Below are 225,351 nucleotides of genomic sequence, written 5' to 3'. Positions count from 1 at the left end.
ACACCACCGCGGGCAACGCCCTGATCCACGCGCTCATCGCCGCCGGCGGCCAGGACCCGGAGTGGCTGACGTCGGGCCAGCTGTCCGGCCAGCCGGCCCGGGTCCCCGCCGCCACCTACCGGCGCTGGTTCGACGACCTGCCCGCCGAGCTGACCGACGCGGTCACCGCCGCCTGGGGCGAGGCGCCCGGCGAGCTGTTCGTGGACCGCAGCCGGGACCCCGCGGGCGAGGTCGTCGCCGCCACCCTCCAGGCCGGCAACGTGGTGATCCTCGTCCAGCCGCCGCGCGGCTTCGGGGAGAACCCGATCGCGATCTACCACGACCCCGACCTCGCGCCCACCCACCACTACCTCGCCGTCTACGGCTGGCTGCAGCACGAGTTCGGCGCCCACGCCGTCGTGCACGTCGGCAAGCACGGCAACCTCGAGTGGCTGCCGGGCAAGAACATGGGCATGTCCGCCGCCTGCGGGACCGACGCCGCGCTGGGCTCGCTGCCGCTGGTCTACCCGTTCCTGGTCAACGACCCGGGCGAGGGGACCCAGGCCAAGCGCCGCGCCCACGCCACCGTCGTCGACCACCTCATCCCGCCGATGGCCCGGGCCGAGTCCTACGGCGACATCGCCCGGCTCGAGCAGCTGCTGGACGAGTACGGCAACGTCGTCGCCATGGACCCGGCCAAGGTGCCGGCGCTGCGCGGGGAGATCTGGACGCTGATCCAGGCGGCCCAGATGGACGCCGAGCTGGGCCTGACCGACCGGCCCGACGACGAGGCGTTCGACGACTTCGTGATGCACGTCGACGGCTGGCTCTGCGAGATCAAGGACGTCCAGATCCGCGACGGCCTGCACGTGCTGGGCCAGGTGCCCCAGGGCGACGAGCTGGTCAACCTCGTGCTCGCGGTGCTGCGGGCGAACCAGGTGTTCGGCGGCCAGGTCAACGGGGTGCCCGGCCTGCGCACCGCGCTCGGGCTCGCGGAGGGTGACGCCCCGCTCGCGCAGGTCGACGCCGTCGAGGAGCAGGCCCGCGCGCTGGTGGTCGCGCTGTCCGAGGCCGGATGGGACGCCGCTGAGGTACCTGGCGTCGTCCGTGCCCTGAGCCTGTCGAAAGGCGCTGACCTCGCCGGCGTCGAAGCCGCGCTCACCTTCGCCTGCGTCGAGGTCGTCCCGCGCCTCGCCCGCACCGGCGACGAGATCGGCAACACCCTGCACGCGCTGGCCGGCGGCTACGTCCCGGCCGGGCCGTCGGGGTCCCCGCTGCGCGGCCTGGTCAACGTGCTGCCGACCGGGCGCAACTTCTACTCCGTCGACCCCAAGGCGATCCCGTCGCGGCTGGCGTACCAGACGGGCCAGGCGATGGCCGAGTCGCTGGTGCAGCGCCACCTGGACGACACCGGTGCGTACCCGCAGTCCGTCGGTCTCAGCGTCTGGGGCACCTCGGCCATGCGCACCTCCGGCGACGACGTGGCCGAGGTGCTGGCCCTGCTCGGCGTCGTCCCCGTCTGGGACGAGGGCTCGCGCCGGGTGACCGGGCTCGAGGTGCTGCCGCTGGCCGAGCTGGGCCGGCCGCGGGTCGACGTCACGGTCCGCATCTCCGGGTTCTTCCGGGACGCCTTCCCGCACGTGCTGGCCATGCTGGACGACGCGGTCCGGCTGGTCGCCGACCGCGACGAGCCGGCGGAGCAGAACTACGTCCGCGCCCACGCGCAGGCCGACCTGGCCGCGCACGGCGACGAGCGCCGCGCGACCACCCGGATCTTCGGCTCGAAGCCGGGCTCCTACGGCGCGGGGATCCTGCCGCTGATCGAGGCCGGCAACTGGCGCGACGACGCCGACCTGGCGGAGGTCTACACGGCGTGGGGCGGCTTCGCCTACGGCCGCGACCTGGACGGCGCGCCGGCGCGGGAGGACATGGAGGCCAACTACCGGCGGATCAGCGTCGCCGCCAAGAACATCGACACCCGCGAGCACGACATCGCCGACTCCGACGACTACTTCCAGTACCACGGCGGCATGGTGGCGACGGTCCGTGCGCTGACCGGGACGGCACCGAAGGCCTACGTCGGCGACTCGACGGTGCCCGACGCGGTCCGGACCCGGACGCTGGGCGAGGAGACCGCCCGGGTGTTCCGCGCCCGCGTGGTGAACCCGCGCTGGATCGGAGCCATGCAGCGGCACGGCTACAAGGGCGCGTTCGAGCTGGCGGCGACCGTCGACTACCTGTTCGGCTTCGACGCCACCGCCGGCGTGGTGCCCGACTGGATGTACGCGCAGCTGGCCGAGAGCTACGTGCTGGACAAGGTCAACCAGGACTTCATGAAGCACGCCAACCCGTGGGCGCTGCGCGGGATCATCGAGAAGCTGGGCGAGGCGGCCGAGCGCGGGCTGTGGGCCGAGCCCGACCCGGAGCTCGTGGAGCAGATGCAGCAGGTCTACCTCGACGTCGAGGGCGACCTGGAGGACGCGCAGTGAGCCGGCGACCGGTCCAGGTCGCGCGGTGAGCCTCGACCCGGCCGACCTCGGCGAGGAGGTGCTGGCCTTCCTCGTCGAGCGGCACCTGGCCACGCTCACCAACGTCCGCGCCGACGGCACCCCGCACGTGGTGCCCGTCGGCTTCACCTACGAGCCGGCCACCCGGCTGGCCCGGGTGATCACCAGCGGGGAGTCGGTCAAGGCGAGGCTGGCCGGGCGGCCCGGCGCCGTCGGCGCGCTCTGCCAGGTCGACCGGGCCCGCTGGCTCACGCTCAGCGGTCCGCTGCACGTCGAGCGCGACCCGGACGCCGTCGCCGACGCCGAGCGCCGCTACGCCGAGCGCTACCGCGTCCCGCGCGAGAACCCGCTCCGGGTCGTCCTGGTGATGGCGGTCGACCGGGTCCTCGGCCGCGGCTGAGCCGACCGGTCAGACGCGGCCGGGACCGGAGCCCGACGGCGTCCGACCCGTCGGCCCCGGGCCGACCACCGTCAGTGGCCGAAGGTCTCCGGGTCGGCGACGTCGACCTCGCCCCGGTCGAGGGCGTCGACCCGCGCCAGCTGCTCGTCGTCGAGCGCGAAGTCGAACACGTCGAGGTTCTCCGCGATCCGCCCCGGGTCGGCCGACTTCGGCACCGCCACCAGCCCGGTCTGCACGTGCCAGCGGAGCACCACCTGGGTGGGCGTCCGGCCGACCTCGGCGGCGATGTCGGCGATCACGGGGTCCGAGCGCAGCCCGTCGGCGGAGCCGCCGATCGGGCTCCAGGACTCGGTGACGATGCCGTGCTCGCGGTGGTAGGCCTGCGAGGCGCGCCGCGCCGCGTAGGGGCTCAGCTGGATCTGGTTCAGGTCGGGCACCAGCCCCGCCTCCTCCTCCAGACGCTGCAGGTGCGCCGGGGTGAAGTTGGAGACGCCGACCGCGCGGATCGAACCGTCCTCGAGCAGGGCGGCCAGGCCGCGGACGGCCTCGACGTAGCGGTCCTGCCCCGGGTTGGGCCAGTGCACCATGAAGACGTCCAGGTACTCGACGCCCAGCCGCTCGGTGCTGGCCCGCCAGGCCTGCCGGACGCCGTCGACGCTGTGCCACTCCCGGTTGAACTTGGTGGTGATGACCACGTCCTCGCGCGGCACGGCGGAGTCCCGGATCCCCTGGCCGACGCCGTCCTCGTTGCGGTAGTTCTCGGCGCAGTCGACGAGCCGGTAGCCGGTCTCCAGGGCCGTGCGGACGGCGGCCGCGGCGTCGGCCCCGCGGAGCGGCCAGGTGCCGAGGCCGATCACGGGCAGGGCGAGGCCGTTGCGCAGCGGGACGGTCGGGGTGGCGGGCATGGTCCTCCTCGGTGGGACGTCGGAGCCCTGCACGCTAGCAAGCGGCCTCAGCCGGCCGGCGTGTGGCAGACCGCCTCCAGGCTGATGCCGTCGAGGTCCGTCACGAACGCCCCGTAGTAGTCGGGCTGGTACTCCGGGTGCACGGCGGGGGCCACCTCCGACGTGGCGCCGGCGGCCAGGGCGGCGTCGTAGAACGCGTCGACGGCCGCACGGTCGGGGGCGGTGAAGGCGAGGTGCATCCCCGCGCCCACCCGGCCCTGCTCGAGCAGCCAGAAGAACGGCTTGGGGGACCGTCCGAAGCCGTGCATCCGGAGCTGGTCGGCGCCGGGGTCGGCCGGCACCTCCAGCAGGGTGACGATGTCCAGCGTCGCCAGCACCGGCGTGTAGAACGCCACGGAGCGGTCGAGGTCGGGCACGGCGACGTTCAGGTGGTCGATCAGCGAGCCGGTGTACTCGGGCATCAGGTTCTCCTGGCGGTTCTGCTCAATGGCGAAGTATCTACGCAACGAAGATATCTGCCCACCGCGGTAGCGTCAACGCCTCGGGGCTGAGAGGAGAGACATGGAGCCGGACGAGGTGTTCGCGCACCGGGTGCGCCTGCTGGGCGGCCTGCGGAGCTTCGGCGCGAGCTACACCGAGCTCACCCAGGAGTTCGCGCTGTCCCTCGGGTTGCGCTCCACCGACGCCGGTGCCGTGGTCGAGATCCTCTACGCCGAGGACCTCGGCGTCCCGCTGACCCCGGCGCGGCTGGCCGAGCGGATCGGTCTCACCTCGGGGGCGACCGCGCAGCTGCTGAACCGGCTGGAGGTCGCCGGCCACATCACCCGGACCCGCGAGCTCACGGACCGCCGCAAGGTCACCCTGCGCACGAGCCCCGACATCGTGCCGCCGGCGCGGGCGTTCTTCGCCACCCTGGGCTCCCACCTCGACCGGCTGGTGGCCCGGCACGACACCGCGGAGCTCGCCCTGGTGGCCACCTTCCTCGACGAGCTGAGCCACACCATGGCCGCGGCCATCGAGGAGAGCCGCGTGCGGCCTCAGCCGGGCGGTCGGGGCGCCGGGTCGGGTCCCGACCGCAGCAGGTAGGTGTCCATCACCCAGCCCCGCTCGGCCCGGAGCCGCAGCCGCACCCGCCGGATCTCGTCGAGCACGTCGGCCAGCCGACCGGCCACCAGGGCCTCGTCGGCCAGCCCCAGCTGGGCGCCCCAGAAGATCTCCAGGTCGGGGTGCTCGCCCAGCAGCCGGGCGCAGGTCAGGGTGCCGTCCAGCATGACGACGACGTCCCCGAGGTCGACGCGGTACTCGGCCAGCAGCCGCCGGCCCGTGGTCACGTGCACGGAGCCCCCGACCCCGTTCAGCACCAGCCGGTGCCGGGCGGCGAGCAGCTGCAGGCTGCTGATGCCCGGGATGACCGTCGTCCGCAGCTCGACGCCGTGCTCGGCCACGGCGGCGACGATCCGCAGCGTCGAGTCGTAGAAGGCCGGGTCACCCCAGACCAGGAAGCCGACGACGCCGTCGGGGCCCACCTCGCGGCGGACGACCTCGGCGTAGCGCTCGGCGCGGGCGGCGTGCCAGTCGCGCACGCCGGCGGTGTAGGCGGCCGTGTCCCGCTGCGCGTCGGGTCCGCGCGGCGGGTCGGGGACCTCGACGAGCCGGTAGCCGTCGGGCCCCAGCACGGTGCGGCAGAGCTCGGTCCGCAGGGTGGCCAGGTCGCCCTTCACCTCACCCTTGTCCGCGACGAGGAAGAGGTCGACCCGGCGCATCGCCGCGACCGCCTCACCGGTCAGGTGGCCCGGGTCGCCGCTGCCGATCCCGATGACCAGCACCTCGACGCTCACGAGGCCACCTCGACGCCCAGCCGCGGCAGGGCGACGCGCGTGCCCGCGAGCAGCACGTCCAGGTCGACGTGCTCGTCCAGGGCGTCGGCCAGGGTCTCGACCATGGCCTCCCGTCGGTCGGCGTACCCGGCGGCGCCCGGCTGCGGCGACCACGACGACCCGGCGGCCGCGGCCACCTCGCCCAGCCAGGCCCGGCGGAAGGCGTCGTTCTCGCACGTGCCGTGCCACATCGTGCCCCACACCGCGCCGGCCCGGGCGCCGTCGAGGAACGGCTCGGCGCCGTCGTCCAGGGCGGCCAGACCGTGGTGGATCTCGTAGGCGTCGACGCGGTGGCCCCGCCACGCGCCGGTCGGCCGGCCCAGCACCTTGGCGTCGGCGAAGCGGACCCGGGTGGGCAGCAGGCCCAGGCCCTCGACCACCCCCGCGCCGGACTCGACCGGGTCGTCGATCCGGCGCGCCAGCATCTGGTAGCCGCCGCAGATCGCCAGCACGGGCCGGTCACGGCGGGCCCGCTCGGCCAGCACGGCGGCGAGCCCGGTCGCCCGCAGCCAGCCCAGGTCCGCCACCGTGGACCGGGAGCCGGGCAGCACCGCCAGGTCGGCGCCGGCCACCACGTCGGGGTCGGTGGTGACCAGCACGTCGACGCCGGGCTCGGCCGCCAGCGCCTCGACGTCGGTGAGGTTGGAGACGCGGGGGAGCCGGACGACGGCCACCCGGAGCGCACCCGGCCGCGGGTCCGAGCGGCGCCAGGCGCCCACCTCGAGGGTGTCCTCGGCGTCCAGCCAGACCCCGCTCAGCCAGGGCAGCACGCCGGCGAAGGGGACGCCGGTCCGCCGGGTCAGCTCGTCCAGCCCGGGCTGGAGGACGTCCGGGTCACCGCGGAACTTGTTGACGAGGAAGGATCGGATGACCGCCCGGTCGGCGGGCTCCAGCAGGGCGACCGTGCCGTAGAGGGCGGCGAAGACCCCGCCGCGGTCGATGTCCCCGACGACCACGCAGGGCAGGCCGAAGCGGCGCGCCAGCCCCAGGTTGACGTAGTCGCCGGACCGCAGGTTGATCTCGGCCGGGGAGCCGGCGCCCTCGCACACGACGAGGTCGAAGCGGGCGGCCAGCTCCGCGTACGCCGCCCAGGCCGCCTCCGCCAGGTGCGCGCGCCCGGTCGCGTACTGCCCCGCCTCGAGGGTGCCGGCGGGCCGGCCGCGGACGACGACGTGGGAGCGCCGGTCCGAGCCGGGCTTGAGCAGCACCGGGTTCATCGCCGACTCGGGCGGGACCCGGGCGGCCTGGGCCTGCAGGTACTGCGCGCGCCCGATCTCCGCGCCGTCGGCGCAGACGGCGGAGTTGTTGCTCATGTTCTGGGCCTTGAACGGCGCGACGGAGAGGCCCCGTCGCGCGAGAGCCCGGCACAGCCCGGTGACCACCAGCGACTTGCCGGCGTCCGACGAGGTGCCCGCGACCAGCAGACCCGAGGCGCTCACCGTCCGGAGTCTAGAGCGGCGGCTCAGGACGGCGGCCGGCCCAGGTCCCGCCTCTGCTCCAGCTGCTCCCCGTGCCGGGCCTGCGGAGCGAACCCCTCGCTGGCCAGCCGAGGTCAGCGTCCGGCGACCACCAGCGTGCCCACGAGGTCGCCCGCCGCGAGGAGCCGGCCGATGACGGCCGACTGCGCCTCCGCCGTCCGCCAGGCCTCGTCGTCGCCGTGCCGGCGCTCCAGCTCGGCGTCCACCGCGTCGGCGCGGTCCTGCCAGCCGGCCGGGGTGGCCGGGAAGTCGGCCGCCGAGCCGCTGTCGTGGACGGTGAGGCCGGCCTCCCGGAGCAGGTGGTCGAGGCGGGGCCGGGTGGGGAAGTCGTTGCCGGCCGGCTGCTCGGGCAGCGCTCCCGTGGCCACGAAGACCAGCAGGCCGAGGCGGCCACCGGGCCGCAGCACGCGGCGCAGCTCGGCCACGAACCGCGGCTGGTCGGGCACGGTGCAGAGCACGCCGAGGGACCACACCGCGTCGACGGAGGCGTCGGCGAAGGGCAGCGCCGACGCGGCCTGGACGACGGGCAGGTCGAAGAGCCGACGGGCGGCCCGGCAGGCGCCGGCCTCGGGCTCGCTGAGCAGGGGGCGGACGCCGGCCTCCGCCGCGGCGAAGGCGGCGGGCCCGCCGACGCCGGCGCCGGCGTCCAGCAGCAGGTCGCCGGGCGCGACGTCCAGCCGGTCGAGCAGCCAGCGCAGGGCGCCCGGGCTCCCGCTGCCCCGGCAGCCCGCCGCCAGGAAGTGGTCGGGACCCAGCGCCAGGGCCGCGTCGGCCGTCCAGGACGCGACGGTGTCGAACTCGGCCTTCATCTCCTCGGTCACAGCGCGCTCCTTACCCGCGGACGGCGCGCCCATCGCGGATCCGGGTCCCGATCTCGGCCTGCACGTCGGCCGCGAACGCGGTGCCCCGGCCGGAGGCGAGCCCGGACAGGTTCACCCCGGCCACCCCCTCCACCGCGAGCAGCGCCCGCGCCTCGGCGACGGCGACCCGGATGCCCGCCTCGACCGGGTCGGGCCTGGCCAGCACGGCGGCCACGGCCGCCCGGTCGAGCTCCAGGCCCGGGAGGGCGGCCAGCGCCGCCGCCGAGCGCTCGTCGGTGAACACGGCGACCGCGGCGACGACCGGCATCGTCAGCCCGCGGGTCCGCGCGGCGGCGACGAAGGCGGCCACGGCCTCCGGACGACCGACGTGGTTGAGGACCGCGACCGCCGCCCCGGCCTGCTGCTTGCGGACCAGCCGCTGGGGCCGCAGCCCGCGCGGAGGGGCGGCCGGCGCCTCGGGCACGGCGACCGGCAGCCCTCGCGCCGCGGCGAGCCCGGCCAGCCGGGTGCCGTCGAGGTCGAAGACGGCCGGGGCCGCGGTCGCCACCTCCGGCCGCCGGCCGTCGCCGGTCACGCACACGACGGTGGCCAGGCCGTCGGCCCGCAGCCGGTCCAGCTCGGCCTCGAGGGCGGCGCGCGGGCGCTCCCGGCAGGCCAGCGTCACCCACGGCCGGACGCCGGCCTCGGCGATCAGCCGCGCCAGCAGGCTGGGGGAGAAGTCCGGTCGGTCCTGGTGGTCGCCGACCAGCAGGGCGTCGGCGCTGCCCGCCAGCCGCCGCGCGGTCCGGGTCAGGGTCGCCCGGTCCGAGGGCGGGACGCTGAGGTCGGTCAGCACCTCCGGCACGGCCGCCGGCGGGGTGCCGGCGACGGGCGTCACGGGCGGCGGTTCCGGCAGGTCCAGGAAGACGCAGGGGTGCTCGGCGACCTCGCAGCGGCCGTCCGGCCGGACCCCGCCGCACGGGCCGTGCACCATCCGCTTGGGGCACCCGGTCCGCATCGGCCCAGCCTTCCACGGCTCCCGGGTCTTGCCAGCGGCCGCCCGGCCTGGACAGGATGCCCGGGGCGACCAGACACGGGGGCGGAGGGGGCGGGCGTGGCCGCGGACGTGGAGCAGGTGCACCTGGAGACCCGGGCGGAGTGGCGCGCCTGGCTGGCGGAGCACCACGCCACGGCGAGCGGGGTGCAGCTCGTCTCGTGGCGCACGGGCACCGGCCGGCCGGCCGTCGGCTACGTCGAGTCCGTCTGCGAGGCGCTGTGCTTCGGCTGGGTGGACAGCGTCGCCCGCCGGCTGGACGACGAGCGCAGCATGCAGTACTTCTCCCCGCGCAAGCCCCGCAGCGGTTGGGCGCGGACCAACAAGATCCGCGTCGAGGAGCTCCGGGCCGCGGGGCTGATGACCGAGGCCGGCGAGCGGGTCATCGCCGAGGCGGTGGCCAACGGGGCGTGGACGCTGCTGGACGACGTCGAGGCCGGGATCGAGCCCGACGACCTGCGGGCTGCCCTCGACGCCCGTCCGGCGGCGCGCGGGCACTGGGACGCCTTCCCGCCGTCCGTCCGCAAGGTCATGCTCGAGTGGCTGGTCCAGGCCCGGACGGCCGCGACCCGCGACAAGCGGCTGGCCGCCGTCGTCGACCGGGCCGCGGAGGGCGTCCGCGCCCACCCCGCCTGGCGGCCCGCCGGCTCGAAGGGTGCGTAGCCGTCGCGCGACGCCGGGACCCCCGCCCGCGGCCTAGGGGCGCGCGCCCCGCTGCACGACGCCGATCCCGGCCAGCACCAGTGCCCCGCCGACCAGTTGGCCGGGCGAGGGCTGCTGGGCCAGCAGCACCACGGCGAAGGCGACGGCGAACAGCACCTCCGCCAGCGACACGAACGAGGCCACCGAGCTGCCCAGCCGCCGGACGGCGACGATGCCGGTGAGGTAGGCCAGCACGGCCGTCACCCCGACCAGCAGCACCACGGGCAGCCACCAGCCGACCTCGGCGCCGGCCAGGACCGTGCTGCCGGTCCGGGCGGCCAGCGGCAGCAGTCCGATGCCGGCGGCCGCGAGGATGACGGCCCCGCCGACGCCGGTGCCGACGGTGGTCAGCAGCAGGGGCGGGACGGTGCCGTGGCGGCCGCCAGTCTCGCTCAGCACGAAGTAGGCGCACAGGCAGACGGCCGCCCCCAGTCCCCAGGCCACCCCGACGGGGTCGAGGGTGACGCCGCTGCGCAGGTCCAGCACGAAGACCAGGCCCAGCAGGGCCAGGGCGGCCCCGCCGAAGACGGACCCGGCGGGCCGGCGTCCGCTGCGGGCCCAGTGCCAGAAGATCAGCAGCACGGGGGCGAGGTACTCCAGCAGCAGGGCGACGCCCACCGAGAGGTACTGGACCGCGCTGAAGTAGCAGAGCTGGGCCAGGGCGACGGCGACGACGCCGTAGACGGCCATCCGGCCGGTCTGCCGCAGCGAGGGCAGCCCCGTCCGGCGCAGCAGCACCAGGCAGGGGACGAGCAGCAGCACGAACGCGCCGGTGATCCGGACGGCGACCACGGCCGCCGGCGTCCAGCCGAGGTCCAGCAGTGAACGGGCGAGCGAGCCGGACAGGCCGAACGAGGCGGCCGACAGCAGCGCGATGGCGAGGCCGCCGGCGTAGCCGCTGCGGGCGGCCGGGTGGCCGGGCTGCGGGTCGCGCTCGAGGGCGCCGGCCACGGACGGGACGGGGCTGGTGGAGGTCGGGCCGGTGCTGGTCATGAGGGCTCCCGTCGTGGATCGGTGCGTCCATCCGGAGTGGTCGACGGGGTCCGCGTCGCTGCGTCCTCGTTGTCACGACCAAAGCGTGGTTACACTCGTGACACTAGGGGAGGACCCCGTCAGGAGTCAACATGTCTTTTGCCCATGACACCGAGATCGCGCTCGGCGAGGCCGCGGCGCTGGTCAACACCCTGAGCGACGACGGCGACAGCCTGGAGACCCGCGCCGGTCTGGACGCGTTCCTGGCCCGGCACCCCTTCTCCGGGCAGGTGACCGGGGACGAGGAGGAGCTGCGCACCGTCCGCCGGCTCCGCGAGCGGCTCCGCGCGTTCTGGTCCGTGGACGACCGCGACGGGGCGGCCGCGCTGGTCAACGCGCTCCTCGCCGACTGCGCCACCTCGCCCTACCTGAGCAAGCACGACGCGTTCGACTGGCACCTCCACGTCACGCGGCCCGAGGCCCCGCTGGCGATGCGGATCGGGGCCGAGGCGGCGATGGGCTTCCTCGACCTGGTCCGCGCCGACGCGCTGGGCCGGCTCCGCACCTGCGCGGCCGACGACTGCTCCGACGTGCTGGTCGACCTCTCCCGCAACCACTCCAAGCGGTACTGCGACACGGGCAACTGCGGCAACCGGGCCAACGTCGCGGCCTACCGGGCGCGGAAGCGGACGCTCGCGTGAGCCGCCCCCGTCCGGCGCCCGCGACCCGCGCCGCGGTCCCGCCGTTCGCGGTGATGAGCATCCTCAACCGGGTGGCCGAGCTGCGCGCCGCCGGGCGCGACGTCGTCTCGCTCTGCGCCGGGGAGCCCTCGGCCGGGGCGCCGAGCGACGTCCGGGCGCGGATGACCGAGCTGATGGGCGGCGTCCCGCTCGGCTACACCGAGACCTTCGGCATCCGCCCGCTGCGGGCGGCGCTGGCCGGCCACTACGCGCGCTGGTACGGCCTCGACGTCGACCCGGACGCCATCGCGGTGACCACGGGCTCGTCGGGGGCCTTCACGCTGGCCTTCCTCGCCGCCTTCGACGCCGGCGACCGGGTCGCCCTGGCCCGGCCGGGCTACCCGGCCTACCGCAACATCCTCACGGCGCTGGGCTGCGAGGTCGTCGAGCTCGACTGCGGTCCCGAGCAGCGGTTCTCACCCGACGTCACCGTGCTGGAGGCGGCCCACGCCCGGGCGCCGCTGGCCGGCCTGGTGCTGGCGTCGCCGGCCAACCCGACCGGCACGATGGTCGACGCCCAGCAGCTGGCCGCGCTGGCCGGCTGGTGCGCCGAGCACGGCGTCCGGCTGGTCAGCGACGAGATCTACCACGGCATCACCGCGTCGGGGGAGGCCGGCAGCTGCGCCTGGGCGGTCGACCGGGACGCCCTGGTGATCTCGTCGTTCTCCAAGTTCTGGGGGATGACGGGCTGGCGGCTGGGCTGGTGCCTGGTGCCGGCCGACCTGCGGCCGGCCTTCGACGCCCTGGCGGGCAACTTCGCGCTCTGCGCCCCCGTGCCCGCCCAGCACGCCGCCGTCGCCGCCTTCACCGACCGCTCCTACGCCGAGGCGGCCGCGGCCGGCCGGACCTTCGACGCCGCGCGCGCGGTGCTGCTGGCGGCGCTGCCCTCGCTGGGCTGGGGCGCCGTCGCCCCGGCCGACGGCGCGTTCTACGTCTACGCCGAGCTGGGCGCGGCCCTGGCCGACCACGTCGACTCCGTCGCCTGGTGCGCGGCGCTCTTGGAGCGCGAGGGCGTCGCGCTGACCCCGGGCACCGACTTCGACACCGTCCGCGGCGGCAGCGCCGTCCGGGTCTCCCTCGCCGCCGGGCCCGACGCGGTGGCCGAGGCCGTCACCCGGATCCGGCGCTTCCAGTCCTGAGCCGGCGGCCGTTCCCCCGCCCCGCCCCAAGCCGTGAACGAACTCGTCGTCTACTCGAAGCTCGTTCACGGCTTGTCTGCCTGGACGGGGTGGTCAGGACGGACTACTCGTGCGAGAGTAGTCCCGTGTCCTCCATCCGGCTGTTCGTCCTCGACGCCCTCGCGCGCCGCGGCGACATGCACGGCCACCAGCTGCGGCTGCTGGCCGAGGAGGAGCACGTCCACCTGTGGACCGACATCTCCGTCGGCGCGCTGTACGGCGCGCTGAAGCGGCTGGCGGCCGAGGGGCTGCTGGCCGAGGTCCGCACCGAGCGCGAGGGCAGCTACCCCGAGCGCCAGGTGTACGGGATCACCGAGGCCGGGCGGGAGTCGTTGGCCGCCCTCCAGGCCGCGGCGCTCGAGCACGTCGTGCTCAAGCCCGACCCCTTCGACCTCGCGCTGAGCCGTCCCGACCCCGACCGGCTCGACGGCCTCGCCGACGCGCTGGACGCCCGGCTGTCCACCCTGCACGCCCTGCTCGCCGAGTCCCGCGCCCGCACGGCGCGGGCCCGGCCCTACCTCTCCGTCGGCGAGACGCACGCCCTGCTCCACCGCGAGCACCGGATCCGTGCCGAGATCGGCTGGCACGAGTCGCTGGTCGCGGCCGTGCCCGAGATCGTCGCCGACGAACGCGTCCGGGCCCTGCGGCCCGACGCCCTGCCCACCGCCGAAGACCTGGCCGCACGCCGTCGTGCCACGCCGGACACCCCGCCCGAAGGACACCACGCATGACCGAGCAGACCGCGGCCCGCGCCGCCACCCCGGGCGCCCCGGGGCCCCACCCCGGCGGACCGCCGCCCACCACCGTCCCGCGCCGCTCCTGGCAGGCGCTGGTCGTGCTGCTGGCGGGCATGTTCATCGCCCTGCTGGACACCACGATCGTCAACGTCGCCCTGCCGACCATCCGGACCAGCCTCGACGCCTCCGAGGCGACGCTGTCCTGGATCATCTCGGGCTACGCGCTGGCCTTCGGCCTGGCCCTCATCCCGGCGGGCCGCCTCGGCGACCGGTTCGGCCACAAGTGGGTCTTCTTCACCGGCATCGCCCTGTTCACGGTGGCCAGCGCCGCCTGCGGGCTGGCCCAGGGCGACACCCAGCTGGTCATCGCCCGGGTCGTCCAGGGCCTGGCCGGGGGCATCTTCGTGCCGGCCGTCACCGCCTACATCCAGCTGCTGTTCCCCGGCCCCGTCCGCGGCAAGGCCTTCGCCGTGATGGGTGCCGTCATCGGCGTCTCGTCCGCACTCGGCCCCATCGTCGGCGGCCTGATCATCCAGGCGTTCGGCGAGGAGGAGGGCTGGCGGCTGGTCTTCGGCGTCAACCTGCCGATCGGCGTCGCGACCCTGGTCGCCGCGGCCCTGCTGCTGCCGCGGAAGGACCCGGCCGACGCGCCGGCCCGCACCGGGCTGGACTGGCTGGGCCTGGTGCTGCTGAGCGCCGGCCTGGTGGCCCTGCTGGTCCCGTTGATCGAGGGCCAGGACCGGGGCTGGCCGCTGTGGACCTACCTGACCCTGGCCGGTGGTGCCGTCCTGCTCGTGCTGTTCGCCGTCTGGGAGATCCGCTACACCAAGCGCGGGCGCAGCCCGCTGGTCCCGCCGCACCTGTTCAGCCACGGCTCGTTCACCGGCGGCGTCGTGCTGGCGATGGTCTACTTCGCCGCCTTCACCAGCATCTTCTTCACCATCTCGCTGCTCTGGCAGTCGGGCCTCGGCCACACCGCCCTGGAGTCGGGGCTGGTCTCGGTCCCGTTCGCGATCGGCAGCATCATCGCCTCCTCGCAGAGCAACCAGCTGAGCCAGAAGCTGGGCCGGACGGTGCTGGTCGTGGGCACGGCCCTGGTCACGGTCGGCCTGGTCTGGACCTGGCTGGTGCTGCGCAACGCCACCCCGGAGAACCTGACGCACTGGGACCTGCTGCTGCCGCTGTTCATCGCGGGCCTCGGCAACGGCGCCTTCATCGCCCCCAACGCGCAGTTCATCATCGCCACCGTCGACCGGGCCGAGGCCGGCGCGGCCAGCGGGGTCGTCTCCACCGTCCAGCGGGTCGGCAGCGCCGTCGGGATCGCGATCATCGGCAGCGTGCTGTTCGGCTCGCTGGTGATCACCGGCCCCGACACGGTCGGGTCCGGCTTCCTCGCCGCGTCCGCCGACGCCATGGCCGTCAGCGCCGCCTTCAGCGTCGCCGCGCTGCTGCTGGTGTTCGTGCTGCCCAAGCAGGCCGGCGGCCGCCCGGCCGCCGCTGCCGCTGGTCCGCGGCGGGCCCTGGCTCCGGCCGAGGGCGACGCCGCGTGAGCGCGGCCGGACCCGTCCCCGCGGCCTTCGCCGCCCTGGGCGAGGCGTCGTTCGTCTCCCTGACCACCTACCGGCGCAGCGGCGCGGCCGTCTCGACGCCGGTCTGGGTGGCCGCGGACGGCGACGACCTGGTCGTCCTCACCCCGAGCGCCAGCGGCAAGGTCAACCGGCTGCGCCACGACGCCCGGGTGGAGCTGCGGCCCTGCAGCCGCCGGGGCGCCGTGGCCCCGGACGCCCCGACGGTCGCCGGCCGGGCCGCGGTCGAGCCGGCCTCGGTCGAGCACGTCCGCGGCCTGGTCAAGGCCAAGTACGGCCTCGAGTACCGGGTGTTCATGCTCGTCGAGCGGATCATCGCCCGCGGCGAGCAGGAGCGGCTGGGTCTGCGGATCACCCCCGCCTGAGGGGCGCTACAGGTGGGCGATGAGGTCGGCCAGCAGCTCGTCGCCGTCGACGTCCAGCCCGCGGGCGCGGAACCAGGTGGCGACGTTGCGGCAGTCACGGGCCAGGAAGTCCACCCCGGACGCGTTGCCGATGACGTCGACCGCCTGGGGCAGGTCGATGAGCACCAGGCGGTCCTCGGTGGCCAGCACGTTGAACGGCGACAGGTCGCCGTGCGCCAGGCCCATCGCCGCCATCACCCGCATCGCCGCCACCAGCTGCTCCCAGAAGTCGGCGAGCAGGTCGGGGCCGGGGCGGGTCTGGGCCAGCCGGGGGGCGGTGCTGCCGTCGGCCAGCGTCACGAGCTCCATGAGGATCTCCGTGCCGTCGAGCTGCACGGGGTAGGGGACGGGGAGCCCGGCCGACCAGAACCGGGCCAGGTGGTCGAACTCGGCGGTGGCCCACTGGCCGGCCTCGACGGTCCGGCCCCAGCGGGTGCCCTTGGCGGCAGCCCGCCGGTCCCGGGTGTTCCGCATCCGGCGGTGCTCGGTGTAGCCGGCGTCGCGGTGGAACAGCCGGTGGTCGGTGCCGCGGTAGCGCTTGGCCGCCAGCACCACGCCGTCCTCGTCGGGGACGGCGCGCTCCAGCAGGAAGACGTCCGCCTCCTTGCCGGTCTTGAGGATGCCCAGCTCGGTGTCGACGGCGGCGTCGGCCGTCACCAGCCAGTCCGGCCAGGGCTCGGGGCCGGCGAGGACGCCGATGTCGTCCCAGGTCGACCAGCGGCGGCCGGGGCCGAGGTCGTCCTCGAGCGGGACGTGGTCCCAGGGCAGCGGGTCGGCGGCCGGGACGGGGTGGAGGGGGGTCGGGTCAGGGACGGCGGCGAGGCCGCGCGCGCCCGGTGCTGCGGGGTCGGTCATGGTCGAGGAGTGCTCCAGAGACGAGGGGACGGGTCGAGGGGGACCCGGGGACGGTGATGGACACGTCACGCCTCCTTCGTCTCAGGGCGACCCCCGCGGGTCGCCGTCGGTCCACCCTCGGGCAAAGAACTAGGCCCTGCAAGTTGTTTTCCGGGCCCCGCGCGGTCGGCGGTACGTTGTGCAGCGCGGCGGCCGGCGCAGACCTCGACCGGGGACTTCAATGGCCAGGAGGGCGCGTCCACCGACGGGCCCCGGGCCGCGGGAGCACGGGTGGGTGCGCTCCCGAGCGGAGGAGAGGAAACCTGTGACCGAGGTCAGCCGAGTCGGGGACATCCCCCGCGCGGACGACGGGGCCGGGGCCTTCGGGCCCGGCGGTGACGCGGAGCTGGTCCAGCTGCTGACGCCGGACGGTGAGCGGCGCGAGCACCCCGACCACGCCTTCACCGGCAGCGACGAGGACGTCCGCGGCTACTACCGCGACATGGTCCTCAGCCGGCGGGTGGACGCGGAGGCCACCGCCCTGCAGCGCCAGGGCGAGCTGGGCGTCTGGGCCTCCAGCCTGGGCCAGGAGGCCGCGCAGGTGGGCTCCGGGCACGGCATGAGCCCGCAGGACTTCGTCTTCCCGACCTACCGCGAGCACGGCGTGGCCTGGGTGCGCGGGGTCGACCCGCTGCGGCTGCTGGCCATGTTCCGCGGCGTCGACCACGGCGCCTGGGACATCGAGCAGACCCGCTTCGGCCCGTACGCGATCATCATCGGCTCCCAGACCCTGCACGCGACCGGCTACGCCATGGGCATCGAGCGCGACGGCCTCGTCGGCACCGGCGACCCGGACCGCGACACCGCCGTGGTCGCCTACTTCGGCGACGGCGCCACCAGCCAGGGCGACGTCAACGAGGCGTTCATCTTCGCCAGCTCCTACAACGCCCCCGTCGTGTTCTTCTGCCAGAACAACCAGTGGGCGATCTCGGAGCCGATCGAGCGGCAGTCCCGGATCCCGCTCTACCGCCGCGCCTCGGGCTTCGGCTTCCCCGGCGTCCGCGTCGACGGCAACGACGTGCTCGCGGTCCAGGCCGTCACGAAGGCGGCCCTGGAGCGGGCCCGCTCCGGCAACGGGCCGACGCTGATCGAGGCCTACACCTACCGGATGGGCGCCCACACCACCTCCGACGACCCGAGCAAGTACCGGCTGGCCGACGAGCTGGAGCACTGGCGGCTCAAGGACCCGATCGCGCGGGTGAAGGCGTACCTGACCGCCGGCGGGCTCGCGGACGACACCTTCTACGCGGCCGTCGACGCCGAGGCCGACGCGATGGCCACCGAGCTGCGGGCCGCCTGCCTGGCGCTGCCGGAGCCGACCCTCACCGAGACCTTCGACTGGGTGTACGCCGAGCAGACGCCCTACCTGCGCGCCCAGCAGGCCGCCCACGCCGAGTACGTCGCGACCTTCGAGGACCCCGAGCCGGCGACCGCCCCGACGGCACCCGGAGGTGCACGGTGACCACGCTGACCATGGCCAAGGCGATCAACGCCGGCCTCCGCCGCGCCCTCGAGGCCGACCCCAAGGTCGTCCTGGCGGGCGAGGACATCGGCAAGCTGGGCGGTGTCTTCCGGGTGACCGAGGGCCTGCAGAAGGACTTCGGCGAGGGCCGGGTCATCGACTCCCCGCTGGCGGAGTCGGGCATCATCGGCACCGCCGTCGGGATGGCCATCCGCGGCTACCGGCCGGTGTGCGAGATCCAGTTCGACGGCTTCGTCTACCCGGCGTTCGACCAGATCGTCAGCCAGGTGGCCAAGCTGCGGTACCGCACCCGGGGTGCTCTCAGCATCCCGATGGTCATCCGCATCCCGTTCGGCGGGGGCATCGGGGGCGTCGAGCACCACAGCGAGTCGCCCGAGAGCTACTTCGTGCACACGGCCGGGCTCAAGGTCGTCAGCTGCGCCACCCCGGTCGACGCCTACTGGATGATCCAGCAGGCCATCGCCTCCGACGACCCGGTGGTCTTCCTCGAGCCCAAGCGTCGCTACCACGAGCGCGCCGAGGTGGACGAGGCGGCGACGCCGCTGCCGCTGCACGCGGCGTCGGTGCTCCGCGAGGGCCGTGACGTCACCCTGCTGGCCTACGGGCCGACGGTGAAGGTGTGCCTGGACGCGGCGGTCGCCGCCGCGGACGAGGGCCGCGACCTCGAGGTGGTGGACCTGCGCTCGCTGTCCCCGCTGGACATGACCACCGTCGCCGCGTCGGCCCAGAAGACCGGCCGGGTGGTCGTCGTCCACGAGGCGCCGACGACGCTGGGCCTGGGCTCGGAGCTGGCCGCCCGGATCACCGAGGAGTGCTTCTACTCCCTGGAGGCGCCGGTGCTCCGGGTGGGCGGGTTCGACACGCCGTACCCGCCGAGCAAGGTCGAGGACGGCTACCTGCCCGACCTGGACCGGGTGCTCGACGTCGTCGACCGCTCGCTCGCGTACTGATCGCGAGGGGGGACGACCCCCCTGTGAACCCCCCGCACGAGCCTGAGGAGGAGACGACATGGCGATCCGTGAGTTCCGGCTGCCCGATCCCGGGGAGGGCCTCGTCGAGGCCGACATCGTCACCTGGCGGGTGGCCGTCGGCGACACCGTCGCGGTGAACGACATCCTGCTGGAGATCGAGACCAGCAAGTCCCTCGTCGAGCTGCCCAGCCCCTACGCCGGGACGGTCACCGCGCTGCTGGTGGCCGAGGGTGAGACCGCCGACGTCGGCGCCCCGATCATCGCCATCGACGACGGGGCCGCGTCCGCCGCCCCGGCCGACGCGCCCTCGGCGGCGAGCCCGACGGCGGAGCGCGTCGTCGAGCCGAGCGACGGCATGGTCGGTGGCGGCGACGGTGGGCGGCGGGTGCCCAACCTCGTCGGCTACGGCCCCCGGACCGGGGAGAGCAAGCGGCGGCCGCGGAAGGCCGCCGCGGCCGACCCGGCGCCCCAGCAGGCGCACGACCAGCTGTCCGGCACCTTCGCGACGGACGTGCCGGTCTCCCGGCGCACCGACGACCGGGCCGCGCTGCACGCGGCCGCACCCGCCTCCTCGACCCCGGTCGCCCCGCTGCCCGCGCCCGGTCCGGCGGCCCCCGAGCCGCTGCTGCGCGGCGGGCCGGTGCTGGCCAAGCCGCCGGTGCGCAAGGTGGCCAAGGACCTCGGGGTCGACCTGACCACGGTCACCGGCACGGGTCCCGGGGGCGTCATCACCCGCGACGACGTGACGGCGGCCGCCGCGGCCGCGGCCGCGCCGGCACCGCTGGTCGCGCCCCCGGTGGCGGCGACGCGGCCGCAGGGCGAGGGCGACGTCCGGATCCCCGTGCGCGGGGTCCGCAGGGCGACGGCGGAGGCGATGGTCCGCTCGGCGTTCACCGCGCCCCACGTCACCGAGTGGCTCACCTGCGACGTCAGCGCCAGCATGGAGCTGCTCGAGCGGCTGAAGAGCCGCCGGGAGTTCCGGGACGTCCGGATCTCCCCGCTGCTGCTGGTGACCAAGGCCGTCTGCCTGGCCCTGCGCCGGACGCCGGAGCTGAACGCCTTCTGGGACGAGCCGGCCGGCGAGATCGTCCAGCTGGGCTCGGTCAACCTGGGCATCGCCGCGGCCACGCCCCGCGGCCTGGTGGTGCCGAACATCAAGGGCGCCCAGGCGCTGGGCCTGCTGGAGCTGGCGCAGGCGATCAACGCGCTGGTCGCCACCGCGCGCGAGGGCCGGACGCAGCCCGCCGAGATGGCGGGCGGCAGCTTCACCATCACCAACGTCGGCACCTTCGGCGTCGACGCCGGCACCCCGATCCTCAACCCCGGCGAGTCCGGCATCCTCTGCTTCGGCCAGATCGCCCGCCGCCCGTGGGTGGTGGGCACGGGCGCCGACGAGCGGATCGAGCCGCGCTGGGTGACCACCCTCGCCGTGTCGTTCGACCACCGGCTGGCCGACGGCGCCCAGGGCTCGACGTTCCTGGCCGACGTGGCCCAGGTCCTCGGCGACCCGGGGCTGGGACTGCTCTTCTAGCGGCTCGCCGACCTCGACGGGTCCCGGGTCGACGGGTGGCCGAGGATGGCCCGATGACCACGCTGTACCTGATGGTGGGGCTGCCCGGGGCGGGCAAGACGACCCGCGCGCAGGCCCTGGCCGCCGCGCACGACGCCCTCCGGCTGAGTCCCGACGTGTGGATGATCCCGCTGTACGGGGCGTCCGACCCGGACGGCAAGCGGGACGTCCTCGAGGGCCGGCTCGTGTCGGTGGCGCTGCAGGCCCTCCGGCTGGGCACCAGCGTCGTCCTCGACTTCGGCTTCTGGGGCCGCGACGAGCGGTCGTCCCTCCGGGCGCTCGCCGCGTCCCTCGGGGCGACGGCGGAGGTCGTCTACCTGCCGGTCGACCGGGAGACGCAGCGGTCCCGCGTCGGGAGCCGCTGGGCCACGACGCCGGGGGACACCTTCGCGATGACCGACGCGGAGGTCGACGACTCCCGCCGGGTGTTCGAGGAGCCGGACGCGGCCGAGCTGGCCGGCGGACCGGTGCCGCCGGCGCCGGCGGGCAGCGGCGGCTGGGCCACCTGGGCGGCCGCGCGCTGGCCGTCGCTCGACCGGGTGGGCTGAGGGGTCCGGGCGCTCGAGCGGGCCACGGACTGTGCCAGGGGTCGTGGCCCGCCGCAGGCCTCAGCCGCGCCGGGTGGCGAGGTAGACGGTGTTGGTCGCCTCGCGGTCCTGCAACGGGTTGGGGAAGGACACCACCTCGGCCGCGACGTCGTCGAAGACCGCGGTGAGGACCGCCAGGTAGGCCGCGTCGGGCGGGTCGTTGGACCACAGGGCGTAGACCCCGCCCGGCCGCAGGTGGCGGGTCAGGGTGCGGGTGCCGGCCGGGGAGTAGAAGCCGGCGCTGCCGTCGGCCAGCAGGTGGGCGGGGGAGTGGTCGATGTCCACCACCACGGCGTCGAAGGTCCGGTCCGGCTGCTCGGGGTCGAAGCCGGCGCCGTCGCTGAGGGCGAAGAAGTCGCCGTGCACGAACCGGCAGCGCGGGTCGGCGGTCAGGGTGGGTCCGACGGGCACCAGCCCGCGCCGGTGCCAGTCGATCACCGGGGCCAGCGCGTCGACGACCAGCAGCTCGCGCACCCGCGGGTCCTCCAGGGCGGCGGCCGCGGTGTGGCCCAGCCCGAGGCCGCCGACGGCGACGTCGAGGTGCTCCCCGCTCAGCCGGGCGAGGGCGAGCCGGGAGAGCTCCTCCTCGGCGACGGTGAACAGGCTGGACATCAGGTACTCCTCGCCCAGCTTCACCTCGAAGACGTCGACCCCGGAGACCGGGTCCTGGCGCCGCCGCAGGCTCACCTCGCCGATGGGGGTGGGCTGGAAGTCCAGCTCCTCGAGTCGGGCGCGCATCCCGTCACCGTCCTGCCCTGCTCGTCGGACGGCCAGCCTAGACCGGCTGGCGGACCCGGCCGCGCGCGTGCACCGCCCGCCCCACCCGCTGGGCCAGCCGGTGGAAGCGGGACTCCACGTGCCGTTCGAAGAGGACCGCGACGACGACGGCCACCGGGACGGCGAGGGCGATCGCCACCCAGGGCGACGCCGCGGCGGTGAGGAAGCGCGCCGCCAGCACGATCGGCTCGTGCACCAGGTAGAGGCTGAAGGAGATGCGGCCCGCCCACTGCAGCGGGCGCAGCTCGCAGAGCGCCCGGACGAACGGGCAGAACGCCGCCGCGACCACGAGGAGCCAGACGCCCGGCACAGCGAGGAACGCCAGCTGCCGGGCCAGCGGCGGGTCGGCGCCCAGCCCGGTGGCGTTCCACCGGGCCGTGGACAGCAGGGTGGCCAGAACCAGCACGAGGGGCCAGAACCACCAGCGCCCGGCCGACCAGCGCTGCGCCCGGTCCTGCAGGGTCGCCCAGCGCACCGCCGTCAGCACGCCGACGGCGAACATCGGCAGGTAGAACAGAGCCTCGACCGACGTCCACGACCCCACCGCGCAGAGCACCAGCAGCGCGACCGCCCGCAGCCCGTCGAGCCGGCGGGCGGGGACCAGCAGCAGCACGTACAGGGGCAGCAGCAGGGAGAACAGCACCTCCCACTGCAGCGACCAGAGAGGGCTGATCCGGCCCGACGTGCCCCCCACCAGGGTGAGGTCGTCCACGAACGCCTGCCCGGTGTAGACGTTCGGCCGCCGGACCACCCACGGGCCGAGCGCGTCCGCGTTGGAGCGGGGGACCAGCGCGATCGTCAGGGCCCCCAGGGCGACGGCCGCGATGACCGGCCCGTAGAGCCGGACGACCCGGCGTGGGTAGTAGGCCACCCAGTCGAAGCCGGGGCGGCCCAGCACCGGCAGCGTCAGCACCAGGCCGCTGAGCACGAAGAACAGGTACACCGACTCCGTGCCCGCCCAGACGAGGTGGAGGGGTGAGTAGGCGAGGGCGTCGGCGAACGGCGGCAGCACCTCGGCCGCGCGTCCGGCGTAGTAGACCCCGGCGAGCGCGGGGAACAGCAGCAGCGCGTGGTGCACCAGCACCAGGAGGGCAGCGGCCCCGCGCAGACCGTCCAGGCTGCGCAGCCGCGGGCGCGCGGCGGCGTCCGTCCCGCTCGCCCCCGTCACCCGAGCAGCCTAGGTCCCCCCGAGGTGGGCGGCCGCCCGCCTCACCGACCGGGAGGAGACGACGGACGCGCTCAGCCGGCCGCGGCGACGGCGGCCGCCGCCAGGGCGAGGACCGCGGCGAGGCTCCGGAGCCGGTCGGCGCGCAGCAGCCGGCGCAGCAGGGCCGCGTCCCGCCCCGCCCCCAGGCGACCGTGCAGCGGGGCGGCCACGCCCGCCGTGAGGCCCAGGGCGACGGCGGTGGCCGCGACCGCGACGCGGACGGCCGGACCCGGGGCGGTGAGCAGGGCCCCGGCGGACGCCACCAGCACCGCGAGGTAGACGAGGCCGACCAGCGGGGTGATCCGCCGCGCGTGCCGCTGGTGCGCACCGGACCACGCCGCGGCCGGGGTCGCCGCCAGCACCGGGTAGACCAGCACGGTCACGGTGAGCTGGAACCCGGCGTGCAGGGCGGTGGCGGCCAGCAGCGCCACCGCCCACGGCGCGGTCGTCACCAGCGGGGCCGCGGGCGCGCGCCGCCGGTCAGAAGGACTCCTCGGCGAGGTCCATCACGGCGAGGTCGGTCGACTCGACGACGGCGAGCTCCGCGCTGAGCCGGGGCAGCACGGTCCGGGCGAACCAGCGGGCGGAGGCGACCTTGCCCTCGTAGAACGCCTGCTCGGCCGGCCGCTGCGCCTCGTTGAGCGCCCGCAGGGCCACCTCCGCGCCGCGCAGCAGCAACCAGGCGCAGGTGACGTCTCCCAGCGCCATCAGCAGCCGGGTCGTGTTGAGCCCCACCTTGTAGATGTTCTGCGGGTCACCGCCGTGCTCGGCGGAGGACGCGTACAGGTCGCCGACCATCGCCGCGACCATCGCGCCGAGGTCCTCCAGCGCCCGGGCCAGCAGGCCGCGCTCGACCTTGAGCTGGCCGTCGCCGGCGGCGCCCGACCCGGCGTCGCCGGATCCGGACTCGACGAAGGCGGTGGCCAGCGCGGACAGCTCGCCCAGCGCGCGACCGCGGTCGCGGACGATCTTGCGGAAGAACAGGTCCTGGCCCTGGATCGCCGTGGTGCCCTCGTAGAGGGTGTCGATCTTCGCGTCGCGGACGTACTGCTCCAGCGGGTGGTCGGTGAGGAAGCCCGAACCGCCCAGCGTCTGCAGCGCCTCCGTGCCCAGCAGCACCCAGGACCGCTCGGAGCCGTAGCCCTTGACCACCGGCAGCAGCAGCTCGTTGAGGCGGGAGGCGACGTCGTCGGCCGCCCCGCTGCTGCGCGCGGCCTCGTTGCGGTCCTGCAGGCTGGCGGTGAACAGCACCAGGGCGCGCAGCCCCTCGGCGTGCGCCTTCTGCGTCATCAGCGAGCGGCGGACGTCGGGGTGGTGGGTGATCGGGACCCGGGGCGCGGTCTTGTCCGTGACCTGCGTCAGGTCGGGGCCCTGGACGCGGGTCTTCGCGTGGTCGAGGGCGTTGAGGTAGCCGGTCGAGAGGGTGGCGATCGCCTTGGTGCCCACCATCATCCGCGCGTGCTCGATCACCTGGAACATCTGCTTGATGCCGTCGTGCACCTCACCCAGCAGGTAGCCGACGGCCGGGGCGCCGTCGACGCCGAAGCTCAGCTCGCAGGTGGTCGAGGCCCGGATGCCCATCTTGTGCTCGACGCCGGTGACGACGACGCCGTTGCGCTCGCCGGTCAGCGCGCCGGTCTGCAGGTCGAAGTGGTGCTTGGGCACCACGAACAGCGACAGCCCCTTGGTCCCCGGTCCGCCGTGGCCCGGGACGCCGGCGGGCCGCGCCAGGACCAGGTGCACGATGTTCTCGGTCAGGTCGTGCTCGGCGGAGGTGATGAACCGCTTGACGCCCTCGAGGTGCCAGGTGCCGTCGGGCTGCGGGAGCGCGCGGGTGCGGCCGGCGCCGACGTCGGACCCGGCCTCGGGCTCCGTCAGCGCCATGGTCGCGCCCCACTGGCGCTCGACCATGATCTGGGCGATCCGGCGGTCGCGCTCGGTGCCGTTGTGCCACAGCACTGTCGCGAACTTCGGGCCGGCCGCGTAGAGGAAGGCGGCCGGGTTGGCACCCACGGTGAGCTCGTTGACGGCCCACTGGACCGACGGCGGGGTGTCCTGGCCGCCCAGCTCCGAGGGGATCTCGAGCTGCCAGAAGCCGGAGTCCATCAACGCCCGGTAGGAGGCCTTGAACGCCTCCGGCAGGGTGACGGTGTGGCTGACCGGGTCGAACACGGGCGGGTTGCGGTCGCCCTCGGCGAAGGAGTCGGCCAGCACGGTCCGGGCGAGGTGGTCGATCTCGGCGAGCAGGGCCCGCACCGTGTCGACGTCCAGGTCGGCGTAGATCCCCGTGCCGAGCACGTCGCCCCGGCCCAGCACCTCGAAGAGGTTGAACTCGATGTCGCGGAGGTTGGACCGGTAGTGGCTCATGCGGACCCCTGGGGACGGCGGGCGGTTGTTACCGACGAGTAACTACCGGGGATGCTACTCGCCGGTAACCTGCGACGGCGCGTCCGGCAGGTCACGATTCCGCGAGCACCGACCGGCGGGGACCCCCGGGCTCGCACCCCGGGCCGCCCGGCTAGCCGATGCGGATGCCCAGGTGGTCGGCGAGCAGCGGGGCTAGCTCCGTCAGCTGCTGCTCGCTGACCCAGGCGCCGGAGAGGCCGGCGAGACCCTCGAGCTCCTCCAGCCGCACGGTGCGGAGGTCGACGTCGACCAGGGTGGCGTCGGCCAGCCGCAGGCTCCGCACCCGGCAGTCGTCCAGCCGGACGCGGGTCAGCCGGGCGTTCGTCACGTCCAGCTCGTCCACCGTGCAGCCCCGGAACGTGACGTCGGTCCAGCTGCTGCCGCGGGCGTTGAGGTAGCCCAGCTTGCTGTCGGTGACCAGCACCGAGCGCCAGGTGGACTCGTAGGACTCGACCGCACCCAGCCGCGAGGCGTCCACGGTGACGTCGCGCCAGCTGCTCCGGGGCAGGGTGCACGTGGCGGCGTCGAGCTGGCTGAGCCGGCACTCCACCAGGTGCACACCGCGGAGGTCCGCCGCGTCCAGCCGCAGCCGCTCCAGCGAGCACTCGGCGAAGGTCGTCCGCCGCAGGTCGGTGCCGGTCAGGTCGAGGTCGGCGAGCCGGACCAGCTCGTGGTGCTGGGTCCCGCTGAGGTCGGCGGCGCCCACGTCGCTCAGCGACGGCAGGGTGAACCGCACCGCCTCGGGCGGTCGCGGTCCTCGGCCGGGCGCCACGGCCCACCTCCTCGGGTCCGGAGGGGCACCACCCTAGGACCCGGTGCGCGGTGGGCGCGGCCGCCCTAGTCTGGCGCCGTGCGGATCGACGAGGCCCGGGCGCTCGCCGCCGACTGGGTGCGCGCGCAGCCCGGCTGGCCGGCCCCGTTCGTGGGCGCGTTCTTCACCGGCTCCACCGTCGACGCCGACCCCGCCGCCCCGCTGGCCGCCACCTCCGACGTCGACCTGGCCGTGGTGCTCGACGGCGAGGCCCCGGGCAAGCCCGGCAAGCTCGACCACCACGGCGTGCTGCTGGAGGTGACCTACCTGCCGTGGGCCGACCTCGCCGATCCCGCCGTCGTGGCCCGGACCTTCTACCTGGCCCCGAGCTTCGCCCGCGACACCGTGGTCGCCGACCCCAGCGGACGGCTGGCCGCCCTCCGCGGCGCCGTCGCCCCGGTCTTCGCCCGCCCCGACGTCGTCCGCGACCGCTGGGGCTCGGTGCTGGCCCGGATGACGGCCGCGCCGGCCCCGGCCGACTCCTGGGCCGTTGCGGTGACCCGCTGGCTGTTCCCGATGAGCCTGGGCACCGCCGTCGTGCTGGTCGCGGCCCGGGCGAACCCGACGGTGCGGCTGCGCTACCTGCGCGCCCGGGAGGCGCTGACCGCGTGCGGCCTCGCCGACCGCTACCGCCCCCTGCTGGACGAGCTCGGCTGCGCCGACGTCGCCCCGGCGCTGGTGGTGGCCCACCTCGACGCGATGGCGGCCGCCTTCGACGACGCGGCCGCCGGCCCCCCGGCCCCCTTCTTCTTCGCCGCCGACCTCACCCCGGCCGCCCGGCCCGTCCCCGTCGACGGCGCCCGGGACCTCGTGGCGGCGGGGGACCACCGGGAGGCCGTCTTCTGGCTGGTGGCCACCTTCGCCCGCTGCGTGCAGGCCCTCGACGCCGCCGACGCCCCCGCTGCGGCCCGGCACCGCGACGCCTTCGCGGCGGCCGTCGACGACCTGCTGGGCCTGCGCGGAGCAGACGACCTGGCCCGCCGCCGGGCGGCCGTGCTCGCCGGGCTGCCGGCGCTGGTGGCCACCGCCGAGGAGGTGCTGGCGGCGACGCCGGGCCGGGCGGCGCCCGACGCGGCCCTGGGCCGCCGACGGGAGGCGTTGTAGCGTCGGGCCATGAGCGGAACTGAGGCGCTGCGGGACCTGCTGGTCGACTCCTTCACCCGGGTGCACGAGCTGGTCGAGGGGCTGACGGGCTCCCTCGCCGACGACGTCCTGCGCTACCGGCCCGACCCCCAGGCCAACACCGTCGCGTGGCTGCTGTGGCACCTCACCCGGGTGGAGGACGACCACGTCGCCGAGCTGGCCGGGGTCGAGCAGGTCTGGACCGCCTGGCGCGGCCGCTTCGCGCTGCCCTTCGAGGACGACGCGACCGGGTACGGCCAGCGGCCCGAGGAGGTGGGGCAGGTCCGGGTCGACGCCGCCCTGCTCGCCGGGTACCACGCCGAGGTGCACGCGCTGGCGCTGCGCTACGTGCGCGGCGTCGACCCCGACGAGCTGGCGCGGGTGGTCGACGCGTCCTGGGACCCGCCCGTGACGGCGTCCGCACGGCTGGTGAGCGTCCTCGGGGACTGCCTGCAGCACCTCGGCCAGGCGGCCTACGTCGCCGGGCTGGCGCAGCGCGCGGGCCTGCGGTGACCGACTACCACTTCTACACCGACCTCGCGCCCTACTGGCCGCTGGTCTCCGCGCCCGAGGAGTACGCCGAGGAGGCGGCCTTCGCCGCGGCGCTGCTGAGGACGGCGGAGCCGCCGGCGTCGGGCGCGCCCGGGGAGGACGACCCCTCCGGAGGGCCGCGACCGCGCCAGACGGTGCTGGAGCTGGGCAGCGGCGGCGGCAACAACGCTGCTCACCTCAAGCACGCCTTCACCATGACGCTGGTGGACCTGTCCCCGCAGATGCTGGCCGTCTCGGAGCGGCTGAACCCCGAGTGCGAGCACCTGCAGGGCGACATGCGGACGCTGCGGCTGGGGCGCACCTTCGACGCCGTCTTCGTGCACGACGCCGTCGAGTACATGACGGGGGAGGACGACCTGCGGCAGGCGGTGGCGACCGTCTTCGCCCACTGCCGCCCGGGCGGCGTCGCGGTCCTGGTGCCCGACCACATCGCCGAGAACTACGAGCCCGGCACCGACCACGGCGGCACGGACGCCGACGACGGCCGCGGGCTCCGCTACCTCGCCTGGTCGCACCCGGCGGAACCGGGCGCCACCACCGCGACCACCGACTACGCGTTCCTGGTCCGGGCCGCCGACGGCTCCGTCTCCGTCGCCCACGACACGCACGTGCTGGGGCTGTTCCCGCGCGAGACCTGGCTGCGGGTGCTGACCGAGGCCGGGTTCCGGGCCCGCTCGGTGGCCGAGGTGACCCAGGACGACCGGCTGCCGCGGGAGTTCTTCGTCGGTTCCCGGCCCGCGGAGGGCGAGCCCGGCTGACGTGGCGAGGCCCGGAGCCGCGCCCGGCCCGACGGCGATGTCGGGGCGGTGAGCGGGGCTCCGGGCCCTCTGCCGCCATCCTGGCGCTGTGACCTCGATCACGTCAACAGTCGCGTCCAGCCGATCCCCGAGGAGCCGTTCCCGAGCCCGCCGCCCGAGCCGCGGACCGGGCGGCGCGGTGGACTAGCGTGATCCCGTTACCACCCGAGGTCCGAGTCCGGCAGGAGACCGATGAGCGACAACGGCGCTGACCCCGATCAGCCCACCGCGGAGGCGCACGCCCCCAGCGAGGTCAGCTACGACGAGCAGCGCTACCCGGCGCGGCCGAAGCGGCTGCGGCCACGCGGCCGGCTGCGCGGGCTGTTCTCGCGACCCCGCACCGAGCGCAGCGGCAAGGCCAGCGGCGAGAACGCCCTCTACGTCAGCTGGCTGGCGGAGCAGTCGATGCTGGCCGACGCCATCGAGTTCGGCCGGCAGTTCTCCGGCCAGGGCAGCATGTGGCAGAACCCGTTCGCCAACCCCGACCCGCGCGCGGCCATCGAGAAGGCCTCCGTCTGGTTCACGGCGTACCCGATCTCGATGATCACCAAGAAGGGCACCTCCTTCCTCGGCACGCTGGGCGACGAGGACCTCTGGGCGGCGTTCGAGGCCATCGGCATCGACGGCCTGCACACCGGCCCGGTGAAGCAGGCGGGCGGCATCAGCGGCTGGGACCCGACGCCCAGCGTCGACGGCCACTTCGACCGGATCAGCACCCAGATCGACGCCGACTTCGGCACCGAGGAGGAGTTCCGGACGATGACCGAGGTCGCCGCCGGCCACCTCGGCATGGTGATCGACGACATCGTGCCCGGCCACACCGGCAAGGGCGCCGACTTCCGGCTGGCCGAGATGAAGGTCGGGGACTACCCGGGCATCTACCACATGGTCGAGATCGACCCGAAGGACTGGCACCTGCTGCCCCGCGTGCGGCGCGGCGACTCGGTCAACCTCGACCTCGAGGCCGAGGACCAGCTGACCAAGGCCGGCTACATCATCGGCCGCATGCAACGGGTCATCTTCTACGAGCCCGGCGTCAAGGACACCAACTGGAGCGCCACGGCCCCGGTCCTCGGCCCGGACGGCGTCGAGCGGCGCTGGGTCTACCTGCACTACTTCAAGGAGGGCCAGCCGACGATCAACTGGCTGGACCCGTCCTTCGCGGGCATGCGGATGGTCATCGGCGACGCGCTGCACTCCCTGGGGGACCTGGGCAGCGGCGCGCTGCGGCTGGACGCCAACGGCTTCCTCGGGGTCGAGAAGAGCCCGGAGGACAGCCCGGCCTGGTCCGAGGGCCACCCGCTGTCCGAGGCGGCCAACCAGCTCATCGCCAGCATGGTCCGCAAGGTGGGCGGCTTCACCTTCCAGGAGCTGAACCTCACCATCGACGACATCAAGAGCTCGGCCGAGCGGGGCGCCGACCTGTCCTACGACTTCGTCAACCGGCCCGCCTACGTGCACGCGCTGGCCACCGGGGACACCGAGTTCGTGCGGCTCACGCTCAAGCTGTCCGTGGAGCACGGCGTGGAGCCGGCGTCGCTGGTCCACGCGCTGCAGAACCACGACGAGATGACCTACGAGCTGGTCCACTTCGCCACCCTGCACGCCGAGGACCTGTACCCCTTCCGGGGCACCCAGATCCGCGGCGCGGACCTGGCGGTGACCATCCGGCAGGACATGCTGGACCACCTGACCGGCGAGGCGGGGCCGTACAACGCGACCTTCACCCAGAACGGCATCGCGTCGACGACGGCCAGCCTCATCGCCGCCACCCTCGGTCTCACCAGCCTCGACGACCTCAGCCCGGAGCAGGTCGAGCAGATCAGGCAGGCGCACCTGCTGCTGGCCATGTTCAACGCGCTGCAGCCCGGCGTCTTCGCGCTCTCCGGCTGGGACCTGTGCGGCATGCTGACCCTGGACCGCAAGCAGGTGGGCTGGCTGCTCGCCGAGGGTGACACCCGCTGGATCCACCGCTCGGCCTACGACCTGATGGACTACCGGCCCGAGGCGACCGAGTCGCTCTCCCGGCTGCCGCGCGGCACCAGCCTCTACGGCAGCCTGCCCGCCCAGCTGGCCGACCCGCACTCCTTCGCCTGCCGGCTCCGCGACCTGCTGGCGGTCCGCAAGCGCTACGGCATCGCCACCGCCGTCCAGCTCGACGTGCCGCAGGTGTCCAACAAGGCCATGCTCGTGATGGTGCACCAGCTGAGCGACGCCGAGCAGGTGACGGTGCTGAACTTCTCCGGGGCGGAGATCTCCGGCAGCGTGCTGTCGGAGCACCTGGTGCCCGGCAGTGGCCTGGTGGACATGTTCACCGACGAGCTGGTGGGCGAGGTCGACGACCTGCACTCCTTCTCGGTCACCCTCGGCCCGTACGAGGGCCGCTCGCTGCTGGTGCTCTGCCCGGGCGACCACCCGGTCTCCGGGCACCGCGCCGACCGGCCCAGCGTCCGCACCCCGGGCTGACGCCCGGCACCCAGCCAGCACGACGGACCGCCCCGGACCCAGCAGGGTCCGGGGCGGTCCGGTGTCACGGTCGCGTCAGGCGGTACGGCGTCAGCCGGCGGCCTTGTGGGCCGCGACCTGGGCCGCGGTGAGCGCCCTGTCGTAGACCGCGACGTCGTCGATGTCGCCGGCCAGGTAGGGCGAGGTCGGGTTGCCCGGCCAGCCCGACAGCACGTCCCCGCCGACCCGCCAGTACCCGGTGTAGCGCTGGGCCTGGTAGTAGTCGGTCCGCGAGGCCGACAGCACGCCGTCGACGTAGAGCTTGAGCCCGGACGGGTCCAGCGTGGCGACGACGTGGTGCCACTTCCCGTCGTTCTTGCCCGACGGCCCGTAGATGGCCCGCACGCTGCCCGCGATGGTGCCGAAGATGACCTGGCCCGCGTTGCTCAGGTAGACCTGCCGGTCGGCGTTGGTCGAGTTCCCGGTCTGCGCGGAGCCGAAGCTGACGATCTTGCCGCCGGTGGTGCTGCTGGTCTTGAACCAGGCCTCGACGCTGAAGACCTGCTTGCCCGCCTCGGCGGTGCTGCTGGCCACGCTGCTGGTGCTGCCGCTGCCCGAGAAGCGGTACGCCGTGCCCGGGGCGGTGCCGGTCCGGGCGCCGGGCACGCCGGTGGTGACGCCCGCCTGCCGCGTCGCCGGGCCGCTGCCCGCCGTGTCGGCGACGGTCGTCCCCGAGGTCTCGGCGAAGCGCCAGTAGTTCTGCGGGGAGTCGGCGAGCACCTTCTGGTCGTAGGCGCTCAGCGACGAGCCGCCGGCGGCGGTGGCGCTGATGGCCGCCCCCTTGGCGACGTTCGGCGCCTTGCCGTTGACCGAGGGGTCGCTGACCTGCACCGAGTAGGTGTAGGTCTGCCCGGCGACGGCGGTGGTGTCGAGGAAGGACAGCGTGGGCCGCAACCAGAACGTCGAGCGCTGCGTGGTGGTGAAGATCGGCGTCCCGCTGTTGCCGTTGCGGACCAGCTTGTAGGTGAGCTGCTCGGAGTCGCGGTCGTAGTTGGCCGGCCAGGTCAGCCGGATGCCCTGCGCGAAGCTCTGCGCCTTGGGCACGTAGCTGGTGCCGGAGAGGCGCGGCCCGTCCAGGTTCGGGGCCAGCCCGGGCCGGGCGAACCGCGCGAGACCCTGCTGCAGCTTGTTGTTGACGGTGGTGAACTCGCCGCCGAACACGACGTAGTCGTTGTTGCCCGCGACGTGCCAGGGGCCCTGGTACTGCTTGGTGTACTGGCCGCTGTTCAGGTCCGGGAACCAGTTCAGCCACTGCGGCTTCGGCTGGCCGGCGAAGTTGTAGTAGTTGTACGGCTCCTTGCCGACGGTGCCGCGCGCGTCCGGGGTGAACGCCAGCGCCCGGTGGTAGCTGATCGGGTCGGTCTGCTCGAAGCCGCCGATGTTGCCGCAGTAGTGCGGGTGGCCGGCCACGTAGACCGCGCCCTGGCCCGCGAACACCGAGTAGCTGTCCCCGTGGCAGTCCTCGAGCCACTCGAGGGCGCCGCTCCAGCTGATCTTGAACGCCCCCTCGAAGTTGCCGTCCGTGGGCCCGCCGACGGCGTAGTGGAAGCCGGTGCCGTAGACGCTGCTGCCCGAGGAGGTCAGGCTGAGGATGCCCGCCGCGTTCCGGGCGTTGCGGATGACGGCGTTCGCCGCGAGCGGCGAGGAGGTCTTGCCGGTGGCCGCGTCGACGATGGCGAGGCCGTAGCCGCCGGGGCTTCCGGCGCCGTTCACGGTCTCGAACTGCCCGCCGAGCATCACCTTGGTGCGGTCGGGCGAGACGGTGATGGCCCGGACACCGGCGTTCTCGGTGCCGGCCACGGCGGGGGCGAACGGCAGGGCGGCCCCCGTGGTCAGGTTCAGCGCGGCGACCGAGCTGCGGGCCGCCCCGCCGGCCGCGGTCAGCCAGCCGCCGGCGTAGACCGCGGACTCGGTCACGGCGAGCGCGTAGACCTTGTTGTTGGCCCCGGGGTTCCAGCTCTTGAGGACGCCCGTGGCGACGTCGAAGGCGGCCAGCCGGTTGCGGGCCTGGCCGTCGACGGTGGTGAAGTCGCCGCCGATGTAGACGGTCCTGCCGTCGGGCGATGCCGCGACGGCGAGGATCTGCGCGTTCACCTTGGGCCGGAACCCGGCGTCCATGACGCCCGTGGTGACGTTGTAGGAGAGCAGGTTGGGCTGGGCCACCGTCGACGTGCCGGCGGCGGCACCCGCCGGGCGGGCGGTGCTCCACGAGCCGCCGGCGAAGACGCGGTTGCCGACGACCGCCTGCGACCAGGCCACCCCGTCGATCTGGACGGTGGGCAGCAGGTCGGTGGAGACGGTGGCCGGCAGGTCCGCCGCGGGCGGGGCGGTGTCGGCGGTCGCCGGCGTGGCGGCGGGTGCGCCGAGGGCGACCCCGGCCAGGACGGCGAGGGCGAGCGCGGCGGCTCGCCCACGGCGCGGGTGGGAACGGGCGGGGGTCAAGGTCATGGGTCACCTGGCGTCGGGCCACCGGCCTGGCCGGCGGTCGGCTACGTGCGGCGGAGCCACGTCGCTCCGGGGATCAGGGGACGCGCGACGCCCCCGGACCTTGCGGCGGTCGCTCCCGGGAGGCTCGCCATCCTCGCCAGGGCGCGACTGACCGACGTCGGCCACCCCTGAGGGGACCACCTTAGGCACCAGCGGCGGCCCCGCCCTCCTCCGCGGGGTCGCCGTGATGCATTCGTGACCTTGACCGGCCCGGCGTCCCCACGCGCCCCAGGAGCACCAGGGCCGCACGGGCCCGGCACACTTCTGCGCGTTTCCGGCGGTCGGTGAACGTCTTGGCCCCCGCCCTCGTCCCGACCGGTGCGAGGATGACGGAGCCCCGCCCGGCACGCCGGGAGGGGCCGGAGCGGCGGAGGGGGACGACGGTGGCCACGAGCCAGAAGGAGGTCGCCCTCACCGAGCTGCACGACCGCCACGGCGCCGAGCTCTGGCGTTTCGCCCTGCGGCTCACCCACGACCGCCAGGTCGCCGAGGACGTCGTCCAGGAGGTCTTGCTCCGCGCCTGGAAGGACCCGCGGCTGGGGGAGCGGGAGGAGCCCGCCGCCCGCGCCTGGCTGTTCACCGCCACCCGCAACCTCGTCATCGACCGCTGGCGCAGCGCGGCCTCCCGGCACGAGCTGCGCACCGAGCTGCCGCCGGACCGCTCGGTGGAGGACGGCACCAGCGTGGTGCTGGACCGCTGGCTGGTGGCCGAGGCGCTGGGCTCGCTCTCCCCCGAGCACCGGGCCGTCATCGCCGCCGCCTACTTCGAGGGCTGCTCCGTGGCCGACATCGCGGCCCGGCTGCGGATCCCGCCCGGCACCGTCAAGTCGCGGCTGCACTACGGCCTGCGCAGCCTCCGACTCGTCCTGCAGGAGAAGGGGGTGACCCGCTCGTGACCAGCCCGGAGCCCGAGGGCGACCGCTACGGCGACTGGGACGCCGCCTACGTGCTGGGGGCCCTGTCGCCCGCCGAGCGCTCGGAGTTCGAGGCCCACCTGGCGGCCTGCCCGCGCTGCCAGGCCGCCGTCAGCGAGATCGCCGGCCTCCCGGGCCTGCTGTCCCAGGTCGGCCCCGAGGACGCGGCCCGGCTCACCGACCCCCGCGCCGCGCAGGAGCCGTCGCCGGAGTCGCTGCTGCCGACGGTGCTGGCGACCGCCCGTCGCCAGCACACCCGCGCCCGCACCCAGCTGCTGGCCGTGGCGGCCTGCCTGGCCCTGGTGCTCGGCGGTCTGCTGCTCGGGCAGGTGCTGGACCGCCTGGGGCCGGCCCAGCAGCAGCGGATCGCCTTCGAGCCGGTCGGGTCCAGCGAGATCACGGCCGTCGTCGACCTCGTGCCGATCGCGACCGGGACGCGGGTGGCGGTGGAGTGCCAGGACGCCGACGGCTACTCCGTCGGCTCCAGCCTGTCGGTCGTCGTGGCCGACAGGTCGGGGCACCGGCAGGCGGTCAAGGAGTGGGTCGTGAAGCCCGACAAGGTCAACCGGCCGAGCGGCGAGACGCCGCTGCGGGTGTCCCAGATCGCGGCGGTGGAGATCCGCGAGACCGCCACCGACGCCCTGGTGCTGCGGGCGCCGGTGCGCTGAGCGCTGGTCAGCGGCGGCCGCCGCCGATGCCCAGGCCCTGGAAGATGACGTCGAGCTGGCCGCGGACGTCGGACGGCGACAGGGAGGTCGCGTCGGCGATCTGGGCGTTGCTCGCGCCGCCGAGCGCACCGGCCAGCACGCTGTGCTGCTGGTCGCTGAGGGTGACCGCACGACGCTCGAACAGGTCCTCGACCAGCGGCTGGAGCTCCTCGACGGGCTCCTCCGCCAGCAGCGAGCCACCCGTCGCCACCGTCCGGATGCCGTCGAGCAGGGTGCTGCCGCCCAGCTCCTTGATGAGGTAGCCGGAGGCACCCGCGAGCCGGGCGGCGACGCGCGCCTCCTGCTCGCTGTGGGAGGTGAGCAGGACGCACCGCACCTGCGGGTGGCGGTCCCGGACCTCCCGGCAGACCTCCAGCCCGTTGCCCTCCCGGAGCCGGACGTCCAGCACGGCGACCGCGGGCTCGGTCTCGGCGATCCCGGCCAGCGCCTCCTCGGCGGCGCCGGCGCTGCCGACCACGGTCATCTGGGGGTCGGTGTTGATGTAGTCGGTCAGGGCGTCCCGGACCATCGCGTGGTCGTCCAGCACGAACACCTTGATCTGGCCCGTCCCCAGCCGTGCGCGGTCGTCCATCACGTGATCCCCCGATCCCCGGCGCGGAGCGCCGTCCTCGTCCGGACCCCCCGGTCCGTCCGCGCGTCCCCCGGGTGCACCGAGCACGCGGAGGACGTTCGTCAGCCTAGCGACGTCGACCGTCCGGCGGGCCGGTTCGTGACCCCGGTGTGACCGTCGCCGTGAGCGCGCGGGCGACCCCCGCTTGAGCGCAGGAGGCGGCGGGTAGTTTCGAGACCATGAGCAACTGGATCAAGGACAAGCTCGACGCGGTGACCGGCTCCGGCGACGGCGACGCCTCCGAGGGCGGGCAGGTCTCCTCCGCGGGGAGCTCGTTCGAGGACGCCGAGACCTCCGGGGGCGGCGCCGACTCGGTCCCCGGGACGCCGGACGCCACCCCCTCGGCCGACCTCGGCCGGAAGGACGTCGACCGCGCGGAGGGCGCGTCCTGACCGCTCGGCGGTGGCCGGCGTCCGACGCCCGTGGGCCGTCCCCCACCCGGCGCACGGGGGCGCCCACCCCGCCCGAGTTCCCCTCGCGCCGGGTGACCATCGTCATACCTACGGTCTCGTAACTTACGGTTCCGTAGGTTAGCCTTGGACCATGAGCTCGTTCCTGCTGGCGCCCCCGCCGCCCGTCCGCGGCATCGCCCGCGTCCTGCGGCAGCTGGTCGAGTCGGCCGTGACCCCGCTCGTGCCCGCCGACTACCTCGACCTGGTGTCCCCGCTCCGCCGCGGTGCCGACCTGCGGGGCCGGGTGGTGACCGTGCAGGCCGAGACCGCCGACGCCGTCACCGTGTCGATCAGGCCCGGCCGCTCGTGGCGCACCCACCGTCCCGGCCAGTACATCCGCCTCGGCGTGGACGTCGACGGGATCCGTCAGTGGCGGGCCTACTCCCTGACCTCGGTGCGCGGGGCGCCCGACGGGCTGCTGTCGATCACCGTCAAGGCCATCCCCGGCGGCAGGGTCAGCACGCACGTCGTGCGGGCCCTCCAGCCGGGCACCCTGGTGCACCTGGACCAGGCGGCGGGGGAGTTCGTCCTGCCCGAGGCGCTGCCCGCGCAGACCCTCTTCGTCACCGCCGGCAGCGGCATCACCCCGGTGATGGGCATGCTGCGCAACCACCTCGGCGAGCTGTCCGACGTGGTGGTGGTGCACTCCGCCCCCACCGCCGCGGACGTGGTCTTCGGGCCCGAGCTGCGGGACTGGGCGGCGCAGGGCCGGCTCCGGCTGGTCGAGCGGCACACGGCCACCGAGGGCGTGCTCACCCCCGCCGAGCTCGACGCCGTGGTGCCGGACTGGCGCGAGCGGCACACCTGGGCCTGCGGCCCGACCGGCCTGCTCGACGCGTTCGAGGAGCACTACGCCGCCGCCGGGCTCGACCACCGCCTGCACACCGAGCGCTTCCGCCCGGTCGTCGTCACCGAGGGCGACGGCGGCACCCTGCGGTTCGCCCGTCAGGGCACCGTCGTCGAGGCCGACGGCGCCACCCCGATCCTCGACGCCGGGGAGGACGCCGGGGTGCTGATGCCGTCCGGCTGCCGGATGGGCATCTGCTTCGGCTGCGTCGTCCCCCTGACCTCCGGCGCCGTCCGCGACCTCCGCAACGGCGAGCTCGTCACCGCGACCGAGGGCGACGGCGTCCGCATCCAGACCTGCGTGTCCGCCGCCGCCGGCCCCTGCACGATCGACCTCTGAGGACCCCATGACTGCGACCGTCACGCCCGCCACCACCACGGCGCGCGCCGCCCGCTCGAGCCGCCTGGACACCACGACCGCCGAGCGGCACCACGTGCCCAAGCGCTCCGGGAAGCCCGACCCGACGGCGCACCTGTCCGCCGCCCAGGTCGAGGCGCTGGGCCTCGAGCTGGACGCGCTGCGCCAGGAGGTCCTCGACTCCCGCGGCAGCGCCGACGCCGCCTACATCCGCAAGGTGATCAAGGTGCAGCGGACGCTGGACCTGAGCAGCCGCGTCGTGCTGCTGTTCTCCCTGTTCCCGCCCGCCTGGGTGGCCGGCACCATCGGCCTGTCCGTGGCCAAGATCCTCGAGAACATGGAGATCGGCCACAACGTCATGCACGGCCAGTGGGACTGGATGCGCGACCCGAAGATCCACTCGCAGGTCTACGAGTGGGACCACGCCTCGCCCTCGGCCCAGTGGAAGCGCTCGCACAACGAGATCCACCACACGTTCACGAACGTGCTGGGCCGGGACAACGACCTCGGCTACGGCATCATGCGCGTGGACGAGGACCAGCGCTGGCACCCGTCCTACCTCGGCCAGCCGCTGTGGAACCTCGTCAACGCCGCCATCTTCGAGTACGGCATCGCCGCCTACGACCTCGAGCTGGGCAAGCAGGTCAAGGGCCGCGGCCGGGACCCGGAGCAGTTCCGGGCCGACGCCCGCCAGGTGCTGGCCAAGATCGGCCGGCAGATGCGCAAGGACTACGTCGTCCACCCGCTGCTGTCGGGCCCGTCGTTCCTGCACACCCTCGCGGCCAACGCGACGGCCAACCTGGTCCGGAACCTGTGGACCCACTCGGTGATCATGTGCGGCCACTTCCCCGAGGGCGTCGAGACGTTCGCCAAGGACTCCATCGAGGGCGAGAGCCGCGGCGAGTGGTACCTGCGCCAGATGATCGGCTCGGCCAACATCGCGGGCAGCAAGGCGATGCACGTGATGACCGGCAACCTGTCGCACCAGATCGAGCACCACTGCTTCCCCGACCTGCCGAGCAACCGCTACGCCGAGATCGCCCCGCGGATGCAGGAGATCACCGCGCGCTACGGCCTCAGCTACACCACCGGCTCGATGCCGCGCCAGGTCGCCTCGGCCTGGAAGCAGGTCATCCGGCTGTCGCTGCCGAACGACTTCTCGGTGACGCAGGCGGCCAGGGCCGGCGCCGGCCGGGTGCTGGGCCGGCTCCGCCGTCGCCCGGCGGCCGTCACGGCCTAGCCGGTCGGCGCGCGCCCCGGCCGGGGTCCGGCCGGGCAGCGCGCGGGCTGCTCCGGGCATGGGCGGGAACCGCTGAGCGATCGCCCTGCCGGGCGCGGGCCGGGTGCCACCCGCCGGCGGTTCCGGCGCGAGGAGCACGTCGGCGGCCGGTCGGGTGCGGCGCCCAGCGCCCGTCGGCGGGGTGACCTGCGCCACAGACAGCCGTCGTAAGGTGGGTGCTGACGCAAAGGAGCGCGCATGCACCTAGGGATCAAGAGTGGCGGTGACGGGGTCCCCTGCTGGAACCGGCAGGCGGCGACGGCCCATGTCGACGCGGCGAACCGCCGGGAGCAGCAGGTCGCCGAGCGGAACCCGGACGTGGTGGTGCTGCCCGGGCGGCTCGTCTGCTACGGCTGCGAGGTGATGGAGTTCGACTACGGCATCAAGTGCACGGCGTCGCTCACCCGGACCCGGTACGCCGTCGAGGGCGAGACCGAGCCCCGGGCGGAGGACGCCGCCGGGTCGCTGCTGGAGGTCGAGGGGCTGCGGAGCCGCGCTCCCGCGGAGCTCCACGAGCAGGTGCGCACCCGCGAGAAGACCTCGGCCGGGCTGGCGTCCAGCGGGTCCGCGGCCGGACCGGCCGCCCCACCCACGACGCTGCCGCCGCACCCCGGGCGCGACGAGTCGCGGCGGGGCGGGCTGCGCGGGCTCTTCGGCCGCTGACGGCGGTCAGCCCCGCACGAGCGGGGCCACCTCCCGGCCGAGGAAGCTGATCCAGCCGTCGAGGTCGGGCTCGTCCTCGACCGGCTGGAAGACCACCGACGTCGCGCCGGCGTCGGCGAAGGCCCGGACCTCGGCCGCCACCCGGGCCGCGTCGCCGCCGACCCCGACGCCGTGACCGGGCTTGGCGCCCCAGACGGTGACCTCCGCGTCCACGCGTTCCTGCGCCCGCGGTCCCGTCGCGACGATCACCGTGGCCACCAGCGGGTGCCCCGCGCCCCGCGTGCGGACCAGCAGCGCACCGACCTCGGCGACCTGGTCGACGGTCAGCGCCGCGGCCAGCAGGGTGCCGTCGCCCAGCTCGGCGGTGAGGTCGAGGGAGCGCGGTCCCGAGCCGCCGAGCATCAGCGGCGGCGGAGGGCTCGGCGGCCAGTCGAGGGCCACGTCGTCCAGCTGCACGTAGCGGCCGCTGACGGTGACGCGCTCGCCGGCCAGCAGGGACCGCAGCGCCGTCGTGTACTCGCGCAGCAGGGTCAGGGGCGAGGCCGCCCGGGTGCCCGTCTGCCGCATCCACTCCTGCACGCCGTGCCCGACGCCGGCCACCAGCCGCCCCGGGAACATCCGCTCCAGGGTGGCCAGCTCCATGGCGGTGAGGGCGACGTTGCGCAGCGGGACGGGCAGCAACCCGATGCCCACCCGCAGCGACGTCGTCCAGGCGAGGGCGGCGGTCGCCGAGGCGATGCCGCTCTGCTTGAAGCAGTCCTCCCAGACCCAGAGCTCGTCGAGGCCCGCGGCCTCGGTCGCGGTGGCCAGGGCGCGGAGCCGCTCGGGCGCCAGGGTGGGGACGAAGGCGAGGCCCAGCTGCGGGGCCGGTCGGTCGGTGTCAGCCATGCTGGTCATCCTGGCGGACGGCTCGGACGTCCCAGGGCGGCGGGGGCGTCGGGGCCGGCCGGTCGCCCACCGCCGCGAGGACGGCCCGCTCCTCGGAGGTGAAGTGCGCCTCGAGGACGGCCGCGAGCCCGTCCAGCGTCCGCCGGAACCGCTGCAGCTCCTGCGCGTCGGGCGTGGCGGGCAGGGCCCGCACCGCGGTGGCGACGTCGCGGAGCAGGAAGCCGATGAGCCCGTGGTCGTGGCGGAGCTGGTCGACCGCCGCCGCCAGCCCCGGCTCCTGCGCCACGACGTCGGCGAATAGCTGCCCGTTCTCGCCCTGGTGGTGCCGGTCGACGGTGGCGCAGAAGGTCAGGCAGTGGGCGGCCAGGGAGCCGTCGGCGCCCGGCCGGCTGCTGGCCCGCAGCCCGCGGAGGGTCTCCCGGAGCTCGGCGTGCACGGCCACCAGCCGGCGCCCCAGGGTCTCGGCGGGGTCGGCCGGCGCGCTCATGACGGCGCGACCGCCTCGGCCACCGCCTCCAGCCGCCGCCGGTGGGCGGCCCACTCCGCCGGGCTGCGGGCGGTGAGGTTGCCGCGGTCGTCCCCGGCGCGGCCGTCCAGCAGCTCGCGGAGCACGTCGGCGTGGCCGGCGTGGTGGGCCGTCTCGGCCACCACGTGCACCAGGACCTGCTGGAGCGTCACCTGCCGCCGCTCCGGCGCCCACCAGGGGACGACGCCGGGGGCGTCGAGGTCGAGGGCGTCGATCGTCGCGTCCGCGTGGGCCGCGGCGGCGTGGTGGAGGGCGAGGACGTCGTCCCGGCTCTCCTCCGCGGTGGCCCAGAGGTCGGCGTCGGGCTCCGCGTCGTCGTCCAGCCAGGGCAGCGGGATGCCGGAGGGCCGGTCGAACACGTCCCCGAGGTAGCCCAGCTCGATGCTGGCCACGTGCTTGACCAGGCCCAGCAGGTTGGTGCCCGTCGGCGTCCCGGGCCACCGCACGTCCCGCTCGGACAGCCCGTCCAGCCGGCTCAGCAGGTTCCGACGTTCCTCGGTGAGGTACCGCTGCAGCACGGCTTTGGGGTCCACCTCCAACAGGTTAGGTCGTGGCCGCCCGGGCCGTCAGCGTCCGGCCTGCTCCTTCTTCCTGCTGGTGAGCGTGAGCGAGCCCGCGTGCGCGTGGGCGCTCGGATCGCCCTTGGTCTTGACCAGGCTGGCCACGACGGTGACCGCGAGGACGACGAGGATGACCGCGAGGCTGACGAGCGTGGGGATCTCGGGCACCGACGGGCTGATGTCCTCGTGCAGCCAGTGCAGGATCAGCTTCACGCCGATGAAGGCCAGGATGATCGACAGGCCGGTGCTGAGGTAGACGAGCCGGTCCAGCAGACCCTGGACCAGGAAGAACAGCGCCCGGAGCCCCAGCAGGGCGAAGGCGTTGGCGGCGAAGACGATGAAGGCCTCGCTGGTGATGCCGAAGACGGCGGGGATCGAGTCCAGCGCGAACAGCAGGTCGATGCTGCCGATGGCGATCAGGACCAGGAACAGCGGCGTGAACATCCGCGCGCCGTCCACGCGGGCGCTCAGCCGGCCCCCGACGTAGTCGTCGGTGATGGGGAGCAGCCGGCGGGCGGCCTTGACGACGGTGTTGTCCTCGATGTCGGGGTCCTCGTCGCGGTGCCGGAACAGCTGCACCGCCGTGACGATCAGCAGCAGGCCGAACAGCAGGAACACGATGGAGAAGGCGTTGAGCAGCGCGGCGCCGGCGGCGATGAAGATGGCCCGCATGACCAGCGCCAGCACGATGCCGAAGGTCAGCACCTTGTGCTGGTGCTCCTCCGGCACGGCGAAGGTGGTCATGATGATGACGAAGACGAACAGGTTGTCGACCGACAGGCTCTTCTCCACCAGGTAGCCGGTGAAGTACTGGGTCCCGGCGTCGGAGCCGTAGGCCCAGGTGAACCAGACGCCGAAGGCGATGGCGACGGCGATGTAGAAGACCGACTGGCCGGCCGCCTCGCGGAACCGGACCTTGTGCGGACGGAGGGCGGCGAGCAGGAGGTCGGCGGCCAGGAGGACGACGACCAAGCCGATCGTCACCCCCCACACCAGCGGGCTGATCTCGAGCATGGGGGTGTCCTCGTCTGGGTCGTGTCGTGGTGACAGGGTCCGGCGCGGCCGGCGAGGTCTCCAGTGTGTCGGGTCGTGCACGACCGACCGGCCGTTCTCAGGCCCTCCCAGCGGGTTCCTTGGGGAGGTCTTAGTCGCGGCGCAGGGAAGTGTCGGCGGTCGGTGGTGCGATGGGTACCGGGCCGCGGCGCAGCGGCAGGACGGAGGCGACGATGGACCGGCAGGAGGCTCTCGCCCGGCGGATCCACGCCCAGCAGCTGGACCGGGCGCCTGCGGACCGCCCGCTGACCGACGCCGCGGTCCTCGACCTCGGTGTCCAGGACAGCGGTCGCGACGGCGCGAGCTGGGCCCTGGCCAACCGGGGTGTCCCCGCCGCCTCGGCCGCTGCGGTCGAGCAGGCGCCCGAGCTGGCGCTGGCCTGGACGGTGCGGGCGGCGCCGCACTACTACCGCCGCGACGACCTCCCCGACGTCGCCGTGGCCACCTCCCCGTTCAGCGACGCCGACGCCGCCAAGCGGGTCGTCGGGGCCGCCGCGCCGCTGGCCGCCGCCGGCACCGGGGCCCGTGAGGGGCTGGCCGAGATGGCGGCCACCCTGCGTGCGGTGGTCGAGGAGCCGCTGGTCAAGGGCGAGGTGTCGCGGCGGCTCACCGCCGTGCTGCCCGAACGGCACCTCCGCGACTGCGTGCCCTGCGGGGCCCGGCACGCCTGGGAGGTCCCGTTCCGGCTCGGCGCCCTGTACGCCGGGCTGGAGCTGGTACCGGGCACGTCGCCGCCGGTGCTCAAGCGCATCGAGCCCTGGCCGCGGAGCACCTGGGGCCCCGCGGACGACCCGGCCGCCGCGCCGCCGCGGCTGCAGGTGGTCCGCAGCTACCTGCGGCTGCTGGGGCCGGCCACGCCGCCGGAGGTGGCGGCGTTCCTCGACAGCACGGTCGCCGAGGTCAAGCAGCACTGGCCCGACGACGCCGTCGCCGTGGAGGTCGACGGACGCCGTGCCTGGGTCCTGCCCGACGACGAAGGCGACACCGCCGCCGCGCCGGCCGACCTGGTGCGGCTGCTCGGGCCCTTCGACCTGCTGCTGCAGGGGCGTGACCGCTCGCTGCTGGTGCCCGACCGCGGTCGGCACAAGGCGCTGTGGCCGACGCTCGGGCGACCAGGTGCGGTGCTGGTGGGGACCGACGTGGTGGGCACCTGGCGACCGCGGGCGTCGGGTGCCAAGCTCGCCCTGCGCCTCGAGCTCTGGCAGCCGCTCCCGCCCGCCGCCCGCGCCCGGGTGGACGAGGAGGCCGAGCGCCTCGCCGCGCACCGGGGTCTGCGGCTCGCCGGGGTGGAGACGCCGTGACGGCCGCCCCCGGGTCCCGCGCCCCGTCCCCGGCTCAGCGTCCGGGCAGCTCCCAGACCACCTCGTCGGGGCCCTTGTCCGGCCGGATCCCCTTCCAGACGGGGTGGCGCATCCGGCCCGGTCCGGTGAGCTCGCCGTAGGTGACCTCGGCGACCAGGACCGGCTCCACCCAGGAGGCGTCCCGGGCGTCCTCGCGGGGCACGTCGCTGAAGGGGCTGGTCGGCCGGGCGAGCGGCGTCAGCGCGGCCCGCAGCTCGTCGAGCTCGCGGTCGCCCAGCCCGGAACCGACGCGGCCCACGTAGTGCAGGCCGTCCTCGGTCGGCACCCCCATCAGCAGCGAGCCGATACCGCCGGAGCGGCGGCCCTGGCCGGGCCGCCAGCCACCGACGACCACCTCCTGGCTCTTCGAGTGCTTGATCTTGCGCCAGGCGTCCCCGCGGCCGCCGGGCACGTAGCGCGAGCTGCGGCGCTTGGCCACCACGCCCTCCAGCCCGAACGCCTCGCTCGTCGCCATGGCGGCGTCCAGGTCGCCGTCGAACACCGGGGGGACCTGCAGCCGGGTGCTGGTGCCCGGCGGGACCAGCGCCTCCAGGACGGCACGACGCTCGTCGTAGCCGACCTCCAGCAGGGACTGCCCGTCGAGCTCCAGCACGTCGAACAGCATCAGCTGGGCCGGGTGGGTGGCGGAGAGCCGTCGGATGTCCGCGGCCCGGGTCAGGTTGATCCGAGCCTGCAGCAGACCGAAGCTGGGCTTCCCGTCCGCGTCGAGGACGACCACCTCGCCGTCCAGCACCGCGCTCCGGGCCGGCACCGCGGTGAGCGCGTCGGCCACGTCGGCGTAGGCGGCGGTGTCGTCGCGGCCGCGGCGGCTGCGGAGCTCCACCCGGCCCTCGGCCAGGTAGGCCAGCACCCGGACGCCGTCCCACTTCATCTCGAACGCCCAGCCCTCCGCGGGCCCGAAGGCGCCGACGGCGGTCAGCTGGGCCAGCATCGGCTCGACGCGGGCGGGGAAGCCGGACTCCTGCGGCGGCGGTGCCGCGCGGCGTCGGCCGGCCGGCCGCGGGGGCTCCTCGCCCGCCGGGGTCTCCTCGGCCGGGGTGGTGGCCGGGGCCGACGCGTCCACCGCGGCGTCGGCGACGTCGACGGCGGGCGCGGGTCCGGCCGGCTCCGCGGCGGTCGTGGCCGGGTCCAGGTCCTCGGGGTCGGTCGCCATCAGGTGCATCAGCCAGTTGCGGGCGGCCCGGCCGGGCCCGCCGGTGTGGATGAGGGCGAACTTGCGGACGCCGCCGAGGCCACCGCCGGGCCGCCCGGAGCAGGTCACGATGACCTCCTTCCCGTCCCGCCACTTGTGCAGCCGGTAGGTGCCGGCGTCCCAGATCGAGACGGCGCCGCCGCCGTACTCGCCGCGCGGGATGCTGCCCTCGAAGGTGCCGTACTCCAGCGGGTGGTCCTCGGTCTGCACCGCCAGGTGGTTGACCTTCGGATCGGTGGGCGGCGCCTTGGGCACCGCCCAGCTGACCAGGACGCCCTCGTGCTCCAGCCGGAAGTCGTAGTGCAGGGCGCGGGCGTGGTGCTCCTGGATGACGAAGGTCGGCTCGCCGTCCGCGGTCGGGCGCGGCGCCGGGGGTGACGCCGGCACCGGCTCGGGCGTCCGCTGCGCGTCCCGCATGCTCCGGTAGGTGCTCAGCCGGTCCGCGGCCGGCCCGCCGGCGCCCAGCAGCGGGGCCAGCAGGTCGCCCTCGGTCTCCAGCCGGGCCAGCACCTCCGGGTACTCGAGCTGGCGCAGGTCCGGGTCGTCCAGCTCGGCCCAGGTCCGGGGCGCCGCGACGGTGGGGTGCACCCGCCCGCGCAGCGAGTAGGGCGAGATCGTCGTCTTGTTCCCGTTGTTCTGGCTCCAGTCCAGGAACACCTTGCCGTCCCGCTCGGAGCGCTTCATCGAGCTGATCACCCGGTCCGGCTGCTCCGCCTCCAGGGCCAGCGCGAGCTCCCGGGCCAGCGTCGTCGCCTGCTCGGGGGTGAGGTCGCCGTCGAGCGGGGCGTACAGGTGGATGCCCTTGCTGCCGCTGGTCACGGGCACGGGGTCGTGGCCGATGCCCTGCAGGATCTCCCGGGCCTGCCGGGCGATCTCGGCGCAGTCGGCGAGCGTGACGCCCTCGCCCGGGTCCAGGTCCAGCACCAGCCGGTCGGGGTTGCGCGGCGTGCCGTCCGCGGCGAAGCGCCACTGCGGGACGTGGATCTCCAGCGCGGCGAGCTGGGCCAGCCAGGTCAGCGTGGCCAGGTCGTCGACGACGGGGTAGTCGTTGTCGTGGTCGCGGTGCCGGATCGTGCGCCGCTGGACCCAGTCGGGCGTGCCCGCCCCCAGGTCCTTGGCGAAGAAGACGGTGCCCCGCCGGGCGTCGTCGCCCACGCCGTCCGGCCAGCGCTTGCGGGTGGCGGGCCGCTGGCGCAGGTGCGGCAGCAGCACCTCGCCCACCCGGACGTAGTAGTCGAGCACCTCGCCCTTGGTGGTGCCGGTCGCGGGGTAGAGCACCTTGCCCAGGTTGGTGAGCTTGATGCTCCGGCCCTCGACGGTGACGACCTGCTCCGACGCGGGGCTCATGCGCCCAGTATCGCGGGGGGCTCCGGCCCCGGGGCGGCGGCGCCCGGCAGATCCTGCGCTGATCCTGGGCCGACGCTGCGCCGGGACCGCGGGCCCGGCTGAGGTGGGGGCGGCAGAGTACGGGATGTCGGGGGACGAGCCCGGGAGCCGGACCACCATCGGGGGATGGGGAGGCCGCCCGGGCACCGCAGCCGCCGTCCCGGTTGCTCGTTCGGGGGAGCGAGCGCCGGGACGGCCTGCCCGCGTCCGAGGGGGCCGCGAGGAGGTCACGACCGCACGCCCACCGGCATGGCGACCGCACGCCCACCGTCATCGCGCCGCGACGTCACGACGGCGGCTGAGACGGGCGGGGGTCAGCTCCCGGGGAAGATCTGGGGCAGCACCAGCAGCATGGTCATCGACCAGGTGATGTGGGTGAGGATCGGGGCCAGCACGCCGCCGCCCGCCCGCCGCTGCAGGCCGACCACCACCCCGAGCACCGCGGCCGCGAAGACCAGCACCGGGTTGCCGCCGGCCACCGTGGCCAGCGCGTACAGCACGGTGGAGATCAGCACCGGGCGCTTCCGGCCGATCGCGGCGAACAGCGCGCCCCGGAAGAACAGCTCCTCCGCGATCCCGTTGACCAGCGTGATCACCAGCAGCAGCGGCAGGTTGCCCTGCCGCGCGTAGCCGAGCACGCTCTCCGCGAAGGCAGCCAGCGGCGGGATCTCCCGCATCACCAGGGCGCCCACGACGAAGACCGCCGCCAGGGCCAGGCCGACGAGGATCGGCGTCACCACCGGTCGGCGGCGGGCGCCGAGGATCTCGATGTGGCCGAGGTGCAGCGGACCGGAGACGAGGCTGCCGACGGTCCAGGTGGCCGCGAGGCCGAGCGTCAGGGCGTAGAAGACCGGGTCGCCCTGCTCGGTGGCGAAGGACAGCCCCAGCAGCGTGGCGCCCACGACGAGGGTGACCGCGACGACCACCCGGCGGTACCGGAAGGCGCGGTCGCTCTGCTGGTGGTCGCGCTCGACCTTGTCCACCAGGATCGGCCGGACCACCCCGAGCGCCCGCCCGACGAGCCGCGTGCGGGAGGCCGTCATGCGGTGGGCGAGGGCTCGTCCTGGACGCGGGCGCCGCGCTGCCCGGTCGGCCCGCCCCCGCCACCCCGGGCGGCGGCCCGCTGCGCGTAGGCGGCCTCGACCGCGGCCGTGTAGTCCATCGGCTCGCCGGGCACGACCGCGCGGATGCTGTCCTCGTGCACGACCACCTCGTTGCTCATCGAGTCGACCAGGTTGCGCGCGGTCGCGGTGTCCACGTCGGTGACGAAGGCCAGCCAGTGCGAGGACAGCCGGGGGGTGAGCAGCGGCACGGCGAGCATGGGCAGGCTCCGGTGGTGGTGCAGCTTCGCCACCCGCTGCATCATCTCGGCGTAGGTGAGCACCTCCGAGCCCCCGATCTCGAACACCCGGCCCTTGGCCTCGACGGGCTCCAGCACCCCGACGAGGTAGCGGATGACGTCGGTCAGCGCGATGGGCTGCGTCCGGGTGGTCGCCCAGCGCGGCACGAGCATCGCGGGCAGGTGCGCGACCAGCTGGCGGGTGATCTCCCAGGAGATGCCGCCGTGGCCGATGACGATCGCCGCCCGCAGCACGGTGACCGGGACGCCGTCCTCCGCCAGCAGCTGCTCCACCTGCCGGCGCGACCGGAGGTGGTCCGACAGGTCCTGGTCCTCGCGGCCCAGGCCGCCGAGGTAGATGATGCGCTCGACGCCCGCCTGCGCCGCCGCGGCGCTGAAGTGCCGGGCGGCCTGCGCGTCCAGCTCCACGAAGTCGTCGCTGTCGAGGGAGTGCACGAGGTAGTAGGCGACGTCGACGCCGGCCATCGCGCGGTCGAGGCTCGCGCGGTCGGCGACGTCGCCCTGCACGGGCTCGCCGGCCCCGTCGTAGCGCTCGGGGTGGCGTGTCATCGCCCGGACCTGGTGGCCGGCCTCGACCAGGGCGGTGGCCAGGTGCGACCCGACGAACCCGGAGGCTCCGGTCACGAGCACGGTGGAACCCATGGGGACCTCCTCGGGCCGGGGCGGGCGCCGCGAGCCTACGCCGCGGGCACGGCGGTCGACCGACCCGATCGGCCGCCGTCCAGGGTTCCCGGCCGCGGGGGCCGCGGGATGCAGGGCAGCGGCGTCGGGCGGGCGCTCAGGGGACGCAGACGGTGAGCGCACCCGGGCGGATCACGGCGACGAGCTCACGCCCCTCGCCCACCACGTCCCCGTCCAGCTGGTAGGCCTCGGGGCGGCGCAGGCTGACGACCACCCGGTCCGCCTGCCAGGAGTCGACCTGGTCGTCGCGCTGCTTGCGGCGGGTGACCACCCGCAGGACCAGCTTGAACCAGTGCGAGACCCGTAGCGGGGAGGCGACGTAGACGTCCAGGCGCCCGTCGTCGACCTCGGCGTGCGGCATCAGCACCAGCCCGCCCGGCAGCTTGCCGACGTTGCCCACCAGGCAGGTCATCGCCCGCCGGCGGTGCCGGCGGCCGCCGTCCACGCTGATCTCCATCGGGATCGGCAGCCGGCCGAGCGCCTTGCTCGCGGCGACGAAGTAGGCGGCCGGGCCGACCTTCGCCTTGAGGTCGGGGTTGACCTCGTCCATGATCGTCGCGTCGACGCCCACCCCGGCCATCACGGCGAAGTGCTCGCCGCGGCCGCCGTCGACGGTCAGCTCGACGAGGTCGATGGTGCGGGTCCGGCCGGCCAGGGCGACGTCGAGGGCGCCGGCCTCCTCGAGCGGGAGGTCGAGGTTGCGCGCCAGCAGGTTGCCGGTGCCGGCCGGGATCACCGCCAGCGTGACCCCGGACCCGGCCATCACGTCGGCCACCACGCGGACCGTCCCGTCCCCGCCCGCCGTCAGCACCAGGTCCACGCCCGCATCCAGCGCCTCGCGGGTCATCGCCCGGCCCGGGTCGTCCTCGCTGGTCTCCAGCCACAGCGGCTCCGCCCAACCGGCCTCGGCGGCACGGGCGTCGACCAGCGCGCGGAAGCCGTCGGAGATCTTCGTCGGGTTGTAGACCACGGCGCAGCGGGTGGCGTCGCTGGGGACGTCGGGCATCGGGCCTCCGGGTGTCGGCCGGGGCTCCCGGCGCACAGCGGCACCCGGAGGGCGTTCCGGGTGCCGGGCCCATCGTCCCAGGTCGGAGGCCCCCAGGTCTCCACCCCGACGGGTGTGGGCGCGCCGCCGCGCGGGTACGGGACCGACGACCCGACCGCATCGTGAGGAGCACACCGTGCCGTTCGACCCCCGCCAGTTCACGCCCTCCCGGGCCGTCGTCACCGCCTCCGACTCCGGCATCGGCAAGGCCACCGCCGTCGCCCTCGCGAAGGCCGGGATGGACGTCGGCATCACCTGGCACAGCGACGCCGACGGCGCCGAGGCCACCGCCGCGGAGGTCCGCTCGCACGGCCGCCAGGCCCACGTCGCCCAGCTCGACACCAGCGACCTCGAGTCCTGCGCCGGCGTCGTCGACGGGCTGGTCGAGCGGCTCGGCGGGCTCGACGTGTTCGTCAACAACGCGGGGACCGGCGACGGCACGCCCTTCCTCGAGCTCGACCTCGCCACCTGGCGGCACACCCTCGCCACCGATCTCGACGGCGCGTTCGCCTGCCTCCAGGCCGCGGCGAAGCACCTGGTGCGCCAGCGGCAGGGCGGCCGGCTGATCGCGGTGACCAGCGTGCACGAGCACCAGCCCCGGGTCGGCTCCAGCGCCTACGACGCGGCCAAGCACGGCCTCGGCGGGCTGGTGAAGACGATGGCCCTCGAGCTGGGCGCCCACGGCATCACGGCCAACGCCGTCGCGCCCGGGGAGATCGCCACCCCGATGACCGGCCAGACCGACGAGGACCCGACCCGGACCGAGCGCCCGGGCATCCCGCTGGGCCGGCCCGGGCACGCCGACGAGATCGCCGACGTCATCGCCTTCCTGGCCTCGCCGCCGGCGAGCTACGTCACCGGCGCGTCGTGGGTGGTGGACGGCGGCATGCTGCAGATGGGTCCGCAGGGCGGCTCGCACCTCACCAGCCAGGCGTGGCGCGAGGCCTGAGCCCGGCTCAGCGCTCGAGCGCGGCCCGGGCCTCGTCCCGGGCCCGCTCGGCCTCCGCCGCCGCCCGGGTCGCGCCCTGGTGGCGGCGTCGCGCGTCCCGCGCCTCGCTGCGGGCGGCCGCCTCGTCGGCCTCGGCCCGGGCGAGCTCGGTCTGCAGCTCCTCCACCCGGTCGGCCAGCGCGTCGGCCCGGGCCGTCGCCTCCTCGGCCTCCTGCTCGCGGTCGGCCAGGGCGGCCGCGGCCTGCACCCACCGGTCCTCCGCCTCCGCCGCCCGCCGCTCCCGTGCGCGTCGCTCCTCGTCCTCCGGCTCCGGTTCGGCCTCGGCCTCTCCGCCCGCCCCGGATCCGGGCTCCGGCTCCGCGCCCGTCTCCGGCCCGGGCGCAGCGGTCGGCATCGAGGCCGCCATCGCCGCCATCAGGTCCGTGGAGCCGAACCCGCCGTAGCTGACGGCGGTGGTCAGCCGGCCGCGGCGCAGCAGCTCCGCGGTGGCGGGGTCTCCGAGCGCGGACTGCAGGCTCTGCCCCACCTCCTGCAGCGCGCTCTCGGCGGCGGCGTAGCCGGCCGCCGCCCCGCGCCGGACGGCGTCGCGGGCCAGCTGGTCCACCCGCCGGCGCCGCTCGGCGGACAGTCGCCGCAGGTCGGGGCCCGAGCGCCGGCGCTGGGCGTCCTCCAGCTCGGCCGCGAGCTCCAGCAGCGCGGTGATCCCGCCGGCGTCGTCGCGGGCCAGCCGGTTGAGCAGCCACGCGGTCCGGGTGGGGCGGCGCAGGGCGGCGATCTCCCGGGCCAGCGGGCGGTCGCGGGCCGCCCGGGCCTGCGCGACCAGCGCCGTGCGGCGCTCGACGAAGTCGTCGGGCGAGCCGGCGTACAGCTCCTCGGCGGCGTCGTCGAGGTCCACGAGGCGGGTCGGGCGGTCGGGCGGGGCGTCAGACCGCCCGGTCGACCGTCTCCTGCTCGGTGACCGGGGCGGGCAGCTCCAGCAGCGCGTTGTCGATCAGCCGGGTGCCGCTCACCTTGGCCGCCACCAGCATCCGCACGGGGCCGGTGTGGCCGTCGGGCACCTCGGCGAACGTCGCCGGGTGCACCAGGACGGCGTAGTCGAGCTCGAAGTCGGGCTCGAACTGCACCCGGTCGAGCACCTCGTTCGCCGCCACCCGGGCGGCCGGCACGCTGTCCGCGGCGGCGGCCCTGCGCAGGGCGGTGGACAGGCTCGTGGCCAGGGCGCGGTCGGCGGTGGACAGGAAGACGTTGCGGCTGGACAGCGCCAGCCCGTCGGGCTCGCGGACCGTGGGGGCGCCGATGACCTCGACGTCCATGTTGAGGTCGGTCACCATCCGCTGGATGACCGCGAGCTGCTGCGCGTCCTTCTGCCCGAAGTACGCCAGCTGCGGCCGCACCACGTGGAACAGCTTGGCCACCACGGTGAGCACGCCGTCGAAGTGACCCGGCCGGGAGCGGCCCTCGAGGATGGCGCCCATGGCGCCGGCGTGGACGGTGACCTGGCGGCCCGCCGGGTACAGCTCGGCGACCGTCGGGACGAGGACGAGGTCCACGCCCTCCGCCTCGCAGACGGCGACGTCGTCCTCGAGCGGTCGTGGGTAGCGGGCGTAGTCCTCGCCCGGGCCGAACTGCAGCGGGTTGACGAAGATGCTGACGACGACGGCCTCACCGGCCGCGCGGGCCAGCCGGATCAGCTCGCGGTGGCCCGCGTGCAGGGCGCCCATGGTGGCGACGAAGGCGACCCGCCGGGGACCGGCGGCGTCGAGGTGGGAGCGCGCGACGGCGAAGTCGGCGAGGGAGTGGGCGACGATCACGGATGAGCTCCTGGCGCACCCGGGACGGGTGGCGTGCCGGCCGGGGCCGGGTCGGACGGGTGGGACGGGACGGCGGGGGACGGGGTGTCGGCGAACGTGTGCGCCGCGGTCGGGAAGCTGCCCTCGGTGACGTCGGCCACGTAGGCCGCCGCGGCGGTCCCGATGACCGAGGCCAGGTCGGCGTACTGCTTGACGAAGCGGGTGACCTTCCCCTGCCGCAGTCCCAGCATGTCCTGCCACACCAAGACCTGGGCGTCGCAGGACGGTCCGGCACCGATGCCGACGGTCGGGATGGGCAGCTCCGCGGTCACCTGGGCGGCCAGCTCGCCGGGCACCATCTCCAGCACCACGGCGAAGGCGCCGGCCTCGGCGACGGCGTGCGCGTCCTCGAGCAGCCGGGACGCGCTGTCCCCGCGGCCCTGCACGCGGTAGCCGCCCAGCTGGTGCTCGCTCTGCGGGGTGAAGCCGATGTGACCCATCACCGGGATGCCGGCGCCGGTGACCTTGGCGATCTGCTCGGCGACGCGGACCCCGCCCTCGAACTTCACCGCGTGGCAGCCGCCCTCCTTCATGAAGCGGATCGCGGTCTGCAGCGCCTGCCCGGGACCCGCCTCGTAGGAGCCGAAGGGCAGGTCGCCGACGACGAAGGCGCGCCGCGTGGAGCGGACGACGGCACGGACCAGCGGCAGCAGCTCGTCGACGGTGACGGGGAGGGTGGAGTCGTAGCCGTAGACGTTGTTGGCCGCGGAATCGCCGACGAGCAGGCTCCACACGCCGGCGTCGTCGAAGAGGGCGGCGGTGTACTGGTCGTAGCTCGTCAACATGGCCCAGCGGCGGCCCTCGCGCTTGGCGGTGGCGAAGTCGGTGACGCGGATGCGGCGCGCTGGCGCGCTCGGCTCAGTCACTGGCTCGACCTCATGTGTCTCTCGTCCCCTGGCTCCGTCACGTCGCGGCCGCCCTGCAGTCGTTGAATCGTGCACGACCGGCGCCGCGTGAGAACTTAACGCACCGGGGGGCGCGGCACACTCTCGTCGTGACCCGCGGGGGCGGGCCCAGCGACGATCCTGCCACCTCGGGCGGGGGCGCACCCCACCGGCCGCCGAGTTGTGACCTACAGGTGCGAGAGGACGACGGCCGACCGCGTCCGGCTGACGCCCGGGTGGTTGCGGATCACCCCGAGCACCCTCTCGAAGTGGGCGGCGTCGGAGGCCCGGACCAGCAGGATGCCGTCGGCCTCGCCCGTCACGGTGTACGCCTCGCTGACCTCGGGGATGCTGAGGGCCAGCTCGCGCATGCCGTCCGGGGGGACCCGGCCCTCGCAGTAGAGCTCGACGAACGCCTCGATCGTCCAGCCCAGGGCCGTGGGCTCGATCTCGGCGGTGAACCGGCGGATGACGCCCTCGGCGCGGAGCCGGTCGACGCGGCGCTTGGTCGCCGCCGTGGACAGCCCCACGCGGAGGCCCAGGGCGGCGAAGCTCTCGCGGCCGTTCTCCACCAGTCGAGCAATGATGTTGCGATCGAGGTCGTCCAGACGCAAAGGATGCACCTAGGTTTCCTACATCGCGCCGCAGGTTTTGCGCAAGAGCGGACCTAGGCTGCAGCCATGACGTCGAGCGTGCTGACCCGGGAGGCCACGGCCCTGCGCCGGCCCTCCCTCCGGCACTACCTGATGTGCCCTCCCACCTTCTTCGACGTCGCCTACGCCATCAACCCCTGGATGCACCCCGGGTCGCCGGTGGACCGCGACCGGGCCCTGGCGCAGTGGTCCGGGCTGGTCGCCGCCTACCGCGCCGCCGGTCACCGCGTCGACCTGCTGGAACCCGTCGAGGGCCTGCCGGACATGGTGTTCGCCGCCAACGGCGCCACCGTGGTCGACGGCCGGGTCCTGCAGGCCCGCTTCGCCACCCCGCAGCGGGCGGCCGAGGCCGAGCGGCACGGGGCCTGGCACGCCGCCCGGCTGGGCCGCGCCGGGGTGGTCACGGCGCCCGTCGCGGTCAACGAGGCCGAGGGCGACTTCGCGGTGCTGTCCGACCGCGTCCTCGCCGGGCACGGCTTCCGCACCAGCCCGGACGCCCACGCCGAGCTGGGCCGGCTGAGCGGCCGTGAGGTCATCAGCCTCGAGCTGGTCAGCCCGTACTACTACCACCTGGACGTCGCGCTGACCGTGCTCGACGACCGCACGGACCACGTGGCCTACTACCCGCCCGCCTTCAGCCCGGCGAGCCGGGAACGGCTGGCCGCGCTCTTCCCCGACGCCGTGCTGGCCACCGACGCCGACGCCGCCTGCCTGGGCCTCAACGCCGTCAGCGACGGCGAGACGGTCTGGCTGCCCGCGGGCGCCACCGCGCTGGTCGCTGCCCTCGCCGGCGCTGGCTACCGGCCCGTCGAGGTCGACGTCGCCGAGCTGCTGCGCGGCGGCGGCGGCGTCAAGTGCTGCACGCAGGAGATCCGGCACCCCCGCACCCCACCCCGTCCTGCACCGCCCTGCCCCACCCCCGGAGGAGAGACCCCGCGATGACCGTCCTCGACGACCCCACCCTCACCGACCAGGCCGTGGTGTCCCCGGCCGCCGCCCTGCTGGCCGTCGAGGACGCCCACGTCGCGCACAACTACCACCCGCTCGAGGTGGTGGTCGCGTCCGGCTCGGGCGCCGTGGTCACCGACGTCGACGGCGTCGACCACCTCGACTTCCTGGCCGCCTACTCCGCGACCAACTTCGGCCACGGCCACCCCGCGCTGCTGGCCGCGGCGCGCGAGCAGCTGGACCGGATCACCCTGACCTCGCGCGCCTTCCACCACGACCAGCTCGCCCCGTTCGCCGAGGCGCTGGCCGCGCTGGTGGGCAAGGAGGTGGTGCTGCCCATGAACACCGGCGCCGAGGCCGTGGAGTCCGCGGTCAAGGTGGCCCGCAAGTGGGGCTACGAGGTCAAGGGCGTCCCGGACGGGCGGGCCACGATCATCGTCGCGTCCGGCAACTTCCACGGGCGGACGACGACCATCGTGAGCTTCTCCGACGACGCGGAGGCGCGCGACCACTTCGGTCCCTACACCCCGGGCTTCGTCACCGTCCCCTACGGCGACCTGGCCGCGCTGGAGGCCGCGATCACCGACGACGTCGTGGCCGTGCTGCTGGAGCCGATCCAGGGCGAGGCCGGCGTCCGGATCCCGCCGCCCGGGTACCTGGCCGGTGTCCGGGAGGTCACCCGGGCGCACCGCGTGCTGTTCATCGCCGACGAGATCCAGTCCGGCCTCGGCCGGACCGGGCGGACGCTGGCCTGCGAGCACGAGGGCGTCGTGCCCGACGTCTACCTGCTGGGCAAGGCGCTCGGCGGCGGCATCGTGCCCGTCTCGGCCGTCGTCGCGGACCGGGACGTCCTGGGCGTGCTCCGCCCGGGCCAGCACGGCAGCACCTTCGGCGGCAACCCGATGGCCTGCGCCGTCGGCCGCGCCGTCGTCGAGCTGCTCGCCACCGGGGAGTACCAGGAGCGCGCCACCCGGCTGGGCGAGCGGATGCGCCGCCGGCTGGAGGCGCTGGTCGGGCACGGCCTGGTCGCGGTCCGGGTGCGGGGTCTGTGGGCCGGCGTGGACGTCGACCCGGCGCTGGGCACCGGCCGGCAGGTCTGCGAGGCGCTGGCGCGGCGGCACGTGCTGGCCAAGGACACCCACGGCTCGACCCTCCGGCTCGCGCCGCCCCTGGTGATCACCGAGGAGCAGCTCGACCACGGGCTCGACCAGCTCGCCGCCGTCCTCGAGGAGCTGCGGGCCGCCACGGTCTGACCGCCGCTGCCGCCTACCCCCGGGTCGTCCCGGTCTGGCATGCTGGCGCGGTTCGACGGCAGAGGGAGGCGCGGGTGGCGGGTACCGGACAGGTCCAGGACCAGGAGGACGGGGCGGCGGCGCACGCGCTGGTGCCCCTGCTGGTGGACTACCTCGAGGACCTGGCGGAGCGCACCGCCGCCCGGCTGGGCGACGTCGCGGGGGTGGCGATCACCTTCGGGCGGGACACGGCACCGGTGACCATCGGCTCCAGCAGCGACCTGGCCCTGCAGGTCGACCTCCTCCAGTACTCGATCGGCGCCGGACCCTGCCTGCACGCCCTGCGGTCGGGGGAGGCCCTGTACGTGCCCGACCTCGGCGCCGACGACCGGTGGGGTCCCTACGGCCCGCGGGCCGCCGCGCTCGGGGCCGCCAGCTGCCTCTCGATCCCCGTCCCGGTCGGCGACCGCCCGGCCGCCGTGGTCAAGGTGTACGACCGCCGCGTCGACGGGATCGCGCCCGAGCAGCGCGAGCTGGTGGAGCGGACCGCCCTCGACGTCGCCGGCGGGATCGGTCTGGCGCTGCACCTGGTCCGCCAGGCCCGCGAGCTGGACGACCGCGCGGCGGCGATGGACCGCCGTCGGCGCATCGACCTGGCGCTCGGGATGTTGATGGAGCGCAACGGCAGCAGCGCCGCCGCGGCCTTCGACCTGCTGCGCCGCTACTCCCAGAACTTCAACGTCCGGCTCTACGTGGCCGCCGAGCAGATGGTCGCAGCGGCCGACCCCGCCCTCGGCGCGGTGCAGGCCCCCTTCGAGGTCGACGCCGTCTCCTGAGAGGCGTGCTCCGCGGTCACGGGGTGGGGTGGAGGGCGTCGTAGCGCAGGAAGTTCCGCTCCCGGCTCACGACCAGCGCCAGCACGACCATGCAGGTCAGGCCGCCGAGCACCGCCGCCCAGCCCTCGCCGACCCAGCTCGACTCGGCGCCCAGCACCAGGTCGCCCAGCCGCGGCCCGCCGGCCACCACCACGATGAAGACGCCCTGCAGCCGGCCGCGCATGTGGTCCGGGGTCGCGGACTGCAGGATCGTCTGCCGGAACACCGAGCTGACGGAGTCCGAGCCGCCGGCCAGGGCGAGGAAGACCATGGCCACGACCAGCGCACCGACCAGCACCGGCCCGGGCTGGTGGCGGCCGACGACCACCAGGACCGCCCCGAACGCCGCGACCGAGGCCCCGAAGGCCAGGATCGCCCCGGTGATCACCTGTCCCTGCCGGCGCAGCGCCACCAGCCCGCCCGAGAAGACCCCGGCGAGCACCGCGCCGACCGCGTAGGCGGCGCTGAGCAGGCCCGTGGTGGTGGCGCCGCCGCCGAGGAACAGCACGCCGACGGCCGGGAACAGCACGCGCGGCATGGCGAACACCATCGCGATCAGGTCGACGACGAAGGTCATCCGCACGTTGGGCCGGGTGGCCAGGTAGTGCAGGCCCTCGACGATGGAGGCGAGCCCCCGCCGGCCGCTGCGGTCGGGAGCCGTGCCGTCGGCCGTCAGCGGCGGCAGGTCCGGCAGCCGCCACAGGGCCCACAGGGCGAAGGTGAACAGCACCGCGTCGACGGTGTAGGCCGGCCCGAAGTCCCAGACCGCCACCAGCACGGCGCCGAGGAGCGGGCCGACGGTCAGGGCGACGTTGGTCTCGATGGTGGTGAGGACGTTCGCCGCCGGCAGCAGCCGCGGCTCCACGAGCCGGGGGATGATCGAGGTGCGGGCCGGGTTGTTGATCGCGAAGCCGGCCGACTGCACCGCGACCAGCGCGTAGAGCAGCAGCACGGAGTCCACGTGCAGCCACGCCTGCAGGGCCAGCGCCATGGTGACGACCCACAGCCCCAGCGACGACGCCAGCGCCACCCGCCGGCGGTCGTGGGCGTCGACCAGGGCGCCCCCGTAGAGACCGAGCAGCACCAGCGGCACGAGGGCGCAGATCCCCAGGACGCCCACCGAGAGGGTGGAGCCGGTGATGGCGTAGACCTGCAGGCCGACGGCGACGACGGTCAGCTGGGAGCCCAGGTTGGACACCCCCAGACCGATGACCAGCCGGCGGAAGGGGGGGCTGGCGCGCAGCGGGGTCAGGTCGAGGAGCAGGGCCATGGCCGGGCCAATCTACGGGGGCGGTCGGCCGGTCCCGGGCCCGCCCGCCCGTCGCGGACGGCCGCAGCCCGAGCGCGCCCCGGGCCGCGGCCACTAGGGTGTCCGGCGTCCGGTTCCCCACCCGCAGGAGTTCGCCCATGACGACCGTCATCACCTTCGGCACCTTCGACGTGCTGCACGTCGGCCACGTCCGCGTGCTGAACCGCGCGGCGGCGCTGGGCGACCGGCTGGTGGTCGGGGTCTCCTCGGACGCGCTCAACTTCGCCAAGAAGGGCCGCAACCCCGTCTTCGACCAGGACGAGCGCACCGAGATCGTCTCGAACCTCAAGGTGGTCGACGCCGTCTTCGTCGAGGAGAGCCTGGAGCAGAAGCGGGAGTACGTCCTGGAGCACCGGGCCGACATCTTGGTCATGGGCGACGACTGGACCGGCAAGTTCGACTTCCTCAACGACGTCTGCCGCGTGATCTACCTGCCGCGCACCCCGTCGGTCTCGACGACGGCCATCATCGAGCACATCTCGGGCGGCGCCGGCGGCTGAGCCGGCCCCCGACCGACGCAGGAAGGCCTCCCCGTCTCGACGGGGAGGCCTTCGTGGTGGTGCTGCCGGGTCGCCGGCCGGCGGTCAGTGCTTGAACGCGTCCTTGACCTCGCCGACGGCCTGCTGCGCGTTGCCCGCGGCCTTGTCGCCGTGGCCCTCGGCCTGCAGGTCCGGGTTGTCGGTCGCGTCGCCGGCCTTGGCCTTGGCCTCGCCCTTGAGCTCCTCGGCCTTGCCCTTGATCTTGTCGCCCAGTCCGCTCATGTCGGTGCTCCTCCCTCGGCCGCGCGACGGGTTCGCGCGGACCGACGGCGCGTCGCCCCTGGTCGGGGCCCGGCGGGAGCCGGGTGGGACCCTGGGACCGGAACCGTCAACTATGCTCCGGAGAAGTGACCGCGTCGTCTCCGACCACTGTAGGTCGGGCCGTTTACGTTGTAAATGCCCGCAGGCGCGACCGGGCTGCGCGGTCGCCGGCCGGTTCCGCACCGGCGCGTCCACCTGCGAGGGGCCCTATGACACCGCACGAGCCGGAGGAGCCGAGCCGGCCCACCGGCACGCTCGGGCCCCAGCCCCCCGCCGGGCCCGAGAAGGCCGTGACCCCGGGTGGCCGCCGCCCCCTGGACCGGTCGCTGATCCTGCGCGAGGCGGTCCGTTTCATCGACGCGCACGGCCGGGAACGGCTGACGATGCGTCGGCTCGGCGCGGAGCTCGGCGTCGAGGCCATGGCGCTCTACCGCTACGTGCCCGGCCGCGACCAGCTGCTCGACGGGGTCGTGGAGACGGTGATGGACGAGCTGTACGGGCTGACGATGGAGTCGGAGCAGCCCGGCACCTGGCAGGAGTTCCTGCAGCAGATGGCCCGCGGCGTCCGGGCGATCGCCATCGAGCACCCGAAGATCTTCCCGCTGGTGGCCAGCCGGCCGCCGGCCGCACCCTGGCTCCGTCCACCGCTCCGCAGCCTCCGCTGGGTCGAGGCCTTCCTGCAGGGGCTCCGGCACTACGGGTTCAGCGGCCCGGGCAGCGTCGAGGTCTACCGGGCGTTCTCGACCTTCCTGCTGGGCCACCTGCTGCTGGAGTCCTCGACCTACGCCGCGGAGCCGGAGCTGGACGTGACGCGCGACGTCGAGTTCGTGGAGACCAACGACCTGGCCGCCTACCCGCTGCTCATGGAGCTCTCGCCGCAGCTCTCCCTCGACACCTTCGACGGCGAGTTCGAGGGCTCGCTGGAGGAGCTGATCAACCGGATGGCGGTCGGCCCGCGGTGAGTGACGGCAGCAGCGCGTCGGACCCGGCGGGGTCCGACGACGCGGGCGACGGCCGGCACGAGACGCCGGAGGAGCGGCTGGACCGGAACTGGGTCGACATCCTGCAGGAGCTGCGGGTCACCCAGACCGGGACGCAGGTGCTGACCGGCTTCCTGCTGGCCATCGCCTTCCAGCCGGCCTTCGCCGACCTCGAGCGCTACCAGCAGCGGATCTACCTGGTGGTGGTCGTGGTGGCGGTGCTGACCGTCGCGCTGGGGCTCGCACCCGTCAGCCTGCACCGGGCGCTGTTCCGCCAGCGGGTCAAGCAGCTGGTGGTGCGGCTCGGCCACGTCATCCTCCGCCTGGTGCTGCTCGGCGTCGGCCTGGTGCTGGTCGGCACCGTGCTGCTGGTCTTCGACGTGGTGGCCGGGCTGCGGCCCGCGCTGGTCGCCGCCGGCGTCACCGCGGCGGTGGTCGCCGGCATCGGCGTGCTGCCGGCCCTGGTGCTCCGGGTGCGGCCCACCGGGTCGCGCCGCCGGCGGGTCTGAGGTGGGGGAGGTCCGGGTCGGCACCTCGGGCTGGAGCTACGACCACTGGGAGCACGTGCTCTACCCGCCGGGGCTGCCCGACCGGGACCGCCTCCCGGCCTACCTCGACGTCTTCGGGGCGGGTCCGCCGCACGGCGCGGTGGAGCTGAACGCCAGCTTCTACCGGTGGCCGCGCCCCGCGACCTGGGCCTCCTGGCGGCGGCGGCTGCCGCCCGGCTTCCGGCTCAGCGCCAAGGCGCCGCGCGGGCTGACGCACGGCAAGCGCCTCTACGCCCCCGAGGCCTGGGTGGAGCGGATCTGCGCCGGCTGGCACGAGCTGGGCGAGCGGCGCGGCACCCTGCTCCTCCAGCTGCCCGCCGACCACGCCCGCGACGACGCACGGCTGGCCTACGTCCTGGACCGGTTCCCGCCCTGGGTCGGGTTGGCGGTGGAGCTGCGGCACCCGAGCTGGGTGGACGACGCCGTCTTCGGCCTGCTGGCCGAGCGGGGGGTGTCGTCCTGCGTGATGAGCGGCGCCGGCCTGCCCTGCGTGCTCCGCGCCACCGCGCACCTGGTCTACGTGCGTCTGCACGGACCCGACCGGCACCACCTCTACGCGGGCGGCTACCCCGAGGCCGACCTCCGCTGGTGGGCCGACCGGGTGGGGGAGTGGCGGGCCGCGGGGCACGCGGTGCACGCCTTCTTCAACAACGACGGCGACGGTCACGCCGTCCGGGACGCCCGGCGGCTGGCCGAGCTCTGCGGCTGAGCGGCGGGGTCAGCGCCCGGCCGCGGCCCGCCGCTCCCGGTGCAGCGCGCGGCGCCGGTCGTGGTCCTTCTTCATCGCCACCCGGGGGTCGGCGTCGCCCTCCAGCGAGGCCGGGCCGAACACGTGCATCAACGTGTACTCGATCTCCCACCAGATCCGGTACGGCCACGAGTACCCGTCGCCCCGGGCCACCTTGCCGGTCATCGGCGTCCTCCGTTCCTCCGGAGCTCAGGAACAGAGCCCACGAACTGTTAGTGTACTAAGCGTGCAGCCCGACCGACAGTCGACGGGCGCCGGGGCCGCCGTGACCACGGCCACGGACGACGACGACCTGCTGGAGCTCGAGCGCCAGGTCTGCTTCGCCCTCGCGGTGGCGTCGCGCAGCGTCATCGGCATCTACCGGCCCGTGCTGGAGCCGCTGAGGCTCACGCACCCGCAGTACCTCGTGATGCTCGCGTTGTGGCAGCACGCCCCGCTCCGGGTGTCCGAGCTGGGCCGGCTGCTCGCGCTGGAGCCGGCGACGCTCTCCCCGCTGCTCAAGCGCCTGGAGTCGGTCGGCTACCTGGAGCGTCGCCGCGACCAGGGCGACGAGCGCGCGCTCCGGCTGACCCTGACGCCGGCGGGCGCCGCCCTGCGCGCCCGGGCGCTCGAGGTGCCGCGGACGGTGATGCGGCGCCTGCAGCTGGACCTGGCCGGTGCCGAGCGGCTGCACGCGGTGCTGACCGACGTCATCGACCGGGCCCGGCAGGCGGGTGCCGAGGGCGCGGTGCCCGCCTCGGGCCCGGGGGGCCTGCCGCTAGACTGACCGCCGGTGCGGCCCGGCCGTGCACCGTCCGAACGAGCGACCCGACGGGTCTGCGCACAGAGAGCGAGACACGATGCGACGAGCTGTCGTCCTGCTGGTCCTCGGCGGTCTGGCGCTGGCCATGTACGTCGTCGGCGTCGTCATGATGGTGGCGACCCCGGGCGTGAACGAGATCCCGACCCCCGGCTTCGGGGTCGTCGGTGGCGTCGTGGCCATGTTCGGCACGCTCTGCGTGTTCGTGACCGGCTTCGTGATGATGGCGACCGAGCAGGACTGACCCCGGACGGCCCGGGCCCACCAGCGGTCCCGTGGCAGAGTCGGCGCGTGCTCGACGACGCCGGACCCGACCCGTTCGACCGCCTGACCCTGGGCGCGCTGCGGGCGCGGCAGAGCCTGAAGTGGCGGGCCCACCCCCCCGACGTCCTGCCGCTCTGGGTGGCCGAGATGGACGCCCTGCCTGCCCCGGCCGTCCGGGCCGCGCTCGACCTGGCCCTCGACCGCGGGGACACCGGCTACCCGTGGGGCCAGGGCTACGCGGAGGCCTACGCCGACGCCGCCGCCGCGGCCTGGGGCTGGCGTCCTGACCCGGCCGCCACCTCGCTGGTGGCCGACGTGATGACCGGTGTCGTCGAGGTGCTGGCGCTGGTCACCGGCCCCGGCGACGCCGTGGTGCTGGTGCCCCCGGTCTACCCGCCCTTCGCCGGGTTCGTCCGGCACGGCGGGCGCCGCGTGGTGGAGGCGCCGCTCGGGGCCGACGGGCGGCTGGACCTGGACGCTCTCGAGCAGGCCTGTGCCGCGGCGACCGCGGGCGGCCGGCGCGCCGCCCTGCTGCTGGCCAGCCCGCACAACCCCACCGGCACCGTGCACACCGCTGCCGAGCTGGCGGACGTCACCGTCCTGGCCGAGCGGCACCGGGTCCGGGTGGTCGTCGACGAGATCCACGCGCCGCTCACCTACGCCGGCGGGACCGGGTTCACCCCCTACCTGAGCGTGCCGGGCGCCGAGCGGGGGTTCGTCGTGTTCTCGGCGTCGAAGGCCTGGAACCTGGCCGGTCTCAAGGCGGCGCTCGCCGTGGCCGGGCCGGCGGCCGCCGGGGACCTCGCCGGGATGCCCGACGTGGTCGGCCACGGCGCCAGCCAGCTGGGGGTGCTGGCGCACACGGCGGCGCTCCGGGCGGGCCAGGCGTGGCTCGCCGAGCACCTCGCCGCCCTGGACCGGCGTCGCCGGCTGCTGGCCGGCCTGCTCGCCGACCAGCTGCCGGACGTCGCCCACGTGACGCCGGACGCCACCTACCTGGCCTGGCTGGACTGCCGCGCGCTCGACCTGCCGGGCGAACCGGCCGACTTCTTCCTCGAGCACGCCCGGGTGGCGCTCAGCCCCGGCGCCGACTTCGGGTCGGGCGGCGCCGGCCACGTGCGGCTGAACTTCGCCACCTCGACCGCGGTGCTCACGGAGGCGGTCGGGCGGATGGCCGCCGCGGTCACGCGGGTGCGGTCAGGTCGTAGACGGTGACCCCGTCGACGGTGGTGGAGGCGTAGGTCGCCGCCACCCAGGCGGTGATCTCGGTGGCCGACGAGCTGCCGCCGCCCGCCCCGCGGCCGCCCCCCATCCCGCCACCGGCGAGGAAGTAGGTGACGTCGCCGTCGGCGACGTGCTGCTGGAACTCGGCGAGCGTCGGGGCCGGGTCCGAGCCGCTCCAGCCGCCGATGGCCATCACGGCCGTGCGGCCCGACAGGATGTAGCCGGCGGCGCTCTGGTCGCCGACCACCGCGGCCGACCAGCGGCTGGAGGTCGCGTCGAGCAGGTCGGTCAGCGCCGTGCTGGTGGTGGTCGCGTCGGCTGACCCGCCCGGACCGCCCGCCCCGCCGCCGCCGAACCCGCCGCCGCCGACCGTCGCCGGTCCCGCCGTCGGGATCGAGCCGGTGTGCCCGGACGCCGCGGTGGCGACGGTGAAGGAGGCCGCGCCCAGCGAGGCCGCGAGGACCCCGACGACGAGCCCGGCGACGGCGAGCCGGCGCAGCCGCGCCGGGGTGGCCGCCAGCACGAGGGCGCCGAGCACGCCGCCGACGGCCATCGCCCAGACGAGGCCGGTCAGCCAGCCCGCGGCGTCGCGGTGCATCAGGACGGCCCCCCAGACGGCGGTGCCGCCCACCAGCAGCGCCAGCGCTCCGCGGGCGAGGACGTCGTCGCGGTGCCGCCACAGCTCGACACCGCCGATGGCCGTCACGGCGGCGACCGCGGGGGCGAGCGCCACCGAGTAGTAGGGGTGGATCGTCCCGGACATGAAGGAGAAGACGGCGGCGGTGACCAGGAGCCAGCCCCCCCACAGCAGCAGGCCGGCCCGGACCCGGTCGGTCCGCGGGGCCCGGCCGCGCAGGACCAGACCGGCGACCAGGGCCAGCAGGGCCGCCGGCAGGAACCAGGCGATCTGCGTGCCGAAGGCCGGACCGAACAGCCGCAGCACGCCGGCCGCGCCGCCGAAGCCGGTGTTCTGGCCGCCCGTCCCGCCACCCGCGCCGCCCGCGGAGCCGAGGATGCGCCCGAGGCCGTTGTAGCCGACCGCGAGCTCCCAGAGGGAGTTGTTGGTGGAACCGCCGATGTAGGGGCGGGCGCCCGCCGGCCAGAGCTCCACCAGGAGGACGAACCAGCCCGCGGCGACGACCACGGCTCCGGCGGCGGCCAGCAGGTGGCCGATCCGGGCGCGCAGCCGCAGGGGTGAGGCCACCAGGTAGACGACGCCGAACGCCGGCAGCACGAGCAGGCCCTGGGCCATCTTGGTGAGGAAGGCGAAGCCGATCGCGGCACCGGCCAGCAGCATCCAGCGCAGCGCGGCCCGGCCGCGGGACCCCGGCGCGTCGACGGCGCGGACGACGCAGAGCGCGGCGACGCTCATCAGCAGCACCAGCAGCGCGTCCGGGTTGTTGAACCGGAACATCAGCGCCGCCACCGGCGTCAGGGCCAGCAGGGCACCGGCGAGCAGACCTGCGGCCGGGCCGTGCCAGCGCCGGACGGTCGCGTGCAGCACCGCCACCGAGGCGACGCCCATCAGGGCCTGGGGCACCAGCATGGAGAAGGAGGAGAACCCGAGGATCCGGGCCGAGAGCACCATCAGCCACAGCGAGACCGGCGGCTTGTCGACGGTGATGGCGCCGCCCGCGTCGAGGGAGCCGAACAGCCACGCCTGCAGGGACTGCGTGCCCGACTTCACCGCCGCGGCGTAGAAGCTGTTCGCGGTGCCCGAGGACGAGAGGTCGACCAGGTACAGCGCGGCCGTGCCGACCAGCAGCAGGAGCAGCAGCGGCCGGGCCCAGGCCGGGTCGTCGGCCGGTCCGCGGAGGAGGCCGCGCACGCCGCGCGGGCCCCCACCGGGAGCGGCGGCCCCGGGCCGGGGCGCCGGGGTCGCCGGCGGCACGACCGGGTCGTCGGGGCGACGGCCGGCGCGGGGGAGCAGGCCGGGTGCCGGGGCCGGCGCGAGCGGCGGGAGGGCGTCGGGGACGGTGGTCGGAGCGGGCATGGGCCCAGCCTCGACACCCTGGCTGTGCCGGGTCGGGCAGCGGTCTGTGGCGTCGCTGTGAGGCCCGGGGACGGGGACCGGCCCGCGTCGGTGGGGTCCGCGACGGCCCGCTTCGTCGTGCAGGACGACCGCTCTCGCGGACCGCGGGCCGTCGACGTGCCCCGATCGTCTGGCATCGGCACGCCTGGCGCCGATTCTTGACTTCTGCCGGGGAAGCCTGTGTGCTGCATCACAGATCACGGTGAGCGAGGGAGCGGCAGACGGTGGTAGCGGTAGAGCGTGAGGACGAGCAGGCCGGGGCACCCGCGGGCGAGCTGGCCTTCAAGGCCGTGGGGGTCAAGAAGCACTACCCGGGGGTGAAGGCCCTCGACGGGGTGGACCTGGAGGGCTACCGGGGCGAGGTGCTCGCGATCTGCGGCGCCAACGGCGCCGGCAAGTCGACCTTCGCCAAGCTGCTGGCCGGGGTGGAGACCCCGACCGAGGGCGAGATCAAGGTCACGGGGTTCGACCACCCGGTGCGCAACGCCGCCGAGGCCGAGCAGGCCGGTGTGCTGATGATGCACCAGGAGCCGTTGATCATCGACGACTTCACCGTCGGGGAGAACGTCTGGCTGTACAAGCTGCGCAGCGGCAAGGACATCCGGCCCTGGGCGCAGAAGGTCGACACCAACAGCCAGGAGACCCGTGAGGTGCTCCGTGACGTCGGCCTCGGCCACCTGCGCACCAACCAGCTGGCCGGCGACCTCGGCCCGGGTCAGCGGCAGATGCTGTCCCTCAGCCGGGCGGCGGTCACCCACCACAAGATCATGATCTTGGACGAGACGACCGCGTCGACCAGCGAGGAGCACTTCAAGGACATCCTCGACCTCGTCGCCCGCGAGAAGGCGGCGGGGACGTCGATCATCTTCGTCTCGCACCGGCTCAACGAGGTGTTCGCCATGTGCGACCGCATCGCGGTGCTGCGCAACGGCAAGCTGATCGAGGTCCTCCGGACCGCCGACACCGACCAGGACGAGATCACCACCCTGATGATCGGGCAGGCCCTGAAGGCGCTGGACCGGCCGGACGCGGTGGACGTGGTCGACGCCGAGCCCGTGGTCGCGGTGCGCAACCTGTGGGGTGGCACGGCCAAGGGCGTCTCCTTCGACGTCAACCCGGGCGAGATCGTCGGCCTCTACGGCCTGGTCGGCAGCGGCCGGTCGTCCGTGGCGCGCACCATCACCGGGCAGAAGCGGGCGGTCGAGGGCACCATCACGGTCCGCGGACAGGAGGTGGTGCTCGACTCGCCCGGCACGGCTCTCAAGAAGGGCATCGCCTACCTGACGGAGGACCGCCGGCTCGAGGGCTTCGTCAAGGACTTCGACAACGGCGAGAACATGAGCCTGGTCGTGCTCCCCAAGATGGCCAGGGGCGGCGTGGTGGACGGCAAGCGGGAGAAGTCCAGGATCCGCGAGCTGATCAAGGAGTTCCAGGTCAAGGGCGGCCCGAAGACCTACACGAGCTCGCTCAGCGGTGGCAACCAGCAGAAGGTCGTCGTGGCCAAGTGGCTGGAGGCCGACCCGGACTTCGTCGTCCTCGACGAGCCGACCAAGGGCATCGACGTGGGCGCCCGGGCGAACATCTACCAGATCATCCACCGGGTCGCCGCCCGCGGGAAGGGCGTGCTGGTGGTCTCCAGCGAGGCCGAGGAGCTGCTCTCCCTGTGCCACCGGATCCTCGTCATGCGCAACGGCAAGATCGTCGGTGAGTTCAACCCCGACGACGAGGGCACCGACACCGACGCCCTGATCCGGACAGCCCTGCACAGCGACGAGGCCGAGCAGTGATGACCGGCCGAGCCGTGAGGTCGCCCCGCCCCGCCCCGACCGCGCTCCCGCACGACGCCGGCCACGCGCCCCGCGCGTCCCGGCCCGCCTCCTCCCCGACTGCAGACACAGGAGCTCGCGCATGACCGCCACGGCGACCGCACCCACCTCGTCACCCGACCAGGCCGAGGAGAACCGCGGCAGTGCCGTGGTCGACTGGCTGAAGAGCCAGTACGCGCTCTACATCCTCGTGGCCCTCCTGCTGGTGGCCACGATCACCCGCGGCTCCGTCTTCTGGAGCGGCACCAACATCACCAACCTGCTGCTGCAGATGTCGATCATCGGCGTGGTCGTGATGGCCGAGCTGATCGTCGTCCTGACGGGCGGCATCGACATCAGCGTGGGCTCGGCCCTCGGCCTGGCCGCCGTCGTCGCGGCCGGCCTCTTCGGCGGGCCGTCCGTGCTGCTCGCGCTCGTCGTCGCCATCGTCATCGGCGGCATCGTCGGTGCGGTGAACGGCTGGCTGGTGGCGTTCCGGGGCCTGGAGCCCTTCATCGTGACCCTGGGCATGCTGGCCTTGGCCCGCGGGCTGGTCTACGCCTACGGCAACGGGATCCCGATCAACCCCGAAGCGGCGCCGTCCTTCGCGCGCCTCGGCCAGTCCACGTTCATCGGGATCCCCGTGCTGGCGATCATCTGGCTCGCCGTGGTGGCCCTGATCGCCTTCCTGCTCTACCGCACCGTGTGGGGCCGCCGGGTCTACGCCATCGGCTCCAACATCAACGCCGCCCGCAGCTCGGGCATCCCGGTCAAGGGCACCCTGTGGTCGGTGTACATCCTGGCCGGCCTGCTGGTGGGGCTCGGCGGCTGGATCTTCCTGGCCCGGTTCGCCAGCGGCACCTCGACCGCCGGCAACCTGCTGGAGCTGGAGGCCATCGCGGCCGTCGTCATCGGCGGCGCCCGGTTGTCGGGTGGGTACGGCAAGGTGTTCGGGGCCGTGGTCGGCACCATCATCTTCGCGGTGATCGCCAACCTGCTCTCCCTGCTGAACGTCTCGACCTTCCTCCAGGACGCCTTCCGCGGCGCGCTGATCCTGGTCGCCGTCACCGTCGCCACCGTCCAGTTCTCGCGGCGGCGCAAGAGCGACTCCACGACGCCCGCGGCCAAGTGAGGACCCGCTCGATGCTGAGGGAGACACGCATGAGGACGACCGACCGTCGCCGCCGGGTGGCGGGCGCCGCCGCGGCCGCGACCGCGCTGGTGATGATGAGTGCCTGCGGGCAGATCTACCCCTCGAGCACGCCCGCGCAGGGGCCGGCCAACGGGATCAAGTCCGACGTGAGCGACGTCGTCGTCGGCTTCGCGCAGCAGCAGCTGCAGGCCCCGTACTTCGCCGCGATGCAGGTGCAGTCGGAGCAGATCGCCAAGGAGCAGGGCTTCAAGCTGCTGTTCCAGGCGGCCAACAAGGACCCCGTCATCCAGATGAACCAGATGCAGGCGATGATCAGCCAGGGGGCCGACGTGCTGGTGGTGAACGCCACCAGCGTCAAGGGCCAGAAGGAGATGATGACCCAGATCGCCTCCCAGATCCCCGTCACCTACATCGACACCAGCGTCCCGGGTACGGGCATGACCAGCGTGCAGTCCGACAACCTGACCATCGGCCGGGAGTCGGGCATCCTGACCGCGAAGCGGTTCAAGGACCTGGGCAAGACCAGCATCAAGATGGTGATCCTGACGGGGCCGGCGACCGATGAGTTCGTCGGGCCGAACCGGCGGCAGGGCTTCCTGGACGGTCTGGAGGAGGGCGGCCTGCCGTACGAGATCAAGGCCGAGCAGTCGGGTGACTACGCCCAGGACAAGGGCCAGGTCGCGGCCGAGACCATGCTGGCCGGCAACCCGGACGTCGACCTGATCCTCGGCCTCAACGACTCGATGGCGCTGGGCGCGTACAACGTGGTCAACGGCAAGGACCAGTACAAGAACGTCTACGTCGCCGCCTCGGCCGACGGCCAGAAGGAGGCGCTCGCCCTGATCAAGCAGGGCGGCTGCGAGGGTCGCTACCTCTCGACCGGGCTGAACTCGCCGTCGCTGGCGGCGGAGCAGGCCCTGAAGATCTCGGTGGACGTGGCGACGGGCAAGGCCAAGCCGAGCGACTTCAAGCCGGAGTCCTTCACCAAGGCCGTCGGCATCGGCTGCGAGAACATCGACGAGTACTACGACCCGAACAGCGTCTTCTGAGCTGACCCGGCGGGACAGCCCTCGACGGGCCCGGGCGACGGTGCGCGCACCGTCCCCCGAGCCCGCCGGAGGGCCACCCGGGTCCGCCTCCGGCGAGCCGTGGACCCCTAGGGTGAGCGCATGACTTCTTCGACGCGGAAGCGGGTGGCCGTCCTCGGGGCGGGTCTCATCGGTGAGGTGCACCGGCGGGCGGCCGTGCTGGCCGGGGCCGAGGTGGTGGGCGTGCTGGCCTCCACCCCCGAGCGGTCCCGCGAGGTCGCGGCGGCCTGGGGCGTCGAGCGCGCCTTCGCCGACATCGACGAGGTGGCGGCCAGCGACGTCGACGCGGTGCACATCTGCACCCCGAACTCCTCGCACGTGCCCTTCGCGGTGCAGCTGATGGAGGCCGGCAAGCACGTCCTCTGCGAGAAGCCGCTGGGCGTCAGCCTGGAGGACGCGCAGCACGCCGCGGAGGTCGCCGAGCGGACCGGCGTCGTCACCACCATGCCGTTCGCCTACCGCTTCCACCCGATGGCGCGGGAGCTGCGGGCCCGGGTGCAGTCGCCCGGTTTCGGCGCCGTCAACCTCGTGCACGGCACCTACCTGCAGGACTGGCTGCTGAGCCCCCGCTCGACGAGCTGGCGGGTCGACCCGGTCGCCGGCGGTCCGTCGCGCGCGTTCGGCGACATCGGCTCGCACTGGTGCGACCTGGTCGAGTGGGTCACCGGCGACCGGATCGCCTCCCTCGTGGCGACCACCTCCATCAGCGTCAAGCAGCGTCCGGCAGCCACCGCCGCCAGCTTCACGGGGTTCGAGAGCGACGGGCCCCTGGTGGACGTCACCACCGAGGACAGCGCGCTCATCCTGTTCCGGACGGCGGCCGACGTGGCCGGCTCCGCGGTGATCAGCCAGCTGTCCGCCGGCCGCAAGAACCGGCTGTGGGTCGAGGTGGACGGCATGCAGCAGAGCGCGGTGTTCGACCAGGAGCTGCCCGAGCAGCTGCTGCTCGGCGACGACGAGGGCTACCGCACGCTGGTCCGGGACCCCAACCACGGCTCCTCCGAGCAGCGCCGGCTGGCCACCCTGCCCGCCGGTCACGCGCAGGGCTACGCCCAGTGCTTCGAGGCCTACGTGGCCGACTCCTACGCCGCGATCGACGCGCAGGCGGGCGTCGGCGAGCGGCCCGAGGGCCTGCCCACCTTCGCCGACGGCGTCCGGGCGGCCACGATCTGCGACGCCATGCTGCGCTCGGCGGCCAGCCGTGCGTGGGTCGACGTCGGCTGAGGACCCCGGCCCCGTCCTGGTGCGCTGGCTGGACGCGACGGCGACGGCCGCGGAGGTCGGCGGCAAGGGTCTCGGGCTCGCCCGGCTGACCGCGGCGGGGCTGCCCGTGCCCGCGGGCTTCTGCCTCACCACGGCCGCCTTCGCGCGCTGGCGCTCGGACGGCGAGCCCGACGCGGTCCCGGAGCCGGTCGCCGCGGCGCTCCGGCAGGCCCACCGGGACCTCGCGGTCGACGTCGTCGCCGTCCGCTCGTCGGCGACCACCGAGGACCGGGCCGGCGCCTCGGCCGCCGGCCAGCAGGACACCGTGCTCGGCGTGCGCGACCAGGACGCCCTGCTCGCCGCCGTGCTCACCTGCTGGCGGTCGTTGCGGGGCGTGCGGGCGGTCGCCTACCGCGCGCACCGCGGCCTGGCCGAGGACGGGGGGGCGATGGCCGTCGTCGTCCAGCGGCAGGTCGACGCCGACGCGGCCGGGGTGGCCTTCAGCCTCGACCCGGTCCACGGCGACCGGAGCGCCGTCGTCCTCGAGGCGGTGCCCGGGCTCGGGGAGGCGCTGGTGGCCGGCACCGCCGCGGCCGAGGAGATCCGGGTGGACCGGGCCACCGGGGCCGTCACCCCGCCCGTGCCGGTCCTGCTGACCGCCGCGGAGGCCCGTCGGCTCGCCGCCCTGGTGCGGCGCGTCGAGGAGGTGCTCGACGGCGACGTCGACGTGGAGTGGTGCCGCGCGGACGGCGAGCTGAGCCTGGTCCAGGCCCGGCCGGTCACCGCGGCCGCGCCCGCCGACCCCTGGAACGACAGCCTCGGCGGCGACTTCCTCTGGACCAGCACCAACGTCGGCGAGGCCATCCCGGACGTGATGACGCCGGCCACCTGGTCGATGGTCCAGGTGTTCCTGCGCGACGCGATGGCCACCGCCTCGATCCCGCCGCACGTCGGCTGGGGCCGGATCGGCGGCCGCGTCTACCTCAACGTCAGCGTGATGGCGACGCTGTCCCGGGTGGTCGGGGTGGGGGAGCAGCGCTACCGGCGGCTGACGGCGGAGGTCTTCGGCCGGCTGCCGCCCGAGCTGGAGATCCCGCCCGTGCCGGTCCGCCGGCTGGCCGTCCTCGCGGCGGTGGTGCCGATGGCGCTGCACGTCCTCGGCGAGGCCCGGCGGGACGCCCGGCGTCTCGACGGCTACCTCGCCGACCACCACGCGCGGTGCGAGCGGCGCCACGCGGAGATCGCCGCGGTGCTCGAGCCTGGCGCCCTCGGCCGGCTGTGGACCGCGGTGCTCGAGCCGGAGTTCCACCGGGTCAGCTGGATGCTCTCCGCCGCCACCCGCTCCAGCGGCGCCTCGTTCGTCACCACGCGGTACCGCCTGCAGCGGCTGGTCGGCGACGCCGACGCCAACCTGCTCACCGCGGCGACGGGCGGGCGGGCCGGCCCGCTGGCCAGCCTCGGCCTGCTCGACGGCCTGGACGCCCTCGCCCGCGGGGAGATCGACGCCGCCACCTTCGCCCGCCGGTACGGCCACCGCGGCCCGCACGAGTTCGAGCTCCGCTGGCCGCGCCCGGCGGAGGACCCGGACTGGCTGGCGGGCCAGCTGGCGGCGCGGGCCGGCGACCCGACCCACCGGGACCGGCTGCGGGCCCAGCGGGAGGCGCGGGACGCGGCGTGGCAGCGGCTCCGGGCCGCGCACCCGGTGCGGGCGCGGCTGCTCGGCCGGGCGCTGACCCGCTGGGGCCGGATCGCCCGGGACCGCGAGCGGGCGCGCAGCGAGGTGATCCGCTACTTCGGCGTGCTGCGGGCGTTCACGCTGCGGGCGGGCGAGCTGACCGGCCTCGGCGACGACGTCTTCTTCCTCGAGCTGCCGGAGCTGCTCCGCGCCCTCGCCGGGGAGCCGCCGGCGGCCCGGCTGGCCGCGGGCCGGCGCGCGGTGCACGCCGCCTACAGCGCGCTGCCGCCCTACCCCGGGCTGATCCGGGGCCGGTTCGACCCGTTCCGCTGGGCGGCCGACCCCGACCGCCGCGCCGACCTGTTCCTGCCGTCCCCCCGTCCCGAGCCGGTCGGAGGGCCGGCCGACGTCGCCGTCCGCGGGTTCCCCGGCTCGGCCGGCGTGGTCGAGGGTCCGGTGCGGGTGCTGACCGACCCCGACCGCGCCGACGCCCTGCGGCCCGGCGAGGTGCTGGTCACCCCGGTCACCAACGTCGGCTGGACGCCCTACTTCCCGCGCGCCGCCGCCGTGGTCACCGACGTCGGCGCCCCGCTGTCGCACGCGGCGATCGTCGCCCGCGAGCTGGGGATCCCGGCCGTCGTCGGCTGCGGCAACGCGACGACGCTGCTGCGCACGGGAGACCGGGTCCGCGTCGACGGCGCCGCGGGCACGGTCGAGCGGCTCGGCCCGGATCGTGCGGTGAGTCCGGGGTCGTCGTAGCCCCCGGGCCCAGCACGCCGCGGGCTCGGTCAGACTGCCGACCATGGATCTCCTCGACGGGCCGGTCGACCGGGTCGCCCCGACCCTGCTGGGCGGCCTGCTCCGGCACGGCGAGGTCGTCGTCCGCCTCACCGAGGTGGAGGCCTACGGCGGGGCGTCTGACCCGGCTTCGCACGCGTTCCGCGGCCGCACCGCCCGGACCGCGGTGATGTTCGGCCCGCCCGGCCGGCTCTACGTCTACTTCTCCTACGGCATGCACTGGGCCGTGAACATCGTCTGCGGGCCTGACGGGGCGGCGTCCGGGCTGCTGCTCCGGGCCGGCGAGGTGGTCGAGGGGCTGGACGTCGCCCGGAGCCGCCGCGGCCGGGCGTCCGACCGCGACCTGGCCCGCGGACCCGGCCGGCTCACCCAGGCCCTGGGCATCACCGCCGACCACCAGGGCACCTCGGTGCTCGGCGACGGCCCCGTCACCCTCACCCCCGACCCGCAGCCGGCCGCCCGGGTGAGCCGGGGTCCCCGGGTGGGCGTCTCGGCCGAGGCCGACCGGCCCTGGCGGTTCTGGCTGACCGACGACCGCTACGTCTCCGCCTACAAGCGCAGCCCGCGCGCCCCGGCGGCACCGACGTGATCACCGTCCCCGCTGCGCTGGTCGCCTGGCGGACCGGCATCAGCGGGGCCGCCGGCCGGGCCTGGCTGGACGCGCTGCCGGACCGGGTGGAGACGCTCTGCGCCGCCTGGGACCTGGTGCCCGAGGACGTGCCGCCGCTGGCCGGGGCGGTCAACCTGGTGGTGCTGGTCCGCCGCGGCGACGAGCGCTTCGCCCTCCGGGTCTGCTGGCCCGAGCACGACCTCGCGGCCGAGGTGGCGGCCCTGCGGGCCTGGGACGGCCGCGGCGCGGTGCGGCTCGTCGCCGTCGCCCCGGCCGGTGACGCGGTGCTGCTCGAACGGCTCGACCCGCACCGGTCCCTGCGGGACCTGCCGCTGGACGAGGCCGCGACGGTGGCCGGGCGGCTGCTGGCCGAGCTCGCGGTGCCCGCCCCGCGGGGGCTGCCGACGCTGGCCGCGGCGGCGGCGGCCTTCACCCGGCACGCCGCGGGGCGGAACCAGGCCCTGGGTGGTCCGGTGCCGGGCGAGGCCCTCGGCCGGGCCCGGGACCTGGCGGCGACGCTGCCCACCGACGCCGGGCTGCTGGTGCACGGCGACCTGCACTGGGGCAACGTGCTGGCCGACGGGGCCGGCGGCTGGCGGGCGGTCGACCCGAAGCCCGCCGTGGGCGACCCGGCGGTGGGTGTGGCCGAGCTGCTCTGGACGCGCGCCGACGAGGCGCTGACCGCCGAGCAGCTGCGCCGCCTGCTGCACCGGATCGCCGCCGCCGCCGCCCTCGACCCCGCCCGGGTGGCCGGCTGGACCGTCGTCCGTGCCGTGGACTACTGGCTCTGGGGGCTCGAGAACGGCCTCACCGAGGACCCCGTCCGGTGCGCCCGGCTGGTGGACGCGCTCGGCTGAGGGTGCCGCTCAGCCGTCGAGGGGCTGCAGCGAGGTCAGGATCGAGGGGATGTACTCGGCCACGGTCGGGTGGATCGGCAGGGCGTCGCGGAGGGCCGGGTAGCGCACGCCGGCCTGCATCGCGGTGCCGACGACCTGGATGACGTCGTCGGCCTGCAGCCCGAGGATGGTGGCGCCGAGCACCTCCTCGCTGTCGGCGTCGACGAGGATGCGCATGACGCCGGTGGTCTCGCCCTCCAGCCGCGCCCGGCTGACCCCGCTCATCGGCACCTCAGCCTTCAGCACCCGGCGCCCGGACTCGCGGGCCTGCGCGTCGTTCATCCCCACCCGGCCGAGCGGCGGGTCGGTGAACATCGCGTAGGTGGTGATCCGGCCGTCGACCGTGCGGGAGGGCTCCAGCATGATCTGGCTGTCCTGGTAGGACGTGTGGGTCCAGGCGCCGCGGCCGTTGACGTCGCCGAGGGCCCGGACGCCGGGCACGGAGGTCTGGAAGCGCCCGTCGGTCACGAAGAACCCGTGGTCGTCGGTCTCGATCCCGTGGTCCCCCAGCAGGTCGGAGTTGGAGCGGCGGCCGACGGCCATCAGCAGGTGGCTGCCGGTCACGGTCGTGCCGTCGTCGAGGGTCACGGCGACCCCGCCGTCGGCCGGGGCCACGCTCTCGGTGCGCGCCTCGAGCACCCGGATGCCCTCGTCGGCGAAGGTCTGGGACAAGATCGCGCCCACGTCGGGGTCCTCGCGGCCGCCGAGCCCGCTGGCGGCGACGATGGTGACCTCGGAGCCGAAGCGGCGGAACATCTGGCCGAACTCGCAGCCGAGGTAGCCGCCCCCGATGATCACCAGGTGCGCGGGCAGCTCGGTCAGGTCCAGCAGCTCCACCTCGGTGAGCACGTCGACGGTGTCGAGGCCCGGCATCGGCGGCACCGAGGCCCGGGCGCCGACGTTGAGGTACACCTGGCTGCTGGTCAGCCGGCGGCCGTCGACCGTGACCACGTGCTCGGCGCCCGTGGGGTCGGTCGCCAGGGTGGCGCGACCGTGCACCAGCTCCAGGCCGTCGACGCCCTCGATGTACCCGGCCAGGCCCGAGACCTCCTCCTCGATGATCTTGTGCACCCGGTCGATGGCGAAGCCGAAGTCGACGGTCACCTCGCCGGTGTGCACGCCGTACTCGGCGGCGCGCCGGGCCTGGTGGGCGACGACGGCGCTCGCCCGCAGCGCCTTCGTCGGCTTGCAGCCGTGGTTGAGGCAGGTGCCGCCGACGCGGTCCATCTCCACCAGCGCCACCGGTCCGTCCGCGGCCAGGGCGGCGGCGACACCGGGACCGGCCTGGCCGGCCCCGATCACGATCGCCGCGTAGGCGGTGCTGGTGGTGCCGGAGCCGTCGTGCTCCGCCGTGGTGGTCGTCATCCGACGTCCCTTCGTCCGTGGTGTGCGCTCACCCTAGCCACGGGCCCCCCGGGCGACGGTCGCGGTCAGGAGCGGCGCACCACCGGCCCGGGCGGCCACCACGGGCGGTCGCCGGGTCCGGCGGCGGCCCGGACCCGCCGGAGCACGGCCTCGCCGCTGCGTCGGTGACGGACCTCGAGACCGGCGACGACGGCGGCGAGGAGCAGGACGAGCAGGGCGAGACCGGTCATGACCAGCAGCCTGCTGGGACGGGGCCGGGCCGACGAGTGGCAGGTCTGCCCCAGTCGGAAGGATTCCCGCCAGCCCGGCCCGATTGGCCAGGAAGGGCCCGGTCTGCCTAGACTCCCGGCCGGTAGATAACGATTCGGTATCGGCGCGGGAGCGTCAGTCAGCAGGGCCACAGGCTCGGGGGGAGCGGAGGGTTCGTGGAGCGACATCGCCCACGTCGGGCGCGACGGGCGCCCTGGCGTCAGCAGGTGGCCCGGCTCGCGGTCCCCGGCCTGCTCGCCGGCCTGGCGACGACCGGCCTGGTGGCCGTCTCGACCGGCGCGACCACCACGGCGCAGAGCGGCTCCTCCACCGGTGCCAGCGCGGTCCCCAGCACCACCGCGTCGGCCCCGGCCGACGCCGTGACCCGGGAGCAGGGGACCAGCCGCGGCGGCTCCGGCCGCCCCGCGCTGACCCCGGCGGCCGCCGCCCAGCAGAAGGCCGCGGCCAAGGCGAAGGCGGCCAAGGCGGCGAAGGCCAAGGCGGCCAAGGCGGCGAAGGCCGAGGCGAAGAAGGCCGAGGCGAAGAAGGCCACGGCGAAGGCCGGTGCGCTGCCCGAGGTCGACCTGCCGTCGCTGGAGGTGGTCGACACCGAGTACACCCGGGTGGACCTCAACGTCCGCGAGGGCGCCGACGCCGATTCCGACCTGATCACCGTGCTGAAGTCCGGCTCCAAGGTGCCGGTGACGAGCACCGTCCGGGGCGCCTGGCAGTACGTCGCGTACCGCGGCGACGGCGGCTGGGTGCGCCGGCAGTACCTGGTGGAGTCCAAGCCCCAGCCGCCCGCGGCCCAGAAGCCCTCCTCCTCGGGCTCGAGCTCGTCGGGCTCGGGCGGTGGCCTCTCGGGTGCGGCCTGCTCGGCCGGCTCGTCGGTGGAGTCGGGTCTCACCCCGGACGCCATCCGGGTGCACCGCGCGATCTGCGCCCAGTTCCCCGGGGTGACCGCCTACGGCGGGGTCCGCGCGGACTCGCTGCCGGAGCACCCCTCGGGCCGCGCCCTCGACGCGATGGTCTCCAGCAACGGGCTCGGCCAGCAGATCGCGAACTGGGTCCGGGCCAACGCCAAGCAGCTCGGGGTGAGCGAGGTCATCTTCGCCCAGAAGATCTGGACCGTGCAGCGCGGCAGCGAGGGCTGGCGCGGGATGTCTGACCGCGGCTCCGCGACCGCGAACCACTACGACCACGTGCACGTCACCGTCTACGGGAACGCTGCCGGCTAGCGGGTAGCACACGAACTTGTGGACGCTCTGAGCGCGACCTAAGGTTTGTGCATGGTGGACTCGTACCAGATGGTGCTCGGCGCTGTCGCCGTGACCGTCATGGTCCTCGTCCCCATCCTCTGCGTGCTCTGCTACGACCTGCTGGCCGGTCGCTGGGACGAGAGCGTGGCCGCCTGGCGTGAGCGTCGGGCCGTCCGCCGGGAGCACCGCCGGGCCGTGAAGGCTCTGCGCGAGCAGCAGGGGCTCCCGCTCGAGCAGGTGATCGCCGACCTGCGCCGCCTCCGGGTGGTGGTGGGCGACGACGCCGGCCGGTCCGCGGCCCACCAGATGGGCAACCGGCTGGCCTACGACCGGCTGCTGGCCCAGACCTGCGACATGCTCGAGGTCCACCACGACCTGGGGACCGAGTGCCTCGGCATGGAGCGCGAGATCGAGCGCCTGCGGGTCGAGGCCGAGCTCGAACGGGTCGGTGTCCGGGTGACGGACCGCCGTTTCGGCCAGGCCGCCTGAGGCCCTCCGCCCCCTCCTCCTCCGCACTGCTCCCGACCGCCCGCGCTGCCTGCGCCGGCGGTCGTCGCGCGTGCACCCGCCGTTCCTCGGGCCGACCGGAATAGGCCGGCGGCCGGTGGCGTTGACATGATAACTTCGATATCGAAGGGTTCGATTTCCAAGCGTCACCGCACCACCACCGAAGGGAACCACCACATGTCTCGCCTCGGCAAGGCCATCCGGAGCCACCGTGAGATCAACCGCACCAACCGCGAGCTGGCCCGCGCCATCAGCAACGCCGCCACGCCCGCGATGCGCGACGAGCTGATCATGGTCGCGCAGCGCAACAACGGGTTCGGTCCGCGCACCTGACCGCAGCCGCGCTCCGCACACGCCAGGCTCCCGTCCACCGGACGGGAGCCTTTCTGCTGCCCGCCCCGCTCAGGACGCGGTGAACACCGAAGCCAGCGAGCGGGTGAGGTCCACCAGCGCGGGCACCAGGAGGGCGGCGCCGACGGCGAGGCCGAGCAGGCTCAGCAGCCCGAACAGCGCGATCCACACCCCGGCGGGGAGCCCGGTCAACCGGGCCAGCTGACCGGCGTCGCTGTGCGGCGCCCGGCCGGCCCGGTGCTGGCGGGCCAGCTCGAGGACCGGCTTGGGCGCCGCCACCAGCAGCAGCCAGGTCAGCAGCGTCGCCAGCGCCGTCTGCAGGGCCGCCGAGCCGAACCAGCTCAGCGCCAGCACCCCGGCCGCGACGACCAGCACGACGACGAAGCCGTAGAGGTTGCGGATCTGCAGCAGCATCGCCGCGAGCAGCAGCGTGACCAGCCAGAGCAGCCCCAGCGCGTGCCCGGCCAGCAGGAGACCGACGGCCCCGAGGCCGACGACGGCGGGTCCGAGGTAGCCGGCGAGCAGCATCGCCACCATGCCGGGCCCGCTGGGCCGCCCGCGCGAGACCGTCAGCCCCGAGGTGTCGGAGTGCACCCGGATGCCCTGCAGGCGGCGGCCGGCGAGCACGGCGGCGACCGCGTGACCACCCTCGTGGGTGATGGTGACCAGCACCCGGCTGACGCGCCAGAGACCGGGGTGCGCGACCAGCAGGAGGGCCAGCAGCGCCGCCCCCAGCACCAGCTCCGGTGTCGGCGGTGGCTGGGCGGCCGTGGCGCGCCGCCAGACCTCGGCGAGCAGGTCCACCGGGTCAGCCCAGCAGCAGGGTGGCCTTGCGCGGGCTGCGGCCCGTGCGGATGACCAGCACGGCGGTGATCACCAGCAGCGCCAGCACCGCGGCGACCTTCACCGCGAGCGAGGGGCTGGCCACCACGATCGCGACCAGGGCCCAGCCCGCGGTGAAGACGAACGCGGCGAGGGCGGCGAAGCGCCCCACCACCACCACCGAGAACGCCGTCGCCGCCAGCACCAGCAGCAGCGACACCAGGGTCAGCCCGGTCCCGCTCTCCCGCAGGCCGGACGAGCGGAGGGCCGCGCCGAACCCGGCCACGGTGGCCAGCGTGACCCAGCCGAGGTAGAGCGTGACGGGCAGCCGGAACGCGAACTGCTCCAGCCGGTCCGCGGCGGGCCCGCTGTGCACGGAGCGGCGGACGGCCGCCACCAGCGCGCCGAGCAGCACGAGGATGACGACCTGGGCCAGCCAGAGCGACCGGGTGGCGAAGACCGGCACCCAGACGGTGGCCGCGGTGAAGGCGACGACCAGCCACCAGCCGGTGCGGCGGTGGACGGCGCGCTGCCGCTGGGCGGGCAGCGCCTGGTAGACGGCGAGGGCCAGGCAGGCCAGGTAGACCAGGCCCCAGATCGCGAAGGCGTAGCCGGCCGGGGTGACCGGCGAGTGGTTGGCGTCGGAGATCGCGCCGGTGCTGGAGTCGGCGTCGACGACGAGCTGGGACCCCAGGCCGACGACGGCCTGGGCCACCGCGGTGACGGCGACGGCGGTGCTGCGGACACGGTCGGACTGCATGGCCCCAGTGTCCCCGACGCCCCTGGTCAGGGCGGGACGGCGACGCGGCCTCAGAGCGCGCCGTTGGTCCAGAGCAGGCTGCTGGTCCCGGTGAGGGTGGCGGCGAACGCCGCGGCCTGGGCGTCGGTCAGGCTGCTGACGAAGTCGACGATGCCGCGGCCGCGGCCCATCCGGGCCAGCTCCGCGTCGCCGGTCCGGCCGTCGAGCCACTCGGGGTGGGTGCCGGCGATCCGCTCGTAGCCGTACGTCGCGGCGTTGACCAGGTCGAGCAGCCGGCGCGGGGCCCGACCGGCGTCACCCCGGTCCGAGAGCCAGTCGTCGAAACCCTTGACCAGGTGGGTGATGGTGCGCTCCTGGCCGCGCTGGAACATCGCGAGGTCGGGCCGGTCGAGGATGAAGTAGGTGTTGACGAACTTCAGCACCGAGACCTCGTGCCAGGCCCGCGGGCTCATCCGCACGTAGCCGGAGCGCACCGGCGGGTCGGGGTCGACCGTCACCGAGGTGATCAGGTGCTCGATCCAGCGGGAGACGAACCCCGAGATGGCGCGGTCGCCGGCCATCGACCCGTCGTAGGGGGTGGCCAGCACGCCGTCGACGAACTCCTCGCCCACGGCGTCCAGCGCCGCGACGAAGGTCCCCTCGTCGAAGACCCACGCCTCCCGCGTCTGCAGCCGCCGCCGGAGCCGCTCCAGGCCGGCGCCGGGCTGCCGGCCGGCGGCCGCCAGGGCCCCGAGGTCCATCGCGGCCAGGGCCACCCGGTCCTCCCGCCAGGCCCGGAACTCCCCCGAGACGGGGGAGAACTGCAGGACGCCGGAGCGGTGGAAGTCCTCGACGTCGTGCAGCGAGTAGGCGATGTCGTCGGCCAGGTCCATCACCGAGCACTCCAGCGTCTGGCGCCCGGCCGGCAGGTGGGGGAAGGCCGTCAGCGCCTGCTGCATCTCGGGCAGGTCGATGAGGTAGCAGCTGAACTTGGCCGCGCCGGTCCGCCCACCCCCGTGGCCGGCGCCGCGCGGTGGCTCGTCCCAGGTCGTCGGGTGGGGGTCGGGGTGGTGGAAGCGTGCCCAGGGGTACTTGAGCACCGCGGCCCGGGTGGCCGCGGTCAGGTTGAGCCCCTCGTCGCCAGGTCCGTGCACCTCCAGCTCGGTGAGGATCCGGAACGTCTGCGCGTTGCCCTCGAAGCCGTCGACCAGCCCGAACCGCTCCCGGGCCAGCCGGTCCAGGGCCCGCTCGCCGAGGTGGCCGAACGGCGGGTGGCCCAGGTCGTGCGCGTTCGCCGCGGCCTGCACGACGACGTGGTCCAGGCCGCCCAGACGGCGCAGCAGGTCCCGGTCGGTCGTCCGCAGCAGCCGGACGGCGATGGCCCGGGCGACGGCGGTGACCTTGATGCTGTGGGTGAGCCGGTTGTGCACGACGCCGCTGGTGGCGTTGGCCGCGACCACCTGGGTGACCTCGGCCAGCCGGGAGAAGGCGTGCGCGAAGCGGATCCGCTCCAGGTCGGAGCGGAACTCCGACTCCCCGGGGGCGTGCGGGCTCTCGTGCTCGGGTCGCGCCCGCTCCAGCCGGGGATCCATACCGGCAACCTAGTGCCCGCGCGGCGCCCGACCGGGGGTCGGCCGGGCGGTGCCGGGTCGGGGGGGCGTCGCTAGGGTGCTGGAGGAAGAGACGCCACCACGCCCAGCCCGGGAGCCGCACGCATGACCAGTCCTGTCGACGCCACCACCACCGCGGCCTGGTCCGCGCTCGCCGAGCTCAAGCAGGGGTTCGCGCCGGACCTCCGCGGCTGGTTCGACGCCGACCCCGAGCGCGCCGCCCGCTACAGCCTCTCCGCGGGCGACCTGCACGTCGACCTGTCGAAGAACCTGCTCGACGAGGAGGTGCTGGCCCGGCTGCTGGAGCTCGCCGAGCAGGTCGGGGTGGCCGAGCGCCGGGCGGCGATGTTCGCGGGCGAGAAGATCAACGTCACCGAGAACCGGTCCGTGCTGCACACCGCCCTGCGCCGACCGGAGGGCGACAGCCTCGTCGTGGACGGCACCGACGTCGTCCCGCAGGTGCACGCGGTCCTGGAGAAGGTCTACGCCTTCGCCGAGGCGGTGCGCAGCGGCGCCTGGACCGGGGTGACCGGGAAGCGCATCGAGACGGTGGTCAACATCGGCATCGGCGGCTCCGACCTCGGCCCGGTGATGGTCTACGAGGCGCTCAAGCCCTACGTGCAGGACGGCCTGGAGTGCCGGTTCGTCTCCAACATCGACCCGACCGACGTGGCCGAGGCGACCAAGGACCTCGACCCGGAGACGACGCTGTTCATCGTCGCCTCCAAGACCTTCACCACGCTCGAGACGCTGACCAACGCCCGGCTGGCCCGGGCCTGGCTGCTGGACGGGCTCGGGGACGCGGCCGCCGACCAGCAGGGCGCCGTGGCCAAGCACTTCGTCGCCGTCTCCACGGCGCTCGACAAGGTCGCCGACTTCGGCATCGACCCCGACAACGCGTTCGGGTTCTGGGACTGGGTCGGCGGGCGCTACTCCGTCGACTCCGCCATCGGCACCGCCGTCGTCGTGGCCATCGGGCCGGCGGCCTTCGCCGACTTCCTGGCGGGGTTCCACGCCATCGACCAGCACTTCACGACGGCCGAGCCGGCGCAGAACGTGCCGCTGCTGATGGGGTTGCTCAACGTCTGGTACGTCAACTTCTTCGGCGCCCAGACCCACGTGGTGCTGCCGTACGCGCAGTACCTGCACCGTTTCCCGGCCTACCTGCAGCAGCTGACGATGGAGTCCAACGGCAAGGGCGTCCGCTACGACGGGTCGCCGGTCACCAGCGACACCGGCGAGGTGTTCTGGGGCGAGCCCGGCACCAACGGCCAGCACGCGTTCTACCAGCTGATCCACCAGGGCACCCGGGTGATCCCGGCCGACTTCATCGCGGTCGCGAACCCCGCCCACCCGCTGACCGACGGGGACGCGGACGTGCACGAGCTGTTCCTGGCCAACTTCTTCGCCCAGACGGCGGCGCTGGCCTTCGGCAAGACGGCCGATGAGGTCCGCGCCGAGGGGACGGCCGAGGCGGTCGTGCCGGCCCGGGTGTTCACCGGCAACCGGCCCACCACCTCGATCATGGCGCCGGCCCTGACCCCCTCGGTGGTCGGGCAGCTGATCGCGCTCTACGAGCACATCACCTTCGTGCAGGGCGTCGTCTGGGGCATCGACAGCTTCGACCAGTGGGGCGTCGAGCTGGGCAAGCAGCTGGCCCAGCAGGTCACCCCCGCCGTCGGCGGCGACGAGGACGCGCTCGCGGCCCAGGACGCCTCCACCCAGGCGCTGATCCGGTACTACCGGGAGCACCGCACCCGCTGAGTGCTGAACGGGGGCAACAACTCCGGGTCGAGGGCTGCCCCCGGTTCAGCCATCAGTGCGCCAACGGGTGCGAACCCGCGTTCGACCACCCGGCCCGTACAGGGAAGCCCGCACCAGAGCGCGCCAGCTGTCCAGCCGCACCGGGTCCCAGCCTCGGCCGAGCACCGCGTCGGCCGAGGCGATGATGGAACCACCCCGGCGCAGCACCTCGTTGGAGGTGTAGCCGCACCGCTGCCATCCGGTCTCGACGAGGCGTCGGTCGCGGTCCAGGTCGGCACGGTGGGTGTCCCGGTCGCGGTGCACCTCCCCGTCGTACTCGTGCAGGCGTCGGGTCCCGACCAGCCAGAGGTCGGCTCGGGCGACGAAGCCGCCCCGGGCGTCGCGCACCACGTGCTGCGGCTCCACGGGTATGCCCGCGGCGGTGTGCAGCACCCGCATCACCGACTCCCAGGGTGACTCGCTGCGAGCATCCAGGAGCGGGATGGCCCGCCGGAGCATCCTGGCGCCCGGTCGTCGGTCTTTCGCTCGTTCTTCGAGCTCCTCCATCGAGCAGTGCCCGAGGCGGAGCGCGGAGTCGGCGAGCGGCACCAGGTCGAGCAGGTCGAGATCACGTGCGCAGGCGAGCAGCGTCTCGACTGCCGCGGTCACGGGAAGGCCGGTCACGGTGACAGCGGCGGTCGCCGTCGTCCGGCTGATGGCGAGGCCGCGTCGCTGCGGGTGCCGGTCACCGCGCGGAACGTTCACGAAGACGGGCGCGGGTACCCGGGCCGGTAGCCACCAGCCCTGCAGCTCGGCAGCGGTCAGGTGCGTGAAGGCGGCCGTCTCCGGCAGCACCAGGCACCACGCCTGGAGCAGGTCGGGCAGCTCCGGGCTGCGAGTGGCGACGTGCGCGCCGGGCGTCACCGACGTCCAGCCCGTCCGCCGGACCTTGCTCCGCGCCACCTCGACCACCCCCCGATCATCAGGGAGGACAGGCCTGCTGGAGCCTGCCTGGGATCCATCTGTGGACGCGGCTCGACGAGTGCTGAACCGGGGCAGCGCCTGGTGCGCAGCGGCTGCCCCAGGTCAGCACTCGTCGGATGTCAGAGCTGCGGACCCTGGGCCCGCAGCTTGTCGACCTCCTGCATGGCGTCCCGCAGCTCGCCCAGCCAGCTGTCGGCGTGCTGCCCCACCAGGGTGACCGCCCAGGCCAGCGCCTCGGAGCGGGAGCGGGCGACGCCGGCGTCCACGAGGGTGTCGAGCACCTGCCGCTCCGGCTGCCGGAGCCGGGTCATCACCGGCACGGCGAGGTGGGTGAACAGCGTCTCCACCTCGCCCAGCCGGGCGCCCCACGCGACCTTGCGGCCGTAGCGGGCCTCGGCCTCCTGGGCGATCTCGATGCGGGTGTCGCGGGTCTCGGCGCGGAACCGGCTGATCCGGCCCTCGGCCGCGGCCTGGTCGGCCGCCGGGTCCTCGGCGAGGGTGCCGATCACCGTGATCTCCTCGCGGTCGACGTGCACCGCGACACTGCTGAACCACCCGCTGGGCAGCCGCCCCTCGAACCAGCTCCCGGCGTCGTCCGCCGGCGGCAGGTCCACGTTCTGCCAGCCGCCCGGCCGGCCGGGCCCGCGGCGACCGCGGGGTCCGCGACGCCCGCCCCGCTCGTCGCCGCTCTCGTCCTGCGGACCTCGGGGTCCGTCGAATCCGTGCCACATGGTGACCTCCTCTGTTGATTACATGATTACACCGCTACGCAAGCGAGTGTCCAGAGGGAGCGGGTCAGTGGCGCAGCGCCTCCCGGACGGCCGGATCGGCGGGTCCCAGCACCGGCTGCCGACGGGTGGCCAGGTCGACGACGGTCTTGACGCACGCCACCTGGTCGCGGAGCAGGCCCCGCACGTAGGCCGGTCGGAGCCGCCGGACCGCGACGTCACCCACGCCCTCGGCGGCCAGCCCGAGCGCCCGGGCCGTCGCGACCGCCCGCGGCAGGTGGTAGCTCTGGGTGACCACCAGCAGCTCCTCGACCCCGTAGACCCGGGCCGCGCGGACGCAGGAGTCGTAGGTGTCGAGGCCGAAGGGGTCGAGCACCATCCGGTCGTCGGGCACGCCGGCGGCCAGCAGGTGGCGACGCATAGCCGCCGGCTCGTCGTACTCGGGCGCCGCGCCGTCGCCCGACAGCAGCAGCACCTGGACCCGGCCGGCTTCGAGCAGCCGCCGCGCGAGGTCGAGGCGGGCGGCCAGGAAGGACGACGGCACGCCGCTCGGGTAGACCTGCGCGCCGAGCACCAGGGCGACCGGGGCCGTGGGCGCCGCCGCCTCGGGGTGCAGGTGACCCGCCGCCTGCCAGCGCACGAAGCCCACCGACGCGAGGACGGCGGCGGCCGCGCCGAGGGGGAGGAGGCCGCCGGTCGTGCGGACGAGGACGGGGAGCCGGATCACCCGGGCAGCCTAGGACGGCCCTGTGGACGACGGTGGAACTGTCGGTGGCGGGCGCCACGATGAGCCATGACCACCACGCGGACGACGTCGCTGGACGTGACCGGACCCTACGACCTCCGTGAGGTGGCCCTGATGGGCTTCGGCCACCGCGACGAGCGCACCTACGACGGCGTCCTGCGGCTGGCCTTCTGCGCCGAGCCCGACCTCGCCCTGCCGGTGGGCGTCGAGGTGCGCCAGGAGGGGGCGACGCTGGCGCTCACGGTGCACGCACCCGCCCCGCAGCCGCTCGACGACGCCCGGCTCGCCGCCGTCGCCACCCAGGTCGCCCGGGTGGTCTCGGCCGACCACGACGGCGCCGCCTACGCCGCGCTGTGCGCCCGGGACCCGGTGCTGACCCGGCTGCACGCCGCGGCGCCCGGCTTCCGCCCCGCGCTCTTCCACTCCGCCTACGAGGCCCTGGTCTGGGCGGTGCTCAGCGCCCGGCGCTCCCGCAGCCAGGCGATCCCGCTGCGCCAGCGGCTCGGCGAGCAGCTCGGCACCACCGTCGTGCTCGCGGGTCGTCCGACGGTGGCGGTCCCCGTGCCGGCCCGGCTCCGCGAGCTCGAGTCGCTCCCGGGGCTGCCCGCCGACCGGGTGCCCCGGCTGCACGCGATCGCCGAGGCGGCCGCCGAGGGACGGCTGGACACGGCCCGACTGCGGGGCCTGCCGCCGGAGGAGGCGACGGCCGAGCTCCAGCGGTTGCCCGGCATCGGCCCGTTCTACGCCTCGTTGGTCGTCGTCCGCGCCCTGGGCCACGCCGACGTCCTGGCGCCCGGGGAGTCCCACGGCCGGGCGGCCGTCGGCCAGCTCTACGGCCTCGGGGACGGCGTCGGCGCCGAGGAGCTCGGCCGGCTCGCCGAGGGCTGGCGGCCGTTCCGCACCTGGGTGCAGGTCGCCGCCCGGGCTGTCGGTGTCCGGATGGCCGCCTGACCACCCTGCTCGCGCGGGCAGAATGGCGGGATGCCCGAGGGAGACACGGTCTGGCGGTCCTGCCGCCGCCTCGACGAGGCGCTGGCCGGCCGGGTGCTGACGCGCTGCGAGCTCCGGGTCCCGCAGCTCGCGACCACGGACCTGACCGGGGTCGAGGTGCTGGCCGTGGTCTCCCGCGGCAAGCACCAGCTGTTCCGGTTCGGCAACGGCTGGACGCTGCACACCCACTTCCGGATGGAGGGCACCTGGCGGATCTTCCCGTCCGGACGGCCGTGGTCGGGAGGGCAGGAGTTCCAGATCCGCGCGGTGCTGGCCACCGCCGAGCACGACGCGGTGGGCTACCGGTTGCCGGTCGTCGAGCTGGTGCCGACGGCGGAGGAGGACGGCGTCGTCGGCCACCTCGGCCCGGACCTGCTGGGACCCGACTGGGACGTCGACGAGGCCCTCCGCCGGGTTCAGGCCCAGCCGGACCGGAGCATCGGCGAGGCGCTGCTGGACCAGCGCAACCTGGCAGGGATCGGCACCCTCTACCGCGCGGAGCTGCTGTTCCTCCAGGGGCTGCACCCCCGGACACCGGTGCGGGAGGTCCGCAACCTCCGACGCGTCCTGCAGCGGGGACAGCTGCTGCTGCAGGCGAACCGCTGGCGCACGGAGCAGTCGACGACGGGAGACCTGCGTCCCGGTCGCAGCCGGTACGTCTTCGAGCGGCCCGGCCAGCCCTGCCGACGGTGCCGGACCCCGATCCTCACCGAGGAGTTCGGCCCGCGAGGCCAGGAGCGGCGCAGCTACTGGTGCCCGCGCTGCCAGCCCGCGCCGGGCTGACGGAGCCGGGGCGGTGCCCTGGCTGGAGCCCGTCCGCCCACCTCGGTCCCGCCCGGCTCGGTCCCGACCCGCAGCTCGCCGGACCAGTCGGCCCGGGTCAGAACGCCCGGTCAGTCGGCGCGGGCCAGCCGCAGGCCCAGCTCGTCGACGCGGTCGGTGGCCACGTCCGCCATCACGACGACGGCCCGGCCCCGTTCGCGGTCCAGCCCGACGAAGGCGCCGTACCCCCCGGTGCGGCCGTTGTGCCAGGTGATGGTCCGGCCGTCCTGGGTGCTCAGCTGCCAGAACACCCCGATCTGCCGGCCCTCGCGACCGGCGTCGGCCAGCGGTTCCAGCGCCGCCATCCCCGGTGCGCGCTCCTCGAGCAGGGTGGTGGCCAGCGTCGTCAGGTCCGCCGTCGTGCTCACCGTGGCGCCCGCCGGCGCGTACCCGTCGAAGACCCACGGCTGCATCCGCCGGCCCCGCGCACTGCGGCCGGCGGGCACCAGGGCCTGGTCCGTCTGCAGGTGGGTGTCCCACAACCCGAGCGGGGCGAGCAGCCGGTCCTGGACCAGCGTGGGGTAGTCGGTGCCGGCGGCCGCGGCGGCCGCCTGACCCGCGAGGGCGGCGCCGAGGTTGGAGTAGGCGTACTCCGGGGGGCCGGTCTGCGTGGAGGCCGCCCGTTCCACCAGCTCAGCGGTGCTGACGCCGCGGTAGGGGTCGAGACCCAGCGGCACCAGCGGTAGCGCGCGGAGCCGGGTCGCCCGGTCCAGCGGCGGCAGCCCGGCGTGGTGGGTGACCAGCTGCCGCACCGTCACCCGCGCGGCGGGACCGTCGCCCAGGTCGAGCAGGTCGCCGGCCGGGGTGTCGAGGTCCAGCTCGCCCCGTCCCACCGCGTCGGCGACGACCAGCCCGGTCAGCGCCTTGGTCACCGATCCGGCCTCGAAGGGCGTCCGCTCGTCCGCGCCCACGCCGGCGTGGCGGACGCGGGGCGACCCCTCCAGGTCGACGACGGCGACGGCGAGCCGCCGGAAGCCGTCGAGCTCCCCGACCCGCGCCAGCAGGCCCGCGTCACCCGTCCGGTCGCCGGTCGCGCGCGGCGGTCCGGGCCACCACCAGACCAGGCCGGCCAGCAGGACGGCCACGACGGCGACACTGCCGACGCGACGGACGGGACGGCGACGTGCGGAGGGGGCCATGGTCCGAGCCTACGTCAAAACGTAATAACGTAGGAGCCGATCGGACGATCAATCGCCGAGCCGGTGGTTCAGGCCTCCCGGACGGCGCCCCGCTCCCCGCCGGCCGGGTCGGCACCGCCGAGCAACCCGGCCACGACGACGGCCGTGGCCGCGGACCAGGCCTGCGGCCGGCAGGACGCGGGGTAGGGGACCGGTCGTCCCTCGCCGCTCCAGAGCTCGGGCAGCCGAGCATCGAAGGCGACCGAGGCCTGCAGCAGGCCCTCGACCAGCCCGGACGCGTGCTCGGCCAGCCCGGCCCGGACCAGCCCGGCGACGACGATCGCCGTGTCGTGCGGCCACACCGACCCGCAGTGGTAGCTCAGCGGGTCGTAGCCGGCGTCATCGGTGGACATCGTGCGCAGCCCCAGCCCGGAGTCCAGGGCCGGCTCCGCCACCCGACGTGCGACCAGCAGCTCCTCCTCCGCGTCGAGGATCCCCGTGCCGAGCAGGTGGCCGATGTTGCTGGTCAGCGCGTCGACCCGGTCGCCGTGCCCGTCGAGGGCCAGGGCGGGATAGCGACCGTCGCCCTCGCCGACCCAGAACGCGGCCCGGAACCGCTCCGCCAGGGTCGCGGCCCAGGCCCGCAGCCGCTCGGCCCCCGGCCGGTCGAAGGCGTCGAGCAGCGCCGCGCCCGCCACCGCCGCCTCGTGGGCGTAGCCCTGCACCTCGCACAGGGCGACCGGGCCGTCGGCGATCCGGCCGTCCCGGAAGCGCACCGAGTCCGCGGAGTCCTTCCAGCCCTGGTTGGCCAGCCCGTGGCCGCTGGCGTCGAGGTACTCCCCGAAGCCGTCGCCGTCGGCGTCGAAGTACTCCAGCAGCCAGCCGAGCGCGGCCTCGAGCGCGGGCAGCAGGGCCTGCACCTCCGGGTCGGGCAACCCGGCCCGCCAGGCGTCGTGCAGCAGGCAGACCCACAGCGGGGTCGCGTCGATGGTCCCGTAGTAGAGCGGCGGCAGCGACATGCTGCCCAGCCCGAAGGCGCCGCGCCGCAGCTCGTGCATGATCTTGCCGGGCTGCTCGGCCCGCTCGTCGTCGATCGTGGTGCCCTGCAGGGCGGCGAGGGCGCGCAGCGTGCCCCGGGCCGGCTCGAGGCTGACGGGCAGCACCAGCCGCGCCGCCCACAGGCTGTCGCGGCCGAACAGGGTCAGGTACCAGGGGGCGCCGGCGGCGAAGAAGGCGTCACCGGGCGCCTGCGGCCGGGCCATCCGCAGGCTGTCCAGGTCCTCCAGGGACCGCCGCAGCCAGGGCGCCACCCGTGAGTCGGCCACCGGCGGCAGGTCGGCGGGCGCCCACCGGTCGGGTGCCGCCACGACGACACCCCCGCGGTCGGTGACCTCGAGGGCCCAGCCGACGTCGACGCTGCCGTGGGCCGGCACGACGACCGACCAGGTCGCCACCGCACCCGTGCCGTCCGGCGCCGTGGACCAGGTGGCGCCGGGCGCCGTCAGCGTCGCAGCGATGTCGTCGTCCCCCCAGCGCCGTCGGTCACCGACCGCCGCGAACGCCGTGGGCGTGCCGGTGCGGCCCATCTTGATGCTCGCGACCGGGGCGAGGTCCGCGGCGAAGGTGACGGTCACCGCGACGGTGACCGCCGTGGGCAGCACCGAGCTGAGCTGCAGCCGCTCGGCCACCGAGCCGGGCTCCACCCGCCGCTCCCGGTCCAGCCGGACCGTGGCGTCCGCGACCGCGCTGAGCCCGGCGCCGACCTCCCGCAGCAGGGTGGTGAACCGCGCCGTCCGGGTGCCGGTCTCGGTGGCGATGTGCTCTCCCGGCCGTCCGTCGACCTCGACGACCACCCGGCTCAGCACCCGCACGTCGGCGTGCAGGACGCCCTCGGCGCTGGCCCGGCCGACGTCGGCGCCGATGTCGCCGTGCTGGCCGGACAGCACCTGGGTGGGAGCGGAGAAGACCGTGACGAGGTCGTGCAGGAAGGGCTGCAGGGGCTGGGGCATCGGCGCGGCTCCTCGCGGTCGGGACCAGGGAGGTCGGAGATCAGGGCGGGACGCCGTGCTGGCGGAGGCCGGCGGCCGGCGCCGTGGAGGGCCACATCGTGGCACAGACCCCCCGGTCCCGGCCCGAGCCCGCGGGGCCCGCTGACGGTGGGGGCGTGGCTCCGTGCGTGGGATAATCGGTACTCGTGTCCTCCCTTCCTTCGCAGCTGAGCTCGCGGATCGAGGCCGTCACCGGCATCGACCCGGAGCTGCGGCCGGCCACCAAGCCCCAGTTCGGTCACTTCCAGTCGAACGTGGCGCTCCGCCTGGCCAAGAGCGAGGGCCGGCCGCCGCGCGAGGTGGCGGCGTCGATCGTCGAGCGGCTGGACCTGGCCGACCTGTGCGAGCCCCCGGAGATCGCCGGACCCGGCTTCCTCAACCTGCGGCTGAAGTCCTCGGTGCTGGCCTCCTGGGTGACCGACCAGCTCGCGGCCCCCGGTGCCGGCATCGAGCCCGCCGAGACCTCGCAGGTCGTCGTCATCGACTACTCGGCTCCCAACGTGGCCAAGCAGATGCACGTCGGCCACCTGCGCGGCACGATCATCGGCGACTGCCTGCACCGGGTGCTGGCCGCCGTCGGCCACCGGGTCATCCCGCAGAACCACGTGGGCGACTGGGGCACCCAGTTCGGGATGCTGGTCGAGCAGATCCTCGAGGACCAGATCGACGTCTCCGGTCTCGACCTGGCCGCGGCGGAAGAGCTCTACAAGAGGGCCAACGCCCACTTCAAGGCCGACCCGGAGTTCGCGACGGCGGCCCGTCAGCGGGTCGTCGCCCTGCAGTCGGGTGACCCGGAGACCCGGGCCACCTGGCGGCAGCTGATCGAGGTCTCCCTGGTCGGCTTCAACGCCGCCTACGCCCGGCTCGGCGTGCTGCTGACCGACGACGACCTGGCCGGCGAGTCGATCTACAACGACGACCTGGCCCCGCTGGTCGCCGAGCTCCAGGCGTCCGGCACCGCCGTGGTCGACGACGGTGCGCTCTGCGTGTTCATCGAGGGCTTCAACTCCCCGATGATCATCCGCAAGAGCGACGGCGGCTTCGGCTACGCCACGACCGACCTCGCCGCCGTGCGGCACCGGGTGCGCGACCTGCACGCCGACCGGATCATCTACGTCGTCGGCTCCCCGCAGTCGTTCCACTTCGAGCAGGTCTTCGCGGCGTCACGGAAGGCCGGCTTCCTGCCCGACGGCGTCTCGGCCGAGCACGTCGCCTACGGCCAGATCCTCGGGCCCGACGGCCGCCGGTTCTCCACCCGTGAGGGCTCCGCGGTGCCGCTCACCTCGCTGCTCGACGCCGCCGAGGAGCAGGCCGCCCCGCCCGTCGCCCTGGCCGCGATCAAGTACGCCGACCTGTCGACGGGCATCAACAAGGACTACGTCTTCGACGTCGACCGGATGGTGCAGACCACCGGCAACACCGGGCCGTACCTGCAGTACGCGCACGCCCGGATGGCGCAGGTGCTGCGCAGGGCCGAGGCGGAGGGCCTGACCGGTCGGGCGCTGGTCACCGTGCTGGAGGAGCCGGCCGAGCAGCAGCTGGCCCTGCTGCTGTCCCGCTTCGGCGAGACGGTGGCGGGGGTCGCCCAGGACCTGCAGCCGCACAAGCTGTGCACCTACCTCTACGAGCTGGCCGGCGCGCTCTCGGTGTTCTACGAGCAGTGCCCGGTGCTCAAGTCCGAGGGGGAGGTCCGCGACTCCCGGCTGGCGCTCTGCGCGGCGACCAAGAAGGTGCTGGCCGCCGGCCTCGACCTGCTCGGCATCGCCGCCCCCGACCGGATGTGACCCCTGCGGGGGTTGGGGCGCGTCCGCGCGCAGCACCCCGCACCGCTCCCGGAGCCCGTCGAAGGGCCGCTCTGGGACGGGCTCCCGGACCGGGCCCGGCCTACTTGAGCAGGTCGGGGTGCTGCTGGCGGTCGGCGGCCAGCCAGGCGGCGCCGACGATGCCGGCGGTGTTCAGCAGCTTGGCGGGCACCAGCTCGGCGTGCACGCTGATCTTGGACAGGAACTTGTCGGCGTCCTTGCTCACGCCGCCGCCGACGACGATGAGGTCGGGCCACAGCAGGGCTTCGACGCGCTCGTAGTAGCGCTGCAGCCGCTTGGCCCACTCGGTGTAGGAGAGGCCCTCCTTGTCCTTGACGCTGGAGGCGGCGCGGGACTCGGCGTCGTGGCCGTCGATCTCCAGGTGCCCGAACTCGGTGTTGGGGATCAGCACGCCGCGGTAGACCAGGGCGGAGCCGATGCCGGTGCCGAGGGTGGTCAGCAGGACCAGGCCCGGGTGGTCCTTGGCCGCGCCGTAGTGCACCTCCGCCACGCCCGCCGCGTCGGCGTCGTTGACCAGGTAGATGTCGCGGCCGAGGTGGTCCTCGAAGATCTTCTCCGCCTCGGCGTCGATCCACGACTTGTCGATGTTGGCCGCGGACCGCGTCTGCCCGTGGGTCACCACCGCCGGGATCGTGACGCCGATCGGGCCGTCGGTCCCGATGGTGTCGATGAAGTGCTCGACGATCTCGCCCACCACCTTCGCGACGTTCTTGGGCGTCGACTTCTCCGGCGTCGGGATCCGCAGCCGCTTCTGCGCGAGCTCGCCCGTGGTGAGATCCACCGGTGCGCCCTTGATGCCGCTGCCACCGATGTCGATGCCGAGGACGGGGGCGCTGTGCACGGGGTGGTCGGTCATGGGGGGAGCCTAGCGACATCGGTCCGGACCGGCGCCAGGGTGGCCACCAGCACCACGGTCGTCCGCTCGCGGGCCGGGCCGCGGCCGGCGCTCAGCCGCGCAGCTGGCGCAGGCACCACGCGTACAGGTGGGGGTCGAAGGCCGCGCTGTCGGAGAAGTAGAAGCCGTAGAAGCGCCGGTAGACGCCCAGCCACCGGGCCAGGTCGCCCTCGGCGACGGGACTCGTGCCGTAGCGCTGGAGGACCACGTCGGTCAGCCAGGCTGCGTCCTCGGCCGCGCCGTCGTAGCCCTCGAGCTCGAGGAACGCCGTGGCGCCGACGAGGTCGGCCACCGGGTCGCCGTGCACCGTGTGGGGGCTGAAGTCGCCCAGCCCGGTGACGACGGGGCCGGACGGGCCGAGGCTGACGAAGGCGTTGGGCGGGCAGATGTCGCCGTGCACCACGGCGGGGGCCACCCGGCGGGCGGCCAGGTCGGCCTGCAGCCGGTCCCAGACGGCCGCCACCTCGGGCAGGTCGGCCTGCAGGTGGGGCCGGCTGCGCGCGACCGGGCCGGCGAGCATGGCGTTCAGCAGCGCGGGCAGGCTGGCGTGGGTCCGGGGTCCGTCGGGCCCGACCAACCGCGCCCAGCCCGGCACCGGGCTGGGCAGCCGGGCCACGGCGGTCGTCGCGTCGAGCAGGCTGAGCAGGGCCGGGCGCCGCTCGTCGGGGCCGGACTCGGCCAGCCAGCCGGAGAAGTTGCGGCCGGAGAACCGGCGGTCGACCGACCAGGCCCGGCCGGCCAGCTCCCCGGTCTGCAGGGTGAGGGGGACCTCGATCCCGACGTCGACGCCGGACCAGTGCCGGTACAGTGCCTGGAGCTGGGTCGCGGTCTGCCGGGGGGCCTCGTGCCGCGTCCGGTACAGCCGCAGCACGCGCCCCTCGTCGAGGGCGAACACCTCGCTCTCCGACCCGGCCCCGAGCAGGCGGTCACGGTCGGTGCCGAAGGCCGCGAGGACCTCGGCCTCTCCGGCCAGCTCGTCGAGAGGGCCGTCGGCCAGGGCCCGGCGCTCCCGGTCGGCGGCCCGGGCGTGCCGGGCGCGGTCCAGCTGGCTCAGGGCCAGCTCCCGCGCCACGGCGACGTCGAGCTGCCGGGCGACGACGTCGACCGGCCCCCGCGGGGTGTCGCAGTGCACGTCGGCCAACCGCAGGCGACGCTGCAGCGGTCCCTGCTCGATCCGCACCGACTGCGTCTTGGCGTGCGGCAGGACGTCCTGCACGGTGGTCAGCCAGCCGTGCTGGGTGACGAGCACCCGCTCGTCCCAGCCGTGGCGCAGCGTCCAGAAGTCGAACCAGGCCACCCACCGGGCGCGCCGGGGCGAGGGGCGCAGCTCCAGGGCGTCGAGCTGGACCCCGGGCAGCACCCGCCCCAGGGCCCGGTCGACCTCGGCGCGGGTCGCCACCGGCAGCAGGACGCTGGTGGCCGCCGACTCGTTGTTCTCCCCGTCCGAGCCGGCGTAGCCGACGATGTCGACGTCCACCCGGTACCAGCCGAACGGCCGCCACAGCAGCGGCTGGCTGGTCCGGACGCCCTGGATGCGGTCGACCGGCACCGACTGGCTGGTGAGGTTGGTGAGCCCGCGGGTCACCCGCAGGCCGCGCGGGGACTCCGAGAGCGTGAAGTTGAACATCGCGAACACGCGGCGGCCGACCACGGAGACCGTGCCGATGAGCAGCGGGATCAGCCCCGGCAGGGCGTAGGCGGTGACGTCGAAGACGCCGGTGACGACGAGCACGGCGGCGGTGAGGCCGGCCGTCATCAGCCACTCCGTCGAGGCGAGGAAGCTCAGCACCAGCCGCTGGGGGCTGACGGTGACGAGCGGACGGTCGGCGGCGCCGCGGTCGACGAAGGCGCTCGCCGGCAGGGCCAGCTCGGGGTCGTCGAGCCGGCCGCGGCGGCCGTGCGCCCGGAGCAGCAGGTACTCGCGGAGCTGGCCGGCCTTCGCCCGGCCCAGGTAGCGCAGCCGCACGGTGCTGTCCCCGGCCCCCACCTCGATCCGCAGCTCGGCGAGCCCGAAGAGCCGCGCCGCCAGCGGCTGGATGACGTCGACCGACTGGAGCCGCTCGAAGGGGATCCGCTTGGAGCTCTTGAACAGGGCCCCCGTCTCCACCCGCAGCTCGTCGGCGTCGATCACGAAGCGGGTGAAGTACCAGCTGAGGAACCCGACGACGCCGGCCATCAGCACGACCACCCCGGCCAGGGGCAGCAGGACGGCGAGGTCGGACAGGTCGAACCCGTCGCCGCTGCCGTCGGGCACCAGCTCCCGCGACCAGGTGACGGCGATGGCCACCAGCACGATCCAGCCGCGGATGAACGGGGTGAGCGGGTGCGGGCGCTCGGTCTGCTTGACCACCGGGGCCCCGGGGACCGCCGGCGCGGCCGAGGCGGCGGCTGGTGCGAGGTCGGACGGGAGCGCAGGTGCCGCGGTCGGGTCGTCGGCCCCGCGGGGCTCGGTGCCCGCGCCCGGGGGTCCGGGGACCGGGGCGGCCGGGGTGCTCACAGCCCCGAGGCGTGCGCCTCGCCCAGCTCGGTCAGCCGGTCGCGCAGCCGGGCGGCCTCCTCGGGCGGCAGGCCGGGGATGGTGGCGTTGGTCTCCGGGCTCGCGGTCTTCAGCGAGACGGTGGCCAGGCCGAAGGCCCGCTCCAGCGGACCGGAGGCCACCTCGACCAGCTGCATGCGCCCGTACGGCACCGCGACCAGGCTGCGGAACGCGACGCCGTGGGTGATGTAGAGGTCGTCCTCGCGCTCGACGTAGCCCCAGGAGCGCCAGGTGCGCTCGACGAGGCTCCAGCGCACCACGACGATGACGGCGGCCACCCCCCAGAGCGCCAGCGAGACCCACCAGAGCCCGAAGGCGAGGCCGAGGACCAGCGCGGGCACCGAGAACACGACCGGGGCGACCAGCACCGTGGTCAGCCGCCGCAGGCTGCGGTAGGCGGGGGACAGCCGCTGCCAGGCGTACGCGGGCGGTGCGAAGAGATCGTCCATGACGCCCACAGGCTACGCGGCGTCGGGGCTGCCCCCGCCGTCAGCGGCCGTGGCCGTGGCCGCCGCAGCCGTGGGCGCTGCGGCCCAGCGCCTTGCGCGTCTTGCGGTCGGGCTTGGGGCCCTTGACCGAGACACCGCCGAAGAGGGTGACGCCCTTGAGGACGATGACCGGAGCCCCCGGCTGCGGCTCGCCCAGGTCGCGGATCTCGGTCCCGCCGAAGATGCCGGAGGTCTGGTCGCGGACCTCGACGCCGGCGGGGACCTTGATCTCCAGGCCGCCGAAGCACCAGAAGCCGCTGATCTCGACGACCTGGCTCTCGAAGACCGCCTCGCGCAGGTCCAGGTCGACCCCACCGAACAGGGCGTAGGCCTGCGTGCGGCTGCGGATCCGCCACTTCCCCTTGCGCTCGGCTCCGCCGAAGATGCCGACCATCCGGTCGACGTCACCGCTGGGGGCGCCGTGCTCGACGGCGTAGGCGGGCCGCTCGGCCGGTGCGGTGACGGGGGCGGGGGTGCCGACGACCACGAGGTCGCGGGTGAGCCCCACCAGGTCGTCGAAGGTCTTGGCCTTCAGCAGGGCGTCGAGACGCTCGTCGTACTCCTCACGGCTCAGCCGACCCTCGGCGAACGCCATGCTCATCACCTCAGCCACCTGGTCGCGGTCGGCGTCGGACGCCCGGAGGTGTCCACCCGCCACGGGTCCGACGTGGGTGGGTTCCAGCGACTGCTCGGTCATGCCGGTCACGCTAGGCCCGCCCGAGCCGGCTTGGCGAGACCTTTCGGGGGCTGCCCAGGCCAGCTCAGGGACTACCCTGACGACTCGTCGCGGGCGGCTCGGGGTGGCTCATGGGCTACAGTTGTCGTCGCGGTTCGCCGCACGCGGACGTCGTACAATGGCAGTACATCAGCTTCCCAAGCTGAGAATGCGGGTTCGATTCCCGTCGTCCGCTCCAGACGCTCGTCCCCGGCCGGACCCGCCCCTCAGTGCTCGGGTCGGCTTCAGGGCCCGACAGTGCAGCGTCCGTTCCCCTGCCCGCGCCGCGCCGCAGCACGACCCCTGCCGGTGGCGGCGCCCTCACCAGCGCACGAGTCGTCCCGTCGGCTCAGCGAGGAGCGTCCGCTCCGACCGGGACGGGGCGCTGCTCGACCAGGCCGACCGCATTGCCCTCGCTGTCGGTGAGGAACGCCTGCCACTCATCGGTGCCGGCCGGTCCGAGCGTCGGGTCGGCGTGGCTGAAGATCACGTGCGGCTCGGTGTCGATGGTCACCCCGCGCTCCCGCAGCCGTTCGACGGTGGCCGGGAGGTCGTCCACCGCGAAGTAGTGCAGCGCGGACGGGGCGCCGCGGTCGAGCAGCAGCCGCATGCCGTCCAGCACGAAGAAGGCCAGGCCCGGTGGGTCGTAGACCGCCGCCGGCGGCCGGCCGAGCAGGTCGGCGTAGAAGCGGGTGGCACGCTGCAGGTCCTCGGCGTGCTGGGCGATCTGCAGGACGGTCATCGAGGCCTCCTCGGCTCGTCGTAGGGATGCTAACAGTTAGGGATGCTACGATACGTCCGTGGGGGACGGCAAGGGGGATCTGCGGCCGACCGCCTCCGCTCTCAACGCGGCCGCCATCCACCTGCTGCGCGGGATGCGCGCCACCGACCGGCTGTCGGGCCTGACGCCCGCGCGGCTCAGCGCCCTGTCCGTGGTCGTCTTCGGCGGCCCCTGCACCCTCGGGGACCTGGCGCGTGCCGAGGACGTCGCCGGTCCCACCATGAGCCGCATCGTCGACGGCCTGAGCGACCTGGGGCTGGTGACCCGGACCGACCACCCCGACAGCGGCCGGAAGATCTTGGTCGTGGCCACCGCCGAGGGCGACCGGCAGATGAGGGCTGCGGCCGCACGGCGCATCGAGGTGATCTCCGACGCCCTGCTGGAGCTCCCCCCGACGTCGCGCGATGCCGTCACCGCCGCCGCCCCCGCGCTGCTCGACCTGGTGGAGCACCTCCGGGGGACCCCTCCGGCCTAGCTCCGCCGGTGTCACCGGCGCCGGCCGCGACGCCCGCACCCTGCTGCCCGCTACCTCGACGACGTCACCGGTCGTGCGGCCGGCGTCCCGGGTGCGTCGGGAGCGGGTCGCCACGCCAGCTGCCGGAGGTGGCCGACCGGGAAGTCGATCGTGTGGTCGTGCCGGCTGTCGTAGAACGTGAGGCGGCCGCCGTGGAGCGCCGCGAGCCACCGCTCCGACAGCCAGACCAGCGACCCGAGCGGTCCGGTGGAGAGGCCGGGCGGTCCGGGGAAGACGTGCAGGACCGTGCCGTCGGCCACGCGGACCACGGTGGTGCCCGGCTCCCGGGCGCCGTAGCCACGGGAGCCGGCCAACCGGGTGCCGCGGGGGGAGAGGACGCCTTCGCCGTAGCTGGGGTCGTGGCCGGGCAGGGCGGTCCGGCGGTCGTGCCTCCGGTCGACGAGGAACTCCCGGCAGCCGCGGCCGGCGTCGCACTCGAGGACCTGGAGGTGGTGGAGGCCGACGGCGGTGACGCGGCCGGTCGTCAGCCGCCGGGCCGGGGGCGGGTAGCGCTGCCAGACGCCGGCGCCGTTCCAGACCAGCAGTCCCCCGGACCCGTCAGGGCCGTACCGCCCGCTCGTGTAGAGGTGGGGTCCGTCCCGGTGCCCGCGCTCGTCGACCAGGGTCGCTGAGGTGAAGGACGGCGCCCTCCCGACGCGTCGCAGCACCCACAGGTGCCCGGACGGCCCCGGAAGCAGGGCGGCGGCTCGCTCCAGCCGTCCGGGGAGCCCGACGGGCCGACGGCCGTCACGGACCACCACCCCCGGGGTGCCGTCCTGGGGATCCAGGACGACCCCGTCGCTCGTGGCGATCATCGACACGGGACGACCCGTGGTGATCGCCACGGGGGTGACGACGGTGGCGCCGCTCGCGACGTCGATCGCGTAGAGCTGGTCCGGTGACCGTGCGTACAGGGTCCCGGCGGGCAGGTCCGCTCGGGAGCGGCGGTCCCCGTCGCCGGGTCCGACCGGCCACAAGGTGACGGGGCCCGAGGGGGGAGCTGCGGGCCGTGGTGCTGGTGGGGAGGACGCCGTCGACGGTCCTGGGGTGCTGGTCGTGGCGGCCGCCGGCCCCGGTGCCAGCCGGTCTGCACCGACGGGGCCGCGGACCAGGCCGAGCACCAGGGTGGTCGCCGCGAGCGAGATCAGCAGCAGCAGGAGCCTGCGGGAGGCCCGGGTGGGACCTTCGTCCAGGCGCTCGGCCGCGCTCGTGGCGGGGCCCGTCGGCGCCGGCGGTCGTGGGGTGGTCGGGTGCGGGCCCGGACCCGGAGCGCCTGGTGCTCGGGACGGTGGACGCGGACCGCCACGGCTCCGGTGCCCCTGACCTGTGGCCACGAAGTCCCCTTCGACGAGGCGATCTCCGGACGCTAGCGCCGCTGGGGGAACGAGCGGCATGGCCAGAATCCGCACCCGCCGACGGCTCGCCCGCGTCGTCGGGGGCTCGGCACGGTCGCGCCGACCTCGCCGAGGAGTGGGCTGGGCGAGGAGGCCGGCTCCGTCGGGTGGAGGACTCCGTGAGGTCGATGGGCTGAAGCCGCCGCCCTGACCCGCCGGTGCCGGTAGCGTGCGGCGCACCCGCGCAGGCCGGGCCTGTGCCGGCCGTCCTTCGCAGCTCGTGCCCACGACCCCTGAGGAGTGCCCGTGATCCGCGTCCGTCGACTGGTGGCCATCGCCACGACCACCCTGCTCGCCGGTGCCGGCCTCGTCGCGGGCGGCGTGCCCCAGGAGGCCCAGGCCCGTTGCCCCTACGACATCCGCTACTCGGTGAAGGGGACGTCCACCTACGTGCCGTTCAAGGGCATCCCGACCTTCAAGGACGGCCGGGGCGGGACGCTGAGCGTCAGCAAGGACTTCACCAAGTCCGCCTCGTACCAGGTGACGGCCGGGGCGGAGACCGAGGTCGGCGCGGTCCTGGCCCGGGCGAAGGTGTCGGTCAGCGCGTCGCTGACCCGGACCAACTCCTCCACCGTGACCCACAACTACTCGCACCGGATCAGCAAGGGCAAGTACGGCCACGCCCAGTACGTCGCCTGGGGCAAGAAGGTCACCTGGGTGAAGTACATCGACACCGAGCAGTGCACCGTCAAGGTGGCCGGCCGCGGGACCATCAAGTTCCCGACCAACCAGGAGGGCTGGCGCTACTGGGAGACCGCGAGCTGACCTGGACCGCGGGGCGGCCCGGCACCCGCCGCGTGGGTCACGTCGACCGCCGCTCGAGGTGGGCGAGGTCGCGCTCCGCGTACTCCCGGTGCATCCACTCCTCGCTCACCACCGCGCCCAGGCAGCGGCGCAGCGGGTGCGGCCCGGGCTCCGGGTAGCCGGGCTCCAGCACCGGCGCCGTCATGGCGTCGAGCCGATCGTCGGTCAGCTCGCGCAGCACCTGCGCCACCGTCGCCACCCGGCCGGCGCGCACGGCGAGGACCTCCTCGAGGGAGGGCCGGACCGCGCCCTCGTGGGGGACGCCCGGGGTGTCGGCCGGCATCTCGGTGTGGGCGAGGCCGAGCGGGTGGTACGGCGCCGGGTCGCCCAGGACGGCCCGGAGCACCCAGGCGTCGGTGGCGAACACCAGGTGCCGCAGCGTCTCGACGAAGGACCACTCGCCGTCGACGCGTTCGTGCAGCAGGTCCTCGGGGAGCGCCCGGGCGCGCTGCACCGCGACCTCCCAGCGGCGGCCGACGACATCCCACGCCTGCCGGAACCCCTCGGCACCGGTCGGGCGCACGAGGGCGCGGTCGGGGTCGCGGCGGTCCAGCTCGGCCTCGACCAGCGGACCGATCTCCACCCCGTTGACCGTCACGTCCTCGAGGTAGCCGTCGATCTCCACCCGCTCCAGCCAGGCGCCCCGGATCACGGTGTCCCGGAAGTAGACGTTGTGGAAGCGCGACCGGCTGAAGTCGACCTCCTCGAAGCGGCTGTGGCTCAGGTCGACGCGCAGGTGGTCCGTCACGGCCTCACCCTGTCACCGCGCGCGCGGGGTGGCCAGGTGCGACCACCGGTCCGGAGCGCAGTGGAGGCGTTCGATACCCCGAGTATGGAACGGGTCCGACGTCGGATACTCTGGGTATCGAAGGAGGCGCATGAGCACCGAGACCACCCGCCAGACCCGGAGCCGACCCCGTCGCGCCGACGTCCGCGCCCAGGTCATCCAGGCCGCCGCCGAGGCGTTCGCCGCGCACTCCTACGCCGACGTCTCGGTCACGGCCATCGCGGCGTCGGCCGGCTTCACCAAGGGCGCCGTCTACTCCAACTTCGGCGGCAAGCCGCAGCTGTTCGCGGCCGTCTTCGCCGAGCAGTTCACCGAGCTGGTCGGCGGCGCCCTGAGCGACGCGCTCGCCGCCGTCGACGTGCCCGGCAGCGACGCCCCCCGCGCGGTCGCCGCGTCCCTCACCCGCGGGGTCGTCCGGGGCCCGCTGCCCGCGCTGCTGGCCGAGTTCCGCGGGCTGGCCGCCCGCGACCCGGAGCTGGCCGCCGTCTACTCCGGTCTGCGGCTGCGGCAGCGGCTGGAGCTGGAGGAGCTGCTCCGCGGCGTGGCCGACCGCTTCGGGGTCCCCGACGGCCTCGACCTGACCGTGGCGGCCACCCTGCTGCTGACCACCGTCAACAGCCTCGCCGTCGAGCACGCCACGGCGCCCGAGGCGTTCCCCGCGGACCTGGTCGAGGCGATCCTCACCCACGTGATGACCGGCATCCTGGCATGAGCACCCGCCCCCTCCTCGAGGTCGACGGGCTGGGCCTGCGGACGCCGTCCGGCCCGGTCTTCACGGACCTGTCCTTCACGGTCCCGCGCGGGGCGCTCACCGCCGTCGTCGGGCCGTCGGGCAGCGGACGCTCGGCGCTGCTGCTGGCCCTCGGCGGACGGGTGCGCGGACTCACCGGAACCGTGCGGCTGGGGGAGCGGAGCCTCCGCAGCCGTCCCCGCGACCTGCGGGTCCGCACCGCGGTCGCCCGGCTGGGCACGCTGGTGCAGCCCGAGGGCCGGCTCACCGTCGGGGAGTCGATCACCGAGCGCGCCCTGGTCGACGGCGTGCCCGACCGCGTGGCCGCCGCGGCCGTCGCGCGGGCGGAGGAGGTCCTCGGCACCACGTCCGACCGCTCCGCGCTGGTGGACGAGCTGAGCGCCTACGACCGGGCCCTGCTCTGCGTGGGGCTCGCGCTGGTCCGGCCCGCCGACCTGGTGCTGCTCGACGACGCCGACCGCGCCCTCGACCTCGCCGACCAGCGGCGGCTGCTGGAAGCGCTCGCCCGGCTGTGCGCCGCCGGGCAGACCCTCGTGGTCAGCACCACCGAGGCCGCGTCCCTGCCGCCCGGCACCCACGTCGTCGAGCTGCGGCCGACGGCTCCCGCGGCCGCCCCCACCGCCGTTCCCGCCCCCGACCCGACCTCACCTGAGAAGACCTCCTGACATGCGCGTCCCCGCCGCCCGCCTCGCCCACTTCGAGCTGCGGAGGTTCCGCGGCCGCCTGGCCAAGACCGCCCTCGTCTTCGTCCTGGTCATCCCGCTCCTCTACGGCGCGGTGTACCTGACCGCCAACTGGGACCCGTACGGCCGGCTCCACCACCTCCCGGTGGCCGTCGTCGACGACGACCAGCCGGCGACGATCAACGGCCGGACCGTGCACGCGGGCGCGGACTTCGTGGCCAGCCTGCACGCCCGGAACTCCTTCGACTGGCGCGACGTCGACGCCGCGGAGGCCGAGCGCGGCCTGCGCGCCGGCGACTACTACCTGGTGGTCCACGTGCCCGCCGACTTCTCCGCCGACCTCGTCAGCGGGCAGGGCGACGACCCCCAGCGGGCCCAGGTCATGCTGCAGCGCGACGACGCCAACGGGTTCGTCATCGGCAGCCTGACCAACAGCGCCGAGAACACGATCGCGCGCTCGGTGGACGAGTCCGCCGTCGCCAGCTACTTCGAGGCGGTCTTCGCCAACCTCGCCACCATCCGCTCCGGGCTCGTCGACGCCGCCCGGGGTGCCGACCGGCTGCACGACGGCCTCGGCTCGGCCCGGACCGGCGCGGGCCGGCTGGCCACCGGTGCCGGGGCGGCGGCCGGCGGGGCCGACCAGCTGGGCACTGGCGCCGACAGCCTGGCCACCGGCCTGGGCGCGGCGCGGACGGGCGCGCGAGAGCTCGCCACGGGCCTGGACACCCTCGACAGCAGCTCCGCCCGGTTGAGCACGGGCGCCGCCCGGGTGGCGGCCGGCAACCGCGAGCTGGACGACCGGGTGCAGCCGGCGCTGAAGGCGGCCCAGGACGCCCTGCCCGGCGTCGAGGCCGACGCCAGGGCCGTCTCCGGCCGGCTCGACACCATCGCCCAGCGGGCGGCCGGACGCAGCTCCTCGATCGGCAGCGACCTGGCCACGGCGTCCGACCAGCTCGACGCCCTGCAGCAGCAGCACCCCGAGATCGCGGACAGCCCGGCCTTCCAGCGCGCGCAGACGCGGGTCGACGCCGCCGCCCGCCGGGCCGACGACATCGCCGCCGACGTGCGGACCGGCGCCGACCGCATCAGCCGGGTCAACGCGCAGGTGCAGGCCGGTGGCGACCTCGACGCCAAGATCGCCGACGCGCGCCGGGACCTCGAGGCCCTCGACACCGGGGCGGCGGCGGTGGCCGAGGGCGCCCGGCAGCTCAACGGCGGGATCCACCGCGCCGCCGGGGGTGCCGACCGGCTGAGCGCCGGCGTCGGCACGGCGGCCGACGGCGCCACCAGTCTGGCCGCGGGCGCCGACCGGCTGAGCACCGGCGTCGACGCGCTGAGCACGGGCGCCGGCGACCTCCGCGCGGGGCTGACCACGCTGCGCGCCGGGGCCGGCACCCTGGCGGACCGGCTGGACGCCGGGGCCGCACGGATCCCCCGGCTGAGCGCCGACGAGCAGGAGCAGGCGGTCCAGGTGCTGTCCTCCCCGGCGGACGTGACGACGGTCGTCGACCACCCGGCGGGCGTCTACGGCCGCGGGCTGGCCCCGCTGTTCTTCTCGATCGCGCTGTGGGTCTTCGGCATCTCCGTCTTCCTCGTCGTCCGTCCGATCTCGGGACGGGCCCTGGCCGGGCGGGCCGGGGCGCTGCGGCTGGCCTTGACCGCCTGGCTGCCCATCGGGGCCATCGCCGTCGCGGCCGGCTGGCTGATGGTCGGGGTGGTCTGGGCGACCCTGGGCCTGCACCCCGTGCACCCGGTGCTCGTGATGGGGGTGGTCACCCTGGCGGCGGTCTGCTTCTCCGCCATCGCCCACCTGCTGCGGACGGCGCTCGGCACGCCCGGCTCGAGCCTGCTCCTGGTGCTGCTGATCCTGCAGCTCTCGGCGGCCGGCGGCACCTACCCGCCGGCGCTGCTGCCCGGGTTCTTCGCGGCGATCCACCCGTTCCTGCCCATGACCTACCTCGTCGACGCCTTCCGGGTGACGATCTCGGGCGGGCAGACCGTGCACCTGGTGCGCGACGCGGTGGTGCTGCTCGTGGTGGCGGTCGCCGCGCTGGGCCTGGTCGTGGTCACCGTCCGGCGTCGGCAGCAGTTCCGGATGGCGGACCTGCACCCGCCGCTCGTCGCGCCCTGAACCGGGTGCCCGCGGCTAGGCGCTGCGCACCGACCGGGTGACGGTGAAGCCGGTGTTCTGCCCCACGACGGCGGTGGAGCCGACCAGCCGGCGCAGCGTCCGCAGGTACGGCAGGTGGGAGTTGTAGACGGTCCACAGCTCCCCGCCCGGCCGCAGCACCCGGGCGGCGTCGGCCAGCAGCTCGAAGGCGACGGCGCTGTCCCGGCTGTTGCCGCGGTGGAAGGGCGGGTTGCAGAGCACCAGGTCGACGCTGCCGTCGGGCACGCCGCCCGCCAGGTGCGTCCGCCGCACCTCGACGCGGTCGGCGACGCCGTTGGCCTCCGCCGTCGCGGCCGCCGACAGGACCGCCGCCCGGGACGCGTCGAGGGCCAGCACGGTGGCACCCGGCAGCGTCCGGGCGGCGGTGACGGCCAGCAGGCCGGTCCCGCAGCCGAGGTCGACGACCCGGCGCGCGTCTGCCGGGAAGGAGCCGGCGAAGCCGATCAGGGAGCGGGTGCCGAGGTCCACGGCGGGTCCGGCGAAGGCGCCGCCGTGGGCGCGGACCTGCAGCCCGAGGTCGGCGTCGAAGCCGGCCAGCGGGTAGCGGCTCGTGGTGGCCGGCCGGGGTTCACGGGCGACGAGGACCCGCGACTTCTGCGCCCCGAGGCTGGCCCGGACGGCACCGAAGTGCCGGGCCAGCACGTCGTTCATGCCGCGGCTCATGTGCTTCACCCGGCCGCCCGCCAGCAGCACCACGGCCGGATCGGCCCACCGCGCGACGGCCTCGGCGGCCGCGTCCAGGGCGGCCAACCCCTTGGGCAGCCGCATCACCACCAGCACGGCGCCACCCAGCAGCTCGGGGCCGAGATCGTCCAGCAGGGTGACCTGCGGCACACCGGTGACGGCTGCGGCGACGACCTGCTGGTCGGTCCAGGAGTCGACCAGCGCCCGCACCGGCACCCCGGGTCGGAGGGCGGCCACGCCCGCCGTGAGCGCTCCGGACTGGTCCTCGAGCACCACGACCGCTCCGGGCGCAGGCGGCAGCGCCTCCGTCTCCCGGAGCAGGATGCCGTCCACCGGGTCCCCGAGCGCTTCCACGAGGCCATCCTCCCCCGCTTCCGGTCGAAGGCAGGCGAGGCTACCCTTAGTGGCGACCGCTCCGAAGACCTGTTGTGAGGACCCCCATGAGCCAGGCTGGCCAGCGCAAGCGCACCCCCCGCACCGCCGAGGTGGTGCGGGCGTCCTGGCTGACGCCGTCGATGCGGCGCGTGGTCTTCACCGGCCCGGACCTGGTGTGCCTGCAGCAGCTGCCCTGCACCGACCACTACCTGAAGATCCTCTTCGCCCCGCACGGCTGCGACTACCGCTGGCCCTTCGACCCGGACGGCCTCAAGGCCACCGAGCCGGCCCACCGCTGGCCGGTCACCCGCACCTACACCGTCCGCGCCTACGACGCGGTGCGCAACGAGATGACGATCGACTTCGTCGTGCACGGCGACGAGGGCCTGGCCGGCCCGTGGGCGGCGAGCGCGGCGCCCGGGATGCGGATCGGCTTCTTCGGACCGGGCGGTGGCTACGCGCCCGACCCCGCGGCGGACCGCCACCTGCTGGTCGGCGACGAGGCCGCCCTCCCGGCCATCGCGGCCGCGCTGGACCGGCTCGGCGACACCGCGCGCGCCTCCGTGTTCCTCGAGGTCGAAGGACCCGACGACGAGCTGGCGCTCAGCGCGAGCCCCGACGTGCACGTCACCTGGGTGCACCGCGCGGGCCGGCCCTACGGCGAGCCGCTGGCCGACGCCGTCCGGGCCGCCGGGGTACCGGCGGGGGACGTGCAGGCGTTCGTGCACGGCAACGCCGAGATGATCCGCCGACTGCGCCGCTACCTGTTCACCGACCTCGACTTCAACCGGCAGCGGGTCTCCATGTCCGGTTACTGGCGGACCGGGCAGACCGAGGACGGCTGGCAGGCCGGCAAGCGCGAGTTCAACGCCCGGCTCGAGGCCGAGGACCAGCGCACCGTCGCCGCCTGACCCGCGACGGCCACCGGCCCCCTCATCGGCGGTCGACTCGGCTGCGGACGCCGCGGGCCCGGTGGAGAATGGGCGCCTGCCGGCGTCCCGCCCGGGACCCGGTCGCAGCGCGAGGAAGAGGCCGATGACCGTGGGTGGGCGATGAGGGCCGTGGGGGCGTGGCGGGCGACCTACACGCCCGGGGACTGGTTGGTGCTCTCCGGGCCCACCTCGCTGGTGGTCGTCGAGCCGCCCGGTGAGGGCTGGACGCCCCTGGTCGAGGAGCTGTGGCAGCAGGTGCTGGCGTCGTCGTCCCTGGTGGACCTCGCCCGGCGGCTCGCGGGCTACGGCCTGGACACCATGCCGAGCTTCGGCGCCCTCTTCTGGACCGCTGAGCACGGCATGCGCTCCCTGGTGCGGGGGGCCGTCACCGTGGTCGACCCGGCCGACGGCCGGGTCGTGGCCAGCGGCGAGGGCATCCAGACGTGGAGCGAGGTGGGCCTCGGGCAGCTGGGCGCCGTGCTCGTCCGGACCGACGAGGGTGGGCCGGCGGGGCCCGAGGTGCTGCGGCTGCCGCTGGTGGTGGGCGCGGTCCGGGCCTCGGCCGTGCTGCTCGACGCTCGCGCCGGCGCGCTGGTGGGCTCGCCGCAGCTCGACGACGAGCGGGAGCACGGCGGGGACCGGGAGCGCGGGGAGTCCCCGGTGCACGGCCAGGGCCGCGAGGGCGGGGAGGACCCGGCCGGGCCGGAACGGGTCGAGCCGACCAGCCGGACGCGGGCGGCCCAGGAGGCGCGTGCGGACGAGGCGGAGACCGTCCCGGAGGACCTGGAGGCGCTCCCCGCCGGCGTCGAGCCGACGCAGGTGCTGCCCGACCGGCGACCGCCGGGGCCCGCCGCGCCGCCGGCGGCCGTGGACCCGGCCCGGGCCGCGCTCGAGAACGCCGACACCGAGCTCGTCCAGCTGCCGCCGGCGGCCGTGGACCGTGACCCGGCGTCGCCCGAGGTGCCGCCGGCGGGGCCGACCGTCCGGGCCGTCCTCTGCCCGCACGGTCACCCGAACCCTCCGGGGGAGCTGCGCTGCCGCGACTGCGGGGTGACGGTGAGCGACCAGCGGGTCCGGGTGGTGGCCCAGCCCGTGCTGGCCGTCCTGCGCGCCAGCGACGGGACCGAGGCCGCGGTCGACCGCACGGTCCTCGTCGGCCGTGCCCCGGCCGGACGGGGGTCCGGGCCGGTCCGGTTGCTGACCGTGCCCAGCCCGGCCCACGACATCAGCCGCACCCACCTGGAGGTCGCGGTCGAGGGCTGGCAGGTCACCGTCACGGACCTCCACTCCACCAACGGCACGATGCTGCTCGACCCGGCGGGCGGCCGCCGCCGCACCCTGCCGCCGGGCCAGGCCGTGCCCGTGCTGGCGGGCTACGTGCTCGAGCTGGCCGAGGGGGTCTCGGTGACGGTGACCGACCCCCGGTAGCGTCGGCTCCGAACAACCCTGGATCCCGGACGGCGCAGCAGGCGCAGACCGACCACCGAAGGAGCACCGAGCATGGCATCCCAGACGGCGGCGAAGCCGGACCGGTTCACCGGCCTGCCACCCGGCGTGGCGGTGGGACCGCTCGGCCGACGGCTCGTGGCGCACCTGATCGACGGGATCGTCCCCGCCGTCCTCCTCGCCGTGGTCCTGGGCACCGGCGAGCCCGGCCTCCAGGCGCTCGACGTCGTCGCCCTGGTGCTGCTGGTGGTCTGGGCGCTGGTGGTGTGGTGGATGTTCGCCACCCGCGCCGCCGGACCCGGCATGCGCCTGCTGAAGCTGCAGCTGGTGGGGTTCAGTGACGGCCGGCCCCTGGGCTGGGGGCGGTTCGCCGTCCGCGCCCTGGTGCTCGGCCTGCTGAGCGCCACCGGCCTGGGGCTGCTCCTGATGCTGTACTTCCTGCTCCGGCAGCCGCGCTACCAGGGCTGGCACGACCAGGCTGCCGACTCGGTGGTGATCCGGGAGCGGATGCTCGCCCCGCGGAACGGTCGGCCGGCCGGTGCGTCCTCCGCGACGCCGCCGTCCGCGCCGCCGGCTGGGGCGGAGGCCGGTCCCCGGCCGCTCACCCCGCCCTCGGGCAGCCCGGGCGTCGACCCGGTGGCCGGCAACGTGCCCGCGACCGCCCTCCCGATGGCGCCCAGTGGCGCCGAGGTGGGGATGGCGCCGGTCGCGGCCCGAGCCGTCGCCGCCGGCCCGGTGCCCGGCGTTGAGGAGCCCGGGGAGCGCACGGAGCGGATCGACCCGCCGGCTCGCCGCCGTCCCCCCACGCCCACCCCGGTGCGCCGCTGGACGGCGATCCTCGACGACGGCCGCGAGGTGCCGGTCGGCGGCCTGGTGCTGCTGGGCCGCAACCCGCAGCCCCGGCCGGGCGAGGAGACCGCCGAGCTGGTGAAGCTGGCGGACGAGACCCGCACCGTGTCGAAGTCGCACCTGGCCCTCGACCTCGACGACGGCGGCGTCGTCGTGGTGGACCGCGGCTCGACGAACGGCTCGACCGTCACCACGCCCGAGGGCGAGACCACAGCGTGCACCCCCGAGCAGCGCGTGCACGTCACGGAGGGCTCGGTCGTCTCCATGGGCGACCACTGGCTGACCCTGCGGCAGGACTGAGCCCCGGGCCGGTCCCGGTAGGGTCGCGGCCATGCTGCTCTCCGACCGCGACATCCGGGCCGAGGTCGCCGCGGGCCGCATCGGCCTCGACCCCTACGACCCCGCCCTGGTCCAGCCGTCCAGCATCGACGTGCGGCTGGACCGCTACTTCCGCGTCTTCGAGAACCACCGCTACCCGCACATCGACCCGGCGGAGGAGCAGCCGGAGCTCACCCGGGCCGTCGAGCCGGAGCCGGGGGAGCCGTTCATCCTGCACCCCGGTGAGTTCGCCCTCGGGTCGGTCTTCGAGGTGGTGACCCTGCCCGACGACGTCGCCGCCCGGGTGGAGGGCAAGTCCTCCCTCGGCCGGCTGGGCCTGCTCACCCACGCCACCGCCGGCTTCATCGACCCGGGCTTCAGCGGCCACGTGACGCTGGAGCTCTCCAACGTCGCGACCCTGCCGATCAAGCTCTGGCCGGGCATGAAGATCGGCCAGTTCTGCTTCTTCCGGCTCACCTCGCCCGCCGAGCTGCCCTACGGCTCGTCCGAGTACGGCTCCCGCTACCAGAACCAGCGCGGCCCGACGCCCAGCCGCTCCCACCTGAACTTCCAGCGCTTCTGACGGCCGCCGCACCCCCCGGCCCTCGGGGGTCCCCCACTTCACACCCCTGCGGTGCACTTCACACCCCGTGCCGAGGGTGCGCCGACCACCGCAGGGGTGTGAAGTGGCGGGCAGACCTCGGCGCAGCCGAGGAGGGCATCCGGGGTGCTGGGCCCGGCGGACTCAGCGCCTGCCCGGCGGACTCAGCCCGCGGCCCGACGGCGCCGCGCCCCGGCCGGACGGACTCAGCGCCCGGCACCCGCCGAGGGCTCGGCCTCGCGGCGCACCGACTCCAGCAGCAGCTGGGCGACGTCGAGGACCTCGACCGACTCCGGGGCCCGGCCCTCGGACTGCTGGGCGGTCAACCCGTCGGACAGCATCACGCGGCAGAACGGGCACCCGGTGGCGATCGCCGCCGGACCCGTGCCCGCACCGGCCGTCTGCAGCGTGGCGACCGCCTCCTGGGTGCGGTCGACGTTGATCCGGGTGCCGATCTTCTCCTCCATCCACATCCGGGCACCGCCGGCGCCGCAGCAGAAGGAGCGGGAGCCGTGCCGCGGCATCTCCGCGACGGTGGCGCCCGGGATGGAGCCGAGCAGGTCGCGCGGCGGGTCGTAGACCTGGTTGTGCCGGCCCAGGTAGCAGGGGTCGTGGTAGGTGATCGTGCGGCCGCCCACCGACCCGGCCGGCGGGGCGACGGGCGTCAGCCGACCGTCGCGGACCAGCCGGTTGAGCAGCTGGGTGTGGTGCACGACCTCGGCCGAGACGCCCAGCTCGGGGTACTCGTTCTTCAGCGTGTTCAGGCAGTGCGCGCAGCTGGTCACGATCTTGGTCGCCCGCGCCTCGGTGAGGGTCTCGACGTTCTCCAGGGCCAGCTGCTGGAAGACGAACTCGTTCCCGGCGCGGCGCGCGGGGTCCCCGGTGCAGGTCTCGCCGTTGCCGAGCACCGCGAAGGACACGCCCGCCGTGTGCAGCAGCTCGGCCACGGCCCGGGTCGTCTTCTTCGCGCGGTCCTCGTAGGCCCCGGCGCAGCCGACCCAGAACAGGTACTCGACCTCGGTCAGGTCGTCCACGTCCTCGCCGACCACCGGCACGGGGAACGGCAGGTCCCCCGCCCAGTCCATCCGACCGCGCGGGCTCATGTTCCAGGGGTTGCCCTTGCCCTCCAGGCCCTTGAACAGGCCGTTGAGCTCCTTCGGGAACTCCGCGTCCATCAGCACCTGGTGGCGCCGCAGGTCGAGGATGTGGTCCACGTGCTCGATGTCGACGGGGCACTGCTGCACGCAGGCGCCGCAGCTGGTGCAGGACCACAGCACGTCCGGGTCGATCACCCCGGCCACGCCGTCGCTGACCTGGATGGGGCCGACGAGCGGGCGCTCGGCCTCGGCGAGCACGGCGGCGGGCAGCGACGCCCGGGCCTCCTCCGCCGCCTGCAGGTAGGGGGCCTTGGCGTAGGCGTGGTCGCGCAGGGCGGTGATCACCAGCTTGGGGGAGAGCGGCTTGCCGGTGTGCCAGGCCGGGCACTGCGACTGGCAGCGGCCGCACTCGGTGCACGAGGTGAAGTCGAGCAGGCCCTTCCAGGTGAAGTCCTCGACCTTGCCGACGCCGAGGCTCGCGTCCTCGTCGAGGTCCTCGATCTCGGCGAAGTCGAGGGGCTCGCCGTCGACGACGACGGGGGCCAGTGCGCCCAGCGACGGGCGGCCGTCGGCCCGCCGCTTGAACCAGATGTTGGGCCAGGCGGTGAACCGGTGCCAGGCGACGCCCATCGTGGTGTTCAGCCCGATGGTGACGAACCAGGCCATCGAGATGACGATCTTGAGCGCGGCGACGAGGACGACGGCGGTCGCGACCCCGGCCGCCGGGAGCCCGGCCGGCAGCAGGAACCAGGTCAGCGGGAAGTGCCAGCGGCTCGTCTCCGCACCCAGCAGCTGGAACTCGAGCGCACGCAGCGCCAGCACGCAGACGACGATCCCCAGGATCGTGAGCTCGACGTAGACGCCCTGCCAGCCGGTCGAGCCGAAGAACCGTGACGCCCGGCCGAGCCGCCGGGAGCGGGCCCGGACGGCGATCAGGTACCCGATGCCCAGCAGGCCGGCCCAGGCGATGACCTCGCTGGCCCACTCGTAGACCACCCAGTGCCCGATCAGCGGCAGGGCGAAGCGGGGGTCGAACAGCTGGCCGTAGGCCGTGACGAGGGTGAAGAACAGGGCTCCGAAGGCGACGAAGACGAACCAGTGGGCCACCCCCACGGCGCTCCACTGCAGCATCCGGGTGTGGCCCAGCGTCTCGGTCAGCATGTGCCGCCAGCGCTCCGCCGGGGCGTCCCGACGCCCGGTGACCGGCCGGCCGAGCCGGACCACCCCGACGATCGAGGCGACGGCCCGGGCGAAGAGGACCACGCCCACCACCGACACGGCCAGGGCGAGCACCACGGCGACGACCGTCATCAGCCTCTCCTCATCTCCTCCGCGAGCCGGGGTGCCCAACCTAGTGGAGCCCACCGACAGGACCTGGCGGCCGTCGGCGCCCTTCCCGACGGGTCGGGAGCCACGCCGGTCGCGTGCGGCGCGATTGTCAGAGGTGCCGGTTAGGGTCGGAGCCGACCTACCGACGAGGTGGCGAGAGGCAGTGGGTGGGGCATGATCGAGTTCGAGTCAGTCGGCAAGACCTTCCGGGACGGCACGGCCGCGGTCGTGGACCTCAGCCTCCAGGTGCCCTCCGGCCAGATCACCACGATCGTCGGCCCGTCGGGCTGCGGCAAGACGACCACCCTGCGGATGGTCAACCGGATGATCGAGCCCTCCTCGGGGCGGATCACCTGGGACGGGACCCCGCTGCGGTCCAAGCGCAAGACCGCGCTCCGCCGCCAGATGGGGTACGTGATCCAGAGCGGGGGGCTGTTCCCGCACCGCACCGTCGTCGACAACATCGGCACGGTCCCCGGCCTGCTCGGCTGGTCCAAGACCAAGACCCAGAAGCGCTCGCTGGAGCTCCTGGAGAACGTGGGCCTGGACCGCAAGCTCGCGGACCGCTACCCGGCCCAGCTCTCGGGCGGCCAGCAGCAGCGCGTCGGGGTGGCCCGCGCGCTCGCGGCCGACCCGCTCGTGATGTTGATGGACGAGCCCTTCTCCGCCGTCGACCCGGTCGTCCGCGGCGAGCTGCACGAGTTCTTCCTGGACCTCCAGCGCCGGATCAGCAAGACGATCATCCTCATCACCCACGACATCGACGAGGCCATGAAGCTGGGCGACCAGGTGGCCGTCATGCGGGTCGGCGGCCACCTCGCGCAGGTGGGCACCCCGCAGCAGCTGCTCGACGAGCCGGCCGACGCCTTCGTCGAGGGCTTCGTGGGGCGGGACCGCGGCTACCGCGCCCTGTCCTTCCAGCCCGCCTCGGCGCTGACCCTGGAGGGCGTCCCGGTGGTCCGCGACGTCGCCGCCGCCGCCCCCGACGGCGTCACCCTGGTCGTCGACGGCGACGCCCGCCCGGTCGGCTGGGTGCTGCCCGGCCAGCCGGGCCGCGCCACGCCGCTCGGGGCGACCTTCGACGTGGAGGGCGGCACCCTGCGCAACGCCCTCGACGCGGTGCTCACCTCCCCGGTCGGCCTGGCCGTCGGCGTCGTCCCCGGCAGCGGGCGCTACGCCGGCGTCGTCTCGACCGCGACGATCCTCGCCGGCGTGCAGCAGGCCCGGGTGCACCACGCCGAGTCGGTCACCGTGCAGGAGGGGCCGCGCCAGCCGGTGGCCCCCGGGCCGGATCCCGAGCCGACGGCCCCCGACCCGACGGACGACGTGGGGCCCGGCCACGACCACCGCGGCTGGTCCACCAGCGCGGGCGGGTCGACGGCCCTGGCCCCGGAGGACGAGCACGCGGCCACCGCCGAGCTGGGCGACGAGAGCGGGCAGGACGTCGACGCCGAGACGTTCGGCGGGGAGGCCGACGACCAGCCGCCCGCCGACGACCGTGGCCCGGACGAGCACGAGCACGGCGCCGCCGAGCAGGGCCCCGACGACCAGGGCGCCGACCGCCGGGCCGCGGACCTCTACCAGCACGAGAGCGACCTGGTCACCGAGGAGTCCCGCGCGGTGCAGCCCGACGACACGGACGTCCGGCGATGAACTGGGGCTGGATCCAGAACAACCTGCCCGACATCGCCTCGTTCCTCGGGCAGCACGTGGTGCTCGCGGTGCTGCCGGTGCTGGCCGCCCTGGTGATCGCCCTGCCCCTCGGCTACCTCGTCCACCGCACCGGCAAGGGCGCCAACCCGATCCTCGCCGTGCTGGGCGTCATCTACTCGATCCCGTCGCTGGCCCTCTTCGTCGCGCTGCCCGTGCTGCTGGGCACCCGGATCCTCGACCCCGTCAACGTCGCGGTCGCCCTCACCATCTACTCGGTGGCCCTGCTGGTCCGCAGCGTCGTCGACGGCCTCCGCTCCGTGCCGTGGGACGTCAAGCAGTCCGCCTCGGCGGTCGGCTTCAGCCGCTGGGGCCGGCTGCTGCGGGTGGAGCTGCCGCTGGCGATGCCGGTGGTCTTCGCCGGGCTGCGGGTGGTCACCGTCTCGAACATCGCGCTCGTCACGGTCGCGGTCCTGGTCGCCAGCGGCGGCCTCGGCCAGCTGTTCCTCCGCGGCTACAACAGCATCTTCTACACCCCGCTGATCGTCGGCCTGGTCCTGACGGTGGCCCTCGCGCTGCTGGCCGACGCGATCATCCTGCTCATCCAACGAGGCACCCTGCCCTGGGCGAGGGGACGGCGCGCGTGAACGTCTTCAGCTACCTGCTGGACGGGGCCAACTGGTCGGGCAGCGGCAAGATCGTCGACCTGCTGCTCCAGCACCTCCTCTACACCGCAGCCGGCGTGGTGCTGGCTGCCCTCGTCGCCATCCCGCTCGGCATCCTCATCGGGCACACCGGCCGCGGCTCGTTCCTGGTCATCGGGCTCAGCAACGCCGCCCGCGCCATCCCGTCGCTCGGCCTGCTGTTCCTCGCCGTGATGCTGCTGGGCACCGGCGTCGGCAACATCGTCGTCGTGCTGGCGATCCTCGCCCTGCCGGCCATCCTCACCGCCACGGCGGCCGGCATCGGCGGCGCCGACCGCGGGGCCGTGCACGCCGGTCGGGCGCTGGGCATGACGGAGCGGCAGATCGTGTCCCAGGTCGAGTGGCCGCTCGCGCTGCCGCTCGTCGTCTCCGGCCTGCGCAGCGCGACGCTGCAGGTGGTCGCCACGGCGACCGTCGCCGCGTTCGCGTCCGGCGGGGGTCTGGGCCAGCTGCTGACCAGCGGCCAGGCCCAGAGCGACTACCCGCAGATGTTCGCCGGGGCCATCCTCATCGCCGTGCTGGCGATCCTGCTCGACCTGCTCCTCGGGCTCGCGGGCTGGGGAGCGGCGCGCCGCGCCCGTCCGCGCAGCAAGACGGCGGCTGCGGCCGCGGTCGCCCCTGCCTAACGTCAGACCGCATAACCTTGTGCACCAGTCGGGAATCGCCCGCCGAGACGGAGTGACCATGAACCTCAGAAGAAACCTGGCCGTGGCCGGCGTCAGCCTGGCCTCCCTCCTGCTCGCCGCGTGCGGCGGAGGCGGTGGCGCCGACCCGCTCGCCGCCCCGTCCAGCGCGGCCTCCTCGGCCGCCAGCGGGGGCAGCGAGGCCGTGGTCGTCGGCTCCGCGGCCTTCACCGAGTCGACGATCGTCGCCGAGCTGTACGCCCAGGCCATCTCCGCCAAGGGCGTCGAGGCCTCGACCAAGCTCAACATCGGCTCGCGCGAGGTGTACCTCAAGGCGCTCGAGGACGGCTCGATCTCGATCGTCCCGGAGTACACGGGCAACCTGCTGCTGAACTACGACAAGAAGGCCGCGGCGACCACCGCCGAGGAGGTCGAGCAGGCGCTGCCCGAGGCCCTCCCGGCCGACTTCAAGCTGGGAACCCCGTCGGCCGCGGTCGACCAGGACGTCTACGTGGTGACGAAGGAGTACTCCGACGCCAACGGCGTGAAGTCCCTCGCCGACCTGAAGAAGGTCGCCGGGGACGCCGTGCTGGGCGGGCCGTCGGAGCTGGCGACCCGCGCCTACGGGCCGGAGGGCCTCGAGCAGGTCTACGGCGCGAAGCTCAAGCAGTTCAAGCCCTACGACTCCGGTGCGGTCCGCGCCCGTGACCTCAACGACGGCAAGATCCAGATCGGCGAGTTCTTCAGCACCGAGTCGGTCATCCCCGACAACGGCTACGTCGTCCTCGAGGACCCGCAGGCGATGATCCTGCCGCAGAACGTCGTCCCGCTGTACCGGGCCGAGGTCGCCTCCAACACCGCGGTGACGGGCGCCGTCGACGCCGTGCAGCAGGCCCTCACCACCGAGGAGCTGACGGCGCTCAACAAGAAGGTCGACGTCGACAAGTCCGACGCCGACGACGTGGCGAAGGAGTGGCTGACGAGCAAGGGTCTCGTCTGACCCTGCCGCACGACCCCCGGCGCAGCCCGGAGCCGTCACGGCTCCGGGCTGCGCTGCGTCGCGGCCCTGCCTCGCCCGTCCCGGCCCGGGGACCGGGAGAGCCACGTACGCTGGCCGTGCTCGGGGCCGAGGCGAGGAGGTGGCGCGATGTCGCGCTGGAAGAGCTGGACGGCTGCAGCCGGGTTGACCGGGGCGCTCGGCGCCTCGTTCCTGGTCGCCGGACCGACGGACGTCGCGGAGGCGGCGCCGACCCTGAAGTACACGACGGTCGTCCAGGGGCTGACGATCCCCTGGGACATCACCTGGGTGGGACCCGTGATGCTGTTCGACGAGCGCGACGGCAGCCTGTTCAGCAAGCGCGGCAGCGCTGCGGCGCGGAAGGTCTCGTTCCCGCTGCCGAAGCCCTACGTCAACAGCGAGGGCGGCCTGCTGGGGATGGTGGCCGACCCGAAGGCGGCCAGCAACAAGCTCTTCTACACCTGTTCGACCAGTGCCAGCGCGAAGGACGTCCGCGTGCTGCGCTGGCGGCTCACCTCCGACACCAGGGCCGTCGCCGTCGGCAAGCCGCTGGTCACGGGCATCCCCCTGACCAGCGGCCGGCACACCGGCTGCCGGCTGCGCTTCAGCCCCAAGGGCGTGCTCTACATCGGCACCGGTGACGCCGCCGTCGGCACCAACCCGCAGAAGAAGTCCTCGCTCGGTGGCAAGGTGCTCCGCGTCTACTCCAGCGGGACCATCCCCAAGACGAACCCCTTCTACTCCTCCGGCGGCAACGCGCGCTACGTCTGGAACTACGGCCACCGCAACGTCCAGGGGCTCGCCGTGCGGCCCGCCACCGGCCAGCTCTTCACGGCCGAGCACGGCTCCGACCGCGACGACGAGGTCAACCTGGTCCGCAAGGGCGCCAACTACGGCTGGAACCCGGTACCTGGCTACAACGAGGCGGTGCCGATGACCGACCGCCAGAAGTACCCGAAGGCCGTGAGCGCCGTGTGGAGGTCGGGCAACCCGACCGTCGCCACCAGCGGGCTCACGTTCCTCAGCGGGAAGCGCTGGGAGACCTGGAACGGGGCCCTCGCCGTCGCCGAGCTCAAGGGGCAGGACGTCCGGCTGCTCTTCCTCGACAAGGCCGGGAAGGTCACCAGCACCCGGACGATGCCGGGCGCCGACCGCTTCGGCCGGATCCGCACCCTGCAGCAGGGGCCGGACGGGCTGCTCTACCTGACCACGTCGAACGGCGGCGGGAAGGACCGGATCATCCGGGTCACCCCAAGCTGAGCGCGCGCCCCGAGCCCCGCCCGGCGGGTCACTCCTCGGGCGGGGCCTCGGCGCCGGCGCGCTCGTCGCGGTCGGCCCACTCCAGCAGCGTGTCCAGCCGGTAGGGGTGCGCGTCGATGTCGGCGTGCAGGTCGCCGAGCGTGGCGAAGCGGCCCGGCATCGTCGCCAGGGTGAAGTCGCCCGGCTCGGCATCGGCGATCTCGTCCCAGCGCACCGGCGCCGAGACGCGACCCTCCGGGGTGCCGCGCACCGAGTAGGCCGAGGCGATGGTGTGGTCCCGGGCGTTCTGGTTGTAGTCGACGAAGATCGATCCGGGGTCGCGGTCCTTCCGCCACCACGTGGTGTCGACCAGGCCGTCGGCGCGCCGTTCCACCTCGCGGGCGAAGGCCAGTGCGGCGCGCCGGACGTCGCCGAAGCCGTGCTCGGGGACGACCCGGACGTAGATGTGCAGCCCCTTGCCGCCGGACGTCTTGGGGTACCCCACGGCGCCGAGCTCGGCCAGCAGCTCCTGCACCACGACCGCGGTGCGGCGGACGTCGTCGTAGGTGGCTGCGGGCATCGGGTCCAGGTCGATCCGCCACTCGTCCGGGGACTCGGTGTCGTCCCGTCGGGAGTTCCAGGGGTGGAACTCCACCGTCGACATCTGCACCGCCCAGATCACGTCCGCGGGGTGCGCGACGCAGAGCTCGTCGGCGTGCCGGTCGTAGCGCGGGAAGTGCACGCGGACGGTCTCCAGCCACGGCGGGGCGCCGGAGGGCACCCGCTTCTGGTGCACCTTCTCGCCGTCGACGCCGTCCGGGAACCGGTGGAGCATGCAGGGCCGGTGGTAGAGGGCGTTGACGATGCCGGGCGCGACGCTCAGGTAGTAGTGCGCGAGGTCGAGCTTGGTCTCCCCCCGCGCCGAGAAGTAGACCCGCTGCGGGTTGCTGATCGAGACCGTCCGGCCCTCGACCTCCAGCTCGATCCGCTCGGCCGCCATGGACGGAGGCTACCGTCCCCGCTCAGCGGCGGTGCGCCATCAGCTGCCGCAGGGCGAGGAACCGGACCAGCGTCGCGGCGGCGTTCGCCAGCACCAGGACCGCCACCTCGAGGCCGCGGCCGGGGTCGCCGAGGTGGTGCAGCAGCCACAGCGAGCCGCTGGTCAGCGCCAGCCCGACGCCGAACGCCGCCATCCCGCCCAGGTGGTGCGCCACGGCTCCGGACGACCCGCGCAGGCCGAAGGTGAGCCGGCGGTTGGCCGCGGTGTTGGCGACGGCGGTGAGCAGCAGCGCGACGAGGTTCGCCGTCTGGGCGCCGGTCACCTCGCGCAGACCGAGGTAGAGGAGGAAGTAGGCGAGCGTGCTGAGCACCCCGACGCCGCCGAAGCGGACCAGCTGACCGAGCAGGCCGCGGGGGACGCCGGGCACCGTCGAGGGGACGTCGACCCGGCCGAGCTCGCGGCGCAGCCGGTCGACGGGGATCCGGCCCCCGCCGAAGCCGCGCAGCAGCCGGGCCACACCGGCGAGGTCGTCGCGGGCGGTGGCCACGATGTCCACGCTGCTGTGCGGGTCGTCGACCCAGTCGACGGGCACCTCGTGGATCCGCAGACCGCTGCGCTGCGCCAGCACCAGCAGCTCGGTGTCGAAGAACCAGCCGTCGTCCTGCACCCAGGGCAGCAGGTCGGCGGCCACGTCGGCGCGGATCGCCTTGAAGCCGCACTGGGCGTCGGAGAACGACGCCGCGAGGGCGCCGCGCAGGATCAGGTTGTAGCTGCGGGAGATGATCTCCCGCTTCGGGCCGCGCACCACCCGGGCCGAGCGGGCGAGCCGGCTGCCGATGGCGATGTCGGAGTGCCCGGAGATCAACGGCGCGACCAGGGGCAGCAGCGCCCGCAGGTCGGTCGAGAGGTCCACGTCCATGTAGGCGAGCACGGGGGAGCCGGAGGCGGACCAGACCGCCTTGAGCGCCCGGCCCCGGCCCTTCTCGGCCAGGTGGACCGCCCGGACCCGGGGCAGCGCCTCCGCGAGCCGGAGAGCCTCCGCCCAGGTGCCGTCGGTGCTCGCGTTGTCCGCGATGGTGATGGCGTAGGTGTAGGGGAAGTGCTCGGCCAGGAAGGCGTCGAGGCGGGTCACCGAGGGACCGAGGTCGGTCTCCTCGTCGAAGACCGGGATGACGACGTCCAGCACGGCGTCGACGCCGGTCGCCGAGGTGCGGGAGAGGTGGCCCTGGGCGCGGGTCGGGGGGGTCGGCAGGGGCGTCGGGAGCGGCATGCCCCCACCCTCGGAGCGCCGTCTGTGGCGGCCGTGGGGTGCCGCTGTGGCCGGTCTGTGGGTGCGCGGGAGCCCGGTGCGACCGGCTCAGCGCGCCTGCAGCCAGGCGAGCACGGCCAGCACCCGACGGTTGTCGCCCCCGGCGTCGGGCAGGCCGATCTTGGCGAAGATGTTGGAGATGTGCTTCTCCACCGCGCCCTGGCCGACCACCAGCCGCTCGGCGATGGCGGCGTTGCTGCGCCCCTCGGCCATCAGCCCCAGGACGTCGCGCTCGCGCGGGGTGAGCGCGTCCAGCGGGTCGGTCCGGCGCCCGACCAGCAGCTGCGCGACCACCTCGGGGTCGAGGACGGTGCCCCCCGCGGTGAGGGTCCGGAGCGCCTCGACCAGGGCGTCGAGGGAGGTGACCCGGTCCTTGAGCAGGTACCCGACCCGCCCGCGGCCGTCGGAGAGCAGCACGTCGGCGTAGGACAGCTCGATGTAGGCCGACAGCATCAGCACCGCCAGCCCGGGCTGCGCCGCCCGGGCCCGGACCGCGGCCCGCAGGCCGTCGTCGGTCATGCCCGGCGGCATCCGGACGTCGACGACGGCCACGTCGGGCCGGTGGGTGGCCGTCGCCTCCAGGAACGCGTCGGCGTCGCCGACCGCCGCCACCACGCTGCAGCCGGCCTCCTCGAGCAGCCGGACCAGCCCCTCCCTCAGGAGCACCGAGTCATCGGCCACCACCACGCGCACGGGGCCCAGCCTGGCACGGCCGGGCCCTGCGCGCGCGGTGAGCCGCCGGGCGGTGTCAGGGGTGGGACTGGGGCAGCGTGGCCGTCAGCTGGGTGGGGCCGCCGGCGGGGGAGCTGACGGTCAGGGTGCCGTCGACCCCCGCCAGCCGGTCGGCGAGGCCGGCCAGGCCGTGGCCCTTGGCCAGGGCCGCGCCGCCCGTGCCGTCGTCGCTCACGACGATGACGGCGAGCCCGCCGACCGCCGCCACCTCGACGGCCGCCCGGCTCGCGCCGCTGTGCTTCTCGACGTTGGTGAGGGCCTCGGCGACCACGAAGTAGGCCGCGTTCCGCGCGGCCTCGGAGAGCCGGACGTCGGCGACGTCCACCGAGGTCGGGACGCTGCCGCGCGCGGCGAGCGCGGTGACGGCCGCCCGCAGGCCCTGCTCGGCGAGGATCGGCGGGGCGATCCCACGCGAGAGGGTGCGGATCTCGGCCAGGGCGTCCTGGGACTGCTGCAGGGCCTCGTCGAGCAGCGCGCGGGCCTTCACCGGGTCGTCGTCGAGGCGCCGTTGGGCCGCGGAGATGTCCATGCCCAGCCGGACCAGCCGCTGCTGGGGGCCGTCGTGCAGGTCGCGCTCCAGCCGGCGCAGCGTGTGCACCTCGGCCCCGCCGGCGGCGCTGCGGCTCACGGTCAGCTCGTCGACCTGCTGGCGCAGCGCACCCGCCTCGTCTACCACCAGGGCCCGGGCCACGGCGACGTGCAGCTGGACGAGCCCCCGCAGCACCGCCGGGGTGCTGACCAGCAGGAGGACCCCCACGACGGTGTTGAACGTGAGGTCGGCGAACCGTCCCGGGTAGCCCAGCAGGTCCGGCAGGCCCTGGTCGTCCTCGGGCAGGAACCGGCTCCAGAACCAGTAGGTGACCCCGCCCAGCCCGCCCGCCGCCCAGCTCACCCCGATCGAGAAGGTGATGGTGCTGAGCGGGAAGTTGACCAGCACGTGCAGCAGGTCGCGCCAGGACTGCACGTGGCTGAGCCGCCGCAGTCGGCCGCCGAACCCGGCCGCCGAGGCGGGGTAGTGGGTGGCGGGCAGCTCGTGCCCGGCGGCGGCCAGCAGGGCCCGGCTCATCCGGGCGGCCCAGCCGGCGACGACGAGGGCCGCCACCAGCACGAACAGCCCGACGACGACGACGGCCAGCCCGAGCCCGGCGCTGAACAGGGTCGTGCAGACGACGAAGGCGGCGACGTAGACCGCGAAGGTGCCGACGAGCACGGCGCCGTTGCGGGCCACGCCGTTCATCAGGGACGTCACAGGGTCATCCTGGCGGGTCGGGGCCGGTGCGGCCGGTGGTGGGAGAGCGTCGTAGAGGTCGAGCACCTCGGTGCTCGCGGAGCCGGTGGACAGGTCGGTGGAGGTCATGGCTCCACGCTCGTCGAACGCGGCTCCCGTGCCCATCCGGCTGCCCGACGGAGCCGGTGGGGGGTTGTCCCCACCCCCGACGGTCTCGGCGGCGGCGGGCTGTCGGTGCCGCGGCCTAGGTTGGGCAGCATGAGCATGGAGAGCGCCGCCTGGTCGACCCTGTACCGGACGATGTCGGCGCAGCAGGAGAAGCGGCCGTTCTCCCGGGTCACGGTCCGCCGGGTCGCCGCCTTCGCCCGGCCCCAGCGCGTCACGATCGGCTTCTTCGTCCTGCTGAGCGTCGTCGGGGCCTTCCTCGCCGTCGCCACCCCGCTGCTCGCCGGTCAGGTCATCGACGCCATCACCAGCCGGTCGGCTCCGGCCGTCGTGGTGCGGCTGGCCCTGCTGATCGCCGGGATCGCCGTCGCGGAGGCCGGGGTCGGCCTCGTCTCGCGCTGGCTGTCGGCCCAGATCGGGGAGACGCTGATCCTCGACCTCCGCCGCGCCGTGTTCGACCACGTGCAGACGATGCCGATCGCGTTCTTCACCCGGACCCGGACGGGTGCGCTGGTCAGCCGGCTGAACAACGACGTCATCGGCGCGCAGCGGGCGTTCTCCGACACGCTGTCGGGTGTCGTCGGCAACTTCGTCGCCGTCGTCCTCGCGCTCGTCGTCATGCTCGCGACGTCCTGGCAGATCACGGTGCTGGCCCTGGTGCTGCTCCCGGTCTTCGTGCTGCCGGCGCGGCGGATGGGCCGCCGGCTCGCCGCGATGCGCCTCGAGGCGGCGAACCACAACTCCACCATGAGCACGCAGATGACCGAGCGGTTCTCCGCCCCCGGGGCGACGCTGGTCAAGCTGTTCAGCCGGCCCGACCGGGAGTCCGCGGAGTTCGGCGTCCGCGCCACCCGGGTGCGCGACATCGGCGTCAGCTCGGCGTACCTGCAGATGGTCTTCGTGACCGCCCTGACCCTGGTCTCCGCCCTGGCGCTGGCGCTGGTCTACGGGCTGGGCGGCTGGTTCGCGCTGCGCGGCACGCTGGAGGCCGGGTCGGTGGTGACCATGGCGCTGCTGCTCACCCGCCTCTACGCCCCGCTCACCTCCCTGGCCGGCGCCCGGGTCGAGGTGATGAGCGCGCTCGTCAGCTTCGAGCGGGTCTTCGAGATCCTCGACCTGCCGGCCCTGATCACGGAGCGGCCCGGCGCGACGGTCGTCCCGGCCGGCCCCGTCGGCGTCGAGTTCGACCACGTCGACTTCGCCTACCCGACGGCGGACAAGGTCTCGCTGGCCTCGCTCGAGGAGGTCGCCGTGCTCGACAACCGCGGCGGGGTGCAGGTCCTGCACGACGTCAGCTTCCGGGCCGAGCCGGGGCAGATGGTGGCCCTGGTCGGCTCCTCGGGTGCGGGCAAGTCGACGGTCGCCCAGCTGCTCGCCCGGCTCTACGACGTCGATGGCGGCGCGGTCCGGATCGGCGGCGTGGACGTGCGCGACCTCACCTTCGCCGGGTTGCGGGAGGCGCTCGGGATGGTCACCCAGGACGGGCACCTCTTCCACGACTCCATCCGCGGGAACCTGCTGCTGGCCAACGCCGACGCCACCGAGGAGGAGCTGTGGGCGGCGCTGCGCCGGTCCCGGCTGGAGACCCTGGTCGCCGAGCTGCCGGCCGGCCTGGACACCGTCGTCGGCGAGCGGGGCTACCGGCTCTCCGGCGGCGAGCGCCAGCGGCTGACCATCGCCCGGCTGCTGCTGGCCCAGCCGCGGGTGGTGATCATGGACGAGGCGACGGCGTCGCTGGACTCCACCTCGGAGGCCGCGGTGACGGCCGCCCTCGGCGAGGCCCTGCAGGGCCGCACGGCCCTGGTGATCGCCCACCGGCTGTCCACGGTCCGCTCGGCCGACCTGATCCTCGTGCTGGAGGACGGCCGCATCATCGAGCGCGGCCGGCACGGCGAGCTGCTCGCCGCCGACGGCCGCTACGCCGAGCTCTACCGGACGCAGTTCGCCCCGGGCCCCGGCGGGGCCAGCGCGATGGAGCCGCAGCAGGACGAGCCCGTGCCGACGCCCTGAGGTCGCCCCCGCGCCCTCAGCCCGGAGCTTGTTGAAGGGCCTTTGACAAGCTCAGCCCGCGTTGCGGTCACAGGCTCGGGCCGCGGTGCGGTCACAGCTCAGGTCGCCGGGCGTCGCGGTCGGGACGGCGGGGCGGTCAGGAGCTGACCGGCGGGGCGAACGGGCTGACCGGCGGCGCCGACGGCACGGCGGCCAGCGGCAGCCACACCGTGAACGTGGTCCGGCCGGGCCGGCTGGACACCGTCACGTGCCCCCGGTGAGCCTCGACGACCGCCGCGACGATGGCCAGGCCCAGCCCGGTGCTGGTGCCCGAGGCGCCTCCCTCCGCGCGGACCCGGCTGGTGTCGGCGCGGGTGAACCGCTCGAAGACGTGGTGCTGGATCGCCTCGGGGATGCCGGGCCCGTCGTCGGTGACGGTGACGACCGCCTGCCCGTCGCGGACCTCCAGGCCGGTCTCGACGCGGGTACCCGGCGGGGTGTGGGTGCGCGCGTTGGCCAGCAGGTTGACCACGACCTGGTGCAGCCGGTGCCGGTCGCCCAGGGCGACCACGGGCTCGGCGGGCAGGTCGAGCTGCCAGGAGTGCGCGGGCCCGGCGGCGCGCGCGTCGCTCACGGCGTTGATCACCAGCTCGGTCAGGTCGGTGGGCCCGACCTCGATCGCCGGGCCGGAGTCCAGCCGGGCCAGCAGCAGCAGGTCCTCGACCAGCCGCGACATCCGCTCGGCCTCGGACTCCACCCGGGACATCGCGAAGGCCGCGTCCTCGGGCATCTCCCCGCGGCTGCGCCGCGTCAGCTCGGCGTACCCGCGGATCGCGGCGAGCGGGTTGCGCAGCTCGTGCGACGCGTCGGCGACGAACCGGCGGACCTTGGTCTCGCTGGCCTGGCGCGCCTCCAGGGCGGCCTCGACGTTGGTGAGCATGTGGTTCAGCGCCTGGCCGACGCGGCCGACCTCCGACGTGGGGTCCGCGTCGGCGGGTGGCACCCGGACGGCCAGGGCGACCTCGCCGCGGTCCAGCGGCAGCTGGGAGACCTGCTGCGCGGTGGCCGCGACCCGGTTGAGCGGCCGCAGGCTGCGCAGCACGACGGCCCGGGCCGCGACCAGGGCGCCGAGCACGGCCAGCAGGCTCAGCACGGTCTCCAGGCCGATGATCTGGGCCAGCAGGCGGTCGACCTCGGCCAACGGCACGCCGACCACCACCCGGCCCTGCAGCACCTCGCCGCTGCCGTTGGTGAGCTGGTAGGTCACGTCGTACGTGGCGACCCGGTAGTGCCCGACGCCGGCGACCTCGACCGAGCGCTTGTCCCGCGTGACCGGGAGGGCGGCCAGGCTGGCGTTGGTGGCGTCGTCCAGGGCCGGCGGCTCCCCGTACCCGCGCCGCAGGATGCGGCTCTCCAGCACGGTGCCGTCCGCCCCGAAGGCGGCGATGATGGTGTCCCGCGGGTTGCCGACCTGGACGATGTCGTCCTTGTCGCCGGGCCGTCCGGAGGGGGACCCCCCGCGCTGGCCCGCGGAGACGGCGTCGACCTGCTTGTCGACCTGCTGCAGCAGCAGCTGCCGGGTCGCGAGGGCGGTGGCGAGACTCAGCAGCACGGCGGCCAGGGCCACCAGGGCGGTGACCCGGATGACCAGCTGGCGTCCGAGCGTCCCGCGGCCCAGCGGAGCCGGCGGCTCGCCGGCCGGGCCGAGGACCGCGGGCTCCAGGCCCGGGGCGGTGCTCACCCCGCCGGGCGCAGCACGTACCCCGCGCCCCGCATGGTGTGGATCATCGGCGCCCGGTCGACGTCGATCTTCTTGCGCAGGTAGGAGATGTAGAGCTCGACGACGTTGGCCTGGCCGCCGAAGTCGTAGTTCCAGACCCGGTCGAGGATCTGGGCCTTGCTCAGCACCCGGCGGGGGTTGCGCATCAGGTAGCGCAGCAGCTCGAACTCGGTGGCGGTCAGCTGGATCTCGGTGCCGCCGCGGGTCACCTCGTGGCTGTCCTCGTCGAGCGTCAGGTCGCCCACGACCAGCGTCGAGTCGCTCTTGGCGAAGGCCGCCCCGCTGCGGCGCAGCAGGGCGCGCAGCCGGGCGATGACCTCCTCCAGGCTGAACGGCTTGGTGACGTAGTCGTCGCCGCCCGCCGTCAGGCCGCCGATCCGGTCCTCGACGGCGTCCTTGGCCGTCAGGAAGATGACGGGGACATCGGGGTCCTCGGCGCGGATCCGGCGCATCACCTCGAGGCCGTCGAAGTCCGGCAGCATCATGTCGAGGACGATCGCGTCCGGCCGGGTCTCGCGCGCCGCCTTGACCGCGGCGGTGCCCGAGGCGGCCGTGGTGACCTGCCAGCCCTCGTAGCGCATGGCCATCGAGAGCAGCTCGGTCAGGCTCGTCTCGTCGTCGACGGCCAGCACCCGGATCGGGGTGCCGTCGGGACGGGTGAGCGGTGCGCTGGCGGCGTCGGTTCGGACCATGGCCCAAGGTTCGCACCCATCCTGAGGACAGGACTGTGCGAAGTCTGTGCTCTTCCTGTGAACGGACGCCGCCCGGGTGGCCCTGCGGCACCCGCCACCGGTGGCCTCGGTGGGGCGCCGGCGGGGACGGGGGGGTGAACGGCGTGGTCTCGGGGAATACGGGGGCGTGGCCCTGGGTTGAGCCTGATGCACTCAACTTCACCTTGCCCATCCCCGCACGCTCATGCATAGTTGAGCGCGGGACGCTCAAGGACTAAGGTTGAGCGCAGCAGGCTCAAGTAGTACACAGACTCATCGGAGGAAACACACCATGGCTCGTGCAGTCGGCATCGACCTCGGGACGACCAACTCGGTCGTCGCCGTGCTCGAGGGCGGGGAGCCCACCGTCATCCCCAACGCCGAGGGGGCGCGCACCACGCCCTCCGTCGTCGCGTTCGCGAAGGGTGGCGAGGTCCTGGTGGGCGAGGTCGCCAAGCGCCAGGCCGTCACCAACGTCGACCGGACCATCCGCTCCGTCAAGCGCCACATGGGCACGGACTGGAAGGTCAGGGTCGACGACAAGGACTACCGTCCCCAGCAGATCAGCGCCTTCGTGCTGCAGAAGCTGAAGCGGGACGCCGAGGCCTACCTCGGTGAGCAGGTCACCAACGCCGTGATCACCGTCCCCGCCTACTTCTCCGACGCCGAGCGTCAGGCCACCAAGGAGGCCGGCGAGATCGCCGGTCTGACCGTGGACCGCATCATCAACGAGCCGACCGCTGCGGCACTGGCCTACGGCCTTGACAAGGGCGGCTCGGACCAGACGATCCTCGTCTTCGACCTCGGCGGTGGCACCTTCGACGTCTCCCTGCTGGAGATCGGCGACGGCGTCTTCGAGGTCAAGGCCACCAAGGGCGACAACCGCCTCGGTGGCGACGACTGGGACTCCCGCATCGTCGACTGGCTGGTCAAGCAGTTCAAGAACAAGAACGGCACCGACCTGTCCAAGGACAAGATCGCGCGCCAGCGGCTGCAGGAGTCGGCCGAGAAGGCCAAGATCGAGCTGTCCTCGGCCAGCGAGACCTCCATCAACCTGCCCTACATCACCCTCGGTGAGTCGGGCCCGCTGCACCTGGAGGAGCGGCTCACCCGCTCGGAGTTCCAGCGGCTGACCTCGGACCTGCTGGACCGCTGCCGCACCCCGTTCAACGCGGTGGTCGCCGACGCCAAGATCTCCGTCGGTGCGATCGACCACGTCATCCTCGTCGGTGGCTCCACCCGGATGCCCGCCGTCGTCGAGCTGGTCAAGGAGCTGACCGGCGGCAAGGAGCCCAACAAGGGCGTCAACCCCGATGAGGTCGTGGCCCTGGGCGCCAGCCTGCAGGCCGGTGTCCTGAAGGGTGAGGTGAAGGACGTCCTGCTGCTCGACGTCACCCCGCTGAGCCTCGGCATCGAGACCAAGGGTGGCGTGATGACCAAGATCATCGAGCGCAACACCACGATCCCGACCAAGCGCTCCGAGGTCTTCACCACCGCGGACGACAACCAGCCGTCGGTGATGATCCAGGTCTACCAGGGCGAGCGCGACTTCGCCCGGGACAACAAGTCCCTCGGCAACTTCGAGCTGACCGGCCTGCCGCCGGCCCCGCGGGGCGTCCCGCAGATCGAGGTCGCCTTCGACATCGACGCCAACGGCATCGTCCACGTGCACGCCAAGGACATCGCCACCGGCAAGGAGCAGTCGATGACCGTGACCGGCGGCTCGGCGCTCGGCAAGGAGGACATCAACCGGATGGTCCAGGAGGCCGAGGCCAACGCCGAGGAGGACCGCAAGCGCCGCGAGGCGGTCGAGCTGCGCAACGAGGCCGACAACCTGGTGTTCCGGACCGAGAAGCTGATCAGCGAGAACGCCGACAAGATCACCGACGACGTCAAGGCGCCGGTCGAGGAGGCGCTGACCGAGGTCAAGGCCGCGCTCGAGGGTACCGACGACGACGCCGTCAAGACCGCGGTGGACAAGCTGAACACCACCAGCGCCGCGCTCGGCCAGGCCATGTACGCCGCGGCTGCCGCCCAGCAGGCGCCGTCCGAGGCCGGCGAGCCGGGTGACGGGGCCGGGAGCAACGGCGCGAGCAGCTCCACCGGCTCGGACGACGACGTCGTGGACGCCGAGATCGTCGACGACGACCAGGCCGCGAGCGACACCAAGTGAGCGACCGGCCGATGAGCGACGACCAGCACGACGGCCCGCAGGGGCCGACCGTGCGCGACCGGCGCCGCATCGACCCGGAGACCTTCGAGGTCCGGGAGCCGCAGTCCGCTGCGGCTCCCGCCCCGGAGGCCCCGGCCGCTCCGGAGCCGGGTCTCCCGGACGAGCAGGTCGAGCAGCTGCAGACGGCGCTGGCCGAGCGGACCGCTGACCTGCAGCGGCTGCAGGCCGAGTACGTGAACTACAAGCGGCGCGTCGACCGCGACCGCGACCTGACCCGCAAGGTGGCGCTCGAGGGGTTCGTCAAGGACCTGCTGCCGGTGCTGGACGACGTCCGCTCCGCCCGCGAGCACGGCGAGCTGGCCGGGGCCTTCAAGGCCGTCGGCGAGCAGGTCGAGCGGATCACCACCCGGCACGGCCTCGAGAGCTTCGGGGCCAAGGGCGACCCGTTCGACCCGCACATCCACGAGGCCCTGATGCAGGTGCCGGCGGAGGGTGTCGACGGACCGACCTGCGTCGAGATCCTGCAGCCCGGCTACCGGATCGGCGAGCGGGTGCTGCGTCCGGCCCGCGTCGCGGTGGGCGAGCCCGTGGAGGGCTCGGCCGCCCCGGTCGTGGAGCAGACCACCGACACCGGCGCGGGCACCCCTGCGGCCGATGCGGAGCAGTGACCGGCTGACCAGCCGGGGCCCCCGCGGTGCGCGGGGGCCGTTGACCACCGAGGGGAGGCGTTCGTGAGCACGAAGGACTGGATCGAGAAGGACTTCTACAAGGTCCTGGGGGTGGCGAAGGACGCCAAGCCCGAGGACATCAAGAAGGCCTACCGGCAGCTGGCCCGGGAGAACCACCCGGACCAGAACCCCGGCAACCCCGAGGCCGAGCGGCGCTTCAAGGAGGTGTCCGAGGCCAACGACGTGCTGTCGAGCGAGAGCAAGCGCAAGGAGTACGACGAGGCCCGGCGGCTGTTCGGCGGGGGTGGGTTCCGCTTCCCGCGGAGCGGCGGCGCCGGCGCGGGCGGGGGGTCGGTGGACGACCTGTTCCGCCAGGCCGGCGACACCGGCTTCTCCGACCTGTTCGGCGGCCTGTTCAACGGGGCGGGTGGGACGCGGACCGCGACCACGCGCACGTCCAGCAGCCGCGGGCCCCGACGGGGCAGCGACGTCGAGGGCGAGGTGACCGTCGACTTCGTCCAGGCGATCGAGGGCGTCACCGTCGGCATGCAGATGGTCTCCGACGCCGCGTGCGTGCAGTGCCACGGCACCGGCGCGAAGGCCGGCACGGTGCCCAAGGTGTGCCCCACCTGCGAGGGCAGCGGCATGCAGACCTCGACCTCGGGTGGCGTCTTCGCCGTCACCGAGCCCTGCCGCGACTGCCGCGGCCGGGGCATGGTCGTCGACGACCCGTGCCCGGTCTGCCACGGCTCCGGCCGGGGCAAGTCCACCCGCACCATGCAGGTCCGGATCCCGGCGGGCGTCACCGACGGCCAGCGGATCCGGCTCAAGGGCAAGGGTGGCGCCGGTGAGAACGGCGGGGCGGCGGGCGACCTCTACGTCGTCGTGCACGTCCGCCCGCACCCGGTGTTCGGCCGCAAGGGCGACAACCTGACGCTCACCGCGCCGGTCACCTTCAACGAGGCCGCGCTGGGCGCCGAGATCGAGGTGCCGACGCTCGGCGGCGCCCCCGTCAAGCTGCGCGTGCCGGCCGGCACGCCCAACGGGCGCACCTTCCGGGTGCGCGGCAAGGGCGTCGGCAAGCGGGACGGCAGCAAGGGCGACTTGCTGGTCTCCGTCGAGGTGACGGTGCCCGAGGCGCTCAACGAGAAGGCGAAGGAAGCCCTGTCCAGCTACGGCGAGGCCGTCGGGGCGTCCAACCCCCGGGCCAAGCTGTTCAGCTGAGCCGGGGACGACCGGGAGGAGGTGACGACGTGGCAGCAGAGCTCCCGCAGCGGATCGACCACGACGCGCCCGTCTTCGTGATCTCGGTCGCGGCCCAGCTGGCCGGCATGCACCCGCAGACCCTGCGGACCTACGACCGGATCGGCCTCGTCCAGCCGCGGCGGACCGCCAAGCGCGGCCGCCGCTACTCGGCCCGCAACATCGCCCAGCTGCGGCTGATCCAGCGGCTCAGCCAGGACGAGGGCATCAACCTCGAGGGCATCCGCCGGATCCTGGCGATGCAGGACGAGATCGACACGCTCCGGGTCCAGGTCGCGCAGCTCGACGAGCTGCTCGCCCTGGCCCGGGCCGCCGCGTCGGGGACCCGGGTGTTCACCGCGGACCCGACCGGCGACGTCCGGCTGGGCGCCGCGGCGGCCCGGCGGCGGCCGGCTCCGCGGGCGATCACCGCCCGGTGAGCGGGCCCCAGGAGCCTCGTCCGACGAGCGGATCCTCCGGAATGGTTGATCCTTCAACAGCGTTGAGGCCAGCATGAAGAACATCGGCTTCCTGTCCTTCGGGCACTGGAACCCCTCGCCGCACTCGGCGACGCGGTCGGCGGCGGACGCGCTCACGCAGTCCATCGAGCTGGCCGTCGCCGCCGAGGAGCTCGGGGTGGACGGCGCCTACTACCGCGTCCACCACTTCGCCCGGCAGCTGGCGTCGCCCTTCCCGCTGCTGGCCGCCGTCGGCGCCCGCACCAGCCGGATCGAGATCGGCACCGGCATCATCGACATGCGGTACGAGAACCCGCTCTACATGGCCGAGGACGCCGGCGCCGCCGACCTCATCTCGGGCGGTCGGTTGCAGCTCGGCGTCAGCCGGGGATCGCCCGAGCAGGTCGTCGACGGCTACCGGTACTTCGGCCACCTGCCGGCCGGGGGCTCGGACCACGCCGAGATGGCGCGCCAGCACACGGCCGTCTTCCTCGAGGTGCTCGAGGGGCGGGGTTTCGCCGAGCCGAACCCGCGTCCGATGTTCGCCAACCCGCCCGGGCTGCTGCGCATCGAGCCGCACTCCCCGGGACTGCGGGACCGGATCTGGTGGGGGGCCGGAACCCGCGCGACCGCGGAGTGGACGGCGCAGCAGGGCATGAACCTGATGAGCTCCACGCTGCTCAGCGAGGACACCGGGGTGCCCTTCTCCCAGCTGCAGGCCGAGCAGATCGAGCGCTTCCGCACCGCCTGGGCCGAGGCCGGTCACGACCGCACGCCCCGGGTGTCGGTGAGCCGCAGCATCCTCCCCCTCGTGAGCGACCTCGACCGGGCCTACTTCGGACGCGAGTCCGGCGGTCAGGACCAGGTCGGCATCCTCGACGGCGGGCGGGCGCGCTTCGGCAAGACCTACGCGGGCGAGCCGGACCAGCTGGTCCGGGAGCTGGCGGAGGACGAGGCCGTGGCGGCGGCGGACACGCTGCTGATCACGGTGCCCAACCAGCTCGGGGTCGACTACAACGCCCACCTGCTCCAGTCGGTGCTCGAGCACGTGGCGCCGGCGCTCGGCTGGCGCTGAGCGTGGTCGGTTCGGGTGCCGCGGCCGGTCCCCGGCGCGGCGCTCAGTCGACGACGCGGACGCCCTTCCAGAACGCCAGCCGGTCCGTGATCTCGGCGGCCGCCGGCTTCGGCTCCGGGTAGGTCCAGGCGGCGTCGACGTTGGTCTCGCCCCCCACCTGGACGCTGTAGTAGCTGGCGGTGCCCTTCCAGGGGCAGACCGTGTGCGTGGTGGTCGGCTCGAGCACGCCGGGAGTGACCGACTCCAGCGGGAAGTAGTGGTTGCCCTCCACCACCACGGTATCCTCGGACTGCGCGATCACGGTGTCGTTCCAGATGGCCTTCACGGTCGTCTCCTCAGGTGCGGTGTGGTCCTCGCCCCCATCCTGTCCCGCCGGGCAAGTGCCGGAGAACCCTGTGCACAAGTCCTCCGGCCGCCGTCGGGGCGGGCAGCGTGGAGACATGACCACCTCGACCGCGCACCTGCTCAGGACCATCACCGTCACGACGGCGCCGGACCTCGTCCGGTTCTGGACGGCTCTCATGGGTGATGGCGGCATCGGCCGCCGCACGCTCTGGCTCGTCTTCCTCGACGAGGACGGACGGCCCGCGCCCGCCGTCGTCCCGGTCGACGACATCCCGCTGGACCCGAGGCCGGCCGACGTCGACTCGTTCCGCCTGTTCTTCGACCACCTCGACGGCTACGGCACCCCGGTGCTGCTGCTGTCCCGGCCCGGTCCGTCCGCGGTGCAGGACCACGACCGTCGGTGGGGCCGGGCGCTGGCGTCGTGCACCCCCCGGTGGCCGGTGCACCTCGCCACCGAGGGCCCGCACGGGCACTGCGTCGTGACCCCGCTGCCGCACCCCTCGGGGGAGCCGTGAGCCGACGTCCCGCGGCCGACCGCCTAGCCCACCACCCGCAGGTGCGCCCGTCGACGGCGCGCGCTCTCCGCCGTCTTCTCCATCAGCTCCAGGAACGCGCGCGAGTGCGTCGTGTTCCAGTCGTGGTCGCGCAGCGCGGCCCGGCGGCCGTTGGCCGACAGGGTCTCGCGGAGGGGGCGGTCGGCCCGCAGCCGCAGGACGGCGTCCACGACGGCCTCCACGTCGTCCCAGGGGACGACGATCCCCAGGTCGTTGCCCCGGACGATGCTGCTGGCCAGCGGGAGCGGCGTGGTGATGGCCGGGATGCCCAGGGCGGCGTACTCGACGATCTTGGTCGGCAGGCTCGACCGGAAGTTCGGGAGGTCCTTGAGGAGGCAGAGCCCGGCCAGCGAACCCGACATCCGCTCCAGCGCCGTCTCGCTCGGCAGGTAGCCGAACCAGGTGAGGTCACCCGCCGCCATGGCGTCGTCCAGCGCCTCCCGGCACTCGGTGTCGACCGCCTCGCCGATCACCTCGACCGTCACCGCGCCCGCGGTCCGACGCCGCAGCTCGCGCGCCACCGCGATGATCTCGGCGCAGCCTCGCGCCATGGAGATCGAGCCCAGGTAGCTGACCCGGTCGGCGGAGGGCGGCCGCGCCGTCGCCGGCACCCGGACGGCGTTGGGCACCACGGGGTGGTGCCGGCGGAACCGGTGCTGGTAGGAGTACTCGGACAGGAAGAGCCGGTGGCGGTGTTCGGCGAGGCGCTCGAGCGACCGCCACGCCGTCGCCATCGGCACCCGCATGACCAGCGGGACCCAGGTCTTCACCCGCATCGCGGCGGCCGGGTCCTCGTGGACGTCCCACACGAGGTTCGTCAGCCCCAGCCGGATCGCCGGGAACAGCAGCTCGGGGTCGTGCACCAGCACCAGGTCGTGCCGGGGGGCCAGCTCGCGCAGCATCCGGCGGGCCGCCAGCGCCGACCGGAGCCGGTGGCGGCCCTGCGAGCGGCAGATGTCGACCAGCTCCAGCCGCCCCCGCCCCTGCGCGGCCGGCGACGCAGCCGGCACCGCCAGGCCGTAGCCGGAGAAGGGTGCGACGTAGGTGACGTCCCAGCCGGCGCGGAGCAGCGTCTCGATCTGCCGCTGGCGGACCCGCGAGTCCTCGGGGTGGTGGACGACCGTCAGGACCAGGACCGACCGGCGCGCGACCGCCGCGGTCGCCTGCTCCGACATGCGCGCGACCGCGGTCACAACAGCTGGACGTTGTCCGCGCGCGTGGCGGTGCCACGCGTGTCGAGGAACCGGCGGGAGAGTGCGGCCAGGGCGTCGACGTCGTACTGCTGGTGGTTCTGCAGGACGATGCAGAGGTCGGCCTGCTGGACCGCCGTCGGCAGGTCGTCGACGCTCGTGAGGTGGTGCCCGGCCACCGACCAGTTCTTGACCAGGGGGTCGTGGAAGCTCAGCTGGGCACCCTGCTCCACGAGGATCTTGGCCAGCGGCTTGGCCGGCGACTCGCGGGTGTCGGCGATGTCCGCCTTGTACGTGACCCCGAGCAGCAGCACCTTGGCTCCGCTGAGGGCCTTGTGGTCGAGGTTGAGCATGTCCTGCGCGCGGCGGGCCACGTAGGCCGGCATCGTGGCGTTGATCTCCTGGGCCAGCTCCACGAACCGGAAGGGGTAGCCGAGCTGGGCCCGCACCCGGTGGGAGAGGTAGTTGGGGTCGATGGGGATGCAGTGGCCGCCGACACCCGGTCCGGGCCGGAAGGCCTGGAAACCGAAGGGCTTGCTGCTCGCCGCGTCGATGACGTCCCACAGGTCGATGTCGAGCTCGTGGCAGAAGCGGGCCATCTCGTTCACCAGGGCGATGTTGATGTGCCGGTAGGTGTTCTCGAGGAGCTTCGCCATCTCCGCTTCCCGGGTGCCCCGCGTCAGCACGACCGTGTCGATGAACCGGCCGTAGAACTGCTCGGCCGCCTGGGCGCACGCCGGGGTGTGCCCGCCCACCACCTTCGGGGTGTTCTTCGGTCCGAACTCGGCGTTGCCGGGGTCGATGCGCTCCGGGGAGAAGACGAGGTGGAAGTCCTGGCCGGCCACCATGCCGCCCGCCTCCAGGAGGGGGCGGACCTCCTCGTCGGTGGTGCCCGGGTACGTGGTCGACTCCAGGACCACGAGGGAGCCGGGGGACAGGTGGCGCGCCGTGACGGCCGTGGCCGCCAGGACCGGTCCCAGATCGGGGAGCCCGTCGCTGGACAGCGGCGTCGGCACGCAGATGACGATCGTCTGGGCGCGGGCGATCACGCTGGGGTCCAGCGTGGCGACGAAGCCGGCGTCCAGCATGGTCCGGACGTCCCCTCCGTCCAGGTCGTCGACGTGGGAGCGGCCCGCGTTCAGCCCCTCGACCACCTCGGCGCTGACGTCGAGGCCGACCACGGACAGACCGGCCGCGCAGGCTTCGCGGGCCAGCGGGAGCCCGACATAACCCATGCCGACGATGACGGCGTCCACGTTGTCGTCCACTTCCCACTCCTCATCACTGGCGTCGGCCCGCCCGGTCCCGACCAGGACCGGGAACCCGCTTCCGAGGAAGGGTGCCGGTCGTCAACGTATTCGAGTTGCGACCCGGAAACCAGTCAGACAACCGCGTGTTGAGGCTCGCGAAAAGGGGTTGGAGACGGGCGGGTCGTCGTTTTCTTCCTGCCTCGGGAGCGTGCGAGGATCTGCGCACTATGAGTGTGGACGGTTCTCGCCGGGTGGATGTTCTCGACATCTCCGACCTCCGCTTCCCGGGCGGCACGTCGCACAGCATCGCCGAGGAGGTGCGGGCCCAGCGTCGGCACGGGTGGACCACCGGGCTGGTCCACCTCAACGGTCCGCTGGTCACCCGCGTGACGCCGGTCAACCCGCAGATCCGTCGGCTGGTGGACGGCCGGCAGGTGAAGCTGCTGGTCGGTGACGACCCCGTCGAGGCCGACGTGGTGGTCGTCCGGCACCCCGCGGTGCTGCAGCACGCGGCCGAGCAGCTGCCGCCGGTCCGGACGGGGTCCGTGGTCGTCGTGGCCAACGCAGGCCCCCGGGACATCGACGGCTACGAGCACTACCGGCCCGAGACGGTGCACCAGATCGCCGCCGAGCACTTCGGCGTCGAACCGGTCTGGGCCCCGATCGGCCCCCTGGTCCGCGACGAGATCGCACCGCTCCTGGACCCGGGCTCGCTGCGGGCCGAGGACTGGGTGAACATCATCGAGGTCGACGCGTGGCAGGTCCGGCGGTCCGGATGGCAGTCCGACCGGCCCGTGATCGGACGGCACAGCCGCTCCTCCCCCCAGAAGTGGCCGGCCGACGCCGCCACCCTGCGTCTCGTCTACCCCACCGACGGGTCGATGACGGTGAAGGTGCTGGGCGGGGCCGGCCCGGCGGAGAAGCTGCTCGGCGAGCGGCCGCCCAGCTGGGAGGTGCTGGAGTTCGGCGAGCAGGCCCCGCGCGACTTCCTCGCCGGCCTCGACTTCTTCGTCTACCACCACGACCCCCGGTGGGTGGAGGCGTTCGGCCGCACGATCCTGGAGGCCCTGGCCAGCGGCGTGCCGGCTGTCCTGCCGCCGCACTTCGAGGCGCTCTTCGGGCCGGCCGCGAGCTACGCGGAGCCGAGCGGGGTGCGCGACCTCATCACCGGCCTCTACGCCGACCGCGCGCGGTACGAGGCCCAGGTGGCGGCCGCCACGGCCGACGTCCGCCGCCGGTTCGGGCACGAGGCCCACGTCGGGCGGATCACGGACCTGATCGGGGCGCCCCGCACGGCCGGCCCGGACCAGCCGGGGACCGCGGTCCCGGTGGCCCCGCCCGCCACGGCCGGGGCCGGGGCGCTCCCGACCGTCCCGTCGGCCGGCCCGGTCGCCGTCGAGAAGCCACGTCTCCTCTTCATCACGAGCAACGGCGCGGGGATGGGCCACCTCACCCGGCTGCTGGCCTACGCCCGCCGGACGGCGGCCGACGCCGAGCCGCACTTCCTCTCCCTCTCCCAGGCCGTCGGCGTGGTCGGTGAGTTCGGGTTCGGCTACGAGTACCTGCCGTCCACCAAGGCCACCGGGATGAGCGCGAAGACGTGGCACGCCCTGTTCGCCGAGCGGGTGTCGGAGACCGTCGCCCGGCTGCGGCCGGCCGCGGTGGTGTTCGACGGGACCTGGCCCTACGACGGCATCGTGGCCGCCCGCCGCGCCGATCCGGGACCCCGCTGGGTGTGGTCGCGGCGCGGCATGTGGCGTGCGGGCCAGAACCGCGAGCAGCTGGCCAAGGCCGCGTGGTTCGACGCGGTCCTGGAGCCCGGGGACTTCGCCGCCGCCTACGACCAGGGGGTCACCGTCGCGGCACCCTCCCGGCGGGTGGGACCCGTCACCCTCGCCGACCACGACGAGCTCGAGGACCGGGCCACGGCCCGCCGCTCCCTGGGACTGGACCCGGACGCGCCGATGGCGCTGGTGTCGCTGGGCGCGGGCAACATCGACGACACCAGCGGGACGACGGGGGCCGTGGTCGGTGCGCTCCGTCGGCTGGGCGTGGAGATCTGCGTGACCCGGCCGGCGATCTCCGCCCGCGGAGGGGGGTTGGACGACGTGCACCTGATCCGCGACTTCCCCCTGTCCCGTCGGTACCGCGCGTTCGACCTCGCGGTCAGCGCGACCGGCTACAACTCCTTCCACGAGCTGCTCCGCTTCGGGCTGCCCACCCTGTTCGTCCCCAACCGCGCGACGTCCCTCGACGACCAGGCCGGCCGGGCCCGCTTCGCCGCGGACCGCGGGCTCGCGCACGCCCTGGACGACGTCACGGTGGAGACGGCCCAGCCGCTGCTGGCGGACCTCCTCGAGCGCGGACCGACGATGGTGGCGGCGATGGCGGACCTCGACCCGGGCAACGGCGCCCACGAGGGCGCGGCCCTGCTCCTCGACCTCGCCGCGGGGCGGCCGTCGTGGTGAGGGGCAGCACGCTGCCGCCCGGGGTGCGCCAGGCCGTCGCCCTGCTGTGGCGCGCGCCCGGTTCCCGGACCGTGCGGCGGCGGGCTGTCAAGGCGCTGCGGCGGAACCGGACCGCGCGTCGTCTCGCGCAGCAGATCTGGGCCGTGCGGCCCGCACGGCGCGGCGTCCCGGTCGACGTGACGGCCGGCACCCTGCTGGGTGGGCTGGGGACGGAGCAGCTCCCCGTGGTGCTGGTCGTGATGATCGGGACCCCAGCGGCCCTCGTCGAGCCGGTGGTCGAGGAGGTCGCCGAGCTGCAGGTCCTCACCGCGGCCTTCCGGCCCGTCTTCGTGCTCGACTCCCCGGCGTTCGGGCCGGTCCGGCGCTACGGCTACCCGGTGGAGCTGGTGACCGGCCGGGTCGACTGGACCGACACGGCGACGACCTGGGAGGAGTACCTCGGCACCCGGATGGCGTCCATCTGCCGCCACTTCCGGAGCACGGGGACCGTCCGCGTCGGTCCGGACGGGCTGGACGCGGTGGACCGCGCGCTGCTGGGCGGGGGACGCTGACCGTGGCCAGGACCACCCCCCGAGGACTGCTCGGCTCCGTCCGCTCCCTGGTGCGCTCGCACTGGCACCACCTGGCTCCGCTGCTGGCGCTGGGCGCCCTCGCGGCGGCGGTCTGGGCCTGGGTCGGCGAGGGCAGTCCCGCCCTCGCGGCCCTCCTGGTGCTGCAGGCGGCGTTGCTGGTCGGCGTCGCGGTCACCGGAGCCCGCTCGCTCACGATCCTGAGGCAGGGCCGCCGGGCCGACCAGCGGCTCGCCAGCGTGCTCACCCTGAGCCGGAAGGCGGCGCGCCGGGCCGCGCCCCGACCGGCCCCGACCCCGGCCGCGCCCCCCGCGCCGGACCTCGGGCCCCTGCTGGCCAGCCTCGGCATGCAGCGCCTGGACGGGGCCATCCGGCACGAGGAGGTGATGGAGGCGTACCGCGAGGTGGTGCGCCGCCAGGACGTCCTCGCCGAGGGGCTGCAGCGGGAGAAGGAGCGCCGGGAGGCCGACATCCGCCGGGCGCTGGAGGCGTGGGGACCCGGTGTCCTCCGGGCGCCGGAGCTGCAGGCCGCGGAGGAGCGGCTGACCCTGCTGGTCAACCGCAAGTTCGAAGAGGCGATCACCGAGAACGACGCCCTGATCAACCTGCACCGGCTGGTCGAGGTGCACCACGAGCTGCCCCCGGCCGGGGGCTTCGCGGCCTCGCCGCGGACCCTGCTGCGGCTGTTCTCGGCCGCCAGCGAGGTCCCCGCGGACCGCCTGGTGGTGGAGTGCGGCAGCGGCACCTCGACCGTCTGGCTGGCCGAGGCGCGGCGTCAGGCGGGCGGGGGCCACGTGGTCGCCCTCGAGCACGACGAGGGGTACGCGGAGCGGACCCGGGAGGCGGTGCGCCGGAGCGGGCTGTCGGCGTGGGTCGACGTCCGCTGGGCGCCGCTGGAGCCCGTGGAGATCGACGGGTCCAGCTACCGCTGGTACGCCCGCTCGACCTGGGAGGACCTCGCCGGCATCGGTCTGCTGTTCGTCGACGGGCCGCCCGGGAGCGTCGGGCCCCGGAGCCGTCACCCCGCCTTCCCCCTGCTGGCCGCCCGGCTCGCCGACGGCGCCACGGTCGCCCTGGACGACGTCCAGCGGCCCGCGGAGCGCGCCATCGGCCAGAGCTGGCTGGCGGACACCACGTCTCCGGTCGTCCTGACCGACCACGAGGTGGTCGGGCGGACCTGGTTCCTGCGGGCCGAACGGCGGCCCGGGTGACGTCCGCGACCTCCGGCGGGCCCGGAGGGGCGCGGACCCCCGGGTGGGTGCCCCGGCCGGTGGTGCGGCAGGAGTGGCGGGCCGTGGCGGCGCCCGCGCTCGGCGCCTGGACCCCGACCGCGACCGTGACCGTCGTGCTGCCGGCGAAGGACTGCCAGGGCGAGCTCGAGCTGACGTTGGCGGCCCTGGCCGAGCAGACCTACCCCGAGCACCTGCTGGACGTCGTCGTCGTCGACGACGGGTCGGAGGTCCCGCTGGAGCTGCCGCCGCGGCGGCCGGCGCACTGCCGGATCCTCCGGCTGCCGCCCGGCGCGGGCCACGGCTCGGGAGGAGCCCGGCACGCCGGCGCCCAGGACGGGGTGGGCTCGGGTGACCTGCTGCTGTTCCTCGACGCTGACATGGTGGCGACCCGGACGCACGTCGAGGCGCACGCGCGGTGGCACCACGTGGTGGCCGACGCCGTGGTCCTCGGTCGCAAGAGCTTCGTCGACTTCGACGGGATCTCCCCCGGCGCGGTCCAGCGGGCGGTCCGGGAGGACACCCTCGCCACGGTCCTCGCGGGTCGCCCCCAGGAACGTCACGTCTGGTGGGAGAACTTCGTCCGGGCGGGCCACCTGCTCACCGACTACACCGACGACACCTTCGTGGCCGTCGTGGGCGCCAGCGTCTCGACCACGCGCGCCCTGTACCGCGAGAGCGGCGGCTTCTCGGCGCTGCGGCTGCGCGGGATCGTCGACACCGAGTTCGGCTACCGCATCTTCACCGCCGGCGGGGTGGTCATCCCCGACCTCGAGTCCGAGAGCTACCACCAGGGCGTCCGCAACTTCAGCACCCGCGGCGACGAGATCAAGCGCGAGCGCATCGGGCTGGCGGCCAACCACCTGCCGATCCCGATCTTCCGGCCGGTCAACCGTGGACGGTCCTGGACGGTGCCCGAGGTGCACGTGCTCCTGGACGCCGGGCCCGGGATCGATCCGGCGTCGGTGCTGCTCAGCGTCGACAGCCTCCTGGCGTCCTCGGTGAGCGACCTCAGGGTGACCGTCTCGTGCCCGGCCTCGGACCCGCCCCCCCGCTGGCTCCTGGACTACTTCGACGGGGACGGCCGGGTCCGGTTCACCGACGCGGCGCCGTCCACCGGGTTCCCCTCGCCGAGCACGCTCGTCGTGCCGGCCGGCGCCGTCGTACCCGTCGACCTGGTCGGCGCCCTCCGCGCGGAGCAGCTCGCGCGCCAGGTCGGGCTGGTGCGGGCGACGGTCCCCGGCCTGGCGGGGGCCTCGGTCGAGCTGTGGGCGACGCGGGCGCTGCACCGGGCGCGACGCCACCCGCACCCCGACGGGATCGAGGCCGCCGTCCAGGACCTCTTCGGCCAGGCGTGGCTCAGCGGTGCTGCGCTCGGCCTGCGGGCTGGGGTGCTCGACGTGACGCGCCAGGGGATGCTGCTCGACCGGCCGGTCCAGGACGCGACGGGATGAGGCCGACCCAGCCGCCCCCGGCGCTCGACGTCGGCACATGGCGGGCCCTCGCCGCCCTCGACCCGGCGGGCGTGTCCGCGCTCGCCCGACGCGTCGCCGGCACCCGGCTGCCGCCGGTGAACACCGCGGTGGTGTCGCCCGCCGGCTTCGTGGGCGACACCGGCCCCCGGCTGGCCCGGGTGAGGTCCCGGGGCACCCGGATGGAGGTCGTGGACCGGCGCGAGGTGCTCGCCGACCTCGGGGCCTACGGGCTGCTGGACAGCGCCGGGCTCGCGCGCCTCCGCCCGTACCGCGCGGTCGAGGTGGACGCCGGCGCCGCTCCCGGGCCCCTCCTGACCGCGCGCCTGCTGGCCCAGCTCCTGGTGGCCGGCGTGCCGCCGCTGGTCGACCACCTGCCGGTGAGCGTCGAGCGGCTGCTGGGCGACCAGCTGGCCGCCGTCCTCCACGAGCTCGACCGCCCGGTGCTGTCCTCGCCCGTCACGCGCACGGCCTGGTCGGTCCGGGCGCGACGCCAGGCCCTGCGCCGGCTGACGGCCACCGGCCGGCCGGTCCCGGTCGGGCTCCTGGTGGACTGGACCGACGAGACCGGGGGTGCGCGCTCGCTGGAGGAGGCCCGTCGCCAGGACTGGCCGGACCTCGTCGTCGTCCTCGTCACCGGCCCCGCGGGCGCGGCGGCCGCTCGACGAGCGGCCGCCCGGGGACCGGGGTCGGCGTCGGTGGTCCTCGGTGAGGACCGCGCGGCCGCCCTCGCCGCAGCGGTGGACGAGCTCCGGGCCGTCCCGTCGGCCCCGTCCCTCGCGACCGTCTTCGCCGCCGGGCTGAGCTACGGACCGCACCACGTGACCGACCTCGTGCTGGCGCGGGGGTACGCGCGGAGCCCGCTGGTCGGGGTCGACGTCCGCCGGAGCTTCCTCGTCCCGCTGGACCTCGGGGTCGAGGACGCGGGCGAGGAGGGGGAGCGGCCCGGCCGGGCGCTGACCCCCGGTACCGTCCTCGCCGAGCCCCAGGACCTCCTCGAGGTCGCGTGCCCGCCGGCCGGCGCCCCGCCCGCCCGCGGCTACGCCGTCCACGACGGTGGCGTGACGCGCGTCGTGCACGCCGCCGTGGGCTCCGAGCTGGAGACGAGGCTGGCCGGCGCCTCCCGGCAGTGGCGCGGCTGGGCCGAGCCGGGCGCCGACCAGGACGCGACGCCGGGGCCGCCCGGCCGCGAGCGCGGCCGGGCGACCTACCCCTCCTACTTCAGCCGACCGTGAGCGGACGCCGGCCGGCGAGGTCGGCGCTCAGCCGGTTCGCCGTCTCGACCAGGGCCTCGGCCCGGGCGTCGAAGGTGTGCTCGCGCCGGATCCGCTCGGTCACCGCGGCCCGGCGCTCGCGACGCTCCGGGGCCTCCTCCAGGTGCTGGGTCACCGCCTGGGCGAGCTGGGCCGGGGTCTCGTAGGTCAGGACGGCGTCCCCGAAGATCTCGTCCAGACCCGGGACCGGGTCCGACACGATGCGAGCGCCGGAAGCGGCGAGGTCGAAGAGCCGGTTGGAGATCAGCCCGTGCTCGCGCATGTCGTCCCAGTGGTCGTTGAGGACCACGCCCGCCCCGGCGTAGACGGCGGGGAGGTCCTCGTTGGGGATGTACTCCCCGAGCCACGCACCCGCCGGCAGCAGGCCCTGCCAGCGGACGCCGTAGACGGCGGGGACGATGCCGGCCGCCAGCGCGGTGCCGACGGAGTCGCGGACCCCCCGGGCGTTCCCGACGAAGAGGACCTCGTGGCGGCGCAGCGGGTCAGGAGCGACCGGTCGGAACCGCCGCTGGTCGGTGCACTGCAGGAGGGCGGGGACCGTCCGCCCGGTCGCCCGGCTGAGGCGTTCGGCCAGCGTCGACGACGCCGCGAAGGCGGCGTCGAAGGTCCGCAGCTCGCGGGCCGTGACCTCCTGGGGATGGCTGATCACCCACACCAGGTTCGTGTGCTGCGGGTTCGGCCGGTAGGGCGTCACGCCGCGGAGGGTCAGGGTGACGTCGTCGAGCCGGGACGTCGGCCGGTACCAGGCGTCCTTGCAGTCGATCACCACCTCCTGGCCGCGGCGCTCCAGCGCGTCCTTGAGCGCGACGGCGAAGTGCCAGTCGCCCCAGTTCGTGCGGCGCGCCACCGTGGGAGCCCCGATCTTCAGCGCCCACCGCAACGGTCGAGGGCTCCGGTCCCGGACCACCACCGGCCGCGCCGGGTGGGCCAGGTCGGTCTCGTAGCCCACCACGGCGTAGCCCGCGTCCTCCCAGGCCCGCTCGTCGCCGTCGAGGACGTCGCGCCAGCGGTCGGCGTAGAGCTCCTGGTTCGCGGCCGCGACCGCCTGGGCCCGCGGTCCGTTCGGCGGGTCGGGCACGGTGAGCAGCGAGACGAGGCTCTGCGGCACGTACCGCGGCTCCCGCCCCGCCGACGCCGCCAGCCGCAGACTGAGGTCGGCGTTGTCGTGGTCCTCGACGAAGGTCGCCTCGAACCCGCCGACGCCGACGAAGTCGTCGGCGCGGACGGCCAGCACCCGGGCGCCGAGGGCGGCCCGGCCCGACGCGCGCAGGACCTCGGGTGCGTCGCCCGGGAAGCCGGCGAAGAGGTCGTACGGGTGGGCCCCGCGGGCGTGCCCGGTGCCGGCCGACCAGACCGCGCCGTCGGGTCGCAGCACCAGGGGCTGGCAGGCCGACGCCGCACCCTCGACCAGCGGTCCGACCAGCGGTCCCAGCCAGCCCGGCTCGACGCGGACGTCCGGGCCCACGAAGACGACGACGCCGCCCCGGGCGAGCGAGGCGCCCAGGTTGCGCGCCACCTCGGTGGAGAGGCTGAAGCGTTCCCGCCGGACCCGCAGCCGGGGGTGGCGGCGCGCCAGGTACTGCAGCTGCGTCGCCTCGGCGTCGGGCAGCTTGGCGTCGACCACCACCACCTCCACCTCGGGCGCGGTGAGGGCCAGGACGCGCTCGATGGTGCTGCGCAGGTGCGGCTCCGAGCGGTTGGCGGTGATGACCACCGAGACGTCGCCGGGCGGGCGGTCGCCCCGACGGGCGCGGGCAGCGGTCCAGTCCACGACGTGCTTGTCCAGCACCTTGTGGCGGTAGCCGAACGGCTCGGTGATGGTGATGCGGTCGTCCCGCTCGTCCCACGGGTCGTACCGGGTGCCGATGAACGGCGCGAACCCGAAGTCGGTGACGGCCGCCATCCGGATGAACAGGTCCCAGTCCACGTTGCGGCGCAGCGTCTCGTCGAAGGTCCCGACCTCGTCGAGGAGGGCGCGCTCGTGCAGCACGACGATGCAGTCGATGAAGTTGCGCTCCTGCAGCGCCTCGCGGTCGAACGGCAGCGCGCGGAACCCGGTGCGGCCGCCCTTCTTCTCCTCGCGCAGCTCCGACGCCGCGTAGCCGACCCGGAGCCCGGCGGTGCGGACGAAGGCGACCATGACCTCGAGGAAGCGGGGTTCCCAGGTGTTGTCGGAGTCGAGGTAGGCGACGTACTTCCCGTGCGCGCGGGCCAGCCCGGCGTTCCGTGCCGTGGAGACCCCGCCCGGCAGTGGTCGCCGGACCAGCTCGACCCGGGGGTCCTCCAGGAACGGCGCGAGCTGCTCGACGGTGTCGTCGACGCTGCCGTCGTCGACCACGACCAGCTGCCAGTGCCGGTAGGTCTGCTGCAGCACCGAGCGCACGGCCTCGACCACGCCCGGGGCGCGGTCCTTCGTGGGGACGACGACCGACACCAGCGGCGGCTCCTCGCGGAGCTCGGAGCAGGCGGCCAGCGTCTGCGCCACGAAGGCGTCCGAGGCCGCGCGGTCGAAGGTCTTGGCGGTGCGCGCCAGGTCCTCGTGCCCGGCGGTGGCGGCCAGCAGGTCCTGCACGTCCCCGGCGAACTCGGCGAACGGCGCCCCGGTGGAGCTCGTCGGCCGGTCGGCGGCCGGGGCGAACACCTCGGGGTCGACCCCGGGGGCGAGGCGGGCGCCGGTCCGCCACCCCGACTCCAGGTAGTGGCCCAGCGGCCCGCCCGGGTGGGTGGCCGCGTCCGGGTGGTCGGCGAGGTAGGCGTGCGCGTCGACGAGGGGGTGGGGGGAGGTCCCGCGGGCGGCGCCCCGCCGGACGTAGTGCACGAAGGCCGCGGTGTCCAGCTGCTTCGGCGTCTCGGGCCGGCTGCGGTACCACGCCGGGTCGAAGCAGGGCTGGGGGCTGACGTCGTCCGGGATGCCGGTGCGGACGTAGTGGTCGACCGGGTCCTCGCCCGCCGGGAGCGGGCCGGCGTGCCGGAGGTACCAGGCGGTGTCGAACAGGCCCGACCGGCGGATCTCGTCGGCCAGCTGGACGGCGCGCTGGTCGTCGGCGACCGGCGGCACCACCTCGGGCTCGGGGCGGCGGCGCACCTGCCGGAACTTCATGGGTGCCTCCGGGCATCGGGGGACGGGCTCGGCCGTCCACCCTAACCACGGAGCCGGCGGCTGACGGGTCCGGCTCACCGGCCGCGGCACCGAGGCCACGACGGTTCGGGGGTGCTCAGGGTTGAGCGGAGGGCACTCAACCTGGAATACTGTCCAGCGGCACGAAGTTGAGTCGGATGGACTCAAGGACGACCACCCCACTGCTCGACCCCGAAGGACCCCGCACATGGACACGAACAAGCTCACCACCAAGAGCCGTGACGCCGTCTCCACGGCGTTGCGGAACGCCCTCACCACGGGCAACCCCAACGTCGAGCCCTCGCACCTGCTGCACGCGCTGCTGCTGGTGCCCGGCAACACCGTCGCGCCGCTGATCAGCGCCGTCGGCGCGGACCCGGCCGTCGTCGACGCCGCCGCGCAGGGCGCCATCGCCAAGCTGCCGAAGGCGAGCGGGTCCTCCGTCGCCCAGCCGCAGCTCTCGGGCGCCTTCGCCCGCGTGCTGGCCGACGCGGAGAACCGTGCCCAGCAGCTCGGCGACCAGTTCGTCGCCACCGAGCACCTGATGATCTCCCTCGCCGCCGTCGACTCCGACGTCAAGAAGCCCCTGCTGGACCTCAAGGTGGACCCGCGCTCGCTGACCGCCGCCTTCAACGAGGCGCGGGGCAGCAAGCGGGTGACCAGCGCCGAGTCCGAGGGCACCTCCTCGGCGCTCGACCAGTACGGCGTCGACCTGACCGCACAGGCCCGCGAGGGCAGGCTCGACCCGGTAATCGGCCGGGACACCGAGATCCGCCGCGTCGTGCAGGTGCTCGCCCGGCGCACCAAGAACAACCCGGTCCTGATCGGCGAGCCCGGCGTCGGCAAGACCGCCGTCGTCGAGGGCCTGGCCCAGCGGCTCGTCGCGGGCGACGTCCCCGACTCGCTCAAGGGCCGCCGGCTGGTCTCGCTCGACCTGCCGTCGATGGTCGCGGGCGCCAAGTACCGCGGTGAGTTCGAGGAGCGGCTCAAGGCCGTGCTGACCGAGATCCGCGACGCCGAGGGGCAGGTCATCACCTTCATCGACGAGCTGCACACCGTCGTCGGGGCCGGGGCGTCCGGTGACTCCTCGATGGACGCCGGCAACATGCTCAAGCCGATGCTGGCCCGCGGCGAGCTGCGGATGATCGGCGCCACGACGCTCGACGAGTACCGGGAGCGGATCGAGAAGGACCCCGCCCTGGAGCGCCGCTTCCAGCAGGTCTACGTGGGCGAGCCGAGCGTCGAGGACACCATCGCGATCCTCCGCGGACTGCGGGAGCGCTACGAGGCCCACCACAAGGTGGCCATCACCGACGGCGCCCTGGTGGCCGCCGCCAGCCTGTCCAACCGGTACATCCCGTCCCGCCAGCTCCCCGACAAGGCGATCGACCTCGTCGACGAGGCGGCCTCCCGGCTGCGGATGGAGATCGACTCCTCGCCCGAGGAGATCGACGTGCTGCGGCGCAGCGTCGAGCGGATGCAGATGCAGCGCTTCGCCCTCGAGAAGGAGTCCGACGCCGGCAGCCGCGACCGCCTGAACCGCCTGGACGAGGAGCTCGCGAACACCCAGGAGGAGCTGCGCGGGCTGGAGGCGCGCTGGGAGGCCGAGAAGCAGGGCCTCAACCGCGTCGGCGACCTCAAGAAGCAGATCGACGAGCTGCGGAGCCAGGCCGACCGCTTCCTGCGCGAGGGCGACCTGGTGAGGGCCAGCGAGATCAGCTACGGCGAGATCCCGGCCCTCGAGAAGGAGCTCGCCACGGCCTCCGTGGCCGAGAGCGCGCTGCCGCCCATGGTCAGCGAGGAGGTCGGCCCGCAGGACATCGCCGAGGTGGTCGCCAACTGGACCGGCATCCCGACCGGCCGGCTGCTGCAGGGCGAGACCGAGAAGCTGCTGACCATGGAGGACCGGCTGGGCACGCGGCTGATCGGGCAGCGCCCGGCGGTCCGCGCGGTCTCCGACGCCGTCCGGCGCTCGCGGGCCGGCATCTCCGACCCGAACCGTCCGACGGGCTCCTTCCTGTTCCTCGGCCCGACCGGGGTGGGCAAGACCGAGCTGGCCAAGTCGCTCGCCGAGTTCCTCTTCGACGACGAGCACGCGATGATCCGCATCGACATGAGCGAGTACTCCGAGAAGCACTCGGTGTCCCGGCTCGTCGGTGCCCCTCCCGGCTACGTCGGCTACGAGGAGGGCGGCCAGCTGACCGAGGCCGTCCGCCGCCGCCCCTACTCGGTCGTGCTGCTGGACGAGGTGGAGAAGGCGCACGGTGAGGTCTTCGACATCCTGCTCCAGGTGCTCGACGACGGCCGGCTGACCGACGGCCAGGGCCGCACGGTCGACTTCCGCAACGTGATCATGATCCTCACGTCGAACCTCGGCTCGCAGTTCCTGGCCAACGCGAGCCTGGACGAGAAGATGAAGCGCGACGCGGTGATGGGGGTCGTGCGGGGCGCGTTCAAGCCCGAGTTCCTCAACCGGCTGGACGAGATCGTCCTCTTCGACGCCCTCGGCACCGAGGAGCTGGCCAAGATCGTCGACATCAACCTGGGCCGGCTCAACGCCCGGCTCGGGGAGCGCCGGATCACCGTCGTGGCCACCCAGGCGGCGAAGGACTGGCTGGCCCTGACCGGCTTCGACCCGGTCTACGGCGCCCGGCCGCTCCGGCGGCTGGTCCAGACCACGATCGAGGACCAGCTGGCGCGCAAGGTGCTGGCCGGCGAGGTGCTCGAGGGGGACACCATCACCTTCGACGTGGACGCCACCAGCGACGGGCTGACGATCGTCCAGCCCGAACCGCTCACCGTCTGACCGTCGACCCCGACCGCCCCGGACGTCCCCGTCCGGGGCTGTCGTCGTCCTGCCGCGGGTGCGCCGGGCGCCCGGACCGGCCCGGCTAGGGTGGCCCGAGCCGCGTCGGCCCACCCCTCCGGAGCCGGCCGAGCGGAGGAGAGGAACGCTGGTGACCAGCACGACGACGCCCGCCGGGCGCGTCGACCCGCGCGCACCGCAGGTCCGGCACCCGTGAGGGCCGGGGACCTGGTGCTGCGCACCGGCGAGCGCGAGACGGTGCTGGTGCCCGACCCGACCGCGCCCCACGCCTTCACGTTGCGCGTGGGCCGGACGGACCAGTCCTACGTCGACCTCGACGACCCGACGCGGCTGGAGTTCGACTACGTGCAGCGGATCGTCGACGTCGTCGACTCCGTGGCCCCGGCGGGGGAACGGCTCGGGGTCGTCCACGTCGGCGGGGCCGCGCTCACCCTGCCGCGGTACCTCGCCCACACCCGACCCCGCTCCGCGCAGGTGGTGCTCGAGCCGGACGCCGAGCTGACCGAGCTCGTCCGCAGCCACCTGCCGCTGCCCCGGCAGAGCGGTATCAAGGTCCGGGCGGCGGACGGGCTCACCGGCCTGGCGGCCCTCCGCGACGACTACGCCGACCTGGTCATCCTCGACGCCTTCGACGGCTCCCGGGTGCCCGCCGAGCTCACGACGGCGGAGTTCCTCGCCGACGTGCGCCGGGTGCTCCGTCCCGGCGGCACGCTGGTGATGAACGTGACCGACCGCGGACCCTTCGACTACGCCCGGCGGGTCCTGGCCGGGGTGCTGGCGACCTTCGACCACGTCGTCTTCAGCGCCGAGCCGTCGACGCTCAAGGGCCGGCGCTTCGGGAACGTCGTCATCGCGGCGGCGGCCGCGGCCCTCCCCGTCGAGGAGATCGCGCGCCGCGCCGGCAGCGCCCCCTACCCCTACCGGGTGCTGCAGGGCGCCCGGCTCACCCAGCTGGTGGGCGGGGCGGCCCCGTTCACCGCGACCGACGGCGCGCCGTCCCCGGCACCGCCCGCCGACCTGCTGTTCGGCTGAGCAGCCGCGCCGCACGACCTAGGCTGGAGCCCATGTCCGGTCCCGGGTACGCGCCGCCGCCGCAGGGGGCGCCCCACTTCGAGGCGCCCGGGTGGACGGGCCACCCGACGCCCTCCGCACCGCCCGCGCTCCCCGGCGGCCAGGCGTTCCCGGGGTACCCGCGAGCCGGCCAGGCGCCGGTCCCGCCTCCGCCCCTGCCGGGGCCGGTCTCCGCCGGGCCGGTGGGCCCTCCCCAGCGGCCCGCCGTCATCGCGCTCGGCTGCACGCTGGCCGTCCTCGGGTCGCTGCAGTGGATCTGCGGGCTCAGCCTGCTCTGGGTGACCGCGACCGTCGGCACCGGCGCGTTCGCGGAGGTCAACGACAACGGCGCGGTGTTCCACATCCTCAACCGCTTCGACGCCCGGATGCTCGACGGCCTCGCGGTGCCGCTCTACCTCTTCCCGCTGGCCTCGCTGGTCACGGGTTTCCTCGTCCTGTCGCGCCGGCCGTGGACCCGGCTGGCGCACAGCGCCGTCGGCCTGGTGGTGCTGGCCTGGGCCGCCTGGTGGCTGCGGGACGACCTGCTGTGGTGGTTCAGCGCCGCCTGGTACATCGCCGTCGCGTGCCTCGTCCTGTGGACCCCCGCCGCGACCGCCTGGTACCGGTGGCGGGCCGACGGGCGGGACGGTCACCCGATCGGCTGACCGCCGGGTGCCCGCTGCCAGACTGACGCGGTGCCGCTCCCCACCCGGATCCCGCTCGCGACCTGGCCCACCCCGCTCGAGCCCGCGCCGCGGCTGGCCGTGGCCCTCGGCCTGGCGGCTGACGACCTCTGGGTGAAGCGGGACGACCTCGCCGGCCCGGCGGGCGGCGGCAACAAGATCCGCAAGCTCGAGCGGACCTGCGCGGAGGCCCTCGCCGCGGGCGCCGACGTCCTGGTCACCAGCGGCGCGCCGCAGAGCAACCACGCCCGGCTGACCGCGGCCGCGGCGGCGCGGCTCGGCCTCGGGGCCACCCTGGTGCTGGAGGGTGACGCCCCGGACGGCGACCGGGGCAACCTGCTGCTCGACCGGCTGCTGGGCGCCGCCGTCGTCTGGGCGGGCGAGGTGGGCGCCGACGGCCTCGTCGCGGCCGTCCACACCGAGGCCGGGCGGCTGTCCGCGCAGGGGCGCCGGCCCCACGTCGTCCCCTTCGGCGGGTCCAGCCCGAGCGCCGCCCAGGCCTACGTCGACGCCGCCGCGGAGATCGAGGAGCAGGGTCCGCGACCGGACCACCTCGTGGTGGCGCTCGGCTCCGGGGGCACGACGGCCGGCCTGGTCGCCGGCCTCGGCGCGGAGCGGGTGCTGGCGGTGCACACCGGCGCGGTCGACGACCCCGCAGGGACGGTGGGCGGCCTGCTGGCCGGGATGGGCGTCGACGCGGGACCGCTGCGGTTGCGCCTCGACCAGGTCGGCGACGGCTACCCGGCCCTGACCCGGCCCGTCGTCGACGCCGTCCGGCTGGCGGCCCGCACGGAGGGCCTGGTCCTCGACCCGACCTACACCGGGCGCGCGCTCGCCGGGCTGGTGGCGGCCGTCCGCGACCGCGACGTCCGGCCGGGGGAGCGGGTGGTGTTCCTGCACTCCGGCGGCCTGCCGGGCCTCTTCGGGCACCCCGACGCCGCCCGGCTGGTCGGCTGAGTCAGCCGCGGAGCCGCCCCAGCCGCCGGACGGCCTCGTCGAGGACGGCGTCGGCCTTGCAGAACGCCCAGCGGACGTAGGGCCGGCCGGCCTCGACGTCGTCGTAGAACACCTGGTGCGGGATGGCCACCACGCCCACCCGGTGCGGCAGGTCGCGGCAGAAGGCGACGCCGTCGTCGTAGCCGAGCGGACGGACGTCGGTGGTCATGAAGTAGGTGCCCTGCGGGACCACCGGGTCGAGGCCGATGCCGCGCAGGCCGGCGGCCAGCCGGTCCCGCTTGCCCTGCAGGCTCCGGCGGTTCTCCTCGACCCAGGCGTCGCCCTCGTCGAGGGCACGGGCGATCGCGGGCTGGAACGGGGCGCCCGAGACGTAGGTGAGGAACTGCTTGACCGCCGTCAGCTCGGTGACCAGCTCCGCCGGCCCCAGCGCCCAGCCGATCTTCCAGCCGGTCGCCGAGAAGGTCTTGCCCGAGGAGGAGATCCGCAGCGTCCGCTCGCGCATCCCGGGGAAGGTGGCCAGCGGGACGTGCTCGGCGTCGTCGAAGACGAGGTGCTCGTAGACCTCGTCGCAGACCACCAGCACGTCGTGGGCGACGGCGAGCCGGGCGATCTCGGCGAGGTCCTCGCGGCCGAGCACCGTGCCGGTCGGGTTGTGCGGGGAGTTGACCAGCAGCACCTTGGTCCGGTCGGTGAAGGCGGCGGCCAGCTCGGCGTGGTCCAGCCGGAAGTCCGGCCCGAACAGCCCGACCCCCACCCGGGTGCCGCCCGCGAGCTCGATGGAGGCGGCGTAGGAGTCGTAGAACGGCTCCAGCGCCACCACCTCGTCACCGGGGTCGACGAAGGCCAGCATGGCGGCGGCCAGCGCCTCGGTGGCGCCCGTGGTGATGACCACCTCGGTCGCCGCGTCGTAGCTGAGGCCGTGGTGCCGCTGGCTGTGCGCGACGACGGCCTCGCGGAGCGGCGCGATGCCCCGGCCGGGCGGGTACTGGTTGACCCCGCTCGCGATGGCCTCCTCGGCCGTGGCGAGCATCCAGTCCGGACCGTCGGTGTCGGGGAAGCCCTGGCCGAGGTTGACCGAGCCGGTCGCGACCGCCAGGGCCGACATCTCGGCGAAGATCGTGGTGCTCGCCGACCGCACCCGCTCGGCTTTCCACGCTGAGGCCATGCCCAGCACCCTAGCCGCGGCGACCAGCGCCCTCCGAGGCGCGGGTCTAGGCTCGGCGGGGTCCGACGACGAGGGGAGCAGACGGTGTCACAGGCCTCGGAGCAGGCGGTGCTCGACGCGGTGCCGGACGGGCTGCTGGTCGGCGGCCGCTGGCGGCCCGCCGCGTCCGGGAAGACGCTCGACGTGCACGACCCGGCGACCGGGGCGGTGATCCGGACGATCGCCGACGGCGGGGTGGCCGACGGCGCCGCCGCGCTGGACGCGGCCGTCGAGGCCGGCCCCGGCTGGGCGCGGACGGCGCCGCGGGTCCGCGGGGAGGTCCTGCGGCGCGCGTTCGACCTGCTGCAGCAGCGCCGCGACGAGGTCGCCCTGCTGATGACGCTGGAGATGGGCAAGCCGCTGGCCGAGTCGCAGGCGGAGGTGACCTACGGCGGGGAGTTTCTGCGCTGGTTCTCCGAGGAGGCCGTGCGGATCACCGGCCGCTACGGCACCAACCCGGAGGGCACCGGTCGGATGCTGGTCAGCCAGCACCCGGTGGGGCCGTGCTACCTGATCACGCCCTGGAACTTCCCGCTGGCCATGGCCACCCGCAAGATCGCCCCCGCGCTGGCCGCCGGCTGCACCGCCGTGGTCAAGCCGGCCGAGCTGACGCCGCTGACCACGCTGTTCCTCGCCGAGCTGCTGGGCGAGGCCGGCGTTCCCGACGGCGTCGTCAACGTGGTCACGACCTCCACCGCCGGCGACGTGTCCGGGCCGGTGATCGCCGACCCCCGGCTCCGCAAGCTCAGCTTCACCGGCTCCACGCCGGTGGGCAAGCAGCTGCTCAAACAGGCCGCCGACGGCGTGCTCCGGACCTCGATGGAGCTGGGCGGCAACGCGCCGTTCCTCGTCTTCGAGGACGCCGACCTCGACGCCGCGGTGGCCGGCGCGATGCTGGCCAAGTTCCGCAACGTCGGCCAGGCCTGCACGGCGGCCAACCGCTTCCTGGTGCACGAGCGGGTCGCCGAGGAGTTCGCGGCCCGGGTGACCGCCGAGGTCGAGGGCTTCCCCGTCGGCCGGGGCACCGAGGAGGGCGTCCGGATCGGCCCGCTGATCGACGAGCGCGCCGTCCGCAAGGCCGAGCAGCTGGTCGGGGACGCCGTCGACCGCGGCGCCGAGGTGCTCACCGGTGGCCACCGGGTCGAGCGCCCGGGCACCTTCTACGCCGGGACCGTCGTCACCGGCGTGCGGCCGGGCAGCGACATCCTGCGCCAGGAGATCTTCGGCCCCGTGCTGTCGGTCTCCACCTTCGGTGACGAGGACGAGGCGGTCGCCCTGGCCAACGACACCGAGTACGGCCTCGTGAGCTACGCCTACACCCGCGACGCCGACCGCGGCCAGCGGCTGGTCGACCGGCTGGAGACCGGGATGATGGGTCTCAACGTCGGCGTCATCTCCAACGCCGGGGCGCCGTTCGGCGGGGTGAAGCAGTCGGGCATCGGGCGCGAGGGCGGCCTCGAGGGCATCCACGAGTACCTGTCGACCAAGTACACGCTGACCCCGGACCCCTACCGCTGAGCGCTGGGACCGCGCGGGCATGATCGAGGCATGCCGATCCCGACCCGGGCCTTCGCCCACGTCCGCCTGACCGTCACCGACATCGCCCGCTCGCGCGCGTTCTACGACGAGGTGTTCGGGCTGCCGGTCGCCTTCGAGGTCCCGGCCGACGCGGACGAGGCCACCCGGGAGCAGCTCGGCTTCCTCTACGGCGGCGTGATCTACGCGCTCGGTGACTCGCTCCTGGGCCTGCGCCCGGTCAGCGACGACCGCTTCAGCGAGGACCGGACCGGCCTCGACCACGTGTCCTTCGCCGTCGACTCGCGCTCGGACCTCGTGACCGCCGTCGACACCCTCGACGCCGCCGGGATCGTGCACGCGGGCATCAAGGACATCGGGGCCGGCCACATCCTGGAGTTCCGCGACCCCGACGGCATCGCGCTGGAGCTCTACGCCCCCGCGGCGGCCAGCGCGTCCTGACCTCGCGCCGGCCAGCGCGTCCCGACCGAGGGCGCCGCGCCCCGGCCGCGGCGGTGACAGGATGACCCGGTGAGCGACTCCCCCGGCGCGAGCACCGACCTCGACACGCCGCCACGACGGGCGCTGCCCCGACGGCGACGGCGGCCGTCCGCGCTCTCCGTCGTCGGCCTGGTGCTGCTGCTGGGCGGGCTCAGCTGCCTGGGCTGGGTCGGCTACCAGTACCTCGGCACGAACGTCGTCTCGGAGCGGGCCTTCGACTCCGGCCGGCAGGACCTGCGGCAGCAGTGGGAGCAGACCCCGCCGGCACCGGCCGACCCGTCGGCCAGCCCGCGGCCGGACGCGCTGCCCGGGGACGCCACGGCCCTGCTGCGGATCCCGGCCTTCGGCGCCGACTACGAGATCCCCGTGCTCGAGGGCACCGACCTCGACACCCTCGGCCGCGGTGTCGGGCACTACCCGGGCACGGCCGCGGCGGGGGAGATCGGCAACTACGCGCTGGCCGGGCACCGGGTGACCCACGGCCAGCCCTTCAGCCGGCTGCTGGAGCTCGAGCCCGGCGACGAGGTGGTGGTCGAGACCCGCACCGCCGTCTACACCTACGTGCTCGACGAGGCACCGCGGAGCCTCACCGTGGACGACACCGCGACCTGGGTGCTGGACCCCGTCCCGGGAGAGCCGGAGCGCGAGCCCACCCGGGCCCTGATCACGCTCACCACCTGCCAGGACCTGTTCCGCTCGGCGGACCGGAGCGTCGGGTTCGGGCACCTGCAGAGCACCCGCAACAAGCAGGGCTAGGGCCGCTCCGCGGTGCTCGGCTAGGCTCCCCGGTCATGCCGGAGAACCCCCTCGCCACCGACCGTGCCCGCCTCGTCGAGCAGGTCCGGGAGCTGGCCGTCGTGCACGGTGAGGTCACCCTGGCCTCCGGCCGCACCGCCGACTACTACGTCGACATGCGCCGCGTCACCCTCGACGGGACGACGGCGCCGCTGATCGGCCGCGTGATGCTCGACCTCGTCGCCGACTGGGACTTCGAGGCCGTCGGCGGGCTGACCCTGGGCGCCGACCCGGTGGCCGTCGCCATGCTGCACGCCACCGCGGCGACCGGCGGGGTGCTCGACGCCTTCGTCGTCCGCAAGCAGGGCAAGGCGCACGGCCTGCAGCGCCGGATCGAGGGCTCCCCGGTCGAGGGTCGGCGGGTGCTCGCCGTCGAGGACACCAGCACCACCGGCGGCTCCGTGCTCACCGCGGTCGAGGCGCTCCGCGAGGCGGGTGCGGACGTCGTCGGCGTCGCCGTCGTCGTCGACCGGGACACCGGCGCCCGCGAGGCGATCGAGGCCGTCGGCCTGCCGTACCGCGCCGCGCTCTCGGCCGCCGACCTCGGTCTGGCCTGACGCGGGAGCGGGTCCCCACGCCCCCCGGGTGCGGCCGCCCCGGCAACCCCGGGTGGACCGGCCCAGGCACTACTGTGAGCCGGGTCCGGCCGTCCCGGCCGCGGGCGTCGTGCCCGGTCCCGACCCCTGAGGAGGCCTGATGGGCACCGCCATCACCGTCATCATCGTCATCGTGGTGATCGTCGTCATCATCGCCCTGATCGCCATGGGGTCCTACAACGGCTTCGTGAAGTCGCGGAACCTCATCCAGGAGTCCTGGCGGCAGATCGACGTCGAGCTGAACCGCCGCTACGAGCTGATCCCCAACCTCGTCGAGACCGTCCGCGCCTACGCCGCGCACGAGCGCAACACCCTCGAGGACGTCACCCGCCTGCGCGGCCAGGCCCAGTCCATCGCGCAGGCCGACGGCTCGCTGCCCAGCCAGCAGCGCTCCGACGCCGAGCAGGCCCTGTCCGGCGCCGTCCGCAACCTGATCGTCAGCGTCGAGGCGTACCCCGACCTGAAGAGCAACCAGAACTTCCTCGAGCTGCAGCGCCAGCTGGCCGAGACCGAGGACCGGATCGCCGCCGGCCGCCGCTTCTACAACGCGAACGTGCGGGTCTACAACACCAAGGTCGAGTCGGTGCCGTCCAACGTCATCGCCGGGATGTTCAAGTTCGAGAAGGCCACCTACTTCGAGGTCGACGACCCGTCGGTCCGGCAGGCGCCCGGCGTCAGCTTCGGTGAGATCGCCTACCGCGGCGACGAGCCCGGCCAGGCGCAGGGCCAGCTGCCCCCGCAGCAGTCGGCGCCGCCGGTCTCCTTCGACCGCGACGACGCGCTGCCCGAGCCGCAGCAGCAGTACAGCCAGCCGCCGGCCTCCTACCAGCAGCCGCCGCAGGGCGGCTACACCCCGCCGCAGACCGGCGGCTACACCCCGCCGCAGCCGGGCGGCCAGCAGCAGCCGTAGGGCCGGTGGGTAGCGTGGCCGGGGGCCGGGACCGGTCCGCCGTCCACGTGAAGGGGAACCGCGCGCCATGCCCGCAGAGATGACCTACCGCCAGCTCGGCCACTCCGGTCTGACGGTCTCCACCGTCGGGATCGGCTGCAACAACTTCGGCGCCCGGATGGCCGACGAGGACGTGCCCGCCGTGGTGCACGCGGCCATCGACGCCGGGATCACGCTGTTCGACACCGCCGACGTCTACGGCAACCGCGGGGGCTCGGAGACGCTGCTCGGGCAGGCCCTGCAGGGCCGCCGCGAGGAGGTGGTGCTGGCGACCAAGTTCGGCGCCGACATGGGCGGCGCCAACGGACCCGACTGGGGCGTCCGGGGCTCGCGCCGCTACATCCGGCTGGCCGTCGAGAACAGCCTGCGCCGCCTGGGCACCGACTGGATCGACCTCTACCAGATGCACACGCCGGACCCCCGGACCCCGGTCGAGGAGACGCTGGCCGCGCTCAGCGAGCTGGTCGCGGAGGGCAAGGTCCGCTACATCGGCTCGTCGAACTTCGCCGGCTGGCAGGTCGTCGACGCGGACTGGACCGCGCACACCGGCAACCTCGAGGCCTTCGTGTCCGCCCAGAACGAGTACTCGTGGCTGAGCCGGGGGATCGAGACCGAGCTGGTGCCGGCCCTGCAGCACACCGGCCAGAGCCTGCTGCCCTACTTCCCGCTGGCCTCCGGGCTGCTCACGGGCAAGTACCGCCGCGGCCAGGACGCGCCGGCCGGGACGCGGCTCGCCGGTCTGCCGGACCGGCTCGCCGCTGCCGACTTCGACCTCATCGAGGCCCTCGGGCAGTTCGCCGACCAGCGCGGCGTCACCCTGCTGCAGGTCGCCCTGGGCGGCCTGGCGGCGATGCCGACGGTGGGCTCGGTGATCGCCGGCGCCACCTCCGTCGAGCAGGTGCTGGGCAACGTGGAGGCCGGCCTCTGGGAGCCGTCCGAGGACGACCTGGACGAGCTGCGGGACCTCACGGTCTAGCCCTGCTCACGCCCGCAGGGTGGGGCTCAGGCCGCCGTGGCCTTCGCGATCCGGTTCCGGCGGCGGGCGAGCAGGAACTCGATCGCCATGGGGATCAGGGACACGGCGACGATCAGGATGAGCACCGCGTCGATGTTGTTCTTGATGAAGCCGATGTTGCCCAGGTAGTAGCCGAGCATGGTGACGCCGACGGCCCACAGCACCCCGCCGATGGCGGTGTAGGTGATGAAGTGCCGGAAGCTCATCCGGCTCACCCCGGCGACCAGCGTCACGAAGGTGCGCACGATGGGCACGAAGCGCGCGAGGATCAGCGCGCGGCTGCCGTAGCGGTCCAGGAAGACGCGCGTCTTCTCCACGTAGGACGGCTTGAAGATCTGCCCCATCAGGCCGGTGCGCTCCCGGAAGAGCGGCGGGCCCACCAGCCGTCCCAGCCCGTAGCCGACGACGTTGCCCATCACGGCCGCCACCGTGAGGACGGCGCAGACGAACACGATCGAGTGGTCGATCGTGCCGCGCGCGGTCAGCAGCCCGACGGTGAAGAGCAGCGAGTCCCCGGGCAGGATGGCGAACAGCCCGCACTCGGCGAAGATGATGAAGGCCACGCCCCACAGCGCGTAGGGCCCCAGGGTGTCGATGATGACCTCGGGGTCGAACCAGGAGGGGAGCAGCATCGGCGTCAGGTGCACGGCGTCGACCAGGAGGTTCACCGGCGGAACGGTACCGTCGATCGCTGTGAGTTACCTGAACGAGGACGAGGTGGCGGCGACCGCCGGCCCCGGCGTCGGGCCGCACCCCCAGCCCTGGCCGGACGACCCGCGGCTGGACCCCGAGCTGCTCGCCGCCGGTGACCACCGCAACGTCGTGGACCGCTACCGCTACTGGCGGCTCGACGCCGTCGTCGCCGACCTCGACGGGCGACGGCACCCCTTGCGGGTCGCCATCCAGAACTGGGAGCACGACTTCAACATCGGCTCGATGGTCCGCACGGCCAACGCCTTCAACGTGGCCGGCGTGCACATCGTCGGCCGACGCCGCTGGAACCGCCGCGGCGCGATGGTCACCGACCGCTACCTGCACGTCGAGCACCACCCCGACGTCGCCGACCTCGTCGGCTGGCTGGACGCGCACGGCTACACCGCCGTCGGCGTCGACAACCTGCCCGGCGCGGTGCCGCTGGAGCAGACCGAGCTCCCGGAGCGGGCCTGCCTCGTCTTCGGCTCGGAGGGTCCGGGGCTGACGCCGGAGATGGTCGCGGCCTGCGACTCCCTGGTGGGGATCAGCCAGTACGGCTCGACGCGCTCGATCAACGCCGGCGCGGCCGCCGCCATCGCCATGTACACGTGGGCCCTGCGCTGGGCCGACCAGGGCTGACCGCCCGCTCCACGCTCCGTCAACTTGTGTTGACAGGCGCATCATCGTCAACTTAGGGTGACGACATGGCTTCCGCTTCCGACACCGTCGACGGCACCACCAGCCCCGACCCCGCCGTCGGCCTCCGCGCCGTCGCCGCCCTCCGCCGCCTCGTCGAGCAGCTCGAGGACCTCCAGGTGGCCAGCGCGCGCACCGCCGGGTGGTCCTGGGCCGACATCGCCGCCGCGCTCGGGGTGTCGAAGCAGGCCGTGCACAAGAAGCACGCCCCGCACACCTGACCGGATCGAGGACCCATGTTCGAACGCTTCACCACCGCCGCCCGCGCCGCCGTGATCGGCGCCCAGGCCCACGCCCGGCAGGCCGGGCACGCCGAGATCGGGGCCGCCGACCTGCTGGCCGGGGTGCTGGACGACGCCGACGGCATCCCCGCCCGCGTGCTGGCCGACCTCGGCGTGGTGCCCGGGGAGGGCGTCGCCGCGACGGAGGAGGTCTTCGACGCCGACGACGCCGCCGCCCTCGGCGCCCTGGGCGTCGACCTGGACGCCGTCCGTCGTCGGGCCGAGCAGACCTTCGGTCCCGGTGCGCTGGACCGGCGCCGCCGGCAGCGCCCCGGCCTGTTCGGCCGCCGCGGGGGCGCCGGGCACATCCCGTTCAACCGCGAGGCCAAGAGCTCCCTCGAGCTGTCGCTGCGGGAGGCCCTCGCCGAGGGTCACCGCCACCTCGGCACCGAGCACGTCTTCCTGGGCCTGCTCGCGACCGAGGAGGGGACCGCGCTGCGGGTGCTCCGCCGGCTCGGCGTCACCGAGGACCGCGCGGCCCTCAGGCGGCGCGTGCTGGCCCGGCTGGCCGACGCGGCCTGACGGGCAGCCGGCGGGGCGTCAGTCGGTCTGGGTGACCTTGCGCAGCCCGCGCGGGGCGTCCGGGTCCAGCCCCAGCCGGCGGGCCAGCCGCTCGGTGAGCAGCTGGGCCGGGATCGGCAGGGCCAGCGGCGCCAGCAGCTCCGGCAGGTCCGGTCCGGCGACGGCGAGGTCGCAGGCGGCGCGGAAGGCCTCGTCCCCGCCGAGGCCCAGGACCGGGCTGCCGGCCGCGCGCACCGTCGCGGCCAGGTCCACCAGTCCCGGCAGCGTCGGGCCGCTGGGCCCGGCGACCAGCACGGTCACCAGGTGCTGGTCGACGACGGCGATCGGGCCGTGCTTGAGGTCGGCGTACGACAGCCCGCGGACCGGCCGCAGGCAGGTCTCCTCCAGCTTCAACGCCACCTCCAAGGTGGTCCCGAAGGCGAGGCCGCGACCGCTGGCCAGCACCTCCTGGGTGCCCGCGAGGGTCTCCACCATGGCGTCGAGGGCCGGCCCGGGCTCCAGCATCGCCGCGGCCGCGGCCGGGACGGCGTCGAAGGCGGCGTCCAGCGAGCCACGCCGGGGGGCCAGGGCGTCGACGGCCACCGCGAGGGCGGCGACCTGCGTCGTGTAGGTCTTCGTGGCCGGCACCGCCAGCTCGGGCCCGGCCTGGGTGATGAGGGCGATGTCGGCCCCGGCGGCCAGCGGCGACCCGGCGACGTTCGTGACGGCCAGGGTCGCGGCGCCGCAGCGCTTCGCCCACTCCAGCGTCTCGACGATCTCCTGGGTGGAGCCCGACTGGCTCACGCAGACGGTGAGGGTGTCCGAGAGGTCCAGCTGGGCCGCGTACAGGGTGGCCACCGACGGCGCGGCCAGGGCCCCGGCCACCCCGGCGTGCACCTCGGCGAGGTAGCGCGCGTAGATGGCGGCGTTGTCGCTGGAGCCGCGGGCCACCAGCAGCAGCCGGCGCTTCGTCCGGGCCAGCGCGGCGATCTCCGGTCGCAGCGGCAGCAGCTCGGCCAGCGTCCGCGCGAGCGCCTCCGGCTGCTCGGCGATCTCGCGGGCCATCTGGCTGCCCGCCCCGCCGGTGGGGGAGGGGGCGCCGTCCGCGGCCTCGGTCCCGGGGTCGATCGGCACTCCGTCACTCCTCGTGCTGGTATGGGACTGGTCTACTATCGGCGCAGGAGCACCCGCGGCTAGGAGCAGCATTGCAGCACGAGTTCGGGCGCGGCGAGGTCGGGCCCTACCGGCTCGAACGGCCCCTCGTCGCCGCCACCACCAAGCGCGCCCAGGTCCGCGGCATCCTCGAGCAGCTGATCGACACCGAGCTCAACCCGGGCGACGCCATCCCCTCCGAGCGCGCGCTGGTCGTGCGGCTGGGGGTCAGCCGGGTCACCGTCCGGCAGGCGATCGCCGACCTCGTCGACACCGGCGCGCTGGAGCGGGTGCACGGCAAGGGCACCTACGTCACGGGCCCCCAGGTGGACTCGCGGCTGCACCTGACCTCGTTCTCGCGGGAGATGCGCGACCGGGGGCTGCTGCCGGCCACCGTCGTGCTCGCCGCCAGCGAGGAGGCCGCCGACGACGAGGTGGCCTACGCGCTGCGGATCCGGCCGGGCCGGCCCGTCGTCCGGGTCGAGCGGCTGCGCACCGCCGACGGCACCCCGATGGCCTACGAGGTCGGCCACTACCCGTCGGCCCTGTTCCCGGGCCTGCTGCAGCGCGAGCTCGGTTCGCTCTACGACGTCTTCGCCAGCGAGTACGGGGTCGTGGTGACCAGCGGCGAGCAGACCGTCCGCGCCGAGGCCGCGGACGCCTCGCAGGCGCGCATCCTCGGCATCGCCAAGCGGGCCCCCCTGCTGGTGCAGGAGCGCGTCACCTACGCCGGCGACCGGGTGATCGAGCTCTCCACCTCCTGGTACCGCGCCGACCGCTACCGCATCCACATGGCCATCACCCCGCGCGGGGCCCGGGAGAACTGACGTGACCGCCACCCACCACTCGGCCGCCCCGCGCCCCGACGGCCAGCACCCCGACGACCGGGACGGGGACGACCGGATCGACGAGCTGCTCGTCCCCTTCGACGACCGCCAGCTGCGGGAGCGGGCGCGCCGGCGCAAGCGCGGGATGTGGAGCCGCGTCGTCAGCCTGGGGATCACCGCCGCCATCTTGGCCCTGCTCTACTTCTTCGGCGGCGAGCAGCGCCAGGGATCGGGCTTCCTCCGCGTCTACGCCGTCATCCTGGGGATCTCGCTGGCCTGGCTCCTCGGCTACCTGGTGGCGTGGCTGCGGGCTCGCCGGGCGCTGGGACGGGTCGGCCACGGCACCGCCGTCCGGGTCGGCCGGCCCGGCATCCAGGTGGCCCGGACATTCACCCCGTGGGCCGACGTCACCGGCCTGGCCATGGTCCGCCACCGCGGACGGGGCGTCGCCTTCGAGGTCCGGCGGGCCTCCGGCCCGCCCGCCGCGGTGCCGCTGGACCAGTTCGACGTGCACCCCGCCACCCTGGACAGCACGGCCCGGGCCTACTCCGGCGGCCGGCACGGCGTCGACCTGAGCGCCCTCGACGTGTAGGGCGCGCGTCGCCCGTCGCCCGTCGCCCGTCGCCCGTCGCCGGGCCGTCCGACCGCACGCACGCACGAGGACAGGGGCCTGCGGCCGTCCGCCGCAGGCCTCCGCTTCCCTGCCCCGGTGCACCCCTGACAGACTGGGGCGGGCGGCCTCCGTGGACGCCCTCCCGACGTGCCGCGCGCTCGCGCCGGCCCGTACCGTACGAAAGGACGCACCTGCATGCCCATCGCCACTCCTGAGGTCTACGCCGAGATGATCGACGCGGCCAAGAAGGGCTCCTTCGCCTACCCGGCCATCAACGTCAGCTCGTCGCAGACCCTCAACGCGTGCCTGCAGGGCTTCGCGGAGGCCGGCTCCGACGGCATCATCCAGGTCTCGACCGGTGGCGCGGAGTACGCGTCCGGCCCGACGATCAAGAACCAGGTCACCGGCGCCGTCGCCCTCGCCGCCTACGCCCACGAGGTGGCCAAGAACTACCCGGTCAACATCGCGCTGCACACCGACCACTGCCCCAAGGACAAGCTGGACGGCTACGTCCGCCCGCTGATCGCCATCTCCCAGGAGCGCGTCGACCGCGGCGAGAACCCGCTCTTCCAGTCCCACATGTGGGACGGCTCGGCCGTGCCGGTCGAGGAGAACCTCTCCATCGCCCACGAGCTGCTGGAGAAGGCCGCCAAGGCCCGCATCATCCTCGAGATCGAGGTGGGCGTCGTCGGCGGCGAGGAGGACGGCGTCAGCCACGAGATCAACGACAAGCTGTACACGACCGTCGAGGACGGCATGCGGACGATCGAGGTGCTCGGCACCGGCGAGCACGGCCGCTACATCACCGCGCTGACCTTCGGCAACGTGCACGGCGTCTACAAGCCGGGCTCGGTGAAGCTGCGCCCGGAGGTCCTCAAGGACATCCAGGAGCAGGTCGGCGCCAAGATCGGCAAGGCGAACCCCTTCGACCTCGTCTTCCACGGCGGCTCCGGCTCCACGCTGGAGGAGATCCGGGCGGCGGTGGACTACGGCGTGATCAAGATGAACATCGACACCGACACGCAGTACGCGTTCACCCGGCCCGCCGCGGCCCACATGTTCCTCAACTACGACGGCGTCCTCAAGGTCGACGGCGAGGTGGGCAACAAGAAGGCCTACGACCCGCGCGCCTGGGGCAAGGCCGCCGAGGCCGGGATGGCGCAGCGCGTCATCACCGCCTGCGAGGACCTGCGCAGCACCGGCACCTCGCTGAGCTCCCAGGCCTGATCACCCGGCGCGCCCCCGCGGCGCGCGCACGCCTGCACGACCGACGGCGCCGGACAGCGGTCCGGCGCCGTCGCGGGTCCCGGCCCCGAGGCTGAGGGTCCTCGACGGTGGTGGGCCCCGCCCGGGCACGCACCTGGACCCTCCTGGCGCCGGGGAACTGCGGCCTCAGGGCACTACGCTCAGACGGTGAGCAGTACCACCGCCCTCTCCGGTCCGGTCCCCCTCAGCCGGGTGTGGGCCAAGGGCACCGTCGTCGCCGAGGACCTCACCGGCGAGGACCTCAGCGACGTGCTGCAGCTGCACACCGACGCCTCCGCCTGGTGGGTGCTGCCGCGCGACCCGGACTACGGCGCGGCCGAGCTGCGCGACGTCGCGCACGCCCTCGACCTGGACGACCTGGCCGTCCGCGACCTGCTGGCCACCGACCGGCGCGCCAAGTTCGAGGCGCTCGGCACGGCCCGGCTCGTGGTCACCAACCTGGTCACCCACGACCCGGTCGCCTGCGCCCTCACCGTGCACCCGATCTCGATCATCGCCACCGACCGGGTGCTGATCTGCCTGGTGGGCGACGTCGACGGCTTCCAGCCGGCCAGACTCCTGCTGCAGAAGGCGGAACTGCTCGCCGAGGGGGGCGTGGAGGTCGGCCTGCAGCTGTTGATCACCGCGGTGATCAACACCTACGAGAGCGCCGTGCAGTGGCTGGAGGACGCCGCCGACGCCCTCTCCGAGGTGCTCTTCGAGGAGCGCCCGCTGGACCGTTCCGAGCAGCTCGACGCGTTCCGGCTGCGTTCGGCGCTCAGCCAGCTGCGCCGGGTGACCGAGCCGATGCGCGCGGTGATGACGGACCTGCTCGACAACCCGCCGCCGGCGCCCAAGGGGACCAAGGGCGCCAAGAGCACCCGGGTCGTCCGCCGTTGGGGCATGATCGCCGAGCAGCACACGCGGGTCGCGGCCGCCGCGGACGCCCTGCGCGAGGTGATGGCGTCGGTCTTCGACACCAGCCTCGCCCTGGCCGACGTGCGGATGAACACGATCATGAAGAAGCTGACCGCCTGGGCGGGGATCATCGCCGTGCCGACCTTGATCACCGGGTTCGCGGGGATGAACGTCGCCTTCCCGCTCGACGGCACGGTGGCGGGGTTCTGGGTGGTGCTGGCGCTCATGGTGGTCGCCGCCGTCGTGCTCTACGCGGGCTTCCGCCGGCGCGACTGGATCTAGTGCCGGAGGCGCGCCCGGCCCGGGTCCGGCCGGGGCGGCTAGGTTGAGCCGATGACCGAGACCCACCGCAACCTGCTCGCCGGCTCCGGCGCCGGCCCCGCGCCGACCCTCCTGCCGGAGGACCCGGCCACGGCCGACCTCGCCGACCGGGGCCGCGAGCACTTCCTCGCGACCGTCGCCGCGCACCCCGACTCGACCCTGTGCTGGGCGCTGCTGGCCGAGGCCGCGCTGACGGTCGGCACGCTCGAGGCCGACCTGGGGGCCTACGCCTACGCCCGCACCGGCTACCACCGCGGCCTCGACGCGCTCCGCCGGGCCGGCTGGAAGGGCGCGGGTCCGGTGCCCTGGGAGCACGTGCCCAACCAGGGCTTCCTGCGGGCGCTCTGGGCGCTGGCGCTGGCCGCCGAGCGGATCGGCGAGACCCCCGAGCACGAGCGGTGCGCCCAGTTCCTGCGGGACTCCTCCGAGGCCGGGTTCAGCCACCTCGAGGCCGCGTCGGCCGGCCTGCGCCGCTGAGCCCTCCCGGTCGCGCCGGGGCGACAGCCGGGCCGGACTTCGGTAGGGTTTGGTCGCAAGAGTCCCCGCGGCGATCGCCCGGGGGCTTCACGCTTTTCGTCCCCGTGCGGGACGAGCGGAAAGGCGGCGATCACATGCCGGGCATCGTTGTGGTGGGAGCCCAGTGGGGCGACGAGGGCAAGGGCAAGGCGACGGACCAGCTGGGTGACCGGGTGGACTACTGCGTCCGGTACTCCGGGGGCAACAACGCCGGCCACACGCTGGTGGTGAACGGGGAGCGCTACGCGCTGCACCTGCTCCCCTCCGGCATCCTCAACCCGAAGTGCGTACCGGTCATCGGGAACGGCGTCGTCGTCGACCTCGACGTGCTGTTCGAGGAGATGGACGGCCTGGCCGCCCGCGGCGTCGACGCCGAGGGCGTCCTGGTGTCGGCCAACGCGCACCTGATCACCAGCTACCACCAGGTGATCGACAAGGTGACCGAGCGCTTCCTGGGCAAGAACAAGATCGGCACCACCGGCCGCGGCGTCGGCCCCGCCTACTCCGACAAGGTCAACCGGATCGGCATCCGGGTGCAGGACCTGCTCGACGACTCCATCCTGCGGCAGAAGGTCGAGGCGGCGCTCGAGCAGAAGAACCACCTGCTCGTGAAGGTCTACAACCGGCGCGCGCTGGACCCGGCCCAGGTCGCGGACCACCTGATGTCCCACGCCGCACGGATCACGCCGCACATCGTCGACACCTCCAAGGTGCTCAACGACGCGCTCGACCGCGACGAGGTCGTGCTGTTCGAGGGCGCCCAGGCGCACCACCTCGACGTCGACCACGGGACCTACCCCTACGTCACGTCCTCCAACCCGGTGGCCGCCGGAGCGTGCGTCGGCTCCGGCGTCGGTCCCACCCGGATCAACCGGGTGATCGGCATCGCCAAGGCCTACACCACCCGGGTGGGGGAGGGCCCGATGCCCACCGAGCTGCTCGACGCGGACGGGGAGAAGCTGCGGCAGGACGGTGCGGAGTTCGGCACCACCACCGGCCGGCCGCGGCGGTGCGGCTGGTTCGACGCCGTCGTCGTCCAGGCGGCCGCGCGGGCGAACGCCTTCACCGACATCTTCTTGACCAAGCTGGACATCCTCACCGGCTGGGAGCGCATCCCCGTCTGCGTCGGCTACGAGGTCAACGGCGTCCGGCACGACACGATGCCGATGTCGCAGTCGGACTTCCACCACGCCGTGCCCGTCTACGAGGAGCTGGACGGCTGGGACGAGGACATCAGCGGCTGCCGCTCCTTCGACGACCTGCCGAAGAACACCCAGGCCTACGTCAACCGGCTCGAGGAGCTGTGCGGTGCCCGGATCTCCGGCATCGGGGTCGGACCCTCGCGCGAGCAGTCCATCCTGGTCCACGATCTGCTGTGAGGTCCCGCCCCGCGCGGGGCACCACCACCGACCCGGTGTCCGGAGGGAGACATGGCGCGCAAGGCAACCGCACAGGACGTCGCCGACCTGGCCGGGGTCTCGCGCAGCTCGGTCTCGCTGGTCCTCAACGGCCGCGGCGCCGGCAACCTCAGCCCGGAGAAGCAGCGGGCGGTCCGGGCCGCGGCCCAGCAGCTCGACTACACGCCCAACGCGGTCGCGCTCAGCCTGCGCAGCCGGCGGACCCGCACGCTGGGTGTCCTCACCTGGCCGGGCGCCGTCGGCTTCTCGCAGACGATGCTGCACCGGGCGCTGCGCAAGGCCGGTGAGCACAGCTACCTGCTGCTGGTGATGGACACCGACGGCGACGCCGACGTCGAGCGGCGCCAGCTCGACACCCTGCGGGACCGTCAGGTCGACGGCTTCCTGGTCGTGTCCCCGGCGATGGCGCACTACCGCCCGGCGGAGGTGCTGACCAGCACGCCGACGGTGCTGCTGAACTGCCTGGACCCCGACCGGCGGGTGAGCGGTGTCAGCCCGGACGAGGTCCAGGCCGGGCGGCGGGCGGCAGAGGTGCTGCTGCGGCAGGGGCACCGCCGGATCGGGCTGCTGGTGGGCGACCCGGACGCGCTGCAGACCCAGCTGCGGGTGTCCGGCGTCCAGCAGGCGGTGACCGCGGCCGGCGGGGTGCCGCCGCAGCCCTGCGTCGCCGGCCGCAACATCGACGAGGGCGCCCGCGGGGCCCGGGCGATGCTGTCCGGGCCGGACCGGCCCACCGCCGTGGTGTGCACCCACGAGCGGCTGGCCGTCGGTGCGGCCCTGGTCGCCGCGGAGCTGGGCCTCGGGGTGCCGGCGGAGCTGTCGCTGGTCAGCCTGGAGGACGGCGAGCGGCTGACCTCGCGGCTGGACCCGCCGATGACGACGGTCCACCGCCCCGACGGGGCGATGGCCGAGCAGGCGGTCAGCCTGCTCCTCGAGCAGCTCGGCACCGGCACCGAGGAGGTCCGGCAGCTGCTCTTCGGCTGCCCGGTGCGGGAACGGGGGTCGGTCGCCGCCCCCGGTCAGCGGCGGGGCCCGGCCGGCCGGCCCCGGTAGGCTCTCGCCCCGTGGCGCAGCCGAGCAGTGTCCTGGTGATCGGGTCGGGCGGGCGCGAGCACGCTCTCGTCCTCGCGCTGGCGCGGGACCCGCAGGTCCGCACCGTGCACGCGGCCCCGGGCAACCCGGGCACCGCGGCGGTGGCCACCAACCACGCCGTCGACGCCCTGGACGGCGCCGCGGTGGCCGCGCTCGCGACCCGGCTGGGGGTCGACCTCGTCGTCGTCGGGCCGGAAGCCCCCCTCGTCGCCGGGGTGGCCGACGCCGTCCGCGCGGCCGGCGTCGCGTGCTTCGGCCCCTCCGCCGACGCCGCCCGGCTGGAGGGCAGCAAGGCCTTCGCCAAGGAGGTGATGGCCGCCGCCGGGGTGCCGACCGCACGGGCGCACGTCTGCACGACGCCGGACGAGGCCGCCGCCGCGCTCGACGCCTTCGGACCGCCCTACGTCGTCAAGGACGACGGGCTGGCCGCCGGCAAGGGCGTCGTCGTCACCTCCGACCGCGACGAGGCGCTGGCCCACGCGGCAGCCTGCGGGCGGGTGGTCGTCGAGGAGTACCTCGACGGGCCCGAGGTCAGCCTGTTCGCGGTCACCGACGGGCGCACCGTCCGGGCGATGCAGCCGGCGCAGGACTTCAAGCGCGTCGGCGACGGCGACACCGGCCCCAACACCGGCGGCATGGGCGCCTACACCCCGCTGCCCTGGGCGCCGGCCGACCTGGTGGCCGAGGTGACCCGGACCGTGCTGCAGCCCACCGTCGACGAGCTCGCCCGGCGGGGGACGCCGTTCGCCGGCCTGCTCTACGCCGGCCTGGCGCTGACCCGGGACGGCGTCCGGGTGATCGAGTTCAACGCCCGCTTCGGAGACCCGGAGACCCAGCCGCTGCTGGCCCGGCTGCGGACGCCGCTCGCCCGGCTGCTGCACGCGGCCGCCGTCGGGACCCTGGACGCCGAGCCCGAGCTGGAGTGGGACGCCGGCTCCGCCGTCGCCGTCGTGCTGGCGGCCGCCGGCTACCCGGGATCCCCGCGGACCGGGGACCCGCTCGGCGGCCTCGACGACGACCCGACGACGGGTCCGGGCCCTTCGACGAGCTCAGGGAGCGGGGGCAGCAGCGTCGTGCAGGCCGGCACCGCCGTCGACGCCGAGGGCCGCGTGGTCAGCAGCGGCGGCCGGGTGCTCGCCGTCGTCGGCACCGGCGACGACCTCGCGCAGGCCCGCGAGCGCGCCTACGCCCGGATCGCCACGTGCACGCTCGAGGGCTCCTTCTACCGCACCGACATCGCCGCCGCCGCGGCGGAGAAGCAGGTCTGACCATGGTCGTCCCCAACGTGCTCGCCAGCCGCTACGCCTCCGAGCAGATGCGCGCGGTGTGGTCGGCGCCCGACAAGATCGTCGCCGAGCGGCGGCTGTGGCTGGCCGTGCTCGCGGCGCAGCGCGACCTCGGCGTCGAGCTCGGCGGCGGTGACCTGGACGCCGAGGTCGCCGCCTACGAGCGGGTGCTGGAGCACGTCGACCTCGCCTCCATCGCCGAGCGCGAGAAGGTGACCCGGCACGACGTCAAGGCCCGGATCGAGGAGTTCAACGCCCTCGCCGGCTCCGAGCAGATCCACAAGGGGATGACCTCCCGGGACCTCACCGAGAACGTCGAGCAGCTGCAGGTCCTCACCGCGCTGCGGCTCGTCCGCGACCGGGTGGTCGCGGCCCTGGTGCGGCTGGCCCGGCTGGCGACGGAGTACGGCGACCGTCCGATGGCCGGCCGCTCCCACAACGTGGCCGCGCAGGTGACGACGCTGGGCAAGCGGTTCGCCACCGCCACGAACGAGCTGCTGGTCGCCTTCACCCGGCTCGAGGAGCTGATCGCCCGGTACCCGCTGCGCGGGATCAAGGGCCCGGTCGGCACCGGCCAGGACATGCTCGACCTGCTCGGCGGCGACCAGCAGAAGCTGGCCGAGCTGGAGGAGCGGATCGCCGCCCACCTCGGCTTCGGCCAGGTGCTGGTCAGCACCGGCCAGGTCTACCCGCGCTCCCTGGACTACGAGGTGGTGACGCTGCTGGCCCAGGTCGCCGCGGCCCCGTCGAACGTGGCCACCTCGATCCGGCTGATGGCCGGCGCCGAGCTGGTCACCGAGGGCTTCCGGCCGGGCCAGGTCGGCTCCAGCGCGATGCCGCACAAGATGAACACCCGTTCCTGCGAGCGGGTGAACGGGCTCGCCGTGGTGGTCCGGGGCTACGTCGGCATGGTCGGCGAGCTGGCCGGCGACCAGTGGAACGAGGGCGACGTGTCCGACTCCGTCGTCCGCCGGGTGGCCCTGCCGGACGCCTTCTTCGCCCTCGACGGGCTGTTCGAGACGTTCCTCTCGGTGCTCGACGACTTCGGCGCCTTCCCGGCCGTGATCGAGGCCGAGCTGCAGCGCTACCTGCCGTTCCTGGCCACCACCAAGGTGCTGATGGCCGCCGTCCGCAGCGGCGTCGGCCGGGAGACCGCGCACGAGGTGATCAAGGAGCACGCCGTCGCGGTGGCGCTCGCCATGCGGGAGTCCGGCGCGCCCAACGACCTGCTGGACCGGCTGGCCGCCGACGAGCGGCTGGGCGGCATCAGCCGGGCCGAGCTGGACGCCGCCCTCGCCGACCCGATGGAGCTCACCGGGACCGCGGGGCTGCAGGTGGCCACGCTGGCCGCGCGCGTGGACGCGATCGCGGCCGCGCACCCGGAGGCCGCGGCCTACAGCCCGGGCCTGGTCCTCTAGCCGTCGTCCGCCGTCGGGGGCAGGGCGTCGAGCTCGACGGTGTAGGAGGTGAGGGTGGCCACCGCCCCGTCGCGGAACTCGTACACGTCGCACGACGAGACGAGGCTGGTCGTGCCGTCGGGTGCGTCGTAGCGCCCGACCACGTCCACGGCGACGACGTCGCCCCCGTCGGCGGTCACGCTGCGGACGAACGTGGTGGTCGTGCCGACCAGCGCCTCGGTCGTGCCGTCGCAGGCCTGCCGGACCGCGTCGGCGCCCTGCAGCACCTCGGCCCCCACCAGCACCCAGCGGACGTCCGGGGCCAGGTGCGGGTAGGCGTCGGCGAAACGGTGGCCCGAGAAGGCCTCGGCGATCTCCCGGTTGCTCATGCCCGGACCGACTCCGACCGACCCCCGAACTCATCGCAGGCGTCCACCGGCGCGACACGCCGCGGACCGCCGACGACCCGCCCGGATCGTTGACCCCGCCCGGACCGCTTCCTAGGGTCGAGCCGGTGCGGACCTGGAGGGAGCTGGCGGCCGCCGAGCTCCGCCGGTACAGCACCTACCGGTTGGCCGTGCTGGCCGGGGTGTTCACCAACTCCGTCTTCGGGTTCCTCCGCGTCGGCATCCTCGTCACGGCGATCGCCACGGCCGGCGGCAGCCTGGCCGGCTACACCGCCGACAGCGCCTCCACCTACGTCTGGCTGGGGCAGGCGCTGCTGGCCCCCCTCGCCCTGATGGGCTGGTCGGAGATCGCCGACCGGGTCCGCACCGGCGACATCGCCGTCGACCTCGCCCGCCCGGTCGACCTGCAGCTGTCCTGGTGGGCGCGCGACCTGGGCCGGGCGGCGTTCGTGCTGCCCGCCCGCGGCCTGCCGCCGCTGCTGGTCGGTTCGCTGACCGTCGGCGTGGCCCTGCCCGGCTCGTGGACGGCGTACCCGCTCGGCCTGCTCAGCGTGCTGGTCGCGGTGTCGCTGAGCTTCGCGCTGCGCTTCCTGCTCAACCTCGCGGCTTTCTGGGTGCTCGACTTCCGGGGTGTCGCCGGGCTCTACTTCGTGGTCATCGGGCCGCTGTGCGGGCTGTACGTGCCCGTCCACCTGTTCCCCGGCTGGCTGGCCGCGGTCGCGAACGCCACGCCCTTCCCGTCGATGTTCCAGGCCCCGATCGACGTGCTGTCGGGGCGGGTGCTGGGGCTCGACGCGCTCGCGGTGCTGGCCGTCCAGCTGGGCTGGCTGCTCGCCGTGGGCCTGCTCGGCCGGCTGGTGCTGGCCCGGGCCACCCGGCGGCTGGTGGTGCAGGGTGGCTGACGGGCAGGCCCTGCGCCGGCCCTCCCGGCTGCACACCTACCGGGTGGTGCTCGGGTCCCGGGTGCGCGCCCAGCTCAGCTACCGGGTCGGCTTCGCGCTCACCTTCCTCAGCGCCGCGGGCATCGGGGTGATCGAGTTCTCGGAGATCTACGTGCTCCTCTCGGCCGTGCCGGTCTTCGGCGGGCTCGACCTGGCGCAGGCCGCGCTGGTCTTCGCGCTGGCCAACCTCGGCTTCGCGCTGGCCGACCTGCTGTTCGGCCAGCTGGACAGCATCCCCAGCCTGCTGCGGCTCGGCCAGCTGGAGGCGCTGCTGGTCCGGCCGATGTCGGTGATGGGCCAGCTCGTCACCTCGGACTTCCAGCTGCGACGGCTGGGCCGGGCGCTGGTCAGCGTGCTGCTGCTGGTCGTCGTGCTGCCGCTCGTCGACGTCGACTGGACGGCCGCCCGGGCCTACCTGCTGCTGGCCACCCCGCTCGTGGGCTGCGCGATCTACGGGGCGATGTTCGCGCTGGCCGGCGGCGTGCAGTTCTGGCTGGTCGACGGCGCCGAGTTCACCTCGAGCTTCGTCTACGGCGGCAGCTACGCCGGCCAGGTGCCCGGCAGCGTGCTGCCGCCCGTGCTGCGCTCGGTGTTCACCTTCGTCGTGCCGGCCACCCTCACCGGCTACGCCCCCGCGCTGCTGCTGCTGGGGCTGCCCGGCCCGGCGCTGCTGCCCGCGTGGCTGGGCTGGTGGGCGCCGCTCGTCGCGGCCTGGACCTGGCTGCTGGCCGCCCTGGCCTGGCGCAGCGGACTGCGCCACTTCACCGGAGCCGGAGGCTGACGTGCCCGATCCTGTCCCAGGGGTGCCAGCGCCCGTGCTGGAGCTGCGCGGTCTGCGCCGCACCTTCGTGGTCCGCGAGAAGGCCGGCCGGTTGCGCCGCCGCCGTCGCACCGTGGAGGCGGTCGCCGACATCAGCCTGCGCGTCGAGGCGGGGGAGGCGGTCGGCTACATCGGCGCGAATGGCGCCGGCAAGTCCACGACGATCAAGATGGTCACCGGCATCCTCGTGCCGACGGCGGGGGAGGTGCGCACCTGCGGCCTGGACCCGGTCCCGCAGCGACGCCGGCTGGCCGCCGAGATCGGCGTCGTCTTCGGCCAGCGGACGCAGCTGTGGTGGGACCTGCCCCTGCGCGACTCGTTCCGGATCCTCGCGGCCATCCACCGGCGGCCGCCCGCCGACGCGGCCGAGCGCACCCGGCAGCTGGTCGACGAGCTGGGCCTGGGGCCCCAGCTGGACACCCCGGTGCGGCAGCTGTCCCTCGGCGAGCGGATGCGCGGCGAGGTGGCGGCGGCGCTGCTGCACCGGCCCCGCCTGCTGGTCCTGGACGAGCCGACGATCGGGCTGGACATGATCAGCAAGGAGCGGCTGCGCCAGTTCCTGGTGGCGGAGCGGGCACGCTCGGGGATGACGCTGCTGCTGACCACCCACGACATGGGCGACATCGAGCGGCTCTGCGAGCGGGTGCTGGTGGTGGACCGCGGCCGCGTGGTCTACGACGGCACGCTGACCGACCTGGGGGCCGCGGTCGCGCTGCAGCGGGTGCTGGTCGTCGACCTCACCGGCCCGCACGCCCCGCTCCAGGTCCCCACCACGGAGCACCGGGGGAGCGAGCTGGAGGGGCAGCGTCAGCGGCTGGCCTTCAGCCCCGAGCGGACCACGGCCGCCAAGGTGCTGGCCGGCGTCAGCGCCCAGGCCGAGGTGCTCGACCTGACGCTGGAGGAGCCGGCCATCGAGGACATCGTCCGGACCCTGTACTCCCGCCCCGGACACGCCAGCGGCCCCCCGGTCTGAAGACCGAGGGGCCGGAGGTCTGACGGTGGCCAGGGGCGTCCCCGAAGAGGGGGAACTCCTCCCTAGACCTCCTGCGGCATCAGGATCCAGGCGGCGAGGTAGATGAGGAACTGCGGGCCGGGGATCAGCAGGCTGACCAGGAAGACGACCCGGACCAGGTTCGCGCTGACGCCGAAGCGGCGGGCGATGCCCGAGCAGACGCCGGCGATCATCCGGTCACGACGGGGGCGGACGAGTGAGTTCATGCGCATGGTCCTCTCGAGACGGTTCATGTCCTCCACTGTGGCCCACGCCCACGGGCCCGACCAGGGTTCTCCGAGGGGGTCCGGGGTCGGCTCAGGGGCGGGCGCGGCCTCACCCTGACCCGCGGACGGCGACGGGGCGGGCGGGTCGGGGCTGACAGGATGGGCGGGCCGACCGCCCGAGGAGGAAGCCGTGGAACCCGTGTACGAGTCCCAGCTGGACGTCCCGCTGGTCCACGCCGGCAAGGTGCGCGAGCTGTACGCCCTCGACGACGACCGGCTGCTGATGGTGGCCACCGACCGGATCAGCGCGTTCGACTTCGTGCTCGACAGCGAGATCCCCGACAAGGGTCGGGTGCTCACCCAGCTCTCGCAGTGGTGGTTCGCCCAGCTGGTCGACCTGGTGCCGAACCACGTCCTCTCCACCGACGTGCCGGACCCGGTGCGCGGCCGTGCCGTGGTCTGCGAGCGGCTCACGATGATCCCCGTCGAGTGCGTGGCCCGCGGCTACCTGACCGGCTCGGGGTGGCTGGAGTACCAGGAGTCCCGCACGGTCTGCGGGGTGCCGCTCCCCGCCGGGCTGGTCGACGGCTCCCGGCTGCCGGAGCCGATCTTCACCCCGGCCACCAAGGCCGCGCTGGGCGAGCACGACGAGAACGTCGACTTCGCCACGGTCGCGGCCACGGTCGGCGGGCCGCTGGCCGAGCGGGTCCGCGACCTGACGCTGGCGGTCTACGTGCGAGCCGAGGGCGTGGCCCGGGAGCGCGGGCTGCTGCTGGCGGACACCAAGCTGGAGTTCGGCCTGCGCGGTGACGGCACGGTGGTGCTGGCGGACGAGGTGCTGACCCCGGACTCGTCCCGGTTCTGGGACGCCGAGGGCTGGCAGCCGGGCGGGCCGCTGCCGTCCTTCGACAAGCAGTACGTCCGGGACTGGCTGCTCCACGCGTCCGGCTGGGACCGGCACGGTGGCGACGCCCCGCCGGCCCTGCCCGACGCCGTCGTCGCGGCGACCCGGGCCAAGTACCTGCAGGCCTACGAGCGGCTGACCGGGCGGGCTCTGCCGCCGGCCTGAGCCCCGAGCGGGGGTCCCGCCGACCGATGGGTTTCCGTCGGTGGTCCGGTCTAGGTTCTCGGACAGGGGAGGAGAGCCATGGCCGAGGTGGACCCACCAGCAGCGGCACCGCGTCTGGACCTGCGCGCAGGCCCGCAGCGCACCTTCCTGCACGTCCTGCTCAACACGCTGGTCGTGTCGGTCACCAACTTCACCCTCTGGTTCGCGGTGACCTTCTGGGCGTTCCTGGAGACCCGGTCGGTGTTCGTGACCGGGATGATCGCCGGCATCTTCCTGGTCTTCACCACGCTGACGGGCATCTGGCTGGGCAGCCTCGTCGACCACCACCCGAAGAAGACGGTCATGCAGACGTCCGCGGCCCTCTCGCTGGGCCTCTACGCGGTCAGTCTCGCGGTCTACCTGCTCAGCGCGCCGGAGGACTTCACGCGCGTCGACAGCCTGCGGCTGTGGGTGTTCGTCGGCCTGCTGATGCTGGGGGTGATCGCCGGCAACGTGCGGACCATCGCCCTCTCCACCCTGGTGACGCTGCTGATCCCGGCCGAGGTGCGCGACCGGGCCAACGGCCTGGTGGGCACCACCACCGGGGTCTCGTTCCTGGTCACCTCCGTCATCAGCGGCCTCCTGGTCGCCGCCGGCGGCATGCTCTACGCCCTGCTGCTCGCGCTCGTGGTGCTGGCCGCCTCACTGGTGCACCTGGCCCGCGTGCGGATCCCCGGGAACCGGCCCGGCGCCCTCGAGCCGTCACCACCGGGCGCGACCGGGACCGGCGGGGCCCTCGACCCGCCCGGCGACCTGGACCCCGCCGCCGCCCCGGACCCCGCGGTGGGGCCCGCGGCCGCGGCGGACCGGCGGATCGACCTCCGCGGCACCCTGCGGCTGGTCCGCGGCGTCCCCGGCCTGCTGGCCCTGATCGGGTTCTCCTGCTTCAACAACTTCCTCGGCGGCGTCTTCATGGCGCTGCTGGACCCGTACGGGCTCTCGCTGGTCTCCGTGCAGCTCTGGGGCCTGCTCTGGGGGGCGCTGAGCACCGGGATCATCGTGGGCGGCCTGCTCGTGGCCAAGGTCGGGCTGGGCCCCAACCCGGTGCGCACGCTGCTGATGGTCAACCTCGTGCTGTGGGCCGTGACGTGCCTGTTCCCGCTCCGCTCCTCGATGGTCGTCCTGGCGGTCGGGATGTACGCCTACATGCTGATCGTGCCCTTCGCCGAGGCCGCGGAGCAGACGGTGCTGCAGCGCGTGGTCCCCTACGAGCGGCAGGGCCGGGTCTTCGGGTTCGCGCAGAGCGTCGAGCAGGCCGCGTCCCCCCTGACGGCCTTCCTCATCGGCCCGCTCACCCAGTTCGTCTTCATCCCGGCGATGACCGACGGCGCGGCCGCCGACCTGATCGGGCCCTGGTTCGGCACCGGCGCGGCCCGCGGCATGGCCCTCGTCTTCGTGCTGACCGGCGTCGTCGGCCTGCTGGCCACCTCCCTGGCCCTGGCCAGCCGGCCGTACAGGCGGCTCAGCGCGGCCGTCGCGGAGGCCACGCCCCCCGAGCCGGAGCGGGTGGGGGCGGCGTCCAGCGCTCCCTGAGATGTCGGCTCCGCCGGGAGCCCCCGATAGGATCGCCGCATGGCGCGAGTGGTGGTCGACGTGATGCCGAAGCCGGAGATCCTGGACCCGCAGGGCAAGGCGGTGACCGGGGCGCTCGGCCGGCTCGGCTTCTCGGGGATCTCCGTGCGGCAGGGCAAGCGGTTCGAGCTCGAGGTGGACGGCGAGGTGACGCCGGAGAGGCTGGCCGACATCCGCCGGGCCGCCGAGACGCTGCTGGCCAACACCGTCATCGAGACCTTCGACGTCCGCGTCGAAGCCCCCGCGCAGGCGCACGCCTGATGGCGCCGAAGGTCGGGGTCGTCACCTTCCCGGGATCCCTGGACGACCACGACGCGCTGCGCGCGGTGCGGATCGCCGGCGCCGAGCCCGTCGCCCTGTGGCACGCCAGCGACGACCTGCGGGGCGTCGACGCCGTCATCCTGCCTGGCGGCTTCTCCTACGGCGACTACCTGCGGGCTGGCGCGATCTCCCGCTTCTCCCCGGTGATGGGCGCGGTCGTCGACGCCGCGAACGCGGGGATGCCCGTGCTCGGCATCTGCAACGGCTTCCAGATCCTCTGCGAGGCCCACCTGCTGCCCGGCGCCCTGATCCGCAACGACGTCCGGACCTTCGTCTGCGTCGACCAGCGGCTCCGGGTGGAGTCCGTCGACACGGCCTGGACCGGCGGGTACAGCACGGGCCAGGAGATCACCATCGTGCTCAAGAACGGGGAGGGCGGTTACGTCGCCGACGAGGACACCCTGGACCGGCTCGAGGGCGAGGGCCGCGTCGTCGCCCGCTACCTCGGTGACAACCCCAACGGCTCCTTCCGCGCCATCGCCGGGGTCGCCAACGAGCGGGGCAACGTCGTCGGCCTGATGCCGCACCCCGAGCACAACGTGGACCCGCTGACCGGCCCGAGCACCGACGGCACCGCCTTCTTCAGCAGCGTCCTGAGCTTCCTCTCCGCCCGGGTCTGACCCCCGCGATGGGTGGTCGCTCCCGCCGCGGTGCGCGGCCGCTCGCCCCGGCGTCCGGCGGCCGGGGGGCCGGAGGGCCGGTGCTGTCCCGGCGCTGGCTCGCCCTCCTGCTGCTGCTCGCGGCGCTCTTCGCGGGCCTGCGGGCGGTGCACCTGCTGCAGGAGCCGCCCCAGGCCAGCAGCCTGGTCACCGACCAGGTCGTCGTCGTCGGGGTCACCGGCCGGCCGGCGCTCACCCCCACCGACCGTGCGGTGCTGGGACCGCGCCTCGCCGACGCCCAGGTGGGGGCGGTCAGCGTCCGGCCCCGCCACGTCGGCGACTGCGCTGCCGCGGGCTGGACGACGCTGGGCGCCGGCCGTCGCGCCGCCGTCGGCGCGCTGTGCGACCCGCGGGTCAGCGACGGCCGGGTCGAGGACTGGGACGCCCGGCTGACCGCCGCCGCCGCCCGCCGCGGTGACGCCCGGCCGGGCACGCTCGCCGGGTCGGTCGCGGGCTGCGTCGCCGCCGTCGGGCCCGGCGCGGCGCTCGCCGCCGCCCGGCCGGACGGCACGCTCGCCGACTACCGCACGGTGGAGGAGTTCCTGGCCGACGACCTGACCACCCGCTGCCCGACGACCCTGGTCGACGCCGGCCCGCGGAGCGACGCCGTCATCGCCCGGCTCGCTGCCGACCCGGGCCGGACGCTGCTGGTCACCGGCGTCGGACCGGCCGCCGGCTCCGCCGACCCGGCCCTGCAGGTCGTGTACCGGCTCGGCACCACCTTCCCCGGCTGGCTGACCTCCGCGAGCACCCGGCGGGACGGCATCGTCACCCTCACCGACCTCACCCGCACCCTGGTCGACCACGACGCCCCGCCCGGCGCCGCCGTTCCCGTCACCGTCGACGGCTCCCCGCTGGCCGTCGACCCGGCCGAGCTGAGCCTGCCGCTGGTCGAGGACCACCTCGCGGCCGTCGCCGCGCTGTCCGACGGGGCCGTCGTCGGCTACCTGGTGCTCGGCGGGTTCGGCACCCTCCTCTGCCTCGTCGGCCTGGTCGGGACCCTGCGCCGCCGCTTCGCGGTGCCGCGGCTGATCCTCACCCTCGGCAGCGTCCTGGGCGCCGCGATGATGCTGACCGGCTCGGTGCCGTGGGCGGGCAGCGGGGCACCCGGGCTGGTTCTCGGGGTGGCGGTCATCGGCTGGTCGCTGCTGCTCGCCGCGGCCACGCTGGCCCTGGCCGCCCGCCTCGACGTGCCGGCTGCGGTCGTCGGGGCGGCGCTGACCGTGGCGGCCTTCACCGTCGACGCCGCCCTCGGCGGCCCGATGCAGGCCGGCTCCATGCTGAACTCGCGGCCGGTCTTCGGGCTGCGCTGGTACGGCTTCGGCAACGTCACCTTCGCGGTCTACGCCACCGCGGCGCTGGTCCTGGCGGGCTGGCTGGCTCACCGCTTCCTCGCCGCCGGTCACCGCCGGGCCGCCGTCGTCGCCGTGGCCGTCGTCGGCTTCGGCGTCGTCGTCTGCGAGGGCTGGCCCACCATGGGCACCGACTTCGGCGGCGTCGTCGCCCTGACCCCGCCCGTGCTCTGGCTGCTGCTGGTGGTCGCCGGCGTCCGGGTCACGGTTCCGCGGCTGCTGGCCGTCGGTGCGGCCGCGGTGGTGGCGGTCGCGGCCATCTCGCTGCTCGACTGGTCCCGGGGCCCCGACCGGCGCAGCCACCTCGGCGGGTTCGTCCAGCGCGTCCTCGACGGCGACGCGGTCGACGTCGTGAGCCGCAAGGCCGTCGCCTCCGCCGAGACGGTGGTCAGCGGGCCGGGCATCACCACCCTGGTCATCGGGGTGCTGCTCTGGCTGCTGGTGCTGCGCTGCGCGCTCCCGGTGCTGCGTCCCGCGTTCCCCACCCTGCCCGCCGTGCTGCAGGCCGCGCTGGCGACCGCCGTCCTCGGCACCCTGCTCAACGACGGCGGGATCAGCGTCTGGCTGACCGTCACCGGGATGGTGGCCGTCAGCGTGGGCTGGTTCTGCCTGGACCACGCGCTGCGGGAGGGCTGGCCCTCGCCCGCACCGGGCCGGGAGCTGTGGACGTGGCTCAGCCGGGGGGCCGCCCGCCGGTAGGGTCGGGGCCGTGGCGGACACGGTCGAGAACGCGGCGGCGACCCCGGACCAGGCGCAGCCCTGGGCCGAGCTGGGGCTCAAGGAGGACGAGTACACCCGGATCCGGGAGATCCTCGGCCGCCGGCCCTCCTCCTCGGAGCTGGCCATGTACTCGGTCATGTGGTCCGAGCACTGCTCCTACAAGTCCTCCAAGGTGCACCTGCGCCGCTTCGGCGAGCTCAGCCAGGACACCCCGGCCGGGAAGCTGCTGGCCGGCATCGGCGAGAACGCCGGCGTCGTCGACATCGGCCAGGGCTACGCCGTCACCTTCAAGATCGAGTCGCACAACCACCCCAGCTACGTGGAGCCGCACCAGGGCGCGGCCACCGGCGTCGGCGGGATCGTCCGCGACATCCTGGCCATGGGTGCCCGACCCGTCGGGGTGATGGACGCGCTGCGGTTCGGCCCGCTCGAGGAGCCCGACACCCACCGGGTGCTGCCGGGCGTCGTCTCCGGCGTGGGCGGCTACGGCAACTGCCTCGGCCTGCCGAACATCGGTGGCGAGGTCGTCTTCGACCGCAGCTACCTCGGCAACCCGCTGGTCAACGCCCTCTGCGTCGGCGTCCTGCGGCACGAGGACCTGCACCTCGCCAAGGCCACCGGGGCCGGCAACCAGGTGATCCTCTACGGCGCGGCCACCGGCGGCGACGGCATCGGCGGTGCCTCGATCCTCGCCTCGGAGACCTTCGACGACGACAAGCCCTCCAAGCGGCCGGCCGTGCAGGTCGGCGACCCGTTCATGGAGAAGCTGCTGATCGAGTGCACCCTGGAGCTGTTCGCGGCCGGTGTCGTGACCGGCATCCAGGACTTCGGAGCGGCCGGCATCTCCTGCGCCACCTCCGAGCTGGCCGCGGCCGGTGACGGCGGCATGCGCGTCGAGCTGGACCGGGTGCCGCTGCGGGACTCCTCGCTGGCGCCCGAGGAGATCCTGATGAGCGAGTCGCAGGAGCGGATGATGGCCGTCGTCGAGCCCGGTGACGTCGCCCGCTTCCTGGAGATCTGCGCCCGCTGGGACGTGCAGGCGACCGTGGTCGGCGAGGTCACCGAGGACGACCGGCTGGTCATCGAGTGGCACGGCGAGACCATCGTCGACGTCGACCCCCGCACCGTCGCCCACGAGGGCCCGGTCTACGAGCGCCCCTACGCCCGCCCCGCCTGGCAGGACACGGTGCAGGCCGACGGGGTCGAGGGCCTGGCCCGCCCGGCCACCGGGGACGAGCTGGCCGCGACGCTGCTCGCGCTGGTCGGCTCGCCCAACCTGTGCGACAAGTCGTGGATCACCAACCAGTACGACCGCTACGTGCGCGGCAACTCGGTCCTGGCCCAGCCGGAGGACGCCGGCATGCTGCGGATCGACGAGGAGACCGGCCTCGGTGTCGCGCTGTCGACCGACTGCAACAGCCGGTTCGCCCTGCTCGACCCCTACGTCGGCGCCCAGCTGGCGCTGGCGGAGGCCTACCGCAACGTCGCCGTCACCGGGGCCCAGCCCGTCGCGGTCAGCGACTGCCTCAACTTCGGCTCGCCCGAGGACCCGGCGGTCATGTGGCAGTTCACCCAGGCGATCGCCGGCCTGGTGGACGGCTGCCAGGTGCTCGGCACCCCGGTCACGGGCGGCAACGTGAGCTTCTACAACCAGACCGGCAGCACGCCGATCCTGCCCACCCCCGTCGTCGGGGTCATGGGGGTCATCGAGGACGTCCGCCGGCGGGTGCCCGTCGGGTTCGCCGGGGCGGGTGATGTCGTCGTGCTGCTGGGCGACACCCGCGACGAGCTGGCCGGATCGGTCTGGGCCGCCGTGGCGCACGACCACCTCGGGGGCCGACCGCCGGTGGTCGACCTCGAGCACGAGCGGCGGCTGGCCGCGGTGCTGGGTGAGGCGGGTCGCCGCGGCCTCCTGACCAGCGCCCACGACCTCGCCGACGGCGGGCTGGCCCAGGCGCTCGTCGAGTCGTCGCTGCGGCGGGGGCACGGCGTGACCGTGGAGCTGCCCGCGGACGCCGACCCGTTCGTGCAGCTGTTCTCCGAGAGCTCGGGCCGGGTGCTGGTCTCGCTGCCCGCCGCCGGGGCCGACGCGCTGACCACCCTCTGCGCCGAGCACGGCGTGCCGCTGCACCCGCTCGGCCGGGTCACCGGCGCCGAGGACGCGACGGTGGCCGTCGCGGGCCAGTTCAGCCTGCCGCTGGAGCAGATCCGCACCACCTGGTCGGCCACCCTGCCCGCCGTGCTGGCCGCCGACCCGATCGCCGTCGTCGCCGGCGCCTGACCCTCCGACCGGCTCAGGGCACGTCCTGCTGCGCCCTGCGGCCCCGCCGCCTGGGCCCGTCGAGCACCTCGACAGGCCCAGGACGCGACGGCCCCTTGCGGGGAGGGGTCACGGGCCGCCGCTCTTGACGCGGTCGCCGTAGCGCTCCCGCAACCGCTCGTTGTTCTCGTCGCCGCCCGGGATGTTGGCGGAGATGAGGATCGGCACCTCCTGGCCGGCCTCCACCAGCAGCCCGCAGACCTCGGTGACGAGCATCTGGGCGATCAGCGTGCTGGTGACGGTGGAGGTGGCGAGCACCGCGCCGCGCGGGCGGCCCTCGGGGTCAGCCGGCAGCTCGAGCTCCGCGTCGCCGAACACCCCGCGGTTGTCGATCACCACGTCGGCCAGCTCGAACAGCCGCAGACCGCTCGGGTGCCGGGAGGTGATCCGGGTGGTGTGGTCCATCGAGGTCACCGCGACCAGGCGGTGGCCGCGCTCCTTGACCAGCCGGGCCAGCTCGACGGTGGAGCCGTTGCCGCCGGAGTTCGAGCAGATGATGAACACGTCAGCCGGGTCGATGACGTGCACGGCCAGCAGCTGGGCCGCCAGCGAGGGGTCGCGCTCGAGGTAGGGGTCCATCACCTCCTCCGGCGTCAGGTCGCCGTAGAAGGTCAGGTCGGACAGCGAGATGCGGTTGGCGGGCACCAGGCCCCCGGCGCGGCCGGCGATCTCGGAGGCGAAGCTGCGGGAGTGGCCGGTCCCGAAGACCTGGATCACCCCGCCCGCGGTGAGCGACTCGACCACGAGGGCCGCGGCGGCCGCGATCTGCTCCTGCTGGCTGTCCACGACCTTGTCGAAGGCCTCCCGCAGCACCCGGGCGGCGGTCTGCTGGTTGACGCTGGGATGACTCATCGCTACCTCTTCCGACGGCCGCTGGTAACCGTTGTCCTCGCGAGCGGCTGGTTGGTGGGAATCCTACAGAGCGAGGGCCCTAGGCTCAGCCCATGACGCTGGCGGAAACGGTACGGGCTCAACAGCCTTCGGTGCGGGCCGACCTCGAGGCCCTGGTGGCGGTCCCGTCGGTGAGCGCCGACCCCGCGCGGTCGGGTGAGGTGGAGCGCAGCGCCGGGCAGGTGGCCGACCTGCTGCGCGACCTCGGCTGCCCCGACGTCCAGGTGGTCCGGGTGGAGGGCGGGCAGCCGGCGGTGATCGGGCGCTTCCCCGCCCCCGACGGCGCACCGACGGTCTGCCTGTACGCCCACCACGACGTGCAGCCCGAGGGCGACCTGGCGCTGTGGACCAGCCCGCCGTTCACGGCGACCGAGCGGGATGGGCGGCTGTTCGGCCGCGGGACGGCGGACGACAAGGGCGGGCTGGCCGTGCACCTGGCCGCCCTGCGCGCCTTCGACGGCCGCCCGCCGGTCGGGGTCACCGTCTTCGTCGAGGGGGAGGAGGAGATCGGCTCGCCGACCCTGGCCCGGCTGCTCGACGAGCACCGCGCCAGCCTGGCCGCCGACGTCTTCGTCATCGCCGACTCCTCCAACTGGGCCGTCGGGCAGCCGGCGTTCACCACGTCCCTGCGCGGGCTGGGCGACTGCGTCATCGAGCTGCGCACCCTCGACCACGCCATCCACTCCGGCTCCTACGGCGGGGTGGTGCCGGACGCCCTGACCACGCTGTGCCGGCTGCTGGCCACGCTGCACGACGAGCGCGGGGACGTCGCCGTCGCCGGCCTGGCCACCAGTCCGCCGCCCGACCTGGTCTACCCCGAGGACCGGCTGCGCGCCGAGTCCGGGCTGCTGGACGGCGTGCAGCAGATCGGCACCGGCAGCGTCGTCGAGCGCCTGTGGTGCAAGCCGGCTCTCGCGGTGATCGCCCTGGACGCCACCCCGGTCGACCGCGCGTCCAACACCCTCGCCCCGGTCGCCCGGGCCAAGATCAGCCTGCGCCTCGCGCCCGGCGACGACGCCCGCGCCGCGATGGTCCGGCTGGTCGAGCACCTGCACGCCCACACGCCGTGGGGGGCTCAGCTGACGGTGCTCGAGGGCGACACGGGCGAGCCCAGCACCGTCGCGTTCGCCGGGCCAGTGGCCGAGGTGGCGCGCCGGGCGTTCGCCGAGGCCTGGGGCGTCGAGCCGGTCTTCATCGGGCAGGGCGGCTCGATCCCGATGGTCGCCGACTTCAGCACCGCGTTCCCCACCGCCACCGTGCTGGTCACCGCGGTCGGCGACCCGGACACCCGGGCGCACGGCGCGGACGAGTCCCTGCACCTCGGCGACTTCGAGGCCGCGTGCGTGGCTGAGGCCCTGCTGCTGCAGGGGATCGCCGACCTGCCGACCGGCTGACCCGCCGGCCGCGACCGCTGCGGCCGGCGCCCGGGTACCGGCCGCGGGAGGACTCGGGAATGTCGGAGGAGGAACGGTTGCTGCACAGCACAGCACCCGGTCCGACCGGGTGCACGGCAACGGCGCCTCCATCCGATCTCTGGTGGGAGGACCCCATGAAGAACTTCGTCACGTCCGCTCTGCACGCCCTCGAGGCCCGTCGGGCCGACCACGCCTGGTCGCGGCTGGACCGGCAGCTCGGCTACCCGGCGCTCGACCCCAACCCGGTCGAGGACACCACGGAGATGCGTCACTTCCTCGCGGTGCAGACCTCGCAGACCGTCTGAGCCGCGACTCAGCACCAGGACCGTCCGGCGCACCGCGCCGGGCGGTCCTGTGCTCTCCGGCGGCCCTCCGGGCGTCAGCCGGGACGGACCGGCGCGACCGCGACGACGTGGTGCTCGGGCAGGCTGTCCCGGAAGCGGCCGGTGAGCCGCTCCCGTTCGGCCCGGGGCAGCTCACCCCAGCAGCGCAGCCGGCTCAGGCCGCCGTCGGGGTGGACGTCGATCCGCAGGTGCGTCGCCGGCCGCCGGGCGTGCACCGCGAACCGGTGGCGGGTGTCGACCAGCACGGGCACCCGCGGCAGCAGGTCCCACCAGGACGCGGGGTCGGTCAGCGGCGCCGTCTCCTCGTCGGCGGCGCTCACCCGCACCTGGCCCGGCGCGTTCCCCACGAAGTAGGAGGTGTCCACCTCCAGCTGGGTGGGCTCGCCCCGGGCGGCGAGCCGGAACAGCGCCCAGTCGTTGCCGGGACCGCGCCGCCGGGCGTTCTCCCAGCCCTCGCCCATGATCCGGGCGCGACCGGGGCGGATGAGGTTCTCCGGCGAGGAGTAGAAGGCGTCGGAGGTGTCGAGCAGCCGTCCGCCGTTCTCGAGGGCCAGCAGGTCGACGGTGCCGGGCAGCTCCCGCGGGTCGAGCACGGCCTCGCCGTGCACCCGGAAGCGGGCCACCCCGCCGTCGGGGTCGATGGTCAGCCGCACGTGCGTCCAGCGACGGTCGCTCGTCACCGCGTAGAGGTTCTCGCGGTCGCCGCCGCAGGCTGAGCGCTCGACGAGCGTCGTCCAGGCGAGCTGCTCGAGCGCCGCGGGCGGCGGGTAGCCCTCGACCGAGACGGCCTCGACGGAGACGAAGGGCGGGTAGTTGCCGCGGAAGAACGCGGTGTCGACGACGACGCCGTGCACGATGCCCGGCACGCCCAGCCGGACGACCGCCCAGTCCTGGCCCGGCTCCCGCCGTCGCCGGGTCTCCCAGCCGTCGTAGATCTTCCCGCTGTGCCCGAACGCGTCGACGGCGTGCACGGCGGGGCCCGGCACGATCAGGCTCTGCCGCGGCGCGAACAGCTCGTCGTTCGCGCTCACCACGCTGCCGGCGAGGTCGCGCGAGGCGAGGTCGGGGTAGCGCCGGAACTCGGTCATGAGGTCTCCTCGCGGCGGAGCAGCCGGCCCGCCGTGGTCTGGTCGGTGACGGGACGGCCCGCCAGGTAGGTCCGGCGGACCATCCCCCGCAGCCGCTGCCCGTCGTAGGGGCTGACGGGGTTCCGGTGCCGCAGGCGGGCGGCGTCGACGACGTGCTCCTCCTCGGGGGCCAGGACCACGAGGTCGGCGGGCGAGCCGACGGCGACCCGGCCCCGGCCCGCCAGCCCGACGAGGTCGGCCGGGCCGCTCGCCATCCAGCGGACGACGTCCTCGAGGCCGAGGCCCCGCTCGCGGGCCGCCGTCCAGACCAGCGGCAGCCCGAGCTGGAGGGAGGCGATGCCGCCCCAGGCCGCGCCGAAGTCGCCCTCGGCCAGCAGCTTGAGGTCCGCGGTGGCGGGGGAGTGGTCCGACACGACGACGTCGACGACCCCGTCCACCAGCCCCTGCCAGAGCCGGTCGGCGTTGGCGGCGTCCCGGACCGGCGGGCAGCACTTGAACGCGGTCTGGCCGTCGCCGACCCGCTCGGCCGCCAGCGTCAGGTAGTGCGGGCAGGTCTCGACGGTGACCCGGACGCCGTCGGCCCGGGCCGCGGCCAGGGTTGGCAGGGCGTCGGCGGCCGACAGGTGCACGATGTGCGTCCGGCACCCGGTGGCGCGGGCGGCCGCCAGCACGGTGTCGATCGCCCGCAGCTCCGCCTCGACCGGGCGCGAGCCGAGGAACTCCGCGTAGCGGGTGGTGTGCGGCACGGCGTGCGCGGCGATGACGTCCGGGTCCTCGGCGTGCACGACGAGCAGGCCGTCGAACGCGGCGATCTCGCCCATCGCCTCCCGCAGCTGGGTCGCGGAGAGCGCCGGGAACTCCGGCACCCCCGAGTCCAGCAGGAAGCACTTGAACCCGTAGACGCCCGCGGCGTGCAGTGCGGCCAGCCCGCCCAGGCTGGCGGGTACCGCCCCGCCCCAGAAGCCGACGTCGACCGCCACGGCCCCCTGCGCCGCCGCGCGCTTCACCTCCAGCGCCGGCACCGAGGTGGTGGCGGGGATGGAGTTGAGCGGCATGTCGACCAGCGTGGTGACGCCGCCGGCCGCCGCGGCACGGGTGGCGGTGGCGAACCCCTCCCACGCCGTCCGGCCCGGCTCGTTGACGTGCACGTGGGTGTCCACGAGACCGGGCAGCAGCACCTCGTCGTCGGCCAGCTCGATCACGGTCGAGTCGGCGTCGTGGGCCACCGTGGGGGACTGGCCGGAGAGCGACTCGACGGTGACGACGCGCCCGCCGCTGACCGCGACCCGGCGCAGCACCACCCCGTCCTCGGTCAGCACCCGGCCCCGGAACTCGAGGTCGACGGCGCCGGTCACGCCCGGGGGGCGGGTCACGCCAGCCACCGCCGGGCGATGGCGGCCCCGGTCTCCTCCAGCAGCGGACCGGCGTGCGCGATGCTGCGGGCGGCGTCGGGCTCAAGGGCGCTGAGCGGGAGCACGCCGGCGAACCCCGCCGCCCGGCTCTCCGCCTCGCTCAGCAGGCTGCGGCCCGCGACCACGACCACGGGGACGCCGACGGAGCCCGCCCGGTCGAGCACGCCGACGGGCGCCTTGCCGGCCAGCGACTGGGCGTCCAGCGAGCCCTCGCCCGTCACCACCAGCGACGCGCCGGCCAGCCGCTCGTCGAAGCCGACGAGGTCGAGCACCAGCTCGATGCCCGAGCGCATCTCCGCGGCGAGCAGGGCGAGCGCGGCGAACCCGGTGCCCCCGGCGGCGCCCGCGCCCGGGTCGCCGGCGTGGTCGGACCCCGTGGCTGCCGCGACCACCGCCGCCCACCGGGTCAGGGCCGCGTCCAGCTGGGCCACCTGCGCGGCGTCCGCCCCCTTCTGCGGTCCGAACACCGCCGCCGCGCCGTCGGGTCCCAGCAGCGGGGAGCTGACGTCGCTGGCCACCAGCACCCGGACCCCGGCGAGCCGGTCGCGGAGCGGGCCGAGGTCGACGGTGGCGACCTGCGCCAGCGCGGCTCCGCCCGGCGGCAGCTCCCGACCGGCGGCGTCGAGCAGCCGGGCGCCGAGGGCCTGCGCCAGACCGGCCCCGCCGTCGGTGGAGGCGCTCCCGCCCAGGCCCAGCACCAGCTCGCGGACGCCGGTGTCCAGCGCGTGCCGCACCACCTGGCCGAGCCCGGTGGTGGAGGCGTGCAGGGGGTCGGGCCGACCGCCCGGCAGCAGGTCGAGACCGACGACGGCGGCCAGCTCGACGACGGCCCGGTCGCCCCGGCGGGCGTAGCGGGCGGTCGACGGCTCCCCGGTCGGCCCGGTCGCGGACGTCTCCACCGCGGTGTAGCCGGCCGTCAGCGCCGCGGCCACCGTCCCGTCGCCGCCGTCGGCCACCGGGAGCTCCACAACGTCGAGACCCGGACGGGCGCGGCGCAGGCCGCGGGCCACGGCAGCGGCCACCTCGACGGCGGGCAGGCAGCCCTTGAACTTGTCCGGGGCCACGAGCACACGTCGCGGCGGCGGGGCGGGAGTCGCAGGCTGGGGCACCGGGGGCCTCTCCGGACGGGGTCGCGGACCCGCACCAGGGTAGGGAGGGGCGGGCCGTCGCGTCGACGGCGGGGCCGCCGGTGGACCGCGCCCGTCGACCCGGGGGACCCTCCGGGCCCCGGGGTCGGTCGTGTGACAGGTCCCGCCCCCGTGTTGTGGCCCCCGCCCCGGAGTGCAAGCATCAAGCGTGGTCACCAACTACGCCCAGACGATCGCCTACCCGGCCCCCGGCTCGCGGCCCTCGCGCAACGGGCTGGAGGTCCTCCAGCCGCACGTCATCGTCCTGTTCGGGGCGACGGGCGACCTGTCGCGGCGCAAGCTGCTGCCCGGGCTCGCGCACCTCGCCCTCTCGGCCCTGGCCCCGGACATCCAGGTGATCGGCACCTCGCTGGAGGACTACACCGAGGACTCGTTCCGGGAGTTCGCCCGGCAGGCGGTCACGGAGTTCACCCACCACCCGCTGAGCGACGAGCAGTGGACCCAGTTCGCGCAGCGGCTGACCTACGTGCCGCAGAGCGCGGGCCCCGACGGTCTCGGCGACGCCGTCCGGCTGGCCGAGGAGCGGCTGGGCGGCGAGGTCGGCCGGCTGCACTACATGAGCGTCCCGCCGGCGGCGGCGCCCGCGGTGATCAACACCCTCCGCGAGGCGAACCTCGTCGAGCGCTCGCGGGTGGTGATGGAGAAGCCCTTCGGCACCGACCTGCGCAGCGCCATCCTGCTCAACGACCAGGTGCACGAGACCTTCCGGGAGCGGCAGATCTTCCGGATCGACCACTTCCTGGGCAAGGAGGCGGCCCAGAACATCCTGGCCTTCCGGTTCGCCAACGGGCTGTTCGAGCCGATCTGGAACCGCAACTTCATCGACCACGTGCAGATCGACATCCCCGAGACGCTGGGCCTGGACCGCCGCGCCGGTTTCTACGAGGCCACCGGCGCCTACAAGGACATGGTGGTGACGCACCTGTTCCAGGTGCTGGCCTTCGTCGCCATGGAGCCCCCGACGGCGCTGGAGCCGCGGGCCATCAGCGAGGAGAAGAACAAGGTCTTCCGCTCGATGCTGCCGCTGAACCCGAACGACGTGGTCCGCGGCCAGTACGCCGGGTACCGGGACGAGGAGGGGGTCGCGCGCGACTCCGACACCGAGACCTTCATCGCCCTGAAGGCAGGCATCGACAACTGGCGCTGGGCCGGCGTGCCCTTCTACTGCCGGACGGGCAAGCGGATGGCGGAGGGTCAGCGGATCATCTCGATCGCCTTCAAGGAGGCGCCCAAGTCGATGTTCCCGGGCGGCTCCGGCGTCGGGGCCTCCGGCCCGGACCACCTGACCTTCGACCTGGCCGACGAGTCCAAGGTCTCGCTGTCCTTCTACGGCAAGCGGCCCGGCCCCGGCATGAAGCTGGACAAGCTGAGCATGCAGTTCTCGACGCAGGAGACCGACCGCGCCGGCGACGTGCTGGAGGCCTACGAGCGGCTGATCATGGACGCGATGCGGGACGACCACACGCTGTTCACCACCGCCGAGGGCATCGAGAGCCTCTGGGAGCGCTCGGAGCCGCTGCTGCAGAACCCCCCGCCGGTGAAGCCTTACGCCCCCGGCTCCTGGGGTCCGAACGCCATCCACCAGCTCGTCGCCCCGCACGCCTGGCGGCTGCCGTTCGAGCGCGTGTGGCGGACCCGGCGCAGCTGAATTCGGCGCTGCTCGGGAAAGCCGGCCCTGAAGGCGGCTCCCGGCCCTTCGGATAGCCGCGAGAATGGCTATTCCGGCGGCATTCCTCAGGATCTGCTCAGGTCTGCGTGGCGCGTCGGGAAGTCGTTGCTGAGGTGGCCCTACACTCTTTTCTGTCAGAACAACTCGGGGTGTGGAAAGGGACATGAGCGTGGCGCAGAAGACCATCGTCAAGACGTACGACGATCTTGACGGCAGTGAGATCGACGCCGAGGGGAAGAGCGTCTCGTTCTCCTTCGACGGGACGTCGTACGAGATCGACCTCAGCGGCAAGAACGTCGCGAAGATGCGCGAGGACTTCCGCGTCTACATCGACAAGGCCCGCAAGGTGAGCAACCGCGGCCGAGGCTCCGCCCGGTCGGAACCGGCCCCGCTGGACACCAAGGCGGTCCGGGCCTGGGCCGAGGAGCAGGGCCTGGAGGTCTCCGCCCGCGGACGGCTCTCCTCCGAGCTCATCGAGCAGTACCGCGCCGCCCACTGAGCGCCGGAGACGCCCGCCGCCGGGTCCGCCACGGGCGGGCCCGGCGGCGTCGTCTCGACCCGGGATCGGGAGCGGGAACGTGGTTCCGGACCTCCGGCGGAATACCCTTTCCCGACCGCTCGACGACGTCCTCGCCGGTGCTGGACCATGCACCGCGCGGGGTCCGGGTGTTTCGCCACCCCGTCGTGGGAGCGCTCTCCTCAGCGACCACGACCCGGCGGCTGTGAAAGGGCTGTGCGAGGGTCGTCCCGGCCGACGTGCGGCCCGGGCGGAAAGGGCGCGGTGACCGGGGCATGATGCGCAGATGAGCACCCGACGACGCGCCCTCCTGGTCGGCGCCACCAGCCAGATCGGCCACGGCCTGGCCGTCGAGCTGGCCTCGCTCGGTCACGACCTCGTGCTCTGGGGTCGCCGGGCCGCGGAGCTCCAGGCCGCCGCCGCGCAGTGCCGGGCTGAGGGGGCCGAGGTCCGCACCCTCGCCGTCGACGTCGCCGACGACGCCGCCCTCGGCGACGCCGTCCGGGGCCTCGCCGACCGGCCGCTGCACGTCGCCGTCTGGACGCCGGGCCTCTTCGACTGGGGGTCCGCCGCCGGCGCCGACCCGGCGGCGTGGCGGAGGCTGATGGACGTCAACGTGACGGCCCCGGCCGTCTTCACGGCCCTGGTCGCCCCGCTGCTGGTGGCCGCAGCACCGTCGTCGCTGGTCTACCTCGGCTCGGGCGCAGGTCACCAGGCCTACCCCGACAACGCGGCCTACGTCGCGAGCAAGCACGGGCTGACCGGCCTCGCCCGGGCGACGTTCCTCGACCTGCGCGACGCGGCGGTCAAGGTCAGCCTCATCTCGCCCGGGCTGGTCGCGGCGGGCGGCGGGCTGCTGTCACCCGCCGGTCAGCAGCGGCCGCAGGACCTGCTGGCCGTCGCCGACGTCGCGGCTGCGCTCCGCTTCGTCCTCACGTCGTCGCCGTCCTGCTGCCCCACCGAGATCCAGCTGCAGCCGCTGCGCTCACCGGTCGGCTGAGCGCGTCCTCAACCCACCCGCCGGTCGGCGAGCGCCGCGACGACGGCCAGGTCGGCCCCCGTCAGCGCCGCGACCTCCGCGGCGGTCACCGCCCCGCAGTGCGCGCCCCGGACCAGGGCGGCGGCCAGCGCCTGCGCGGTGGCCGGCTCGTCCAGCGCCCCGCCGTCGGCGCGGCCGGCGAGGTAGTGCCGGAGCCGCTGACCCGTGCTCGTCAGGCCGGTGCGGAAGAAGAGGTAGGTGCTGAGGTAGCGCGTCGGCAGCTGGGCCGGGTGCAGGTCCCAGCCCTGGTAGAAGCCGCGTTCCAGCGAGCGGCGGACCAGCCGGGCGTGCCGCGCCCAGCCGGCGTGCACGGCCGCGCGGTCGCCGACGGGCAGCAGGTTGGTGGAGCCGTCGCTGACCCGGACCCCGGTCCCGGCGGCGGCCAGCTGCAGGACGGCCTTCGCGTGGTCGGCCGCGGGGTGGTCGAGCGCCTGGAACCCGCCGGCGACGCCCAGGGCCGCGGTGTAGTCGTAGGTGCCGAAGTGCAGGCCGCTGCAGCGGCCGGCCGCCGCGTGCACCATCGGCGCCACGCCGGCGGTGCCGTCGGCCAGCAGCACCGCCTGCGGGGTCTCCACCTGGATCTCGAAGCGCAGCACGCCGTCCGGCAGGCCGTGGCCGCGCTCGAGGCGCCGGCAGACGTCGACCATGGCGTCCACCTGGGCGACCGAGGTCACCTTCGGCAGGGTCAGGACGAAGCCGGCCGGGAGGCCGGCGTCGGCCAGCAGCGCCCCGAGCAGCAGGTCGAGGCTGCGCAGCCCCCGGCGCCGGGTGCCGGCCTCGAGCGACTTGAAGCGCACCCCGAGGTAGGGCGGAGCGGTGCCGGCGGCCACCGCGGCGGCCAGCGCCGTCCCGGCCGCGAGCGCGTCGGCGTCCTCCTCGGCGTCGGGCCGGGTGCCGTAGCCGTCCTCGAGGTCCACCCGGAGGTCCTCGACGGGTTCGCGGTCCAGCTTGGCCAGCACCAGGTCCCAGACGTCGGCGACGTCCGCCGCCGGGAGGCCGGTGGCGGCCGCGAGGGCGTCGGGGCCGGCGGCGTGCCGGCGGAGCGCCTCCCGGGCCTGCGCGCCCCAGGCGGGGGCGAGGTCGGCGTGCACCCGGTCGGCCGGGACGTAGACGGTGTGCACGGGCTGCCGGTCGGTGCGGTCGCCCGGGTAGCGGGCCAGCCGGTCGGCGTCGGCGGGGGCGAGGGCGGCGTCGACGGCGTCGAGGTCGGCCGCCGACAGCCCGGTGCGCTGCGGCCCCCGGTCCGCCGCGGTCACCGCTGGCCCCGGACGATCGCCCCGGCCACCCGCAGGAACTCGTCCGCCGCGTGGGCGCCGAGGTGGTCGCCCAGGCAGTGGTGGCGGTAGGCCAGCCGCCGCTCCCGCAGCGGGTCGTCGCCCAGCAGGTGGCCGAGGGCGCCGTCCAGCGTCGACAGGTCCTTCTCGATGACGTAGGAGACCCGCGCCATCGGGAACTCGTCGGTGAAGGCGCTCCCGGACGTCCGGATCGCCACCATGGCCAGCGGCTTGCCCGAGGCGAGGAAGTCCGACGCCACCGAGCTGACGTCGGTCACCAGCGCGTCCACGGCGTTGATGCAGGCGGGGATGTCGCGGTCGGTCTCGGCCGCCGGACCCCAGACGTGCGCGCGGCCGGTGGCGGCCTGGTCGGCGGCCAGCTGCTGCTGGACCCGGTGGATGACGGCGGCGTCCTCGGGCTCGTTGTAGCTGAGCGGGTGGGGCCGGAAGACCACGGTCGCGCCGCGGGCGAGCAGGGCCTCGACGACCTGCTCCGCGAGGGGCAGCGAGGAGTAGTTGGTGGCCGGACGCCCGCCCCGCCAGGTCGGCGCGTACAGGACGGTGCGGGGCGCGTCGGCCGGCAGCGGCTCGTCGTGCACCTCGATCCGCTCGACCTGCGGGCGGCCGACGACGACGAAGCGCTCCGGCGGCACGTGCACACCGTGGGCCGCGTAGCGCTCCACCCCCTGCTGCCCGGAGACGAACAGCTTGTCGTAGGTCGCGTGCCGGGCGCTGAAGTTGGCCGCCTTGTCGGAGTCGCCGTGGTTGAGCCAGACGTGGGTGAGCTGGCGGTAGCGCTGGAAGAAGGAGTTGGCCGCGCTGCCCTGCACGTAGAAGGCGGCCTTCATCGACGGCACCACCAGCTGGTCGAGGGTGCCGACGGTGCTGTTCTTGCGCGGCACCAGGACCGGCGCCGAGGTCAGCGAGGCGATCACGGGCACGGTCTCCGGAACCCGCGTGATGACCACGAAGGGCACGCCGAGGCGCTCCAGGTAGGGCAGCCACATGCCCAGCTGGTAGCGCGCCCCCTGGACGGTCGCGTAGTAGACGACGAAGGCCGGCTGGTGGGCGACGAGCGCCTTGCGGAGCCCGCGCGCCGCCCGCCGGGCCACCAGGTTCGCCCGGCCGGCGTGCACCAGGAGAGCCGCGGCGGTGGCCAGGGCGAGCAGGCCGGCGACCAGGTGCAGCCAGCCGGGCGCCGCCAGCAGGGCTAGCAGCCAGCCGAGGGCGGTGACGCCGAGGGTCATCCACGGCAGGGTGCGGGTCGGGAAGGGGGGCTCGGGCACCGTCGGCACGCCGGGCAGGTTGACCGCGACCGTCGCGGTCTTGGTCAGCATGCTGCGCAGCGTGCTCTCGGCGAGGACCGCCAGCAGGGCCACGCCGGTCCCCAGCCAGATCCACACCGGGTCCTCGGGACGGCGGGCCAGCAGGGCGCCGGCGACGGCCACCAGCAGCACCAGCCGGGCGCCGACGTAGGCGCCGAGCAGCTCGGGCCGGCGTGCCTCGCTGCGCCGCAGCAGCCAGGCCACCAGGCCCAGCGCGACGAGGCCCGCCGCGACCCCGACGAGGCGTCCCGTCGTGCCCGCGGCGAAGAGCAGCACCAGCGACACGACGGCGGCGCCCTGCGCCCCGTTCTGGACCAGCAGGTCGACCATCTTGGACCGGCTGGACCCGAGCACGCCCGACCACCCGCTCAGGCTCAGGACGCGGGGTCGTCGCGTGGCAGACATGCCGAGAAGGTTAGTGGCCGGGCCGCCCCCCGCCGGGAGGCCGAGGGCAGGGGGCCGGACGCGGGGGAGGGGCCGGGTCACCGGCCGTTAGACTCCGGTGGTGAGCGGAGACGGCCGGCTGAACCACGACCTCGACCCCCAGGACCGCGGACCCCAGGACGCCTGCGGGGTCTTCGGCGTCTGGGCTCCGGGTGAGGAGGTCGCCAAGCTCGCCTACTTCGGCCTCTACGCGTTGCAGCACCGCGGGCAGGAGTCCGCCGGCATCGCGGTCAGCAACGGCTCCCAGATCATGGTCTTCAAGGACATGGGCCTGGTCTCCCAGGTCTTCGACGAGACCACCCTGAACTCGCTGCGCGGCCACCTCGCGATCGGCCACGCGCGCTACTCCACCACCGGCGCCAGCGTGTGGAACAACGCGCAGCCCACCTTCCGGCCCACCGCGTCCGGTGGCCTCGCCCTCGGGCACAACGGCAACCTGACCAACACCGCGGAGCTGGAGCAGTGGCTGGCCGAGCGGGACCGGCTCGACGAGTCGCTGGTCCCGGGCGGCATCACGCACAGCTGGTCCCACCAGGGCACCCACGACTCCACCAACGACACGTCGCTGGTCACCGCGCTGATGGCGACCTACCCGGGGATGACCATCGAGCAGGCCGCCGCCGAGGTGCTGCCCCGGCTCAGGGGCGCCTTCAGCCTCGTGTTCATGGACGAGGAGACGCTCTACGCGGCCCGCGACCCGCAGGGCATCCGCCCGCTGGTCCTCGGCCGGCTCGAGCGGGGCTGGGTGGTGGCCAGCGAGACGGCGGCCCTCGACATCGTCGGCGCATCCTTCATCCGCGAGATCGAGCCGGGCGAGATGATCGCCGTCGACGCCGCCGGCCTGCGCAGCTCGCGCTTCGCGGAGGCGGCGCCCAAGGGCTGCCTCTTCGAGTTCGTCTACCTGGCGCGCCCGGACACGACCATCTCGGGCAAGCGGCTGCACTCCGTGCGGGTCGAGGTGGGCCGCACGCTCGCCAAGGAGTTCCCCGTCGACGCCGACCTGGTCATCCCGGTGCCGGAGTCGGGGACCCCGGCCGCCATCGGCTACGCCGAGCAGTCGGGCATCCCCTACGGGCAGGGTCTGGTCAAGAACTCCTACGTCGGCCGCACGTTCATCCAGCCCAGCCAGACGCTGCGCCAGCTCGGCATCCGGCTCAAGCTCAACCCGCTCCGCGACGTCATCGCCGGCAAGCGGCTGGTGGTCGTCGACGACTCGATCGTCCGCGGCAACACCCAGCGCGCCCTGGTCCGGATGCTCCGCGAGGCCGGCGCGCTGGAGATCCACGTCCGGATCTCGTCCCCGCCCGTCAAGTGGCCCTGCTTCTACGGCATCGACTTCGCGTCGCGGGCCGAGCTGATCGCCACCGGGCTCAACACCGACGAGATCTGCCGGTCCATCGGTGCCGACTCCCTCGGCTACGTCTCCCTCGAAGGGCTGGTCGACGCCACCGAGGTGGGCATGGACAACCTCTGCCGGGCCTGCTTCGACGGCGTCTACCCGGTCGAGCTGCCACTCAGCGAGCGGATGGGCCGGCCGTTGGCCGACGAGGGCACGCGGACCGACGTCGACGGCCTGCACAGCGCCGTCGCCGGTGTCGGGGCCGCCGACGCCCTCAGCCGCCCCTGACCGACCGGTCGCCCCAGGCCGCCCAGACCCGAGGAGCCAGATGACCGAGCAGTCCGCCTACGCCGCCGCCGGCGTCGACATCGAGGCCGGCGACCGCGCCGTCGAGCTGATGAAGGAGTGGGTCGGCAAGACCCGCCGGCCCGAGGTGCTCGGAGGGATCGGCGGGTTCGCCGGCCTGTTCGACGCCGGCCGGATCGCCGCCATGCGGCACCCGGTGCTGGCCACCTCCACCGACGGCATCGGCACCAAGGTGGCGGTCGCCCAGGCGATGGGCGTGCACGACACCATCGGCTTCGACCTCGTCGGCATGGTCGTGGACGACCTCGTCGTCTGCGGGGCCGAGCCGCTGTTCATGACCGACTACATCGCCTGCGGCCGGGTGGTCCCGGAGCGCATCGCGGCCATCGTCAAGGGCATCGCCGAGGCCTGTGCGGTGGCCGGCTGCGCGCTGCTGGGCGGGGAGACCGCCGAGCACCCGGGCCTGCTCGACCCCGACGAGTACGACGTCGCGGGTGCCGCCACCGGCGTGGTCGAGCGGGACCGGATCCTCGGCGCCGACCGGGTGCAGCCGGGCGACGTGGTGCTGGCGCTGGAGTCCTCCGGCCTGCACTCCAACGGCTACTCCCTGGTCCGGCACGTGCTGCTGGAGCAGGCCGGCTGGGCGCTGGACCGCGACGTGCCGGAGCTGGGCCGGACCCTGGGCGAGGAGCTGCTGGAGCCGACCCGGGTCTACGCCCGCGACTGCCTGGCCCTGGTCGACGCCGTCGAGGTGCACGCGATGAGCCACGTGACCGGTGGCGGGCTGGCCAACAACCTCGCCCGGGTGGTGCCGGCCGGGTGCTCGGTGCAGCTCGAGCGGGGGACGTGGGCGCTACCCCCGGTGTTCGGCCTCGTGCAGGAGGTCGGACGGGTGTCCCGGCCCGACCTGGAGGCGACCCTGAACCTCGGCGTCGGGATGGTGGCGGTGCTGCCGGAGGCCTCCGTCCGGCCGGCCGTCGCGCTGCTCGCCGAGCGTGGCCTGCGGGCGTGGGTGTGCGGTAGCGTCGGCCTCGCGGGCACCGGTGCCCCCGGTGCCGTCGACCTGGTCGGGGAGCACGCGGACGCCTGAGGACCGGGCGGGCCCCGCGCGGGAGCCCCTGTGCTTTGCGCCGTTGCCCCCATTGGGTAGCATCGGGCCCACGACATAATTCATCCTGAGCCGCGGCTGTGCCGCTGGCGGACAAAGGCGAGGGGGTCGACCCGACATGGGGCGCGGCCGTGCGAAGGCAAAGCAGACGAAGGTTGCCCGGGAGCTCAAGTACCGTGCGTTCGACACGGACTTCAGCTCGTTGGCAGCAGAGCTCCGGGGTCCGGAAGGTCACGAGGTGCCTCCTGCCTATGCCGACCTGGCCGAGCGGGACGGCGAAGAACCCGAGGCCTACGAGGACCTCCGCAAGTCCGGTTAGCGGCTCCACCCGCGGATGCCCGCGGGCCAGCCTGGCGGCATGAGCCAGGTGCCCGCGGAGCCGTCCGCTCCTCCTCCGCACACCCCGCCACCTGGCCAGCCCGATCCTCGGGCCGCGCCCGGTGGTCGGGTTGGTGGCGCGCCACCGTCCGGCCCTGCAGCCGCCTGGGGGCCGCAGGCTCCCGGTGGGCCGGGGTACCCGCCGTCGGCGGGTCGCCCACCCGTCGGCGCGCCGCTGAGCCCGAGTGACGAGAGCCGGTGGGCGCTGCTCGCGCACCTCTCGATCCCGTTCCTCGGGTTCGCGGGCCCGCTCGTGGTCCACCTGGTGTTCCAGGACCGGAGCCGTTGGCTGGGGGAGAGTGCCCTCGAAGGGCTCAACTTCTCCATCCTCTACACCCTCGTGATGAGCGCGAGCGCCCTCCTCACGGTGCTCCTGATCGGGTTCGCGCTGCTCCCGGTGGCCTTCATCGCCTCGCTCGTCCTCGCCGTCCTGGCGGCCGTGGCCGCGAGCCGGCACGAGCTCTACCGGTACCCGGTGAACGGGCGCCTGGTCCGCTGAGGCGCGACCGGGCCGTCGGTGCACGACGTGCGTCAGCCTCTCTGCCACCCTGGGACGCGTGAGGGCATGGCACCCGGACCTGCTGCCGGGCTACGAGAGCACCGACCTGCCGCTGCCGGGCGTGACGCCAGCACCGGGCGAGCCGGAGGAGACCGAGCTGGTGGCCACGCTGGTCCGCCGCGCCGGCGGCCCGCGGGGTGACCGGCGGCCCGCCGTGCTGTACCTGCACGGCTGGAACGACTACTTCTTCCAGACCCACCTGGCCGAGGCGTTCGCCGACCTCGGCTACGCCTTCCACGCGCTCGACCTGCGCCGCTACGGGCGCAGCCTGCGGCTCGGCCAGCTGCGGGGCTTCGTCACCGACCTCGCCGACTACTTCCTGGAGCTCGACGCCGCTGCGGCGGTCATCGCCGAGGACCACGACGGGCTGCTCGTGATGGGGCACTCCACCGGTGGCCTGATCAGCGCCCTCTGGACGGCGGCCCGGCCCGGGCGGGTCGACGCGCTCGTCCTCAACTCCCCCTGGCTGGACCTGCAGGGCTCCGCCCTGGTGCGGACGCTGGGCAGCCCGCTCGTCGAGGCCCTGGGCAGCCGCAACCCGACGTCGGTGCTGCGGCTGCCGCCGGACCTCGGCTACTACGCCCGGGTGCTGCACACCGAGCACGGCGGCGAGTGGGGCTACGACACCGACCTCAAGGCCAGCCCCAGCCCGCCGATCCGGGCCGGCTGGCTGCGGGCCGTGCTGGTCGGTCACCAGAAGGTCGCCGCGGGGCTCGGCATCGAGGTGCCCGTGCTGGTGCTCGCCTCCGCGGCCAGCGACTTCGGCCGGAAGTGGCACGAGGGGCTGCGCGGGGTGGACACGGTGCTCGACGTGGAGCAGATCGCGCTGCGGGCGGTCCGGCTGGGCGGCCACGTCACCCTGGTCCGGGTGCCGGAGGGCGTGCACGACCTGGTGCTGTCCCCGCCCGCGGTGCGCGCGGGGGTGCTGGCCACGACGGCCCGCTGGGTCCGCGCCTACGGCCCGGTGCCCAGCATCACAGGGAGCGGCGACCGGGCCCACTTGGGAGCAGGGCCCGACACTGATTGAATGGGCCTGTGACTGAGATGCCGCACGTCGTTGTCGTCGGAGCAGGATTCGCCGGGCTGTCCGCAACGGCTGAGCTGGCCAAGGAGGGTTTCCGGGTCACCCTCATCAACCGGCACCCCTACAACACCTTCCAGCCCCTGCTCTACCAGGTGGCGACGGGGGGCCTCAACGCCGGTGACGTGACGTACTCGCTGCGCTACTTCGCCGCCCGCCACGCCGGCGTCCGCTTCCGTCGCGCCGCCGTCACGGGCATCGACCACGACGCGAACGAGGTGCTCTGCGACGACGGCGTGCGCGTCGGGTACGACTACCTCTGCGTGGCGACCGGCATCACGACCAACCACTTCGGCATCCCCGGGGCGGCCGAGTACACGATGTCGATGTACACCCGTGCCGACGCCCTCAAGGTCCGCGACACCATCTTCGGGTCGATGGAGATCATCGCGGGCATGTCCAGCCCGAACACCGGGGCCTTCACCATCGTCGTCGTCGGCGGCGGCGCGACCGGCGTCGAGATGGCCGGTCAGCTGGCCGAGCTCAAGACCGAGGCGCTGCCCATGACCTACCCCGAGCTCAACCCGGCCCGGGTGCACGTGGTGCTGGTGGAGATGGGCGACGCTCTGCTCGCCCCCTTCGACGACACCCTGCGCCAGTACGCGCACAAGGAGCTGGTCAAGCGCGGGGTCGACGTCCGCCTCAAGACCGCGATCACCGAGGTGCACCCCGACCACGTGGACTTCAAGGACGGGACCACCCTCCCGGTCGACCTCGTCATCTGGGCCGCCGGCGTCTCCGGGAGCCCGGTGCTGCGCGACTGGGGCCTCCCGATCGGCCGCGGTGGGCGCATCGAGGTCAACTCCGACCTGCGGGTCATCGGGCACGAGAACGTGTTCGCGCTCGGCGACGTGAGCCTGACCGTGGACAACCCGCTCCCGCAGCTGGCGCAGCCGGCCATCCAGACCGGCAAGTTCGCCGCCGACCAGATCGCCCGCCTGCACCGGGGCCTGGAGACGGAGGACTTCAAGTACCACAACAAGGGCACGATGGCCACGATCGGCCGCGGCGACGCCGTGCTGCAGATCCCCCAAGGTCTCAAGCTCAAGGGGGTCGTCGCCTGGCTGGGCTGGATCTTCCTGCACATCGTCTACCTGCTGGGCAACCGCAACCGGGCGCAGACGCTGCTCAACCTGTTCTCGCGCTACCTGCTGCCCAGCCGGTCCAGCGCCATCGTCGGCGACGTCATGGAGACGCCGAAGCTCAAGGCGATCCGCAAGTAGGTCGTCGCCCCCTCAGCAGGATCCGGGTCGTCCTCGCCCGTCGGTCAGCCGACGAGGTGGAGGGCGGCCCGTTCTGCTGCTGCCCCGTAGGTCGCGCCGTGGCTGACCGCGTGCACCAGCAGGGGGTGCAGCTGGTGCAACGGGACGAGGTCGCGCCAGCCGGCGTCCAGGCCGGCGGCCGCCGCGTACGCGTCCAGCACGGCGGGCAGCTCCGGCACACCGAACAGGTCCAGCATCGCGACGTCGGTGAGGCCGTGGCCGCCGTGCGCGGCCGGGTCGACCAGCACCACGCCGGCGGCGGTGGGGAGGACGTTGCCCGCCCAGAGGTCGCCGTGCACCCGCGCCGGCGGACGGCCGTCGTCGAAGTCCCCGGCGGCCAGCCGCTCGGCGACCCGCTCCACGGCTCGCAGCCCGGCCGCCGACAGGTTCCCGCGCGCGGCAGCGGCGCGGGCGAAGGGCAGCACCCGCTGCTCCGCGTAGAAGCGTCCCCACGTCGGCGTCGGCTCCATGGCCATCCGCTGGCGGCCGATCCAGCCCTGCTCGGGCCGTCCCGGCGGCGGGGACCCGAACGCCTCGGCCCCGGCAGCGTGGGTGCGGGCGAGCGCCTCACCGAAGGCGCGCGCCGCCGCCCGGGTCATCGCGACGGGATGCAGCCGCTCCAGCACGAGGCGGTCGGTGTGCAGGGCGTGCACCCCGACCACGCGCGCGGCCCCGGGACCGGCGTCGGCCAGCCAGGCCAGACCGGCGGCCTCGGCCGCGAAGAACCCGGGGTCGGCGCCGTCGGCGTGCTTGGTGAAGAGCCCGGCGGACGACCGCGCGGTCACACCGGCAGCTTGCCGCGCACCATCGAGTCACCCGAGTGGCGGAAGTCCTGGTCCCCGGCGGGCTCCTGGGAGACGTCGACCAGCCGGAACTGCTGCAGGTCCACCGACGGGGCGATGGGGAACCGGCCCCGGCCGTCCTGGAGGTAGCCCATGGCGATCATCGGCTCCGCCGTGGGCGTGGACATCCACACCTCGCGGGGCCCGCTGGCCGGCTCCGGTGAGGTCACCGTGACCACCAGCGTGCGGTTGCCGTCGCGGTCCTCCTCGACGACGGCCTGGCCCGACGAACCGGGCCAGCCCGGCAGGGCGTTCAGGGAGACGGTCGCCACCTCACGCGTCGCGCCGGGACCCACCCGGTCGAGGTTGGTCCCCAGCCCGACGCCCACGGCCAGGGCCAGCGCGGCGGCCAGCACGAAGGCGGCCACCCGGACGCGCCGGCGCTCGGCGGGCCGGTCGTCCCCGGGCTGCGCCGCCGGGCCGGGCGGATCGGCCGGCGGGGCGGTCGGCCCGGACGCCGCGACGGCCTCGTGCAGGTGCAGCTCGCGGCTGATCTGCTGCCAGACCTCGGGGCGAGGGGCGACCAGCGTCGCCTCACCGGCCCGGCGCGCGCTGCCCGCCGCGGCGGTGAAGGCGGCCAGCTCGGCGCGGCAGTCGGGGCAGCCGGCGACGTGCACCAGGTCCTCGTCGTCCGCGACGTCCTCGCCGAGGGCCAGGAGGGCGAGGAGGTCAGGACTCGTGTGCATGGCTGTAGACCTCCATCCGGCGTCGGAGCTTGATCAGGCTGCGGCGGATGTGGCTCTTCACCGTGCCCGGTGGCAGCTGCATCCGCTCGGCGATCTGCGCGTGGGTCAGGTCCTCGTAGAACGCCATCCTCAGCACCTTCTGGGGGACCGCGTCGAGCTTGGCGATCTCGTCGGCGATGATCAGCCGTTCGGCGATGTCGAGGGTGTCGGGCGCCAGCGGCAGGTTGGACCCGACCTCGTTCTGGATCTTGCGCTGCTTGGCGCGGGCGGCGTGGGTGTCGGCCACCTTGTTGCGGGTGATGCCCATCAGCCAGGCGGAGATGCTGGCGCGCTCGGCCTTGTAGGTGTGCCGGCCGGTCCAGGCGGCGACGAAGACCTTCTGCACCACGTCCTCGGCCTCGGTCACGTCGCCGAGGGAGCGCAGGGCGACGGTGAAGACGAGGGCGGAGAACCGCCGGTAGAGCTTCTCGAGGGCCCGCTCGTCGCCCGCGACGAACGCCTCGACGACCAGGCTCAGGTCGTCGTCCGGCGTCACGGTCACGACCGCTGGTTCCCTCCGTGGTCTGAGCACCTCACCAGCCCCCGTGGCCGGTGGCCGTCACTCTAATCGACCGGGTGCCCGGACACCGAACCCGTCGGGGGCGCAGCACCGCACCGACGCGCCCGGCGGGCACGGCAGGCCGGAGCGTCGCCCCTCTGCTCACCGGTGGTGTCCTCTCGTCGTGCACGCCGCGCGGTCGGACCACGGGTGGTCCCCGACGCCGTACGGGAGGATTCGGAGCCCGTCGACGCTTTGGATGCACGGCCCGGGGGGACGAGGGTCTGGGCTACGCCGTCCGGCCCGAGGAGCGGGTCCGGGTGGCGCGCTGCCACGCCGGGCGGGGGGAGAAGGTGGCCAGGGCCGGGTTCGAACCGGCGACCTTTCACTTTTCAGGCGAACGCTGCTACCAGCTGAGCTACCTGGCCGAGCCCGGCAGCCGGCGGGGGACTGCTCCCGCACCGGCTGACGAACACAGAAGCGGTGAGCCTCCGGATGGAGACATCACCGCTCTCGCGACCCCGACGGGACTCGAACCCGCGACCTCCGCCGTGACAGGGCGGCGCGCTAACCAACTGCGCTACGGGGCCTTGCTGGGCCCTACTCGCTGCACCCTCACCGGGTGCCCGCGAAACTATAGCCTAGGTGACCGGGTGCCTGGAAATCGTGCCGACCGGGCCCGGGCGCCCCTCTCCGGGGTCGGTCCTCGGCCCGAATCGTGACCTTTCCGTGCGCCGACCGCGACCTCGACCGCCCGCTCCGGACGCTACGTTCCGTGCGTGCATCGTCGGGCGCCGCCCGCCGAGCCAGGGGCGGCAGGGCCGCCGAGGACGCGAGGAGTCCGGATGCAGGGTGCAGGACGACGTCGGTGGCAGGTCAGGTCGGCCGGAGCCGGGTTGGCGGTCGCCCTGGTGGCCGGGGTGCTGGCCACCCCCGCCGCCGCCGAGGGACCGGTCGTCCGGCCGGCCGCGGCGGACCCGTGCCCGGCCGTCGTGCCGGTGGCGGAGGTGACCCCCGGCCTCGTCGGCGAGGGGCTGACCGTCGTCCGGGGCACCACCCCCAAGCCGTTCGCCGTGGAGGTCCTGGGCGTGCTGCCCGACGGCATCGGCGCCGGGAAGGACATGATCGTCGTCGAGGTCTCCGACCTGGCCGGCGGGCACGTCGTCGACCAGGGCGGTGGCGGGATCTGGGCCGGCATGTCCGGCTCGCCGGTCTACGTCGGCGGCCGGCTGCTGGGCTCGGTCTCCTACGGCTTCACCAGCGCCAACTCCCCGATCGGCGGTGTCACGCCGGCGGCCGACATGCTCGACCTGCTCGACCTCGGCCGGCCCGCCGTCCGCGCGGCGGCCGCCGTCCGGGAACCCCGTCAGGTGGCCCTGCCCAGCGGTCTCCGGCGGCAGGTCGACGCCCGTGCCGCGGCGGCCGTCCCCCGCGGCGGGCTCCAGCGGCTGCCCGTGCCGCTCTCGCTGAGCGGCCTCGGCCCCGCACGGGTGGCCCGCTTCCAGGCCGGGGCGGACGCCGCCGGCCTCTCCGTCCTCGCGCACGCCGGGTCCGGTCGGGCGGCGCCCGCCGCGTCGAGCCCGCTAGCCGTCCCGGTCCCCGGCGGCAACTTCACCAGCGTGCTCTCCTACGGCGACGTGACGGTGGCGGGCACGGGCACCACCACCGCCGTCTGCGGCGGCCAGGCGCTGGCCTTCGGGCACCCGTACGCCCTGGCCGGCGCCGTCTCCTACGGCGCCAGCACCGGCAGCTCGCTGGCCATCATCCGCGACGACACCTTCGGGGCCTTCAAGCTCGCGACCGTGGGCGACCCCGTCGGCACCGTGGACCAGGACCGGACCTCCGGTCTGCGGGCCCGGCTCGGGGTGCTGCCCATGACGGTCCCCGTCACCACGACGGTCCGGAACTCGACCACGGGAGCGGCCCGCACCGGGACGACGCGGGTGAGCGCTCGGGACCTGCTGCCCGAGGTCGCCGCCTACGCCGCGCTGGCCAACTACGACAACGTCGTCGACGAGATCGGGGACGGCCGCGCGAGCAGCCGCTGGGTGATCACCGGCACCCGTGCGGGCGGCACGAGCTTCACCGTCAGCCGGACCAACGCGTGGGCCTCGCGCGACGACATCGCCGCCGAGCCCGCGTTCGACCTGGCCGCCGCGCTCGACGCGCTGGTGGACCAGGACGACGAGGCGGTGACCATCCGCAGCGTCGCGCTGGAGTCCAACGTGACCGGGGACTTCCGGCAGTACCGGGTCGGGAAGACCGAGGTGGCCGTCGGCAAGGGGGCCTACAAGGTCCGGGCGGCCGTCACGGTGAAGGCGGGCGACACGATCAAGGTGCGGACCACTCTCAAGGCGTTCCGGAGCAGCACCGTGCGCCGGGTGGTCAGCATCGTCAAGGTGCCGGCGAAGACGCAGGGCAAGAGCGGCCTGCTGCTGGTCGCCGGTGGTCAGGCGACCCTCCTGCCCGGCGAGGACGAGGGCGAGGGCGAGGGCTGCTTCCTCGACCCGACGGCGTGCGACGAGGGGCTCGCCGACGACCTGGACGCGGTCATCAAGGGGATCGTCTCCGCCCCGCACAACGACGACCTGCAGATCAGCCTGCTGCTCGGCTCGGAGGACGACGAGGACGTCCGCACGGTCAAGGACCTCCGGGTCCGGCAGCGCTACACGGTCACCGGCGCCGCCTCCGTGGGGGTGCAGGTCCGCCGCTGAGCGGCCGGTCCGCCGCGGCTCGGCACGTCGCCCCCGTCGCTCCCCGACGCTCCCGCCCGGGCGGGGGCGGCCGGGAGCGGCGGGGGCGACCGGCTGCCCGGGCCGGAGGGCGACCGGCAAATCCTTGTTACTTTCTGTAACAATGGCTCAGCGGCGGACGACGGTCGTCCGTCGGCCGACCAGGAGGACCTCATGCCGCACGTGCGCATCGACATGCACCGCGAGCTCGCGCCCAAGATGAGCCAGATCAGCGACGCCGTCCACGCCGGACTGGTGTCCGGGCTGGACATGACGCCCGAGGACCTGTTCCAGGTGTTCCGGCTGCACGACCAGGGCGAGCTGGTCTACTCGCGGACGTTCCCCGACGCCGACCGCACCGACATCGTCTTCATCGAGGTCCTGGCCTCCCCGGGCTACACCGACGAGCAGAAGCAGCGCGGCCTGGCCGCCGTCGCCGACGAGGTCGCGAAGGTCGGGATCAAGAAGGACAACCTGCTCCTGGTCCTGGTCGAGACGGCTCCGGGTGCTGCCTGGCACGCGCCCGCCCGGGAGGCCTGAGCGCCGTCGACGGGCCGAGGTCCGCGGGCCGGTCGTGCCGCGGGGACGGGCGCTGGACCCGGGCGCGCCCACCGCGGCCCGCGGGGCGGTGATCGACAGGTCGCCGCCCCCGACCGGTTCCCTCCGCGGCTCCGGACGGCCAGGATGGGCGCACGGTCCGCTGTCCCGTCGCACCCGAGGAGCCCCATGAAGATCGTCGTCGGCTACACCCCCACCCGCGAGGGCCAGGCGGCCCTCGACCACGCGAAGGCGACCGCGCTGGCCCTCGGCGGCTCGCTCGTCGTCGTCAACACGGGCAAGGACGGCAACTACGCCTCCCCGCTGTTCGCCAGCCAGCCCGACCTCGATGCGCTGCACGCCGAGCTCGAGCAGGCGGGGGTCGAGCACGAGGTCCGGCAGCCGGTCGACGGGCGGCCGGCCGCCGAGGCGATCCTCGCCACGGTCGCCGAGGTCGGGGCGGACCTGCTGGTGATCGGGCTCCGCCGCCGCTCCCCGGTCGGCAAGCTGATCTTCGGCAGCACCGCCCAGCAGCTGCTGCTCGACGCCGGCTGCCCGGTGACGGCGGTCAAGCCCGCGGCGCAGTGACGCGTCCGTCCCCTGAGCGTGCTCAGGGGACGGGGTGCGGCCCTCCGGGCGTGGGGTCGGGGGGCAGCAGAGCCACCGGCACGGGCACCAGTCGGGAGCGCAGGAACTCACCGAGCGCCTTGGCCTGCGGGTCGGGCCGGGTGGAGGACGCGACGCCCTCCCCGAGCAGGCCGACCACGACGAAGTTGAGCGCGCGCAGGTTCGGCAGCCGGTAGCGCCGCACCTCGAGCCCGTCGGCCTCGGGCAGCAGGGCCCGCAGCCGCTCGACGGTGAGGAAGCCCTCCAGCCAGGCGTACCCGCCGTCGGTCCGCGTCCAGAAGCCGACGTTCGCGTTGCCGCCCTTGTCCCCGGACCGGGCCCCGGCCACCAGGCCCAGCGGCACCACCGCCGTCGGACCCCCGGGCGCCACGGCCGTCGCCAGGGGAGGGGCCGGGGGCGCGGGCGGCCGGGCGGCCGCCACCGGGTCGCCGGGTTCCGCGGGCACGAGCACCGCGGAGCCGTCGGGCAGGACGACCCGGGCGGGGACCACCGCGGCGGGGACGAGGGTCGGCCAGTAGACCCCGTACGCGCTCTCCCGGGTGGGCGGGGTGGTGGTGTGGAAGCCGGGGTAGCTGGCCAGCGTCAGCTCCAGGACGGTGCTGGAGAAACGCCGGCCCACCTTCGCGGGATCGCGGTCCTTGACCGTCACCACGAGGTGCGCCGTGGCCTCGGCCTGGGTCCGCGCGTCCGGGTGGTCGGACCGGAGCAGCCGGACGTCGACCGCGTCGACGCTGTCCCGGCCGCCGAGCAGGTCGAACAGCAGCTGCTCCGCGGCCGCCGCCTTCGCCTCGAGGTCGAGACCGGTGAGCACCATCGTCATCGTGTTGCGGTAGCCGCCGGTGTAGTTGAGCGCCACCTTGACCTGGCCGGTCGGCGGCGTGCCCCGGGCCCCGGCGACGCGGACCCGGTCCGGCCCGGCCTGCTGGACGTCCAGGGTGTCGAACCAGGTGGTGACGTCCGGCCCGGCGTAGGCGGGCTCGGCGGTCTCGTACAGCAGCTGGGCCGTGACGGTGCCCACCGACACCAGTCCGCCGGTCCCCGGGTGCTTCGTGATCACCGCGGTGCCGTCGGCGGCCACCTCGGCGATCGGGAAGCCGGGGTAGCGGCGGTCGGTGACCTCGCGGAAGAAGGCGTAGTTGCCGCCGGTGGCCTGGGCGCCGCACTCGACGACGTGGCCGGCCGCCACGGCGCCGGCCAGCGGGTCGAGGTCGGCGGGCGTCCAGCCGTGCCACCACGCAGCCGGCCCGACGACCAGGGAGGCGTCGGTGACCCGGCCCGTCACCACGACGTCGGCGCCGGCGGCGAGCGCGGTGACGATCGGCCAGCCGCCGAGGTAGGCGTTCGCGGTCACCGGGGTGACGCCGGCCGCGGCGAGCGGCTGCCCGGTGTCGAGGTGGGCCAGCGGCTGCCCGGCCGCGAGCAGCCCCGGCAGGGCGTCGACCAGGTCGTCCCCGTCGACGTGGGCGACCGCGACGTCGAGCCCCAACCGGGCGGCGAGCGCCCGGATCTCCCGGGCGAGCCCGCCGGGGTTCAGCCCGCCCGCGTTGCTGACGATCTTGGTCCCGCGGTCCAGGCAGGTGCCGAGGACGGTCTCCAGCTGGGTCAGGAAGGTCGAGGCGTAGCCGGCGTCGGGATCCTTCAGGCGCGCCTTGTGCAGCAGGTAGAGGGTGAGCTCGGCCAGGTAGTCGCCGGTCAGGACGTCGAGGTCGCCGCCCTCCACCATCTCCTGCGCGGCGGCGAGCCGGTCGCCGTAGAAGCCGGAGGCGTTGCCGATCCGCACCGGACGCCGCGGCGCGCTCCCGCCCGGCCCGCCCGTGGCGGTCATCGTCCGCTCCACCGGGGTGGCCGGTGCTCGGCGAAGGCCCGCGGGCCCTCCTGCGCGTCGGCCGAGCGGTAGACGGGGGCGAAGATCCGCTCGGCCTCGGCGAAGGCCTGGTCCGGCGGCAGCCCCCGGGTGGTGAGGACCATCTGCTTGGCGGCGCGCACCGAGAGCGGCGCGTTGGCCGCGATCCGCTCGGCGCACGCCTGCACCCGCTCCTGCAGCTGCGCGGCCTCCACCACCTCGCTCACCAGCCCGAGGGCGTGCGCCCGGGCCGCCGTGATGGGCTCCCCCGTCAGCAGCAGCTGCAGCGCGGCCTTCGGCGGGATGAGCGACGCCAGGGGTGCGGCCCAGGGGGCGCCGCGGCCCACCGCCGCCTCGGGGACCGCGAACCGGGCGTGCTCGGCGGCGAAGACCAGGTCGCAGCTCTGCACCAGCAGGAAGCCGCCGGCGTAGGCCAGCCCGTTGACCGCGGCGATGATCGGCTTGGCGCTGCCGGCGTTGCGGCCGAACTGGGGCAGGAAGTCCGGGGGTGGCACGGTCAGCCCCTCGGCGGCCATCTCCTTGAGGTCGGCGCCGGCGCTGAAGGCGACGTCCCCGGCTCCCGTCAGCACCATGACCGCCGCCCCGGGGTCGGCGTCGAAGCGGGCGGTGGCGGCGAAGAGCCCCGCGCGGACCGCCCGGTCGAGGGCGTTGCGCGCCTCCGGCCGGTCGATGGTCACCCAGGCCACCGGCCCCCGGTGCTCGTAGCGGACGACCTGGGCGCTCACTCCGCACCGCCCGTCGGCCCGCCGAGCACGGCCAGCGGCTGCCCGACCTCGACCTGGTCACCGGTGCGGACCAGCAGGGAGGTGAGCACCCCGTCGTGGGGTGCGCGCACCACGTGCTCCATCTTCATCGCCTCCAGGACGAGCAGGGGCTGGCCGAGCGCCACCGGCTCGCCCGGTGCGGCCTCGGTGCGGACGACCAGGCCGGGCAGGGGCGCGGCCAGCGACCCGGCCGGGCCCGCCGCCTCGGGTTCGGGCAGCAGGTCGACCACCCGGAGGTCGAGGGAGCCGGCGCTGGAGCTGACGTCGAGGTGGTCGCCCTCCACCGCGACGTGCCAGCTCCGCCGCACTCCGTCCCGCTCCAGCGTCACCCGGTGGCCGCCGTCCTCGCCGACGACGCCCACCCGGGCGGCCGGGCCGAGCGGTTGGTCGCCCAGCCGCACCCGGACCGTGTCGCCGACCACCTGGTAGCCCACGTCGAGCACGCCGCCGTCGGACCAGGCCAGCCGGACGACCGGGTCGGCGGAGGTGACGTTGCGCCAGCCCGCCGTGACGCTGCGCTGCACCGCGGCGGCGGCGCGCCGGACGGCGCGGAGGGCGACGACGGCCGCGGTGACCGCGTCGGCGCGGGCGGCGGGGTCGGGCACCAGCAGGGCCGCCGGCGGGTGCCGCTCGAGGTAGCCGGTGTCGGTGCCTCCGGCCAGGAACTCCGGCTCGCCGAGCACGGCGACGAGCAGGTCGCGGTTGGTGCCGACGCCGTGCAGGCGTGCGGCCCGCAGGGCGCCGGCCAGCACGGCGGCCGCCTCACCCCGGGTGGGTGCGTGCGCGACGACCTTGGCCAGCAGGGCGTCGTAGTGCGGGCCGACCACCTGCCCGGCCGCCACGCCGGCGTCGACCCGGACCGGTCCGGGCACGGCGAAGGCCCGCAGCCGACCGGTGGTGGGCCGGTAGCCGGCGACCGGGTCCTCGGCGTAGAGGCGCACCTCGACGGCGTGCCCCGACAGCCGCGCCGTCCGGGCCTCGGCCGGCAGCGGCTCGCCCTGGGCCACCAGCAGCTGCAGCCGCACGAGGTCCAGCCCCGTGACCAGCTCGGTGACCGGGTGCTCCACCTGCAGCCGGGTGTTGACCTCGAGGAAGTGGAAGTCGCCGCCGGCGTCCAGGACGAACTCGACGGTGCCCGCGCCGACGTAGCCCAGCGCCCGGCCGGCGGTGGTCGCCGCGGCGCTCAGCCGCTCACGGAGCTCGGGCGTCACGGCCGGGGACGGCGCTTCCTCCACGACCTTCTGGAACCGGCGCTGCACCGAGCACTCCCGCTCGAACAGGGAGACGACCGTGCCCGCCGCGTCCCCGAAGATCTGGACCTCGACGTGCCGCGGGTCGCGCAGGTAGCGCTCGAGGAAGACGGTGTCGTCGCCGAACGCCGCCGCGGCCTCCCGCCGGGCGGCGGCGACCGCGCCGGCCAGGTCCGCCGGCCCGGGGACGACGCGCATCCCGCGGCCGCCGCCGCCGGCGGAGGCCTTGACCAGCAGCGGGTAGCCGACGCAGCGGCCGAGTGCGGCGATGTCGGCGTCGTCGGTCACCGTCGCGCCGGGCAGCACCGGCACCCCGGCCGCCGCCATCCTCGCCTTCGCCTCCACCTTCGAGCCCATCGCGGCCACGACGTCGGCCGAGGGCCCGACGAACACCAGGCCGGCGTCGGCGACCTGGCGGACGAAGTCGGCGTTCTCGGACAGGAAGCCGTAGCCGGGGTGGACCGCGTCCGCGCCCGTGCGGAGCGCCGCCCGGACCAGCAGGTCGCCGCGCAGATAGGTGTCGGCGGCGGCGACGCCGGGCAGCCGGACGGCGAGGTCGGCCTGGCCGACGTGCGGGGCGTCCACGTCGGCGTCGGAGAACACGGCGACGGTCCGCATCCCCAGGGCCTGGGCGGTGCGCAGCACCCGGCAGGCGATCTCGCCGCGGTTGGCCACCAGCAGGGTGCGGATCGGCGTCCGGGACGGAGCCGCAGGGGGCGTCGTCACATCCGGAACACGCCGAAGCCGCGGCGGCCGGTGACGGGGGCGGAGTGGGTGGCCGACAGCGCGACGCCCAGCGCGTCCCGGGTGTCGCGGGGGTCGAGGACGCCGTCGTCGTAGACCCGGCCCGACATCGCGAAGGCGCGGGACTCGGCGTCGATCTGCTCCTCGACGGCGCGGCGGCGGCCGTCGTCGGCCTGCTCGTCGAACGGCCGGCCGCGGGCCTCGGCGGAGGCGCGGGCGACGAGCGAGAGCACCCCGGCGAGCTGGGTCGCGCCCATCACCGCCTGCCGCATGCCGGGCCAGCTGAAGGTGAAGCGGGGGTCCAGCGCCCGGCCGGCCATGCCGTAGTTCCCGGCCCCGAAGGAGGCGGCCATGGTGACGGTGAGGTGCGGCACGGTGCTGTTGGCGACCGCGTTGATCATCTTGGCGCCGTCCTTGATGATCCCGGCCTGCTCGTAGCGGGTGCCGACCATGTAGCCGGTGGTGTTCGCCAGGAAGAGCAGCGGGGTGTCGCTCTGGTTGGCGAGCAGGATGAACTCGGTCGCCTTCTCGGCCTCCTCGCCGAAGAGCACGCCGCGGTGGTTGGCGAGGACCCCGACGTCGTAGCCGTGCAGGGTGGCCCAGCCGGTGACCAGCGAGGTGCCGTACAGCGGCTTGTACTCGTCCAGGTCGGAGTCGTCGACCAGCCGGGCCAGCACCTCCCGGGGGTCGAAGGGCACGCGGTGGTCGGCGGAGACCACGCCGAGGATCTCCTCGGCCGGGTAGCGCGGCGGCCGGGGGGCCGCCCTCGGCTCGGGACCGGCCTTGCGCCAGTGCCACCGCGCGACGACGGCCCGGCCCAGCCGGAGGGCGTCCCGCTCGTCGACCGCGAGCTGGTCGGCCAGCCCTGAGACCCGCGCGTGCATGGCGGCTCCGCCCAGCTGCTCGGCGTCGGCGTCCTCCCCGGTCGCCATCTTCACCAGCGGAGGGCCGCCGAGGAACACCTGGGCCTGCTGGTCCACCAGGACGGCGTGGTCGCACATCGCCGGCACGTAGGCCCCGCCGGCGGTGGCCCCGCCGAAGACGAGGGCGACACTCGGCACGCCGGCGGCTGACAGGGCAGTGAGCTCGGCGAAGACCCGGCCGAAGGGGATGAACAGCTCGGCCTGGCTGGCCAGGTCGGCACCGCCCGACTCCACCAGGTAGACGACCGGGAGCCGGTTGACCCGGGCGATCTCCAGCGCCCGCAGGTTCTTGCGCAGCGTCCAGGGGTTCATCGTCCCGCCCCGGACGGTCGGGTCGTGGGCGATGACGACGCACTCGGTGCCGCTCACCACGCCGATGCCGGTGACGATCCCCGCGCCGGTGGCGGACCCCGTGCCCCAGCCGGCCAGGGTGGAGAGCTCGAGGAACGCCGTGTCGGGGTCCAGCAGCAGCTCGACCCGCTCGCGGGCCAGCAGCCGCCCACGGGCCCGGTGCCGCGTCACGTACGTCTCCCCGCCGCCCCCCACCGCCTTCGCCGACGCGGCCCGCAGCGCGTCCACCTGCGCCAGCAGCGCGGCCCGGTTCCGGGCGTACTCCGCGCCGGACGTGTCCAGCCGGCTGGTCAGCACGGTCACCGGGTGACGTCCGCGCCGAGGTGCATGGCGAGCCTCTCCGTCGAGGTCGGGGCCGGCGCACGACCGGGCCACCGGTGGCTCCACCCTCAGCCACGCCGTCACGGCCGTCAAGAGCGGCGCGGCGCTACAGTTCCCACGGGTGCGACGGGGCACCGCCGGCCCGCTGCCGGTGCTGGTGTCCGGCCGTCCCGGGGCCGAGGCGAGAGGCAGGTGCGGGATGGACTTCGCGGTCGTCGACGAGCACACCGAGCTGCGGCGGGCGGTGGCCGAGATCGCCGCCGACTTCGGCGGCGCCTACTACGCCCGCAAGGCCGAGGCGCGCGAGTTCCCCACCGAGCTGTGGCAGACGCTGGGCCGCCACGGGTACCTGGGGGCCAGCATCCCCGAGGCCTACGGCGGTGGCGGCGGCGGCCTCGCCGAGCTGGCGATCGTCTGCGAGGAGTCCGCCGCGCAGGGCTGCCCGCTGCTGCTCATGATCGTCAACACCGCCATCGCCGCGGAGATGATCACCCGCCACGGCACGGAGGAGCAGCGCTCGCGGTGGCTGCCCGGCCTGGCGGCGGGGACGACGAGGATCGCGTTCGCGATCACCGAGCCCGACGCGGGTTCCAACACCCACCGGTTGGCCACCACGGCCGTGGCCGACGGCGACGGGTACCGGCTGGACGGCCAGAAGTACTACATCTCCGGCGTCGACGAGGCGGACGCGGTCCTCGTCGTGGCCCGGACCGGGACCGACGAGCACACCGGCGAGGCGGCCCTGTCGCTGTTCGTCGTCGACACCGACGCCCCCGGGCTGGTCGCCCAGCCGCTGCCGGTCGCGGTGGCCCTGCCCGAGCGCCAGTTCACGCTGTTCCTCGACGGCGTCCGGGTGGGGCGCGACCGGCTGGTCGGCACGGAGGGGGCCGGCTTCCGCCAGGTCTTCGCCGGGCTCAACCCGGAGCGGGTCACGGGAGCGGCGCTAGCCGTGGGGATCGGCCGCTACGCCCTCGCCCGGGCCAGCCGCTACGTGGGCGAGCGGACGGTCTGGGGCACACCCGTCGGCGCGCACCAGGGCGTCGCCCACCCGCTGGCGCAGGCGAAGATCGAGATCGAGCTCGCCGCGCTGATGACCGCGAAGGCCGCGTGGCTGCACGACCAGGGCCAGCCCGCCGGGGAGGCCGCGAACATGGCCAAGTACGCGGCGGCGGAGGCGGCGCTGGCGGCGCTGGACGCCGCCATCCAGGCCCACGGCGGCAACGGCGTCTCCACCGAGTACGGGCTCATCCCGCTGTGGGGGCTGGCGCGGCTGCTGCGGATCGCCCCGGTCAGCCGCGAGATGATCTTGAACTACGTGGCCCAGCACTCCCTGGGGCTGCCGCGCTCGTACTGATGACCATGAGCCGCTCGTCCGGCTGATGATGGCTGCCCGGTGAGGTCGGGCCGATCATGATCATCCGTGTCCGGCGCCGGCTCCCGAGACGTAGCCCTCCAGCTGGTCGCGCTCGAACTCGAGCTCGGAGATCTGGGACTTCACCAGGTCGCCGATGCTCACGATGCCGACCAGCCGGTCCTGCTCGTCGACCACCGGCACGTGCCGGACCCGCCGCTCGGTCATGGTCTCCATCACCGAGCGGACGCTGTCGTGGGGGGTGCTGCGGTGCACGTCGGCGCTCATCACGCTGCGGACGGGCTGGTCGAGCACGTCGGCGCCGTCGGCCAGCTGCCGGATGACGTCGCGCTCGGACACGATCCCGGCGATGGTCCGGCCGTCGGTGGAGACCACGACCGCCCCCAGGTTGTGCGCGCGCAGCAGCGCGACCAGCGCACGGACGGGGGCGTCCGGGCCGATGTGCACGACGTCGGCGCCCTTCGCGCCGAGGATGTCCGAGATCCGCATGTCCGCCTCCTGGGCGCACCGTAGCGCCCAGGGCCGGACCTGGACAGTGCGAGAACGCGGGGGGTCGTCCGGGACCGCTCCGCCATGCCGTCGAGCGCCCTAGGATCGGCCGCATGGGTGGTGCCCCGCCGCCGGAGGCTGCCGGCGGAGCCAGCGACGACGCGGCCGGCCGCGCTCGCTGGGCGGCCGCCTACGCGGCGGCCCACGCCGCCGGGGGCGTGCGGGACGACGACGCCACCACGCTCTCCGGCACGGAGGTGGACCCGGTCTACGGCCCGCCGGAGGACGCCGTCGACCCGCGGCTGGGGCGGATCGGCTGGCCGGGTGAGTTCCCCTTCACCCGCGGCCCGCACGCGACCGGCTACCGCGGCCGACCGTGGACCATCCGCCAGTTCGCCGGCTTCGGGGACGCCCGGCAGACCAACGAGCGCTACCGCGCCCTCCTGGCCGGTGGGGGCGGCGGGCTGAGCGTCGCCTTCGACCTCCCGACGCTGATGGGGCTGGACTCCGACGACCCGCGCGCGCTCGGGGAGGTCGGGCACTGCGGGGTCGCGGTGGACTCCGCGGAGGACATGGACCGGCTGTTCGCGGGGATCGACCTCGGCGCGGTGACGACGTCGATGACGATCTCGGGCCCGGCCGTCCCGGTGTTCTGCCTGTACCTCGTCGCCGCCGAGCGGCAGGGCGTCGACGTGGCCGGCCTGGACGGCACCCTGCAGACCGACATCTTCAAGGAGTACATCGCCCAGAAGGAGTGGCTCTTCGCCCCCGGACCGCACCTGCGGCTGATCGGCGACCTGATGGAGTTCTGCACCTCGACCATCCCCGCCTACAAGCCGCTGAGCGTGTCCGGCTACCACATCCGGGAGGCCGGCTCGACGGCTGCGCAGGAGCTGGCCTACACGCTCGCCGACGGGTTCGGCTACGTGGAGCTGGGGTTGTCGCGCGGGCTCGACGTCGACCGCTTCGCGCCGGGCCTCAGCTTCTTCTTCGACGCCCACATCGACTTCTTCGAGGAGATCGCGAAGTTCCGGGCCGCCCGCCGGATCTGGGCACGCTGGCTGCGGGACCGGTACGGGGCGACGACGGCCCGCGCCCAGCGGCTGCGGTTCCACGCCCAGACGGCCGGGGTCTCGCTGACCGCGCAGCAGCCCTACAACAACGTGACGCGGACGGCGCTGGAGGCGCTGTCGGCCGTGCTGGGCGGGACCAGCTCGCTGCACACCAACGCCCTCGACGAGACGCTCGCCCTCCCGACGGCGGAGTCCGCCGAGATCGCGCTGCGCACCCAGCAGGTGATCGCGGAGGAGACCGGGGTGACCCACGTGGCCGACCCGCTCGGCGGCTCGTGGTACGTCGAGGCGCTGACCGACCGGTTGGAGGCCGAGGCGGAGCGGGTCTTCGCGGCGATCCTGGAGCGCGGGGAGCGCGCCGTGCCCGGCGGCCGGCACCCGGTCGGGCCGATGACCTCTGGGCTGCTGCAGGGCATCGAGGACGGCTGGTTCACCAGCGAGATCGCCGCCTCGGCCTACCGCTACCAGCAGCAGCTCGAGGGCGGCCAGAAGCGGGTGGTCGGGGTGAACAGCCACGTCGACTCCGTCACCGCGGTGCCGCAGACCCTGCGGATCGGGCCGGAGGTGGAGACCGAGCAGCGACGGCAGCTGGCCGAGCGCCGGGCGCGGCGGGACCAGCCGCGGGTCGACGCCGCCCTGACGGGGCTGCTCGTCGCCGCGCGCGGCGACGGCAACCTGGTGCCACCGCTGCTGGAGGCCGCCCGGGCCGAGGCGACGCTGGGTGAGATGTGCGGCGTGCTGGTCCGGGAGTGGGGCGCCTACGCGGAGCCTCCGGGGTTCTGAGCCGTCCACCCGGGACTGGCCGTACCTCGCCCGCCGGCGGCGCGGCCGCGGTTGAATGGCCCGGTAGGAGGTGGACGGTGGAGCACCCGGACATCGGCGGGCTGGAGGGGTGGCGGCTGCTCGCCCACGGTCGGAGCGCCGCGGTCTGGGAGGCGCGGCAGCCGGCCCTGGACCGTCGGGTGGCGGTCAAGGTCTGCACCGGCCCCGTGGACGAGACCGTGCAGCAGGCGTTCCTGCGGCTGACGGCGCGGGCCGCCCGGCTGGCGTGGCACCCCGGCGTGGTCACCGTGCACGACGCCGGCGTGCTGCCCGGTGGACGGCCCTACGTCGTCGAGGACCTCGTCACCGGGGGAGCGCTGGCCCGCTGGCTGGAGCTCCCCGAGCGGTGCGGGCAGGAGCGGGTCCGCCGGCTGGGGGCGGTGGTCGCCGACGCGCTCGCCACCGCGCACGCCGCCGGGGTGGTGCACGGCCGCGTCAGCCCCGGCAACATCCTCCTCGACGAGCACGACGACCCGGTGCTGGTCGACTTCGGTGCGGCGGTGGTGCACGCGGCCGGGCGCGACGGGCGGTCGTCGGCCGAGCCGGGGTACGCGGCACCCGAGGCCAGGCGCGGGGCGGGAGCGGCCGGCGACGTCTACGGCCTCGCCGCCACCCTGTACGCGCTGCTGACCGGGCAGCCGCCCCCGCAGAGCGTCGGTCCGCGCCGCGCAGCGCGGTCGTCGGGCCGGGTGGCCGTCCCGCCGCTCTGGGACGTGCAGCCCGCCCTCCGGGCGTCGCTGGTGGCCGCGCTGGACGGTGATCCGGCGGCCCGGCCGAGTGCGCTCGAGCTGCGCGACCGCCTGCGGGGGCGGTCGGAGCCGGTGGGGTCGGCGGTCGACTCGTCGGCCGCCCCGGCCCGCTCCCGGCGTCGAGCGGGGGTGCTGGTCGGGTCCGTGGCGCTGGTCCTGGTCACCACGGGTGGGGCCTGGCTGCTCGGGGGCCCCGCGTCCTCGGGCCCGCCGGCGACCCGGGCGACCTCACCGGCCCCAGACCCGGCGGCCGGGGCCCCGCAGGGCGGTCTTGCGTCGACGCCCGCGGGCGTGCGGCTCGCGCTGCTGCCGCCGGCCGGACCGGCCGAGCCCTTCAAGGCCGTGCAGCTCCGCGGGACCCACAGCGGTGGGACGGGCAGCACCTTCCTGCGGGTCCAGCGCTGGGAGCGCGGCACCTGGCGCGCCTTCCCGCTGCCCACCCGGGCCGACGGCACCGGGTGGTTCACCACCTACGTGGAGCTCGGGCAGCCCGGCCGGTACCGGCTCCGGGTCCTCGACCCCGAGGCGGGCGTCGCCTCCGAGCCCGTCCTGCTCGTCGTGGGCCAGGCCTGAGCCGACGAGCGCCTAGGGCCGGGGCCCGCGCGTCGCCGACAGCCGGGCGAAGACGACGACGTTGTCGAGGTAGCGGTGCCGGGCGGCGTCGTAGGTGCCACCGCAGGTGATCAGCCGCAGCCCGGCGTGGTCGATGGGGCCGTAGACGGCGTCCGTCGGGAACTGGGACTTGGCGAACTGGGCGACCCGGGTCACCGTGAACTCGGCCGTCCTGCCGTCGTCACGGGTGACGAGCACGGCGTCGCCCCGGCGCAGAGCGGCCAGCCGGTGGAAGACCGCGGGGGCGCCGTCCCAGGTCACGTGCCCCGCGATGACCGCGGGCCCCAGCGCACCGGGCGCGGCGCCGCGGGCGAACCAGCCGGCCCGCCCCGGGTCCTGCGGCACCTCCAGGGCGCCGTCGGCGTCGAGGCCCAGGTCGACCAGCGGGGAACGGAGGTCGAGGTCCGGGATCGTCAGGGAGGCCGGCTCGGAGTCCGGCAGCACCGGACCGCTGATCCGGTCCCCGACCTCGCGTGCAGGGGTGCTGGGGGCGGGACGTCGGACGGTCCCCGGCGAAGGGCCGGGCGTCGACGGCGGGGTGGCGACGGGTGGGGCGAGGACCGTGGGTGGGGGGGCCGGGGTCCCGGCGAGGCCGGCGCCCAGGAGCACCACCCCCACCAGCGCGAGTGCGGCCGCCGCGAGGACCCGCGCCACGCGGACGTCGCGGGGACGGAGCGGGCTACGCCGGGTCGTCACCAGCAGCCGGGCCACGCGGGGGACGTCGCCAGCGCCGCGGGAGCAGCAGCGCGGCGGCGGCCAGCAGGAGGGCGGTGCCCGAGGCGGCGAGCGGCGGTTCGGCCGTCGCGACCGGGGTCCCGCCCGTCTCGACGCCGGCGTGGGCCGGGTGGGCGGCGCCGGCCCCCACCACCACGCCGCAGCTGGCCGGGTCGGTGGCCTCCTCCGGCACCCCCTCCGCCCCCAGGCTCTGGGCGAAGGTCGAGACGCCGAGGGCTTCCACGTCGAAGCGGCCGTTGTCGTTGACGTCGATGCCGTGCTGGACGACGTGCAGCGAGGACAGGTGCTCCACCAGCCCCTCGGGCAGCACGTCGGCCGGGAAGGTCCGGTCGTAGTCGACGCGGCCGTCCCGGTCGGCCACCGGCATCCGGCGGGTGTCGAGCCCGTCCTCGGGCGCGGCCCCGCCCCGCGTGGTCAGCGGCAGGAAGATGGTGCCGTACTCACCACTCGCCTCCTCGTTCGTGAGGACGCCGTCCCCGTCCTGGTCGTCCTCCTCCACCGTGGCGCAGGCGAAGTGCGCCCCGCTGGTGTTGCCGTGGACGTGCTGCGCGTGGGGCTGGCCCGCGGTGAGCCCGCGCGACGGATGACCACCCGGAGGCCGCCGCCCTCGGTCACGGTGAGGGTGGCGGTGCCGGTCACGCCGCTCCCGTTCTGCTCCACCAGCTCGGCCTCGACCGTCGTGTCGGCCGCTGCGCTGGTCGGTAGCCAGAGCAGGGCCGCGGCCGCCCCGGCGACGAGGGCCCGGGGTCGGGCCTTCGGCCGTGCGGTGGCCGGTGGCGCGGCCCGTGAGCTCCTGCCCGGTCGGCGCTCAGCCGCGACGACGGACCCGTCTTCAGCACCCATTGCTGCCCCGTTCCGATCCGGCGGTACCCGTGGGTTGACCAGGAAGCGTCTCGACAGTACTGCGGCCGACGCGGCGGCGCAGGTGCCGTGCGAAGCCCGGCGGAGCCGACCGGGACCGGCGCCCGGCCGCGGTGGCGGGCCGTCACCACCACGGACGCCGCTACGCTCGGCCCGTCCGCCCGACTGCGGAGGTGGCGATGAGGACGGAGCGGCACAGCCGACGAGGTCCTGGCGCCGCGGGCGGGACGGGCACCAGGCGGGGGACCTGCGCGGCCGCGCTGGCCGGCCTGCTGCTGGGGCTGGTACCGGCGTGTGCGACCCCGCCGGCCGACGGGGAACCCCACCGTCCGGCGTCCCGGTCGGCCCGCCCCTCGCCCGAGCCCGCGACCGCCGGGGCGTCGGCCGCGGCGTGGGTGGACCGCTGCGTCCAGCAGGTCCGGTACTGGGTGCAGGAGATCGACGACCACCCCGACCACAGCGACGACTACCAGGAGATGGGGCTGTCCGACGCGGCCTACGGCGCCCTCCACGACGTCCTCCGGGATCAACGGTCCTCCGGGGGCGACGCCAGCCCGTCCGTGCGCGTGGTCCGATCGGCCTGCCGGGCGCGCGCGCCGACCCCGGCCGGTCAGCAGGGGCCGGGCTGGCGCTGACGGGTGCCTATCCTGCCGGACATGGGGACGAGGAACTACCTGGTCGAAGGCCTCTCCGGCACCGGCAAGACGTCCGTCTGCGACGAGCTGCAGCGGCGCGGCCACCACGCCGTCCACGGCGACCGCGAGCTCGCCTACCAGGGCGACCCGGAGACGGGCGAACCGGTGGAGGGCGGCGGGCACGAGCACCACCTGTGGGACGTCGGCAGGGTCAGGGCCCTGGCCGCCGACCAGACGGCGGCGGTCACCTTCTTCTGCGGGGGCTCGAGGAACTTCGCGACGTTCCTCGACCTGTTCGACGGCGTCTTCGTCCTGGAGGTCGACCTCGCCACGCTGAACCGGCGCCTGGACGAGCGACCCGACGACGCGTGGGGTGGGGGGAGGCCGACGGAGCGCGCGCGGATCGTGCACTGGCACCAGACGGGGGGAGACGTCCCGGACGGCGTCGTGATCGACGCCACCGCCCCGGTCGAGCAGGTCGTCGACGAGATCCTGCGGCGCTGCCAGGCCGGTGCGCAGCCCCGCAGCGCCGGCCGCAGCGGCCAGCCCCGACACCGGGGAACCGGCGCCGGTCGATGAGTTCTGCGTGGGGCCGGGGTCACAGCCGGCGGGACCGCGGCCGAGGGCCGGGGCCCGCACCCGGAGGAGAACCATGGCCAAGCTCATCTACGCGATGATCACCTCGCTCGACGGCTACGCGGAGGCGGCGGAGGGCGACCTCGGTCTGGGAGCCGAGGACGAGGAGGTCCACACCTTCATCGACGACACCTTCCGCCACGTCGGCACGTACCTCTACGGCCGGCGGATGTACGAGACGATGGTGTTCTGGGAGACCGCCCACACCGATCCCGACGCGCCGCCGCACATCGTGCGGTACGCCCGCGGCTGGCAGGCGGCCGAGAAGGTCGTGTACTCCACGACGCTCCCGGCGGTGTCCAGCGCGAGGACGAGGGTCGAGCGGTCCTTCGACCCGGACGCGGTGCGCAGGCTCAAGGCCGAGGCGGAGCAGGACCTCAGCGTGGACGGCCCGACCCTCGCGGCCCAGGCGATCGCCGCTGGTCTGGTGGACGAGTACCACCTCTTCATCACCACGAGCGTGGTCGGCGGCGGCAAGCGGTTCTTCCCGGACGGGGTGCGCCTCGACCTCCAGCTGGTCGAGGAGCGGGCCTTCGCCACGGGCCTCGTCTACGCGCGCTACCGGACCCGCTGAGCCCCTGAGCCCCGCGCCTGAGCAGGTGGACCCCGCCGCTACTCGATGTCGGAGAAGAGCCCGGTGAAGGACGCCCCGGTGGTGGCGAGCTGGCCGAAGAGCTGGCCGGCTTCGGGGGTCGTCACGGCGGCGGAGGCGTCGTCGTAGCCGGCGAAGTACAGGTCGAGGGTCCGGTGGGCGGGGGTGGGTGTGCCGTCCTCCTTCGGCCAGACCTTCGCGGACTCCAGCCGCTGCAATCCCGGGAGGCTCCGGGCGACCCGCACCAGGCCGGGGTACGCCTGCTCGAACGCGGCCGGGTCGGCGGGGTTGTCGATGATGAGGGTGATCTTCGTGGGCATGGTCTCTCCTCCGGGTCAGTGCAGGGTGGGACGGTAGGTGAGCTCGAGGACGTGGCCGTCCGGGGTCCGGCTCTCGAGCAGCTCCAGGTCGACGTCGGCTGCTCCCCCGAAGACCGGGTCCAGCCCCGTCTCCCCGGTGATCACCGGGAAGAGGGTCACCTGGACGTGGTCGACGAGGCCGGCAGCCATCAGGGCCCGGTTCATCGAGAGGCTGCCGTGCGAGCGCAACGGCACGTCCGACTCCTCCTTGAGGCGGGCGACGACGTCGACGGCGTCTCCGTGCTCGACGGTCGCGTCGGGCCGGTCGAGCGGGGCGTCCAGGGTCGTCGACACCACCGTGGCGGGCGGGCCCCACATCGCGGTGACCCAGGGGTCGCGGACCTCGGAGTCCTCCTCGCTCCTCGGGTGGGTCGGGTCGCTGGAGGGCAGACCGAGGATCCCCGGCAGACTCATCGCGTCGAGGGCTCCACGGCCCGGGAGCCGCGGGGGCGGCGGGCCTACTCGTCAGCGGTGTAGTTGTAGCCCCGCAGCCGGTGGCTGGCCAGCCAGCTGGCGCCGAGGACGACCACGACCGTGGCCGCGACGGCGTAGGTCAGGCTCATCTTCTCGACCAGGGCCGGGCCGCCGGTGATCTCGTCGGTGATCGCGGCCGACCACCAGGTCACGCTCAGCCAGCGGATGCCGTCCAGCAGCCCGCCGAGCAGACCCTCCCAGATCAGGACGTAGACCAACCCGACGACGACCGCGTGCCGGGTGAGGACCGAGGCCAGCGCGAAGAGCGCGCAGTAGGTCAGACCACCGGCGAGGCCGCCGACCGCGAAGCCGAGGGCGAGCCGCGGTGCGTCGGGCCGCAGGACCAGCCCGGCGACCAGCAGCGGCGCTGCCGCGAACACGAGCACGCAGCCGGAGGCCACGAGCAGCTTGCTGACCACGATCGTCAGCCGGGAGAGCGGCTTGGCCAGCAGGTAGACCACCGATCCGTCGTCGATCTCCGAGCTGAGCACCCCGGTGGTCGCGATGAGGGCCACCAGCGGCACGACCACGACGAGCCCGAGCTGGTGGAGGAGGTCGGGCGCCCCGGCGCTGCCGTCCACCAGCACGCGCACCAGGACGGCCAGCGCCAGCAGCACCACGGGCAGGACGACGAGCAGGACGCCGCGGCGCCGACCGAACAGGCTGCGCAGCCCGAGCCACGCCACCGTCGTGTTGACCGGCCCGCCGCTGCCGGTCGGGGCCGCGGCCCTCGTGCCCTTGTCGGCGACCGGGGCGGTCATGACGCGACCAGGTAGGAGAAGACGCTCTCCAGCGACTCGTCGGTGGGCGACACCTCGAACAACCGGACACCGAGGTCCCGCGCCAGCCGGGGGAGGGCGACGCTGAACCGCCCGAAGTCGGTGGCCTCCACCTCGACGCCCCCCTGTGGTCGCAGCGACACGGCCCGGACCGACACGTCCCCCAGGAGCGCCCGGGCGAGGGCGCGGTCGTCGGCTGACCGCACCACGTAGCGGTTGGGCCGGTCCGTCATCAGGCGACGGATGGCCCCGAAGTCGCCGGACGCCGCATGCCGACCGGCCACCACCACCTCGATCTGTCGGGCCACCTGCTCGACCTCCTCGAGGATGTGGGAGCTGAAGAGGACGGTCCGTCCGTCACCGCCCATCCGTCGGAGCAGCTCCATGAGGTGCAGCCGCTGCCGGGGGTCCATGCCGTTGAAGGGTTCGTCGAGCAGCAGGACCGAGGGGTCGTGGACCAGGGCCGAGGCCATCTTCACCCGCTGCCGCATGCCCTTGCTGTAGGTGGCGATCGTCCGGGACGCGGCGTCGGACATCTCGACCACCGCGAGCGCCCGCTCCGCCGCGGCACCGGGATCGGGGACGCCGTGCAGCCGGGCGTTGGCGAGGACGAACTGCCGGCCGGTGAGGTAGTCGAAGAGGGCCTCGGGCTCGGGCACCAGGCCGATGTCGCGGTAGATCTGCTCGTTGCGCCACAGCGGCCGGCCGTCGAGGGTCACGCTGCCCACCGAGGGGGCGAGGAAGCCGGCCATCAGCGCGATCAGGGTCGACTTCCCGGCGCCGTTCGGGCCGAGGAGGCCGGTCACCCCGGGTCCGATCGTCATCGACACGTCGTTGACGGCGACGACGTTGCCGTACCAGCGGGAGACGTGGTCGAGCTCGAGGGTGCTCACAGCGCGGTCGTCCTCCGGTAGCGGGTCAGCAGGCCGACCACCGACCCGGCGATGACGACCAGGGCCGTGAGGGCGAACAGCACGCCGGTGCGGCCGGTCGGGGGCGCCGGCGTGGAGGCGGCGGCGTCGAACAGCCAGACCTGCAGGCCGTCGACGAGGGTGTAGGGCGAGAACAGGCCGGCGAGCTGGGCCAGCCGGGGCATCCCCTGCTCGGTGCCGATGCCCTGGACGGCCGCGACGGCGGTGAAGCTGACCACCAGCACGACGATGATCGCCGCGACGGCGAGGCCACGCCGGGTCGTCACGGCCGCGATGAGGGCGGCCAGCCCCGACAGCAGCGCGGCGAGCAGCAGGGCGGCGAGCACGGCCTCGAGGAACAGCCGGGTCTCCCGCCCGGGTGGGAGGTCGGCCAGCAGGCCCCCGACGTAGAGGACCAGCAACGGGGCGGTGACCAGCGCGAAGACCGCGACCAGCAGGGACGCCAGCCGGACCAGGACGTAGGTGCTGCGGCGCAGGGGCCGGGCCAGGTAGAGGGTGATGGTGCGGAACCGGAGGTCGCGGGAGACCAGGGCGGGAGCCTGGGCGGCCACGAAGACCGAGATCACCACCTGGGTCACCATGGCGTACCGCGAGTACGGCACGATCTGGCCGGTCAGCCCGAGGGCGTCGCGGGCCTGCACCAGCACGGCCACGAGGATCACCGCCGGCAGGAGCATGGCCCCGAGCAGGGTCATCGGCAGCACCTTGGACCGGAGTGAGCGGCCGAGGCCGAAGGAGTGCCGGAGCCCGGTGCGGAACAGCGACCAGGCGACGGCACCCTCACCCAGCCGGACGCCCTCGTAGGGGCGGTAGCCGATGTCGTGGATGGTCCCGGTGGGACGGGTCTCAGACGGGCTGGACACGGCCGGCCTCCTCGTCGCGGAACACGTCCTCGATGTGGTGGTGGCGTTCCTGCATCCGCACCAGGCCGAGCCCCAGCTCCACGGTGAGGTCACGGACGGTGTCGTGG

Annotated in this window: 213 protein-coding genes and 3 tRNA genes (2 of these 216 only partly in view); 127 read left to right on the top strand and 89 right to left on the bottom strand. The window is 74.6% G+C overall.

What is annotated here, in order from left to right; all coding sequences use genetic code 11:
* A protein-coding gene (gene cobN / locus BLT72_RS20660; RefSeq protein ID WP_091415669.1) for a cobaltochelatase subunit CobN crosses the window boundary here: on the top strand, positions 1–2,468 show its 3' portion. The gene continues 1,210 nt to the left of window position 1, outside the view; the window shows 2,468 of its 3,678 coding nt (coding positions 1,211–3,678); its start codon lies off the left edge, out of view; its stop codon occupies positions 2,466–2,468.
* A gap of 25 nt (positions 2,469–2,493) precedes the next feature.
* Positions 2,494–2,886: a pyridoxamine 5'-phosphate oxidase family protein gene (locus BLT72_RS20655; protein WP_091415667.1), complete on the top strand. Its 393-nt coding sequence runs from the start codon at positions 2,494–2,496 to the stop codon at positions 2,884–2,886.
* A gap of 71 nt (positions 2,887–2,957) precedes the next feature.
* Here BLT72_RS20655 and BLT72_RS20650 read toward each other — a convergent pair whose 3' ends face one another.
* A complete protein-coding gene (locus BLT72_RS20650) occupies positions 2,958–3,791 on the bottom strand; it encodes an aldo/keto reductase (RefSeq protein ID WP_091415665.1) in 834 nt (277 codons plus the stop codon).
* Positions 3,792–3,838: 47 nt separating this feature from the next.
* Positions 3,839–4,252, bottom strand: coding sequence for a VOC family protein (locus BLT72_RS20645; protein WP_091415663.1), 414 nt, complete (start codon positions 4,250–4,252; stop codon positions 3,839–3,841).
* Positions 4,253–4,352: 100 nt separating this feature from the next.
* Between BLT72_RS20645 and BLT72_RS20640 the strand changes: the two genes are divergently transcribed.
* Entirely contained in the window at positions 4,353–4,877 is a 525-nt protein-coding gene (locus BLT72_RS20640) for a MarR family winged helix-turn-helix transcriptional regulator (RefSeq protein ID WP_091415660.1), read from the top strand.
* Here the strand turns inward: BLT72_RS20640 and cobF are convergent.
* From cobF to BLT72_RS20620, 4 genes are all read right to left on the bottom strand, one after another.
* Positions 4,829–5,629 carry a precorrin-6A synthase (deacetylating) gene (gene cobF, locus BLT72_RS20635; RefSeq protein WP_091415656.1) on the bottom strand — a complete coding sequence of 267 codons (801 nt, stop codon included), beginning with the start codon at positions 5,627–5,629 and terminating at the stop codon, positions 4,829–4,831. The genes BLT72_RS20640 and cobF overlap by 49 nt on opposite strands.
* Positions 5,626–7,107, bottom strand: a complete 1,482-nt coding sequence (locus tag BLT72_RS20630; protein WP_091415653.1) for a cobyric acid synthase — start codon at positions 7,105–7,107, stop codon at positions 5,626–5,628. The genes cobF and BLT72_RS20630 overlap by 4 nt, the downstream gene beginning before the upstream one ends.
* A gap of 113 nt (positions 7,108–7,220) precedes the next feature.
* Positions 7,221–7,967 (bottom strand): class I SAM-dependent methyltransferase, encoded by a 747-nt coding sequence (locus tag BLT72_RS20625; RefSeq protein ID WP_197677121.1) that lies wholly within the window; start codon positions 7,965–7,967, stop codon positions 7,221–7,223.
* A gap of 10 nt (positions 7,968–7,977) precedes the next feature.
* Complete coding sequence (locus BLT72_RS20620) at positions 7,978–8,964, bottom strand: methylenetetrahydrofolate reductase C-terminal domain-containing protein (RefSeq protein WP_091415651.1); 987 nt, start codon at positions 8,962–8,964, stop codon at positions 7,978–7,980.
* A 96-nt stretch (positions 8,965–9,060) separates the two neighbouring features.
* Between BLT72_RS20620 and BLT72_RS20615 the strand changes: the two genes are divergently transcribed.
* A complete protein-coding gene (locus BLT72_RS20615) occupies positions 9,061–9,663 on the top strand; it encodes a YdeI/OmpD-associated family protein (protein WP_091415648.1) in 603 nt (200 codons plus the stop codon).
* Positions 9,664–9,696: 33 nt separating this feature from the next.
* Here BLT72_RS20615 and BLT72_RS20610 read toward each other — a convergent pair whose 3' ends face one another.
* Entirely contained in the window at positions 9,697–10,695 is a 999-nt protein-coding gene (locus BLT72_RS20610; RefSeq protein WP_091415646.1) for an EamA family transporter, read from the bottom strand.
* Between the two features lie 131 nt (positions 10,696–10,826).
* On the opposite strand from BLT72_RS20610, the gene BLT72_RS20605 reads away from it, so the two are divergent.
* The 5 genes from BLT72_RS20605 to BLT72_RS20585 all read left to right on the top strand — a co-directional run bounded on the left by BLT72_RS20605 (position 10,827) and on the right by BLT72_RS20585 (position 15,280).
* Positions 10,827–11,375 carry a CGNR zinc finger domain-containing protein gene (locus tag BLT72_RS20605; protein ID WP_091415643.1) on the top strand — a complete coding sequence of 183 codons (549 nt, stop codon included), beginning with the start codon at positions 10,827–10,829 and terminating at the stop codon, positions 11,373–11,375.
* Complete coding sequence (locus BLT72_RS20600) at positions 11,372–12,553, top strand: aminotransferase class I/II-fold pyridoxal phosphate-dependent enzyme (protein WP_231930203.1); 1,182 nt, start codon at positions 11,372–11,374, stop codon at positions 12,551–12,553. Before BLT72_RS20605 ends, BLT72_RS20600 begins: the two co-directional genes overlap by 4 nt.
* 125 nt (positions 12,554–12,678) lie before the next feature.
* The gene (locus BLT72_RS20595; protein ID WP_197677120.1) at positions 12,679–13,323 is read left to right on the top strand and encodes a PadR family transcriptional regulator; all 645 of its coding nucleotides are present in this window, start codon (positions 12,679–12,681) and stop codon (positions 13,321–13,323) included.
* On the top strand, positions 13,320–14,879 hold the full coding sequence (locus BLT72_RS20590; protein ID WP_091415640.1) for an MFS transporter: 1,560 nt from the start codon (positions 13,320–13,322) through the stop codon (positions 14,877–14,879). Before BLT72_RS20595 ends, BLT72_RS20590 begins: the two co-directional genes overlap by 4 nt.
* On the top strand, positions 14,876–15,280 hold the full coding sequence (locus BLT72_RS20585; RefSeq protein WP_091415637.1) for a PPOX class F420-dependent oxidoreductase: 405 nt from the start codon (positions 14,876–14,878) through the stop codon (positions 15,278–15,280). The genes BLT72_RS20590 and BLT72_RS20585 overlap by 4 nt, the downstream gene beginning before the upstream one ends.
* A gap of 6 nt (positions 15,281–15,286) precedes the next feature.
* Here BLT72_RS20585 and BLT72_RS20580 read toward each other — a convergent pair whose 3' ends face one another.
* Positions 15,287–16,174 carry a serine protein kinase RIO gene (locus tag BLT72_RS20580; protein ID WP_091415635.1) on the bottom strand — a complete coding sequence of 296 codons (888 nt, stop codon included), beginning with the start codon at positions 16,172–16,174 and terminating at the stop codon, positions 15,287–15,289.
* A gap of 331 nt (positions 16,175–16,505) precedes the next feature.
* Here BLT72_RS20580 and pdhA point away from each other — a divergent pair, with 331 nt between their 5' ends.
* Genes pdhA through BLT72_RS20560 form a run of 4 tightly spaced genes read left to right on the top strand, consistent with a single transcriptional unit; the run spans position 16,506 to position 20,785 of the window.
* Positions 16,506–17,675 carry a pyruvate dehydrogenase (acetyl-transferring) E1 component subunit alpha gene (gene pdhA, locus BLT72_RS20575; protein WP_231930694.1) on the top strand — a complete coding sequence of 390 codons (1,170 nt, stop codon included), beginning with the start codon at positions 16,506–16,508 and terminating at the stop codon, positions 17,673–17,675.
* A gap of 11 nt (positions 17,676–17,686) precedes the next feature.
* Positions 17,687–18,646, top strand: coding sequence for an alpha-ketoacid dehydrogenase subunit beta (locus tag BLT72_RS20570; protein ID WP_091418010.1), 960 nt, complete (start codon positions 17,687–17,689; stop codon positions 18,644–18,646).
* Between the two features lie 58 nt (positions 18,647–18,704).
* The gene (locus BLT72_RS20565; protein ID WP_091415631.1) at positions 18,705–20,198 is read left to right on the top strand and encodes a dihydrolipoamide acetyltransferase family protein; all 1,494 of its coding nucleotides are present in this window, start codon (positions 18,705–18,707) and stop codon (positions 20,196–20,198) included.
* Positions 20,199–20,251: 53 nt separating this feature from the next.
* Positions 20,252–20,785, top strand: a complete 534-nt coding sequence (locus BLT72_RS20560; protein ID WP_091415629.1) for a P-loop nucleotide/nucleoside kinase family protein — start codon at positions 20,252–20,254, stop codon at positions 20,783–20,785.
* Between the two features lie 60 nt (positions 20,786–20,845).
* On the opposite strand, the gene BLT72_RS20555 is transcribed toward BLT72_RS20560, so the two are convergent.
* The 5 genes from BLT72_RS20555 to BLT72_RS20535 all read right to left on the bottom strand — a co-directional run bounded on the left by BLT72_RS20555 (position 20,846) and on the right by BLT72_RS20535 (position 25,986).
* Positions 20,846–21,562, bottom strand: coding sequence for a polyamine aminopropyltransferase (locus tag BLT72_RS20555; protein WP_091415627.1), 717 nt, complete (start codon positions 21,560–21,562; stop codon positions 20,846–20,848).
* Between the two features lie 37 nt (positions 21,563–21,599).
* A complete protein-coding gene (locus BLT72_RS20550) occupies positions 21,600–22,769 on the bottom strand; it encodes an acyltransferase family protein (protein ID WP_091415624.1) in 1,170 nt (389 codons plus the stop codon).
* A gap of 71 nt (positions 22,770–22,840) precedes the next feature.
* On the bottom strand, positions 22,841–23,260 hold the full coding sequence (locus tag BLT72_RS20545) for a hypothetical protein (protein ID WP_091415622.1): 420 nt from the start codon (positions 23,258–23,260) through the stop codon (positions 22,841–22,843).
* Positions 23,261–23,288: 28 nt separating this feature from the next.
* A complete protein-coding gene (locus BLT72_RS20540; RefSeq protein WP_091415620.1) occupies positions 23,289–25,175 on the bottom strand; it encodes an acyl-CoA dehydrogenase in 1,887 nt (628 codons plus the stop codon).
* 151 nt (positions 25,176–25,326) lie between these two features.
* On the bottom strand, positions 25,327–25,986 hold the full coding sequence (locus BLT72_RS20535; protein WP_091415618.1) for a pentapeptide repeat-containing protein: 660 nt from the start codon (positions 25,984–25,986) through the stop codon (positions 25,327–25,329).
* Positions 25,987–26,064: 78 nt separating this feature from the next.
* On the opposite strand from BLT72_RS20535, the gene BLT72_RS20530 reads away from it, so the two are divergent.
* The 4 genes from BLT72_RS20530 to treS all read left to right on the top strand — a co-directional run bounded on the left by BLT72_RS20530 (position 26,065) and on the right by treS (position 30,962).
* The gene (locus tag BLT72_RS20530; RefSeq protein WP_091415616.1) at positions 26,065–27,129 is read left to right on the top strand and encodes a hypothetical protein; all 1,065 of its coding nucleotides are present in this window, start codon (positions 26,065–26,067) and stop codon (positions 27,127–27,129) included.
* Between the two features lie 9 nt (positions 27,130–27,138).
* Positions 27,139–27,660 carry a mycothiol transferase gene (locus BLT72_RS20525; protein ID WP_091415614.1) on the top strand — a complete coding sequence of 174 codons (522 nt, stop codon included), beginning with the start codon at positions 27,139–27,141 and terminating at the stop codon, positions 27,658–27,660.
* Positions 27,657–28,457, top strand: coding sequence for a class I SAM-dependent methyltransferase (locus BLT72_RS20520; protein WP_091415611.1), 801 nt, complete (start codon positions 27,657–27,659; stop codon positions 28,455–28,457). The genes BLT72_RS20525 and BLT72_RS20520 overlap by 4 nt, the downstream gene beginning before the upstream one ends.
* A gap of 231 nt (positions 28,458–28,688) precedes the next feature.
* Positions 28,689–30,962 carry a maltose alpha-D-glucosyltransferase gene (gene treS / locus BLT72_RS20515; RefSeq protein ID WP_091415608.1) on the top strand — a complete coding sequence of 758 codons (2,274 nt, stop codon included), beginning with the start codon at positions 28,689–28,691 and terminating at the stop codon, positions 30,960–30,962.
* A gap of 90 nt (positions 30,963–31,052) precedes the next feature.
* Here the strand turns inward: treS and BLT72_RS20510 are convergent, their stop codons facing one another.
* Positions 31,053–33,449 (bottom strand): LamG domain-containing protein, encoded by a 2,397-nt coding sequence (locus BLT72_RS20510; protein ID WP_091415605.1) that lies wholly within the window; start codon positions 33,447–33,449, stop codon positions 31,053–31,055.
* Positions 33,450–33,871: 422 nt separating this feature from the next.
* On the opposite strand from BLT72_RS20510, the gene BLT72_RS20505 reads away from it, so the two are divergent.
* Together BLT72_RS20505 and BLT72_RS22600 are read left to right on the top strand one after the other, a co-directional pair.
* On the top strand, positions 33,872–34,384 hold the full coding sequence (locus tag BLT72_RS20505; RefSeq protein ID WP_231930202.1) for a sigma-70 family RNA polymerase sigma factor: 513 nt from the start codon (positions 33,872–33,874) through the stop codon (positions 34,382–34,384).
* On the top strand, positions 34,381–35,070 hold the full coding sequence (locus BLT72_RS22600) for an anti-sigma factor family protein (protein WP_091415601.1): 690 nt from the start codon (positions 34,381–34,383) through the stop codon (positions 35,068–35,070). Before BLT72_RS20505 ends, BLT72_RS22600 begins: the two co-directional genes overlap by 4 nt.
* Positions 35,071–35,077: 7 nt before the next feature.
* On the opposite strand, the gene BLT72_RS20495 is transcribed toward BLT72_RS22600, so the two are convergent.
* On the bottom strand, positions 35,078–35,701 hold the full coding sequence (locus tag BLT72_RS20495) for a response regulator transcription factor (protein WP_091415599.1): 624 nt from the start codon (positions 35,699–35,701) through the stop codon (positions 35,078–35,080).
* A 218-nt stretch (positions 35,702–35,919) separates the two neighbouring features.
* On the opposite strand from BLT72_RS20495, the gene BLT72_RS20490 reads away from it, so the two are divergent.
* The 4 genes from BLT72_RS20490 to BLT72_RS20475 all read left to right on the top strand — a co-directional run bounded on the left by BLT72_RS20490 (position 35,920) and on the right by BLT72_RS20475 (position 39,338).
* On the top strand, positions 35,920–36,132 hold the full coding sequence (locus tag BLT72_RS20490; RefSeq protein WP_091415596.1) for a hypothetical protein: 213 nt from the start codon (positions 35,920–35,922) through the stop codon (positions 36,130–36,132).
* A 151-nt stretch (positions 36,133–36,283) separates the two neighbouring features.
* Positions 36,284–37,378 carry a ferredoxin reductase gene (locus tag BLT72_RS20485; RefSeq protein WP_091415593.1) on the top strand — a complete coding sequence of 365 codons (1,095 nt, stop codon included), beginning with the start codon at positions 36,284–36,286 and terminating at the stop codon, positions 37,376–37,378.
* A 7-nt stretch (positions 37,379–37,385) separates the two neighbouring features.
* Positions 37,386–38,636, top strand: coding sequence for a fatty acid desaturase family protein (locus BLT72_RS20480; protein ID WP_091415589.1), 1,251 nt, complete (start codon positions 37,386–37,388; stop codon positions 38,634–38,636).
* 237 nt (positions 38,637–38,873) lie between these two features.
* A complete protein-coding gene (locus BLT72_RS20475; RefSeq protein WP_091415586.1) occupies positions 38,874–39,338 on the top strand; it encodes a hypothetical protein in 465 nt (154 codons plus the stop codon).
* Between the two features lie 6 nt (positions 39,339–39,344).
* Here BLT72_RS20475 and BLT72_RS20470 read toward each other — a convergent pair whose 3' ends face one another.
* From BLT72_RS20470 to BLT72_RS20455, 4 genes are read right to left on the bottom strand one after another with little or no spacing between them, the layout of a single operon-like run.
* Entirely contained in the window at positions 39,345–40,226 is an 882-nt protein-coding gene (locus BLT72_RS20470) for an LLM class flavin-dependent oxidoreductase (protein WP_091415584.1), read from the bottom strand.
* Positions 40,219–40,713: a hemerythrin domain-containing protein gene (locus BLT72_RS20465; protein ID WP_091415581.1), complete on the bottom strand. Its 495-nt coding sequence runs from the start codon at positions 40,711–40,713 to the stop codon at positions 40,219–40,221. The genes BLT72_RS20470 and BLT72_RS20465 overlap by 8 nt, the downstream gene beginning before the upstream one ends.
* A complete protein-coding gene (locus tag BLT72_RS20460) occupies positions 40,710–41,285 on the bottom strand; it encodes a DinB family protein (protein ID WP_091418008.1) in 576 nt (191 codons plus the stop codon). The genes BLT72_RS20465 and BLT72_RS20460 overlap by 4 nt, the downstream gene beginning before the upstream one ends.
* Positions 41,286–41,318: 33 nt before the next feature.
* A complete protein-coding gene (locus BLT72_RS20455; protein ID WP_091415578.1) occupies positions 41,319–42,326 on the bottom strand; it encodes a TerC family protein in 1,008 nt (335 codons plus the stop codon).
* A 212-nt stretch (positions 42,327–42,538) separates the two neighbouring features.
* Here BLT72_RS20455 and BLT72_RS20450 point away from each other — a divergent pair, with 212 nt between their 5' ends.
* Positions 42,539–43,666, top strand: a complete 1,128-nt coding sequence (locus BLT72_RS20450) for a winged helix DNA-binding domain-containing protein (protein WP_091415574.1) — start codon at positions 42,539–42,541, stop codon at positions 43,664–43,666.
* 34 nt (positions 43,667–43,700) lie between these two features.
* On the opposite strand, the gene BLT72_RS20445 is transcribed toward BLT72_RS20450, so the two are convergent.
* The 4 genes from BLT72_RS20445 to BLT72_RS20430 all read right to left on the bottom strand — a co-directional run bounded on the left by BLT72_RS20445 (position 43,701) and on the right by BLT72_RS20430 (position 49,351).
* Positions 43,701–46,265 (bottom strand): ATP-dependent DNA ligase, encoded by a 2,565-nt coding sequence (locus BLT72_RS20445; RefSeq protein WP_091415571.1) that lies wholly within the window; start codon positions 46,263–46,265, stop codon positions 43,701–43,703.
* A 353-nt stretch (positions 46,266–46,618) separates the two neighbouring features.
* On the bottom strand, positions 46,619–47,347 hold the full coding sequence (locus BLT72_RS20440) for a CPBP family intramembrane glutamic endopeptidase (RefSeq protein WP_091415568.1): 729 nt from the start codon (positions 47,345–47,347) through the stop codon (positions 46,619–46,621).
* The gene (locus tag BLT72_RS20435; RefSeq protein ID WP_091415564.1) at positions 47,344–48,306 is read right to left on the bottom strand and encodes an NAD(P)H-binding protein; all 963 of its coding nucleotides are present in this window, start codon (positions 48,304–48,306) and stop codon (positions 47,344–47,346) included. The genes BLT72_RS20440 and BLT72_RS20435 overlap by 4 nt, the downstream gene beginning before the upstream one ends.
* Positions 48,307–48,442: 136 nt before the next feature.
* Positions 48,443–49,351, bottom strand: coding sequence for a diacylglycerol/lipid kinase family protein (locus BLT72_RS20430; protein ID WP_172826136.1), 909 nt, complete (start codon positions 49,349–49,351; stop codon positions 48,443–48,445).
* Positions 49,352–49,526: 175 nt separating this feature from the next.
* Between BLT72_RS20430 and BLT72_RS20425 the strand changes: the two genes are divergently transcribed.
* The gene (locus BLT72_RS20425) at positions 49,527–50,339 is read left to right on the top strand and encodes an SDR family oxidoreductase (protein ID WP_091415557.1); all 813 of its coding nucleotides are present in this window, start codon (positions 49,527–49,529) and stop codon (positions 50,337–50,339) included.
* A gap of 7 nt (positions 50,340–50,346) precedes the next feature.
* Here the strand turns inward: BLT72_RS20425 and BLT72_RS20420 are convergent, their stop codons facing one another.
* The 4 genes from BLT72_RS20420 to BLT72_RS20405 all read right to left on the bottom strand — a co-directional run bounded on the left by BLT72_RS20420 (position 50,347) and on the right by BLT72_RS20405 (position 53,696).
* The gene (locus BLT72_RS20420) at positions 50,347–51,234 is read right to left on the bottom strand and encodes a hypothetical protein (protein WP_091415554.1); all 888 of its coding nucleotides are present in this window, start codon (positions 51,232–51,234) and stop codon (positions 50,347–50,349) included.
* Positions 51,235–51,262: 28 nt separating this feature from the next.
* Positions 51,263–52,150, bottom strand: a complete 888-nt coding sequence (gene panC / locus BLT72_RS20415; protein ID WP_091415552.1) for a pantoate--beta-alanine ligase — start codon at positions 52,148–52,150, stop codon at positions 51,263–51,265.
* Positions 52,147–53,055 carry a 3-methyl-2-oxobutanoate hydroxymethyltransferase gene (panB, locus tag BLT72_RS20410; RefSeq protein ID WP_091415549.1) on the bottom strand — a complete coding sequence of 303 codons (909 nt, stop codon included), beginning with the start codon at positions 53,053–53,055 and terminating at the stop codon, positions 52,147–52,149. Before panB ends, panC begins: the two co-directional genes overlap by 4 nt.
* 206 nt (positions 53,056–53,261) lie before the next feature.
* Entirely contained in the window at positions 53,262–53,696 is a 435-nt protein-coding gene (locus BLT72_RS20405) for an Lrp/AsnC family transcriptional regulator (RefSeq protein ID WP_091415546.1), read from the bottom strand.
* A 57-nt stretch (positions 53,697–53,753) separates the two neighbouring features.
* Here BLT72_RS20405 and ddaH point away from each other — a divergent pair, with 57 nt between their 5' ends.
* From ddaH to BLT72_RS20390, 3 genes are all read left to right on the top strand, one after another.
* Positions 53,754–54,668 (top strand): dimethylargininase, encoded by a 915-nt coding sequence (ddaH, locus tag BLT72_RS20400; RefSeq protein WP_197677119.1) that lies wholly within the window; start codon positions 53,754–53,756, stop codon positions 54,666–54,668.
* Positions 54,665–55,927, top strand: coding sequence for an ornithine--oxo-acid transaminase (gene rocD, locus BLT72_RS20395; protein WP_091415543.1), 1,263 nt, complete (start codon positions 54,665–54,667; stop codon positions 55,925–55,927). Before ddaH ends, rocD begins: the two co-directional genes overlap by 4 nt.
* A 74-nt stretch (positions 55,928–56,001) precedes the next feature.
* Positions 56,002–56,742, top strand: coding sequence for a GAF and ANTAR domain-containing protein (locus BLT72_RS20390; RefSeq protein WP_172826132.1), 741 nt, complete (start codon positions 56,002–56,004; stop codon positions 56,740–56,742).
* Between the two features lie 16 nt (positions 56,743–56,758).
* On the opposite strand, the gene BLT72_RS20385 is transcribed toward BLT72_RS20390, so the two are convergent.
* The gene (locus tag BLT72_RS20385; RefSeq protein WP_091415536.1) at positions 56,759–58,051 is read right to left on the bottom strand and encodes an MFS transporter; all 1,293 of its coding nucleotides are present in this window, start codon (positions 58,049–58,051) and stop codon (positions 56,759–56,761) included.
* Positions 58,052–58,188: 137 nt separating this feature from the next.
* Between BLT72_RS20385 and BLT72_RS20380 the strand changes: the two genes are divergently transcribed.
* Positions 58,189–58,590, top strand: coding sequence for an FAD synthase family protein (locus BLT72_RS20380; protein ID WP_091415532.1), 402 nt, complete (start codon positions 58,189–58,191; stop codon positions 58,588–58,590).
* A gap of 84 nt (positions 58,591–58,674) precedes the next feature.
* Here the strand turns inward: BLT72_RS20380 and BLT72_RS20375 are convergent, their stop codons facing one another.
* Positions 58,675–58,851, bottom strand: a complete 177-nt coding sequence (locus BLT72_RS20375; RefSeq protein WP_091415529.1) for a CsbD family protein — start codon at positions 58,849–58,851, stop codon at positions 58,675–58,677.
* Positions 58,852–59,099: 248 nt separating this feature from the next.
* On the opposite strand from BLT72_RS20375, the gene BLT72_RS20370 reads away from it, so the two are divergent.
* The 3 genes from BLT72_RS20370 to BLT72_RS20360 are packed head-to-tail and all read left to right on the top strand — an operon-like array spanning position 59,100 to position 61,127.
* Entirely contained in the window at positions 59,100–59,852 is a 753-nt protein-coding gene (locus BLT72_RS20370) for a TetR/AcrR family transcriptional regulator (RefSeq protein WP_091415527.1), read from the top strand.
* A complete protein-coding gene (locus BLT72_RS20365; protein ID WP_091415524.1) occupies positions 59,849–60,379 on the top strand; it encodes a DUF6328 family protein in 531 nt (176 codons plus the stop codon). The genes BLT72_RS20370 and BLT72_RS20365 overlap by 4 nt, the downstream gene beginning before the upstream one ends.
* A gap of 1 nt (position 60,380) precedes the next feature.
* Positions 60,381–61,127, top strand: coding sequence for a DUF72 domain-containing protein (locus BLT72_RS20360; protein WP_091415521.1), 747 nt, complete (start codon positions 60,381–60,383; stop codon positions 61,125–61,127).
* A gap of 9 nt (positions 61,128–61,136) precedes the next feature.
* On the opposite strand, the gene BLT72_RS20355 is transcribed toward BLT72_RS20360, so the two are convergent.
* Positions 61,137–61,331 carry a hypothetical protein gene (locus tag BLT72_RS20355; RefSeq protein WP_091415517.1) on the bottom strand — a complete coding sequence of 65 codons (195 nt, stop codon included), beginning with the start codon at positions 61,329–61,331 and terminating at the stop codon, positions 61,137–61,139.
* 61 nt (positions 61,332–61,392) lie between these two features.
* Between BLT72_RS20355 and BLT72_RS20350 the strand changes: the two genes are divergently transcribed.
* The 3 genes from BLT72_RS20350 to BLT72_RS20340 all read left to right on the top strand — a co-directional run bounded on the left by BLT72_RS20350 (position 61,393) and on the right by BLT72_RS20340 (position 63,444).
* A complete protein-coding gene (locus BLT72_RS20350) occupies positions 61,393–61,932 on the top strand; it encodes a MarR family winged helix-turn-helix transcriptional regulator (RefSeq protein WP_231930201.1) in 540 nt (179 codons plus the stop codon).
* Positions 61,933–62,005: 73 nt separating this feature from the next.
* Entirely contained in the window at positions 62,006–62,209 is a 204-nt protein-coding gene (locus tag BLT72_RS20345) for a hypothetical protein (protein WP_091415514.1), read from the top strand.
* 47 nt (positions 62,210–62,256) lie between these two features.
* Entirely contained in the window at positions 62,257–63,444 is a 1,188-nt protein-coding gene (locus tag BLT72_RS20340) for an aminotransferase class I/II-fold pyridoxal phosphate-dependent enzyme (protein ID WP_091415511.1), read from the top strand.
* Here BLT72_RS20340 and BLT72_RS20335 read toward each other — a convergent pair.
* Positions 63,413–65,446 (bottom strand): glycosyltransferase family 39 protein, encoded by a 2,034-nt coding sequence (locus BLT72_RS20335; RefSeq protein WP_091415509.1) that lies wholly within the window; start codon positions 65,444–65,446, stop codon positions 63,413–63,415. The genes BLT72_RS20340 and BLT72_RS20335 overlap by 32 nt on opposite strands.
* 263 nt (positions 65,447–65,709) lie before the next feature.
* Between BLT72_RS20335 and BLT72_RS20330 the strand changes: the two genes are divergently transcribed.
* The 7 genes from BLT72_RS20330 (at position 65,710) to BLT72_RS20300 (ending at position 74,674) form a co-directional block, all read left to right on the top strand.
* Complete coding sequence (locus BLT72_RS20330) at positions 65,710–67,272, top strand: sugar ABC transporter ATP-binding protein (RefSeq protein WP_091415506.1); 1,563 nt, start codon at positions 65,710–65,712, stop codon at positions 67,270–67,272.
* A gap of 121 nt (positions 67,273–67,393) precedes the next feature.
* Entirely contained in the window at positions 67,394–68,422 is a 1,029-nt protein-coding gene (locus tag BLT72_RS20325) for an ABC transporter permease (protein ID WP_091415503.1), read from the top strand.
* 29 nt (positions 68,423–68,451) lie between these two features.
* On the top strand, positions 68,452–69,492 hold the full coding sequence (locus BLT72_RS20320) for a substrate-binding domain-containing protein (protein WP_091415500.1): 1,041 nt from the start codon (positions 68,452–68,454) through the stop codon (positions 69,490–69,492).
* Positions 69,493–69,612: 120 nt separating this feature from the next.
* Positions 69,613–70,755: a Gfo/Idh/MocA family protein gene (locus BLT72_RS20315; RefSeq protein WP_091415497.1), complete on the top strand. Its 1,143-nt coding sequence runs from the start codon at positions 69,613–69,615 to the stop codon at positions 70,753–70,755.
* Entirely contained in the window at positions 70,733–73,168 is a 2,436-nt protein-coding gene (locus BLT72_RS20310; protein WP_197677118.1) for a PEP/pyruvate-binding domain-containing protein, read from the top strand. Before BLT72_RS20315 ends, BLT72_RS20310 begins: the two co-directional genes overlap by 23 nt.
* A gap of 43 nt (positions 73,169–73,211) precedes the next feature.
* Positions 73,212–73,796, top strand: a complete 585-nt coding sequence (locus tag BLT72_RS20305) for a DNA-3-methyladenine glycosylase (protein WP_091415494.1) — start codon at positions 73,212–73,214, stop codon at positions 73,794–73,796.
* Entirely contained in the window at positions 73,793–74,674 is an 882-nt protein-coding gene (locus BLT72_RS20300) for an aminoglycoside phosphotransferase family protein (RefSeq protein WP_091415490.1), read from the top strand. The genes BLT72_RS20305 and BLT72_RS20300 overlap by 4 nt, the downstream gene beginning before the upstream one ends.
* Positions 74,675–74,683: 9 nt before the next feature.
* On the opposite strand, the gene BLT72_RS20295 is transcribed toward BLT72_RS20300, so the two are convergent.
* Together BLT72_RS20295 and BLT72_RS22420 are read right to left on the bottom strand one after the other, a co-directional pair.
* Positions 74,684–76,078: a mercuric reductase gene (locus BLT72_RS20295; RefSeq protein WP_091415487.1), complete on the bottom strand. Its 1,395-nt coding sequence runs from the start codon at positions 76,076–76,078 to the stop codon at positions 74,684–74,686.
* A gap of 65 nt (positions 76,079–76,143) precedes the next feature.
* Positions 76,144–76,308 carry a hypothetical protein gene (locus BLT72_RS22420; RefSeq protein ID WP_157720587.1) on the bottom strand — a complete coding sequence of 55 codons (165 nt, stop codon included), beginning with the start codon at positions 76,306–76,308 and terminating at the stop codon, positions 76,144–76,146.
* Between the two features lie 246 nt (positions 76,309–76,554).
* Between BLT72_RS22420 and BLT72_RS20290 the strand changes: the two genes are divergently transcribed.
* From BLT72_RS20290 to BLT72_RS22595, 3 genes are all read left to right on the top strand, one after another.
* The gene (locus tag BLT72_RS20290) at positions 76,555–77,565 is read left to right on the top strand and encodes an SH3 domain-containing protein (protein WP_091415483.1); all 1,011 of its coding nucleotides are present in this window, start codon (positions 76,555–76,557) and stop codon (positions 77,563–77,565) included.
* A 51-nt stretch (positions 77,566–77,616) separates the two neighbouring features.
* Complete coding sequence (locus BLT72_RS20285; RefSeq protein WP_091415479.1) at positions 77,617–78,075, top strand: hypothetical protein; 459 nt, start codon at positions 77,617–77,619, stop codon at positions 78,073–78,075.
* 195 nt (positions 78,076–78,270) lie between these two features.
* Entirely contained in the window at positions 78,271–78,426 is a 156-nt protein-coding gene (locus BLT72_RS22595; protein WP_172826130.1) for a hypothetical protein, read from the top strand.
* A gap of 69 nt (positions 78,427–78,495) precedes the next feature.
* Here the strand turns inward: BLT72_RS22595 and BLT72_RS20280 are convergent, their stop codons facing one another.
* From BLT72_RS20280 to BLT72_RS20270, 3 genes are read right to left on the bottom strand one after another with little or no spacing between them, the layout of a single operon-like run.
* Positions 78,496–79,248 (bottom strand): M50 family metallopeptidase, encoded by a 753-nt coding sequence (locus BLT72_RS20280; RefSeq protein ID WP_091415475.1) that lies wholly within the window; start codon positions 79,246–79,248, stop codon positions 78,496–78,498.
* Positions 79,249–79,252: 4 nt separating this feature from the next.
* Complete coding sequence (locus BLT72_RS20275) at positions 79,253–80,026, bottom strand: tryptophan-rich sensory protein (protein ID WP_091415472.1); 774 nt, start codon at positions 80,024–80,026, stop codon at positions 79,253–79,255.
* Between the two features lie 50 nt (positions 80,027–80,076).
* Positions 80,077–81,597 carry a deoxyguanosinetriphosphate triphosphohydrolase family protein gene (locus tag BLT72_RS20270; RefSeq protein ID WP_091415469.1) on the bottom strand — a complete coding sequence of 507 codons (1,521 nt, stop codon included), beginning with the start codon at positions 81,595–81,597 and terminating at the stop codon, positions 80,077–80,079.
* Positions 81,598–81,720: 123 nt separating this feature from the next.
* Between BLT72_RS20270 and pgi the strand changes: the two genes are divergently transcribed.
* Positions 81,721–83,379, top strand: coding sequence for a glucose-6-phosphate isomerase (pgi, locus tag BLT72_RS20265; RefSeq protein WP_091415466.1), 1,659 nt, complete (start codon positions 81,721–81,723; stop codon positions 83,377–83,379).
* A 45-nt stretch (positions 83,380–83,424) separates the two neighbouring features.
* Here pgi and BLT72_RS20260 read toward each other — a convergent pair whose 3' ends face one another.
* The 3 genes from BLT72_RS20260 to BLT72_RS20250 all read right to left on the bottom strand — a co-directional run bounded on the left by BLT72_RS20260 (position 83,425) and on the right by BLT72_RS20250 (position 85,797).
* On the bottom strand, positions 83,425–84,330 hold the full coding sequence (locus BLT72_RS20260; RefSeq protein ID WP_091415463.1) for a hypothetical protein: 906 nt from the start codon (positions 84,328–84,330) through the stop codon (positions 83,425–83,427).
* Between the two features lie 131 nt (positions 84,331–84,461).
* Entirely contained in the window at positions 84,462–85,073 is a 612-nt protein-coding gene (locus BLT72_RS20255) for a hypothetical protein (RefSeq protein WP_280949232.1), read from the bottom strand.
* Between the two features lie 64 nt (positions 85,074–85,137).
* Complete coding sequence (locus BLT72_RS20250) at positions 85,138–85,797, bottom strand: SanA/YdcF family protein (protein ID WP_091415460.1); 660 nt, start codon at positions 85,795–85,797, stop codon at positions 85,138–85,140.
* 66 nt (positions 85,798–85,863) lie between these two features.
* Between BLT72_RS20250 and BLT72_RS20245 the strand changes: the two genes are divergently transcribed.
* Together BLT72_RS20245 and BLT72_RS20240 are read left to right on the top strand one after the other, a co-directional pair.
* Positions 85,864–86,766 (top strand): DNA-3-methyladenine glycosylase family protein, encoded by a 903-nt coding sequence (locus tag BLT72_RS20245; protein ID WP_091415456.1) that lies wholly within the window; start codon positions 85,864–85,866, stop codon positions 86,764–86,766.
* Between the two features lie 30 nt (positions 86,767–86,796).
* Positions 86,797–87,588 (top strand): Fpg/Nei family DNA glycosylase, encoded by a 792-nt coding sequence (locus BLT72_RS20240; RefSeq protein WP_091415452.1) that lies wholly within the window; start codon positions 86,797–86,799, stop codon positions 87,586–87,588.
* A gap of 110 nt (positions 87,589–87,698) precedes the next feature.
* Here BLT72_RS20240 and BLT72_RS20235 read toward each other — a convergent pair whose 3' ends face one another.
* A complete protein-coding gene (locus tag BLT72_RS20235) occupies positions 87,699–88,766 on the bottom strand; it encodes a serine hydrolase domain-containing protein (RefSeq protein ID WP_091415449.1) in 1,068 nt (355 codons plus the stop codon).
* Positions 88,767–88,834: 68 nt separating this feature from the next.
* Positions 88,835–90,754 carry a glycogen debranching N-terminal domain-containing protein gene (locus tag BLT72_RS20230; RefSeq protein ID WP_091415446.1) on the bottom strand — a complete coding sequence of 640 codons (1,920 nt, stop codon included), beginning with the start codon at positions 90,752–90,754 and terminating at the stop codon, positions 88,835–88,837.
* Positions 90,755–90,939: 185 nt separating this feature from the next.
* Between BLT72_RS20230 and argS the strand changes: the two genes are divergently transcribed.
* Complete coding sequence (gene argS / locus BLT72_RS20225) at positions 90,940–92,577, top strand: arginine--tRNA ligase (protein ID WP_091415444.1); 1,638 nt, start codon at positions 90,940–90,942, stop codon at positions 92,575–92,577.
* Positions 92,578–92,677: 100 nt separating this feature from the next.
* Here the strand turns inward: argS and ppgK are convergent, their stop codons facing one another.
* From ppgK to BLT72_RS20205, 4 genes are all read right to left on the bottom strand, one after another.
* Positions 92,678–93,472: a polyphosphate--glucose phosphotransferase gene (gene ppgK, locus BLT72_RS20220; protein ID WP_091415440.1), complete on the bottom strand. Its 795-nt coding sequence runs from the start codon at positions 93,470–93,472 to the stop codon at positions 92,678–92,680.
* A 91-nt stretch (positions 93,473–93,563) separates the two neighbouring features.
* Positions 93,564–96,008, bottom strand: coding sequence for a PH domain-containing protein (locus BLT72_RS20215; RefSeq protein ID WP_091415434.1), 2,445 nt, complete (start codon positions 96,006–96,008; stop codon positions 93,564–93,566).
* Entirely contained in the window at positions 96,005–96,496 is a 492-nt protein-coding gene (locus BLT72_RS20210; RefSeq protein WP_091417995.1) for a PH domain-containing protein, read from the bottom strand. The genes BLT72_RS20215 and BLT72_RS20210 overlap by 4 nt, the downstream gene beginning before the upstream one ends.
* Positions 96,497–96,536: 40 nt before the next feature.
* On the bottom strand, positions 96,537–97,232 hold the full coding sequence (locus BLT72_RS20205; protein WP_091415428.1) for a DUF1707 SHOCT-like domain-containing protein: 696 nt from the start codon (positions 97,230–97,232) through the stop codon (positions 96,537–96,539).
* A gap of 143 nt (positions 97,233–97,375) precedes the next feature.
* Between BLT72_RS20205 and BLT72_RS20200 the strand changes: the two genes are divergently transcribed.
* Positions 97,376–97,449, top strand: a tRNA-Gly gene (locus BLT72_RS20200).
* Between the two features lie 150 nt (positions 97,450–97,599).
* Here the strand turns inward: BLT72_RS20200 and BLT72_RS20195 are convergent.
* Complete coding sequence (locus tag BLT72_RS20195; RefSeq protein ID WP_091415422.1) at positions 97,600–97,992, bottom strand: VOC family protein; 393 nt, start codon at positions 97,990–97,992, stop codon at positions 97,600–97,602.
* Between the two features lie 58 nt (positions 97,993–98,050).
* Here BLT72_RS20195 and BLT72_RS20190 point away from each other — a divergent pair, with 58 nt between their 5' ends.
* Positions 98,051–98,506 carry a MarR family winged helix-turn-helix transcriptional regulator gene (locus BLT72_RS20190; RefSeq protein ID WP_091415419.1) on the top strand — a complete coding sequence of 152 codons (456 nt, stop codon included), beginning with the start codon at positions 98,051–98,053 and terminating at the stop codon, positions 98,504–98,506.
* Between the two features lie 50 nt (positions 98,507–98,556).
* Here BLT72_RS20190 and BLT72_RS20185 read toward each other — a convergent pair whose 3' ends face one another.
* A complete protein-coding gene (locus BLT72_RS20185) occupies positions 98,557–99,390 on the bottom strand; it encodes a hypothetical protein (RefSeq protein WP_157720586.1) in 834 nt (277 codons plus the stop codon).
* Between the two features lie 795 nt (positions 99,391–100,185).
* On the opposite strand from BLT72_RS20185, the gene BLT72_RS20180 reads away from it, so the two are divergent.
* Positions 100,186–100,704: a hypothetical protein gene (locus BLT72_RS20180; protein ID WP_091415411.1), complete on the top strand. Its 519-nt coding sequence runs from the start codon at positions 100,186–100,188 to the stop codon at positions 100,702–100,704.
* 37 nt (positions 100,705–100,741) lie between these two features.
* On the opposite strand, the gene BLT72_RS20175 is transcribed toward BLT72_RS20180, so the two are convergent.
* Positions 100,742–101,491 carry a DinB family protein gene (locus BLT72_RS20175; RefSeq protein WP_091415408.1) on the bottom strand — a complete coding sequence of 250 codons (750 nt, stop codon included), beginning with the start codon at positions 101,489–101,491 and terminating at the stop codon, positions 100,742–100,744.
* Between the two features lie 130 nt (positions 101,492–101,621).
* On the opposite strand from BLT72_RS20175, the gene BLT72_RS20170 reads away from it, so the two are divergent.
* The 3 genes from BLT72_RS20170 to BLT72_RS20160 are packed head-to-tail and all read left to right on the top strand — an operon-like array spanning position 101,622 to position 105,095.
* Positions 101,622–102,242, top strand: a complete 621-nt coding sequence (locus tag BLT72_RS20170) for a TetR/AcrR family transcriptional regulator (protein ID WP_091415404.1) — start codon at positions 101,622–101,624, stop codon at positions 102,240–102,242.
* A complete protein-coding gene (locus BLT72_RS20165) occupies positions 102,239–102,946 on the top strand; it encodes an ATP-binding cassette domain-containing protein (protein WP_091415401.1) in 708 nt (235 codons plus the stop codon). Before BLT72_RS20170 ends, BLT72_RS20165 begins: the two co-directional genes overlap by 4 nt.
* Before the next feature lies 1 nt (position 102,947).
* The gene (locus BLT72_RS20160; RefSeq protein WP_091415397.1) at positions 102,948–105,095 is read left to right on the top strand and encodes a YhgE/Pip domain-containing protein; all 2,148 of its coding nucleotides are present in this window, start codon (positions 102,948–102,950) and stop codon (positions 105,093–105,095) included.
* Positions 105,096–105,110: 15 nt separating this feature from the next.
* Here the strand turns inward: BLT72_RS20160 and BLT72_RS20155 are convergent, their stop codons facing one another.
* Positions 105,111–106,172, bottom strand: coding sequence for a class I SAM-dependent methyltransferase (locus BLT72_RS20155; protein ID WP_091415394.1), 1,062 nt, complete (start codon positions 106,170–106,172; stop codon positions 105,111–105,113).
* A gap of 86 nt (positions 106,173–106,258) precedes the next feature.
* Here BLT72_RS20155 and BLT72_RS20150 point away from each other — a divergent pair, with 86 nt between their 5' ends.
* The 4 genes from BLT72_RS20150 to dcd all read left to right on the top strand — a co-directional run bounded on the left by BLT72_RS20150 (position 106,259) and on the right by dcd (position 110,321).
* Positions 106,259–107,104 (top strand): siderophore-interacting protein, encoded by an 846-nt coding sequence (locus BLT72_RS20150; protein ID WP_091415390.1) that lies wholly within the window; start codon positions 106,259–106,261, stop codon positions 107,102–107,104.
* Positions 107,105–107,245: 141 nt separating this feature from the next.
* Complete coding sequence (locus BLT72_RS20145) at positions 107,246–108,553, top strand: FHA domain-containing protein (RefSeq protein WP_157720585.1); 1,308 nt, start codon at positions 107,246–107,248, stop codon at positions 108,551–108,553.
* 72 nt (positions 108,554–108,625) lie between these two features.
* On the top strand, positions 108,626–109,720 hold the full coding sequence (locus BLT72_RS20140) for an RDD family protein (protein WP_091415383.1): 1,095 nt from the start codon (positions 108,626–108,628) through the stop codon (positions 109,718–109,720).
* 31 nt (positions 109,721–109,751) lie between these two features.
* On the top strand, positions 109,752–110,321 hold the full coding sequence (dcd, locus tag BLT72_RS20135) for a dCTP deaminase (RefSeq protein WP_091415380.1): 570 nt from the start codon (positions 109,752–109,754) through the stop codon (positions 110,319–110,321).
* A gap of 224 nt (positions 110,322–110,545) precedes the next feature.
* On the opposite strand, the gene BLT72_RS20130 is transcribed toward dcd, so the two are convergent.
* Complete coding sequence (locus tag BLT72_RS20130; protein ID WP_091415377.1) at positions 110,546–112,747, bottom strand: (Fe-S)-binding protein; 2,202 nt, start codon at positions 112,745–112,747, stop codon at positions 110,546–110,548.
* Positions 112,748–112,939: 192 nt separating this feature from the next.
* Here BLT72_RS20130 and BLT72_RS20125 point away from each other — a divergent pair, with 192 nt between their 5' ends.
* From BLT72_RS20125 to BLT72_RS20105, 5 genes are all read left to right on the top strand, one after another.
* Positions 112,940–114,418, top strand: coding sequence for an ABC transporter ATP-binding protein (locus tag BLT72_RS20125; RefSeq protein WP_091415375.1), 1,479 nt, complete (start codon positions 112,940–112,942; stop codon positions 114,416–114,418).
* A complete protein-coding gene (locus BLT72_RS20120) occupies positions 114,415–115,062 on the top strand; it encodes an ABC transporter permease (protein WP_091415372.1) in 648 nt (215 codons plus the stop codon). The genes BLT72_RS20125 and BLT72_RS20120 overlap by 4 nt, the downstream gene beginning before the upstream one ends.
* Positions 115,059–115,745 (top strand): ABC transporter permease, encoded by a 687-nt coding sequence (locus tag BLT72_RS20115; protein ID WP_091415369.1) that lies wholly within the window; start codon positions 115,059–115,061, stop codon positions 115,743–115,745. Before BLT72_RS20120 ends, BLT72_RS20115 begins: the two co-directional genes overlap by 4 nt.
* Positions 115,746–115,803: 58 nt before the next feature.
* A complete protein-coding gene (locus tag BLT72_RS20110; protein WP_091415367.1) occupies positions 115,804–116,742 on the top strand; it encodes an ABC transporter substrate-binding protein in 939 nt (312 codons plus the stop codon).
* A 147-nt stretch (positions 116,743–116,889) separates the two neighbouring features.
* Positions 116,890–118,020, top strand: coding sequence for a PQQ-dependent sugar dehydrogenase (locus BLT72_RS20105; protein WP_091415364.1), 1,131 nt, complete (start codon positions 116,890–116,892; stop codon positions 118,018–118,020).
* 28 nt (positions 118,021–118,048) lie between these two features.
* Here BLT72_RS20105 and ligD read toward each other — a convergent pair whose 3' ends face one another.
* The 4 genes from ligD to BLT72_RS20085 all read right to left on the bottom strand — a co-directional run bounded on the left by ligD (position 118,049) and on the right by BLT72_RS20085 (position 122,397).
* On the bottom strand, positions 118,049–118,999 hold the full coding sequence (gene ligD / locus BLT72_RS20100; RefSeq protein ID WP_091415362.1) for a non-homologous end-joining DNA ligase: 951 nt from the start codon (positions 118,997–118,999) through the stop codon (positions 118,049–118,051).
* A gap of 22 nt (positions 119,000–119,021) precedes the next feature.
* Positions 119,022–120,269 (bottom strand): bifunctional glycosyltransferase family 2/GtrA family protein, encoded by a 1,248-nt coding sequence (locus BLT72_RS20095; RefSeq protein ID WP_091415359.1) that lies wholly within the window; start codon positions 120,267–120,269, stop codon positions 119,022–119,024.
* Positions 120,270–120,356: 87 nt separating this feature from the next.
* Positions 120,357–121,001: a response regulator transcription factor gene (locus BLT72_RS20090; RefSeq protein WP_091415356.1), complete on the bottom strand. Its 645-nt coding sequence runs from the start codon at positions 120,999–121,001 to the stop codon at positions 120,357–120,359.
* 55 nt (positions 121,002–121,056) lie between these two features.
* Positions 121,057–122,397, bottom strand: a complete 1,341-nt coding sequence (locus BLT72_RS20085; protein ID WP_091415354.1) for a sensor histidine kinase — start codon at positions 122,395–122,397, stop codon at positions 121,057–121,059.
* 129 nt (positions 122,398–122,526) lie between these two features.
* Here BLT72_RS20085 and BLT72_RS20080 point away from each other — a divergent pair, with 129 nt between their 5' ends.
* Positions 122,527–124,443: an ABC transporter ATP-binding protein gene (locus BLT72_RS20080; RefSeq protein ID WP_091415350.1), complete on the top strand. Its 1,917-nt coding sequence runs from the start codon at positions 122,527–122,529 to the stop codon at positions 124,441–124,443.
* A 136-nt stretch (positions 124,444–124,579) separates the two neighbouring features.
* On the opposite strand, the gene BLT72_RS20075 is transcribed toward BLT72_RS20080, so the two are convergent.
* Positions 124,580–126,163 carry a sensor histidine kinase gene (locus BLT72_RS20075; RefSeq protein ID WP_231930198.1) on the bottom strand — a complete coding sequence of 528 codons (1,584 nt, stop codon included), beginning with the start codon at positions 126,161–126,163 and terminating at the stop codon, positions 124,580–124,582.
* The gene (locus BLT72_RS20070) at positions 126,160–126,894 is read right to left on the bottom strand and encodes a response regulator transcription factor (protein ID WP_091415347.1); all 735 of its coding nucleotides are present in this window, start codon (positions 126,892–126,894) and stop codon (positions 126,160–126,162) included. The genes BLT72_RS20075 and BLT72_RS20070 overlap by 4 nt, the downstream gene beginning before the upstream one ends.
* 310 nt (positions 126,895–127,204) lie before the next feature.
* On the opposite strand from BLT72_RS20070, the gene dnaK reads away from it, so the two are divergent.
* The 5 genes from dnaK to BLT72_RS20045 all read left to right on the top strand — a co-directional run bounded on the left by dnaK (position 127,205) and on the right by BLT72_RS20045 (position 132,528).
* Positions 127,205–129,085: a molecular chaperone DnaK gene (gene dnaK / locus BLT72_RS20065; protein WP_091415343.1), complete on the top strand. Its 1,881-nt coding sequence runs from the start codon at positions 127,205–127,207 to the stop codon at positions 129,083–129,085.
* Between the two features lie 11 nt (positions 129,086–129,096).
* Positions 129,097–129,753, top strand: coding sequence for a nucleotide exchange factor GrpE (gene grpE / locus BLT72_RS20060; protein WP_091417991.1), 657 nt, complete (start codon positions 129,097–129,099; stop codon positions 129,751–129,753).
* Between the two features lie 63 nt (positions 129,754–129,816).
* The gene (dnaJ, locus tag BLT72_RS20055) at positions 129,817–130,977 is read left to right on the top strand and encodes a molecular chaperone DnaJ (protein ID WP_091415340.1); all 1,161 of its coding nucleotides are present in this window, start codon (positions 129,817–129,819) and stop codon (positions 130,975–130,977) included.
* A gap of 29 nt (positions 130,978–131,006) precedes the next feature.
* Positions 131,007–131,435 carry a heat shock protein transcriptional repressor HspR gene (locus tag BLT72_RS20050; RefSeq protein ID WP_091415337.1) on the top strand — a complete coding sequence of 143 codons (429 nt, stop codon included), beginning with the start codon at positions 131,007–131,009 and terminating at the stop codon, positions 131,433–131,435.
* Positions 131,436–131,508: 73 nt separating this feature from the next.
* Complete coding sequence (locus BLT72_RS20045) at positions 131,509–132,528, top strand: LLM class flavin-dependent oxidoreductase (RefSeq protein ID WP_091415333.1); 1,020 nt, start codon at positions 131,509–131,511, stop codon at positions 132,526–132,528.
* Between the two features lie 43 nt (positions 132,529–132,571).
* Here BLT72_RS20045 and BLT72_RS20040 read toward each other — a convergent pair whose 3' ends face one another.
* Positions 132,572–132,853 (bottom strand): DUF427 domain-containing protein, encoded by a 282-nt coding sequence (locus BLT72_RS20040; RefSeq protein ID WP_091415330.1) that lies wholly within the window; start codon positions 132,851–132,853, stop codon positions 132,572–132,574.
* 115 nt (positions 132,854–132,968) lie between these two features.
* On the opposite strand from BLT72_RS20040, the gene BLT72_RS20035 reads away from it, so the two are divergent.
* On the top strand, positions 132,969–133,388 hold the full coding sequence (locus BLT72_RS20035) for a hypothetical protein (protein ID WP_091415326.1): 420 nt from the start codon (positions 132,969–132,971) through the stop codon (positions 133,386–133,388).
* A 23-nt stretch (positions 133,389–133,411) separates the two neighbouring features.
* Here BLT72_RS20035 and BLT72_RS20030 read toward each other — a convergent pair whose 3' ends face one another.
* Positions 133,412–134,602 carry a glycosyltransferase gene (locus BLT72_RS20030; protein WP_091417990.1) on the bottom strand — a complete coding sequence of 397 codons (1,191 nt, stop codon included), beginning with the start codon at positions 134,600–134,602 and terminating at the stop codon, positions 133,412–133,414.
* Positions 134,603–134,616: 14 nt separating this feature from the next.
* Positions 134,617–135,885 carry a nucleotide sugar dehydrogenase gene (locus BLT72_RS20025; RefSeq protein WP_231930196.1) on the bottom strand — a complete coding sequence of 423 codons (1,269 nt, stop codon included), beginning with the start codon at positions 135,883–135,885 and terminating at the stop codon, positions 134,617–134,619.
* A gap of 233 nt (positions 135,886–136,118) precedes the next feature.
* On the opposite strand from BLT72_RS20025, the gene BLT72_RS22840 reads away from it, so the two are divergent.
* Genes BLT72_RS22840 through BLT72_RS20000 form a run of 5 tightly spaced genes read left to right on the top strand, consistent with a single transcriptional unit; the run spans position 136,119 to position 142,840 of the window.
* On the top strand, positions 136,119–138,335 hold the full coding sequence (locus BLT72_RS22840; protein ID WP_197677116.1) for a glycosyltransferase family protein: 2,217 nt from the start codon (positions 136,119–136,121) through the stop codon (positions 138,333–138,335).
* A complete protein-coding gene (locus BLT72_RS20015) occupies positions 138,329–138,886 on the top strand; it encodes a hypothetical protein (protein ID WP_157720584.1) in 558 nt (185 codons plus the stop codon). Before BLT72_RS22840 ends, BLT72_RS20015 begins: the two co-directional genes overlap by 7 nt.
* 2 nt (positions 138,887–138,888) lie before the next feature.
* A complete protein-coding gene (locus BLT72_RS20010; RefSeq protein ID WP_091415319.1) occupies positions 138,889–140,115 on the top strand; it encodes a class I SAM-dependent methyltransferase in 1,227 nt (408 codons plus the stop codon).
* Between the two features lie 47 nt (positions 140,116–140,162).
* Positions 140,163–141,587, top strand: coding sequence for a glycosyltransferase family 2 protein (locus tag BLT72_RS20005; protein ID WP_172826128.1), 1,425 nt, complete (start codon positions 140,163–140,165; stop codon positions 141,585–141,587).
* Entirely contained in the window at positions 141,584–142,840 is a 1,257-nt protein-coding gene (locus BLT72_RS20000) for a hypothetical protein (RefSeq protein WP_091415313.1), read from the top strand. The genes BLT72_RS20005 and BLT72_RS20000 overlap by 4 nt, the downstream gene beginning before the upstream one ends.
* Here the strand turns inward: BLT72_RS20000 and BLT72_RS19995 are convergent.
* Positions 142,827–145,979 carry a glycosyltransferase gene (locus BLT72_RS19995; protein ID WP_091415310.1) on the bottom strand — a complete coding sequence of 1,051 codons (3,153 nt, stop codon included), beginning with the start codon at positions 145,977–145,979 and terminating at the stop codon, positions 142,827–142,829. The genes BLT72_RS20000 and BLT72_RS19995 overlap by 14 nt on opposite strands.
* A gap of 226 nt (positions 145,980–146,205) precedes the next feature.
* Between BLT72_RS19995 and clpB the strand changes: the two genes are divergently transcribed.
* The 4 genes from clpB (at position 146,206) to BLT72_RS19975 (ending at position 151,514) form a co-directional block, all read left to right on the top strand.
* Positions 146,206–148,803, top strand: a complete 2,598-nt coding sequence (gene clpB, locus BLT72_RS19990; RefSeq protein ID WP_091415306.1) for an ATP-dependent chaperone ClpB — start codon at positions 146,206–146,208, stop codon at positions 148,801–148,803.
* A gap of 213 nt (positions 148,804–149,016) precedes the next feature.
* Positions 149,017–149,856, top strand: a complete 840-nt coding sequence (locus BLT72_RS19985; protein ID WP_231930194.1) for a spermidine synthase — start codon at positions 149,017–149,019, stop codon at positions 149,854–149,856.
* 32 nt (positions 149,857–149,888) lie between these two features.
* Positions 149,889–150,539, top strand: coding sequence for a hypothetical protein (locus tag BLT72_RS19980; RefSeq protein ID WP_091415303.1), 651 nt, complete (start codon positions 149,889–149,891; stop codon positions 150,537–150,539).
* A 30-nt stretch (positions 150,540–150,569) separates the two neighbouring features.
* Positions 150,570–151,514 carry a pyridoxal-phosphate dependent enzyme gene (locus BLT72_RS19975; RefSeq protein ID WP_197677115.1) on the top strand — a complete coding sequence of 315 codons (945 nt, stop codon included), beginning with the start codon at positions 150,570–150,572 and terminating at the stop codon, positions 151,512–151,514.
* Between the two features lies 1 nt (position 151,515).
* Here the strand turns inward: BLT72_RS19975 and BLT72_RS19970 are convergent, their stop codons facing one another.
* Positions 151,516–152,679 carry a pyridoxal phosphate-dependent aminotransferase gene (locus tag BLT72_RS19970; RefSeq protein ID WP_091415299.1) on the bottom strand — a complete coding sequence of 388 codons (1,164 nt, stop codon included), beginning with the start codon at positions 152,677–152,679 and terminating at the stop codon, positions 151,516–151,518.
* Positions 152,680–152,763: 84 nt separating this feature from the next.
* On the opposite strand from BLT72_RS19970, the gene BLT72_RS19965 reads away from it, so the two are divergent.
* From BLT72_RS19965 to BLT72_RS19940, 6 genes are all read left to right on the top strand, one after another.
* On the top strand, positions 152,764–154,236 hold the full coding sequence (locus tag BLT72_RS19965) for an NAD-dependent succinate-semialdehyde dehydrogenase (protein WP_091415296.1): 1,473 nt from the start codon (positions 152,764–152,766) through the stop codon (positions 154,234–154,236).
* Between the two features lie 30 nt (positions 154,237–154,266).
* Positions 154,267–154,695, top strand: a complete 429-nt coding sequence (locus tag BLT72_RS19960) for a VOC family protein (RefSeq protein ID WP_091415294.1) — start codon at positions 154,267–154,269, stop codon at positions 154,693–154,695.
* A 69-nt stretch (positions 154,696–154,764) separates the two neighbouring features.
* Positions 154,765–155,490 (top strand): class E sortase, encoded by a 726-nt coding sequence (locus BLT72_RS19955; RefSeq protein ID WP_231930192.1) that lies wholly within the window; start codon positions 154,765–154,767, stop codon positions 155,488–155,490.
* Positions 155,491–155,525: 35 nt separating this feature from the next.
* Positions 155,526–156,086, top strand: a complete 561-nt coding sequence (pyrE, locus tag BLT72_RS19950; RefSeq protein ID WP_091415291.1) for an orotate phosphoribosyltransferase — start codon at positions 155,526–155,528, stop codon at positions 156,084–156,086.
* Positions 156,087–156,225: 139 nt separating this feature from the next.
* Positions 156,226–157,035, top strand: a complete 810-nt coding sequence (locus BLT72_RS19945; protein ID WP_091415288.1) for a LemA family protein — start codon at positions 156,226–156,228, stop codon at positions 157,033–157,035.
* 67 nt (positions 157,036–157,102) lie between these two features.
* Positions 157,103–158,050: an aldo/keto reductase gene (locus BLT72_RS19940; protein ID WP_231930190.1), complete on the top strand. Its 948-nt coding sequence runs from the start codon at positions 157,103–157,105 to the stop codon at positions 158,048–158,050.
* Positions 158,051–158,076: 26 nt separating this feature from the next.
* Here the strand turns inward: BLT72_RS19940 and BLT72_RS19935 are convergent, their stop codons facing one another.
* Positions 158,077–158,721: a DedA family protein gene (locus BLT72_RS19935; protein WP_091417969.1), complete on the bottom strand. Its 645-nt coding sequence runs from the start codon at positions 158,719–158,721 to the stop codon at positions 158,077–158,079.
* Positions 158,722–158,791: 70 nt separating this feature from the next.
* On the opposite strand from BLT72_RS19935, the gene BLT72_RS19930 reads away from it, so the two are divergent.
* The 3 genes from BLT72_RS19930 (at position 158,792) to BLT72_RS19920 (ending at position 160,281) form a co-directional block, all read left to right on the top strand.
* Complete coding sequence (locus BLT72_RS19930) at positions 158,792–159,421, top strand: TrmH family RNA methyltransferase (RefSeq protein WP_231930692.1); 630 nt, start codon at positions 158,792–158,794, stop codon at positions 159,419–159,421.
* A 65-nt stretch (positions 159,422–159,486) separates the two neighbouring features.
* Complete coding sequence (locus BLT72_RS19925; protein WP_091415279.1) at positions 159,487–159,699, top strand: helix-turn-helix domain-containing protein; 213 nt, start codon at positions 159,487–159,489, stop codon at positions 159,697–159,699.
* A gap of 15 nt (positions 159,700–159,714) precedes the next feature.
* Positions 159,715–160,281, top strand: a complete 567-nt coding sequence (locus tag BLT72_RS19920; protein WP_091415276.1) for a Clp protease N-terminal domain-containing protein — start codon at positions 159,715–159,717, stop codon at positions 160,279–160,281.
* A gap of 18 nt (positions 160,282–160,299) precedes the next feature.
* Here BLT72_RS19920 and BLT72_RS19915 read toward each other — a convergent pair whose 3' ends face one another.
* Positions 160,300–161,394: an SIS domain-containing protein gene (locus BLT72_RS19915; protein WP_231930188.1), complete on the bottom strand. Its 1,095-nt coding sequence runs from the start codon at positions 161,392–161,394 to the stop codon at positions 160,300–160,302.
* A gap of 71 nt (positions 161,395–161,465) precedes the next feature.
* Here BLT72_RS19915 and BLT72_RS19910 point away from each other — a divergent pair, with 71 nt between their 5' ends.
* From BLT72_RS19910 to purB, 9 genes are all read left to right on the top strand, one after another.
* A complete protein-coding gene (locus tag BLT72_RS19910; RefSeq protein WP_091415274.1) occupies positions 161,466–162,239 on the top strand; it encodes a GntR family transcriptional regulator in 774 nt (257 codons plus the stop codon).
* Between the two features lies 1 nt (position 162,240).
* Positions 162,241–162,831 (top strand): hypothetical protein, encoded by a 591-nt coding sequence (locus BLT72_RS19905; RefSeq protein WP_091415271.1) that lies wholly within the window; start codon positions 162,241–162,243, stop codon positions 162,829–162,831.
* Positions 162,832–163,047: 216 nt separating this feature from the next.
* The gene (gene fbaA / locus BLT72_RS19900; RefSeq protein ID WP_091415269.1) at positions 163,048–164,079 is read left to right on the top strand and encodes a class II fructose-bisphosphate aldolase; all 1,032 of its coding nucleotides are present in this window, start codon (positions 163,048–163,050) and stop codon (positions 164,077–164,079) included.
* 186 nt (positions 164,080–164,265) lie between these two features.
* Positions 164,266–165,297 carry a magnesium transporter CorA family protein gene (locus BLT72_RS19895; RefSeq protein ID WP_091415267.1) on the top strand — a complete coding sequence of 344 codons (1,032 nt, stop codon included), beginning with the start codon at positions 164,266–164,268 and terminating at the stop codon, positions 165,295–165,297.
* Between the two features lie 51 nt (positions 165,298–165,348).
* A complete protein-coding gene (locus tag BLT72_RS19890; RefSeq protein ID WP_091415264.1) occupies positions 165,349–165,813 on the top strand; it encodes a DUF3151 domain-containing protein in 465 nt (154 codons plus the stop codon).
* A 134-nt stretch (positions 165,814–165,947) separates the two neighbouring features.
* Entirely contained in the window at positions 165,948–167,231 is a 1,284-nt protein-coding gene (locus BLT72_RS19885) for an adenylosuccinate synthase (protein WP_091415262.1), read from the top strand.
* Between the two features lie 51 nt (positions 167,232–167,282).
* Positions 167,283–168,323 carry a LacI family DNA-binding transcriptional regulator gene (locus BLT72_RS19880; RefSeq protein WP_091415259.1) on the top strand — a complete coding sequence of 347 codons (1,041 nt, stop codon included), beginning with the start codon at positions 167,283–167,285 and terminating at the stop codon, positions 168,321–168,323.
* Positions 168,324–168,334: 11 nt separating this feature from the next.
* Positions 168,335–169,630: a phosphoribosylamine--glycine ligase gene (gene purD / locus BLT72_RS19875; protein WP_091415254.1), complete on the top strand. Its 1,296-nt coding sequence runs from the start codon at positions 168,335–168,337 to the stop codon at positions 169,628–169,630.
* 2 nt (positions 169,631–169,632) lie between these two features.
* A complete protein-coding gene (gene purB, locus BLT72_RS19870; protein ID WP_091415251.1) occupies positions 169,633–171,066 on the top strand; it encodes an adenylosuccinate lyase in 1,434 nt (477 codons plus the stop codon).
* On the opposite strand, the gene BLT72_RS19865 is transcribed toward purB, so the two are convergent.
* A complete protein-coding gene (locus BLT72_RS19865) occupies positions 171,063–171,434 on the bottom strand; it encodes a nuclear transport factor 2 family protein (protein WP_091415248.1) in 372 nt (123 codons plus the stop codon). The two genes, purB and BLT72_RS19865, sit on opposite strands and share 4 nt — an antisense overlap.
* A gap of 125 nt (positions 171,435–171,559) precedes the next feature.
* Here BLT72_RS19865 and BLT72_RS19860 point away from each other — a divergent pair, with 125 nt between their 5' ends.
* From BLT72_RS19860 to BLT72_RS19850, 3 genes are read left to right on the top strand one after another with little or no spacing between them, the layout of a single operon-like run.
* Positions 171,560–172,354 carry an ABC transporter permease gene (locus BLT72_RS19860; protein ID WP_091415246.1) on the top strand — a complete coding sequence of 265 codons (795 nt, stop codon included), beginning with the start codon at positions 171,560–171,562 and terminating at the stop codon, positions 172,352–172,354.
* Complete coding sequence (locus BLT72_RS19855) at positions 172,347–173,174, top strand: ABC transporter permease (RefSeq protein WP_091415243.1); 828 nt, start codon at positions 172,347–172,349, stop codon at positions 173,172–173,174. The genes BLT72_RS19860 and BLT72_RS19855 overlap by 8 nt, the downstream gene beginning before the upstream one ends.
* A gap of 22 nt (positions 173,175–173,196) precedes the next feature.
* Complete coding sequence (locus BLT72_RS19850; RefSeq protein WP_091415241.1) at positions 173,197–174,186, top strand: ABC transporter ATP-binding protein; 990 nt, start codon at positions 173,197–173,199, stop codon at positions 174,184–174,186.
* A 62-nt stretch (positions 174,187–174,248) separates the two neighbouring features.
* Here the strand turns inward: BLT72_RS19850 and BLT72_RS19845 are convergent, their stop codons facing one another.
* Positions 174,249–174,431 (bottom strand): PspC domain-containing protein, encoded by a 183-nt coding sequence (locus BLT72_RS19845; protein ID WP_091415238.1) that lies wholly within the window; start codon positions 174,429–174,431, stop codon positions 174,249–174,251.
* Positions 174,432–174,621: 190 nt separating this feature from the next.
* Between BLT72_RS19845 and BLT72_RS19840 the strand changes: the two genes are divergently transcribed.
* The 6 genes from BLT72_RS19840 (at position 174,622) to purL (ending at position 182,444) form a co-directional block, all read left to right on the top strand.
* Positions 174,622–175,500 (top strand): phosphoribosylaminoimidazolesuccinocarboxamide synthase, encoded by an 879-nt coding sequence (locus BLT72_RS19840; RefSeq protein ID WP_091415235.1) that lies wholly within the window; start codon positions 174,622–174,624, stop codon positions 175,498–175,500.
* Between the two features lie 78 nt (positions 175,501–175,578).
* Positions 175,579–177,072 carry an MFS transporter gene (locus BLT72_RS19835; protein WP_091415233.1) on the top strand — a complete coding sequence of 498 codons (1,494 nt, stop codon included), beginning with the start codon at positions 175,579–175,581 and terminating at the stop codon, positions 177,070–177,072.
* A gap of 39 nt (positions 177,073–177,111) precedes the next feature.
* Positions 177,112–177,372 carry a phosphoribosylformylglycinamidine synthase subunit PurS gene (gene purS / locus BLT72_RS19830; protein ID WP_091415230.1) on the top strand — a complete coding sequence of 87 codons (261 nt, stop codon included), beginning with the start codon at positions 177,112–177,114 and terminating at the stop codon, positions 177,370–177,372.
* Positions 177,372–178,052 (top strand): phosphoribosylformylglycinamidine synthase subunit PurQ, encoded by a 681-nt coding sequence (gene purQ, locus BLT72_RS19825; RefSeq protein ID WP_091415227.1) that lies wholly within the window; start codon positions 177,372–177,374, stop codon positions 178,050–178,052. Before purS ends, purQ begins: the two co-directional genes overlap by 1 nt.
* A gap of 80 nt (positions 178,053–178,132) precedes the next feature.
* A complete protein-coding gene (locus tag BLT72_RS19820; protein ID WP_091415225.1) occupies positions 178,133–180,142 on the top strand; it encodes a hypothetical protein in 2,010 nt (669 codons plus the stop codon).
* 10 nt (positions 180,143–180,152) lie between these two features.
* Complete coding sequence (gene purL / locus BLT72_RS19815) at positions 180,153–182,444, top strand: phosphoribosylformylglycinamidine synthase subunit PurL (RefSeq protein WP_091415222.1); 2,292 nt, start codon at positions 180,153–180,155, stop codon at positions 182,442–182,444.
* Between the two features lie 108 nt (positions 182,445–182,552).
* On the opposite strand, the gene BLT72_RS19810 is transcribed toward purL, so the two are convergent.
* A complete protein-coding gene (locus BLT72_RS19810; protein ID WP_091415219.1) occupies positions 182,553–183,335 on the bottom strand; it encodes a sugar isomerase domain-containing protein in 783 nt (260 codons plus the stop codon).
* 92 nt (positions 183,336–183,427) lie between these two features.
* Here BLT72_RS19810 and BLT72_RS19805 point away from each other — a divergent pair, with 92 nt between their 5' ends.
* Together BLT72_RS19805 and BLT72_RS22415 are read left to right on the top strand one after the other, a co-directional pair.
* Positions 183,428–184,768, top strand: a complete 1,341-nt coding sequence (locus tag BLT72_RS19805; protein WP_091415217.1) for a dipeptidase — start codon at positions 183,428–183,430, stop codon at positions 184,766–184,768.
* 155 nt (positions 184,769–184,923) lie between these two features.
* Positions 184,924–185,094 carry a hypothetical protein gene (locus tag BLT72_RS22415; protein ID WP_157720583.1) on the top strand — a complete coding sequence of 57 codons (171 nt, stop codon included), beginning with the start codon at positions 184,924–184,926 and terminating at the stop codon, positions 185,092–185,094.
* Between the two features lie 74 nt (positions 185,095–185,168).
* Here BLT72_RS22415 and alc read toward each other — a convergent pair whose 3' ends face one another.
* The 3 genes from alc to BLT72_RS19790 are packed head-to-tail and all read right to left on the bottom strand — an operon-like array spanning position 185,169 to position 188,697.
* Entirely contained in the window at positions 185,169–186,221 is a 1,053-nt protein-coding gene (gene alc / locus BLT72_RS19800; RefSeq protein WP_091415215.1) for an allantoicase, read from the bottom strand.
* On the bottom strand, positions 186,218–187,594 hold the full coding sequence (gene allB / locus BLT72_RS19795; protein WP_231930186.1) for an allantoinase AllB: 1,377 nt from the start codon (positions 187,592–187,594) through the stop codon (positions 186,218–186,220). The genes alc and allB overlap by 4 nt, the downstream gene beginning before the upstream one ends.
* Entirely contained in the window at positions 187,591–188,697 is a 1,107-nt protein-coding gene (locus tag BLT72_RS19790; RefSeq protein WP_231930184.1) for a glycerate kinase, read from the bottom strand. Before BLT72_RS19790 ends, allB begins: the two co-directional genes overlap by 4 nt.
* 232 nt (positions 188,698–188,929) lie before the next feature.
* Between BLT72_RS19790 and zwf the strand changes: the two genes are divergently transcribed.
* From zwf to BLT72_RS19775, 3 genes are all read left to right on the top strand, one after another.
* Positions 188,930–190,429, top strand: coding sequence for a glucose-6-phosphate dehydrogenase (gene zwf, locus BLT72_RS19785; protein ID WP_091415210.1), 1,500 nt, complete (start codon positions 188,930–188,932; stop codon positions 190,427–190,429).
* A 184-nt stretch (positions 190,430–190,613) separates the two neighbouring features.
* Positions 190,614–190,949 (top strand): histone-like nucleoid-structuring protein Lsr2, encoded by a 336-nt coding sequence (locus BLT72_RS19780; protein ID WP_231930182.1) that lies wholly within the window; start codon positions 190,614–190,616, stop codon positions 190,947–190,949.
* Between the two features lie 304 nt (positions 190,950–191,253).
* Positions 191,254–191,967, top strand: a complete 714-nt coding sequence (locus BLT72_RS19775; protein ID WP_091415207.1) for an SDR family NAD(P)-dependent oxidoreductase — start codon at positions 191,254–191,256, stop codon at positions 191,965–191,967.
* Positions 191,968–191,975: 8 nt separating this feature from the next.
* Here BLT72_RS19775 and BLT72_RS19770 read toward each other — a convergent pair whose 3' ends face one another.
* Together BLT72_RS19770 and BLT72_RS19765 are read right to left on the bottom strand one after the other, a co-directional pair.
* Positions 191,976–193,262, bottom strand: a complete 1,287-nt coding sequence (locus tag BLT72_RS19770) for a DUF6986 family protein (RefSeq protein WP_231930181.1) — start codon at positions 193,260–193,262, stop codon at positions 191,976–191,978.
* Positions 193,259–195,010, bottom strand: coding sequence for a CDP-glycerol glycerophosphotransferase family protein (locus BLT72_RS19765; RefSeq protein WP_091415204.1), 1,752 nt, complete (start codon positions 195,008–195,010; stop codon positions 193,259–193,261). The genes BLT72_RS19770 and BLT72_RS19765 overlap by 4 nt, the downstream gene beginning before the upstream one ends.
* Before the next feature lie 97 nt (positions 195,011–195,107).
* On the opposite strand from BLT72_RS19765, the gene purF reads away from it, so the two are divergent.
* The 6 genes from purF (at position 195,108) to BLT72_RS19735 (ending at position 201,043) form a co-directional block, all read left to right on the top strand.
* A complete protein-coding gene (gene purF / locus BLT72_RS19760; RefSeq protein ID WP_091415201.1) occupies positions 195,108–196,676 on the top strand; it encodes an amidophosphoribosyltransferase in 1,569 nt (522 codons plus the stop codon).
* Between the two features lie 40 nt (positions 196,677–196,716).
* Complete coding sequence (gene purM / locus BLT72_RS19755) at positions 196,717–197,784, top strand: phosphoribosylformylglycinamidine cyclo-ligase (RefSeq protein ID WP_091415196.1); 1,068 nt, start codon at positions 196,717–196,719, stop codon at positions 197,782–197,784.
* 136 nt (positions 197,785–197,920) lie between these two features.
* A complete protein-coding gene (locus BLT72_RS19750; protein ID WP_197677113.1) occupies positions 197,921–198,121 on the top strand; it encodes a DUF3073 domain-containing protein in 201 nt (66 codons plus the stop codon).
* A 15-nt stretch (positions 198,122–198,136) separates the two neighbouring features.
* On the top strand, positions 198,137–198,679 hold the full coding sequence (locus tag BLT72_RS23390; RefSeq protein ID WP_091415188.1) for a magnetosome magnetite crystal formation protein family: 543 nt from the start codon (positions 198,137–198,139) through the stop codon (positions 198,677–198,679).
* Between the two features lie 58 nt (positions 198,680–198,737).
* Positions 198,738–199,766: an alpha/beta hydrolase gene (locus BLT72_RS19740; RefSeq protein ID WP_231930179.1), complete on the top strand. Its 1,029-nt coding sequence runs from the start codon at positions 198,738–198,740 to the stop codon at positions 199,764–199,766.
* Positions 199,767–199,783: 17 nt separating this feature from the next.
* Positions 199,784–201,043 carry an NAD(P)/FAD-dependent oxidoreductase gene (locus BLT72_RS19735; protein ID WP_231930691.1) on the top strand — a complete coding sequence of 420 codons (1,260 nt, stop codon included), beginning with the start codon at positions 199,784–199,786 and terminating at the stop codon, positions 201,041–201,043.
* A gap of 44 nt (positions 201,044–201,087) precedes the next feature.
* Here the strand turns inward: BLT72_RS19735 and BLT72_RS19730 are convergent, their stop codons facing one another.
* The 5 genes from BLT72_RS19730 to BLT72_RS19710 form a co-directional block, all read right to left on the bottom strand.
* Positions 201,088–201,867 (bottom strand): fructosamine kinase family protein, encoded by a 780-nt coding sequence (locus BLT72_RS19730; RefSeq protein WP_091415177.1) that lies wholly within the window; start codon positions 201,865–201,867, stop codon positions 201,088–201,090.
* Positions 201,864–202,610 carry an anti-sigma factor gene (locus tag BLT72_RS19725; RefSeq protein ID WP_091415174.1) on the bottom strand — a complete coding sequence of 249 codons (747 nt, stop codon included), beginning with the start codon at positions 202,608–202,610 and terminating at the stop codon, positions 201,864–201,866. The genes BLT72_RS19730 and BLT72_RS19725 overlap by 4 nt, the downstream gene beginning before the upstream one ends.
* A complete protein-coding gene (locus BLT72_RS19720; protein ID WP_091415170.1) occupies positions 202,594–203,151 on the bottom strand; it encodes an RNA polymerase sigma factor in 558 nt (185 codons plus the stop codon). Before BLT72_RS19720 ends, BLT72_RS19725 begins: the two co-directional genes overlap by 17 nt.
* Before the next feature lie 351 nt (positions 203,152–203,502).
* A tRNA-Phe gene (locus BLT72_RS19715) sits at positions 203,503–203,576 on the bottom strand.
* A gap of 88 nt (positions 203,577–203,664) precedes the next feature.
* Positions 203,665–203,738 (bottom strand) — tRNA-Asp (locus tag BLT72_RS19710).
* Between the two features lie 255 nt (positions 203,739–203,993).
* Here BLT72_RS19710 and BLT72_RS19705 point away from each other — a divergent pair.
* The 3 genes from BLT72_RS19705 to BLT72_RS19695 all read left to right on the top strand — a co-directional run bounded on the left by BLT72_RS19705 (position 203,994) and on the right by BLT72_RS19695 (position 207,005).
* Positions 203,994–205,862, top strand: a complete 1,869-nt coding sequence (locus tag BLT72_RS19705) for a SpoIVB peptidase S55 domain-containing protein (protein ID WP_157720581.1) — start codon at positions 203,994–203,996, stop codon at positions 205,860–205,862.
* A 192-nt stretch (positions 205,863–206,054) separates the two neighbouring features.
* Positions 206,055–206,420: a tautomerase family protein gene (locus BLT72_RS19700; RefSeq protein WP_091415163.1), complete on the top strand. Its 366-nt coding sequence runs from the start codon at positions 206,055–206,057 to the stop codon at positions 206,418–206,420.
* Between the two features lie 186 nt (positions 206,421–206,606).
* Positions 206,607–207,005, top strand: coding sequence for a universal stress protein (locus tag BLT72_RS19695; RefSeq protein ID WP_091415160.1), 399 nt, complete (start codon positions 206,607–206,609; stop codon positions 207,003–207,005).
* A gap of 22 nt (positions 207,006–207,027) precedes the next feature.
* Here the strand turns inward: BLT72_RS19695 and BLT72_RS19690 are convergent, their stop codons facing one another.
* From BLT72_RS19690 to BLT72_RS19675, 4 genes are read right to left on the bottom strand one after another with little or no spacing between them, the layout of a single operon-like run.
* Entirely contained in the window at positions 207,028–208,869 is a 1,842-nt protein-coding gene (locus tag BLT72_RS19690; RefSeq protein ID WP_091415156.1) for an acyclic terpene utilization AtuA family protein, read from the bottom strand.
* Positions 208,866–209,633: an enoyl-CoA hydratase-related protein gene (locus tag BLT72_RS19685; RefSeq protein WP_091415152.1), complete on the bottom strand. Its 768-nt coding sequence runs from the start codon at positions 209,631–209,633 to the stop codon at positions 208,866–208,868. The genes BLT72_RS19690 and BLT72_RS19685 overlap by 4 nt, the downstream gene beginning before the upstream one ends.
* Positions 209,630–211,648, bottom strand: a complete 2,019-nt coding sequence (locus tag BLT72_RS19680) for an ATP-binding protein (RefSeq protein WP_231930178.1) — start codon at positions 211,646–211,648, stop codon at positions 209,630–209,632. The genes BLT72_RS19685 and BLT72_RS19680 overlap by 4 nt, the downstream gene beginning before the upstream one ends.
* Positions 211,645–213,243 carry an acyl-CoA carboxylase subunit beta gene (locus tag BLT72_RS19675; protein ID WP_091415149.1) on the bottom strand — a complete coding sequence of 533 codons (1,599 nt, stop codon included), beginning with the start codon at positions 213,241–213,243 and terminating at the stop codon, positions 211,645–211,647. The genes BLT72_RS19680 and BLT72_RS19675 overlap by 4 nt, the downstream gene beginning before the upstream one ends.
* Before the next feature lie 217 nt (positions 213,244–213,460).
* Between BLT72_RS19675 and BLT72_RS19670 the strand changes: the two genes are divergently transcribed.
* Positions 213,461–214,615, top strand: coding sequence for an acyl-CoA dehydrogenase family protein (locus tag BLT72_RS19670; protein ID WP_091415146.1), 1,155 nt, complete (start codon positions 213,461–213,463; stop codon positions 214,613–214,615).
* 60 nt (positions 214,616–214,675) lie between these two features.
* Here BLT72_RS19670 and BLT72_RS19665 read toward each other — a convergent pair whose 3' ends face one another.
* Entirely contained in the window at positions 214,676–215,122 is a 447-nt protein-coding gene (locus BLT72_RS19665) for a CBS domain-containing protein (RefSeq protein WP_091415143.1), read from the bottom strand.
* Between the two features lie 113 nt (positions 215,123–215,235).
* Between BLT72_RS19665 and icmA the strand changes: the two genes are divergently transcribed.
* Complete coding sequence (gene icmA, locus BLT72_RS19660; RefSeq protein WP_091415139.1) at positions 215,236–216,978, top strand: coenzyme B12-dependent isobutyryl-CoA mutase large subunit; 1,743 nt, start codon at positions 215,236–215,238, stop codon at positions 216,976–216,978.
* Between the two features lie 77 nt (positions 216,979–217,055).
* Complete coding sequence (locus BLT72_RS19655; protein WP_172826126.1) at positions 217,056–218,339, top strand: serine/threonine-protein kinase; 1,284 nt, start codon at positions 217,056–217,058, stop codon at positions 218,337–218,339.
* A 12-nt stretch (positions 218,340–218,351) separates the two neighbouring features.
* On the opposite strand, the gene BLT72_RS19650 is transcribed toward BLT72_RS19655, so the two are convergent.
* Positions 218,352–219,089, bottom strand: coding sequence for a class F sortase (locus tag BLT72_RS19650; protein WP_197677112.1), 738 nt, complete (start codon positions 219,087–219,089; stop codon positions 218,352–218,354).
* Complete coding sequence (locus BLT72_RS19645; protein ID WP_091415132.1) at positions 219,058–219,612, bottom strand: hypothetical protein; 555 nt, start codon at positions 219,610–219,612, stop codon at positions 219,058–219,060. The genes BLT72_RS19650 and BLT72_RS19645 overlap by 32 nt, the downstream gene beginning before the upstream one ends.
* 541 nt (positions 219,613–220,153) lie before the next feature.
* Here BLT72_RS19645 and BLT72_RS19640 point away from each other — a divergent pair.
* From BLT72_RS19640 to BLT72_RS19630, 3 genes are all read left to right on the top strand, one after another.
* A complete protein-coding gene (locus tag BLT72_RS19640) occupies positions 220,154–220,609 on the top strand; it encodes a hypothetical protein (RefSeq protein ID WP_091415129.1) in 456 nt (151 codons plus the stop codon).
* A 21-nt stretch (positions 220,610–220,630) separates the two neighbouring features.
* Positions 220,631–221,188 carry an AAA family ATPase gene (locus BLT72_RS19635; protein WP_197677111.1) on the top strand — a complete coding sequence of 186 codons (558 nt, stop codon included), beginning with the start codon at positions 220,631–220,633 and terminating at the stop codon, positions 221,186–221,188.
* 73 nt (positions 221,189–221,261) lie between these two features.
* Positions 221,262–221,819: a dihydrofolate reductase family protein gene (locus tag BLT72_RS19630; protein WP_091415126.1), complete on the top strand. Its 558-nt coding sequence runs from the start codon at positions 221,262–221,264 to the stop codon at positions 221,817–221,819.
* 38 nt (positions 221,820–221,857) lie between these two features.
* Here BLT72_RS19630 and BLT72_RS19625 read toward each other — a convergent pair whose 3' ends face one another.
* The 6 genes in view from BLT72_RS19625 to BLT72_RS19600 are tightly spaced (at most 44 nt apart) and all read right to left on the bottom strand, a layout consistent with a single transcriptional unit that may run on beyond the window.
* Entirely contained in the window at positions 221,858–222,157 is a 300-nt protein-coding gene (locus BLT72_RS19625; RefSeq protein WP_091415123.1) for an EthD domain-containing protein, read from the bottom strand.
* 15 nt (positions 222,158–222,172) lie between these two features.
* Positions 222,173–222,610, bottom strand: a complete 438-nt coding sequence (locus BLT72_RS19620; RefSeq protein WP_197677110.1) for a dihydrofolate reductase family protein — start codon at positions 222,608–222,610, stop codon at positions 222,173–222,175.
* 44 nt (positions 222,611–222,654) lie between these two features.
* Positions 222,655–223,431 carry an ABC transporter permease gene (locus tag BLT72_RS19615; RefSeq protein ID WP_091415119.1) on the bottom strand — a complete coding sequence of 259 codons (777 nt, stop codon included), beginning with the start codon at positions 223,429–223,431 and terminating at the stop codon, positions 222,655–222,657.
* Positions 223,428–224,342, bottom strand: a complete 915-nt coding sequence (locus BLT72_RS19610; RefSeq protein ID WP_091415117.1) for an ABC transporter ATP-binding protein — start codon at positions 224,340–224,342, stop codon at positions 223,428–223,430. The genes BLT72_RS19615 and BLT72_RS19610 overlap by 4 nt, the downstream gene beginning before the upstream one ends.
* Entirely contained in the window at positions 224,339–225,244 is a 906-nt protein-coding gene (locus BLT72_RS19605) for a hypothetical protein (protein WP_091415114.1), read from the bottom strand. The genes BLT72_RS19610 and BLT72_RS19605 overlap by 4 nt, the downstream gene beginning before the upstream one ends.
* On the bottom strand, positions 225,228–225,351 hold the 3' portion of the coding sequence (locus BLT72_RS19600; protein ID WP_091415110.1) for an ABC transporter ATP-binding protein. 806 nt of this gene lie beyond the right edge of the window; the window shows 124 of its 930 coding nt (coding positions 807–930); its start codon lies beyond the right edge, outside the window; it ends in the stop codon at positions 225,228–225,230. The genes BLT72_RS19605 and BLT72_RS19600 overlap by 17 nt, the downstream gene beginning before the upstream one ends.

Origin of the sequence: Friedmanniella luteola, assembly GCF_900105065.1 — a bacterium.
GTDB lineage: Bacteria > Actinomycetota > Actinomycetes > Propionibacteriales > Propionibacteriaceae > Microlunatus > Microlunatus luteolus.
This window is presented reverse-complemented; position numbering and strand designations above follow the sequence as displayed.

Coding starts and splice junctions, on each gene's coding strand:
- BLT72_RS19885 (WP_091415262.1), top strand. CDS start 165,948: ATGCCGGGCATCGTTGTGGTGGGAGCCCAGTGGGGCGACGAGGGCAAG.
- BLT72_RS19750 (WP_197677113.1), top strand. CDS start 197,921: ATGGGGCGCGGCCGTGCGAAGGCAAAGCAGACGAAGGTTGCCCGGGAG.
- BLT72_RS20085 (WP_091415354.1), bottom strand. CDS start 122,397: ATGACCTCCACCGACCTGTCCACCGGCTCCGCGAGCACCGAGGTGCTC.
- BLT72_RS20070 (WP_091415347.1), bottom strand. CDS start 126,894: ATGGTCCGAACCGACGCCGCCAGCGCACCGCTCACCCGTCCCGACGGC.
- BLT72_RS20335 (WP_091415509.1), bottom strand. CDS start 65,446: ATGCCCGCTCCGACCACCGTCCCCGACGCCCTCCCGCCGCTCGCGCCG.
- BLT72_RS19980 (WP_091415303.1), top strand. CDS start 149,889: ATGTCCGGTCCCGGGTACGCGCCGCCGCCGCAGGGGGCGCCCCACTTC.
- rocD (WP_091415543.1), top strand. CDS start 54,665: ATGACCGTCCTCGACGACCCCACCCTCACCGACCAGGCCGTGGTGTCC.
- ddaH (WP_197677119.1), top strand. CDS start 53,754: ATGACGTCGAGCGTGCTGACCCGGGAGGCCACGGCCCTGCGCCGGCCC.
- BLT72_RS20355 (WP_091415517.1), bottom strand. CDS start 61,331: ATGACCGGCAAGGTGGCCCGGGGCGACGGGTACTCGTGGCCGTACCGG.
- BLT72_RS19845 (WP_091415238.1), bottom strand. CDS start 174,431: ATGAACTCACTCGTCCGCCCCCGTCGTGACCGGATGATCGCCGGCGTC.
- BLT72_RS20590 (WP_091415640.1), top strand. CDS start 13,320: ATGACCGAGCAGACCGCGGCCCGCGCCGCCACCCCGGGCGCCCCGGGG.
- BLT72_RS19695 (WP_091415160.1), top strand. CDS start 206,607: ATGAAGATCGTCGTCGGCTACACCCCCACCCGCGAGGGCCAGGCGGCC.
- BLT72_RS20620 (WP_091415651.1), bottom strand. CDS start 8,964: ATGCGGACCGGGTGCCCCAAGCGGATGGTGCACGGCCCGTGCGGCGGG.
- BLT72_RS20325 (WP_091415503.1), top strand. CDS start 67,394: ATGACCGCCACGGCGACCGCACCCACCTCGTCACCCGACCAGGCCGAG.
- BLT72_RS20430 (WP_172826136.1), bottom strand. CDS start 49,351: ATGCCCGACGTCCCCAGCGACGCCACCCGCTGCGCCGTGGTCTACAAC.
- BLT72_RS20315 (WP_091415497.1), top strand. CDS start 69,613: ATGACTTCTTCGACGCGGAAGCGGGTGGCCGTCCTCGGGGCGGGTCTC.
- BLT72_RS20345 (WP_091415514.1), top strand. CDS start 62,006: ATGCGACGAGCTGTCGTCCTGCTGGTCCTCGGCGGTCTGGCGCTGGCC.
- BLT72_RS19705 (WP_157720581.1), top strand. CDS start 203,994: ATGCAGGGTGCAGGACGACGTCGGTGGCAGGTCAGGTCGGCCGGAGCC.
- BLT72_RS20255 (WP_280949232.1), bottom strand. CDS start 85,073: ATGTGGCACGGATTCGACGGACCCCGAGGTCCGCAGGACGAGAGCGGC.
- BLT72_RS19725 (WP_091415174.1), bottom strand. CDS start 202,610: ATGCACACGAGTCCTGACCTCCTCGCCCTCCTGGCCCTCGGCGAGGAC.
- BLT72_RS20030 (WP_091417990.1), bottom strand. CDS start 134,602: ATGTCGGAGCAGGCGACCGCGGCGGTCGCGCGCCGGTCGGTCCTGGTC.
- BLT72_RS20510 (WP_091415605.1), bottom strand. CDS start 33,449: ATGACCTTGACCCCCGCCCGTTCCCACCCGCGCCGTGGGCGAGCCGCC.
- BLT72_RS23390 (WP_091415188.1), top strand. CDS start 198,137: ATGCCCGCGGGCCAGCCTGGCGGCATGAGCCAGGTGCCCGCGGAGCCG.
- BLT72_RS20495 (WP_091415599.1), bottom strand. CDS start 35,701: ATGGACGACCGCGCACGGCTGGGGACGGGCCAGATCAAGGTGTTCGTG.
- BLT72_RS19735 (WP_231930691.1), top strand. CDS start 199,784: ATGCCGCACGTCGTTGTCGTCGGAGCAGGATTCGCCGGGCTGTCCGCA.
- BLT72_RS20270 (WP_091415469.1), bottom strand. CDS start 81,597: ATGGATCCCCGGCTGGAGCGGGCGCGACCCGAGCACGAGAGCCCGCAC.
- BLT72_RS19640 (WP_091415129.1), top strand. CDS start 220,154: ATGAGGACGGAGCGGCACAGCCGACGAGGTCCTGGCGCCGCGGGCGGG.
- BLT72_RS20285 (WP_091415479.1), top strand. CDS start 77,617: ATGGTGGACTCGTACCAGATGGTGCTCGGCGCTGTCGCCGTGACCGTC.
- BLT72_RS20650 (WP_091415665.1), bottom strand. CDS start 3,791: ATGCCCGCCACCCCGACCGTCCCGCTGCGCAACGGCCTCGCCCTGCCC.
- BLT72_RS20105 (WP_091415364.1), top strand. CDS start 116,890: ATGTCGCGCTGGAAGAGCTGGACGGCTGCAGCCGGGTTGACCGGGGCG.
- BLT72_RS19960 (WP_091415294.1), top strand. CDS start 154,267: ATGCCGATCCCGACCCGGGCCTTCGCCCACGTCCGCCTGACCGTCACC.
- BLT72_RS20380 (WP_091415532.1), top strand. CDS start 58,189: ATGACGACCGTCATCACCTTCGGCACCTTCGACGTGCTGCACGTCGGC.
- BLT72_RS19765 (WP_091415204.1), bottom strand. CDS start 195,010: ATGTCTGCCACGCGACGACCCCGCGTCCTGAGCCTGAGCGGGTGGTCG.
- BLT72_RS20465 (WP_091415581.1), bottom strand. CDS start 40,713: ATGAGCGCGCCGGCCGACCCCGCCGAGACCCTGGGGCGCCGGCTGGTG.
- BLT72_RS20160 (WP_091415397.1), top strand. CDS start 102,948: ATGCGCGTCCCCGCCGCCCGCCTCGCCCACTTCGAGCTGCGGAGGTTC.
- BLT72_RS20235 (WP_091415449.1), bottom strand. CDS start 88,766: ATGGCCCCCTCCGCACGTCGCCGTCCCGTCCGTCGCGTCGGCAGTGTC.
- BLT72_RS19970 (WP_091415299.1), bottom strand. CDS start 152,679: ATGGCCTCAGCGTGGAAAGCCGAGCGGGTGCGGTCGGCGAGCACCACG.
- BLT72_RS20170 (WP_091415404.1), top strand. CDS start 101,622: ATGAGCACCGAGACCACCCGCCAGACCCGGAGCCGACCCCGTCGCGCC.
- BLT72_RS20205 (WP_091415428.1), bottom strand. CDS start 97,232: ATGACCGAGCAGTCGCTGGAACCCACCCACGTCGGACCCGTGGCGGGT.
- icmA (WP_091415139.1), top strand. CDS start 215,236: ATGGGTGGTGCCCCGCCGCCGGAGGCTGCCGGCGGAGCCAGCGACGAC.
- BLT72_RS20035 (WP_091415326.1), top strand. CDS start 132,969: ATGACCACCTCGACCGCGCACCTGCTCAGGACCATCACCGTCACGACG.
- fbaA (WP_091415269.1), top strand. CDS start 163,048: ATGCCCATCGCCACTCCTGAGGTCTACGCCGAGATGATCGACGCGGCC.
- BLT72_RS20605 (WP_091415643.1), top strand. CDS start 10,827: ATGTCTTTTGCCCATGACACCGAGATCGCGCTCGGCGAGGCCGCGGCG.
- BLT72_RS20130 (WP_091415377.1), bottom strand. CDS start 112,747: ATGACGGTCGTCGCCGTGGTGCTCGCCCTGGCCGTGTCGGTGGTGGGC.
- purS (WP_091415230.1), top strand. CDS start 177,112: ATGGCGCGAGTGGTGGTCGACGTGATGCCGAAGCCGGAGATCCTGGAC.
- treS (WP_091415608.1), top strand. CDS start 28,689: ATGAGCGACAACGGCGCTGACCCCGATCAGCCCACCGCGGAGGCGCAC.
- BLT72_RS20455 (WP_091415578.1), bottom strand. CDS start 42,326: ATGCTCGAGATCAGCCCGCTGGTGTGGGGGGTGACGATCGGCTTGGTC.
- BLT72_RS20540 (WP_091415620.1), bottom strand. CDS start 25,175: ATGAGCCACTACCGGTCCAACCTCCGCGACATCGAGTTCAACCTCTTC.
- ppgK (WP_091415440.1), bottom strand. CDS start 93,472: ATGACCGACCACCCCGTGCACAGCGCCCCCGTCCTCGGCATCGACATC.
- purB (WP_091415251.1), top strand. CDS start 169,633: ATGGTCGTCCCCAACGTGCTCGCCAGCCGCTACGCCTCCGAGCAGATG.
- BLT72_RS19630 (WP_091415126.1), top strand. CDS start 221,262: ATGGCCAAGCTCATCTACGCGATGATCACCTCGCTCGACGGCTACGCG.
- BLT72_RS19635 (WP_197677111.1), top strand. CDS start 220,631: ATGGGGACGAGGAACTACCTGGTCGAAGGCCTCTCCGGCACCGGCAAG.
- BLT72_RS19880 (WP_091415259.1), top strand. CDS start 167,283: ATGGCGCGCAAGGCAACCGCACAGGACGTCGCCGACCTGGCCGGGGTC.
- BLT72_RS19940 (WP_231930190.1), top strand. CDS start 157,103: ATGCCCGCAGAGATGACCTACCGCCAGCTCGGCCACTCCGGTCTGACG.
- BLT72_RS20245 (WP_091415456.1), top strand. CDS start 85,864: ATGACCACCACGCGGACGACGTCGCTGGACGTGACCGGACCCTACGAC.
- alc (WP_091415215.1), bottom strand. CDS start 186,221: ATGACCGAGTTCCGGCGCTACCCCGACCTCGCCTCGCGCGACCTCGCC.
- purM (WP_091415196.1), top strand. CDS start 196,717: ATGACCGAGCAGTCCGCCTACGCCGCCGCCGGCGTCGACATCGAGGCC.
- BLT72_RS20525 (WP_091415614.1), top strand. CDS start 27,139: ATGAGCGGAACTGAGGCGCTGCGGGACCTGCTGGTCGACTCCTTCACC.
- BLT72_RS20080 (WP_091415350.1), top strand. CDS start 122,527: ATGAGCATGGAGAGCGCCGCCTGGTCGACCCTGTACCGGACGATGTCG.
- pgi (WP_091415466.1), top strand. CDS start 81,721: ATGACCAGTCCTGTCGACGCCACCACCACCGCGGCCTGGTCCGCGCTC.
- BLT72_RS20555 (WP_091415627.1), bottom strand. CDS start 21,562: ATGCGCGCCCGACTCGAGGAGCTGGACTTCCAGCCCACCCCCATCGGC.
- BLT72_RS20645 (WP_091415663.1), bottom strand. CDS start 4,252: ATGCCCGAGTACACCGGCTCGCTGATCGACCACCTGAACGTCGCCGTG.
- BLT72_RS20320 (WP_091415500.1), top strand. CDS start 68,452: ATGAGGACGACCGACCGTCGCCGCCGGGTGGCGGGCGCCGCCGCGGCC.
- BLT72_RS20640 (WP_091415660.1), top strand. CDS start 4,353: ATGGAGCCGGACGAGGTGTTCGCGCACCGGGTGCGCCTGCTGGGCGGC.
- BLT72_RS20450 (WP_091415574.1), top strand. CDS start 42,539: ATGGACCGGCAGGAGGCTCTCGCCCGGCGGATCCACGCCCAGCAGCTG.
- clpB (WP_091415306.1), top strand. CDS start 146,206: ATGGACACGAACAAGCTCACCACCAAGAGCCGTGACGCCGTCTCCACG.
- purQ (WP_091415227.1), top strand. CDS start 177,372: ATGGCGCCGAAGGTCGGGGTCGTCACCTTCCCGGGATCCCTGGACGAC.
- BLT72_RS20240 (WP_091415452.1), top strand. CDS start 86,797: ATGCCCGAGGGAGACACGGTCTGGCGGTCCTGCCGCCGCCTCGACGAG.
- BLT72_RS22420 (WP_157720587.1), bottom strand. CDS start 76,308: ATGACCGGTCTCGCCCTGCTCGTCCTGCTCCTCGCCGCCGTCGTCGCC.
- BLT72_RS19865 (WP_091415248.1), bottom strand. CDS start 171,434: ATGAGCAACCGGGAGATCGCCGAGGCCTTCTCGGGCCACCGTTTCGCC.
- BLT72_RS20435 (WP_091415564.1), bottom strand. CDS start 48,306: ATGGGTTCCACCGTGCTCGTGACCGGAGCCTCCGGGTTCGTCGGGTCG.
- BLT72_RS19615 (WP_091415119.1), bottom strand. CDS start 223,431: ATGACCGCCCCGGTCGCCGACAAGGGCACGAGGGCCGCGGCCCCGACC.
- BLT72_RS19690 (WP_091415156.1), bottom strand. CDS start 208,869: ATGACCGCCACGGGCGGGCCGGGCGGGAGCGCGCCGCGGCGTCCGGTG.
- BLT72_RS19925 (WP_091415279.1), top strand. CDS start 159,487: ATGGCTTCCGCTTCCGACACCGTCGACGGCACCACCAGCCCCGACCCC.
- BLT72_RS20470 (WP_091415584.1), bottom strand. CDS start 40,226: ATGGCTGACACCGACCGACCGGCCCCGCAGCTGGGCCTCGCCTTCGTC.
- BLT72_RS19775 (WP_091415207.1), top strand. CDS start 191,254: ATGAGCACCCGACGACGCGCCCTCCTGGTCGGCGCCACCAGCCAGATC.
- BLT72_RS19920 (WP_091415276.1), top strand. CDS start 159,715: ATGTTCGAACGCTTCACCACCGCCGCCCGCGCCGCCGTGATCGGCGCC.
- BLT72_RS20305 (WP_091415494.1), top strand. CDS start 73,212: ATGGATCTCCTCGACGGGCCGGTCGACCGGGTCGCCCCGACCCTGCTG.
- BLT72_RS20560 (WP_091415629.1), top strand. CDS start 20,252: ATGACCACGCTGTACCTGATGGTGGGGCTGCCCGGGGCGGGCAAGACG.
- BLT72_RS20195 (WP_091415422.1), bottom strand. CDS start 97,992: ATGACCGTCCTGCAGATCGCCCAGCACGCCGAGGACCTGCAGCGTGCC.
- BLT72_RS20440 (WP_091415568.1), bottom strand. CDS start 47,347: ATGACGGCCTCCCGCACGCGGCTCGTCGGGCGGGCGCTCGGGGTGGTC.
- BLT72_RS22595 (WP_172826130.1), top strand. CDS start 78,271: ATGTCTCGCCTCGGCAAGGCCATCCGGAGCCACCGTGAGATCAACCGC.
- BLT72_RS20150 (WP_091415390.1), top strand. CDS start 106,259: ATGAGCCAGGCTGGCCAGCGCAAGCGCACCCCCCGCACCGCCGAGGTG.
- BLT72_RS19935 (WP_091417969.1), bottom strand. CDS start 158,721: ATGCTGCTCCCCTCCTGGTTCGACCCCGAGGTCATCATCGACACCCTG.
- BLT72_RS20580 (WP_091415635.1), bottom strand. CDS start 16,174: ATGACCGACCCCGCAGCACCGGGCGCGCGCGGCCTCGCCGCCGTCCCT.
- ligD (WP_091415362.1), bottom strand. CDS start 118,999: ATGGCGGCCGAGCGGATCGAGCTGGAGGTCGAGGGCCGGACGGTCTCG.
- BLT72_RS20570 (WP_091418010.1), top strand. CDS start 17,687: ATGGCCAAGGCGATCAACGCCGGCCTCCGCCGCGCCCTCGAGGCCGAC.
- dnaK (WP_091415343.1), top strand. CDS start 127,205: ATGGCTCGTGCAGTCGGCATCGACCTCGGGACGACCAACTCGGTCGTC.
- BLT72_RS20095 (WP_091415359.1), bottom strand. CDS start 120,269: ATGCCGCTCCCGACGCCCCTGCCGACCCCCCCGACCCGCGCCCAGGGC.
- BLT72_RS19625 (WP_091415123.1), bottom strand. CDS start 222,157: ATGCCCACGAAGATCACCCTCATCATCGACAACCCCGCCGACCCGGCC.
- BLT72_RS19810 (WP_091415219.1), bottom strand. CDS start 183,335: ATGAGTCATCCCAGCGTCAACCAGCAGACCGCCGCCCGGGTGCTGCGG.
- BLT72_RS20140 (WP_091415383.1), top strand. CDS start 108,626: ATGGCATCCCAGACGGCGGCGAAGCCGGACCGGTTCACCGGCCTGCCA.
- BLT72_RS19835 (WP_091415233.1), top strand. CDS start 175,579: ATGGCCGAGGTGGACCCACCAGCAGCGGCACCGCGTCTGGACCTGCGC.
- BLT72_RS20120 (WP_091415372.1), top strand. CDS start 114,415: ATGAACTGGGGCTGGATCCAGAACAACCTGCCCGACATCGCCTCGTTC.
- BLT72_RS20165 (WP_091415401.1), top strand. CDS start 102,239: ATGAGCACCCGCCCCCTCCTCGAGGTCGACGGGCTGGGCCTGCGGACG.
- pyrE (WP_091415291.1), top strand. CDS start 155,526: ATGCCGGAGAACCCCCTCGCCACCGACCGTGCCCGCCTCGTCGAGCAG.
- BLT72_RS19700 (WP_091415163.1), top strand. CDS start 206,055: ATGCCGCACGTGCGCATCGACATGCACCGCGAGCTCGCGCCCAAGATG.
- BLT72_RS20565 (WP_091415631.1), top strand. CDS start 18,705: ATGGCGATCCGTGAGTTCCGGCTGCCCGATCCCGGGGAGGGCCTCGTC.
- BLT72_RS20370 (WP_091415527.1), top strand. CDS start 59,100: ATGACACCGCACGAGCCGGAGGAGCCGAGCCGGCCCACCGGCACGCTC.
- BLT72_RS19805 (WP_091415217.1), top strand. CDS start 183,428: ATGACGCTGGCGGAAACGGTACGGGCTCAACAGCCTTCGGTGCGGGCC.
- BLT72_RS19780 (WP_231930182.1), top strand. CDS start 190,614: ATGAGCGTGGCGCAGAAGACCATCGTCAAGACGTACGACGATCTTGAC.
- dcd (WP_091415380.1), top strand. CDS start 109,752: ATGCTGCTCTCCGACCGCGACATCCGGGCCGAGGTCGCCGCGGGCCGC.
- BLT72_RS19670 (WP_091415146.1), top strand. CDS start 213,461: ATGGACTTCGCGGTCGTCGACGAGCACACCGAGCTGCGGCGGGCGGTG.
- BLT72_RS22415 (WP_157720583.1), top strand. CDS start 184,924: ATGAAGAACTTCGTCACGTCCGCTCTGCACGCCCTCGAGGCCCGTCGG.
- grpE (WP_091417991.1), top strand. CDS start 129,097: ATGAGCGACGACCAGCACGACGGCCCGCAGGGGCCGACCGTGCGCGAC.
- BLT72_RS20490 (WP_091415596.1), top strand. CDS start 35,920: ATGAGCAACTGGATCAAGGACAAGCTCGACGCGGTGACCGGCTCCGGC.
- BLT72_RS19890 (WP_091415264.1), top strand. CDS start 165,349: ATGACCGAGACCCACCGCAACCTGCTCGCCGGCTCCGGCGCCGGCCCC.
- BLT72_RS20480 (WP_091415589.1), top strand. CDS start 37,386: ATGACTGCGACCGTCACGCCCGCCACCACCACGGCGCGCGCCGCCCGC.
- BLT72_RS20145 (WP_157720585.1), top strand. CDS start 107,246: ATGAGGGCCGTGGGGGCGTGGCGGGCGACCTACACGCCCGGGGACTGG.
- BLT72_RS20275 (WP_091415472.1), bottom strand. CDS start 80,026: ATGCAGTCCGACCGTGTCCGCAGCACCGCCGTCGCCGTCACCGCGGTG.
- BLT72_RS19620 (WP_197677110.1), bottom strand. CDS start 222,610: ATGAGTCTGCCGGGGATCCTCGGTCTGCCCTCCAGCGACCCGACCCAC.
- BLT72_RS20210 (WP_091417995.1), bottom strand. CDS start 96,496: ATGGACGATCTCTTCGCACCGCCCGCGTACGCCTGGCAGCGGCTGTCC.
- BLT72_RS20475 (WP_091415586.1), top strand. CDS start 38,874: ATGCACCTAGGGATCAAGAGTGGCGGTGACGGGGTCCCCTGCTGGAAC.
- BLT72_RS20485 (WP_091415593.1), top strand. CDS start 36,284: ATGAGCTCGTTCCTGCTGGCGCCCCCGCCGCCCGTCCGCGGCATCGCC.
- BLT72_RS20045 (WP_091415333.1), top strand. CDS start 131,509: ATGAAGAACATCGGCTTCCTGTCCTTCGGGCACTGGAACCCCTCGCCG.
- BLT72_RS20445 (WP_091415571.1), bottom strand. CDS start 46,265: ATGAGCCCCGCGTCGGAGCAGGTCGTCACCGTCGAGGGCCGGAGCATC.
- BLT72_RS20295 (WP_091415487.1), bottom strand. CDS start 76,078: ATGACGACCACCACGGCGGAGCACGACGGCTCCGGCACCACCAGCACC.
- BLT72_RS19665 (WP_091415143.1), bottom strand. CDS start 215,122: ATGCGGATCTCGGACATCCTCGGCGCGAAGGGCGCCGACGTCGTGCAC.
- BLT72_RS20230 (WP_091415446.1), bottom strand. CDS start 90,754: ATGCCCCAGCCCCTGCAGCCCTTCCTGCACGACCTCGTCACGGTCTTC.
- BLT72_RS20125 (WP_091415375.1), top strand. CDS start 112,940: ATGATCGAGTTCGAGTCAGTCGGCAAGACCTTCCGGGACGGCACGGCC.
- BLT72_RS20000 (WP_091415313.1), top strand. CDS start 141,584: ATGAGGCCGACCCAGCCGCCCCCGGCGCTCGACGTCGGCACATGGCGG.
- BLT72_RS19945 (WP_091415288.1), top strand. CDS start 156,226: ATGGGCACCGCCATCACCGTCATCATCGTCATCGTGGTGATCGTCGTC.
- BLT72_RS20385 (WP_091415536.1), bottom strand. CDS start 58,051: ATGGCCCTGCTCCTCGACCTGACCCCGCTGCGCGCCAGCCCCCCCTTC.
- BLT72_RS20375 (WP_091415529.1), bottom strand. CDS start 58,851: ATGAGCGGACTGGGCGACAAGATCAAGGGCAAGGCCGAGGAGCTCAAG.
- BLT72_RS19995 (WP_091415310.1), bottom strand. CDS start 145,979: ATGAAGTTCCGGCAGGTGCGCCGCCGCCCCGAGCCCGAGGTGGTGCCG.
- BLT72_RS20110 (WP_091415367.1), top strand. CDS start 115,804: ATGAACCTCAGAAGAAACCTGGCCGTGGCCGGCGTCAGCCTGGCCTCC.
- BLT72_RS20610 (WP_091415646.1), bottom strand. CDS start 10,695: ATGACCAGCACCGGCCCGACCTCCACCAGCCCCGTCCCGTCCGTGGCC.